Consider the following 230,686-nt stretch of genomic DNA (forward strand, 5'->3'; position numbering starts at 1 on the left):
CGTCGCCAGCACTTCATCCCGCGTGTCGTCTGACAGGAACGGCACCAAAGCCGCCAATGCCTGCACCCGACCGATCTCCTCCGGGATCTCCTCAGCCGCCGCCACCCCCACGGCAAGGTGATCGGGGGCGAGGAGCGGCCCCAGGGCGGCCATCGCCCTCGTTCGGGGCTCTTCCGTAATGAGGGACAGGGCGATGGCCAGCCCATCGGCCATTAGTCGGTCTGGCAGGTGCGACGCTAGCGCAACAAGCACCTTGGCCCGCGCGTCGTCGTCGGCGAACGTTGACGTGATAGACACTGCCTCCTCAAGCAGGTCGTCCGACAGCCACTGTGCCAACCTGGCCAGTACCGACGCTCGGTCGTGGTCGCTCTGCATCACGCGCGATGCATTGAGGGCGTCCGCCACGGCCTGGGTGCGGGTCGCGGTGTTGCTGAGTTCGACCGCGAGTGCCGCGACGACGGCGGCGCCGCCGTCTTGGTCGGCAATCGCCCGTGCGTCGGAAAGTGCCTCAAGCAGCAAGTGATTCGGCAGATGTGAGGCCAGCGCGGCGAGTACGTCCGCCCGGGCGTCCTCGTTGCTGATCGAGCGGACATTGGCCAGCACCTCGGTCAGCAGATGAACCGGCAGATGCGGGGCCAGCGCGGCGAGTACGTCCGCCCGGGCGTCCTCGTTACTGATCGAGCGGACATTGGCCAACACCTCGGTCAGCAGATGAACCGGCAGATGCGGGGCCAGCGCGACGAGTACGTCCGCCCGCGCATCTTCGTCGGCGAAGCCACGGGCATCCGCCAGCGCCTCTGGCAGGAGGTCGAGCGGTGTGTGTGGGGCAAGCGAGACCAGCGCCAGGGTACGGGCGTCAAGGCTGGCGAGCCGCCGTACGGCGGGCATCGCCCGTTCAAACTGCCGCCTGTCGAGGTGAGGGGCCAACGCCGCGATAGCGCTGCCGCGCATCCGCTCACTCACAAAGGCCTGGGCGGCTGTGAGCGCGTCTGCAACGTGGTCGGGGCGGTCTCCGACACCGGCGCACGCCGCGATCCCGGCCAGCGCGAAGGCGTGGCAATCGCGGTCCTCGATGGCGCTCGCGTACGGATGGAGCCGCGCTAGCTGGGCGGCGTCGAGGTGTGCGGCGAGACTGACGAACGCGAGCGCCTTCACGTCCTCCGCTCTGATCTCCGCCGCCCGTGCGAGCGCGTCGTCCAGAAGTGTGGGTGAAAGATACGGCGCAAGGGCCACCAGTGCCGACGCCCGAATCTGTTCGTTGGTGATGACAACGGCTTGCGCGAACAGGGACCGGAGCTGGCTCTCGACCGTGGTTTGGTCGGCAAGCCGGGCAAGGACTCCGGGCCGGAGGTGTTCGCTCGTCGTGGCGGGTATGGCCGCGATTAGCGCGGATGTCTGCGCCCCGTCCAGATACGGCACAAGGCCGCTAGCCAGCCAAACCCGCGCGGTCTCGGCGGGGACAGCCTCGGCCGCCGCCAGTGCCTCGGCGAGGAGCGCGTCCCGCGCGTCCGGGGGCACAACTGCCCGGAGAGCGACGAGGGCCGAGCAGCGCGTCTCGAGGTTGGTGTAGCGCCGGGCATGAGCAACGGCTCGATTTGGTTCCCAGATTCGCGACGCGACAAGAGCTGGCAGCATCGCCGGTGGGATGGTGTCGGTGAGGCTGTGGATGCTCGCGGACAGCAACGCGTAGCGGATCTCGCGCCCGAGTGACGTCGCCGGGCGGTGTTCGGCGATGGCAGCGTCCGTGGCAGCTTCCGCACACCGGGTAGCGCGACCGAGGTCATCAAGATATCTGTCGATGCTATGGGTGCGGTCGTGAACGAGATACCAGGCGTTCGCCGGTACGGCGGGCGTCTCAGAAAGCTCGGCGGTCATCAGCCGATGCAGGTCGTTGAGTCGGCCAGCCAGCTCCAAATGCCGGGCGAGGTGGCGCACGGGATAACCACCGTGACGCTGGACCAGAACCGGGTCGGCGCCCAGTTGGGGCAATCCCTCGGCAAGCCCACCCCATGCACCGAGGTAGCAATCCGCGATCCGGCAATGGGCGGCGAGGGTCACCTCGCGCAGGAGTTCCGCGAGCGCCTTGCGGTCGTCGGGGTGAACACCGAGCCGTGACGCCGTGAGCCGTCCAGCTAGAAAGTCCCGCAGGCTCGCGTGGTAGATCGCGAACCGCCGTGGAAACTCGGACGACGCCGTGAGGAAGGGCCGGAACTCCAGGTCACAGAGCCGCTGAACGGCACGCGGGTCGGCGACCCCGGAGAGTTCGGCAATGACATCCACAGTCATCGGCTCGCCCAGAGCGCCGAGGGTGGCGAGGACAGGAAGCCGTACCTCGTAGAAGTCGGGCAGATCCCGCCACGCTTGGATGTGGCGCCCGTAGTAGTCCTGCAGCCCTGCGGGTAGATCGCCGAGGTCGTCCAGTGCCCGCAGGCCGAGTTGTAGCTCACTGAGGACGTATCTCAGATAGATCCAAACGCCGCCGCACCGCTGGGCCAGGGTCTCGACGAACGTCTCAGGCGTCATGTCGTGGTCGTCGAGTCTTGCCGCGAGAACATCGTCGGTCGCCGCCACTGCCAAATACTCACTGAGATCGTTGAGGTTGCGGCTGTCGAGGGTGTCGATCCTCAGCACAGTGGCGGGGGAGTCGGTGCGCCCAGGTGGACTGCCGGTCCGATAAGTGGCGACCACGTACACACCGGCCGGCAGTAGACGCGGCAGTCCTAGGGGCAACACGCCCGGGACGCGCTCGGACTCGTCGAGGCCGTCGACGACGAGTACCAGCGGGGACCCGGCTGCTTCAGCTCGGGTGGCGGCCTCGGCCAGCAACGCCGTGAACCCTTCCGGCGTCTCTGCCCAGGCTGGGACGAAGTCCCCTGGCGCCAGGTCGAGCAGCTCGTACGTCGCGATCAGCTGAGCGGATAGGTTGCGGATGGCGACGCTCGTCACTCCGCCATTGCTGTAACGGGTGAAGTGTGAGATGTAGTCGCGAGTGGAAACCAGCCAGGCAGCGAAGGCAGTCTTGCCGAGGCCAGCCTCCGCCTCGACCCAGATATATCCGCACGGGTGCTTCTCGATAAAGAGGTCGACCTCTTCGAGTAGCCAGCGGCGTCCCGTAAAGCGCTCGAGACCGGCGTCGGCGAAGACAGCGCGCGGATCCTGCCGGGCCATCGGTAGCGGGACGACGGACGCGGCGAAGACTGCCGTGTAGGGACCGTTGATAGTGGTGACGTGAGTGCTCACCGGGCCGTGGGCATCCCCGTGAATGGCAACCGCCGCAGGCGCCGACGCCGTCACCCTGGGTCGCCTTCTCACGAAGCGGCGCCGCCCGTGGCATCGGAAACATCGGTGCTCACGGGGCCTATGGCATCCTCACCTACCGCGACCCCACCAGCGCCCGAAGCCGTCGTACCGCTCGCTGAGCGGTCCGGTTGCGTGGCGGGCGAGGCGGTTCCCGAGACCCGCGTCTTGATCTCATCAAAGGATGAGCCACCAATGGCGACGGCGCCGGGCCCGGAGGAGGCCACACGATCCCCGGCACCGTCAGTAAGGCTAAGCCAGACCTGTGAGGCGACTCCGCATATCACGAAGGCAGCCAGCCCGACTGCCCAGGTCCAGCTCCACTGCTGCGTTACAAGGTTGGTCAGCAGGCCAGTCCCGGCCGCAATCAAGGCTGACAAGCCGACAACGATCGCTCGCTTCGCTGATCGTGACATCCCCTACCTCGTTGTATAGACGGCTAGCACCAAGCAGTAGCACGAATAGTCAACCCAACCCGTCCCCATCGAGGAACCGGCTATTCGTGCATTAACACTCGAACAACGGCCCGATCCGCAGGGGCCTCGCCGGTCGTCAGAAACCGTGCGTCCAGACGATACGTTCTGGACGGGCGTCTGCAGCGAGGATGGCCCGGGCTTCGAAAGCTGGATGCACGTGTACGTCAGCGGAACGGCATGGTCCGTCGGCTGCTTGGATCGCCTGCTGCGGCATGTCGCTGACGATGTCATCGCCAACGTGCTGGTGGCCGACTGTTGCCTGCGGTGCTATATCACTCTTTTGGCGGGGCATGAACCTGTTTTAGCCTTCGACGGCTGAGCGCGATGCCTCGCGAGACCGGCACCGCGACTGGCTGTCCGTGCACCCCGCGGGCCGATGGAGAACTGATTCTCGGTCATTTGTGGCCATCATGGACTGCGGCAGCACCAACGGGTGGTCTGCCGTAGGTCCTTGTTGCCAAATGCCGCGCAAGCCAGCGGATCGGAACCTCAAACCCGCGGATGAAACGGCCAGCGGGTTGTCCGTTGCGAGCCGGTTGTGTTGGATCGTCAGGGCGGCGGGAGCGCCTTGTCGTCCTGCGCCCACATCTGGCCGCCGTCGGGCCAGACGACTGCCGGCTCGTCCTCGGCATGTAGGTGGTCGTGTGCGTTGACCCGCAGGGTGGGGCATTCGCTCATGCCGGCGACGTCGGAGAGCGGCCACCAGGGCCCGGCCGCCAGTGCCACGTCCCTGCATCCTTCCCAGGCGGCATCTGGCCCGGTGCCGAGGACCTCTCGGTAGGTGTCGATGGTGGCGAGCAGGAGCCAGTCCGGGTAGTAGTTCCAAGCTGGCTCGAAGAACCAGTCGGGCGGATTGAGGCAGTAGCGGACGACGGCGTGTCCTTCGTCGTCTTGGTCGACGATGCTGCTTTCGGTGTCCCAGAACCAGGCGGGCTGCATGGCGTAGCTTGCGGTGAGATCGCGGTCGATGGTCGCCCAGATCAGGCCGTGCACGAGGTCGTACACCCGCCGTACCGTGTCCGCACCGGTGTGAGGGCGGTGCGCTCGGGCTCGGTGACCGGGTTGCAGCGGTACGGGTACTCCGTAAGGTCGTAGCGGGCTTCGATACCGTCGTAACGCTGCTCACCGTAGTAGCCGGTCCACTTCATGAAGTGATGGAAGTCCCCGAAGGCGTTGAACCGATCGAGCTGGCTGGCGCGCTCCCAGATCGGCGCCCGCGCCGCGGCCAGGGACCGGTTGAGGTTGCCGCGCCGCACCGAGCTGGCCAGCGACGTGTGTCCTTCACTGAGAAGGCGTCGCAGCTGTTCGACAGCGGCTGGGGGAGAGGAGCACCAGAGGAACGGGACGGCTCAGGCTGCCCGGCCGCCTGGTAGGCGAGACGGGCGGCCGCCTCGGCCTGCACATAGTCTCGCCTTCGCCTCGGCCCTGCTGGCCTCGTTCATCGGGGTCGCGGCCGGCGGGATCGCAGGACAATGCCGCCTGCGTCCGCCTGTCGGCTACGGCTTGTGCTTGGGCTGTCATCGGGTAGATCGCTGGCTGCTTGGCTTCCTCCAACAGGGAACAATGATGGACGTCCATCTATTATGGTGCGGTAGTTGGTCAAGTCGGGGTTGGGTCAGGCCCGGCGGCCCGCCGCGGGTTTCGTCGCCGCACGGTGGTCCGTCACCCCGGATCTGCGGACCCTGGTCCGTGGCTGTGAGTAATTCACGGGTGACGTGAACGTGATCCTCATGTTTGACTGAGATCTATGCGAGCGGGGCAGGCGCGACTAGCGATCGATTGCGGAAGCGCCAGCACCAGCGCCGTGGTGGCGTGGCCGGACGGCACCTGGGCGCCGCTGCTATTCGACGGGGAACCCGAGCTGCCCAGCGCCGTTCTGCTCTCCCAGGACGGGGCCACGCTGACGGGCCACCAGGCGTGGCAGGCCGCCCCCACTGCCCCCGACCGGTTCATTCCGTCCCCGCGGCAGCCTCCCGATCAGCGGCTGAGCGTCGCCGGCGTGGACGTCGATCCCCTCGATCTGGTCGCGGCAACCCTGCGCCGAGTCGCCCACGAGGCGCAGCAGGTCGCCGGATCCGACATCGGAGATGTGCGGCTGGTCGTGCCAGCAGGGTGGGGTCCACGGCGCCGGACGTGGATACGCCACGCCGCACATCGGGCAGGCCTGCCACAACCCACGCTGATCGAGGCGCCGGTGGCGGTCGCCGGGCACCTGGTCGCCGCTGGGGTGCAGTTGCCGGTCGGATCGTTCATCGCCGTTTGCGACGTTGGCGCGGGGGCGGAGGTCAGCGTCCTGCGACGCGGCCCGGCCGGATTCGAGGTGCTCGCCACCCTGGCCGACCCGGCCGCCGGCGGCACGGCGATCGACGACGCCCTCGCGAGCCTGCTCGCCGGCACCAGCCCTGAGCGAGACGGTGGCGACCGGTGGGCGCTGTTGGCCAGCGTCCGTACCGGCAAGCACGCTCTGGCCGACCATGTCGCGGTCACGATCCCGCAGGCGCCGGGCTCAGCCATCGTGCTGAACACGGGACTGCTGGAACAGGCCGCCCACCCGATCCTGCACCGCGCCGCCCAACTGACCACCGAGGCGATCGCCGCCGCGGAGATCAGGGCCGAAGACCTCGCAGGGGTCTACTGCGTCGGCGGCGTCGCCCGCATGCCGCTGCTGGAAAAGGCACTCACCGAAACCGCCGGGATAACGCCCACCGTGGTCGCCGACACTGCACTAGCGGCGGCGCGCGGGGCAGCGGACGCCGGCGCCGCCGGCGCCACCGCCGGGCAGCCGATGGGGGAGGAGCCGATACCACCGGTGCGGAGGGCGGTGGCGATCGCCGTGCCCGGCTTCGCCTCGCTCGGGCTGATCTCCCAGTTCCTGCTCACCCCCCAGTGGAACGGCAGCCTCATGTACAAGTGGGCGCTGCTCAACTGGGGCGAGATCGCTGTGGCAGCCGTCTTCGCCGTGACCGCCAGCCTCGGCGCCGGCACGGTCCTCGCCTCCGCCATCGCCATTCGCACGAGCCTTACGCCCGGCACACCCGCGAACCCTGGCTCGCAGACCGGCACCGGGATCCTCGCATCGGCATCCCTCGGCGTCGCCGTCGCCGGCATGTACGCCGTCCTCGGCAGCCTCTACATCGGCGACCCCGTCGGCGGATTCCTCCGCTGGACACTGCTCCCGATCGCCCCGATCGTCGCCGCAGCCGCGGTGATGGCCCTCGTCGCCGCCCGACAATGGCGCACGCCACCCGGCGGCTGGTCGAAGCTACTCGCGTTCCCCACCGGCTCGGTGATCACCGCAGGCCTCGGCATAGCGCTGATCCAGTACTCTTTGACCGCCGACCGGTGGCCGAACATGGTCCTGTGGATCGACCTCGCCGGACGCGTCGGCGGCCTGCTCCTCGGCATCGGCGCGGTCATGGCGGTCGTGTCCCAGCCGATCCTGCGGCTGATCCTGGGCGCGCCACTGGCCGTTATCACCGCCGCGCTGGTCAGCTGGCCCGCCTCGGGAATCCTCGGCGTGATCTACGCGATCGCTGTGGCCGGGTGGTGGCTGCGCCAGCTGTGGACCCGCCTCCTGCGCCAACAAGCCCCACCACCTCGTCGGCCAGCCCGATGACCCGACGAGCCGCAGCCGGCGACCAGGTCATTGTGTGGGAGCGCGGGGGATGAGGTGGCCACGGCGGGTCGTGTCAGCCGCCTTCGTCTTGACCATGCTGGTTGTACCGCCGTGGCTGTTGACCACCCTCGCCGGGCCGCCGCTACCCGGGTGGCCCACCGGGGCGCAGCTGCGGGGCTGGATCGCCGATCCGCTGAACCACCACACCCTCACCGCCGGGCTCACCGCCCTCGCCTGGCTGGTGTGGCTGGGCCTGGCCTGCACCGTCGCGGTCACCGCCGCCCGCCGGGCACGCGCCCGCGCCCGATGGCTGCGCCGCCTACCGCTGCCCACACCCTGGCAGGCCGCGGCCACAACCGCGGCCGGCGCCGCCGCCCTCAACACCGCCCACCTCCCCACCGTAGACACACCGATCCCGCAGGTCTCAGCCTCCACCGGCACCCTGCACCCGCACGACGGCGCAGCCGACACGCAGGCCGGCGGTGGCATCGCGGTGCCCGGGGGCTGGCTACCCGACACCACCGCCCAGCAGGTCGCCGCCGCAGCGGCCCTGGTGTGGCTGCGCCGCCGCCGCGCCTACCAACCCGGGCAACCCTCAACCGACGCCTCGGACCTGGCGCCGCTACCGGCCACCGTCACCGCCGTCCGCACAGCCCTCACCGACGCGGACACTCAGCAGCCGGCCGCCACACCCGCCACCGCGGCACCGCCAGCCCTGCCGACGCCCTGCGTCGCCCTCACCGGAGACGGCGCCGCTGACGCCGCCCGCGGCATCCTGCTCACCCGACTGCTCGCCGCGATGCGAGACCCACAAGACACGACCCGCCTGCTCATCATCCACACCGCCCTCACCACCCTCCTGCCCGACATCTCCACGACGGATACAGAGATCCCCGGCCTGCGCGTCGTCGACACCGTCGACCAGGCGGCCGCCCTGCTCTCCTCCCTCGTCAACGCACCTCCCGCGCCCGGTGGGGGAGCCGGACACCCGGACCCACTGCTGCTCACCGACCCGCCGAACGCTCCGACGGCTGGCCAACTCGCGACCCTGCAACACGTGGGCGCGAACGTCGTGATGCTCGGCGCCGGACCGCCCGGGACCACCTGGAGCATCGACCGCGACGGCCACACCCGCGACGAACACACCGGGCAAAGGGGACCGCGGCTCTGCGTCCTCAACCGCACCGCCGCGACGGACCTGCTCGCCGTCATCGCCCACCCCGCCCGTGAACGGCAGCACCCCGTCACCGAACCGGCTTCGCCACGGCGGCAGCCAGCCGAGACCGGCCACGCCCGGATTCCGCGCCAAGCGGGCAGTGACCGCCGGGCGGCCGCGCCCGACATTCCAGCGGTCACGGACCCCCGTCTTCAAGTGCGGGTGCTCGGCCGGCCCACTCTCCTCGCCAGCGGGGAGCCCGTCACGATCCGCCGCAGCGCCGCCCTGCAAGTGCTGGTCTTCCTCGCCGTGCACCCCGAGGGAGCCACCACCACAGACCTCGTTCAGGCCATCTGGCCCGGGTTGCCCGCCCATACCGTCACCGGCCGCCTCTACACCACCCTCAGCGACCTACGGGCCGCCATCCGCACCGCCACCGGCGCCACCGTCCTTGGACACGCCGACGACCGCTACCACCTGAACCCCGATCGAGTCGACGTCGACCTGTGGCGGCTGCACACCGCCACCCACCACGCCGCCACCGCCCTCACCGACCCCGCACCCGCCTGGCAAACGGTGATCGACACCTACACCGGTGACCTCGCCGCCGGCCACACCTGGGCCTGGATCGACCCGCCCCGCGAGGCCACCCGCCGGCTCGTCCTCGACGCCTACGCCACCGCCGCAGCGGCCCAAACCGATCCCCACCACCGCGTGCGGCTCCTGCAGGACGCCATCCGCGTCGACCCCTACAACCAGACGCTGCACCAGCTCGCCGCCGACCAGCTGAACGCGCTGGGCGACGCCGACGCCGCTGCCCGGCTTCTGAACGGCTACCAGAGGCGCCTACAACTCGCTGGCATCGCCGCCAGCGACCAACCCGCGCCCACCTCGCGCTGACCCAGCCGCCCACCCCATCAGCAGCGTTGATCTGCCCGTGCAGCCACGTTCAGGAGCTGTTGCGGGGCGGCGCTGACCTGCGGGTGTGAGGTCGTGTGAGGTCGTGTCAGGTTCTGTCAGCCGTCATCACCGCCCATCACCGCCACGGCGGCCATAGCGTCACGGCACCGTCCATCCCCGCGCACCGGCAGCACCCTCGCCTGCCAGCGCGGGCCACGAGGGGAGGCCAGGTGACGTTCCGAACAGCACGCGCAGCAGCCACCACCACCGTCGTCCTGTCCACAACAGCCGTGCCGGTGATCCTTGCCGCCACCGGCACATGGACCCCGCAGCTACCTTCATCGGCCACCGCTCGGCAGTGGATCGCCCAACCGATCAGCACCGGATTCGTCATCGTCCTCGCCGAAGCCGCAGCAGTGGCGCTGTGGCTGCTCCTGGCCACCGCGATCCTCACCCACGCCTACGCCGCGCTGGCAGGCCGGCTGCGCTGGACGGCGACCCTCCGCCTTCCCGGCCCGCTCCAGGGCCTCACCGCGGCGCTGCTCGGCGCCACCGCCGTCACCACCGCCACGGGCGCCACCGCACACGCCAACCCCGCCACCGCCACGACCAACAGCGGACTGCCGACCGCCGAACCGACCACCACCACGTCCACGTCCCACCACCACGCCAGCCCAGATCCGCGACCAGCCGCGCAGACACCCTCCTACACCGTGCGGCGCGGAGACAGCCTCTGCCGCATAGCCGCACGCACCCTCGGCGACGCCGACCGCTGGCCGGAGATCTTCGCCCTCAACCGCGGCACCCACTTCCCCCACGTCGGCGGCACCCTGCGCGACCCGAACGTCATCTACCCCGGCTGGACCCTCGACCTGCCAGCCGACGCTGCCCCACCCCCCACGGCACGCCCGCCCGCTCACACAGCACCCCCGAAGGGCGGCAATCCCGACGAGCATGCGGCGCCGGACTCCGACCCGCGACCGTCACGTCCGGCGCCAGCGCACACCGAACACCCGGCCGCCCCGCAACGCGCCGCCACCACGAACCCCCACGGCAACGCCGCCCCACCCAGCAGCTCAACAGGTAGCGCGGTCAGCCCAAGGGCAGCAGATACCAGCCGCCCGGCCCAACAGGCCTCTCCAGGCGTGTCGCTTCCCACCGGCAGCTGGGTCGACCTCGGCTTGGCCAGCGCCATCGTCGCCGCCGCCGCGCTGGTCTGGGCCCACCGTCGACGCCGCTACGTCCCCCGCGCACCCTCGACCCGGCCTCGCCTCGACGACACCACCCTGACCCCCATGCCGCCGGTGGTCGCCCAGATCCGCCGCGGGCTGCGCCGCGCCACCGCCCGCTACTCACACCTGGGCGATCCGGCACACCGGCACGCCGACAACCCCTACCCGGACCGGCACACCGCCAGCGGTGAACGGCACGACCGGACATCGGACCGCGACGACGCGCACCCTGCCGTTGACCAGGCTGAAGATGAAGGCCCGAGGCCGGTCGTGCCGACACTGCACACCCTGCTGTCGCCGCCGCGGCGTTCGGCGGGACTGGGCCTCACCGGGCCCGGCGCCCACGCCGCCGCCCGCGGACTCCTCACCGCCGCCCTCGCCGCCGGCGGCGCCGAACATCCTTACGCCCGCACCGAGCTGGTCATGCCATCGGCGACCGCGGCGACGCTGCTCGGCACCACCACAGCCAACCTGCCCCGTACGCCGCGGCTGACCGTCACCTCCGACCTGGACGAGGCCCTGCGGATCCTCGAAGCGCAGACGATGCACCGCACCCGGCTGCTCCAGCAGCACGACGTCGGCACCAGCGACGAGCTGCGCGCCGCCAACCCCTACGAAGAACCCGTCCCACCAGTCATGCTGCTGGCCGACCCCAGCGGCGAGCAGGCCCGGATCGCCGCCCTGCTCACCCAGGGCCAACGCCTGAACATCCACGGCGTACTCCTCGGCCACTGGCCCGCCGGCGACACCATCACCGTCTCCACCGACGGCACCACCACCTCCGGCGAGCGCGACGCCCGGCACACCACCCACCCTGACGAAATTTACCGCCTCACCGTTCTTAACCCGGCCGAGGCCCTTGACCTGCTCACCACCCTCGCGGAGTCACACACCGGGCTGCCACAGGTCCCCGCGACCGCCGAACGCCTATCCGTTGTGCCCGCCGACGCTGCCCACCCGCCCGCAGCCGAGACCTCGCCCTCTCCCGCCACCCACACCGGCGGCGCCGTCACCGACCCGACTGCTGAGGACGAAACCCGAGCCGACAACCCCTGCAGCGCCGCTGCCTTGCCAGAAGACGCGCACCAGGAAAGCCCCGCCGTCCCAGCATCGAAGCGCCCTGAGGAGATGCAGCCGCCAGATCAAGCAACCAGTGACAGGGGCAACGACCGCGAGGACGGCAACCGGGTGCCGGTCCAGGTGCTAGGCGCACCCGCCGTCATCGGCGCAGACCCGCACCGCACACCACGCGCCAAGTCTCTCGAGCTGCTGGTGTACCTGGCCGTGCACAACGGCGCCGCCTCCACCGAGGCGATCCTCGACGACCTGCTGCCCGACGCCCCAACCAGCAAAGCCGCCGGCCGGCTCTACACCTACGTCTCCGGACTGCGCGCCGTCCTACGCCACGCCGGCCGATCCGCAGGACACGTCACCCACCCCGACCACCGCTACGTCCTCAACCGAGACCTGCTCGACATCGACCTGTGGCGTATGCGCACAGCCATCCGCGACGCCGCACAGGCCACCGACCCGCACACCCGCGCCGCCGCGCTACGCCGGGCAGCCGACGCCTACACCGGCCCCCTCGCCGACGGCTGCGACTACGAATGGATCGAGCCCTACCGGGAGGCAATACGCCAGGAAGCCCTCGACGCGCACCTCGCCCTCGCCGACGCCCTCGCAGGACAACCCGTGCAGCAACTGGCCGTTCTCGACGCCGCCATCACCCACAACCCGCACCACGAAGCCCTGTACCAGGCAGCGATGCGAGCCCGGGCGGACCTCGGCGATGTCGAGGGCATCCGCATGCTGCGCCGAACCCTGGCACGCCGGCTCAACGACATCGACGCCGAACCCAGCGACGACACCCTCGCCCTCGCCGACCGACTCATCGCCGACCTGCGCCGCCACAGCAATGCCTCCGGCACCCGCCGTCCGCTTAACACGGAGGGAGATGCCGAATGACCGCGAACGCCACGCTCATCTCCAGCAGTGACGATTCACCGGATGCGCTGACTGGTGACTCCGCTGACCAACTGCAGCGACTGCGGTGGGCGGTACGGGCAAGCCTCGCCCTCGGCGTCGTCGCGTCAGTGGCCGCGAACGTGCTGCACGCCCGCCCGAACCCGATAAGCCAAATCATCGCCGCATGGCCGCCCCTGGCCCTGCTGCTCACCGTCGAGCTGATCTCCCGCGCACCCCACCACCGTCGCCTGCTCCGCGCCATCCGACTCGCCGCGACCGCTGTCATCGCCGCCATCGCCACCTGGGTGAGCTACTGGCACCTCGTCGGCGTCGCCGCCCGATACGGAGAGACCGAACATGGCGCGGCCTACCTACTGCCCATCTCCGTTGACGGGCTCGTCATCGTCGCCAGCGTCAGCCTCGTCGAGATCACCGCCAGGATCCACGCCGCGACGCTCGGGACAGCCCTGGTGACACCGTCAACAGCTCCACCCCTAGCCGAACAAGCACCAGCCCCGACCGTCATCCGCGCGACCCGCACTCGGGTACGGCGCGGCGACATGCACCACGACCCGGCTCAAAACACGCCGCCGACACGGCCATCCGAGGTCTCGCAGCCAGCACCTAAGGACAACGACGGCGCGAGTAGGCCGGCGCCGCCGCACGCGGCCCCGGGCACCAACCCAGACGACGTGCCGGTCGACACCGCCCCAGCGGTCGCTTACTGGCGGCGACGCGACCCCACGATGCACCCGGCCGAAATCGCCGCCCGAATCGGCAGGTCCGAACGCACCGTCCGCCGCCACTGGCCATCACCGGCACGCAACGGCTCCAGCACAGGTCAACGGGCACCTCGCTGACACCTGTCCGCGCACGGGGTCACCGCACGGCCGCCCAGAGTCCAACGCGCACAGCCTCCAGCGGACCGACGGCGATGAGCGGAGGCAAGTACGGTGCCCAGCCGCCGCCAGGCACCAGGCCACCGCATACCAAAAAGAGAGCGCCGCGTAGGCGCGCCCCGTCCGGCCGTCGACCCGCTCCTCGATCATGATCGGGGGCCTAGAGCTACCACGCTAGAGCGCTCATCTGCCGCCTTCCGTGCTACAGAGCGTTCCGGCTTGGTCGGGACTGGGTTTGCTCTTCGGCCTGTTCGAGCCAGCCTCGGTACCAGCGTGTGAAGCCGGTCGGGCTCCCGTCGGGCTCGTGCAGAGGCCGGAACCCGCCGTCGCTGGCGGTGTCGTCGGCCCACATCTGACCGCGAGCTGGTCCGCTGATGACGAGGGCTTCGCGGTAGGCGCAGCCGAGGTGACAGAGATAGAGCAGCCCGATGGAGTGTTCGGGCGAGAAGGCGATTGCTTCGTGCTGCTGCCAGTAAGCGTCCTCAGCCTCGTTGAACTTGGCTTCGGAGTCGAAGTCGGCTTCATCGGGGGGATCCGGCAGGTCGCCTGCCGGGTTGAATGCATCGGTGTGCGGGAACGGCTGGCGCAACGTTTCCAGGTCGGTGAGTTCGGCGCCGTCGCCTTCCCAGCACCAGCGGCCGCCCACCCGATGGACGGGAAAGAGGCCATACGCCGGGCCCGCGCCCCCACGACCGACCTGTAGGAGAAAGGAACGGTACTCAGCGGGTAGCTCGACATCTAGCTGTGATTCCAGCTCGGCCAGCTCATCCGTGGTCAGAGGCGGCTCGCGTCGCCACTGATGGCCGTTGGCTCCAAAGACCGTGCCGGCAGACGGGTGCGTCGACAATCTGGCCAGGCGATCGGGTACATCCGACCAATCCGAGAGGATCACGGCAATACCCTAGACGTGTGCTGCGGGCGTGCGCTCATGCGGCGGTGAGGTGGGCTTGCCGCCAGCGCACCGTTACCGTGGGCAGCCAGTGATGCCGGGCACCAATGGCTGAGCAGGCGCGGGGTGCATACTCGGATGCGTTGGTCGGCTTTTTAGCTGATCGTTGTTGAATGATGTTGCTGGTGCCTGCCGACGTGTTGCGCCCCCGCCGCCCGGACGAGCACTTCGCCGACTAGGCCGAAGCGGCCCGCCAGGCCGGGATCGATGTCGCGGTGATCGACCACGACGCCTTTGTTCGTGGGCAGGGGTACGGGACGGCGGTCGGCAGGGTGCCCGAGGGTGCGGATGCGGTTTACCGGGGGTGGATGCTGCGAAGTGAGCAGTACGCAGCACTGGTGCGTGCCCTCGCGGGTCGCGGTGTGAGTCTGCGGACCAGCCCCGAGCAGTACCGGCGGGCACATGAGCTTCCTGGTTGGTACTCCGCGATTGAGGGCCACACTCCCGAGTCGGTGTGGACTTCCGGCGACGATCGCCGCGACTTCCTCCAAGCGTGCGCGGCCCTCGGCGCCGGCCTGGCCGTGCTGCGTGACTACAGCAAGTCGATGAAGCATTATTGGCATGAGGCGTCATTCATCCCGGACGTGGCTGATCGGGACGCGGCATGGCGGGTGGCGAGCCGGTTTCGGCAGTTGCGTGGTGACGACTACGTCGGAGGCTTTGTCCTGCGCCGGTTCGAGTCGTTCGTCGGGGCGGAGGTGCGGACCTGGTGGGTCGAAGGTTCCTGCCGCCTGGTCACCGCCCACCCGGATACCCCGGAGCGCCTGCCAGCCGCGGAGTTCGACCTGACGGCCGTGGAAGCTTCGGTGCGGGCCTTGGACCTGCCGTTCGTGACGGCGGATTTCGCACTGCGTGACGATGGTCGGTGGCGAATCGTCGAGATCGGCGACGGCCAGGTCAGCGACCGGCCACGCAGCACCCGGGCTGCCAAGCTGATCGCGGCTCTCAACACTGAGGACCGCTGACCACGTAACAGCGCCACCGGCGGCTCGCCCACCGCCCCGGCACTCAATGAGATCGCGTGCACGGATCTGCCGCACACGGTCCGCTATGCCTACGTCCGTGCCCGTGGCGTTACGGCATCGGCCTGCGGCCACCCTTGATCAAGGTGTCGAGCCCAAGTCGTGCGGCGGGGTCGGCATTTCGTCAGCGGGCTGCTTGCATGCCGACTGGGCAGGCCCGTATCGCGATGGTGACCTGGTTGCCCGCCGAGGGGTCGGTGACGCAGTGCAGTCCGAGGTCTGTGATGCGGCCGTCGCGTGCGTTCCACTCGCTGGCACCTGCGTCACGTCCCAAGATTGAGCCGAGCGAGTCGATCGTGGCCTTCCAGAGGTTCGGCCATACGCGGCGGGGCCCGACCACGAACGCAAGCTGGAGGGCAAGACCGCCGTCGGGAAGTGGTTGAGCGGCGGCGATCTGGTCGCGGATTTGCCGCTTGTAGGCGATGGTACTGGCCGACGCGGTGGTGCGTACCTGCAGCGAGTACACCCCGCCGGGATCCTGGACAGTGTGCGTCTGGCACACGGCGACCGAGGAGCTGCGCCCGTGCCGCTTGGTCGCCCACACCGACGCGAACTGTCGCCCGGTGGCCTGAGTCAGCTTCGGGACGAGCGGAAACAGGTAGTTGTCGAGGTCGTGGAGCGCGAGCAGGGGCACGACGTCCGGCAGCCCGATGTCCACGCGCAGGGCGAGCGGATCCGGAGTGACGGGCAGCTTCAGGGCGATGGCCGCCAGCACGTCGGCGGCAAACGCGGCGGAGCGAACCTGTCCGGGTGATCCAGCAGTGTCCCAGCTGGCCAGCGCAGGCGGAACGCTGAGTGTGCTGCCCACGAGCTCTGGCCGCGCATAGAAGACAGGCATAGTCACAGCTGAAATCTATCGCCAGACCAGAGCTCGGGCGCCCTCGTGACCGCTCGGTGCTCGAGCTGACCTCTCGTTTGCCTTCCCGCTCATGCCGGCGATCGCGCGCCAGAGCGCCACCGGGCAAGGTTCAGCAAGCAGCGCTCAGGACCGCAGAGGATGGGCCTCTGTCCCGCCGCCGCTCGGACGGGAAGTCCTGCCGATCGAGAGCAACGAAAGGACCTGATGACGAAGGTGTCCCGCTGGCATGGCCAGGACCGCTGAAGTGAAGTCTGCCGACCAATGCCGAGCCCGCCACTGCTTCAGGCCCATCGGAGAGCCCACGTGGCTGACAGTGCCAACTCAGTCTTGCTCCTCGCGATCCTCGTCGTTCCCGCGCCGACGGAGCGCTCGCTCGGCGATCCGGCTGGAGAGCTTGCCCGTCGCCCATTTGGCTCGGCCGAGGGTCTCATCGCCGAGGCGCCTGGCGGCACCAACGCCCTCTGCTCCCGTCTCGAGCGCCTTGTCCCTCGCCTCCTTGGCCGCGTCCGTCCATCGTCTCGCCTCCGATGACTGTCGATCGCCCTCGATCCCGAGCCGCCCGTGGAACTCGACGATGGCGATCGAGACATAGTTGCTCGCCTTCACCACAGCCGGGGAGTCCATCGGATTCAGCAGCACCTTGGCGTTGGCTCGGCCCGCGGCCGCCTCCATGCGGGCCAGCAGGCGCTCGGTGCACCGGGAGATGAGTTCCAGCCGGTTCTGCCGGGCAGCCCTCAGCCCGAGGCGATGCCCGTCCAACTCTCCCGGCGACGCGTCCAGCACCCGGTCGAGTTCGAGCACGGCGATCGCGTCCTGCAGCTGGAAGCAGCGAGCCAGGACAGCGAGCCACTCCTGTCCCTTGGACTCTGCTTCCTTGGCCGCCTTGGCGAGATCACCGATCGTGGTCTTGCGCTCCAGCTTCTCCGCGAGCGCGTCGAGTTGACGCAACGCGTACGCCTGGGTTTCTGCAATCGTCGCCGGCGCGCCCTGCACCTTCGACCAGGTGACTTCGTCGACCCGGCCGCGCTGCTCGCGGATGGTCATGGACTCCTCGATGACGAAGCCCACGCCGATCATGCGGGCCAGCACGGCGTCCTTCTGGGCGCGGAGCACATCGTCGACCTTTTCGTCGATCGTGGCGAGGTAGTCGGTGATCTCTTTCATGCTCTGTTGCATCGCAAGCTGCGCCATGATCCCCGCAGCGCCGGCCAGCAGCGCCGGGTTACCCGCGATCGCGCCGGGCCCCTTCGAGATCTGGAGCCATTTCTGGATCGAGCCCGGCTGCCCCACCATCGCGTGGCTGACTCCTGGAGTCTTGGTCGGCATCAGACCGAACTTGTGGACAGTCTGCGCGGACTCCTTGGTCAGCTGCACCCAGCGACCCGAGTGGGCGGCGATCTCGGAACCCGTCTGTGCCGCGGCCGCCCCGGCACTGAGGACAGACCCGAGCCGAGGCAGTCCGAGGTCCGTCGACGGCAGTCCCTCGGAGACGATGAAGCGTTCGACAGCCGTCGGATGTCCGATGACTGCCAGCCCATCGCCGTCACTGATCAGCTGAATCTCGTTATCCATCGTCGGCTCCTGACGTACGTGCGGGGGAAACAGCTGTGCATAGTTGAGGGGGTAGCGCGGGCTGGCGTGTCGAAACCGGGTAGGTGTCGAGGCATTCTGGCCCGTCAGGGCGTGACGACGGCGTCCCCGGCCAAGGTGAAAATGCCGGTGGCGATCGTGATGGCTTTCAGCTTCGTGCCCTTGGGAACCTCGAAGTAGAGGTTCGCTTTCACCGAGTTGCCAGGGTTGATCTCGTCGAGGAAGCCCTTGGCGTCGTCGTTGCCGTAGAGGGCGGCCTCTCTCCGTCGACGTCGTGCTCGCGGCCGGAGGCGTCCAGAGCGGTGATGGTGCCGTCGGCGTGGAACACCTGGCCGGGTGGCGGCGGGATCTGTCCGGCGGGGACCTGCGGGAACTGAGCGGTCGGCGGCATCAGCTGCTGGCCGGGCTGGTTCTGGGCAGGGTCATAGGAGGTGGTCATGGTTGCGGAGGTCTCCCAGGCTGCATGGCGCGCTGCCCCGTATCGAGCGCGCTACCCCCAACGCTCTCACGGCGTCTCCGCAGGTGCCTCCCCCGTAAGTCCTGACCCAGTCGCCGGTTGCCTGGGGCAACATCGGATGGGCGGTCCACCGTCCGACGATGAGCGCCCGCCCGGTCGCGCTCCGGCAGCGGCATTCCAGACCGGGTCGGCCTCGTCGTCGAGCAGCAGCGGCACGTCGTACCCCGGCAGGTCTAGCCCCGGGCGCACGCACAAAGCCCGGTGGAGCCATCGCCGATGCGCGAAGGCGGTGTTCTCACGTCGATCGCAGTCACCACGGTCGGCTCACCTGCGCCTAGCGCAGTCAGCGCGTCCGTGGCGGCGGTCGCACGTGTTCCAGGTGGAAACCTGGTGCTGCGCGTGGCCGCCACGTCACCGGCGGGAGTCGGTGCGACACTGGCCGCATGACCCGCGAGGCACCGAGCGAAGCCGAGCAGCATGGTTGGTACGGCTACGAGGTGGGATCATTTCAGCGGGCATCGTTCCTGCAACGAGTGCAGCTGCGCTGGTGGCGCATCCGGTACTGGCGCAAGCACCGACGCGCCCACCAGGCCGCACTGGAGCGGTTTGCCGCCTGGCAACGCGAACGGGAACAGCTGAGCTGAGCAGGGCCGCCCGCCTAGCAGTCAGTCTGCCGTCTCGGAGGCGGGCTGCCGGTACTGGTAGACCTCGACGTCATCGATCCTGTCGTCGAGGATGTAGACGTGCTCCACTGCGGGTGTCGCGACATCGCTCGCCCCGACGTAAGAGCCCGTCTGAGGCAGCTTGACCACCGCTGGTGGCCTGCCGTCGGCGGCGACCTCCACAGGCATCAGTCTCCCGTCGACCGGCCCACCGCGAAACCACGCCTCTACTGCCACCATCCGGCCATGATGACGCCCGGCGCCTCGCTGTGGCGACACCTTCGTCATAAGCAAAGTCATCCCTGAGCTGAAGGCAGGTCCGCTGCGCTGTGGTGCGATCCGAGCGCCAAGCGCTGAAGGCCGGCCTGCTCACCCCACTACGCCTGGCGATGCGGCAGGGGTCAGTTACGACGTTGGTAATTCCAGCGGACCCAGTAGCCGCGGCGGGCCTTGCACCGGCAGACGATAGTCCTGGGCGGCAGGCGAAGGGGCCTCGTACTTCAACGGCGATCAACTCCCTGCCGTGGGTCTGTGCTCGGCTGATTGTGGCGGGTCGACCTCGACGAAGCCGAAGAGCCGTTCGATCAGTTGCAGCGATTGGGTGCGGTAGCGGTCTGCGAAGCCCCGACAGATTGCCGGCTTGGCCTCTGGCTGACCGTAGTGCGGCAGTGTCTGATGGCAGACGATGAAGGCTTCGCGCTGGCGGGCTTCGGTAAGGAGGTCGCGCAGCCGGCCGGGGGCGAGGTGCATTCGGTTGCCGGGGCGAAGATGCAGGTGTCGCACTGCCGTGACAACAGCCGTGACTTGCCGAGGACCGGGTCGCCGACGCTGATTTCAGCGTCGCCGTCGCACTCGACGTCGGGTTCCAGAACGGGTTCCATGACGTTTCCTTTCGCATGTTCGCAGCGGCGCCGCCGGCGACCGCCGCCCGTTGCGGACCGAATTGAGGTTGAGGTGTTGAAGCGGGTGCGCGATCGGTCCGCGACGGACCGGGATCTCCCAGGGCGCCGCGCGGACTGCCCGCGGGCTGGGGAGACGATCAGCGCCGACCGTGCCACGTACAGACCCCGTGGGTCCGACTGCCGGTTGGCCGGTACGTCAGCCCGTGCGCGGTCGTCGGGCACCGGCAGCGCCGGACCGGGTGGGCTGTTCCGCTGCCGGTCAGGCGGCGCGTGGTGAGGCGGTCGGCTGCGGGCGCGCGGGCCGGAACCACCCGGCGAACCGGGCGGTAGGTACGGGCACTCGGGCCCAGCCGTGAGTGGACGGGGCAGTTCGGGTCGCGGCCTCGCAGGCGCGCTGGGCGTCCCGTACCGGCGGGCACGGGTATAGGTGGCCGGCGCAACACAGGTTGGCGCAGCGACGTGGCTGATCGGGATGGGGTTGGTGGGCGGCGGCGACGTCGGTGGCGAGCAGCCACAGCAGGACGTCGTTGACGGTGCGCGGCACGGCGTGGCGGTGCGGCAGCTGCACGGCTTGTTGCCTCCTTCGACGCGTTTGTTTCGTGGGTCCGCCGCCCCTGGCCAGCGGTGTGGGGTGTCGCTGTCGGGTTCGCCAGGGGCGGCGGCTGGATGCAGTGACGCTCGACTTTCCGCATAGATCAAGTCGTGTTCACGTGGCGAGGGCTTCGGCGCCGTTGGTTCGTCGGCCGGTGGTTGAGGAAGCAGCTCGGTGCGGCGGGCTGTCGTGCTGGTAGTCGCCGAGATAGTGGTCGTAGTGCGCCGCAGGCCGGAGTCCGGCGGCGCCAGGCGCGGCCGTGTTCAGCTCGGCGCCGTCGTGTCTGTGGGCGTTGGTGTGGTCGTGTGCGGCGAAGCAGCAGGTGCCGCGGGTGCGGAACGGCGGCCGTGTGTGCGGAGCCGAGCGATGGCCAAGCCTCGGACCGTGGCGGTCACCTCAGATCGGCCGGTTCGTCGGCGGCCGGGTCCACATCGCCGGGGTCGGCGCCGTCGCGCTCGCTGCCGTCCCACTCAAACCGCGCTCCCACCTCTGCGTCGGTGAGGGCGGTTTCGACGGCTGCTTCGGCGGTGTCGAAGGCATCCTCGCGGCCGGTAGCGGTGACCTCGAGGAGGACGGACAAGGTGAGGCGGACCTGCCAGCGGCGGGGCAGTGCTGGCAGATCCAGCGCGCTCAGCACCCGGTCTGCAGCGTCGGCGTCGATGTCGTGGGTACTAGCGGCCTCCCGCAGGGATCGCCACACCTGCCGGCGGAGGTGGGCCAGTGCGTACGTGGCGGCGGCTGGCGGCTGGGCCTGCGGCGGGGTGTGTTGGTGGTGCAGGTGAGCGTGGATCTGGGCGGTGGTGTGGGTGAGCCATCCCAGTGGTGCGGGCTGGTCCGGGTGGAACATGTTCCAGGCGTCGAGTAGGACCGATTCCAGGGTCGGTGGTGACGCCGTCGTCTCGGGTGTGGTCATCGGAGATTGCTCCTCGAGAACGGGAAAGGTCCCGCCGCCCTGGCGGGCGGCGGGACCGTCGGCTGATGTCAGGGCTGGCGGCGGATCCGGGTGACCCGCACCTCGTGGGTGTCGGGACGCACGGTCAGGTGCAGCCACGGGTAGCCGGCGGCTGCGGCGGTGCGCAGGGTGGTGATCAGCGGGGTGGGTTGGTCGGTGAGGTGCAGGTGCTCGCCGAAGTCGTCGCCGCCGAGATCCGGGTCGCGGCGGTGGCCGTCGGTGTCGGGGTTCCAACCGCGGGCGTAGACGACGAGGCTGCTGCCGGGCCGGTTCGGATCCTCGAGGCGTGGCACGCCGCTGGACATCAGGTAGACGCCGTGATCGTGGACCCACACCAGCGCGCCGGGGCAGGTGATACCGACTTGGTGCTCGGCGAACGAGGGCGGCTGGACTTCGGTCAGTCGATGCCTTCGACGATGCGGAAGTCGCGCTGGACGCCGTCGGAGAGGGCGACCAGCGCCTCCTGGTAGGCCGCACTCTCATGCGCCGCGACGGCCTGCTCGAAGCTGTCGAATTCGACCAGGACGGTGCGCTCGGCGATTCCGGCGTCATGCGCCACGACCCGACCGCCGCGGACGAGGGTCCGACCGCCCCCGGCCTTGACGGCCGGACCGGCCAGCTTGTTGTAGGCAGCCAGCTTCTCAGGGTCTGAAATGGTGCGGTAGACGCTGACCCAGTAGCCCTTGGGCATGGAACCTCCAGTGTTGGGATGAGTGCATCTGACTTACGCGTTGGTCTCGGACGAGCGTCGGCGGGCGATAGCGAGGCTTGTCAGCGTCGTGATCGCCATGGCGCCGATGCCGACCAGCGCTGCGGTGGTGTAGGCGCTGTCGTCGGGGAAGAGGTGGCCGGGGCCGGTGCCCGCGGCGAGGATCAGGCCGCCGATGGCGCTGCCCAGGGAGTACCCGACGCTGCGGACGACGTAGTTGAAGCTCATGGCGCTCGACGTCTCGCTCTTGGGGGTGACGGCCAGGATGACGCCGGGCATCGCGGCCGAGAAGCCGCCGACGCCGAAGCCGAGCACGCCCATCGCCGCGAACAGTTCGGCCAGGTCCGCCCGGGCCGCCGCGAACAGGGCGAACCCGCCGCCGACCACGACGGCGCTGCCGGCCAGGAGCAGGGGGTCGGCGATCCGCGTCCGGACCCGCGGTGTGAGCTTGCCGGCGACGAACCCCAGCACCGAGAACGGGATGAGGACCAGCCCGGCGACGAAGGTCGTCAGCCCGAAGCCGTAGCCGGCGCCGTGCGGCGTCTGCGCGTACCGGGTGATGAGCGTAAGCAGGAGGTACATGCCGATCCCGCCGACGAACATGGCGAGGTTCGCCCCGGCGACCGCCGGGTGCCGCACCGCCCGCACGTCGACCAGGGGCGTCGTGCTGCGCAGCTCGATGACGGCCCAGACGCAGAGCAGCACCACCGCGACGACGGCGAGGCCCGCCGCCACGGCGAGGTGCCGGCTCCACAGATTCGGTTCGCCGGCGAGGAATAGCACCAAGAGCAGCGCAGCGGCCAGGACGACCGCGCCTGCCACGTCCACGTGGGCGGAGCGGCCTTCGGGGGCTTCGGGCATGGAGCGCCACGCGGTCAGGAGGGCGGCGGCGGTGACGACCAGGCCGAGGCCGTAGGCGGCCCGTACCCCGCCGAGCTCGGCGAGCAGTGCGGCCAGCGGGTAGCCGACGCCGGCCCCGATGATTGAGACCACCGAGATCAGGGCGATCACGGCCGCGCTGCGCTCCTCGGGGAGGTGGTCGCGGGCCACGCCCATCATCAGCGCCGTCAGCCCGAGCCCGACTCCCTGGGCCGCCCTGCCGGCCAGCAGCCACGCGAACGGCAGCGGCAGCACGGTGAGCGCGCTGCCGGCGACGACGACCGCCAGCGTGGCGAGGATCGCGGCCCGCCGGTGCGGGCCGGCTCCGAGCCGGCCCAGGACCGGCGTGGCGACTGCGCCGCTTAGCAGCGCGACGGTCAGCGTCCACTGCGCGCTGCCGAGCGAGACGTGAAACGAGGTCGCCACGCTGGTGATGAGCGGCGTCCCAAGGCTGGCGACCGCCGCCACCACCAGAGCGATGAACATCAGGGCGGGGACCAGCAGCCGCGCCTCGGAACGCGCCACCGGGAACCCATTCGCCGCAACCCCGCCGACCGGCTGCCCCGTCACTGCTTCGGCCCTTCGCGGTCCTGGCTTTCGAGCTCTGCCAGATGCTTCAGCGCCGGAAGGGCCGCCACGAGCGCCTCGATCTCGTCGCCGGTGAGCTCGCCGATCAACCGCTCGAACGCGTGGACGCCCGCCTGGCGCCGTTTCCGGACATAGGAGGCGCCGGCTTCGGTCAGGCACACCAACGTGACCCGCTTGTCGGACGCGTCGCCCCGCCGCTCGACCAGGCCGGACTCCTCCATCACCCGGACCAGGGCGGTCATAGCGGGCTGGGTGACGCCCTCGACTGCGGCCAGATCGGTGATGCGCCGCGGGCCGGTCCGGTCCAATGTGGCCAGGGTGGCGGCGGACGTCAGGCTCATGTCCCGGGGCAGGCGTCTCGCGGCCCTGGTGGCCAGGCCGTAGAGGGCTGCCCCGATGGCGGCGGACGTGCCAGAAGCGGCGTCTTGAGGGCTCATGCTCGAAGCATAGCCTTTTTATATTCATAGTCTATGTAAGCGGTCAACTGGCGCGGGCGGCCTCGACCGCTGCTTTGTAGCCGGTGACGACGACTTGGTCGTTGCAGTCCTTGTCGAGGCCGAGGAAGCCCAGGTCGGCCAGGGCGCCGAGGCCGGCGGCTTTCAGGTGCACGACGATGTGGTCGTGGCGGGCGGCGGTGACGCCGTGGGTGCGCCCGGGTCTCGCGGCGCAGATCCAGATCAGGCGTCCGCGTTCGTCGGTGAGCGCGAGGAAGTGCAGGCCGTGGCGCTTGTCTTCCCCGAATAGTTCTCGCGGTGCCGCAGTTCGTGTGGGGGTCGCTGAGGACGTCGGTGGCGCCGGTTAGGGCGACCAGCCGCGGTGATGGTGCCTGCTGCGGCGAGCTGCGCCTTCACCTCGTCGGGCGATGGGCGCAGGCGTCGGGGGGCTTGCTCGGGTTGAGGGTGTAGCCGTGGCCGTGCGGAAGCCCGGATACGGCGTCGAGGAAGGGCGGTATAGGTCGTTTCTCCTGCGGCTCAGAACGGAGGCTGCCCGATGCGTGGCCAGCCATCCAGCACGGACGGGGGGAGCCCGGCGCGTAGCGCTTGGTCGATCACGTGCGCGAGGCTGTAGTCGGGGTCGGCGGCGAGGGCACGGTCCACGGCGACGGACGCCAGGGCCCCATCGCCGCATCGCCAAGCGGTGAAGGCGAGCAGGCTGGCCGGCGCCGCCGCGAGGGGCGGGTGGGCGCGGCGGGTGATGTCGGTCCACATGGGCACCTGCCAGTCGTCGCTGGCCTCCCAGGCGGCGTCGCGGATCACCGGGTCGGCTAGCAGGACGGTCAGCCAGGCCAGCTCGTCGTCGTGGAGGACCTGCTCGTCGCGGTAGCGGTCGAACGCGGCGGTCACCGCGTCGACGCCGGCGCGGATGAGGCCGTCGTGCCCGCCTCGGGCGAGCAGCGCGCGGCGGCGGGCGCGGGCCGCGATGGTGGCGCGGGTGACGGCGACGCGGGCGGCTCCGCTGGTGGGGGCGATGCTGGCGATGAGCGCCGCCCGATCGGGCAGGGCTCGGCAGCCGGCGACGATGGCGTGCATCGTGACGTCACTGCGGTGGGGGTCGAAGGGCGTCCCGTCGGTGGGGCAGCAGGCGGGGTCCTGGCAGAGGTGGGAGTAGTAGTGGCCGTCGGTGACCCTCAGGGCGTCGAGGACGTCGAGGCCCGCGGCGGTGAGGCGTGGGGTCATGGCGTCCATGACGGGAGTGACGGCGGTGGCGGGCCCGTAGCCGATCACGATGACGCGGGCGGCGGCGGCGTGGCGCAGTAGCCGGACGTGCGAGCGGGCCATTCCTTCGATCCAGGCGTCGACCTGGGAGGGTTCGGGAAGGTCGGCGCGGCCTGCGACGACGACTCGGGTGCCGGCGACGCCGACGGTGACGAAACTGTCGGTCGGGTGGAAGCCCAGCAGGTACGGCACTGCGGTGATCAGGTCGGCGGGTGAGCCGACCGGCAGCCGGTTGAAGTCGGTCATGGTGTCTCCTGTCGTTAGGTGAGGTGAAGGCGGGCAGGGTCGATCGGCCCTGCCGGGGGTGCGCGAATGTCGTGCCGGTATCCGGCAAGGGCGATGGAGGTGCGGGATGGGTTCCGCGGGCCTGCTGGCCAGCCGGTGGTGCGTGGCGGCGCCCGTGGCCCCTGTGGGCTGCGCGGTTCGACCTGGACGGTGTCCGGCTGCCAGGAGGTGTCAGGCGTGCTCGAGGGCGGTGACCGCGGCGTCGGCGATGTGTCCGATGGCCTGCACGGGGTCGGCCACGGTGAGGGTGGTGGTGTCGGTGAAGGTGTGCCCGGGCAGGTCGGCGGGGCGCAGCCACAGCACGCCGCAGCCGGCCCGGTGCAGGGTGGTGATCAGCCGTTGGGCGGGTGCGATGTCGGGGAGGTCGCCGTCGGAGACGACGGTGAGCATTCGCAGCCGGCTGGGCTGACGTAGCTGCAGCAGCTCGTCGGCGAGTTTCACCGCGTCGGTGAACGCCGTGCTGCCGCCGTCTGCCCGTAGCTCGAGGACCTGCTGGGGGTGCTGGCGGGGTGGGACGAGCAGGGTGACGTCGCTGCCGAAGGCGATGGTGGCGGTGACCGCCTGATTGGCGCGGGCGGCGTGGGCCAGCATCCACCCGGCTGACGACATCGGCGCCGCCCACGGGTGCATGGAGAAGGAGGCGTCGACGATGACCCCAAGGTGCAGTGTCGGCTTCGGCGGCGGCACCTGAGCGCGGCGCTGCCACGGGGTGGCCGTCGGCACGGTCCCGGCGGCGATCTGCGCCTTCGCGGTGATGGCGTGGCGGGTGCGCAGCCGTCCCGGCGGGGTGACGCTGGGGCGGTCGTCGGGTTCGGGCTGGTGGGTGCGGGCCCGCCGTAGTCGGGCGGCGAGGGTGCGGGCGGCGGCGCGTTCGGCGTCCGCGGGTTTCCGCAGCGACCAGGTGGTGGGCGCGGAGAACAGGGCGGTGAGCTGCTGCGCCTGATACTGCGCGGGAGTGAGGCCTGCGGTGTGGGCGAGGTAGTCCGCCAGTGCCTGGGCGAGCACACCGGCGAACACGCCCGCGTCGACGGTGGGGGTGTCCGGTTGGTGGCGGGGGTCGATGCCGAGGATCTGGCACCACCGCCACGCCAGGTCAATCATCGCGTCGGCATCGGTGTCGCCGGTGGTGTGGGCTTCGCGCCACACGTCGCGTAGCTGCAGCAGCCGTTTACGGCCGAGGATGGCGGTGACGGCGGCGCGGACACCCTTGATGTCTTTGGCGGTGATGATGCGGGCGTCGACCCGAGCCAGGAGCAGCCCGGCGAGCTGGCCTGCGTGCCACAGGTCGTCGACGGGAGCGTCGGCGGGGCTGACCAGGGTGGTGACGGTGTGGCGCAGCCACCGCCGGTCACCTCGCCGGCGTGCGCGGTGCCGGTTCTCGATGCGGGACTCCTCGAGGAGCTCGGCGACGGCGGCGAGGACGGGTGGGGTGCCGGGCGGGGTGCTCCACTGGCTGTGAACGGCGTGGGCGGCTTCGTGAACGAGCAGCCCGTAGGCGGTCGGGACCAGGCGTTTGTGGCCGGCGCGGCGCGGGTTCGCGACGTCGGGGGCACCGATGTGAGTGGCGTCGACTTCGATGCGGCCGGCCGCGGGGTAGAAGCAGGCTGGTGCGCCGCCGCCGGCGCCGGGTGCGACGGTGACGGTCAGGTCGGTGCGGCCGGTCAGTACCGGCATGTGCCGGGTCCACGCGTCGCTCCACTCCTGCCAAGCCGGGTCGCCGCCGCTGGGCTGGGTCGGGCCGGGCTGCAGGTGATGTGGTTGAGGCATCAGTACTCCTTCCAGGGGTCAGCGCTGCTTGCCGAGGGTCAGCGGGGTGATCTCGGTGCCGAAGTGCTGCCGCAGCGCGGCGAGAACCTGCTCCCGGTCCTCGTCAGGTGCGCGGCCGGCCAAGTTGGCGGCCGCGGCGGGCAGGCCGAGGGTTTTGCGGACGCGGGCGAAGCCGAGTAGCTCGCGTAGCTGCGGGGCCCAGCTGACCCGCCCGGCGGCCAGGTCACCGTTGAGGGCGACGGCGGCGGCTACAGCGGGGGAGGGGACGCCGAGGTGGCGGGCGAGGTCCCAGTCGGTGGTGACCTCGATGTGCACGTCAAACCGGGAGGCGAGCGCTTCGGTGAGTATCGCGCCGTGCACCCCCGGGTTGTGGCCGGCGATGACGTAGAAGCCGTCGGCGGCGTCGACGCGTTCGTTGCGGTAGCCGGGGATGGTGATGACCCGCCGTCCGTCCATCGTGGGGTAGAGCACGGCGAGGACCTTCGGTGGTATGAGGGTGGCGTCGTCGACCAGCAACGCCCGCCCCTGCCGCATCGCCGTCACGAGGGGCCCGTAGACGAACTCGAAGCCGCCGTCAGGCAGGGGGATGAAGTTGCCGAGGAAGTCCTCCACGACGGTGTCGCCGGTGCCGGCGACGGTGAGCAGGTCCGGGAAGGCGGCCTCGACCAGGGCGGTCTTGCCGGTGCCCGGCGGGCCGTAGAGCAGCACCGGTATACGCTTTTCGCGTAGCCGGCGCAGAACGTCCACATCGGTCGCCCCCGCGAGCTTTCGCGGGAAATACAGGTCCCCGTTGGGGCGGGTAACCGGCTGCCGCCGACCTGCCCCGGGACGTCCTTGGCGGGGTGTACGCGGGGCGGGCGGTGGCAAAGTCCCGGCGGCGTCGACACCGGCCTGCGTGATCTGGAAGCGGTGCGGGCCTGTGGTGTGGGTGGCGTATCCGGCCGCCGCCATCTTCTTCAACGCCTCGAATACCGCCCCGGTGGACGGGGCGGCGATCGCCGCGGTGAGCTCCCCGACCTTGAACACCTGATCGGGGTGCGCGGCGAGGTGAGCGGCGACCCGCCGGTAGAGGTAGCCGGGCCTGCGGCCGTCGGCTGGCTGCGGGGTGGGGTCGCTCGGGTCGGGTGGGGTTGCAGGATCCATGCGGGTCCTCCTGTCATAGGGGCCCGCGCACCCGTCTCCGAGTGCGCGGGCAGTGGATGTGCGGTGTCCGCGCGGCGGAGACGGGGAGGTGCTGGGACAGCCCCCGGGGCAGGGGCCGCGCAGCAACTCCGTGAGCTGCTCAAAGGGCAGCCCAGGAAGGGCTGCCGGGGGTGGTGGTGTCGCCGCCACCGGCGGTGGGCGACGACAAGGAACGCACCCAATCCCGGATCGATCAAGTCGATCCGCCGATGAGGGCCTACCTGCGGCGGAGAGTGACCTCGTCGCGGGGGCGGCGGGCGATGGTCACGGTCAGGCCGAAGACGCTGCCGTCGGATAGCTCCAGCCACACGCCGCGGTCGAGGGTCAGGACGCCGGCGTCGCGGTAGACGCGGGCGGAGGTGACGGTCACCGGGGTGCCGTCATCGTGGGTGAGCTGAGGCAGGTCGGCCTCGTCGCAAAGCTGATCCAGGTCGGCGCTGGTGAGCAGGCGCGCCACGAGGGCCTGAAGGATCTCCTCGTGGGCGTATTCGCCCAACTCGTCGTCGCTGTTGTCGAGCATGCTGTGGTCCTTTCGGTGTCGGGGTTGGTGCCGGGCGGCGTTAGGCCTCGGGTGCGGGCGGATGGGGGATGTGCCCAGCGATGCGGTCACAGTCGTAGGGGTGCACCGCGATCCAGGTCCAGGCGCGGCCCATCACGGTGTACCGGCCGTGCGCGTCGGGCGTGATGCGGTCGATGGCCTCCGGGTCGTCGTACACCCGGGTCTCGTCGGCCACGATGACGTCGCCGTCGAAGCGCAGGCGGGCCAAGGACTGGTCGACCATCTGCTCCTGGCGCTCACCGGTGATCCCGTCGGCGGCGAGCTGCTGCCGGTAGCGGTCGCGGGCATCGTGCTGGTCGGCGACGATCGCCTCGGCCACCTGCCGCGTGCAGGTGAACACCGCCCACCCGTTCCACGTGTCGACCAGGGTGCCGACGAACCCGACCGGGATGCGCAGCTGCCCGTGTTCGTTGGACGTCCACGCCCAGTCGCCGGCGAACACGCCCGGCCCGCCCAAGCCCACCCTGTCCGGGTACACGTGGCGCAGGTCCCGGTCGTCACCGTCGGGGTGCAGCACCACGCGGCACTGCCGCGCCGCCTCGGCTTCGGCGGCACCGTCGTACCCGTCGCACCACGCCCACCGCGCCTCGTCAAACTGCTGCGCGGTGGGCCGCTCCCATGCCGGCGCGTCAGGCGGGGCATGGTCGGCGTACCGGTCGGCGTCGTCGGCCAGGCTGCATCGGTCGGCGGCCGGCAGCCCGTCAATGTCCCGACCCCCTTCGATGGCGGTGAGGGTCTCCCAGGCGGTCGCCGCCACGTTGCCCCTGGCCCGCCCGCCGATGGTGTCCTGCGCCCACCACGCGGCGGCGTCCCGCCCGGCGGCCTGTCCGGCGGTGCGCAGCGCGTCGAGCCCTCGCGCCCAGTCAGCGTCGGTGAGGCGACGCACGCGGTCGCCCGCGGCGAGCAGCATCGCCAGCTGGGAGTCGCTGTCCCACTGCACGTCCAGCACCTGCTGGCGCGGGTCGAAGCGGCGCACCGTGCCCTTGTCGCCCGGCCGCAGCCGGGTGTGCGGGTCGCTGGTGTGCTCGAGCGCCACGCGGTCGCCCGGCTGGTAGCTCGTAGCGTCCTCGGCGTCGTTGTTGTTGATTGCGCTCACGGTGATGTCCTCTCTGTTTGGTGGAGGTCGGAGGTGATGGCGGTCCGGAAGACCCGGCTACGCCACTGAGGGATCCGCGGTGTCGCGGACGGTCAGATCGCGACGCGGCGCACGGCGGCGAGCTGCGCGACCCACCCGGACAGGCGGGTGATCTTGACGACGTCGCCGCTGTGCGGGGCCTGCACGATCAGTCCTTGGCCCAGATACATGCCGACGTGGCCGGGGCGGGTCGCGCTACCGCGGCTGCCGGGGATGAACAGCAGGTCCCCGGGCCGCAGGTCCCGGTGGTCGGTGACCGGCTGGCCTGCGTCGACCTGCTCACTCGTGGTCCGTGGCAGGCCAACGCCGGCCGCCCGATACGCCTGCTGCACCAGAGAAGAGCAGTCGCACTGGCGGGCGGGAACACCGGAGCGGGGCGCGGTGCAGTCCCCGCCGAAGGTGTAGGGGGTGCCGAGCTGGGCCAGGGCCCAGCCGACCGCCGTCACCACCTGCGCCGGCGTGCCCGGCGGCAGCGCGAACCCTGCCGGTAGCGACGCCTGCTCGCTGCCGGGTTGGCCGTCGCCGCCGTCGAACAGGCACAGCGGGTTGCTCATGGCCTGCTCCAGATCGGCGGCGACAGGCCCGGCGGGGGTGCCGCCGGTCAGGACGCGGACCAGGGCGATCGCGTCGTCCTCCCAGCGGGCGTAGGCGCCGGGGTAGGCGGATCGCTGCACCGCCTGGGCGGCGTCGGTCAGCGCCTTGGCCTGCCAGCCGTCGACGGCCAGCAGCGCCTGATAGAACCTCCCGGCCGCGTAGCGCGGGTCCCGCAGTTGGGCAGCTGTGCCCCAGCCCTGCGACGGGCGCTGCTGGAACAGGCCCACCGAGTCGCGGTCCCCGCCGGGCAGGTTGCGCAGGGTCGACTCCTGCATGGCGGTGACCAGCGCGATGACCCAGCCCCGAGGCGGAACCTTCAGGTTCCGGCCGACGGCAACGATCACGGCGGCGTTGGCCACCTGGTCGCTGTTCCACCCGGCGGCGCCGGTCGCGGGTGGAGACACGGCGATGGTGGACCCGGCGCTGACGGTGCCGTAGCAGGCCGCCGAGGCGCTGCCGCCGCCGGTGAACAACGCCCCGATCCCGCCCGCGCACGGCACCACCACCGCGATCACCGCGGCGGCGACGGCGGCGAGGGCGCGGGCGTTCACCGCGATGCTCCCGCCGCCGCTGCCGTGCGGCCAGGCTCTGCCAAGCATCCGTGCGCGGTGGCGGGCCGCGGCAGGCATCCCGACAGGGAGTACCGGGCGACGAGGCTGCCGTCGTCGGTGTGCACGGCGACAGTGGCGGCGGCCGGGTCGAGCAGGTAGATCCAATCGACGTCGAGGTGCCGGGCGTGGCACAACGGGAACACGGTGACCGGTTCCAGCACGTCCACTGTCCCGTCGGCGCAGGTGGAGGCCAGCGGCATGCCGACGCCCGGCACCGGGTGCTGGCCGGCGACCCCGGAGTGGGTGGCGGCGGTGATGTCCGGGTCGAGGTACTCCCAGTCGCAGACGAGGATCGCGGTGACCAACGCGCGAGTGTCGTAGCGGGCGTGCCGGGCCCAGATCGCGGCCAGGCTGGGCAGGATGACGCTCGGGTGGCCGTCGCAGAGCACGAAGCGGGCGTGCGCGAGGCGCGGGCGGTCGGGTTCGGTGACGCCGACGTAGCAGTGGCTGCTCACGGGACAGGACTCCTTCAGCGAGAGGCGAATGAAATGGGGTGCGCCCGCCCGCATTGCGGCGGGCGGGCGCATTCGGGTGGTGGGGGAGGCCCGGACAGGCCTCGCTGGCGCGAGCACTGCTCGCGCGTGGCGACGCCCATCGGTATCGCCATGCCGGGCGCGTGGGATGGGTGAAGCTGTCGGCGCCGTCCGGTCAGGGCTGGCCGTGGTCAGGGCGGGGCGGCCAGGTGGCGGGCCGGGGGCGCCAGCCGAAGATCGGGTCGGTGGTCTCGACGGATCCGCAGCGGGTGCACCGGGTGTAGGTGTCCTCGCCGTAGCCGGCCATGGACGGCACCTCGTCGGAGACGATCTGGTCGACCGCGCCGCATACGCGGCAACGGATGGACGCGCCGTCGGGACCGCACACGGCGAAGATCGGCTCGTCGGGGTCGGTGTCGCGCGGCGGCTGCCCGGTCATGCCGTGCTCCAGTGGGGGTGACGGGCGGTGGCGGCCACCAGCGCGGCCAGTCCGGGCTGGGTGGCGGGGGTGTCGTCCGGGTCGGGCGTGTCGTCGACGACCAGCGCCGGGTGGTCCTGACCCAGGTGGTGGGTGAGTTGGTAGACGCGGCCGTCGGTGTCGACGGCGTCGATGCGGCGGACCTGCCTCGGCTGGCCGTCGTGAGTGAGGATGTCGTCGTAGCAGGCGGCCCAGGCCAGCAGTCGCACGTCGGGCTGCGTCGCGCGGATCAGCCGGACGATGGTGTCGAGGGTGGCCGGGTAGGGTGCCGCCGCCTCCGGCTCGTCGAGGTTGGCGGCGAGGCGGTGCAGCAGCGTCGGCAGCCCGGTCGGATCGGTGAGCAGGTCGTCGCGGTGCAGCGGGAACTCCACGCTGCGCATCTGGCGTACCGGCGTCGGCCCGTCGGTGGTCAGGGGCCGGTCGTGGATGAGCAGCAGCGTCACGGGCCGGCCCCAGTCCAGCGTGTCGGCGTCGGCGTCGACGGCCAGCAGGCATCCGGCGAGGGTGTGGACAGCGGCGAAGGACAACACAGAGGTCTCCTTGTCATCGAGCAGGAAAGAGGAGGACCCCGCAGCCGGCGGCTGCGGAGTCCTCGGCATCAGGAACGGGCCCACTGGTGGGCGGGGGACCGGTGGGCTTGGCCCGGCCGGCGCAGACCCGGGGCAGCCGACGCGGCGGTCCGGCATTGCTGGGCGTGGCGGTCGGTGCAGGTTTCGGCCGGCGACGTGCGGGCCGGGCGCCCGGTGGTCAGCGGTAGTGGCGGTCGCGGCTGCGCCGCCCAGCTGGGGCGGCGCGGGGATGGTGCTCACACACGCCGCTACCGGAGCGCTTGGCCTGGTACATGGCCGTGTCCGCCTCGGCGAGCAGCTGGCGCGGGCTCGTGTGCCGGTTACCGCTGTGCGTGTGGCCGACCGAGGCGGCCATCTGAAGGTTGCCGTTGACCACGCGGATCGGGGCGGCGGCGATGACCTGCCAGGCGGCGTGGGCTGCGGCGGCGGTGTCGTCCCGGTCGCCGGCTACGAGCAGGGCGAACTCGTCGCCGGAGAGCCGCGCCGCGGTCTGCACCGGTGCGGGCAGGCCGGCCAGGAGCCGTGCGATCCGTTCGAGCAGGTCGTTGCCGGCGTCGTGGCCGAGGGTGTCGTTGACGGCCTTGAACCGGTCCAGGTCGAGCAGCACCACGCCGACCGGCGTGCGGTCGGCGAGCGCGGCACGCAGCCGGGTGAGGAACAGCCGCCGGTTGGGCAGGTCGGTGATGTCGTCGTGGGTGGCCTGGTGGCGGGCGGCCTGCAGGGCTTGCTGCTGCCGCCAGAGCAAGGCTCCGGCGAAGGCGAGACCGGCGAGGATGCCGCCGGTGGCGGTAGCGATCGTGTTCAGGGTGGGAGACACTCGGGACGCTCCTTCTTCGGTAAGGAGCACCGGGGGCGGGCGTGAGTCGCCAAACTTTGACGCCCGCCCTCGGGCTGCCGAACGGGTGGGCTACTCGCCGCCGCTGGCGGGGACGAGCTGGAAGGTGGCGGGGCGCTCGACGGTCTGGACCGCCTTGCCGGAGGCGACGAGCTTGATGGCCGCGTTGGCGACCGCACCGGCGCTGGCCTTGGCCGCGCCCGTGCCGGCGTTCGCGGCGTCGATGAGCTTGCACAGCTCGCCGGTCCTGTAGGCCCGATCGGGGTGTGCTTCGAGGATGTCCAGGACGGCCCCGCGCAGCGACCCGCCCCTACGGCGCGCCGCCGCCGAACGGTCCTCGCCGCGCGGCCCGTCGCCACTGTCGTGGCTGTCCGCAGGCGCCTGGCACGCCGGGTCCGTTGCCTTGTCCGCAACGTTGCCGACGGTGGACTCCCCGGCGTCCAGTGCTTCCGGCTCGGGCTCCTGCTGGGAGGCCGGAGAGCTGTCGGGCGGTCCGTTGGTGTCGGCTGCGGTCGACGGGTCGGTGCCACCGGGTTGGAGCTGCGCCTCGGCGGCGTCAAGCGAGGCAACCTCGGGGTCGGTGGCCGGTGCGGGTGCGTCGGCCGCCGCTGGCTGCGGGGTAGCGGTGGTGGCGGCGCGGCCGGCGTCGGTGAGCCGCCACAGGGTGCGGCCGTCGCCGGTGCGGAACCGCTCGGCCTGTCCGGAGCCTTCCCAGGCGCGCAGCTTCGGGGTGGTGGTGGAGTAGCCGAGTCCGGCGTGCTCGGCGACCTCGGCGGCGGTGGCCTGGGCGAGTTCGGCCAGCGCCGCGAGAACCTTGAACGCGCTGTGCGCGGGAGGGCCTTCCGTGTGCGTGTCGGTCATGCCAGTTGTCCTTTCATCGTTCGATTCGGGGCGAGGTCCGCGCACTGATCCACGCGTCGAAGGCGGCGGTGATCAAGTGCATGGACCGCATCTCGGGACAGGCCAGAGGCCTGGTTCGGCGCAGCCGGGCGTCGCGTGGCCGGATCCGGCAGAAGCGAGGCACTAGCGGTGGAAGGCGCCGAGGCCGCCAGCCGGCGGGAGGCGACGATGGTTCTTGCGCGCGCGGCGCTCCCGTCAGCGCGGACTGCCGCCGAACCCGCACCGGCGCAGCGTGTGTGAATCGGCTGGTGGTTCGTGGTCGAAATGACCCGCCGGCGTTACTACGGGCAGCGGCACCGTGACGGCCGTTGGCATCTTCTGCGGCATGAGTGGGGGCCGGAGCGGCTCTCGATTGGCAGGTAGAAGAGGAAACAGCGGCCTGTCGCCGGCCCCGGCTTAGAGGGGGCCCCGGGCCCGGGGCGCTGGCGATGCGCGCCGGCCGCCTCCGCACGGCCCGCCAGCCAGCAGACGGCGACCGCCCCTGGCGGCGGACAAGGTGCCGGCCGGGGTGGAGGCCAGATGTGATGCGAGATCGGTTGGACTCGGCCGGCGCGGGGGAGCGGCAGCGGTCCGCAGCTCGATTGCCGATGCGGCCGACAGCGGCAGCGTCAGACTATGGGCGGAGGTCGGGTCCCTCACGTGACGGTGAGGTCGGCGGCCGGTCTCGTACTAGAGAGCGACGGCGAGCAGCCGCTGATCTGGGCCGAGGGAATCGATGTGGGCCAGGGCCTGCTCCAGGTAGGTGATGCGGTCAGCGAGGGCATCGCTGGCCGGGGCGAGCTTGCGGCCACCGGCGGTGAGCATCCCATCGCCGACGACCGCGCTCGCGGCGCGGTAGTGCTGGTAGGCGACTTCGCCCGCCTGGTACATCTCCAGCTCCCCGGCGGACGGTTGCCCAGGACCGAGGGTGGCGGCGTGCAGACGCATGGCTTGTATGCGGGGCTGGGCGTGAAAGTCCGCGATCGCGGCCTCAAGCGGGTAGCGGTCGGGGTCGGTGAGGTGGCGGGTTTCGAACATCGGCCAAGGGGTGGCCGCTCTGGTGCCGTGGACCACCTGCTGCCAGACCTGGTGGCGGATGCCGGCGCCCACGGCGGCGGCGTGGCGCATGCCGGCCAGGTCGAGCAGCCGCACCGGTCCGCCCGCGCACTGCGCAGGGCGGCCCTTGCGCAGCCCGATCATGAGATGGTGCTGCCAGAGCCGCAGCCGCGGCACCGCCCAGAACAGGGCCGTGAGGCTGCCGGTGACACCGAAGTGGGTGTCGAGATGGTGGCTCGTGAGCGCCGCGGCGGGCAGCGCCTCGGGCAGACAGATCACCATCGTGGCGATGCTCGGGGCCGGCGTCACGGTCGGCCGCGATGCGCTGGCGGCCGCCCGGGTGGCGGCCGGTCGGGGCCCTGACGGCGGCGCGGCCTTCGCGGCGGCCGGTCGTGCGGGGACGGCGGGCACGCGGCTGCCGTGGCGGGTCAGCGGAGTGCCGTTGACAGGGGACATGCGTGATCCTCCTTCGATGGACTTTTCGCGTGGGCGCGCAGGAGTGACCGGCCCACGAGGCGCGGGTCGGCTACAGGTGGACGGGGAGATGCAGTAGTGCGAGTGGCTGGTCGACCTCGAGGGGCCGCCGCGCGGGACGTGTGCCGACCGGCCGAAGCAGGTGGGCATCGCATACGGCAGAAATGCGGCGGAGATCCCTGAGATGGGACCGGACCGGGATGCTGCGAATGTGGGTGGTGTTGGCCGAGACGGTAGCGGCCCGATCTGTCAGCGCCCGTCGCCCCGTCGTGGCCGGCAAGCGGTGCTGACCTGCGATGTCAGCCCGCGTCACGGCCGCGCCGCCGGGGTTGCCGGTCGCCTGCCAGATCAGGTGGGTCTGACAGGCGACCGGCGACGATGACAGATGCACGTCGCCGGCCGGGCGCTAGTGCTCTGACCACGAACGTTCACGGTGTTGGATGACACGCCGTCTGGCCTGTCGGCTGGGCGGCGTCGTGGCGGTCAGGCTGTGGCGGTGGCAGAAACCCGTTCGCGTACGGCGGTTCAGCGACCAGGAAGGTCAGCAGCTGCTCAGAATCACTCGCCGGGGAACCGGTTCACCGATTCGATTGAGGCGGGCGATGGTCGTGCTCGCGTCTGCCGGTGGGAACACGGTGCCGGCCATCGCTCGTCTGGTTCAGGCCGACGAGGACACGATCCGGCTGGTCATCCACCGGTTCAACGAGATGGGGATGGCCAGCCTGGACCCTCAGTGGGCGGGTGGCCGTCCCCGCCAGATCAGTCCTGACGAGGAACAGTTCATCGTCGAGACGGCCGACACCCGCCCCGAGAAGCTGGGGCGGCCGTTCACCCGGTGGAGCATCCGCAAGCTCGCCGACCACCTACGCGTGAATGCCACCCGCCGGGTCCGGATCGGGCGGGAACGGCTGCGGCAGATCCTGCACCACCACAAGATCACCTTCGAGCGGACCAAGACGTGGAAGGAGTCCACCGATCCGCGGCGGGATGCCAAGCTCGCCCGGATCGAGTACGTGAACAGCCACTTCCCGCAGCGGGTGTCGCCTTCGACGAGTTGGGCCCGCTGGTCATCCGTCCGCAGGCCGGCACCGGGTGGGCGCCGGCCGGGCACCCGCACCGGCTGCCCGCGAACTATCACAAGCTGCGCGGTGTTCGGCAGTTCCACGGCTGCTACTTCGTCGGCGACGACCAACTCTGGGGTGTCGTCCGACGGCGTAAGAGCGCCGCGAACACCCTCGCGGCGCTCAATCCGATCCGCGCCGCCCGTCCGGACGGAGCGCCGATCTACGTGATCCTGGACAATCTGTCCGCGCACAAAGGCGGGAAGATCCGGGCGTGGGCGGCCCGGAACAAGGTCGAGCTCTGCTTCACCCCGACATACGCCTCCTGGGCCAAGCCGATCGAAGCCCAGTTCGGGCCGCTACGCACCTTCGTCATCGCCGGCTCGAACCACCACAACCACACCGCACTGACCCGGAAACTGCAGGCCTACCTGCGCTGGCGCAACGCCAACGCCCGCCACCCCGACGTCCTGGCCGCCCAACGCCGCGAACGAGCCTGCATCCGCAGCGAACGACAACAACGATGGGGCCCACCCGCCACCCGAGCAGCCTGACCCCAACACCGTCAACGTTCGTGGTCGCGGCACTAGCTTGGCGACGCTCAGCAGGCGGCCGTTGACCGCCCACGCGGGCTCGCAGTCTCCACCAGCAGGGGCGGTTCATCATGGTGTCCGGCCTCAGCAAGTCGGTTCAGCGCTGACCCCACCACACGATCGCCGACACAAAGCAAGTCAGCGCCTGCGCGTCAGTCGGAATCGGCGAAGGCAACTCGAGATCCGGCTCCTACGAGTGGCCTTTAGTTGCCGTTCCCGCGCCAGCTACGTCTCGAGAATATTCCGCAGGTCGCTCAACGACTGCTCGCTAAGCAACGACGGCGTCGCTTCAAGCATCAACTGGACGCCTTGCCCGAGCTGCTGCTCGGTGAGCGTCACCATCGCGCTGTCCAACTCCATCGTGTTGCTACCAACCTCGCTCCGCACGTCAAGAACCGTCTGCAGCTGCTTATCTGCAAACAGCCTCGCCGCCAAGGTTGCGACGATGCGCCGCCGCGCTTCGGCCTTGCTCATTCCGGCCCGGTATGCATCGAGCACGGCCACCACGTCGTACGACGCTTCCGCAGGCGCAGACTCCACTGGCCGCACCGCTTCGACCGGGCCCACCGTCGCCTCTACATGGATGGCTTGGTCGCCACCGCTACCGATGCTGGCCAACGTTCTCCAGGCTGACGTCGCAACCGACGCCACCGCCGACCCCACAGCCGGGATCGCCGCAGTCACAGCCGGAATCGCCTGCTCGCTCACCCACCTCACAATGTGCGGCCTGGCATTTTCAAGAACATCGCGGGCCACGTCGACAGCGAGGTCACGAAACATCTGCTCGAACTCGGAGCGAAGGGATGACTGTGAACCCATCACACGTCGCCGTCGACCGTGTCGCGCGTGACCTGGCTCAGCCTGACGCTGCTCTCGTCAAGCGGCAGGAGACGGAGCTCTGCAGGGCTTTCCATTGGCTGGCAAAGACGCGTTGCGTCGTCAGAGCTGAAGCACATCACTCGGTCTGGCATTGCTGACCCTCATCCCCCGAACCGCCCGCACCGCGCTGCATCGTCGCAGACACGTCGCAGAACGCGCCACCCGGCAGTGCTTCCGCACCCTTAGTTGACTGAGGAAGACGGTCGTGCCGTTGACGATCGCGATCTGGTCGCGCGGGCGGCGCCGGACCGGGGCCAGGGCCAGCAACGGGCTGAGGCTGTCGATGACCCGGTGCGCGGCCGAGTGCGAGACCCCGAACAGCGGCCCGAGCTGGCGCATCGTGAGGTTGGTGCGCCAGTAGGCGGCCACCAGCAACACCCGGTCGGCCAGGCCCAGGGCCCACTGCCGGCCGCGGCGGCCGTCGGCGATGGCGTCCCCACCGCGCTGGGCGACCAGGCGGACCAAGCGGCGGAACTGGGCCGGCTGCAACCCGGTAAACGGGTAGATCCACTCCTGCCGCGACGCCGAAATCACCTGCACCCGACCATAGTGGATCATCGCTGCGGAGCACCGGATCGGGTCGCCGTGGCGGGACCTGTCGACGGAACTCGCGGCCTGGGAGATCGGGGTCAGCGTGTGGCGGCATCCGTGAGGATCGTTTCGAGCCTTGCCCGGCACTCGGCGACGAAGGCGGGCCAGGTGTTCCAGTAGTACGAGATGCCGCTGATGCCCACGGCGATGGCCCAGGCCCGGGCGTGCGTCCAGCTGTGATCGTCGAGGTCCACGGCGTTCCAATACGCCTCCCGTGCCTGGTACGGCAGGTCCCAGACAGGGGCATGCTCGGCAGTCGGGGAGCCGACGGACAGACCGCCGAAGTCGATGACGGCCTGCAGTCGTCCATCGGCTACCAGGAGATTGGCCGGCCTGAGGTCGCCGTGGAGCCAGACGTGCGGCCGGGAGGGCTCGGGAAGCCCGATGGCGGCATGCCACAGTCGTTCCAGGGACTCGACGTCGAGCTCGGCGGCGATATTGGTCCGACAGTCCTCGAAACAGCTTCTGATCCACTCGTCGCACGCCGTCAGACTGCCTCCGCGGTACCAGCTCAACTCACCCGCGCGGGCAACGCCCATGAGGTCGATGCTGTGCAGCTCGCGGACGAACGTCGCCAGGTCGGTACCGAAGGACTTCCAGTCTTGGACCGTGGTCGGACCGGGTTCCGCCCCGTCGATCCAGCGGTAGACCGACCAGGGTATTGGGAACCCAGCGGCGGGCGCACCGGCGTGGACCGGCTCCGGAATCCGGCACGTCAGCAGCTTTCCGAGCCGCGGGAGCCAAGTCCGCTCCTTGTGTAGGGCCCGCGCCTTGTCGGCTGTTCGTGGAACCCGGACGAGGAGATCGTCTCCCAGTCGGTACATGGTGTTATCAGTGCCCGCGCCGGCCGGCGACATCGACAGCGTGGCCCACTCCGGGCGCTGTGCCCGCAGCAGTGACCGGACAACCGCCTCATCGGCCGGGATCTCGTTCTCGTGAAGCATCACGCTCGAGATCCTTCCGTCGCGGGCGACGCATGACCAGCCGATAACCCAGAGCGCCAGAGTCCCGCACAAGGCGACTGACCGCGGCCCAGGACCTTGTTGGGACCACAACCACCATGGCTTCCGAGTTGCGAGACAGCCCTTAGACAGTTAGGTCGACCTTGCGGAGTCAGTAGGTGTCGATGTTAGGGGCTCGTAGGAGTGCATGGGCGGGGTGGACGGGCGAGGGCATGCTGGGTCATCCGTAGGCGTATTCGTCGATGTCGAGTTCCGCGTGGGTGCGTCGCAGGAAATCCAAGGCTCTGGCGTCGAGGTGCCAGCCGAGGAGCTGGTGTTGCCCGGGCAGCTTTTCCAGTCCCTCGACTGGGCTGGTGAGATCTTCGTCCTCGCCATCGGGGTGTTCGAGGACCCGTACGACTTGCAGAGTGCTTGAGCCGGGGCTGCCCTCGATTTGGTCGAGTTCGGCGGCCAGTTCACCGATTCGGTCAGCATGAGCGTGCAAACGATCAAGAATCTGGTCAATCTGCTCGTCCACCGTTAAGCCGGGTTTCCGGCAGACGATCCGCCAGGTGTGCGAAGCGGGTATGGACGGCTGGGTCCGGCGGCTGCCGCGGATCCTAACCTCGTCGGGCTCAATGCCCAGGCGGGCGGTGATGTCGGCGGCCGGAACCTGGCGGGAGGCCAGCGCGAAGTAGACGTACTGGTGCACGCGCATGGCGGGACCCTATCGACGATGACGGCCGAGTGGCGCTGTCATTTAGCGCCGGCAAGCGGATCGCCCGACCCGACATCGCGTTTGAGCTGCACGTCCGGGGAGGCTGGAAGGTCTACAACGCCCGACGACGAGAGCAGTCTCCTGCCCTCAGTGGTCTTGCCTGCATCACCTTCCGCATCAAGACTGGGTCACCAGCTCGTGCCGTTATAGCGGAGGGCGCATGTCTGTCGAGCGGACCACCAAGCCGAAGAGGAAAGTCCTCGTCGCAGTCGCGGTCGCTGTGGTCGTCCTGGTCAGCGCCTACGCCGTGTCGAGCGCCTTGCGTCGTGCGCAGGAGTTTGAGGTGTCGGTGAACGCCTATAGGGCAAGCACTGGCCCCAGGGTTCTCGATGCACGCGTCGAGATGCATCCCGACTTTGAGATCGTGCGCACGAACGCTGACGACCAGGGCGATCGTGTGATCTTGCACGTAGTCGCGCGGCAGCCGACCTTGTGGTGGTCGGGCGGCGATTACGCGGAGGTGCGATGGGTGCGGGTGAGGCTTGACAAGCCACTCGGTAACCGGCAGGTGCTGGATGCTGTCAGTGACAGGCCTGTGCCACGAGGCTGATCCCTCGGTCACCGTGCCATCCACGTGCCAGTAGCCGATACCCGCGACGGTCACCAGGGGGCACGAACGGGTACTTCGTGCGTTGATCTGGCCCACCAGGTCCTTGTCGGCCATGATCTTTGTCCTTCCAAACTGAGGCTCTCCCGGCGCAGAGCAGGCGAGGCGCGTCTATGGTGTCGCCGTGGACGATCGCAACGTCGAGGGTCACCAGCACTCGGACCAGCATGAAGTGTTTAGGTCCTTGCCCTTTCCCTTCAGTGACGGAGGATTCCCCGCCAACCTCGGAGCGGTCGTCCAACGAACTGTGCTGGACGGCGTAGAGCCAGCGCGTGAGGTCATCCATACCGGCGACATCTCCTGGGTCGTCGGGGACGGCGTGAACGATCCGAATCAACCCGGTGCCGTGGTCGTGACGTGCATCAAGCACGTCGTTGAGCGGAACTCGTCGGTGGCACGGCTGGCCAGCCTTCCGATCGGGCAGGTGGCCTACCGCGAGAACCCCGGCCAGCCATGGTTGATCGAGCCTCATTCGTGGCCCGAGGAGTAACGGGCCGCAGGCACCAGGTCGCAGGCCGGGCCATTCACGGGCCACAAGGGAGCTGCTGCGCCGGCATCGTGCTCGGCAGGCTGAGGAATGGTTGGCAGCCGGCGCGGCATGGCAGGATTACGCCTTGTCTTTCCGAGCGAGGTCGGCACCCCGCTGGATCCGGACAACTTCTCCAGCCCTCGGCCGCCGGCGCCGATGGTTGACAACCGCCATCGAGACTCGTCCGTTAGGGCGCTCGATCTCGTCCCGGTCCGGGGAGGCTGGACGAGCTGACGACTGCGCGACGAGGAGATCCGCCTCAGAACAGCTGTCGCGCTTCTGATCTTGACGTCCGCCGTCGCGGTGTCTGAGGGTGACCAGATGGCGTCACAGGTTTGGCTTGACCGTGATGAGGACTTCCGCCCGGGTGCCGAACTCCTCCGTAGCGACCGGCTGTTCGCGCTGTGGTCGTACTCGGCGACGCACGGCCAGTTGCTGCTGCGGGCGGACCATATGCCCGACGGCGGTGGTCGGCTTCCGACAACAACCGAGGTGCTGTTCAACCCGGTCGACGCGGTGCAGATCCAGGCGGCGTACCGCGGGCTGGTGATCCGATGCGCGACGGAGGACGAGGCCATGCGCGTCGACGGTGACCTCTCGGACGACGGTTACCGCTCAGAGAATGCCCGGGTGCTTGTGCTAGAGAGCGAAGGGGCGACCGGCTACGTCGTCGCCGTCAACGTCGGGTGGTGCGAGGGCAAGCTGTCGGACCTGCAACCCTCGTTCTTCAACACGTTCAGTCCGTACGACCCGATGTGGCCAGTCAGGCCGCTCACCGGAGTCGGCGGTGAGCTCGAAATCGCCTCGCCACAGGAGGTGGCGGAAGCATTTCTCACCGGACCTCGAGAGGGCGTACGCCGGGAGCGACACCGCTACATGCACCTGCTGACAGCTCTGACCGAGCAGGACGGCCGTCGAAGGTGGCACAACCTGGGCGTCTTCCTCACCGAGAAGGACGCTGAGGAAGCCAAGCGACTGATTGAGCCCCATGTGACGATCTGCGACATCGAAATGATCCCGGTGGTGCTATAGCAGGCCGCAGTGTCTCGGCCGCGGACTCCTACCCGTCGCCGACGCGGTCCGCATTTAGTCCGCAAGAGGACGATGGGACAGCGGGGGCTTGTGAGATGCCAAGAGGCATTTCCGCTGCTCGACCGGCGTGGCCCTGGTCGGCGGGGCGAGCTATTTGATCTCGTAATGCGCCGGTCATACCACCCGTAGGTCGAGCCCCTTCTCTGGCTGTAGAAACGTTGCCGAGAAAGTCATCGACCGTTCCGTTATGGCGGCTATCAAAGCGATCGCCTCGGTGGCGACGAGGTGCACCTCAACTGGCTCGCTGCTCTGCCAATCCAAGTGAGCCCGTACCACATGCCGGCCTGGCGCTACGTCGACACTTTGGGCGGCTCCGCGCTTTAGGCGCGCCACGATTTGCCCATCAACCTCGATCTTCATGCGCCGTAGAACGCCACCAGCGTCCAAGGCGCGACGAACGGTGATCATTGGCATGGCTGTCCTACCCCTTGCCTGTGGCGCGGCGAGACATGGAAGTACCTCGGCGTCGTACCGACCAAACGAGCGGAAGAAGATAGGGCTTGGACAACGTCCTCGTAGTGGCAAGGCCCCCGGCCGCGTTGACAGCAGCGATTGACAGTAGCAACCTCGGACTGCGATGTACGGGCGGGGACGCGAGCAGGCTCTGTGCCAGCGGCCAGACCCATTGCTGGACCGATTGGGACAGCACCGCCGAGGCTCCGGATCAGACGGCCGCGGCGTGCCAGCGACATGCCGGTAACCCGGACGAGCGCGAGCCTTAACCCATTCCCTGCCAGCAGCTGGCGTTTAGGGCACCCTGCGGGCAGCGGACTTCTTTGCAAACTGGGGCTCATGCGCGCGTGGATACAGTGACGCAATGCGCAGGGATCTTGTGCGGCGCCAGTTGGCACGCCTCGTCGTGTGGACTGGCAACGACGGCCCCGTTCCGGCCGCGGCCGGCGTTGTCGGCGTGGAGTACCGGGGCCGGTTGGGTCACCCTTCCTCGTACGGCTTGCTCATGGCGCGCGCCGCGGACTCGCCTGGCGTCCAGATCGACCTCAGTCCGGCCTCCGTCACCCTGTCGGTGCCGTGCGATGAGGTCACGCTTGGCCTGACCGAGCCCGAGTACCGGGCAGCGCTTTACGCCGCTGGTCATGATCTCCGCGTCGGGCTGGTCATCACGAGCGCAGTTGAGGGAAAGCTCGGCTCGTCCATCGTGGTGTTCACCCGGCTCGCCGCGATCCTGTCCGTGCTGCTGGCTGTCGGTGCCGAGTCGGTTGATGCCACCAAGGTGTGGGCGACCTGGGACGAGGCTTGGCCTGGCCGGAGCCGACCTTGAGCGCTCCTATGGATCAGAGAACGCGCCGGGCAATGAGTCGGGTCAGGTATTCCTCGTAGCTGCAGAACTCCCCACGATCAGGGATGTCTGCCGAGCAGGCCTTGTTGAGGTCATGGAGCACCCGCCTGCGATCGGGGTGTCACCAAGCTCGGCCATCGTCGCGAAGTCGATGCCTAACGAGCGTGCCCGACGTAGGTACGACTCGAAGGCGTAATCGTCGAATCTGTCGATGTCCCACCGAAGACGGACCCAGTCCGGCGTGGGCGGACCTTACCCGTACAGCCGTCATGGGCCATCCATCAGCCAGTAGCCGTGGCAGACAGCGGACAAGAGCGGGGTACGAGACGCAACCGGGTCCTCCGCCACTGGGCTGGCCAGTTTCGCGAAGCTGGCGGACGACGTTGCCGGGATCATCGACCACCGCAGTCCTCGGCCCTGGCTACGTTCAGCACCTGTCGAGTGGGCCAGACGACTCATGGCTGCAGGCGCGGTCGAGCAGTGACCCGCGCCAGTGGGGCTGACTGCGGCACGTGGTTACTCGTCTTCGGGGTGGATGAAGCGGTGAGGGTTCGTGGCGGGGTTGTCGGGGCCGTGGTCGCTGGGCAGCTCGTGTAGCCAGCGGCGTAGCCCGGGCTCGGTGGTCAGCGTCCAGGCCGGTCCGGCGGGGTGCTCGTCGTGGATGCCGGTGGCAACGGGCATGGCGGTGGGAACACCGGCGAGAGCGCGTAGCAGGTTGGCCTCGCGGCGTCGGCTCCGCACGCGCAGCAGGACCGGGTAGCGGGGCCCGAACTGGGCGAGGCGCTCGTAGCCGCGCAGCTTGCGCAGCACGACGGCGAGCGGTTCGGTGCCGTTGTCGTGCTCCAGGAAGAACCCCACCTGCTGGTTCGCGACGCACCACACGCCGTGCCCGTCGGGCCGGATGCCGGCCACGGCGTAGGCGGCGGTGGCGTGCTGCTCGGACCACCACCTCGCCAGCCGCGCGTTGGGATGGCTGCGCGCGTGAGCGAGGAGGTCCACGAACAGTTGGTTGGTGCCGAGCAGGTGGGCGAGGCGGCAGCTGCCGACGATGCGTTCGGTGCGTTCGATGCTGCTGCGTGGCGGTCGGGCGTCGGGCCGGTCCGGGTCGTGGTAGGCGGTGGGGTGCACGAGCATGCCGAGGGGACCGAGGGCGTAGAGGTACTGGCCGTCGCCGGTGGTGATGTCGACGAAGCGGCTGACGGCCTCGATGCCGTGCAGGGTGGCCAGCCGTAGCCGGGCGGAACGACGGGAGGTGAACGCCGCCTCGGTGATCTGGTCGGCCGAGAGCACATAGTGCTCAGCGAGCCAGGCGAGGAGCTGACGGTCGCGCAGCGTGAGCCGACGCAGGTGCTCCAGACGCGAGCGGCGGCTGGTGTTGCTGCGCGAGGCGAGAAGCCGGGGGTTGGATGACCGAGGATGGAAGACAGGGCGATCGGGAGACACGAGCGGACATCCCTTCAGGGAGGAAGTGGATCCCCTCCGCTGGAGGGGTGTCTGGATTCAGAGGTGGTGGTGACCGTGCCGGCGGGCCGCCGTGTGCTGCACTGACAGGCCTGCCCGCGCTGATCGGTCAACGGCAGTCAGCCCTTGGTGGTGAAGGGCGAAGGAAGCGTCTGCGGAAGGGGCGACGGAAACCCCCCACCAGGCGCCTGACAGACGTCGAAGGAATCTCCGTCAGCCCAGCCACCTGGCCGTATCGGGCGACCCGTTCGCGGCCAATCGGCCTCAAGGTCTGGCCTTGTCACTCTCCAAGCGGGCCGCGCGGGTTTGCTGGGGTGGCCTTGAGTAGCGGTCGACCAGAGCGTCGATCGCGCCGATGTCCTGCGCCGGAACGGCGCGCGCCGCGGCCTGCCGGATCGCGGCCGCCTCGCCGATCAGCGGCTTGGGTGGGCGGGTCCTCATGGTGAACGCTGGCGTCTGCCGGCCGCCCACGACTAGGCGGGTGGCGGCGGTGTAGGCGTCGAGGTGGGTCAGGTCGTGCTCGTCGAGTTCCGGCAGGGTGTGCCGAGCCAGGACGCGGGCGTCCTCCGGCGCGCACGAGAAGTAGATCTTGTTGCGGGCGTTTGCCGACGCGGCGGCGAGGAGGTCCTTCGGGAACTGGGCGAGGTCCTGGTGCGACAGCACCAATGACAGCCGGTACTTGCGGGCCTCGGCGAGCATCGTGTCCAGGCTGTTGGCGAGGGTGAGGAAGTTCTGCGCCTCGTCGATGATCAGGGTGGCGTCGCGTCGCTTGTCGGGGGCGATCTTCGCCCGGGCCGTGGCCGCCTGCCACACCTGCGCCAGCACAAGAGAGCCGAGCAGCTTGCTGGTGTCCTCCCCGAGCTGGCCCTTGGGGATGCGCACCAGCAGCGCCCCGCCGTCGAGGACCTCACCCATGTCGAAGCTCGACCGCGGGTAGCGCATCGTTCGCTTGACGAAATCGCGCAGCAGGAACGCGCGGAGGCGGGCAAGCACCGGTCCGATGACCTGAGAGCGCAGGGCGGGGTTCAGCTCGTCGTACCACTGCCAGAACCCGGACAAGCCGGCCGGGTCGTCAAGGTCAACGGTCATCGCCGAGCGGAACTGGGCGGAGTTGAGCAGGGGCGGGATGTGCTGCAGAGTGACGTTGGCGTGCCGCAGCAGGGTCAGGCACGCCACCCGCATGACGTCGTCCATGCGTGGGCCCCACGCCTTGGCGAAGATGTTCCCGAAGATCGATACCAGATTGTCCACGACCAGATCCGGGTCGTCGCCGGACAGCGGGTTGATCGTCGGCGGGTTCGGCTGGTCGGGGTCGAACAGCACCACCCGATCCGCGACCGATGCCGGGAGCCGGTCGAGGATGTCCAGGACCATGTCGCCGTGCGGGTCGATGACCACCGTGCCGCGGCCGGCGGTGATGTCGTCGACGGCCATGTTCACCAGCAACGTCGTCTTCCCTGAGCCGGTGGCCCCCACGACGTGCAGGTGGTAGCGGGCGTCGGGCACGGCCAGAGCCACCCCGTGACCGCCGACCTGCGCGTCACCGAGCACCTTCGTGCTGCGCCCGCCGCTGGGCACGGCGACCGGGGCGGGCATCGACTTCGCCCGCGCCCGATCCAGCCCGGGCACGGCCAGGTCCCGGGGCAGCGCGGCGAGCGCCGCAAGCTCCGGGGTGCAGGTGAGAAACCCGCCGCCGAGACGCCGCGACGCCAGCACCGCCGCCGGCGACGACATGCGGGTACGAGGGGTGAGGCGGTTGCGGCCGGAATAGATCGCGAAGGAGGAGGCGATCGTGTCGGCGATGCCCAGCAGCCGGGGACGCTGGTCCGTGCTCCCGCGCCGACTGTTCTTGCCGACGGCGTAGCGCACGGCGGTCTCCCACAGCGGATGGGAGGTCTTGTCCAGGATCGCTCGCACGTCGCGTTCCACCCCCGGGTCTCGCCGTCCGGCGCCGGCAGGTCGGGCGGGGCGGGAATCACCGCCGGGCAGGAACAGCTCAACGAACCACAGCAGGGGAGCGGCGGGGTTCACGGTAGGGAGGGCGGTCTTGCCGTCGCGTAGCCTGCCGGCGGCCCGCCGGGCCCGCGCCACGCGCCGCGGTGCGGCGGGCCGGGCCAGGACCTGCACGCACGCGTACTCGTCAGCCTTGAGCTGGGAGCCCGCGGACATCAGCGCCCGCAGCGGATCGTTGTCGTGGCCGGTGTGCAACGGCAGCCACTCCGCGGCGGTGGGCAGAAGGTGACCGCCCACCGCCGCCGGCACCTCCAGCGGCATCGGCGGGGCGGCGCTGTTTTCGACTGCGCAGGCGGCGCCGGGCCAGGCGGCGCTGACGGCGGCTTCCACGGCGCCGCGCGCGACCGTGCCCGGAACCCACACCGAGATCAGCAGCCGCCGGCCGGTCCACGAGTACTGCCACACCACGTGCGGACTGCCGTAGAGCCGCCGCCGCCGCCGCGATGGGGTGAGGGTGCCGGCGAGGTTGGCCCACAACGCCGCTGCGCCGTGCGGGTCGACCTCCGGTGGCGGGGCGATGGTGACCAGACGGGCGCCGGCGGCGTGCCGGCGGTGCCGCCACAGCTGCAGCAGGTTGCGGACGGCGACAGAGGCGACCACCATGCTCGCCGCGACGGCGAGCAGCCAGGGCCGCTGCGCCACCCAGCCGGCGGCGTCGAGCACCCACCGCGCGGCGCCCGTCGGTGGTGTGAGGACATGGGTTCCTGGCGCGGAGGGGCTGGGTTCGGCCGCCGGCAAGGCCAGGTACGTGGCGATGGAGCACTTCACAGCTCGTCTCCTTCGTCGCCGAGGTCAGCCAGCTCGCTCGGGGTCGTGGTGCAGAGGTGATGCTCGGCGGGGGAGGCGACGGCCTCGAAGCTGGTCCGGTTGGTGCCGGAGATCAGCAACCCCGTGCCGACCCGGGCCGCGAGCAGTAGGCGTCGCTCGCCGGCGGTGAGCCCGAACGCCTCGCCGATGGCGTCGATGGCCTGCGGCGCCTGCTTGAGCAGCACCTGGGTGGCGGCGTTGGCGACGACGGCCTGGCCGAGGTCGGTGCCCAGGACGTCGGCGACGTCCTGGGTGATAACGGTCAGGCCGGCGTGGCGTTTGCGGGCGGCCTTGGACATGCGGAACAGGAACCGGGCGCCCTCGCCGTCGCGCATGAGCAGCCACGCCTCGTCCACGACGACGAGCCGCCGTGCGGCCGGCCGGCCGGGGGCGTCGACCTGCCGCCAGATCGCGTCCAGGGCGAGCAGGGTGCCGACGGTGCGCAGCTCGTCGGGCAGGTGCCGCAGTGACCACACGACGAGGTGCCCGTCGGGGCGGGTGGTGCTCGGCCCGTCGAACAGATGTGAGAACGACCCCTGCACCCATGGCGCGAGGCGGGCGGCGAGCTGCCTCGCGGCAGGGTCGTCGTCGGTGTGCAGGCAGTCGGCGAGGTCACGCAGCAGCGGGGCGGGCCGGTGGTGGGTGGCCGGGTCCGCGGTGATGCCCGCGGACCGGTAGACGGCCAGGATCGCCCGGTCCAGCGCCGCCCGCTCGGCGGGCGGCGGCTGCTGGGCGAGCAGCACGCTGACGAGGGTGTGCAGGAACAGCCCGCGTCGGGTGAGCGCGTCCGGGCGGGCGTCACCGGCCGGCAGATCCAGGGGGTTGATCTTCACCCCGGACGCGCCGAGGCGGACCACGGTGCCGCCGACCGCGTCGGCCAGGCGCGGGTACTCGTCTTCGGGGTCGATGACGGCGACCTGCACCTGCTGGTAGAGGTTGCGCAGGATCTCCAGCTTCACGAAGTACGACTTGCCGGCGCCGGAGCGGGCCAGGACGACGCTGTTGTGGTTCTCCTGCGCCCAGCGGTCCCACCACACGATGCCCTGCGAGTCCGGGTTCACCCCGTAGAGCACCCCACCCTCGGCACGCGGGTCGCCGGGCAGCGGCGCCGGCAGGTCGGGGGAGGCGAGGGGGAACGCGGCAGCGAGGGCGGCGGTGTCCATGGTGCGCCGCATCCGCAGCGAGTCCGTGGCCAGGGGAAGGGTGGTGCTCCAGCCTGCGAGGTGCCGCCAGGTGGCGGGTTGCACCTCGATCAGGGTGGACGCGGCGGCGGCCTTGACCTGGGCGCACGCTTCGAGGAGTTCGTCTTCGGTGCGGGCGTGCACGGTCAGGTACAGGCCGACGCGGAACAGCTTTGCCGCACCGCGGGCCAGCCGCTGCGCGAGGTCCGCCGCGTCGTCGGCCGCGGCGTCGACGCTCGGGTCGGGAAGCTTGCCCTGCCCGGCGTCAACCCGCCGGGAGGACTCGAAGCGGGCCCGCTGGGTGCGCAGCCTCGCAGCGGCGACCGGAGCGGGCAGCGGATCGATGTGCAGCGCGAGGTCGAGCCGGCCCGGCCAGGACAGCAGCGGCTCGAGCCAGGCCGGACCGACCTCGGCCGGGTAACCGGTGACCACGAGGGTGGCGGCGCAGCCGTCGCCGACGCGCAGCATCCGCGGGGTCACCTCCACCGAGGTAGGGGCGACCGTCGCGGTCAGCCCTTGCGCCCGGCGGCCCGGCTCGTCTGGGTGGGATCGGTTGCGCTTCGTCATGCGTGTCGGCTCCCTTCAGGTCGGTGGCGCCGGTGGGGCGCGGATGCGGTGATGACGGCGTCCGGGGCCGCGAGGCTGCCCGGTCGGGGCGGCCGGTAGGGGTCAGCCGCGGCGGCGAGCGCGGCGGTGACGGCAGCGCCGTCGAGCACGCGGGTGGTGACGCCGAGGCCGGCCAGCGCGCGGACGGTGTCCTCGGCGCGCCGGCGGGCGGCGCGCTCGCCGGCGGTGGTGCGGGTGACGATGAGGACCTGCCGGCGCAGCGGATCGCGCCGTGCGGCGAGGCCGTCGAGGAAGCGGGCATGGCCGGCCGCCGCGTCCACCAAGGCCGCGTGCGGCAGCTTCTCGGCTGCCTCAGCGAGGGTGCGGGCGGCGCCGTGCAGGTCCACCGGTTGAGCGGACACGACGATCTGCGTCGGCGCGGACAGCGAGTTCAGCCACCGGCCGAACGTGTCCACCAGCGCAGCCTGCTCATCGGGGGTGCGCAGGGCGAGGTTGACGCTGGTGGCGGCCACCATCGCCGCTCGTGCTCCGGCCAGACGGACTTCCCCGCCGTCGTCGATCGCGTCGGCGGGCAGCTTCAACAGCGCCGGCAGGGTCACCTTCGACGCCGGGGCTTGCACCCAGTCCGGCACCTTGACCGTCGTGTCGGTCGTCGACAAGGCCCGCGGCGCCCGCGAATGCCGCACGGCGGCGAGCAGCCACACGTCCAGCGGCAGCCCGTCACGCCGCCCCACGGCCACACCGAACACGAGACCGCCGAGCACGACAGCCGCGCCGACCAGCATTGGCGTGGGAACGAACTGATGCAGGGCCCGCCACGCCCCGTAGAAGGCGAGGGCGGCGACGGCGAGAATCGCCAGCTGCCGGAACGTCAGCCCGTACAGCACTTTGTCGGGAGCGTCGACGTCAGCCGGCATCCGCACTCGTTCCGCATCGACGCGGTCGTCCTGGCGGCTCATCGGCCGACCGCCTTGAGCCCGCGGCCGAGGCCGGGAACGGAACGGGTGGCCTGCTGCACGACAATGACCCGTACTGCCGTGCCGAGCATGTTCACCCCGCGGCCGCTGTTGCCCGTGGCCACGTAGCGGCGCATCAGGGACGGCACGCGCAGCGTCGTCCAGAGCATGACCATGACCACGAACAGGTTGATCGCACCGCCCGGATCCACCGGCAGTCCTAGCACGGGCAGCAGATGCTCGGGGTCGGTGAGCATCCACTGCCCGGCGTAGAGAGTGAAGCCCTGCACCACGGGCACGGCGAGGACACCGGTGTAGGACCGCCACCACATGTGGGCGACCGGTTCGGTCTGCGGCATCGCGTGACAGGCCAGCGCCAGCGGCGCGAAGGCGGTCAGGACGATGACGACGGCGAAGCGGACGATCACGCTGAACGCGGTGCCCGCGAGCAGGACGGCGATGATCGCCACGCAGATCACGAACAGCAGCACCGCCGTGGTGTCGCGCCCGGCGAGGATGTGCGTCTTGATGGCGCGCAGCGCGCCGTCGCTGTCGCCGTCGGGTGTGGTGAGCGTGCCGGTCAGGGCGTTGGCCAGGTCGATGAGCATGCCGCACCACAGCTGCGAGAAGTGCGCGGCGACGAACCCGACGACCAGCCTCGGGATCAAGTCCTTGGCGGTGTAGCGGGTGGTTTCACTGCCGCCGGCGGTCATGGTGAGCACGCCGGCGGCCACGAAGGCGAGGACGAAGGCGGTGTCGACGACGAGCACCGAACGGCCGGTCAGGGCCTGGACCTGCGGCAGGGCGGTGACCTTCGGGGTGATCAGCATTGCGCTGCTGATCACCCCGAACAGCGCGTCCAGGCTCGTGAGGATCGCGGCCGACAGCCAGTCCAGGATCTGGTCGAGTAGCCAGCTCATGGTCAGCCCCCGACGATTCCTTGGACGACCTGCAGCAGGACAGGGGCCAGGACGGCCAGGCCGTAGCCGACCAGAGCGTTCTTCAGCGCGCCCTTGGCCCGCTCGACCTGCGCCGGGTCACCCCCGGCGGTGGCCCAGTAGACGCCGGCCAGGACGAGGAACAAGGTGGCCAGCGCGGCGAGGATGCCGATCAGCCACGCCCGCAGATTGGCGATGACAACCGGCAGCGAGTTCACTGCCACGATCGCCGGGGCACCAGAATCGGCGTGCGCGGCCGCCGGCGCCGACACGACCAGGACGATCGTGACGGCCACCGTGACGACGCGGCGGACGGCGTGGACGTTGGTGAGGGCACGAAGACGTGCGCGGATGCGGTACATGGGCGGGGTTCACCTCCAGCCCACCCCTCGATCGAGCGAGGGGTGGGCGTCGAAAGGACGTCGACAGGGCCGCCGCCGGGCACTGGAGACGGAACGTCGGCGAGCCGCGACAGTCCCTCGGGAGGAGCGCGTCCTCCCTGTCGGGTGTAGCGGGAATCGGTGAGGTGTCAGCGCACCAACACGGCGCGGCACCCGAGGCGCCCCGGCTCGCGTCAGCCCCAGCCTCGGGCCCGGCAGCGGGCGGAACCTCCCAGCGCCTCGTGTAGCGCTACGGAAGAGTTCCGCACCCTCAAACCGGCGTTTGTCAGCTCTGCCGGACACCCCCAGAGCTGACACCGGTCTGACAGCCACGGCGCTCGTCTGACCACCAGCCGCGCCCACGCGCGGGCAACGTGATACCCCGCCCGCTCGGTAGAGTGCCCTGCCGTGGTCAGGCATGAACCGCGACACGCAGATGGTCGCCAGCTCGGCGTCGAGGCGATGCGACGACTCCGGCTCAGGGACGTGTGTGACATCGACGCCGGCCTGACGGATGCGGAGTTCGCCCGCATCGAGACGCAGTTCGGAATCGAGTTCGCCGACGACCATCGGGGTTTCCTGGCGGTCGGGCTTCCGGTGAACACCCGGCCGCAGCCGAGGGAGCCCGGGGTCATCTACACCCATCCTGAGCCATGGCCGGACTGGCGCGACGGCGATCCCGCAGCCCTTCGGGAACTGCTGGATTGGCCTGTCCAGGGAGTCCTGTTCGATGTCGAGACGACCGGCTTCTGGGACGACGGCTGGGGCCCGCGTCCGGACACGTCTGGCTCGGCGATCGCGACAGCCCGTCGGATGCTGGCCGACGTGCCGAAGATGGTGCCGATCTATGGGCACCGGTTTCTCCCGGCTGGGAGGGGAACCTACGGTCACCCGGTTCTGTCGATGTGGCAGACAGACGTCATCTACTACGGCCTGGACCTGGTCGACTACATCGGCCGCGAGTTCGGCGATCCCGACCGGGGTGAAGACGCCGACCGCGCGCAGCCACGAGCGACCGTCGAGTTCTGGCGAGATCTGCTCTAACCAACCTGCCCGGTCAGCACCATGCAACGGTCAACGATGATCGAGACATGGAGTTCGAGGAGTTCGACCAGCATGTCGCGTCGCTACGCGACCGGGCGGCACGCTCCGGCGTGGCAGCCGTCGAAGACTTCGCGCTGATCGAAGGGCTGACCGCATCGGCGCAGGAGATCGCCGAAGCGGAGCGAGCGCTCGGGGCGGCCCTACCCGCGAAGTACAAGGCGTTCATGGTGCGGTACGGGGCAGGACAATTCGGCTTCCTCGACCTGCTGCCCTTACCGGCGGCAGGGGCCACGCGTCCCTACGGAGATGTCGTCTCCGTCAGCCAGGCCGAGTTCCCGGACGGGGCCTTCGTGGCGGTGGCGCCCGTGGGCACAGGCGACTACTGGTGCTTTCCCGTCATCGACGGCCGGTGCCGGGACGAGGTGTTGTTCCACTACCACGACGGCGGCGCCCCAACGTGGGAAGCATCAGGCTTCCTGGAGTTCGTGGCGGCCAAGGGCACCCGCCCCTGACCACGCGACGCCCCACCTCCGGGCCCGGCCAAGCGCCAGGCTGCAGAGAAAAGTCTCGCAGGTCAGGCGGCTGCCCGAGGTGCGCGCCGCAGGGCGCCGGCGCGGCCGGTGCGAGTCCGCGCGCGGTGCGCGGACTGGTGCTGCAGACACTCGCGAGCGTTGGCCGAGACGACGCCGCTGAGCAGTCCCATGGCGAGGGCGTCAGCGAGGCGCTGGTCGATGCCGTTCATCCGCTTACGCAGGGCGTCGACGGTGATGCCCAGACGCGCGGCGATCGGTTCGATCGCTCTGCCCCCGAGCCGCAGGTCGATATAGGGCTCGAGGTCACTGGCCTCGAGCAGACCGAGCCGGGCGGCCCGCCGAACCAGGAGGTCGGGGTGGCCGTAGGGGACGTGCGGCGCGCGCGGGCCAATGACGTGCTCCAGATCCTGCACCGGCACCGCGGTGCCCGCGCGGCGCAGCATCTCGTGCCCGGCCCGCCAGGCGGCCATGCACAACGCGGCGTACGGGGCCGGCTTGGCCAGGTCGACGCGGTCGCGCAAGGCGGTGAGGAAACCGGTGAGAATCTCCGCGTCCAGGTCGGCGCCGTCACCGGACCACCCCGAATGCAGTCGACCGGCATGCCGGCGCAGCGCGGGCATCGCCATCGCCACCGCCGCGATGACCCAGGACGGTCCTTCCAGGCGAGCGCGGCGAACCAGATCTCGCCACACCGCGTCACGCGCCGCGTAGGCGCGCGGATGGCGCAGCAGCCAGTCCCGCAGGGCCGACAGTGTCATGACACCGGCCGGCAAGCCGGTGCCAGGTCCGAGCCTGTCCAGGTCGAGCGTCAGGGGGTCGGGGCCGGTGGTCAGTGCCGCGAAGGCGGCCTCGACAGCGTCCAGCGGCGAGTCCGGCCAATTCGAGTCGGACACGGTCATGTCACACACTCCCGGAGGCGATCGTCGGCGGCACGCCGAGGTGGTGTCACACCGGCGCGGAAGACATCGATTGCGCCACAGCGCCCTCACGGACCTCTGACAGTCCAGGCCAGCAGCACCACAGCCCCGTGCCGCCGCACCGGCCCGCATCAACGCTGACGACGGCCGTCGTCAGCGTCGGATCCTGGCACCGGCCTGACAAGCCGGCTCTGACCTGCGGGATGACATCGCCAGCCCGGTGGTGACACAAGCCGCGCCGGCGGACCCGACAGCCTTGTCGTCCCCACAACCGAACCTAACGAGGGTCTGACAATCGCGCGGTGCCACCGTGGCCAGCCCTCTCTGACAGCCTGTCCGCTGCCGGACGGCGCCGTTACAGCGAAACAGGGCCGGCGTCTGACACGGCGGCCGCACCAGGTCTGACAGCGGCACCGACGGATGACAGACATGGCGGTCGTCGACGGAGCCGCCTCACCGCGCTGGACCTGACACGCGCGGCGGCCACGACCCGGGGAATGTCTGACAGCGGCGGCCACCCCAATGGTGCTAACCGCTGCCGCCATGGCTGTCCGTCATCTTTGGTCAGGGCGGGCGCGGCAGTCCGGGCCCGTTGGACTGATTCAGGGCTCCACGCTTCCACGCCCGGCGGTGCTGTCAGACCTCCGTCAGACCCAAGGGGTGTCCGCCACAGCTGACACACGCCGGTTTGAGGGTGTCAGCGCATCACGGCGCGGCGCGGAGCCCACATCCACATGAGCGAGCACACGCCGCAGCACCCCCAAGACCCCGCCCAGCCCGTCGACCCACCCGAGGCCGACCCGACCCTGACCGACGTGGTCGCCGGTGACCCGCCGGTGCCGGTCACCGTGTGGCGCACCGCCCGCACCGACGCCGACACCGGCCGCAGCATCGGCGGCCGGCTGGCCTACCGGCTCGTCGCCGCCTACAGCCGCCCCGGCGATCCGGTCGTCGACCTCACCTTCGACCACGCCTTGGCCGCCGTCTGCCACGCAGGCCGTCGCCGGCACCACCCCGGCTGGTTCACCGACGTCTCCAGCCTCATCATCGGCCCCGCCACCGCGCCGACCCCGCCCGACCCGGCCGCGCCGCCCGCTGACGGGGACCTGCCGAGCCTTGGCGCGTGGTTCGGCGACGACCTCACCGACCCCGACCTGCCCCCATCCACCGACTGGACCAGCCCGTCCCGCCACGGCACATCACTGCAGGAGGCGACCAGCCTCGTCGTGGCCTGCTGGCCCCTCGACCCGGCAGACGCCACCAACCGGATCCGGCTGGCATGGCTGCTGAGCGCCTGCGCGCGCCTGCTGCGCCCCAGCGGCTGCCTCGTCCTCGTCGTCACCGTCCCCACCACCACGGCCGCCGGGCCGGAGGACTTCACCCCGGTGGCCACCGCCGCCGCGTCCGTGGGCCTGGGCTACCTGCAGCACATCGTCGCCGTCACCGCCGACACCGAAGGTGACACCTTCGTCTACCACGTCACCGACGAGGAACTCCTCACCATCGCCCAGCAAGCCAGCCCGCAGCGGTGGACGGTGGCGCACCTAAAGGTCCACGCGGACCTGCTCGTGTTCAGCCCCGTACCCGGACCGGCCACCAGGCAGGCGGACCGGCGGCGGCGCGAGGGCGGTGACCACCGTGGCTGATTACACCCCCTTCCTACCCAGCCAGGGGCAGCCCGGCGACGCTGAGGACGCCTACTCCGGCCAGCATCGCGACGACGGCAGCCACCGCGAGAGCAGCGGACGCCACCGGGCACCGGACGGACCTCAGCGCCTGTCGGTGTGGGCCACCGCGCAGCAGACCGGACCGGTGCAGCGCCGCGGCCGGTACGTCGCCGAGTCCGTCAAGCACCCCGCCAGGATGCTTCCGGCGATCGCCGCGCACGCCGTCGCCGCCTACACCCAGCCCGGCGACCTCGTCCTCGACCCCATGTGTGGCATCGGCACCACCCTCGTCGAAGCAATCCACGCCAGCCGGGACGCCATCGGCGTCGAGTACGAGCCACGGTGGTCGAACATCGCCGACGCCAACATCACCCACGCCCACCAGCAGGGCGCCACCGGCCGCGCCTCCGTGGTCCGTGGTGACGCCACCCGTCTGGCCTCCCTCCTGCCCGCAGCCCTCGCCGGGCAGGTCGCCCTTGTGGTCACCTCACCCCCGTACGGGCCCACCGTCCACGGCCTCGTCCGGCCCGGGACCGACGGAGTCGCCAAGTTCGACAACAGCTACGGCACCGACCGCGGCAACCTCGCCTACCGTGACCTCACCGGCCTCACCGACGGGTTCGAACAGATCCTGGCCGGCTGCGCCACCCTGGTACGCCCCGGCGGCACCGTGGTGGTCACGGCCCGACCCTGGCGCAAGAACGGTCAGCTGGTCGACCTGCCCTCCGCGGTCATCGCCGCCGGCCTGCGCGCCGCCCTGGTCCCGACCGAGCGGTGCGTCGCCCTGCTTGCCGCAGTCCGCGGCGGGCACCTCGTCGCCCGGCCGTCGTTCTTCCAACTCCAAGCCGTGCGCAAGGCCCGCACCGGCGGCACCCCGCTACACCTGATCACCCATGAGGACGTGCTGATCTTCCGCCGGCCGCCGACATCCGCCCGCTCCGGCGAACCGAAGGCCGCTCATGCGGAAGTAGAGCCTCCTGACGGCTCACCTTCGCACGGGGCTGCTTCCCATCACGGCGTCGCCGAGAGGCCACCGTCATGAGGGGGAGGGCACCGGTACGCCCGCCGCGGCAGCCGCGAGCTCGGAGCGGATGACCTCCAGCAGTCGGCCGATCCAGTTGGTGCCGTGCTGGCCGGCGACCCAGTACGGCGAATCGAGGTCGGTGTAGATGATCCGGGCATCACCGGTGGAGAGCAGCGTCCGCTCCAATTCGGGATGCTGCAGCCAGAACGGGTCGGCCTCATCGCCGAGCAGCAGCGGGCGCTGGTGCCGACGTGTTTGCACGACAAGGTGGGGCAGGAGCTGGCCGGCGAGATCGCGCTGCCGCGCGGGCCCTAGCCCGGCTGGCGTCGCCGAGGGTGCAGGCCCGGCTGGAGCGCGCCGTCGGCTCGGCGGCGAAGGTCGAAGAGACGATGCAGGAGCCGCGACATCTTGAAGATCACGCTGGAGATCGTGCGAAAGCCGGCTGGCGGGCGGTGCCGGACGGCCGGCTGGTGGTGGCCACCGCCGCCGGGCTGGACACCGGCGAGCGCCGATCTCGGAGGCTGCCACGAGGTCCGGTCGACGCCTTCGCTGCTCAAGCTCGCCTCGATCCTGGCGACGCTCAACGCAACGGAGCACCGGGCCGCGCTCGACGACTTCGCCCGCCAGGTGACCGTCGCGGGAGAGCCGGTCAGTCGTTCGAGTCGCTGCTTGCAGCCGTCGACGGCGCTGCAGCCCGCGCGGGCTGCAGCCGGCCGATTTGTTATTGACGGCCTGAAGGAGGCGGAAGATTGGGCTCTGGGACAGCAGGGCGTACGACTACGGAAGCATAGAGCCGAGCGCGATTGCTCTGCCCAGCGATGGAACAGATTGGGGGGCGGTTTCACCCGGCCGTGCCCGTGAAGACTGTATATGCTCCGGGTATCCGTCGGGCGATCGCCAGACGTGGAAGTGAGGCTCGAGTGTTCCAGTACATCGTCCGGGTCCGAGGCAAGGCGTACGTCTGGGGATCGAACGATCTCGAGGTTGCCCTGTCATTGCCCCTCGTACTGGTGGCGAACAACGACGCGTTCGGCGATGTCGTTGAAATCGTTTCGGAATCACCAGCGGGCGCTCCAGCACTGCTGGGCACGCTCCAGCCCGGGCAGTGCTGGACACTGGTGCTCACCGGTCTTCGCGGGGTGACGGCAACCTGCGCGACCGACACCACATTGGCGTGCGCGATCCTGACCCCCAACTGAACTCAAGGATGGTCCATGGCTACCGGTAAATCGGTGAACCTGCGGGTGCGCCCCGTCATGTCGGCCGATCTCTCCTTTCCCGTCGACGGCGTGATCAGCAGGCAATCACCAGTCATGCTGGGGAGCCGGGTCGAGGGACTCGATGTCGAAGTTCTGTACGCGATGCTTGGCCAGACCGTGGAAGGTGACAGCAGCCGGCTGCTGTGGGACTCCAAGCGGATCTTCAGTTATCTGTTCAACGTCGCAGGTCAGGCCGCGGGGCATGGTGTCACGCTACTGTCGCGCCTTCGGAGCGCTTCGGAAGCCGCTGATCTGGATCGGGCGGTGATGATGCGGCAGAACGCGTACCTGACCTCGTACTCGCCTGAGGTGCTGAGCGAAGTGCGCCGGGTCTACTACGAGGACCCCAGCGACGAGTGGGCGGTGCGGCACCGGCTGTTAAAGGCAGTCGAAGATGACGCCGGCCTAATCCACCACGGGCTGACCGATGCGTACAGGCGGCGTGGATGGTCGAACAAGGTGATCGAAGAAACAACTAGCATCAGCGACAACAAGGCCACGCAGTACTCCGGAGCCGGAAACATCCAGTTCGAGGGCTTCACTGATACCAAGTCCGGGGGGTACGAGTTCCGCCACCCGTCAGGGGAGAACGACCTGAGGTACCACCAGTCGAGGGCAGCGGTTCGGCAGGAGTTTCTCAATGCCTGGCGAATGTCAGAAATGTGCCGGTACGGGGACACCACCTTCTCCAACGAGATCGGTGCCATCGACCGCAGCATCCGGAAGCTGCAGTCTGCCTACATCGACACGTTCCTGTTCACGCCCACCGGAGGGATTGTCACGGGCGTATTCCACGGGCAAGGAGACTATGTACGAGCCGGGGAGCCTGTCTTTCGCGTGGAGGACGACGGGACCGTCTACCTGGTGGGCACGGTGAAGTACCGCGGCATGCTGCGCATCGGAACGATGCTGGAGGTCAGTACGACGTTGTTCGAGGCGGCCGGGGCCGCTCCGATCACGGTGGCCGGTGAGATCGTCGCGGTGCGGGGACACGACTCGGTGTCCGAGCAGTGGGATCTTCTGATGATCTGCGATAACCGCACTGCCGCCGGCGATGTGATCCTGCCGCTGAACTATAACTTCGATTTCGAGAGCACGAGCGTCGAGGTCACCGCACCCTGATCGCGTATCGCCGTCGACGAACGGAGCTGCCGTGACCGATCCCTTTGGTTTCCTCGACGCGATCTTCGGCGACGACGGAAGTGGTGGCTCCTCGACGCAGGGCAGTCCCTCACTCCATCAGGGCTTCGCACCGGTCGCCGGATGGATGGTCGGTCAGGCATTTGCCGGCGCGGGCCCCGTCGGGCAGTACTTCGGGATGGTGTACGGCTCGCCGGGGACGGGAATACCGCGGGTTGATTGGGGGGCGGACTACGCAAGCCAGGTGGACCGCGGCGACTACCTCGACTTCACCCAGGTGGATGCGTACGCTCCCGAAAACAACAGGGCGAGCGTCCAGGTGGTCAGCACCACCGACCCGGTGCCGTCGCCACCCGTCGAGTCTCGAACGCTCGAGGTCCTTGATCGGGGGGACTCCGGATCGATCCCGACGGCGGGGACGATCGACGAGGTGTATGTCTTCGGTTCTCCGCCGGATCGGCCCAGCAGCCACGACTGGTGGGAGAACTATCTCTGGTCGCAGCGGAACAGCCCGTCCTCCGGACAGGAGATCCAGATTCCGTGGACCGATCCGCCACCGATGCGTCCACCGCGGCCACCACGACCAGGCGCCCGCAGACCGGCGCTGGTGGTGCCCCCGATCCCTGCACCGGAACAGCCGCAACCCGAGCGCGAACCAGCGGACAGCGGGCCCTACAACGTCGACGTCACGCCGCACACCGCCCCGGGCAGTGACCTGGTCACCATCCCGTGGATGTCCGACGCACCAGTGCCCCAGCAAGTCCTTCCCTGGGGAGCGTGGGATCGCCCCGAGAATGTGCCCACGCCGCGCTGGGAGCGGGGCGGGACCGGCAGGATTGAAAACATCCCGACCGTGCCGACGGAACGAAGTTTTTGGAACCGCGGCGGCACCGGGCTGGCCGCAGGCGCGGTGACCGCCGCCATCGGAGTGGCGGTGGTCCTCTGGTGGAATCCCGTCGGCTGGGTGGCCGGTGCGTCGGCGGCATTGGCCATCGCCGGCGGCGTGGCCGCGACGACCGCCAGCGCGGTCGAACTCAGCGCATCGTACGGAGGTGTCACATCCCAAAAGCAGGATGCCGAGATGAACCGAGCAGTCTCGGCAAGCCTCGGGTACACCTCGGTCGGCGGAGTCCTCGGCGGTGTGGCCGGCACCGTCTTCGCCGACGACCCTCAGTCGGGCTTCGAGGAGGGCACCTACTGGGGTGGCTTGACAGAAGGAGCTCTCGGCCTCGCGACTAGTCTCCCCGCCGCACTGCGGGCCGTGCCCGGACTCTGGTACGCAGCCCTGCCCTGGGCGAAATCCCTCCTGGTGACGCCATCCTGGTTCTTCCTGGCTGCAGGCTTCGGCAGAGGTAGTACCCGCTCGTTGGCTCGCGTGTTCGCCGCCCAGGGCCGGATCGCCTCCCGGGTGCGCCGGGTCGAGTACCTGGGTACGACGCCGCTGATTGAGCGCAACGCCGACTGGGCCCGATTCCAGGTGGCGGCAACCGGCACCCGCAACGAAGCCGTCTTTCGAATCACCTACGCCAACGGCCAGCAGAAGATCGTGCTCGCCGACCGCTTCCAGCCGGGCGGCCGGATCATCCTGGAAGCCAAGGAAGGCAACATGGGCCAGATGTGGGACCCGACGCGTGAGGCGCACATCATGGGCCAAGCCAACAACTACCTCGACATCACCACTGTGATCGGCGGCCGGGTCGGCTACCTCGTCAGCACTAGACAGGGCGCGAATCGACTCGCGGTTCGATTCGGGCGGGACTTTCCGGCGCAGATGGAGTCGGGGCAGTTGTGGATCGACTGGGTGCCCTGGCGTCGGTAGGCGCCCAGGCTTAATGCCCTCATGATTCACGACCGTCATTCGCGACCCTGACGCACGCCGCTCGGGTCCTTGCCTGAGGATCCCCTTCTGGCGTTGCTGCGGTAGGAGGGAACTCTGCTACCGGAGCGGCACTCCCGGCCACCCCCGCGCGTTGGTGGCCGGTTGCGGTTCGTACGATGCGATCGGGGAATGGGTTGCGGATTTGCTCGCCGACACGGTGGTGCTGCTGGGTATTGGCGCCGGCCGGCGACCGTCCGAGGCGATGGCCCGCAGGCTGTTGCAGGCCATCGACACTGATCGGCTTGCGGCGGCGATTGGGACCTGGCTCGCCGCGCGGATCCCCGCACCAGAACCCGGATCCAGACGAGCGATCGCGGTGGCACGGTAAGACATTGCGCGGCTCACGCACTCGCGGTACCAGCGCCGTCCTGGCCGCCGCAGACCACCACACCGGCGTCGTACTGGGCAGCACCGATACCAAGACCAACGAGATCAGACGATTCGCTGACCTACTGGACCAGCTCAATGATCTCGCGACGTCGTGGTGACCGCTGACGCACTGCACAGCCAGCGCAAGCACGTCACCCTGCCTCGCCCAACGCCGGGCGCACTGGACCCTCACTGGCAAGGGCAACCAACCCGGCTTGCACTGGCAATTGGCCGGCCCGCCTGGCGGCGCGTGCCCGACGCCGATCGCGACAACACACGCGGCCCACGGACGTAAAGAAATCCGCATCCTGAAGATCCTGTCCGTGTCGACCGGCAACGAGTTTCCGCACGCCGCTCAGGCGATACAGATCCGCCGCCGACGCCGCCGGCTCGACAAGCCGAACCGCGTCACCATGGAAACCGTCTTCGCGATCACGGATCTCCTTGCCCACCAAGCGAAACCGACACAGTCGGCCGAATGGATGGGCGGACAGTGGTCGATCGAGATTAAGATCCACTCGGTCCGTGACATCACCTACGACGAAGACCCGCTCCCGAGTCCGCGCCGGCACCGGAGAGCAAGTCATGGTCGCACTGCCATCGCCGCCGCCATCGGTGCCCTCCGCCTCGCCATCGCCGCCAACCGCCACCACGCACGCAAAGGCCAACCGACCACTGGCCCTGCTCGGCATTACCAAACAACTTTGCCTGGGCCTGGTAGGTCAAGGCCTTTGGCGGCAGCGGAAACAAGGCATTCAAGTCCGGCAAGCGGGGCGGCGTCCGGGCGAGCAGAACTTTCTGGACCCGAGGCCCGACGAGTGCAGACGAGTGCCGCCTCGGACCCGAACCCATATGGACGTCAGCGGACGCGGCCACGTTCGCCGAAAGCGCCTTGTAAGCAAGACGCCGCACAGGCACAGTCAGCAGAAAGGCGGACTCTGCTCAGACAGGCTGACAAACGGGACCAGATTCCCCAGCCGGAGGCCGTCGCTTTGCTAGGCGAGCCGTGCCGCTGCAGGTCACGGCAGCTCTCAGCTTAGGCCGAAGTGCGAGACGCCATTCAGAAAAACTTCAATTGGTCGATTGCCTCAGATACTTCGGTAACCGATGCGTTCGCTTGGTCAAAGCCAGCATCGGAAACGCCCATAATGACCCGCCAGAATTGCCTGTCACCAATATGAAGATGGATGATCGATACGCGAACTCCGGGCCGGTCGCCAGCGACTTCCGATTCTGTGTTGACGAGATTAGTGAATCCACGCTCTCCAAGCACGCTATGGAAAATCACATTCTTCAGCTCACCGATAGAGCCTAGAGCAGGGTTCAGTTCACGGCGGTCAGATCTGAACGCGAGCCCAGCCATTTCGCACTCCTTCTTTTCGAGCCGACGGTGGGCGCACCCGTATCGACCGTGACGAGGCAGCAACTAGCTGTCATCCCACATGCCGGCATCTTTGCTGACGGCCGGTTCGACCTTCTTCGTGCAGTTTATACCGCTCCTCGACCCAGACGGGTGCGTAATGGAGAACATCGAGCCATTGCAGGGGAACGGCTGCGGTGTTGGTGACGAACGCACCACCTTGAGCGCGTGGCCGGCGGAGTCAAAGTCCTGGGGGCGACCTCGGTAAATTGGCTGCTGGTCAAGCCTCTGGTAGGCACTCTTGCGGTCCGCTTTGGCGGAGATTTTCTGGCCGGCTGGCTGCTGGAAGGGGGCCGAGATGGCGCTATCGGCGCGCCCTGGCGACCTGGCGCAATTGCGGTCAGTGGGTGGAGGGGTATAAATCGGCCTGCCAAAATACGCAAAGTGATGCATAGCTTGGCAGGGCGCGGTGGCATTTGCGATGACCCTGGCCTGAACCGCCCCGGGTTTGATGGCGGCTAGTACGGCAGCCGCCGTTCGTGATCATGGCTGGAGTTCGAGGTTGCGGCGGCGGGCGTAGTGGGCTCGTCTGGCTCGTGCCTGGTGTCGGCGTCGCCAGTTTGACCAGCGCAAACGGTAGGCGATGCTGCGGGTCGGCCGGATCAGCAGGACGTTGATCAGGCGGCGGATCTCGTTGACGGTCAGCTCGATCATGTCGGGCTGAGAGCGTGTTTGAGAGGGACTTGATCAGGTCCAGATGAAGGTGCGCTTTGCCTGCCGTCGGGCTGGTCGGCCGCGGGTGATGCGGCGGGTCATGCCGGCGATGGCGGCCCACCTGACGATGCCTTCGGAGATTTCAGGGTGGCGTTCGTAGTCGCGGGCCAGCCGGCGGCAGGCGGTGAGCCATGCCAGGGTCCGCTCCACGACCCACCTGCGCGGGTGCACGGCGAAGCCCCGCTGGTCAGCGGGCTTCCGCACGATCTCCAGCGTGATCTTCAAGGTGTCGCGGGTCCAGTCGACGAGACGGCCCGCGAAGCCCTGGTCGGCGAAGACGTGCCGGATCGGGGTGGCCAGATAAGCGCTGAGCAGGGCGGTCTTCGCGCCGTCGCGGTCCTGCCACGACGCGGCCATCACCGCCACGGTGACCAACAGCCCGGCGGTATCGGTGATGATGAACCGTTTCCTGCCGTTGACCTTCTTACCCGCGTCGTAGCCACGCGTCTGCTGCCCGACGGTGTCGGCGCCCCTCACTGACTGCGAGTCGATGACCCCCGCCGACGGCTCCGGATTCCGCCCGTCCTGCACCCGCGCCTTGACCCGCAGCGTGGCCAGCAGGTTCTCGGTCACACCGGCGTCTTCCCAGCGCACGAAGTACCAGTACACCGTCTGCCACGGCGGCAGATCCGCCGGCAGGTACCGCCACGGACACCCCGAGCGGACCACGTACAAGATCGCGTTGACGATCTCCCGGTGAGGGTGCTTCTCCCGCCGCCCGTCCCTGCTGGGCTCCGGCAACAACCCCTCGATCAACGCCCACTGGGCATCGGTCAGGTCCGACGGGTAACCACGACGAGGCGACGACACCCGGACACCGTGCCCGCCCCGGCGGCCATCGTCACGCCGCCACACCGTCCACATTCGACCTTCTCAAACACGCACTGAGTGTGACGGTCTGATGTTCGGGTGTCGGCGGCGCAGATCGCGAGGACGGCGAGGGCGGCCAGAGCGAGGGTGGTGAACCGGTGCCAGGACGTCCAGCGGCGGACTTGGTGCTGGTCGAGCCCGACCTGGCCCTTTGCGGCCTGGAACGATTCCTCCACGATCCAGCGAACTCCCGCTACCCGCACGAGTTGAGTGAGGGCGGCCGGCCCGGGTGTCCAGCAGCGGTAGAAGGCAAGCTCACCGGTGGTGTTGTTGCGGCGGATCAGCAGACTGTGCTGGCCCTCGTCGTCCGGGTCACCGTCGACGCCGACGTCGGCGAGCCAGGCCCAGTCGTAGAACCGTGGTCCTTTCGATCCGTCACCGGCACTGCGCCGGGTCCACGCGGTGGCGGGCAGGTCGGCGGCCAGACGGTCGGCGCGGCAGCGGGTCTTACCGCCGTCGATCGGTACGAGATGATCGCAGGAGACGGCCAGGACGTAGCCGAGGCGTAGTTCCCGCAGTCGGGCCCGCAGCCTGGTGTTGTTGCCGTAGGCCTCGTCCGCAGCGACCCATCGGGCCGGGACCAGGGCCGCGACCGCGGCGGTGATCATGTCATCGGCAAGCTCGGATCGAGTGGCGAACCTTCCTCCGGACGGAGGGGAGGGGCAAGGTCGTGGGCGTCGTCCAGGTCGCCGACGGCATCGCCGAAGGACCGCAGGCTCCGGGTATTCGCAGCTATCTCGAGGGCGACGAGCGTGTCACCGTCGACGGCTCGCGTAGCCCGGCCATCCACGGCACGGGCACCGAGGACTTCTACGAGGGCGGCTGGTATTTCAACCGCGGCACGTTCTCCGCGCCCCTGACGGGCAATCCGGCCCACGAGCCAGGCACAAACGGCTGCCCGAAGGACTGCGACAGCCTCTACCGGTACTTCGTCGCTGATTCGATGCCGTTCTCCCGCTCGATGGACTTCGCCATCGAACATGGACCAGAGAACGATGTGCCGGCGCGATACACCTCCCCTACCTTCTGGTATGGACGTGACGACTACGCGCTTCGAGCGAGCGATGTCCTCGACGTCGGTGACCCGGTGGACGAGGCGGCCCACCGTTACACCGGCGGTGCGGCACCTGAGCAGCTCACCTCCACGTTCGAGGGCGACGATGAGACCCGTCTCTCCGATGACGGCAGGGCCTCTGACGGGCCGGTCGAATTCCGGCTCAAGCTCGACGGCCGGGCCGAGCAGGGCGCACTGTTGCGCCGATTGTCCGACCAGGCCCAGGCCGGCCAGTCGGTGGATGTCATCGTCGACGGTGAGCCCGCCGGCGTCTGGTACCAGCCTCTCAGTAACCGCACCCACCGGTGGCTCAACGACGAGTTCGAGATCCCGGCCGCACTCACCCTCGGCAAGATGACGATCCGCGTCCGACTCGTGCCGATCGACGGCGCGCCTGCCTGGCACGCAGCACGCTACGAGGCGTTCGCGCGCACCTTGCCGTTCGCCGACCGCCGTGCACCCGATCAGGTGACCGGCCTCCAGGCCGAGGCGCAGGCGGGCTTCGACGAGATCAGCATTGCGCTCGGCTGGCGACATCCGTCAGACGACGTCGGCGTAGCCACGTACGAGGTGCACGCGTCGAGGAAGGCCGGCTTCGAGCCGAGCGATGCCACCCTCATCGGCACCACCACCGCCCCTGGGCTCGTCCACGACGACCTCGCCACGGGTGAGCGTTGGTACTACCGCGTTGTCGCCTTCGACGGCGCGGGGAACGTCAGCGCACCCTCATCGGAATTGGCGGTCACCACACCGGAGGAGTACGTCGACAACGCCTCGATCGTGCTTGGCCAGGAGGACGAGCCGAACGGTATCCGCCAGCTAGACCACGACGATGGAGTCACCGAGGGCGTCAGTGTCGCTGGCCGCACCGCACGGCGCACCGTCCCTGGTCGTGATCCGGCGTGGAGCCGGCAGATGTACTTCGATCTTGACGACGAACTGGCGTTTGATGGAAGTCGTGCCCTCACCGTTACGGTGGAATATCTCGACACGGGCGCTGACAACTTCGCCCTGGAGTACGACTCGGCGAACCCCGATGGTGGACCGCTGCAAGGGGCGTTCACGCTGGCAGGGCGGATAACCAAGACCGACAGCGGCGAGTGGCGCACCGCGACGTTCGAATTGCCCGACGCGCGGATGGCGAACCGGCAACAGGGCCGCTTCGATTTCCGGATCGTGGCGGGCGTCGGGGACGCCGAGGCCGAGACGATCCACCGCGTGACCGTCACGAGGCGGCGCTAGGTTCCCAACACGCTGCCGACGGCGAAGTAGCGCAGCTCGTTCAACGCGTCAGCCCGAGCAGTCAAGCAGTCGTAGAACTCTCGTCGGAACCCGTCCAGGTCCCCGACGGCATCAGCCGGACGACGGTCATGCACACCGGTCACCAGAACAGCCCTTGGTTATTGATGCTCTTCCCTAGACAAGAAGATCATCGGCCAAGGGCTGTTTTCGTGACTCGTCGGGGTCCATCCAGGACCCTCGAAGGTTAAAAATCAAGCTAAGGCGTGTTTCGTAAGTCGAGGGATCCGTAAGAAGTCACGGCGTGGCGATGCTGATCCTCACCGCCGCCTACACCGGAATGCGCTGGGGGGAACTCGGCGGCCTGCACCGCGACAACCTCGACCTCACCACCGCCACCATCTACGTCCCCCCGATGTCGGCGCGCTACACGAAGTCGAAGGCAAGCTGTTCCTCGGCCCACCCAAGACCAACGACTCCGTCCGCTACATCCGCCTACCCCGCATCCTCACCACCTCCTCGCCGAGCACCCCCACGACCCCGTTTTCCCGGTGCCCGCGGCTACCACCAGCGGCGCTCCAACTTCAACCGCCGCGCCTGGACACCCGCCGTCGCTGGCGACCCGAAACGGGGGCCTCCCAAAGGTGCTGCCCGGCATGCACTTCCACGACCTGCGGCACACCCACAAGACATGGCTTATTGAGGACGGCATCCCCGAGATCGCCCAAGCCCGCCGCCTCGGCCACCGCCTCGCCGGCGTGCGCGGCATCTACAGCCACGTCACCGGGTAGCCCAGGCCGGCCAGTTCACCCTGGATCCGGCGGTGCCCCCACGACGGGTTCTTCGCCGCGAGTCGCAGCACCAGCTCGCGGACCTGCTTGTCGACCGGTGGCCGGCCCGGCCGGGCATGCGGGTACGTCCACCGCCGGGCAACCAGTTCACGATGCCACCGCAACAGCGTTGCCGGGGTCACGAAGAACACCGACCAGCGCGGGCGGGGCAGCAGCCGCGACAACACCGCCAGCACCACCCGGTCGGCCGGCTCGAGATCGGGCCGGGCCACCTGACGACGCAGCACCGCCACCTGATGGCGGAGCACCAGGATCTCCACATCCTTGGCCCCGCCATCGCGGGCGAGCTGGGACAACATCTGCAGGATATGGCGGAGCAGCAGGTACAGCAACGACGTGCTCATACCGACGACCATGACGGTTGGGCAGGGCTCGAGCTCGCACAGAACCGCATTTCAGACGGCCGAACCGGAGTATTCGAGCTCCACAGGACGGACCCGCCAGACGAGGCGCTCAGCACCTACAAGCGAGGGGTCAGATGGCCACGATCCGGGATTCTGGTGGTCATTATGGCTGCGTGACTCGTAGGTATCGTCGTTCGGCCAGTTCCTCTTCGCTGACCACGGTCAGAATCGGGGTACCGGGCGGCGCGAACATGGTCACCACCAGCTGCGACTGCGCGTCCGGAAGGTTGTTGGCGCCCTGGTAATGGATCACGTCGCCCCCGGGCTCGAACAGGGCGTCACCGGCCTTGAGCACCCGGGGCGGCTGCCCCTCCAACTCGAAGAGGATCTCGCCCTGCGTGACATAGCCGAAGAGCGGCCCGGGGTGCCGGTGCGGCGGCGCGCCGGGGTCACCGGGCGAGAGGGTGACCCGGATCGTCCTGGCCTCGGCGCCAGCCGGGATCAGGGCCGGCGCCTCCGGCAGGGTCGTGATCACCTCAACGCCTGGCGGCAGGTGTGCGTGCTCAGCGCTCATGTATTCCTCCAAACAGCGAGTGTCTACAGGAAGAACGAGACGGGCCATGTCGAGTCTCAGGACCTCCGTGACGGGGCGGGTTTGAAGGTGTCACCGCGCTGCCCGCACGGCGGGGAGCCGACACCACGTGAGCGAGCACACGCCGCAGCACCAGGCCTCCGCCCGCTTCGTCGACCCGGACCGCTCCGGCGCCGACCCGACCCTGACCGGGTCTTGTGGCCGGCGAACCGCCGGGTGCCGACCCACTGTGTGGCGCACCGCCCGCACCTCCGCCGACGCAGGCCGCACTGTGGGCGCCCGCTTGGCCTGCCGCCTCGTGTCCGCCTACAGCCGGCCCGGCGACACGGTCGTCGACTGCATCAACGATCACGCCCTCACCACGGCCCTGCCTCGCCGGGCGGTGTCGGCACCACCCCGGCTGGTTCATCGACGCACCCGTCCCGCCCGTCGAGGAGGTCGCGCACCCCGACCGCAGCCGTTTCGCCCGTGCCGTCGAGGCCGGCACCGGCTCGTCCGCGTCCCGATCCACGCGCGGACCCCCTGTGACGGTCTCGGGTCGCCCCTGACCGGCGTCGCGTGCCCCTGGTCGGCCACGCCGGTGTGCGGGTCAACGGTCCGGCGCCGGTCAGGTCTGGTGACTGATGGCACGGGCGCCCCCGCGGCATCGAGTTCGAACAGCGGCATCGTCACCGGCCACAACATAGATGCACCCACCGACAACCTGTGTAGGCGGACTGCCGCAAGATGTCCGTTGACCTGACGCGGACCTGCCGGCGATCGACACCGTCAGGGCGTTGGCGATGTCGATGAGCGCACCGGTCAGCGGCACCGCGAACGCGGACAGGACGAACCCGACGACAAGCCGGGGGAGTAGCTCCTTGATGCCGTAGCGCACCTCGATCGAGTCGCCGACCATCGCAGCGACACCGACGGCGATTATCGCGAGGATGAAGCAGGCACTGACGACGAGCGCGCTCTTGTCGGCGATCGAGGTCACCTGCGGCAGGACGGTGACGTCCGGCGATACGAACATCGAGGAGGCCAGGAACGCCAGGAGGCCGCCGAGAAGGTCGACGACCTTCTCGGCGAGCCAGTTGACCAGGCCGTTCATCATCCAGTCGACCATGACCGCCGCCTCAGCCGCCGAGGATGCCCTGCAGCACCTGCAGGATGACCGGGGCCAGCACCGCCAGGGCGTAGCCGATCAGCGCGGACTTGACGTTGCCCTTCGCCTGCTCGACCTGGGCCGGGTCACCGCCGGCGGCCATGTACCGCAGGCCGCCGATGACCAGGAACATCGTCGCGACCAGCGCGATGATGCCCATGACCCAGCCAGTGATGTTGGAGATGACCTGGGCAATGGACTTCGGGCCCTTGCCAGCAGGGGCGGGGGCGGTCAAGATCAGGTCGTTGAGTACAGAGATCGTGTGCATTGCGGCGCTCCACTGGGATGTGTGGGCCGCCGCGGTGGGGACCGGGCGAAGGACTGTGCGGTTCGGTGGGGGCGCTCCTCCCTTGCGTGTAGCGAAGGGTTGCGGTGTCAGTACGCCGCGCCAGCCATGCCGGACCGATGGCCTCGCCGGATGCAAGGTCCCCACCCGGCGGGCATGCCGTGGATGACATGCACCGCCCAGATCTCGGCTGTCAGCTCGAATGAACTCGCCGCCTGCCTGTCACAGCCTGACAAGACCGGTCAGCGACTCGTCGCCGGCAGCCTCCTTGTCGACCAGCCGCTTGTCCCGCCGTGCTAACTAAGAGGCGTAAGCTGCTGGCTCTGCACGCATCGGGTACTGCGGCTGGCCTACTTTCCCAGAGGGGTGGTGGTACCAGGTGAGAGCAGTCGTGTACGACCGGTACGGGCCCCCGGATGGGTTGCGAATCGAGAATCTCCCCAAGCCTTCCCCCGCTGCCCGACAGGTGCTCGTCAAGATTGCGGCGACCTCGGTGAATTTGAGCGATTGGGAGACTCTGCAAGGTTCGCCACTGTACTCGCGCATCGGTGGGCTGCGTTCCCCGGCACGCCGGACCCTCGGCTCGGACATCGCCGGATGGGTCGACGCGGTGGGCTCCGCCGTCACTCGGTTCCGACCCGGTGACGAGGTGTACGGCGACAACCTCATGCTCAAGGGCGGTTTCGCCGAGTACGCGATCGCGCCCGAATCGGTCCTGGCCCGCAAGCCCGCCGCCCTGACCTTCGCCGAGGCGTCGGCGATCCCACAGGCGGGCGTGATCGCACAGCAGGGCACCGCGGGCGCCGCAGCCGGCAACCGGGTCCTGATCAATGGCGCCGGCGGAGGATCCGGCGCATTCGCGATCCAGCTAGCCAAACGACTCGGCGCCCAGGTAACCGGCGTCGACAACGCGGGCAAGCTCGACTTCATGCGGTCCGTCGGCGCGGACGAGGTGATCGACTACCGCAGCCGGGACTTCACCCGCAGCGGCCCGTACGATCTCATCCTCGATCTGGTCGCGCACCGATCGGTGTTCGCCTACCGCCGGGCACTGGCCCCCGGCGGCCGCTACCGGTGCGTCGGCGGATCGGTCTCGGCGCTGCTGCGCGTCCTGACGATCGGCGCGGTGGCCGGCCGGCTCACCCACCGCCGGCTGGGCGTGCTCGCCGTCCGGGAAGGGCCAACCCACTTCGAACCGGTGGCCGATCTCTGCGTGGCGGGTGACCTCGTCATCCACATCGACCGGGCCTTCACGCTCGACGAGACGCCCGAGGCGTTGGCCCACGTGGGTAAGGGACGGGCCCTTGGAAAGGTCGTCGTGAGCGTCAACTGACCAGCGACCGCAGATCTTTCCGTGATCGGCGCCGCGAACAACCGGATCTGCCGATGACCGTGCACCTGATCTTGGATCGAACGAGACTGGTCGAACAAGACTTGTGAGGGTCTTCGCTGCGGGTACGACCTGCGGCCGATCGCCGACGCCGCGCTGCGGAACCCGCATGAGGAGCCAGCAATCCGGCTCTTCATACCTGCGGTGGGGCGAGGGGTCGGCGTAACTGAGGAACTCCGCCGATCAGGAGCATCCGTAGTCGGTAGTTGTGGCGGTTTCTGAAGCCGCGGGCGGTGCGGCGGTGGAGTTCGATGAGCCCGTTGACCGCTCCGGTGCCGCCGTTGGGTGCGCCACCGCTGTCGAAGTAGGCCAGGAACGCGGTCTTCTACTGGCGGAGGGTGCGTCCGAGGCGGGCGATCTCTGGGATTGGGCAGGTCGGGAACGAGTGGATGATCTTGGTGGCGATCCGTCGTCCCTCGGCGGGATTCGTTTGGTGGTAGACCGAGCGGAGTTGTTGGGCGCATTGCCAGGCCACGTAGACCTCGTCGTGGCGTTCGTCGGCTTCGATCGCGCGCCGTAACCGCTGCTGTTGCCGGTCGGTGAGGTGTTCGGCGCCGGCGCGCAGGATGGTCCGGATCCCGTACAGCGGGTCGCCTTTGGACCCTCGGGTGCCCGAGGGTTTCCTGCTGCACCCGCCGGCGGACCTCGTCGACGGCCTGGGTGCCGAGCTTGACCACGTGGAACGGATTATGCGGATGTCCGCATAACCCGTTCAGGGTCGCTCTGCACTCCCGCGAGCAGCGCCGGGCGATCACCATCCACTGGACCTGGTTGGTGCCCTCGTAGATCTGGGTGATGTTGGCGTCGCGCATCATCCGCTCGACCGGGTAGTCGCGGGTGTAGCTGGCGATTGAGGCTTCCAGAGCAGCCACACTGTCCGCGTGGACTTTGGGTGAAAGAAAGGTCGTCGCGGTCGCCCCGACCTCCGGAACCGTGCTCCATGCCAGGGTCAAGACCCGGTGCCTTCTCCCTCTGCCGAGAACGCGGGGCGCCACTGACGATCTCGGCGCAATCGGTTGACGAGCGGCGGGCTCCGGGGCGAGACGCCGTTCCTGGCGTGGCTGGCCCGGCCCTTTGACACCCGCACATCCGTGCATTCGCGGGAGGAGGGGCGGCCACGGGTTGTGGCCGCCCCTCCTCGTTGTCATTCCTTGGGGATCATCTGGCGGTGAAGGTGAACGTCCCGGAGCCCAGGGCGTAGACCGTGTAGCCGTCCTCGACCTTCAGGAACTTGGCCCGCCGCGGTGCGGAGACCGTCGGGTGGTCCTGGGTGGGGACCCAGACCTCGGCCGTGGTGTTGGCCGGCACGGTCACGTCCATCACGAGCCGGTCGGCGCTGCGGACGATGCGGTTCGAGGCCTCGCCCGCAGGGGTGGTGTAGCTGCCCTCGACGCACGGGATGTCGTCGATGCCCTCGCCGACAGCGGGGCGGATCAGCAGCTTCTCGTAGGCGATGGTCCCCTCGGGCTGGTCGATGCCCACGAGGTCGTGGACGAACCAGTCGTTGACCTGTCCGAGGAAGTGGTGGTTCTGCGAACCGCCGCCGCTGAGGTTCTCCGACAGCGTGGTCTGCCCGCGGTTGACCTGGAAGGCGTAGCTCGGCGCTTGGGGGTTGATGATCATCCGGTAGAGGAGGTCGTCGCGCCCGCCGGCGTGCAGGGCCCGGAAGACCGCGCCACCCGCCACCGAGCCGTGGCTGAGCCGGTAGTCGAAGTCCGCGACGGACTGCACCAGCGAGTCGAACACCTCGTCGCGGTACTCCTCGGGTACCAGGCCGGAGTCGAGCGCCACGGCGTTGGCGGCCTGGGTGTTGTTGGCGTACCAGACCCGGCCGGTCTCGGCGTCGACGTGCATGTAGTCGGCGTTGTACTCCTCCTTCAGGTCCGCGGCCAGGTCGGCGTACTTCTGCGCGTCGGCGGTCTTGCCGAGCTTCTCGGCGATGAGGGCCAACACCTTGGCTCCCTCGTAGTAGCCGAGGTCGATGATCGCCTGCGACGGGTTGGTCGCCTGGGCAGCGGACCAGTCGCCGAGGCCCGGGATCTCGAGCCGGATGCTCTTGATGCGGGTCTCATAGTCCAACCACTTCACCATGGCGTCGTAGTTGGGCTCGAAGGTCGAGGTGTCTCCATACACCTTGTACAGCTCCCACGGAATGCGGATCACCGCGCCGCCCCAGTTGGGCTCGTCGAGGAACGAGAAGGTGCTGCCCGTTGTCTCCAGGCTGTACGGGCTGATGGTGTGGTACTCGGGCGCGATGTTCGCGATCAAGCCGTTGAACCGCTCGTCGTTGTACGCGGTATTGCCCGTCAGCCTGTAGCGCAGGTCGGAGACGGCGTTCGGCCGTTGCGAGGCGCGCATGTTCGCCACCAACTGGGCCTGGTAGGCGCGCATGTCGTACATCGTCAACTCGGCGTCGATGTTATGCAGGTTGTCGCCGGTGTAGGGGCCCTTCTCCCGGTTCGGGCAGTCGGTGAGCACCGAGATCATGTTGCCCTGGAGCGCCCGCTTGGTGATGCCGTAGATCGAGTTCAGCATCGCATCGCAGGTCTCAAACTCCGCGGTCTCCGGGTTGGAGGCGTGGGTCACCAACAGCTTGACCGTGTCGGCCGTCGGCGGGCTGGGCAGACCGCGGACCACCACGTAGCGCTGCCCGTTGTAGGTGAACTGGGCGTGCCACGTCTCGTGTCCCGTGCCGGCGAAGGTGTAGCGGTAGATGCCGGACTGGGAGACCGTGTTGTAGTTCGTCGGCGGGGTCGGGGACTCCGACCCGAGCAGGCTCACCGTGGTTCCCGCCGGAGCGCTCCCTGTCACCTTCAGGAGGCCGACCAGGTTGCGGCCGAAGTCCAGCACGTAGGCGGGCTTCGGTTCACTCGTCAGTGCCGCTCCCTGTGATACCTCTGCGGTCAGCGCCGGGGTGATCGTGATGCCCGTTCCCGCCCCGCGGACCGTGGTCCCCTGGCTGTGGGCCGACCGCAGACCCGGAGTGACGGTGACCGTCCCTGGAGAGTTGTTGCCGGTGCCGTTGCGCGTAACTCCCGTCACGATGACGGACTCCGCCTCAGAGCCGGTACCGACCACGATCGGCTGGCCGATGACGAAGTTGGCCGAGCCTTCGCAGGCCGCGTTGCGGCAGGCAGCGCCGAGGGCGGACACACCTATCGACGTCGCGCCGGCGGCAGCCGCTGCATTCAGTGTCGTCGCGGCCTTCGCGGCGACGCCGACCTCGGTCACGGTGTGCCGCTGGCCGGCCACGGTGATCGTGTCGCCGGTGAAGATCCCGGTGGTCGTGGCGACCTTCAGGTTCGCCTCACCGGCGGCGGCCGGGGCGACCACCGTGGTGTTGGCCGCAGCCGGCTGGACCTCGGTGATCGACACCGGCCGCGCCTCCTCCGCCACGGTCACCGGCGGCCTGGGGTCGGCGACCAGCGGGGTCGTGTCCCGCGGGATCGTGGTGCCGTCCAGGTCCGCGATGGCGGCATGGTGCCAGCTCGGGTCGCGCAGGCTGCGGGACGACCCGGTCCAGCCGGTGCGCATGATCCGGGCATCGTAGTCCTCCCCCGCCCACCATGACGAGAACACCGTGGGGCCGGACCTCGCCAGCCACGACTCGTCGGTCGCGATCGTCTGCACCCGGCCGTCGACGTACCTCAGCTCCAGCTGCGCGCGCACCTTGGGAGTCCCGAGCAGGTCGTTGTTGCCCGGCTGGAACATGTAGCGACCAATGGAGCCAGTGTCGACCTGCTGCAGGGCGCCGCTGCCTACTTCCATGCCGAGGACGTTGTCGTTGCGCTCGAGCAGCCGGGTGACGTCGTAGGTGCGGTAGTTCACCTCGTCCCAGTAGCCGGTCTGTCCCGGCTCGAGGACGGCCTTGCCGATGGGCCGGCCGTTCAGAGTCGCGGCGTACTGCCCCAGCCCGGTCGCGTACAGCGTCGCGGAGGCGACCGGGCGCTTGAGGTCGAACTCCTTGGCGAACACCGGAAGCGGGTTGGGCACGCCGTCGGTCTGGTAGGTGGACTCCGGATCCTCGATCCACTCCGCGGACCAGTCGGACTGCTTCAGCAGCCCGACCGTGAAGGTGGACGTGTCGCTCCACGGCGAGACGTTGCCGTTGGCGTCCCAGACCCGCGCCCGCCAATAGACGGCCTCACGCGACCGCAGGGTCCTGCCGAACTCGACCGACTGCTCGCTCGAGCGGACCTTGCCGGTGTCCCAGATCAGCTTGCCGGACTTGAGGTTCTTCTCCGACGAGGCGGCCTCGACCTCGTAGGCGGTCTGCCGGTCGAGCGCGCACGTGCCCCTGGCGCTCGGGTCGAAGCACGGGTTGCCCCTGACGTCCTTCGACGTCATCCGCCACGCCAGGGTCGGCCTCGGGTCGCCGATGCCCAGGCGTTCGCCCGGCAGACTGTCAACGCTCAGGTCGACGACCCTCACGGCGTCCCTCGCGTCGAAGCCGGGCGGGCCGGCGTACCCGGACGAGGTGGTCAGCAGCACCACCAGGGCGATCGCGGCGAAGGCGCCCACCGTCCCGCGCGTAATCCGATGGCGCATCATGCACCGTCCCCGGTCGTGCCGGACGCGAGCACCCGCTCGCCCGTAGCCGCGTGTCTTGCCCGTCGACTCATCGTTCGCACTCCTCTGTGGTGCTTGAATCGGATGTCAGTCGGTGCTCGGCGTGGGTGACGTGCCCGGCGCGTTGAAACGTTATAATCACGGGATGTTAGGGATCCGTGACGTCCGTCACAAGATGGGTGGAGCGAAGTGACCGGATCCGGCCAACCGGCCAGCCGACGGAGTACTCGACCCGCATGCCGGGGTCATCGGCGGTGGCGGGGTGGTTCAGGGTGGTGATCCAGTCCAGGAGTTTGTGGGTGGCCCCGGCGCCGTCGGCGGTGATCAGCAGGTTGCGCCGCCAGGCCGGCGGGATCTGCGCGATGGCCCGGGTCAGCACCCGGATGTGATCATCGGCGTCGTTCGCGCCGGCACTGCCGCGGCGTAGCTGCATGGCCAGGCATTCACGGGTGTTGTCGCAGAACACGGCCAGGGGGTGGTGGCCGAACCGGCCGCGCAGCCGCTGGGCCAGTTCCTTGTTGGAGGTGGCGTCGATGAAGTGCGCGTCAACCCGCAGCACGATCTGCTCGCCGAGGTCACCGGTGGGCACCACGGCTGGGGGATCCGGCCGTGGCGGGCGACAATGAGACTCCACACCCGGGCACGCACTCGGGCGCGGGCGGCGTCAAGGTCTTCCAGGCAGGCGGCGTCGACCTCGCGCAGGGTGCGGCACAGGGTGGCCGGGGAGGCCACCTGGCCGAGTAGGTTTCCTGGTGGCGTAGCACGTCGATGGCGCACAGCGTGTTGCCGCCGTCGGCCATCATGACCGCCGCGTCGACCAGGACCCGGCCCCGGTCATGGTCAGGGGTGAAGTCGTCGCGGTGCAGGGTGTCGGACAAGGCTTTGGTCAGGCCGGCGCGGTCGGCGGTAAGGCGCAGCGCGGCGGCGCCCGCGTGGGCGATGAGGTTCTCGCCGTTGGTGGTGACGGCCAGCCGGGTGTTCCATCGGGTAGTGTCGTGCACGCGAAAGTGCCTTTCGGTTTGGGATTCTTCTAGCTTCGACACCTAGATTTCCCAGGTCAGAGGCACTTTCTTTGTCTGCATGAGACACATTACACCAAGATCCTGAAACGCCGAGGTAGAGAGGCAGCGCTGGCTGACCGGAGAATGCGCCTGGCCACGACGATGCTTGGCATGCCGGTCGCGGTCGGGTCCGCGTTGTGCTTGGCCAGGTCGAGCAGCCCCGGCCAGGACCGCGGCGTCGGCCGGGGCCAGCGCCGGCAGGTCCTGTGTGTAGCCAGCACGTACGCCTCGGTGACGAAGCGGTCGACGTAGTACAGGCCGTCCGCGGCGCCGACCGCAAGGACGGCTTGATCAGGTGCACGCACATGCCGCCGTCCGTGCGCGCAGGTAGACGACGAGCCGTCACGCTCGGTGTTCGGCGTCCCGTGGTGCCCGGCATCCTGAACTGCCGATGTGCGGATGTTGTGGTTTGCGGCCGTGTTGCCCCAGCCGGGATAGTGAGATGGTGCCGAACCTGGACTTTTACGCTGCAGACGACGATTGGTCCGCGGTCCTCGAGAGCGTCTTCGATTTCGGCTTGTTCCGTGTCTTCGAGTCCGACTCGGAGCCGGACTGCGAGCTGCGAGAGTTCCAAGCCGCCACTGACGTTCCCGACGGTCCACGGGGACGACACATAGCGTTGTTCGTCGTCGGGGCTGGGCCGGAGCCCACGGCCAGGCGGATCGACTTTCTTCCGGGCGTGAGTGAAGACACGACGTTCCGGTACTGCTGCGAGGGCTGGGGTCTCATTCAGCTCTACTACGGCGGATCCATTGGGGCGCAGGAGTTGCGATGGAGCCATACCAACCACAACACGGAGAAGCGTGCCTCGGCGTGGGCGACAACCGTGCCACGACTCGGTGATCCTGCCGCCTGGAACTGGGCGGCGGTAACAGGCGCCTCCGGCAAGCTCAATCGGGTCATTCGCCGGATGGCCGTGAGCAAGATCGGCTCGCACCCCGTGCTGCCGCACGCCGCGCAGTTCATCGCGCAGGCCGGCTCGCAATACGAGTACGGCACGGGCATCCACGCGACTCCGTCCTACGGCATGAGCCGCCGATGAACAGTGCACGGATGTCGCAGATCAGTTGGCGGACGACTATCGCGCATCAGCCGACGGAGGACCCTGAAGCATTGGCTGCTACTCGTAGACGGTGGCCATGACGAGGGCTTCGGCGAAGAGCTTCCAGCTGGGTGGGTCGGGGAAGGTCTCACCTAAGTTGCGGTAGACCTGTGGGAGAGCGTTGAGAGATCTTGATAGGGCTTCGAGGAAGCTCTCCAGCGTCGTGTTTTCCCACTCGCCCGGGTGCGCGTCGAGGTCGGCGAGCATCTCGTCGACGATGCGTGCGACGTCCGCGAGGGAGGCGACCTGGTCGAGGTCACTGGTCGCGGCGGGCCGACCGCTGTCGTAGGGGCTGCTCATCAAAGCATCGTGCCTCCCTTGGGTTCTGTGTGCGTCTTGCGGGGTCGGCTCACCTTCAGGTTGCGCACCCGGCTGGTCGGTGGTGCGTCGGACGATGCGGGTGCCGTCGTCGTAGGCGATGGCCAGCTCGGTGTCGGTGACGTGGATGGTGACGGTCTTGCGGCGTGGAACCGGCCGAGCGCGACTTTCTGCCCGACCACCATGACGACTCAGTGCGGGCAAAGACCACGTCCCGTTGACCGACCCCGGATATCACCGACAGCACAGAGGCGACCCGGCTCCGGCGGGATCCTGAAGCGGGCTCCTACGGCCCGGTTTGACGCGCGCCCCGGTAGGGAAGGTTCGCGGACACCTCAATGAAGGAGGCTGTATGGAGACGTCCGCTAGCGTCGGGCGCAGTTGCCGACAGTCGAAACGTCCATACGGTGCGGCGCATCTTGCAGCGCCGACCGCGAGGGGGCCAGCCTAATGGCTCGCGTCGGTCGCTACGGAATCCCAGGGTTCGTGTGGTTCCTGATCTGGCTCGTCGTCTGCATCTTGATCGTCATCCTGTTGGCGATGCTCATTCACCACTTCGGAGGCGCCTCGCTATCACTCAAGCTCGGCCACTTCTACCTGAACATCGGGGTCACCTGACCCGCCAGATCGTCGACACTTCGGCGCCGGTATTGCACAAGCCGTGTTAGCCGTCACCTTTGGTGACGGCTAACACGGCTTGGAAGCGAGCAAGCGCTAGGCCCTGTTTCGCGGACCGATTCGGACGGTCCCGCCGAGGCTAGCGGCCAGATGGTCAACGCCGTCGGTCGCACAGCCATCCGTACAGCCAAGGACGGCCGCAGCGACCGACGACGCCCGACAACCACGCACGGACTGACCAGAGGCGCGACCGCCTGACTAAAGGACGTCTCGTAACTCGGTGAAGGCGTTGCCCGTGACCGCGCTGGGGCTCAGCCGACGAGGGCGATGTTGTGGAGGTGGGCGATGGCGGACGCGGTGTCGGTCGATGTGCTGGCAGCGCGGCGGTAGTCGCGTAGGATCTTCCAGCACTTCATCCTGGCCAGGGCGTGTTCGACCTGGGCGCGGACGGTGCGGTGCTGGGCGTTCAGTTCTTCCTTCCAAGCAGGTAGCGGGCTGCCGTCGCGGTTCTTGCGGTAGGGGATGATCACGTCGGGGTTGCCGCGGTAGGCGCCGTCGGCCATGACGGGCCTGCCGGCCAGCTTTTGGTCGATGCCGCTGGTGCGGTAGACGATCGTGTCGTTGCGGTTGCCGGGTTGCGGGTCGCCGAGGGCGATGACGAGGCGGGCGGTGGCGTCGATGGCGACCTGCAGATTCGTCGAGTAGCGGTAGTTCTTGCTCGGTGCGGCCAGACGGTGGTCCCGGGTGGGGATCGGGGTGCCGTCGACGATGGCGATCTGGTCGACCGGGCGCCGTCGCACCGGGGCCAGGGCCAGTAGCGGTCCGAGCGTGTCGATGACTCGGTGTGCGGCGGAGTGCGAAACTCCGAACAGCGGGCCGATCTGGCGCATGGTCAGGTTGGTGCGCCAGTACACGGCGACCAGCAGCACCCGGTCGGGCAGGTCGAGGGCCCACTGCCGGCCCGGCCGGCAGTCAGCGATGGCGTCGCCGCGGCGTTCGGCGACCAGACGGACCAGCCGGCGGAACTGCGCCGGCAGCACCGCCAGCTCGCCGGTGTTGTCGATCCAGCACCCGAGGCTGTGGAACCCGAACGTCTTCTTGTAGGTGCCTTCGGCGTTTTCCTTGGCCGAGTGGGCGATCGTGAGCGTGCTGTCAACGCGAAGCACGATCGTACGCCCGCAGCTGACAGCGCCGGCGTAGCTCGACGCGGGTACTCCGGCGGGCAGCCGGTTCCATAGGTGCGCCCGCGCGGCGGCGCGGGCGTCATCGATGCGGTGCAGGTCGCGCTCGCTGATCTCACCGAGAGCGCGCAGGGCGGTGGTATCCGAGGCGACCGGCCCAAACACCTGGCCCTGGGCGCGCAGGGCTTCGATGTCGACGATGTCGGTGCCGCCTGCGGCGATCGCACAGGCGATGTCGGTGAGCACCCGGCCGCGGTCGTGGACTGGCCGGAAGCCTGGCCGGGTAAGGATTGTGGAGATGGCATGGGTCAGTCCGGTGCGGTCGGCGAGCATCCGCAACGCGGCCACCCCGACCAGGCTCACCACGCCGTCGCCGTCGGCGCTGACGCGGAGATCTTTGGACCATCCGGTAAGCTCATGCACGTCGGAAGTGCCTCCGAGCTAGAGGAATTGGTAGATGTCGCAATCACCATTTTCCCTTGTGCGGCAGGCACTTTCGCGTATCCAGACCTCACGAAACGGTCACAAGGCTACGACCGAGTGCATGTCTAGGGCTAATGGCGCGACGCCTCGCGGATTGGCCACGCCCGCGGCTGTTCTTCATCGGTTGTCTGCCGGCCGGTAGATCAAGACCCAGTTGGCCGTCGCGCGGGCTTGCCCTGGCACAAGACGGTCACTGCGTCGCGGGCCACAGAACTCGTCGTGTTGATCTAGGGTGATGCGGTGACCGCCAAGCCCGTGACGACAGTACTGTTCGACTTCGCCTGGACTCTGTTCGCCCGCGATTCGGAGCGCTGGGTGGGCAACGCGGCGGCATCGATCGACCGAACATTGGCTGCCGGCGAGGCGCACCGTATTGCCGGCGACTTCGCGGAACTGTTGCGGGAGACGGCCACGGATCCGGCCCACATCGCCCGGGATCTGGATCCGCGGGTCTGGGATCGGGCGATCCTCGCCGCGCTGGAACAGATTCCTGGGGTGGACCAGGCGTTGGCATCGGTCTTGCACGAAACACACGCCGAGGCGATCGAGCCGTACGCCGACACCGTCGCCACCTTGTCCGAATTGCGTGATGGCGGTGTTCGCATCGGCGTCGTCAGCAACGTCGGCTGGGACATCCGCAAATGCTTTGCTCGTCACGGACTCGACGGCATTGTCGATGCGTTCGTACTGTCCTACGAGGTCGGCTTCGTCAAACCGGACCCTCGGATCTGGGGCGCTGCCCTCGAAGCCCTTCAGGCCGCACCTGGCCAGACCCTGATGGTCGGTGATCATCCCGCTGGCGACGGCGGATCGGTTTCCGCTGGCATACCAGCGCTGCTCCTGCCCATGGTGGATTCGCCCGCGCAGGAACGCGGCTTCGAATACGTGCTCAGGCTTGCCCAGGTTCCGTCGTGACGGTCTGTCGCCGGTTCATTGTCTGAGGCTGCCGGGGGTGGAGGGGCTCAGTAGAGGTATACGTCGACCAGGAATGCGACAACCCGGCGAGGAGCGCGTACGCGGTGGTGCGTCGTGCGGGTTGGGCCGGAAGCGCCGCCAGCGCGCGCAGAGCGGTGGTGTCCGAGGCGACCGGTCCGAATACCTCTGCTTGAGCCCGCAAGGCTTCGATGTCGACGATGTCGACCCCGCCCGCGGCGATCGCACACGCCATGTCGACCAGGACCCGGCCGCGGTCATGGATCGGCCGGATCCCAGGCCGGGCAAGGATTGCCGATATCGCCTGCGTCAGACCGGTGCGGTCGGCGAGCATCCGCACCGCGGCCACTCCGACCATGCTCACACGCCGTCACCGTTGGTGCTGACGCGAAGATCTGCCGACCATCCGGTAACCTGATGCACTTCGGAAGTGCCTCCTCGCAAGAGATCACGGTAGATGTCGTAATCACCATTTTCCCTTGCGTCGCAGGCACTTTCGTCTATCCAGACCTCACGAAACGGTCACAAGACCACGACCTCGTGAATGTCCAGGGTTAAAGTCAGCGTCGGGTTGCCTTCAGGGTGGGGCCCACTTTCAAGCCGTCCAGGTGGGCCGGCTGGGACCGTCAGAATCAGCCGCACGTCGCGCTCCACCCTCCGGGTCCCGCCGTCCTGCGGCTGTGGCGGGCCGGGTGGCCCGGCTGGCGCCGCCCGGGCAGGAACACCTCGACGAGCCGCAGCAGCGGTGCGGCCGGGTTGATGGTGGGGGTGGCGGTCTTGCCGTGGAGCCGACTCGTAATGCGTGGGTCCTGGCATTGCGCGTCGCCCCGCCCGCTGCAAGCGGGGCCGACGCCTGATTGTGCCGGGCTCAGGCGGCGCGCCAGCGGAGCCGGCTGTCTGTTGCCGACGTCTTGCACCGCATCAGCTTGCCCGTGCTGGTGCGCCGCAGGGCGCCGGCCGGGCTGCAGAAGGCGCCGGCGTGTACACCGGTGCGGATCGATTCCTGGCTCTTCACAATGCAAAGTGTCGTCGGTGACGCTGATGGCGTCTGCGATGCTGTGGGCGTGGAGTACGTGTCCAGAGTGCCGCGACCGCCGCTGGACGGGCTGATCGATGACCTTTACTACCTGGAGGGTGCGCCGCCGTGCGCCCGGCTGACGCTGCCGCCGATGCCGGCGGCGTTGCTCATCGTCAACCTCGGGGCGCCGTTCCGTATCCGCGCCGGCACCGACATCGAGGCAGCCGAGTACGCCGACGGCTGCGTGGTCACCACGCCCACCCGCGCGTTGGAGTTCGGCTACCCACTCCGGACCCGGTCCGTCGGCGTGCACTTCAAGCCGTGGGGGCTGGCGCCGTTCCTGCCGATGCCTGCGGCCGAGCTGTGTGACCGGCCGGTGACGGTAGAGCAGGTTTGGGGCCGGCCCGCCATTGCTGAGCTGCGAGACCGGCTGGCCACGGCGGACGGACCACACGAGATGCTGAAGGTGCTCGAGGACGAGCTGATGCGACGGCTGTGCGAGACCGCCGGCCTGAGGCTGGTCCGCCATACGAGCAGCGTCATCGCGGCGACCAGCGGGGCGGTGGCGATCGGCGACCTGAGCGTGGCGGCGGGTGTCAGCAGCACTCATCTGGCACAGCGGTTCAAGGAGCTCATCGGCGTCACGCCGAAGCGGCTGGCCCGCACCTGGCGCTTCGCCGCCACCGTGTTCGCGATCAACCCCGCCGGGCCGATCGACTGGGGCGACCTCGCCGGTGGCGCAGGCTACTTCGACCAGGCCCACTTCGGCCACGAGTTCCGGGCGTTCACCGGGCTCACGCCGACCCGGTACGTCGAAGTCCGGCGGCGGTTCCTGCGTGAACATCCCGGCCACGCGCTGGACGGCTGGCCGCTGCCGGCCGATTGATTTCTTACAAGAGCGACAGCTCACGACACGCTAATTTGGGGGCACCCAAGGCAGAGGAGAGCCCCGTGGGCAAGGTGGTCATGTACAGCTCGGTGTCGGTGGACGGCTTCGTCGCGGACGAGAATGACCAGCCCGGACCGCTGTTCGACTGGTTGTCCAGCGGTGACGTCCCGTTGGACGAGAGCGGCGAGGTGAAGGTGTCGCAGACGTCCTACGACTACACCCGGCCGTACTGGGACCGGATCGGGGTGACAGTCGTCGGCCGCCACGTCTTCGACCTGACGGACGGCTGGGACGGGAAGCCTCCGGGTGGGATCGACCACGTGGTCGTCGTGACGCACCGGCCGGAGCCCGAGGGCTGGGACCCCGAGGCGCCGTTTCACTTCGTCGACGGCGTCGAGGCAGCCGTGGCCCAGGCGCAGGAGCTTGCGGGTGACCGCATGGTCGAGGTTGCCGCTGGTGACGTCGGTGGCCAGGTGCTTGCCGCGGGTCTGGTCGACGAGGTGCGCATGGACGTCGTACCCGTGGTGTTCGGGTCCGGCAAGCGCTACTTCGGGTCGGTCCACGCGCAGCACCTGTTGGAGGATCCTGACGTGGTGATTCAGGGCAACCGGGTGCTTCACCTGCGCTATCGCGTGCGCCGTTGACCGATGTGAGCGGGTACCCGAAGAAGTCCACCGCGAACGGTGACACAAGATCGGGCCCCCGGCTGCGTTTGCGCATCGCTGTCCCTGGTCGGGCAGCCGACGCCGATCTCGCCCCGGCACCTCACCTGCGGCGAGTTCCAGCCCGACCGAGACAGCCACCGGCCCGAAGACCCGCGACCGGAAGTTGGTGTTGCGCAGCGGGCCGCCGTTCGGCGCGGTGAAGACCAGCTCGTCCCGACCCTTGCCAGCGACGTGCGCGGCCGGCTTAACTGCAGCCCTCAGTCAGGGCGCCACGAAGGCAAGGTGCTCGGCGACGGGACTGCTCGGGTCGCCCCCGGCTCTGGCTATCAGCGACAGCCCCGGAGAATCTCCGGGGCTGTCGGCTGTCGTCGCAAGGTCACGCTTCTCTGCTGCCGGCGGCCGGTCAGAGGGTGACGACGGCGTCCTCGGCGAAGGTGAACAGGCCGGCGTCGAACGTGATCGTCTTCAGCTTCGTGCCCTTCGGCACGTCGAAGTAGACGTTTGCCTTCACCGAGTTGCCAGGGTTGATCTCGGCGAGGAAGCCCTGTCCGTCGGTGTTGCCGTAGATCCCGGCCTCGCCGTCGGCCTCGTACTTTCGGCCGGTGGCGTCCTGGGCGGTGAGGGTGCCGTCGGCGTGGAAGGTGTGCGCGCTCTTCGTGACGTTCTTGACGGTCACGTTGACCTTGCAGAAGGTGCCCTGCGCCTTGGTGTTCAGGAACTGGCTGCCCACCTGGGAGATCCCGCACTTCACGCCGTTGACGGTGAACTCGAAGTCACCGCCGCGCACCTTCTCGCCGACGCCAAAGGTCTTCGGCTTGGCCGGTGCCGCGGTCGTCTTCGTCGGCTGCGGCTTGGCCGGCGTGGGGGCCGACGTGCTGGGGGCGACGGCCGCGGGGGCGGAGGTGCTGGGGCTGGCAGCGGGGATGTCGCTGCTGGCGGACACATCGTTCTTCTTGTCGTCGCCGCTGACCAGGCCGATCGCCATCGAGCCGCCGCAGCACAGCACCACGAACGCGCCGACGCCGATGAGGGTGGGGATCAGCCAGGGCCGCTTGCGGGCGGCGGGGGCCGGCGCGCCGGGCGGCGGCGGGAACTGGCCGGGGTGCTGAGGGATCTGCCCGGGCGCCGGCGGCGGGAACTGGCCGGCGGGCACCTGCGGGAACTGAGCGGTGGGCGGCATCGGCTGCTGGCCGGTCGGCGGCTGGTTCTGCGCAGGGTCGTAGGGGGTGGTCATTGAGTGGTGTTCTCCCAGGTCTTGATTTCGCGCTGCCCCGTTAGTTGAGCGCAATACTTTCCGCCCTGACACATTTTGCCTCAGGCAACGGTCCTCCGGCTGGCCTGACCCACACGCCCGGTCAGCGCGAGAAACACCCGATCTGGTGACCCGGCCGTCAGCCGTTGAGTCGCGAACTCGTTCACGCTCCGGCCGCGGCGTCCCAGAACGGGTCGGCCTCATCGCCGAGCAGCAGCGGCACGTCATCCACCGACCGGTCCAGCCGCGGACGCACATACCACACCCGGTGGCGCCATCGCCGGTGCTCGAAAGCGGAGTCCACTTCGACCTCAGCCACCACCGTCGGCTCCACCTGCAGGTAGCGCAGCGGCTCGGGCCGGTCCAGCTGCCCGCTCCAGCTCGCCGGGTGGCCGTAGCTCCACGAACTACGTCTCGACGCGCTCAATTCTTCACCATGACTCTCACTGCGTGGTTGACCACATGCAGCATGCGGGATATCTTTCCGTAGCAGGCAAGCGAATTCCAGATTGGATGCTGCCGACTCCCTCGCACCGAAAAACTCCGCCCCATGCGACGACACAGCTCACCGTCGCCGCCTACGGCAGCCGACTTCTCACCACGTCTGGCGTGAACCCCCGGCCGCATCGCGACGCTCTCAGCTAGGAGCCACCATGCTGAAACGCCCCGCACTGTCGGTTCTCCTCGTCGCCGCGGTCACCGTCGCATCGGGCCTGGTCGGGGCGGTTCCCGCTGCCGGCCGGACGGGCGGCGACCCGGTGCACCGGCGAGTGGTGGACGTGGGTGACAGCATCGTGATCACCGGCGAGACCTACCGGATGCGGATCATCAAGGACGGCTTCCGGTACTCGTTCGACAGCTCCTCCGGCGCCACGGTTGCACCGGCCCATCCGGACTCTGGTCTGCGGATCAGGTACGCCGGCGGGCAGGACGTCAGCGACGCCGAGGACACTCGGCTCGTCTCCGGTCCGATGTCCGGCACGGCGGTGCTGGACGTGACGATGACGGACGGTTCTCAGGTCAGAGTGCACGTACTTCCATTCGACAGCTACGCGCGGATCCTGGTGCCGGACCTGCCCGGGTCCAGCAGCACGATCGACTTCCGTACCGGTGCGGTCGCCCCGGCGTACGGGCTCGGGGACTACGGGTCGTTCGCCGACGGCCAACCCGAGCAGGGGACGCCGTGCAGTGGAAACGTCGAGGCCAGGCCGAGTACGGAGTTGACGGGGCTGGTGCTGGACAACCTGACGAACGAGGGCAGTTGTAAGCGTTTCGTCAGCAACTTCACCGTGTTTCCAAAGCAGCGGTTCGCTCAGGTGTGGTTCGAGGATGGGCGGAAGCGAGTCGGCCTCACCGGGACAGAGAACCGGCTCGGCGCCGCCGACGTGGACTCCGTCGACAGCCTGTACTACTTCGTCGGCCGTGACCTGCCGCAGGTGTACGCCGACTACAAGCAGGCCCGCAACCGGCACGGGTACCTGGACGCCCGGCCCGACGAGTCGTTCTTCGGACTCGGCTGGGAGGCATACGGCGCACTCGGCTGGGACACCTACCAGTCGTCCGTCGTCGAGACGGTGCAGGACTTCGTAGCGCACGGCTATCCGCTCAGTTGGGGCGTGGTCGGATCCGGCTTCTGGCCCGGCCCCCGCGGCAACAAGGTCGAGGGCACCACGAACAGCTTTGGCATGTGGGACGACACCGCCGAGGACGGGCGCGCCGACGGACTGCCGAACCCGCGATACCCGGATCCCGACGCGGTGAAGCGGCTCTTCGCCGAGAACGACATCAAGCTGCTGCTGGGGGCCCGAAACAACTTCAAGGCTCTGCCAGCCGACGGCGGAAACTACAACCTGCGCTACGACGGACCATTCCTGCAGGAGGCGCTGGAGCGCGGCTACCTGCTGCGCAACGGCGACGGCACGCCCCGCGTCGTGACCCGGGCGCAGTTCCCCTCCGGCTCCAGCTACGTGCTCGACGGGTCCGATCCGGAGGCGGTGCGCTGGTTCGTCGACCGGCTGCGCGCGTGGGGTGTGGACGGGTGGAAGGAGGACACCATGCTCTACGACCCGAACCTGCACCTCGACGGCAACTGGAACCCGGTGCAGACCGCGATGCACGATGCCGGTGACCTCGTGATGGTGCGCAACGCCGCGTACTCCGTGCCGGGCGACGTCATCCGGATCAACGACACCATCTACGGCACCGGCGAGGTGTACCACGAGGACCCGGATCGGATGCCCGTCAACCTGCTCAACTACGCCGCGTCCGGCGCCGGCAATCTGTACGGCGACTATGTGGGTGGCACCCCCGGGCCGTCGTTGCGCGACCCGGCCTACCAGCAGTACTTCGTGCGTAACGCGCAGTTCAGCGCGATGTTGCCGGTGATGGCGTTCGGCATGGGCCCTTGGGATCTCGGCCGCAGCGACTACGCGGCAGCCGTGAAGGAGTTGGCGCTGTGGCACGAGGCGCTGCGGCCGTACATCTACGACGCGGTGCTGGACGGGTACGAGAGCGGGTTCCCCACCGCTGTGACCCCGCTGCCACTGGCCTTTCCCGACGATCCGAACACCTACGCGCTGGCGAACGACACCACCCGCCAGTACGAGTGGATGTTCGGTGAATCCCTACTCGCCACGCCGGTGTTCGGCGCGGACTTCGAGACAGCGCAGGCGCGGGACGTGTACCTGCCGGCCGGAAAGTGGATCGACGTCGAGACCGGAGCGGTGTTCCGCGGGCCGACGACACTACGGAACTACGCGATCGGCCCCGAGCGGATCCCCGCGTTCGCCGGCGGCAAGGGCGTGCTGGTGACCAAGCGGTCCGCAGCGCTGACCGCCGAGGTGTACCCGGTGTCGACCGGATCCCGCTACACGTCCGGGCGCGGGCCGGACGCGATCACCGTCGAGAACGCCAACACCGGCTGGGACACCGGCTCCCTCGCCGTCGTGGACAGCACCAGCGGGGAGGCGGTTGCCTACCGGGTCGACCAGGTGACCGGTGCGTTGCGGTTCCCGGTGACCCCGGGGCACACCTACCGCCTCGCCGGCGGCGGGACGGCCGAACACACCGTCGGGCTGGACAGGACCCCTCCCGCGCAGGTCACCGGAGTCGGGCACCGCACGGTGGGCGGGGTCACCACGCTGACCTGGGACGCCACCGACAACGCGCGGTCCTACGTCGTGACCGCCTCGCTGAAGCAGGAGTGCGATGTCACGCCGGAACGGATCGTCGGCTCCTCGACCGGCACGAGCCTTGTGCTGGGCAGCGATGGTGTCGCGGGCACGTACCGGGTGGCGGCGACGAACAGTGCGGGCAGCGGCCCTCCGTCCAACCCCCACGTGATCGCAGCGGCGACCGGTGGTGGCGGCACCGCGACGGTCGTCGTGACCAACGAAGGAGCTCCGCCGACCTGCGATGCCGGCAATCCCGCCTACAGCGAGGAGGGACGCTGGCTGTCGAGCAGCCTGAAGGGTTTCGACGGCTCGGGCACCCGCTACACGTCGACCGCCGGCCTGACCGCGACCTGGCGCGCCGACCTCCCGGCGGGGACCTACCAGGTAGACGTCTGGTCCCCGAAGCACAGCACCTGCAGCGCGAGTACGACATACACCGTCGCCGGCACGAGCGTCCCCGTCGACCAGTGCGCTACCGGCGGCGCATGGCATTCGATCGGTACGCATCAGCTGGGGGAGGGGATCAACTCGGTCACCCTGACGTCCGGCCCCGGCACCACCCGCGCGGACGCAGTGCGCTTCACGCCGGCCGGATGACCCCTCGCCCGAGGATGGAGTAAGAGGAGATGTTCGCTCGTCCCCCACATCACGTCCTGCTCGCGATGATCACGGCGCTCCTGGTGCCGATCGCAGTCGTGGTCCCGTCATCGCCGGCAGCGGCCGCCGAAGCGGTGGTCGTCACCCCCTCGACCCCCGGCGCCTACGTCGAGACCGGAACCTGGGCGAACGCCCGGGACCCCGGTTACGAGGGCTCTCCATCGCGGTACAGCCGGACCCCCGGTTCCACGGCCACCTGGACCGTCGTGGCGCCCGCCTCCGCCAGGTACGACCTTGCCGTCTACTACAACGCCAGCGTCGACAACGCGAAGGCGGACTACGCCTGGACCGGAGGGCCGGACACCCCGACGGTGGTCAACCAGGCGATCGGCGGCAATGCCTGGCGCCAGATCGGCTCCACCTACCTGGACAAGGGGCAGACCTTCACCCTGACGGTCACCGCCACTGCCGGTCCGGCGGTGACCGCTCCCAACCTGAACGTCATCACCCGCGCCAACGCCGTGCGGTTGCTCGAGGTGACCGGCGACGACCAACCGCCGGGCACCGAGTGCGGTACGCACGACACCGCGACACCGGTTGTCGACGCGCCGGAGCGGCGCTTCCCCTCCTACCGCCTGTCGCAGCACGGCACCATGGTCTCGGTTGCCGGCGACGGCTGGGCGATGGCGATCGATCGTCGGGGCTTCCGCTACGGACTCGAGGTGGACGGCGCGCCAGTCGCCTCGCCCCACCCGACAGCCGGGTTGCAACTGGCCGTCCCGGGCGGTGCACCGTGCGACGCCGTCGCGGCGACGCTCGCCGCGGCGGACGCGTCGAGCGTGCGGTTCTCCGTGACCTTCGCCAACGGCCGGCAGGCAGACGTGACCGTGGTGCCCGCGGACCATTCCGTGAACCTGCGGATCGCCGCCGGCGACTCGAACACCGGCAGCGTGCGGGCCCAGGTCGCCGGTGGCATGAACCCCGCGTACGGGCTCGGTGACCTGGGCGGATTCCGGACCGACCTGAACGCCTACGGCATCCGCAACCTCGACTACTACGCGCAGAACAGCGCTGGCACGACGAACCAACGCTTCGTCTCGACGTTCACGGTCTTCCCCGGCCGGAAGCTCGCCCAGGTCGTGCTCTCGAACGAGAGCCTGGCCGTGCAGGTCGACAACGCCGCGACCCTGCTCGGTGTCAACGGCCCACAGATGTCCGGGCTGCACTACTTCTTCGGGGACATGACGACGATCTACCGGCGCTACGCCGAGGTGCGGCGGAGCGCCGGCTACGCCGACGCGAAGCCCGACTACGCACTCTTCGGCGTCGGCTACGAGTCGTACGGCGCCCTCGGCTACAACACCAACCAGCAGACCATCACCAGCTCTGTGACGGCGTACCTGGACGAGGGCTTCCCCCTCAGCTGGGTGGTGACCGGCTCCGGGTTCTGGCCGTACGGATCGGGAAGTGCCCAGGGCACGACCTCGAGCTTCGGCCTGTGGGGCGCGAAGTATCCGGATCCGGACGGGTACAAGAAGTTCCTGCACGACAACGGGATCAAGCTCCTGCTCGGAGCCCGGCAGTCCTTCCGGGCGCTGCCGGCCGACGGCGGCACGTACGACCCCGCTCTGGACGGTGACGGCACCGCCGTGGGCATCGAACGGGGCTACTTCATCAAGGACGCGAACGGTAAGCCGCGGGTGTTCCGGCCGGTGTCGTTTCCCAACACCGCGATGTACCTGATCGATCCGGACAACGAGGAGGCTGTCCGGTGGTTCGTGGCCCGCAGCCGGGAGTGGGGAGCGGACGGGTACAAGGAAGACCACATGTTCGACGGCACCGCGAACCGATACGTCAACAACGCCCTGGTGAACCCGATCAACGAGGGCCTCGACGACGACGGCAAGCTCATGATGGTGCGCAACAGCGCTTTCTCGGTGGCGGGCTCCATCCTGCGGATCAACGACACCGACTACAACCACGGGCCGGGGGACCGCGACCGCACGGTCGTCAACGGGCTCGCCTACGCGGCCAGCGGTCAACCCAACTTCTATCCGGACATCGTCGGCGGTCGGATCATCGGCGACCTGGAGACCAACACCTCGAAGCAGCGGTACCTGACCCGGAACGCCATGCTGGCCGCCATGTCGCCGGCGATGTCCTTCGGCAACGAGCCGTGGCGGATGAACGATTCCGCCCTGGTGGCGGCGACCCGGAAGGCCGCCCAGTGGCACGCCGAGTATCAGCCCTACATCTACTCGGCGGCGGTCACGTCGTACGAGACGGGCTTCCCCTCGACGGCGACGCCGCTTCCGGTGGCCTTCCCCGACGACCCCAGGGTCCGCGACCTGGCGTCCGCGGCCAAACGGCAGTACGAGTGGATGCTCGGCCCGTCACTGCTGGTCGCGCCGCTCTACGGCGGTGACACCGACACGGCGATGTCCCGTGACGTCTACCTCCCGGCCGGCGAGTGGATGGACATCGAGACCGGCGAGCGGTTCACCGGCCCCACCACCCTCACTGCCTACCAGCAGCCGTTCGGCAAGATCCCCGCCTTCGTCGGCGGCACCGGCATCCTCGTCCACGACCCCGGAGCGCGGGATCCGGGCGACGCCGTCGCCGCCGGCGATGTGCGGGCCAGCGTCTACCCCGTCGCCGCGCCCGGCGCCACCCTCACCTACACCGGCAGCGACGGACAGACCCGAAGCCGGATCACCGCGAAGAACACCTCGTGGTCGACCGAGGACATCGTCGTCCGGGACTCGTCGGGCGCCGACATCGCCTTCAGCAGGGACCCGGTCACCGGGGCGGTCGAGTTCCCGGTCGAGGCGGGTCTCGACTACGTCGTCTCCGACGCCGACTCGCCGGAGTGGGGCCTCAAGGTCGTCGACGTACGCCCGGCCGGACCGGTCGTCACCGGCCGGGCGCTGCCGGTGCAGTTCCGGCTGGTGGACCAGACCGGTGCCCCCGCAGGCCGCCTCGTCGCCGAGGTGGTGCAGGTGGCACCGGACGGCACCGAACGGCAACCGGAGTTCGAGACGGACGACCAGGACCGGGTCCATACCGTGCTGACGACCCAGGCCGGCGTTACGGGAACCTACGTCGTCGTGGTGAAGGCGGCGGACGGGCGTCGGCTGGCGCATTTCACCGTGAAGTTCACCTGACACGCTGACGAGGAGATTCTGGTGACGACACCTGCGCGAGCGTGGGCCAGTGCGGCTCTGGCGTCGATTCTGATGGCGACCGTCGGGCTGACGGCGGCGTCCGCCGCGGCCGGCGCCCCGTCCGCCGAAGCGGCGGCGGCACCGGTGTTCGCCGACGACTTCACCACCGCGCTCAGCCGGTGGCGGGCGCTGACCGGGTCGCTGACCGAGTGGACGGCGACCACCGCCGAGTTCCCCTACGTCTCGATCGACACCCGCACCCAACCATCCGGCCGGTACATCACCCCGGTCACGCCGGTGGGCCTGCCCGACGCGTACGAGTTGCGCACCAGGATCCGCGTCGAGGCGGCCAGCGACTCACCCGCCGTCTCCGTGCTCGCCGACTTCCGGGAACCGTACGCCGTCACCCAGAACAACGTCGCGGCGCAGCTGACCGGCTGGTCCGGGGTGCAGGTCTCCCGCCCGGTGACGCAGACCGTGTGTCGCGGCCCCGCCCCGGTACGGCAGGGGGAGTGGCACGAGTTGGCCATCCGCCGGGCCAACAACATCTCGGTCGTGGAGATCGACTCCCAGCGGGTCGCCGTGGTGGCCGCGCCTGTCGCCGGTGGCACCGTCGGTCTCGGGGTCTACCACGCCCAGGCGTCGTTCGCCGCCGTCGCGGTCACCGCGCTGACCACCGTGCCCGCCGACCACCCCACCACCACGTCGGGCTGTTCCTGGACCGGACCGGGCGAGCCCGATGCCGACCAGCCGATCCTGGTCAACCAGAGCGGTTACAACCTCGGCCAGGCCAAGCGGTTCACCGCACCCCGCGCGGTCGACGGTGACCGGTTCCGGATCGTCGACGCGGCCGGCGCCGCCCGACACGAGGGCACCGTCCGCGGCCAGATCGGTGACTTCACCGGCTTCGACCCCGCCGAGCCCGGACCGTACACGGTGGAGGTGCAGGGCGCGGCCGGGACCGGACGGTCCGTGCCGTTCGGCATCGGCGCCGACTGGATCGAGCGTGTCTCCTACCACCGGGCGGTGCAGTTCATGACCGACGTGCGCTGCTACTACGGCGACTTCAGCAGGATGGTCTACGGCGGCAGCGATCCGCAGAACTGCTACCTCGGCGTCGGCTGGCGCGACTCGCACCAGATGTCCTTCGAACTGCCGTCGCTGATCGACATGTACCTCGCCAACCCCTCTGCGTTCGCGCAGATCAAGGACCCGGAGGCACGGTACGTGGGGCTGCCGGTGCAGCTGCCGGCGGACACCCCGGAGATCGTCCGGCTGATCCACTGGGCGGTCGAGGTGTACCTGGGCGGTCGGGTCAACCACACGCTGCTCAAGGAGCAGCTCGCCGCCTTCGTCTACGCCTATCCCTACCTGGCCGAGCACATTCCCCTCAGCGTCTACGAGCGGGCGCGCGACTACCTCTTCCCGATCTGGGACGACCCCGCGAAGGACCGCTTCGCCTGGTACGACACCACGCCCCACACCGCAGACCTGCTGCAGGTCTACACCCAGGTGGGTTCCGGCAAGGGTGAGCTGCCGCCGGGCCACTCCGTGTGGCCGAACGTGATGATGTACGAGGTCGCCAAGCGGGAGGGCCGCGCTGACGCGGACCGGTACCTGGCCGCCGCGAAGGCCCAGGCCGCCTGGCTGGTCGGCAACCTCGACGTTGCCGACCCGAGGGTCACCAAGGGCCAGCGGCAGGGGGAATACCACCTGGTCACCGGCCTCGCGCGGCTGCTGCTGGCCTACCCCGACCAGGCGCCGCCCGGCACCCGGGACTTCATCCGGCGGTGGGCCGAGGTGGTGGTGGAACGCTCGGCGAACCTGTGGGACTTCCGCAGGTACTCCGCCGAGCGATGGACCATCCCGCCCTTCACCGGCGGTGGTTCGGCCGTCGACCCGAACGAGACGGGCAATGTGGCGGGCTTCGCCGCCCCGGCGCTGGCCGCCGCGCAGGTGCTCGGCGACGACCCGCTCGCCGGGCGGCTGCGCCAGATCGCGGTGGCCCACGTGGACAACATCTTCGGCCGTAACCCCACCGGACGGCACGCCGCGTACCGCGGGCCGACGGAGCAGTGGGGCTTCGAAGGCGTGGAGCGCGGCTGGTACTCGGAGTTCCAGGGCGGCGCGGGTCGCCTCCAGGGCGCCCGGGGGGTGCTCGACGGCAGCCCCAAGAACGGCCACTACCCGTACAACCCGGGCGTCGGCAACATCGGCCACTCCGAGGGCTGGGTCACCTTCAACACCGCCTGGAACGAGACGTTGGCCTGGCGGGCCGCCGACAGCACCACGGTCGGGGTGGTCGACGCCGCCGGTACGCCGGTGCACCGGGTACCGGAGGGCGGCCGCGCGAGCGTACGCCTGACCGCGCCGCTGAACCTCGACCCGGCCGCGCTCGACCGAGCCGACCTGCAGGTCCGGGTCGGCGACGGCGCACCGCGGCGGCTGATCGCCGTGCAGGACGGGCCGAACGCCACCACGTACACGGCGGAGTTGGACCTGGCCGAGCTCGGTGTGACCCTCGGCGACACGGTGACCGTCTCCTACGGCCTGGGCTACTTCACCCGTCAGATCACCGTGACCGTCGCAGCTCCGCTGTGCGCCGGCCGGGAGCCCACCATCGTCGGCACCGACGCCCCGGACCGTCTGGTGGGTACGGCCGGCGCCGACGTGATCGTCGGCCGGGGCGGGGACGACGTGATCGTCGGCGTCGGCGGTGACGACGTGATCTGCGGCGGTGCGGGCGCGGACCGGCTGGTCGGGGGCCCTGGCGACGGGACCCTGTTCGGCGGGCCCGGCCCGGACGTCGTCGTCGGCGGTCCGGGCGACGACCGGCTCCACGGCGGCGCCGACCGGGACGTGGTCGTCGGCGGCGGCGGGACCGACCTGATCGACGAGGACGGCCCGGACGCCTGACCCGGTCGCGGTGCCGGGCGGCTGAGCGCTCGGCACCGTACCGGACCGGTGCAGCTGTGCGTCGCCCGTCAGCCGTCGACGGCCCGCGCCAGCAGCGCCGTCGCGGTCGCGCGGTCGGGGAGGCCGGTGGTGTCGCCCGGGGCGGCGACCACCCCGGCGGCGAGCGCGCTGCCCAGGCCGGCTGCGTCCGCCGGCGAGGCGCCGCGCAGCCGGCCGGCCAGGTAGCCGCCGGCGAATGCGTCGCCCGCGCCCACCGGATCCACCACCGCCGTCGCCGCGCTCGGCAGGTGCCGCGCCCTGCCGTCGGCGCCCGCGTGGTAGCAACCGTCCGCGCCGGCCTTCAGCACCGTCTCCCGCACCCCCGCCTCGGCCGCGGCGGCGAACACCTCCTCCGGATCCTCGGGGTCGCGTACGCCGAGGACCGGCCCGGCCTCGTCGGTGCCGAGCAGCAGCACGTCGACGTACGCCAACCGGGCCCGCACGTCCGCGGCCTGCCGGTCGACGTCGCCGAGCGCGGGACGCAGGTTCGGATCCAACGCCACCGTGATGCCGGCCGGCCCGGCCGCCCGCAGTACCGCGTCGACCGCCGTCCGCGGGCCGGCGCCCAACGCGATCGTGATGCCGGAGACGGCGACCAACCGCGGCCTCGCGGCGAGTAGCCGGGCCGCGTCCGACGCGTCCAGGTGCGCGGCCGCCGATCCCGTCCGGTAGTAGTGGACCCGCCGCTGCCCGTCCGGCAGCACGTCCTTGAGGAAGAGGCCGGTCGGGTGAGCGGCGTCGACCGTCACCAGCGAGGTGTCCACTCCGGCCACCCGGGCCGCCCTCAGGACCCGGACGCCGAGCGGATCTGCGCCCACCCGGCTGCAGAACCCGGCGCTGACGCCGAGCCGCGCGGCGGCCGTGCAGAGGTTCAGCTCGGCGCCCGCGACGTGCACCTCGACGGTCGCGGTCGCGGCGAGCGAATCGCCGGGCGGCGGCTGAAGCAGGGCCATCGCTTCGCCGAGCCCGACGACCTCCAGGGCCGGCTCGCCATGCTGGTCTCGCGTCACCCGTGTCACCCCGAACAGTGGTTTAGCTCGTGCATAGTGCAGAATAAGGTGCCACATGTCGCAAGACGATTCCAGGGAGGTTCAGCATGGCGGCCGAACCGGGCAGTAACCAGAGCGTCGAACGGGCTCTGACCGTGCTCCGTGCCCTCGCGGCCGGCCGCACCGAACTCCGCGTCTCCGACGTCGCCAAGGCCACCGGACTCGGCCTCTCCACCGCCTCCCGCCTCCTCGCCACCCTCGAAGGGATGGGCTTCGTGGACCGCGATCCGGTCAGCGGCCTGTACCGGCTCGGGCTCGACATGGTCTCCTTCGGCGGCGCGGTGCTCAACAGCCACCCGGTCCACCGCGAGGCCCGGCAGACCGCCCAGGACCTCGCCGCTGAACTCGGCCTCGGCGTCAACGTCGCGGTACGCCGCGGCGACCGGCTCTTCTACCTGCTCAACTTCGAAGGCCGGCAGGCGCCCCGCCCGTTCGTCCTCGCCGGACAGTACAACCCGCTCCACGCCACCGGGCTCGGCAAGGCGCTCCTGACCGGACTGACCGGGGACGAGCGGCGCGCCATGCTGCCCGAAGCGGTCCTGGGTGCCTACACCCACCGCACCATCACCACCCACGAACAGCTCGACGAGGAACTCAACCGCACCCTCGCCCGGGGGTACGCCACCGAGATCGAGGAACTCGCCCTCGGCCGCGCCTGCGTTGCCGCCGCGATCCGGGACGGCTCGGGCTCCGTGGTGGCCGCCCTCTCGGTGTCCGGCCCGCTCTCCGCCATCGACCTGCCGGCCCGCGAAACCGAGCTCGTCCGGTCGGTGATCGAGGCAGCCGACTCCATCAGCATCAACCTCGGGTACGTCGGGCCCGCCCACGTCGTGCCCCAGCAGGCCGCCGCCGCCGAAGTCGTCTCATGACCGTCCAGCTCGGCCGCGTCATCGCCATCATCCGGCTCCCCGGCCCCGAGGACGTCGTCCGCGCCGGCCGCGAACTCGCCGAGGCCGGCCTGGACAGCATCGAGGTCACCCTCACCACGCCCGCGGCGCTCGAGGCCATCGCCGAACTGCGGACCGCACTCGCCGGCACCTGCGCCGTCGGCGCCGGCAGCGTCCGTACCCCGGCGGACGTGAGCGCCGCCCGTGCCGCCGGCGCCGAGTTCCTCGTCACCCCGACCACCCGCGTCGACGTGCTCACCGAGGCGGCCGCCGTCGACCTGCCGGTGGTCTGCGGCGCCCTCACGCCGACCGAGGTCGACGTCGCCTGGTCGTCGGGAGCGGCCCTGGTCAAGCTCTTCCCCGCGAGCCAGGTCGGTGTCGCCTACCTGCGGGAGCTGCGGGCTCCACTGCCCGACGTGCGGCTGGCCCCGACCGGCGGAGTCACGCCCGAATCGGTGCCGGAGTGGGCCGCGGCCGGCGCGGTCGCTGTCGGCGCCGGCAGCGCACTGGTCAGCCCGGCCGACGTGGCCGCCGGGAACTGGCCGGCGCTCCGGCGCCGTGCCCGTGCCTTCCTGGACACGGCGGCGGCGGCACCCTGGCCGGAGTGAGTCCCCGGCCGGTGGCGGGTGCGGTCGCCGGCTGTCGTCCGGATGCCGTCCCGGGTGGTGTCCGGCCCTTCGTCAGGTGCCCGCCAGGACCCGTACGACGCTCTCGTCGACCGTGATGCCGAGGCCGGCGCCGCTCGGCACGTCGCACCGCCCGCCGACCGGCGTCACCGCGTCCGGGGCGACGGCGGTGAGCGGGTTGGTGCCGATCCAGTGCTCGAGCACGGCGAAGTTCGGCATCGCGGCGGCGCACTGCACACTGGCGAACCAGTGCACGGCCGAGCCGATGCTGACGTGCGGGGTGGCCTGCGCGCCGAACGCGTCGGCGAGCGCGGCGATGCGCATCGTCTCGGTGATGCCACCGGCCCGGCACACGTCGGGCTGGAGCACCCGGAGCGCGCCGGCGCGGAGGAATTCCAGTGCCCGGTGCCGGGTGGCCAGCGAGTCCAGGGCGAGGGGGATGTCCAGGCGCCCGGCGAGGGTGGCGTACCCGTTGAGGTCCTCCGGCGGCAACGGCATCTCGAAGAACCCGACGCCGACCTCCTGAAGGGCGCGGCCGACCCGCAACGCCTGCGGCACCTCGTACTGGCCGGCGGCGTCGGCGAACACGGACGCCTGGTCGCCGAAGACCTCGCGGACGGTCTGGACGGAAGCGATGTCGTCCTCCGGCCGGGCGCCGATGGCCACCTTGACCGCGTCGTACCCCAGGTCGCGCAGCCGTTCCGCCTCCTGGCGCACCCTCCGCTGGCCCTCGGCGCCGGAGCCGGCCGGCGCGGCGGGTACGCCGGAGGCGTACAGCCGCAGCGTGCTGCGGTAGCGGCCGCCGAGCAGAGCGTGCAGGGGCTGGCCGAGGGTGCGGGCGAACGCGTCCCACAGGGCGATGTCGAGGCCGGCGAGGGCCTCCAACCAGAAGCCGCTGTCGTGACCGCGGACACGCATGCCGGTGTAGACGCGGTCCCAGGTGCGGCTGATCTCGTCGAGCCGGGAACCGACGGCGAGCGGTGCGATCAGGTCGTCCAGGATCGCTGCGGTGGCGCGGGCCCCGACGGGCGCTTTGGCCTCGCCCCAGCCGACCACCCCGTCGGAGGTCTCGACCCGCACCAGCACCGCGTCGATGGTCTCGCTGTAGACGTAGCGGCGGCGCTCCATCGGCGGGTACTCCACCAGGGCGCTGCCGTGGTCGGCGCTCCACGCGCGGGCGCCCCAGTACGTCTCGGCCGGCTTGGCGCGTACCGCGTAGCTGCGGACGTCGACGACCTTCATCCGTTCTCCTCAGTGGTGCGATCCAGGGCGGCATGCAGCAGCGGGGCCTGGCCCCACGGAAAGATGCCGAGGGCGCGATGGTGATAGTCCTGGGCGGCGCCGACGGGGGTCGCCTCGGACACGGCGAGCGCCCCGCCGGTGAGCCGGCGGACGGTGGCGTGCCAGGCACGGTCGGCCACCGCCCGGTGGGCGGGGTCGACCAGCCCGGCGTCGATCGCGCGCGGCACGACCCAGGCGAGGTAGGCGGAGGTGCTCGCCTCCACCGGGGCGTCCGGGTCGTCGACCACGGTTGACCACTCGCCGTCGCGCTCGTACGCGGCAAGCGCGTCGACCAGGCGGGCGAGCCGCTCGGCGAGCCCGTCGTCGGGGACGTGGACCAGGGTGTCGGCGAGGCCGAGCAGCGCCCACGCCTGCCCGCGCCCCCAGGCGACGCCGTTGCCGCGTTCGGCCCGCGCGTCGTAGCCGTGCTGGAACAGGCCGTGGGGCAGTTGCAGCGCGCGGGCGTACTCGGTGGCGTGAGTGACCGCCTCGTCCGGGTGACCCAGCGCGGCGAGGCCGGGCCCGTCCGTGTGCATGCAGTCCACCCAGACCGTCGACGACCAGGGTGGCAGGTCGGGGCGGTGCAGGCGGGGCCCGCCGGGGTGGGCCGGTCGGGCGTGCCGGACGGCGGCGAGCCAGCGGTGGCAGGCGTCCGTCACGTCGATGTCGGGTCGGCGGTCGCTGAGGGCGAGCAGCGCCTCGACCGCGATGAGGTGGTCGGTGGGGTCCGGCGGCGCGGTCAGCGACGGCGTGACGAGGTCGACCACCCGCCGGGTGAGGTCGGGCCGGTGCAGCGCGTCGGCGGCGCGGAGCAGGGCGGTGAGCGTACCGCCGACGCCGAAGCCCCAGATCCGCGGCGTGGTGGCGGCGGTCGCGTCCGCGATCGCCGCCACCAGCCGGGTGTCGTGCGCGGTGGTCACTTGATGAGGGCCTGCACCGCCCGGCCGGCCTCGCGCATCGCGTCCGCCGGCTTGCTCCTGCCCACCAGCACGGCCTGCACCTGCTCCGAGATGGCGGTCTCCATCTGGGCGTACTGGGGGTACTTCCAGAACGGGTTCGGGGTGGCGGTGGCGGTGATGCGCTCGCTGAACTGGGAGGTGAAGGCATCGGTCTTCACCTGCTCCGAGGCGAGCGCCTTCGTGGTGGTGGGCGGCAGGGACAGGTCCTTGAAGTAACCGAGGACGGTCTGCTCGTCGGACGTGAGCCACTTCGCGAAGTCGGTGGCGGTGTTGGCGCCGTCGCCCTCGACCACGACGACGGCGTGGCCCCACTGCACGGCCCGGGGCTTGTCACCGGAGTTCTTCACAGGGCGGGCGATCGGGTCGAGCTTGTCCGCGATGGACTTGTCGGGGGAGCCCTTGACGACGAAGTCGCGGCCGACGATGGCGTCGTCGTACATGGCGGCCTTGCCCTGGGCGAACAGGGTACGCGCGTCGACCCGCTCCACGTCCGGGGCGATCAGCTTCTCGTCGTACAGCTTCTTGTACCAGGTGACCGCCTCGATGCTGGCGTCGTCGCCGACGGTGACCTTGTCACCGTCCAGCAGCGGACTGCCGAAGGTCTGCATCCAGATGAGGATGTCCTTGAGCTGGGCGATCTTGGTGGACGCGGCGTACGGGATGACGCCCGTGCCCTTGAGCGCCCGCAGCGCGGTCTCGAAGTCGGCGATGGTGGTCGGGGCGGTGGTGATGCCGGCCTTCTGCATCAGGTCCCGGTTGGCGATCAGGCCGATGGCTGCGGTCGTCCAGGGCAGGCCGACCTGCTTGCCCTCGACCTGCCCGGAGCTGAGGGCGGCCTCCGTGTAGCCGGCGTCCTTGGCCACGTCGCCGAGGTCGCGGAGCTTGCCGAGCGCGGCGAGGCCGGCGAGCCAGGCGATGTCCATCTGCGCGGCGCCGGTGAACTGGCCGCCGCGCACCTGGAGCGTGAGCTGGTTGAGGTATGCGTTGTACGCCAGTGGCACGCCCTTGACGGTGACGCCCGCCTTGCTGCCGTACCCGCTCATCAACTGCTCGATCTTGGCCTTGGAGGCATTGTCGGCCAGGCTCCAGGACGCGAATGAGAAGTCGGTGGCGGACTTGGCCTTGTCCTTCTCGGGACCTTCGGCGCTCGGCGCGCAGGCGGCGACGCCACCCAGGCCGAGGGCGCCGACGCCGACTCCGACGAGGCGGAGCATGTCCCTGCGGGAAAGCTTGCTGTTCATTGCTGGACCTCCGGGACGGGTGGGTGAGCTATCCCTTGATGGCGCCGGCGGTGATGCCGCCGACCAGGAAACGTTGGAGCGCGATGAACGCGACCACGACGGGCAGCGACGCGAGCAGCGACGCGGCCATGAGTTCGGCCCACTGCGCGGTCGCCTCACCGAGGAACGCGTTGACCAGGCCGGGCGGCAGCGTCGTCTTCTCGCGTCCGGCCAGAGTGAGGGCGAAGATGAAGTCGTTCCAGCCGCGCACGAACGCGAACAGTCCGGCCGCGATGAGGCCGGGTGCCGACAGCGGCAGGATGATCGAGTGGATGGTGCGCAGCCGGGACGCGCCGTCGACGCGGGCGGCCTCGACGAGGGTGTCGGGGATGGTGTCGAAGAAGCCCTTGAGCATCCAGACGCAGAGCGGCAGCGTGAACGTGGTGAACGACAGCACCAGCGCGGTGTAGGTGTCGAGCAGGTGGTAGGCGCTGAACAACGCGTACAGGGTGACCAGCAGCAGCGCCTGGGGGAACATCTGCGAGGACAGCACCAAGTACATCAGGCTGCGCCGGCCGCGGAAGCGGAACTTGGAGAAGGCGTAGCCCATGTACGCGGAGACGATGACGCTCAGCACCGCGGTGACGACGGAGACGATCAGGCTGTTGACCAGGTAGCGGACCAGGTCGGGTTCGTCGGCGAGGCGGGCGAAGTTGTCCAGGGTGAGCTCGGTGGGGAAGAACGACGGCGGGTAGCGGAAGGTGTGCTGGGCCGGGGTGAACGCGGTGGCGAGCATCCAGTACACCGGCAGCAGCCCGAAGCCGCCGAGGATGACGACGGCGGTCCACGCCGCGGCGCGGGAACCGCGGCTCTCCCGTGCGGAGCGCTTGCTCACAGCTGTCCCTCCCGCTCGGACCGACGGACGTAGATCGCGACCATGGCGAGCAGCAGCACCATCCAGAGCAGCCCGAGCGCGCCGGCGCGGCCGAGGTCGAAGCCCTGGAAGGCGGTCTCGTAGACCGCGGTGGCGAACGTTTCGGTGGCCCCGGCCGGGCCGCCGCCGGTCATCACGTAGATCAGGTCGAAGTGCTGGAAGTTCCAGATCAGTTCCAGCAGCAGGACGATGCCGATGATGCCGCGCAGGTGCGGCAGGGTGACGGCGAAGAACCGCTGTATCGCGCCGGCGCCGTCGGTCTCGGCCGCCTCGTGCAGCTCGACGGGTACGGTCTGCAGTCCGGCGAGGAGCATCACCATGATCCATGGGAAGCTGGCCCAGGTCTTGGCGACGATGACCGCGGTCATCGCGGTGCCCGGCTTGGCCAGCCAGGCCTGCGGGGCGTCGATCAGCCCGAGCGCCTCCAGCGCGCCGTTGGCGAGGCCGTAGTTCGCGTTGAAGATCCACATCCACAAGAACGACACGACGACGCTGGGCACCAGCCACGGGATGAGCAGCAGGCCGCGCAGCGTGGCGCGGCCGCGGATGCGGGTGTTCAGGGCGAGCGCGAGAGCCAGGCCGACGAGGAACGGTGCGATGGTGGCGCCGACGGTGAAGACCAGGGTCTGCCGCAGCAGCCGCCAGAAGTCGCCGCCGAGCAGGTCGGTGATGTTCTGCATGCCCACGAACGTGCGGCCGGGCTCGACCAGGCTCTGCTCGAAGAACGCGGTGACCAGCGAGGTGACCAGCGGGTAGAGAACGATCGCGGCGAGCATCGCCAGGGCGGGCAGCATGAGCAGCGCGGCGAACGCGCCGTCGCCGAGCCCCCGCGGCGGCCGGTCGCCGGCCGGCGGGGACGTCGGCACGCGGTCGGTGGTCCCGGGACGGGCGGTCTCGGTGCTCATCGCACGGCCTGCAGACGGGTCGGGACGCGGTCGGCGGGGCCGAGGTAGCCCAGGCCGGTGCTGATGGCGTCGGCGGCTTCGATGACCATTCGGGACAACTCGGCCTCCCGGGTGTCCAGGGCGATCGCGGAGAGCGGTCCGGAGACCGACAGCGCGGCGCAGACGGCGCCGGTGCGGTCGAGGATCGGGGAAGCGATGCAGGCGCGGCCCAGCGCCAGCTCCTCGACCTCGGTGGCGTAGCGGCGTTGGGCGGCCCGGGCGACGGCTTCGTCCAGGGCGGCGTGGTCGGTGATGGTGGACGGGGTGTACGCGGGCAGGTCGGGCAGGAGCGTCCGGCGCTGTTCCGGGTCGGTGCCGATGAGCAGGCACTTGCCGATCCCCGTGGCGTGCAGCGGGTTGTGCTGACCGATGAGGACGAACGACCTCGGGGCGAGGGTGCCCTCGAAGTTGCACAGGTAGAACAGTGTCGCGCCGGTGCGGATGGCCACGTTGGCGCCGAGGCCGAGCTCGGCGGCGAGGTTCTGCGCCCGCTGGCGGGCCTCGCGGTGCACCGGGTGGCTGTTGAGGGCCACGCCGGCCATCGTGATGAGCGCGGGGCCGAGCTGGTAGAGGCCGCTGACCTGGTCGCGTTGCACGAGATCGCAGGCCTCCAGTGTGGCCAGCAGGCGGGACGCGGTCGACTGGCCGAGGCCGGCGTGACGGGCGACATCGGAGACCCGCAGCGCGGGCTGGCCGGCGAGGAAGGCGTTCAGCACGGCGGTCGCCTTCTCGACGCTCTGGTTGGTGCCCTGATCACTCGCCATCCGGCATCTCCTTCTGGACGTCCCATCCATCGCTGTGTCAGAGTGGCCCCCATGCTGCATCATGTCAACCGCCCGTTGCATACGAGTTGCAGATACGTGTTGCTGGGGTGCCTTTATGACATCTGAGTATGCATCGCTGACCATCGAACCCTTCAACCGCACGGTCGAACTCGACGGTCACGGCCACCCGCAGGGCCGGCACCTGCTCGGCGCGCCGGTGGCGGCGATGACCGGCAATCACGCCGTCCGCACCGCGGTGCGCCTGCCCGAGCCGCGGCACGGCGCCGACGTCAGCACCGCCGAACTGCGGGTCCACGCGGACGCCGCGCAGTGGTACGCGGTCCGCCTGCGGGTCCGCACCGGCGTGCGGTACCTGTCGGTGCTCCGGCACGCCGACGGCTGCGACGAGCTGCTCAGCGACGACATCTGCGCCTTCGACTTCGACCGGTGGCTGCCCGTCGAGGTCACCGTCGCCGACGCCCGGATCACCGTCACCGTCGACGGGCGCATCGCGGCGACGGCCACCGATCCCGAGCCGTTGGACGGGGGCGGCGTCGGGATCGGGGCCACCGCGACCGTGGCCGGCTTCGGCCCGGTCGAGGTGGTCGACCTCGGTCCCCGCGCGACACCCGGCCCGGGACGTCCGGCCACCGAGGTCGACCCGGCCGCCGCGCTGGTCGAGCCGTACACCGCCGTGGAGGGCGCCGCCCACCGTCTCGAGGTCAGCGCCGTACGCGGGGACGACGGCCGCTCCGGATACGCCGCGCAGCTGCTGATCCGCGGCGAGCACGGCTGGGAACGCGCCGGCGAGCCGCTCGGTGAGCGATGGCTGGTGCTGTCCGGCGACGGCGGCAGCCGACGCGATCCCCAGCGCACCCTCGACGCGCACCTCGTGTGGTTCGACGCGGTCGAGCCGCTCGGCGCGGACGCGCTGCGCCTGCGCGGCGGTGGCGAGCTGTTCACCCTCACCGCCACCTGGCGGCTGGCCGGACCGCGCCCCCTGGTCGAGATCGCGCTGACCCCGCTGGTCGACGGCCGGTTCGTGGTCGCCTACCGGGCATTCGCGGCGATGCCCGAGGACGACGTCGGCGAGGTGCTGTGCGGCCCGCTGCGGCACGCCCGGATGGTCGGGGGGCCGGCGTCGGTGGGCCGCGACGAGCTGTTCGCCCCGATGTGCCTGGTGCAACGCGGCCCCGTCACCACCGGCCTGTTCGCCCCCGCCGCCGAGCTGCCGTTCGAGTACGAGTCGGCTCGTGGCGACGACGACCAGCCGTTCGGGATGAGCCTGCGCACCCCCGACGGCCGGGTCCAGCCCACCCTCTACGCCCCGCAGTACGGGCGGCGGGCCGACCTGCGCGCCGGCGAGCCGTACCGGTTCACCATCGGCGTGTACGCCGCCCGCACCGGGCTGTACGACGCCTACCGCGACCTGCTGCGCGGCGAGTACGGCTACACCGCGTACCGGCGCAACATCCACGCCTCGCTCACCGACACCGTGCACCACCTCATTGACCTGATGAAGGCCGGACCGGCCGGCGACGACCGGGTCGACTACCAGGGCTCGCCGAGCGGCTGGTGGAGCCGCGCCAAGGGGTTCATCGACATCGAGAACAACCAGGCCGTCCGAGCCACCACCACGTCCGTGCTGCTCGGCGCGTACCAGCTCACCGGCGACGACGAGCTGTACGAGACGCGCGCCCTGCCCACCATCGAGTTCCACCTGTCCCGCAACGGCTACGGCTGGACCCCGCGCGAGGACGCCACCGTCTACGGCGACCCGACGAAGAACTCGCTCGGCGGGACCCCGTTCGGCGCCCCCGCGCTCGCCCCGCTGCACACGCTGTCCCGCGGCACGCTCACCGCCGCGCGGGACCTGGCGCTGTCCGCTCTGGACGCTCAGGACTACTGGCTCAAGCGCAGCCCGATGAGCGCCCCGCTGGCCGCGTACCGGATGACCCGGGACGTGAAGCTGCGGCGGCAGGCCGAGGAGGCCGCCGACCGGTACGTCGCCGACGAGCTCGACCAGCCGTACGGCGGCGAGGCCGATCCGCACGACTTCGCGATCTACTACTGCCGCGCCTGGCTGGACCTGCTCGAGTTGTACGAGGAGACGGGTGGGCGCCGCTACCTGGACGCCGCGTACGCCGAGGCGAAGCGGTTCGTGACCATGGTCTTCGCCCGACCGGTGCCGGACGCCACCGTGACCGTGCCGCAGCGGCCGCTCTTCGTCGACCGGCAGATCGAACTCACCGGGTGGTGGGACCCGGCCGCTCTGTACCCGTACCCGGCGACCGATGTGCCCGACGAGGAGGTGCCGGCCTGGCAGGTGTCACCGACCGGGCTGAGCATCGAGGCGGTGAACACGTACCGGTTCAACGGGTTCACCCTCAACCCGGCGTGGGCGCCGTTCCTGCTCCGGCTCGCCGCGCACACCGGCGACGACCTGCTGCGCGACGTGGCGCACAACGCGCTGGTGGGCCGGTTCACGAACTACCCCGGCTACTACTACCGGCAGTTCACCGTGCATCACCTGCGCCCGGACTTCCCCTACACCGGGCCGTTCGGGAACACCACCATCTACTACCACCACGCGCCGGCCCAGCTCGGTATGGCCATCGACTACCTGATCGCCGAGCACGAGACCCGCTCCGGCGGCGCGATCCGCTTCCCGGCCGAGCTCGAGCAGAACTACGTCTGGTTCGCCTACCGCGTCTACGGTCACGCACCCGGCCGCTTCCACGGCGAGGACGGCGTGTGGCTGTGGCTGCCCAAGGGCCTGGTGCGGCTGGACTCGGAGCAGGTCAACTGGATCGCCGCCGAGGGCGGGGACCGACTGTGTCTCAGCCTCACCAACGCCGCCCCGACCGCGACCACCGTGACCGTGACGCTCGACGCGGCGCGGGTGCCGATGCGCCCCGGTGTGCCGTACCGGGCGACGGTGATCCGTGACGGTGGCGCCGCGGAGCAGGCGAGCATGGTGGACCACCGGCTCACCGTCGACGTCTCCGGGCACGGCATCACCGCGGTCGTCCTCCACGGCGTGGGCCCCCTCGACGTACCGCTGCACCGCGCCGCCGCCCCGGTCGGCGCGCACCACTTCGGCGACGGCCCGGTCGGTCCGGTGCGGGGGATCCTCATTCCCAAGCCGGACGGCCGTCGCTACCACGCCTACGTGCAGGCGGTCAGCCACGAGCCGGCGACCCTGCACTGGTCGCTCGACGACGGTGCCACCTGGCAGCGGGCCGAACGCACGGTGCTCCCGAACGAGTGGACGGTGCCGGTGGATGACCTGTCCGCCGCGTTCAGCTACGTCGTGCAGGTCGGCGACCGGCGGTCCGAGCCGGTACGGCTGGCCTGCGGAAAGGAGGCGTGATGCGGGTCCGTGAGGTGCACACCCATGTGCTGAAGGTGCGCGCCGACGAGGCGTACCTGGGGCTGAAGCGAGACGGCAGCAGCATCGGTGGCGGCTACGAGGTCCGCGAGCCGTGGCGCAGCCTGTACTCGTCACGGTACGAGACGTTGCTGGTGGAGGTCGTCGCCGACGACGGCACCACGGGATGGGGCGAGGCCCTGGCGCCGGTGGCGCCCGAGGTGCCGGCCGCGATCGTCGACCTGCTGCTCTCGCCGGTGCTGGTCGGGATGGACGCCACCGCCCCCCGTCCGGCCTGGTACCGGCTGCGTGACCTGATGCGCGAGCGCGGGCACCTGGTGGGCCACCAGGCCGACGCGCTCGCCGCCGTCGACATCGCGCTGTGGGACCTCGCCGGCCGGCTGACCGGGCTCGGTGTCGCCCAGCTGCTCGGTGGTGCGTTCCGGAGTCGCCTGCCCACGTACGTCTCCGGGCTGCCCCGGTCGACCGACCCGCAACGGGCGGCGCTGGCCCGGGACTGGGCCGACCGGGGCGCGACGGCGGTCAAGCTGCACCTCGGCCACGGCGTCGCCGCCGACCTCGCCACCGTCGACGCCGTCCGCGACGCCGCCCCCGACCTGCGGGTAGCGGTGGACGGGCACTGGGCGTACGGCCTGGATGAGGCCGTCGCGCTGGCCCGAGGGCTCGCCGAGCGGGGTGCCTGGTTCCTCGAGGCGCCCCTGGCACCGGAGGACATCGCTGGACACGCCGAGCTGGCCGCCCGCGGCACGCTGCCGGTCGCGGTGGGCGAGGCGCTGCGCAACCGGTACGAGTTCGCGCAGTGGCTGGACGCCCGGGCGATGCGAATCGCCCAGCCGGACGTGGCCCGCACCGGGATCACCGAGGCGATGGCGATCGCCGAGCTGTGCGCCGCCCGGCACGTACCCGTCGCGCCACACCACTCGGTCGGCATGGGGGTCTCCCTCGCCGCCGGCCTGCACGTCGCCGCGGCGGTCGCCGACCTCGCCGCGTTCGAATATCAGCCGACCTCCACCGAGGTCGGATCCCGCATCCTCACCGGTCCGGTGCCCGTGCACCCGGCCGCGTTCGACCTGCCCGCGGGACCCGGTCTCGGCGTCGACGTCGACGCCGAGACGGTTCGCGCCCTGGCCAAGGAGTCCTGAGTGCCTCACACCGTGCACGGCCTCGTGCCGATCCTCGCCACCCCGTTCGGGCCCGACGGCGCCCTCGACCTGCCCAGCCTGCGCCGCCTCACCGAGTTCCAGCTCGCCAGCGGCGTCACCGGCGTCGCCGTCTTCGGCATGGCCAGCGAAGGCTTCGCGCTCACCACCGAGGAGCGGACCCGGATCCTCGACACCGTCACCGAGGTCGTCGCCGGCGCGGTCCCGGTCGTCGCCGGGATCAACGGCACGTCGACGGTGAACGCGATCGAACAGGCCGGCGTCGCGGTGGCCGGCGGCGCGTCCGCGCTGATGGTGCTTCCCCCGTTCATGGTGAAGCCGACCCCCGACCAACTGCTCACCTTCTACGGCGACGTGGCCACCACCGCCGGGGTGGAGGTCATGGTCCAGGACGCGCCCGGCGCCACCGGCGTCACCATGCCGCCCGCCCTCATCGCCGAACTCGGCAAGCTCGACGGCGTCACCTCCGTCAAGGTGGAGTCGCCGCCGACCGCGCCCAAGGTGGCCGCGGTGGTCGCCGCCCGCGCCGACGACCGGTTCGCCGTGCTCGGCGGCCAGAACGCCCAGTTCTGCCTGGAGGAGTACGCCCGCGGAGCGATCGGCACCATGCCCGCCTGCGAGTTCCCCGACCTGCTCGGCCCGGTGCTCGCGGACTGGCAGGCCGGGAGGCGGGCCGATGCCCGCGCCGGGTTCGCCCGACTGCTGCCGCTGATCCTGTTCGGCCTCCAGCAGGGCATCGCCTGGGCGGTTCACAAAGAGGTGCTGGTGCGGCGTGGCCTCATCGCCGACGCCACCGTGCGCTCGCCGGCCCGCCCGCTCGACTCGGCCAGCCGCGACTCGCTCAACACGATCCTCGCGGACCTCGGACTCGCCCGGTGAGCGGACGCGGCGTCCTCGTCGTCGGCGCCTCCTCGCCGATCGGCACCGCGATCGCCCGCGCCTTCACCGCGTCCGGCGATCGCGTCGTGGGCGTCTCCCTCGAGCAGCACAGCGACCCGGCCTTCGTCAGCGAGCTGGTGGCCGACTGCGCCGACCCGGAGGCCGCGACCGGTGCCGTCGCCGAGGCCCACCGCACCCTCGGCCGGCTCGACGTGGTGGTGCCCGCCGCCGCGGTCATGCCCGTCGCCGCGGCGGCCCAGACCACCGACGCGCAGTGGCGGGCGGCCCTCGACGCGACCCTCGGCTCGATGTTCTACGTCGTCCGCGCGGCCCTGCCACTGTTGCCTCGCGGCGGCGCGGTCGTCGCCGTCAGCTCGGTCAACGCCACCCTCGCCGCGCCCGGCCTGCCCGGCTACGCGGCGGCGAAGGCGGGCGTGGAGGGACTCGTCCGTCAGCTCGCCCTCGAGTACGGTCCCGCCGGCCTCCGCGTCAACGCGGTCGCCCCCGGCATGATCGGGAACGCGGACCTGCCCTCGGTCACTGAAGGTTACCCACTGCGGCGGGTCGGCCGACCCGAGGACGTGGCCGCCGCCGTGTCGTTCCTCGCCTCGCCGGCGGCCGACTTCATCACCGGCGTCGTCCTGCCCGTCGACGGCGGCCTCTCCATCGCCTCACCGGCGGCGTGGCTCCGCCCTGACCTGAGAGCAAGATGGCTGTGACACCGGACTGGTCGGTGCTGGGCGACCTGCGCTGTGAGCTGGGGGAGTGCCCGGTCTGGGACGAGCCATCCGCCCGCCTGCACCTGGTGGACATCCACGCCCGACGGCTCTGGACGCTCGATCCCGCCACCGGCGCCGCGTCCGCCGCGACGTGTGGCCGGGCGGTCACCGCCCTGGTGCCGCGGGCCGACGGGGGATGGCTCGGCGTCTCCGGGCGGGACATTGGCACCCTCGATCCCGGCGACGGGGCCTTTCAACCGCTGCTGTGCCTACCCGGGCCGCCGGAGCTGGCACTGAACGACGCGGTGTGCGGACGCGACGGCAACCTCTACGTCGGATCGATCGACCGGACCCGGGCCGAACGCGCGGCCCTGTACCGGGTGGAGGGCGATCTGAACCACCGCATCCTCGCCGGGCGGGTGGGCGCGTCCAACGGCGTCGACACCAGCCCGGACGGGCGCCTCCTCTACCACGCTGACAGCTTCGCCGACACGGTCACCGCCTACGGGCAGCACGGCCGACCCGTTTACGCCGTGCGGGTTGCGCACCCCGACGGGATTGCCGTCGACGCAGACGGCGGAGTCTGGGTGGCCTCATGGGGATCTGGCACGCTGTTCCGCTATACGCCGGACCTCGCTCCGGACCGCGCGCTGTGCGTGCCCGCGCCGCTGGTCACGAACGTGTCGTTCGGCGGTCCTGGCTATCGGTGGATGTTCGTCACGACCGCCCGGTCGGACGGTGCCGAGCTGTCCGGAGCCGTGCTCACCGCGGACGTCGGCGTAGCCGGTCTTCCGCCCGCCCGCTTCGCCGTCCAGCGCTGAAGCCGGCTGCGGTCGCCTGTGAGCCGGTTGGCCGCTGCCGGGGGGAGCGGGTCGGGAGCCTCGGGATGCGGTGAGCCGACTCGCGTCTTTGCTGCCTGGGACCCGTCGCGGCCATCGGCGATAAGCGTGTGCCGCGCAGGGAACGACCACAGCATCACGATGCTGGGGTTGATGCCTGCGCGAGGTGGCCCGCATGGTTGTCCGAGCTTCCCGAAGGCGTGCTGATAGCCGTTCGGGCCAGCCAATGTCGCGCCCGCTTGCCACCGGGCCGACTGCTGCTGCCGCCAGCTGCGGAGTAGCGCGCCGCCCGCAATTTCGTCTGACTACTTCCGCCAGGCGGGGGCCATCCGCTCGGACATCTCCCGCCAGAACGTCCGCAGATCCTGCCGGTTGACCGCCTGCCAGTCCGCCCGCCCGGGCGACCGGAGCGAGCGCCCGACGAGGTCGATTTGGTGGGCGCAGAAGGCCTCGTCCATCTGGTACGGCAGCTCGTCTCCCTTCGGCGGCAGCGGGCACAGCCGGAACGGGCAATCGTCGATGCAGGTGGCGCCCGGCTGTACGTCGTGGGCTTGGCGGCGGCTCAGGTTGACCCGCATGGCGGTGCGGTCGATGGTGAGGCACGGGGGCAGCTCGGCCCGGCTGGCACGGGTGAGCCGGCGCGCCCGCTGATCGTTGTCCCGTCCCCGGTCGGCGAGGTTGAGCAGCAGCATCACGTCGGCCAGCAGCCGTTGAGCCCGCGGTTCCAGGACGGCCCAGCCGTGCCACGGCGGCAGCCAGGACGCCTGGTGCCGGCGGACGCCCGGCTGAGGGCTGACCGACCCGATCCGCCCGACGATCTCCCGCTCGTCCAGCCAGCAGTGCCGCTCGGGATGGCGGTCGATGAGCGCCTCGACGCACAGGTCCGCGACCTCGAGGACGAGGGGGTGGGCCGTACCGCTGCCGGGCTGCGGGGCGCGGAGCCCGCCCCCGGCGATGGAGGTCCAGAAGCCCACCAGGCCGCGCGGGTCCGAACCGTGACCCCGCTCGCGCAACGCTTCGCCTGGGTCGCGGGGGAGAGCGAGCAGGGTGAGCGCCTGGATGAGCACCAGGTGGGAGTACCAGAACCGGGAGTGCCGCAGCGCCTTCTCGGCTTCCTCGATCAGCACGCTGCGGTGCGCCGGGTACGTGCGACAGTTGGCCGCCATCCGGAACCCCTGTGCCAGGGTGATCTCGTAGACGCGGGCCCCCTCCCTGAAGTCGGAGGCCAGGCGGTCGACCCAGCGGCGCAGGGTATCCCGGGCCACGCCCTGCCAGTCCGGTTCGTCGGGGGTGTGGGCGGCGTCGGTGAAGAGGAACAGGGGCGGGGCGAGCCAGGTGCGCAGTTCCTCCAGGCGCTCCCGGCCCTGGGTGTCGGCCGCCTCCGGCGGCTGGTCGAGCACGTCGCGCAATGCGCGGACCGCGGCGTTGCCGCCGCTGGCGATCTGGCGGGCCGCGGTCAGCCGGGGAAGGTACGACGTCTCGTGCGCCATCATCTGGAACAGCTGCCGGTACTGCGGTGTGGGCGGCTGTCCCCGGGATCCGGTGGGTTCCGGGGGCCGGTCCCGTAGTTGCCGGGCAGCGTCGCCGTACCGGTGCACCAGGGCGACCTTGGCGTCCTCGAGCGGGCGGTCGGTGACCGAGCCGTCTCCCTGGTAGTTCGGCCAGGCGCCGAGGATCGCGTCCGCCAGTTGCCGGTGCGCAGTGTGTCCGCTGGCGGCGTCCATCTCCAGCGCGGCCGCGAACAGCTCCAGGGCTCGGGTGCGGTTGCGTGTCCCGGTCGCCGCGGCACACAGCCGGTGGACGACAGCAATGGACCGGTCCCGGGTGGTCCTCGTTTCGCGGGCGCTCGGCGACGGTCCCACCCTCAGCCGGAGGGCATTGCGGAGCCATAGCAGGGTTCCGTGCGCCACCGGTGGCGTGCAGCGCCCGTCCAGCCGCTCGAATGCGCCCGCGCTGCGGGTGTAGAGGGTGAGCGCGGCGAGCAGCTCCCGTCCTGGGCCGTGGTTCTCGGTGAACGCCTGCTCCAGGAAGTCGTCGTCGCGCAGGGCCGCGGGGAGGTAGCGCGAGCCGAGGTACGCCTGGACCACCCCATTTTGGAAACGCACCCCGTCCTGCCGCTTCACCACGATGTTCAGCTCCTCCCCGGTGGTCTCGGCGAGCCCGAGGTCCTGCGGGTTGTCGGCACTGAGCTTGTGCAGCCGGGCCCGGAGCTCGGCCAGAATCCACCGCCGGGCAGCGTCCTTCACGCCGTCGGCGCTCATGAGATCGGTGGTACGCACCGACAGCCGGTTGTCGCGCAACCCGATGCAGGCAAGCGCGGAGAGCACCTCGAGCGCGTCGGTCCGTTCGGTCTGCGGCATGCCGTAGTCCTCGTACAGATCCCCGGCGACGATGGCCGCCCACCACTCCTCCAGCAACGACCAACGCAGGGCGGATCTGCCCAGATCCGTCGGCCCGACCTGGTCCAGGCGGTCCACCTCGTGCAGCTGGCTGATGACCCGCAGGTAGAACGGTGAGTCGGCGACGTCGGCGGCCTTGACCAGCTCGGTGATCCGCTCCCACTGCTGGCCAGCGTCCGAACGGTGGCTGCCGGTCTGCACGTACTCCAACGCGGCACCGGTGGAGAGCGGCTCCAGTTGCAGCAGCAGCGCGTCCAACCCGCGCAGCGGATCGTCAGGCCGCGAGGCGACCACCAGGGGGAGCCGCTCACGGACCGCGCCCCGCACCGCCTCACGGAGCACACTGTCCCGATCGGCGGGCTGGCCGGATTCGGCGAGCACCTCCTCCAGGCCATCGGCCAGCACCACGATCCGGTTCTCCAGCCACAGCCGCCGCCACACCTTGTCGGCCTCGCCTGCGGCGTGCAACTGGCTGTCGATGGTCTTTTGGAACTGTTCTAGGGCGAGCTGATGGAAGTTCAGCTTCGCCGGGTCCGTGACGGTGCGCAGGTCGATCCCGACCGGCACGACGTCGCTGGCCATCAACATCTCCGCGAGGCGCACCAGGGTCGCGGTCTTGCCAGTGCCGATGCCGCCCACCAGCAGCAGCGGCCGCCGGCGGTGCTCGTCGCGGAGCCGCTGGACAATCAGCTCGCACAGTTCGTCCCGACCCACGACGTAGCTCGCTTTGCTGTCGCGTTCGGCGGTGGGAAGCACCATCCGAAGATTGCGCAGCGCGTGGCGGTCGTACCAGCGACGGACCGGGACGTATCGCCAGAACAGGAAGACCGCGAGGCCCAGCGCCAGGATGAGCGGCCCCTTGACGAAGCCCTCCACCTGCCCGCAGTAGTACGACCTCGGCTGGTCCCCAGCACACCACTTCGACATCCGTAGGAAACCGGGCTCGCTGTTGAGGACCGCCAGAACCAGGGAGAAGACGGTCCACACCACGAGCGCCCCGGCGGTGGCGATGATCCCCCACCGCAGCCCGCGGTGGTGCCGCCAGCTCATCCGGTGGTCGGGCCGCTGGTCCGTGTGTCGGCGGCGGTTCCGCTCGGCCTGCCGTTCCCGTCGGGTACGCCACCTGCGCCGGCGCTGGCGTATCCACAACTGGGCCGCCCAGACCGGACCACGTTTCGGCCCGCGCATGGACACCCCCATGATCCACATGGCTGGTACCGGCCAGAGTCAGTGAGCCCCCTCCAGGCCCACGCTAGTGCTCGTTCCGGGGCTATTGCCTGGTTCCGGTAAATCCCGCGCCAGTCGGCGCACTGGCCCCGCGCAGTCCGTGGCGGCTTGAACGCGGGGCGTCCATGAGCACCAGGTAGCAGTCGCGCGAGGGGCGCTCCCGAATCCGATCCGCGTGCGGGCCGCCGAACAGCTCCGGGGCGTTCCGGGCGGTAGGGTGCGCCGCCGCCTGGGCGGCGCACCCTCGCTGGTACCGCAGGGCGGTGCCGTGGTCGTGTCGTCAGGTACCGAGGTCCCGGAGGAAAACGTCGTTCGCGCTATTGGTGTCGTTGGGCACCAGGTTGGTCGCCACTCCGCTGAAGAAGATGAGTCTGCCGTTGGCGCTGATCGACGGGCCGCCGGTCTGGCTGTTGCCCTGGGTTCCGGCGGTGGAGACGCTGACGCGGGTGGTGGTGCCGGCTACGCGATCCCGCAGGTAGACGTCCCACAGGTACCCGTTGGTGTCGCCGGCTACCAGGTTTGTTGCTCCCGAGTCGAAGACGACGTAGCGGCCGTCCGCGCTGATCGCCGAGTTATAGCTGTCCATGTTCGCTTGGGCGCCGCCGGTCGCGACACTGATCCTCGTCGTGGTGGCGGCGACGCGGTCTCGGAGGAAGATGTCGTAGCGGCCGTTGGTGTCGCCGGCCACCAGGTTGGTGGCGTACGAGTAGTAGGAGACGTAGCGGCCGTTAGCGCTGATCGCGGGGTGGTAGCTGTCGCTGTTCGCTTCGGCGCCGTTGGTGGCGTAGCTCAACGCGCTGGTGGTGGCGGTGGCGAGGTCGCGGACGAAGATCTCAGATCCGTTGTAGGTGAACGGCGTCGTCATGTTGAACGCCGTCGAGGTGAACGCGACGTAGCGGCCATCGGGGGTGATGGCCGGCTGGCGGCTCTCCCCATAGGTGTCGCCGCCCGTGGTGGAGACGCTGATCCGGGTCGTGGTCGCGGCGACACGGTCCCACAGCATGATGTCCGGCGACCAGTTCTCGTCGCCCGGTACCAGGTTCGTCGCCCACGAGGTGTACGCGACGTAGCGTCCGTCGCCGCTGATCGTCGGCTCGTAGCTGGGGTAGTCGCCCTCGGCGCCGGCGGTGGAGACGCTGATCCGGGTGGTGGTTCCGGCGACGCGGTCGCGGAGGAAGACGTCGTCGGAGAAGTTGGTGTCGCCCGGCACGAGGTTGTCGGCGTCCGATACGAAGGCGACGTAGCGGCCGTCGGCGCTGATGACCGGGTCGGTGCTGTTGACGGTGTATTGGGCGCCGGTCGACTGGGCGCCGCCGGTCGCGACGCTGACCCGTTCGGTGGTGCCGGTGGCCCGGTCACGGACGAAGATGTCCGAGCGGCCGTTGGTGTCGCCGGGGACCAGGTTGGTGGCCTCCGACGCGAAGGCCACCCAGCGCCCGTCGGGGCTGATCCCGCGGCCTCCGCTGTGGCCGTTGCCCTGCGTCCCGCTGCTGGAGACGCTGACCCGGGTGGTGGTGGGCGCGGTGGCGGCCGCGGGGACGGCGTGGATTCCCACGAACGTCACAGTGGTGGTCGTCAGGATGGTGAGCCCGATGCGTAGATTCCTCATGTCGGCTCCAAGGAACAAATTCCGATGTTCAAGGGGCATGCTCTCGCCCTCTTTCGTCCACCACGAAGCTGCCGTTGGTCTGGTTGTCCGTGGTCTTGTGCTTGAGCGTCGGCTTCGACATCTGGTGCAGGATTTTGGCCTGGCGTTCACAGATGTCGAGTGTTCGGCGCACGCGTAGTAGCGATTGTCGGTGGCGTGGTTGCCGTCCAATCGCTATTCTTTCCGGGCCTAGTGCCCGGACGCAGGTCAGGGTGGTCCTGCTATCGGCGCGGGTCAAGGCCCATCTGACACAAAAAAAGAGGAACGACAGTCGGAGTCAGCATCTGGCACAACGCCGTTTTCGGTCACGCGGCGGGAGAGCCAGCAAACCCCTTGCCCTGCAACGGGTCCGCCGGCCTTCCCGCTGCCAAAGCGGCTGTTCCAGCAACTCGGTCACGTGACTTTCGAGCACCAATGCCGATTAGCGGATCTGTTGCGGCTGGAGGGCGAAGCGACGGATTCCCATATAGCCGGACTTGCCTTATGAAATCATCATGTCGCACCGCGCGAGCAATAGTTCATGGTGCGCAGCTGTCCACGGAACACCCGCTCCGCCGGGCAACAAGACATCTGGGCCCCCTGACTGAGCGCGGCGGGGGCCGCGGCTCCGCCCCGAACCCGGTCGACCTCAGCGGACCCCACGGCCCTTGCCCAACCGCTGTTAGCGAGTTGTCGGTGGTGCTCAGGCGTGGAAGCGAGCGATGACGGGGGCGTGGTCAGGGACCGTGGCGGGACGTCGCGTGTCGGTGCATTCGGTGATCGAGCCGATGTCGTCGACGAGGTTGTCGACGCTGGCGACTCGTAGGCGCAGGTCGCGGGAGACGAGGATGTGGTCGATGAGCTCGCCTCGTCCTTGATAGATCCGTGAGTACGCCCGCCCCGTCGGCAGGAGCGGGCCGAGGTTGTACAGCCGGACGGGATCTCCCTTGTCGGGCCGGTCGATATCTCCGTCGCTGGGGCCGATGAGCAGGGTGGTGGTGACGGCGTCGGGTCCGTCGTTGAGGTCCCCGCAGAGGATGGTGGGTACGCCGGGTTCGCCGTCGGTGGCGGACGCGGTCATGACCTTGTTGAGCTGGACGCGGACGGCGACGGCTTCCGCGGCCCGCCGCACCAGGGCGTAACCAGCGCCGCTGGCTCGCTCGTCTTCGTTCTTCGGGTAGCAGCGGTCCCCGGGATAGGTCAGCAGCTTTCACTTGAGGTGGCAGGTGAGCAGCCGCAGGCCGCTTCGTGGCCTGTATCGCCGCCGTGGGAAAGGACGCGATCCTTCGGGCCAGCCCGGCCACGAACTCATCGAGATCGGCGTCAGGCAGTGCCCGGTTAATCCACCCATACCGCTCTGCGAGATCAGCGTCCGCGTCCTGCGCGCCGAGGATCACCTCCATGGCCCGCCCCCGGCCGAGCAGGCGCGCCAGATGCTGCACGCACCCACCCGCGGGTGCCACGCCAAACCCGCACTCGGGCTGGCCGAGCAGCGCGTTCCCGCGCCGCGAAGCACATGTCGCACGCGAGCACGAACTCGCTGCCCGCTCCCCGCGCCCGTCCTCGCAGCTTCGCGATCGTGACGACCGGCACCTCGCTCAGCTTGCGTAGCACCATGCTGAGAAAGGCGTCCTGCGGACCCCCGCCCTCCTTGGCCGCTTCTGCCGAGTACTCGGCGACGTTGGTCAGATCGACGTGAGCGATGAAGAAGTCCGGGTCGGCGCTGTCGAAGACGACTACCCGCACCTCGGTGGTCTTGGCCGGCCGGCCGAGCAGCGTGACCAGGTCCCGTACCCCTCATCTGGGATGACCTGGCTTGCCGAAGGTCTAGCGGACTGGTCGATTTTGATGGGGATGGTGGCCGCAATGCCCGTCGGCGTAGCTCGGCTCGGTTGGCGCGGTAGCTGTAGGCCTTGTCCGCCAAGACCCGGTCGGGTGCTCATAAGAGTGCGCTTAATCAAGCCTCGAGCCGAGCTGAAACCTCTTTGATCACGAGTATGCGGCCTGTGATCACTAGTCGGCCAGGATCTGCGTGAGAGGGCGGCCGAGAAGGGTGGCCACGTCGACGATCTCCTGGGCGGCGAGTTCGTACTTTGCGGCGATTTGCTCGTGTGTCAGATCTGCGGCATGGGTTGCTCGGGTTCGCGGCCACGGGCGCGCCAGGCGTCGGAGACGGCGATTCCGGCCAGTACGACAGCGACGGCGGCGCCCGCGACCAGCGGTGGCAGGTGCCAGATGGCCGGGATCAGGAGGCCAAGGGCGAGCAGGCCGGCCAGTCGCGACCGGGAGATCCGACCGAAGACCTGGAGCTCGAAGGGTGCCCGCCCCAGGAGGAACAGCGCGGGCCCGCCGAGCATGACGACAAGCCACTGCGGTTCCGGCCGGGCGAGTGGCTCGACGATGAACAGCTCGAAGCCGACACCAGCGAGGAAGACACCCGTGATCATGAGCAGGTGACTCCCGGCGACCGCCAGGGACTCGCGGACCGGGTTCCGGGCGCGGGCGATGGCCAGGGGCAGGATCGATCCGGCCCGGTAGAAATAGACCCGCCAGAGCAGCACGATGCTGACGAACGCTAGCCCGAACGCGGTCGCGTGCGGGATGCCGAAGCTGCTGTTGCTGAGGGCCCTGCCGGATACGAAGATCGCCTCACCCAACGTGATCAAGAAGAACTGCTGCAACCGCTCGGCCAGGTGTTCACCCGCGATCCGCCCGCCGGCCCATCCTTGAAAGCCGAACACATACCCTCCGTAGTCGACGGCCAGTGCGACGGTCCAGAGCAGGCCGCGCACAGGCACGTCGTCCACGGCCGCGCCGGCGATCCACAGCACCGCGCCCACGACGATCGCGAGCACCACCGGCGCATTAACCCACAGACGGAAGACCAGCAGGACCAGCGGGCGGGCTACCCGGGCCGCCACGTAGGCGCCGACAAAGACAAAAAGCCGCCCCTCAGGCCCCTGCAACGCTGCGACGGCCATCAGTACGGCGCAGGCCGATTCGATGTACACAATGATCTGGACCGGCGGCGATTCCGGGTGAAGTCGGCTGGTCAAGGCGGCCGCCGCGGCCCACAGCAACCAGAGCGCCAGGAACATCAGGAGGGTCGTGGCAGCCTCGCTGACCATCATCTGGTTCCCGCTGCGGAAGTCTTTGATCAGCCGCAAGCTCACCTGATTGAGCGCGAACACGAAGACGAGATCGAAGAACAGCTCCAGAAAGCTTGCCCGCTGCCATCGCGCTTCTTCGCGCACGAGCCGCTCGCCGCCCGGCTCACCCATCCGTCACCGGCCGGGCGTGAACGTTCGCGGAAGTCACCGATGTTCCCTCTCGTATGAGTGATCACCACACTCAACGAGCCACGAACGACGGAAACCACTCCACCACGAGCCCTACTTCGAGATCTGAACATGTGATTAGAGCTGCTCGAACGGCGCCTTATGCCTGTTCGGTCGTGCCACCTGCACACAGTCAGGATCGAGCTCGTGCAGTGGCCACCCGATCATCCGGCCGGCATGACGGCGGCCGATTTTGCCTGACCGGTCTGGCCGAACACGAATCGTGGCCGGCTTCATCCTGCTCGGACTCCGGCCGTTGCACCTCGCGCCGCCTCCGCGATATGACCGACGGGTCTCGATGAGCATGAGCATCGGCACCGCGTCAGCCGCACACAAGCGACGCGCCCGACATTGGAGGTGAGCGGCTATCGCCGGGTAGCCGGGAGCGCGGTCCGCGGCATGAGAGTGCGGTCTTCCCGCACCGGCCGAACGGGTCGCGTACGCCCGCTGTCGCGGGGGTGTGTATGGCCGCACCTCGGGAACCAGGCGATAATCCCCGTGTGCTCGCGCCGTATGGAGAACACTCCGCCTGGGCTCGCATCGTCCTAGCCGCGAGCGTCGGCGCCTTCGTGGTGGGCGAGGTTTCGCGGGCGCTCCGCGTACGGCACGGCGCGGCCCGTATCAATCTGCGTGCGGAGATGCTGTTCCGGGCGATGTTCTTCGGTGGAATCCTGCTGCTACCTGCCGGACGAGCGGTCACACCCGGCGCCACGATCGGCGGCCCGTGGCTGTTCGCGCTCGGGGTGGTGATCGGGTGGCTCGGCCTGCTGCTGCGTTGGTGGGCCTTCGTGACCTTAGGGAAATACTTCACCGTAGTAGTGACGACCAGTGAAGACCAGCCCGTCGTGGATAGCGGTCCGTACCGGGTGCTGCGGCACCCGAGTTACACGGGCCTGCTGCTCGCCGTCGCCGGGTGCGGCCTGATGTTCGGGAACTGGGTCGGCACTGCCGGTGCGGTGGTCGTAATCTCGATCGCCCTCATCTATCGACTTCGGATCGAGGAGCGTGCCCTGATTGCGGAGCTTGGCAACCGCTACCGAGACTTTGCAGCAAGCCGTGCTCGCCTAATTCCCCACGTCTGGTGACTTCCGGAGTCGGTCGCAAACAACCTCGCAATATCAACTCTACTTAACACGGCGGGACGACGCTCTCTCTCATCGGCACGAGCGATCGGCTGACTTGTCGGTCTCGCAGGTGCGGACCCTGACGCCCGCTCGGCAGCATGAGCGGATGCTTTTGAACGAATCGAGTTCCGTAGTTTGACGGCAGATTATCGACCCAAGGCTGACGGTCTTCGTTCATCACCTTGTGTTTGGGACGTCATGATCCGAGTCGGGTGGCGCAGGTGGTGAGGTGGCGCCGTTCTGGGAGGCTGGTGGCGCGTCGGGCGGCCTCGCGGTAGTCGGCTGCGGCGGCGGTGTCCTCGCCTGCCAGTTCGAGCAGGTGGGCGCGGGTCGCTAGGAGGCGGTGGTGGCGCACCATCCGGTTGTCGGATTCCAGTGCTGCCAGCAGAACCAGCCCTGCCGACGGGCCGTGCACCATGGCGACGGCGACGGCACGGTTGAGCGTGACCATCGGACCCGGCGCGAGGTGCTCCAGCAGTTCGTACAGGGCGAGGATCTGCGGCCAGTCGGTCGCGTCCATGTGCTCGGCCTCGTCGTGGACCGCGGCGATGGCCGCCTGCACCTGGTACGGGCCGACCGGGCCTCGGGCCAGCGCCTCGCTGACGAGTGCGACCCCGTTGCCGATGAGCGTCCGGTCCCAGGTGCTGTGGTCCTGCTCGGCCAGCGGCACCAGTGCCCCGTCCGATGTCGTGCGGGCGGGCCGGCGCGCCTCGGTGAGCAGCATCAGGGCCAGCAGTCCGGCCACCTCAGCGTCCTGGGGGAGTAGCCGGCGCAGCCAGGTGGTGAGCCGGATCGCCTCGCCGGACAGCTGAGGCGCGGTGAGGTCCGGGCCCGTGCTGGCGGTGTAGCCCTCGTTGAAAAGCAGGTACAGAACGTGCAGCACGGCACGCAGCCGCTCGCCGATTAATCCGATGGTCCCATGTCAGGTGGCGGCCCCGAGACACCTGCGCCGCGTGCTGCATGTCGGTACCGTTGACGTCTCCGGTCCGGCTGATGAGGAAGCGTCTGCGATGCGGTCACGAGAGAACGACGTCGTACGCGACGACCTGATCCTGCGGGAGTTCGCCCGGCAGGCCGGCACCTTCGAGGACCCGCGTCTCAACGACGCCTTCACCAGACACCTCCAGCGCCTGGTCAACTTCGCGCGGCCCGACCCCGAGGACGTCTGCCTGGACGTCGCCTGCGGCACCGGACTGGTCGCCCGTGCGCTCGCGATACGCACCCGGCACGTGACCGCGCTCGACGCTACGCCGGAGATGCTGGCGACGGGCAAGGCCGCGGCCGACGCCGAAGGCGTGTCCAACGTGGTGTTTCAGCGGGGCGACGCGGCGCGACTGCCCTTCCTCGACGGCTCGTTCTCGCTGGTGATCTCCCGGTTCTCGCTGCACCACGTGGCCGAGCCGGAGCAGGTTGCGGCCGAGATGGTACGGGTGTGCCGGGCCGGCGGGCGGGTCGTGGTCGCCGACATGGTGAGCAGGCCGGAGCTGCCCGGCGATCCCGACCGGGTGGAGCGGCTCCGCGACCCCTCCCACGGCACCATGCTCACCGTCGAGGCCATCGTCGGACTGCTCACGTCGGCCGGGACCGCGGTGGAGATCTCCGACGTCTTCGACGTCGAGCGTCCGCTCCGTCCGTGGCTCGACCAGGCCCGTACGCCCGGCGACGCCGCTCGTCAGATCGAGGAGGAGCTGTTCCGCGAACTCGACGGCGCCGCCCCGACCGGCATGCGCCCGCGGACCGTGGACGACCAGCTCTGGTTCACCCAGACCTGGGCCCACATGTCCGCGACCGCGCGGTAACTCACCCGCCGGCGAGCAGCTTCTTCTGCACCTTGCCCATCGCGTTGCGGGGCAACTGCTCGACGAGGTGGATCTGCCGGGGCCGCTTGTGCGCGGAGATCCGCGCGGCCACGAACTCGATGAGCTGCGCCTCGGTCGCGTCCGCGACCACGTACGCGACCACCTGTTGCCCCAGGTCGGGGTGGGGCGCGCCGATCACCGCCGCCTCCCGGACCGCGGGGTGGGCGAGCAGCGCGTTCTCCACCTCGCCCGCGCCGATCCGGTACCCGCCGCTCTTGATCATGTCGATGGAGGCGCGGCCGATGATCCGGTGCCAACCGTCGGCGTCGATGGTGGCGATGTCCCCGGTGCGGAACCAGCCGTCCGAGGTGAACGACTCCCGATTGGACTCCGGTCGGTTGAGATAGCCGCTGAACATCATCGGCCCGCGGATCTGCAGCCCGCCCGGGGACTCCCCGTCGGGCGCGACCGCGCTGCCGTCCTCGCCGACCAGCCTGCTCTCCACCCCGCCGAGTCGCGTGCCGACGAAGCCGGGCCGGCGCTCGCCGTCCGCGCGACTGCTGACGGTGATCAGCGTCTCGGTCATCCCGTACCGCTCGACGGGGGGTTGCCCGGTGAGCTCGGCGAGCCGCTCGAAGACGGGCAGGGGCAGCGGTGCGCTGCCGGAGACCAGCAGCCGGGCCGAGGACAGGGCGCGGGCGGCGGACGGATCGGCGCAAACCCTCGACCACACGGTCGGCACGCCGAAGTAGAGGCTGCCGCCGGCGGCGGCGTAGGCGTCCGGCCTGGGTCGGCCGGTGTGGGCCAGCCGGGACCCGATCCGCAGCGCACCCAGCACGCCCAGCACGAGGCCGTGTACGTGGAACAGGGGCAGGCCGTGCACCAGCAGATCGTCGGGTGTCCACGACCAGGCGTCGGCGAGCGCGTCCAGGTCGGCGGCGACGGCCTGCCGCGGGATCAGCGCTCCCTTCGGTGCTCCCGTCGTGCCGGAGGTGTAGAGGATCAGCGCGGTGCTGTCCCCATCGGGTTCGGGATGACTGGCGGAGGAGCGTGCATCCAGGTCGACGGCGGCGACAGGGACCGGCACGTCGGCCAGGGGCGCGGTGCCCGTACTGGTCGGGGGGACCAGCAGCAGCGAGGCGGCGGAGTCGCGCAGCAGGTAGTCCCGCTCGGTCGGGCCGGAGTCCGGCGGCACCGGTACGACCGGCACCCCGGCGAGCAGGCCGGCCACGACGGCCACCACGGTCTCCATGCTGGCTGTCGCCCAGACCGCCACCGCGTCGCTGCCGGCGATGTGGTCGGTGAGCGCGGTGGCGGCGGACAGCACCTCTTCGCGGGACGCCCGCTGGTCCCCGACCCGGACCGCGTCCGCGGCATCGCCAAACGCCCCGGACAGTGCCGGCAGCAGCATCTCCTCGCTCCCTCGTCCCATGGTGGTCACCGCCCGGTCCACGTCGTCGTCTGCTTGGCGCCGAAGGCCCGGACGCCGGCCCGGAAGTCGTCGCTGCCGTAGACCCGCGAGACGATGTCGTCGCCGTCCGCGATGCCCCGGCGGAGCCGTCGGATCGCCTCCTTGGTCGCCCACATGGTTAGCGGCGCGTGTCCGGCGAGGCGGTTCACCGTCTGCTCGACGGCTTCGTCGAGATCGTCGGTGGACTCGGCCACGAAGCCCGCCCCGTGCGCCTCCCGGCCGGAGTAGAACTTCGCGTTGAGCAGCAGATCCAGGGTACGGGCCGGCCCGAGGTGGTGCAGCAGCAGCGCATAGGTGGGCATCGACAGGCAGTTGCCCAGGGTTCTGGCGATGGGAATGCCGAATCGTGCGTCGGGCGTCGCCAGTCGCAGGTCGCAGACCGCGGCGATCGCCAGGCCCGCACCGACGCAGTAGCCGCGGATGGCGGCGACCGTCGGCACGTTGACGTCCTCGAGGCGGTCGAGCACCCGGGTGATCCTCTTCTCGTACTCGACCCCGTCGTCGCCGCCGGTGAAGTCGGCGAACTGTCCGATGTCGGTGCCGGCGACGAAGGCGTCCTCGCCCGCCCCGCGCAGGACGAGCACCCGCACGTCCTCGTCCGCGTCGGCGCGTTCACACGCCTGGTAGAGGCCGTCGTACATCGCCCACGTCATCGCATTGCGCTGCTTCGGCCGGTTGAAGGTGACGGTGAGGGCGCGGCCCTGCCGCTCCATGAGGATCTCGGAGTGGGCTCCGGACGACGAGGACATGGCCTACCTCCTGGGCGTGATGGCCGCGGCGGGGCTGGTGGTCGCGGCGCCGTCGGCGTTCATGGTCAACGCGGCGCCGGAGGCGGCGAGGTGGTCGATCTCCGCGGCGGTGCACCCGGCGGCGAGCAGCACCTCCCGGGTGTCGGCGCCGAGGACGGGTCCGGCCGCTGCGCGCTGAACCGGGGTCTCGGACAGACGCATCGGTGAGCCGAGTTGGCGTACCGGGCCCAGGGTCGGGTGCTGAGCGTCCCAGAAGAAGTCGCGGGCGGTGAGGTGCTCGTCGGTGAAGACCTCGCCGTAGTCGGCGATCGGCGCGCACGGCACCCCGGCCTTGTTGAGCCGGTCGACGATCTCCGCGGTGCTCAGCGTGCTCGTCACGGTCTCGATGGTCTCGATCAGCTCGGCGCGGTTCTGCAGGCGGGAGAACGCGTCCGCGCAGTGCGGGTCGTCGAGCAGCCGGGTCAGCCCGAGGACTTCGCAGAACGCCTGCCAGTTGCGCGGCGTGGTGGCCCCGATCGTCACGTAGCCGTCGCTGCTGTGCACCGCCTGGTACGGGGCGTTGCTCTGGTGCGCGGAGCCCAGTGGGCCGCCCACCTCGCCGGTGGCGAAGTACTTCCCCGCCTCCCAGACGGCGAAGGAGGCGCCGGCCTCGAACAAGGAGACGTCGATGTACTGCCCCGCCCCGGAGCGGTCCCGTTCCCGCAGCGCGGCGGTGACCGCGAGCGCCAGATAGAGGCCGCAGACCAGGTCGCAGATCGGCACGCCCACCTTCGCCGGTGGACCGCCGGGGTGCCCGGTGATGCTCATCAGGCCGCTGCGCGCCTGCGCCATGATGTCCAGCCCCGGCAGGTTCGCCAACGGTCCGTCCTGGCCCCATCCGGAAGCGGAGGCGTACACCAGGCGAGGGTTGATCTCCCGCAGGTCCTCGTAGCCGAGGCCCAGCCGGCGCATGGCACCGGGACGCAGGTTCTCGATCAGGACGTCGGCCCGCTCGACCAGCCGGAGGAACGCCGGGCGCGCGTCCGGCGACTTGAGGTCGAGGGCGACCGAGCGCTTGTGGCGGTTGATGCGGACGAAGGGCGAGCTCTCGGTCCCCAGGAACGGCCCGGTCTGGCGTACGGGATCTCCGCCGGCCGGGTGCTCGACCTTGATGACCTCCGCACCGAGGTCGGCGAGTTGCATGGCGGCGAACGGCGCCGCCATGAACGAGCCGAGTTCCAGCACGGTCACTCCGGTGAGGGGCGGCGTGCGTTGGGTGGTCATCGATCACCTCCGGACTGGTCGGCGCCGGTGCCTGCTCGCGGGGGAGCAGCGGGTGTTCGGATGCGAAAGCTACCGGTAGAGTCGCACGTTGTCTACAGAAGACAAGGATTCGCGACGAGGAGTTCCGATGCCGGACAGGACGACCGCGGCGAGGCCGGACGGGACGGTGGGCCGGATCACGCCTCCGCCGAGCCTGTCGCTGCTCGCCGCGGATGCCGTGCGCAAGATGATCCTCGCGGGCCGGTTGCGGCCCGGCGACCGCGTGGTGGAGAACCAGCTGACGCATCAACTCGGCATCTCCCGCCCGCCATTGCGTGAAGCGTTGCGCGTGCTGGAGCAGGAGGGCCTGCTCGTGCAGCAGCCCCGGCGCGGGGTGATCGTCGTGCCGATCACCCTGCACGACGTGTACGAGATCTTCACCCTGCGCGACCAGCTCGAGCGGATGGCGGTCGGGCTCGGGGTGCCCGTGCGATCGCCGGACCGCCTCGACCGCTGCCGGGCGGCGCTACGCGCCCTGGAGGACGCCGCCCGCGCCGGCGACGCCGCGACCGTCACCGACCGTGCCTTCGACTTCCACCTCGCGGTGGTGGGGCTGGCGGGGCACCGCAGGCTGGAGGAGTCCTACCGCTCGCTGTCCCTCCAGATGCGGCTCTGCATGGGCATGAACCAGCGGGCCAGGGTGGCCGGCGAGGGGCTGTGGGGAAACGTCGAACGGCACCGCGCGATCCTGGAGACCCTGGAGCGCGGGGACCCGCAGGAGGCCCTCGACCTGCTCGCCGACCACGGGCAGCACACCTTCGTCCTCGAACTCGGCGACTCGCTCGGCGGCCGCTCCGCCGAGGCGGAGGCCTGGTTGAAACGGCTCGGCGGGGCCCGCACCGACCGCACGAAAGGACTGCGCGCGTGAGCACCCAAGCGCTCGTCATCGACTTCGGCGACCGCAGGCCGGAGATCCACCCGGAGGCATGGACGGCCCCTGGGGCCACGATCGTCGGCTCGGTGCGGCTCGCGCCCGGTGCCAGCGTCTGGTACGGCTGCGTGCTGCGCGCCGACACCGCGGACATCAGCATCGGCGCCGGCAGCAACATCCAGGACGGTTGCGTCGTGCACGCCGATCCGGGCTTCCCGGCTGTCGTGGGTACCGGGGTCTCCGTCGGGCACCGTGCCGTGCTGCACGGGTGCACGATCGAGGACGACGTCCTGATCGGCATGGGAGCCGTGATCCTCAACGGCGCACGGATCGGTTCCGGGTCGCTGGTGGCCGCCGGTGCGGTGGTGCCGGAGGGGACGGTGGTCCCGCGCGGCTCGCTCGTCGCCGGCCTGCCCGCCCGGGTGCGGCGGGACCTGACCCAGGAGGAACGCGCGGGCCTCGTGCGCAACGCCGCGGGGTACGCCGAGCGGGCCCGCGCGCACGCCGCGGCGACCGCCCTGCGCTGACGACCGGGCCGGACGGTCAGCCGGCGATACGATCCGGACCCGTGGAACGGGGGATGCTGAGCTCGTCGGCCAGGTCCGCGGCGGCCTGCCGGAGCAGCGGCACCGCCTGCTCCACCACGTCCGGGGTCATCCGCGGTGCCGGCCCGGAGACCGAGACGGCGAGCCGGTTGGCGGTGCCGAGCACCGGTACGGCGACACAGCGGACCCCGATCTCCTGCTCGCCGTCGTCCATGGCGTAGCCCTGGGCCTGCACCCGTTCGATCTCCTCGGCGAACCGCCGCGGGTCGGTGATGGTGTGCTCGGTCTGGGCGGGCATGCCGGTGCGTTGCAGGAGCGTGTGCACGTCCGCCGGGGGCAGGTGGGCGAGCAGGGCCTTCCCGACCGCCGTGCAGTGGGCGTACGCGCGCCGTCCGACCTCGGTGAACATCCGCATCGACTGCCGGGACTGGACCTGCGCCACGTACACCACCCGATCACCGTCGAGCAGCGCGAGGTTCGCGCTCTCCCCGAGGGCGTCGACGAGCCGGGAGAGGTAGGGCCGGGACCAGGTGCCGAGCAGGTGGCTCGCGCTGTCCCCGAGGCGGATCAGCCGGGGGCCGAGGGAGTACTGCCGCGACGGCTCCTGCCGGACGTATCCGAGGTCGACCAGGGTCCGGATCAGCCGGTGGATGGTGGGCAGCGCGAGCCCGGACTCCTGGGCGAGGCGGGACAGCCCGATCACGCCGCCGGCGTCCGCCATGATCTCGAGCAGCTCGAAGGCGCGTTCCAGCGACTGGACGCCGCCGGGTACACGGCCTTTCGGCTGGGCCGTATCGACGGCCAGGTCCGGGCTCGACTCGGTCACTCAGCTCCTCCTTCTGCCCCGGATGCGCGGGGAGGGGCGCGGTCACGCCGCGCTTTTCCGCATCGCAGAAGTTTAGCCTCCGCCGCACGGTCACGTTCGCGGTCCCCGCGCTTGACTTCCGCAAAGCGGAAACTATTATCCACCATGATGAAAGGATGCCCGGCGGAGGTCGGCGTCCCTCGGAATGTCACCGGGCCACGCGCCGGCGTCCACGCGTCGGCTCCTGCCCGGTCGACGATGCCGGCCGCACCGGCCGGGGGAGACAGGAGAAGGTGATCCGGATGCCCGAGATCGAGATGACCGGCGGCCCGGTGCCGCGCGGCAACGAGATCCTCACCCCCGAGGCCCTGGCCTTCGTCGCCGAACTGCAGGAGCGGTTCGGCGCGCGCCGGGACGAGCTGCTCGACCTGCGCCGCCGGCGCCGGGCGGCGGTCGCCCGCAGCCACCGCTTCGACTTCCTGCCCCAGACGCGCGAGGTTCGGGAGGGCGCCTGGACCGTGGCTCCGGCCCCCGAGGACCTGCGGGACCGCCGGGTGGAGATCACCGGACCGACCGAGCGCAAGATGACCATCAACGCGCTCAACTCCGGCGCCCGGGTCTGGCTCGCCGACCTGGAGGACGCGAACACGCCGCACTGGGGCAACGTGGTCAGCGGCCAGGCCAACCTCTACGACGCGGTGCGCCGGACCATCTCCTTCGCCTCGCCTGACGGTCGGGAGTACGCCCTGCGCGACGATCTGCGCCTCGCGACGATCGTGGTTCGGCCCCGCGGCTGGCACTTCGACGAGACGCATCTGCTCGTGGACGGCCGACCGGTGGTCGGCGCACTGGTGGACTTCGGCCTCTACTTCTTCCACAACGCCGAGGAACTCCTGAGCCGGGGCAGCGGGCCGTACTTCTACCTGCCGAAGATGGAGAGCCACCTCGAGGCGCGGCTGTGGAACGACGTGTTCACCTTCGCCCAGCAGCGCCTCGGCATCGCCCACGGCACGATCCGCGCAACCGTGCTGATCGAGACCATGCCGGCCGCGTTCGAGATGGAGGAGATCCTCTACGAGCTGCGCGACCACGCCTCGGGTCTCAACGCCGGCCGGTGGGACTACCTGTTCAGCATGATCAAGTACTTCCGCGACTCCGGCTCCGACTTCGTGCTGCCGGACCGGAACTCGGTGACCATGACCGCCCCCTTCATGCGCGCCTACACCGAGCTGCTGGTGCGCACCTGCCACAAGCGCGGGGCGTTCGCCATCGGCGGCATGGCCGCGTTCATCCCCAGTCGGCGCGACCCGCAGGTCAACCAGGTGGCGCTGGCGAAGGTCCGGGAGGACAAGGAGCGCGAGGCCGGGGACGGCTTCGACGGCTCGTGGGTGGCGCACCCCGACCTGGTACCGGTCTGCCAGGAGGTCTTCGACCGGGTGCTGGGGGACCGGCCGAACCAGCTCGACCGGCTGCGCGAGGAGGTCTGGGTCACCGCGGACCAGCTGCTCGACGTGCGCAGCACCCCCGGTGCCGTCACCGAGGCCGGGCTGCGCAACAACGTCAGCGTCGCGGTGCAGTACCTGGCCTCGTGGCTGGCCGGCAACGGCGCGGTGGCCATCAACAACCTGATGGAGGACGCGGCCACGGCCGAGATCGCCCGGTCGCAGGTCTGGCAGTGGGTGCACAACGGCGTCACGCTCGACACCGGTACGACGGTGACCGGGGAGCTGGTCGAGCGCATCCTCGACGAGGAGCTGACCAAGGTCCGCGACGCCGTGGGGAAGGAGCAGTTCGACGAGGAGCGGTTCGCCCAGGCCCGTCGGCTGGTCCTCGAGGTCGCCCTCGCCGACGACTACGCCGACTTCCTGACCCTTCCCGCGTACCAGGTCTCCGCCCAAAGGTGAGCGCGAGCACCGGTGGCAACCCGGCCGGTGCGGCGGCCGCCGGTGGTCACGTCGCCGGCAACGACTGGCGGACCAGCTCGAGCGGGTGCCAGGCGACCCGCTGGGTGCCGTGCCGGATCTGCTGACGGCACGACACGCCCGTCGCGGCCACCACCGTGTCGGGTGACTCGGCGTCGATGGCCGGGAAGAGCCGGTCGCTGCCCACCGCCATCGACAGGTCGTAGTGCTCGGACTCGAACCCGAACGAACCCGCCATGCCGCAGCACCCGGCGTCCAGCTCGACCACCTCGACGCCGGGGATGCGGCGCAGCAACGCCACCGTGGCCGCCGTACCGACCTCGGCCTTCTGGTGGCAGTGCCCGTGGTAGAGGATCCGCCGCCCGGACAGCGCCGACTGGCCGAGCCGCAGCCGGCCGGCGTCGATCGCCTCGACCAGCAGCTCCTCGATCTGGCGCACCCGGCCGGAGACGTCCCGGACGTCGGGGTGGTCGGGAAGCAGCTGCCGGTGTTCGTCGCGCAGGGTCAGGATGCACGACGGCTCGCACCCGACGATCGGAGATCCGGGTGCGGACGAGCGCACGAGCCGGGTGGCGAGCGAGCCTGCCTTCCGGCGCGCGTCGTCGAGCAGGCCCTTGGAGAAGCTGGCCCGCCCGCAGCAGCCGCCGCTTTCCAACCGGACCGCCCAACCGGCGGCCTCCAGCAGTTCCACCGCCGCCCGGCCGATCCCCGGCTCGGTGAAGGTGGTGAAGGAGTCGGCGAGCAGCGTCACCTCGCCCTGCGGTGCCGCCGCGTCGAGCTGGCGGTGGCCGCGGAACCAGTGGACGAGGGTGCGCCGCTGGAAGGTGGGCAGCGGGCGGTTCGCGGTGATCCCGACCGCGCGGTCCAGGAGCCGGCGCAGCGGCCGGACGCGGCCGGGCAGGTTGGACAGTGGAGCGGCGGCCGCACCGAGGCGGTTGAGCATCCGGATGGCGCCGAAGAGCCGCGAGCGCAGCGGTACGCCGTGGTGGTCGTGGTGATGAGCGAGCGCCTCGGCCTTGAGCGAGGCCATGTCCACCCCGAGCGGGCACTCGCTCTTGCACGCCTTGCACATCAGGCACAGGTCGAGGATCTCGTGCACCCGCTCGTCACCCAGCGCCGCTGCGGGGTCCGGCTCGGAGAGCGCCTTGACCAGCGCGTTGGCCCGCCCTCGGGTGGCGTGCTCCTCCTGCCGGGTGGCCATGTACGACGGACACATCGCCCCGGTCTCGCTCTTGCGGCAGAGTCCGATGTTCATGCACCGGTCCGCCGCCCCGCGCATCCCTCCGACCACGTCGAAGGTCAACCGGGTCCGGATCGGCGGAGCCGGGGGGAGCGCGGCGTCGCGCAGGTTCTCCGTCATCGATGGCGCGTCGACGATCTTGCCCGGGTTCATCCGGTTCTCCGGGTCGAAGATGCGCTTGACGCCGCGCATCGCCTCGTACAGCTCGTCGCCGAAGATCTCCCGGTTGAACTCGCTGCGGGCCAAACCGTCGCCGTGCTCGCTGGAGTTGACCCCGCCGTACTCCCGGACGAGGTCCTTGATCTCCTCCGCGACGGCGCGCATCGCGCGTACCTGCTCGGGCTCGCTGACGTCCACGAAGGGGCGGATGTGCAGGCAGCCGACCGAGCAGTGCCCGTAGAAGCCGGCCTCCAGGCCGTGCCGGTCGAGCACCTGCCGGAAGCGTCTGGTGTAGTCGGCGAGGTGCTTCGGGTCGACCGCGGTGTCCTCGACGAACGCCAGCGGGCGCCGGGTCCCGCTGCCGGCGGCCATCAGCAGCCCGAGGCTGGACTTGCGCACCTTGAGCAGCGGGGCCTGCTGCTGCGGCGTCTCAGCGAGGATGGTGTGGTAGCCGTGCCCGTGCCGCTTCCAGAGCGCGGCCAGCCGGTCTAGCTGGCCGGCGAGTTCGCGCTCGTCGTCCCCGCTGAACGAGACGAAGAGCAGGGCCTCCGGGTCGCCTTCGAGGGTCCGCCCGAGGTCGGCGTACTCGATCTTCTGGCGGGACAGGTCCAGGATGGTGCGGTCCATCATCTCGACGGCCGCCGGGTCGCAGGCCAGGGCGTCCTCGGTCGCCTCGATGGCGCCGAGGACCGAGGTGAAGTGCCCGACCGCGATGACCGTCCGGCGCGGCTTGGGCACGAGGTCCACGAGGGCCTCAGTCGCGATCACGAGGGTCCCCTCCGACCCGACCACGAACGGGGCCAGGTTGAAGCCCGGATCGTCGGCGAGCCGGTCCAGCCGGTAGCCGCAGGCCCGCCGCCAGTACGCCGGGAAGTCGTCCGCGATGGTCGTCGCGTACTGCTCCAGCAGGTGCGGCAGCTGCCGATAGATGCCGCCCTCGAGCGTCGGCAGCTGCGCTCGGCGGATCCGTTCCGCGGCGTCGAGCGGCGCGAAGTGGGCCCGGGACGCGTCGGAGAGCACGACGTCGAGCTCCCGGACGTGGTCGATGGTCATGCCGTAGCGGACCGAGCCGCTGCCGGCGGAGTTGTTGCCGAGCATCCCGCCGATGGTGGCGCGGTTGCTGGTGGACGTGTCCGGCCCGAACATCAGCCCGTGCGGGGCGGCCGCCCGGTTGAGCTGGTCCTGGACGACCCCCGGTTGCACCCGCGCCACCCGGGCGTCCACGTCGATGTCCAGGATCTGGTGCATGTGCCGGGACAGGTCGAGCACCAGGCCGGGTCCGATGGTCTGCCCGGCGAGGCTCGTGCCCCCGCCGCGCGGCACCACCGGTACGCCGTACCTGCCGGCCAGGGAGACGGCGGCCGCGACGTCGTCCGCGTGCCGGGGGAACACCACGCCGAGCGGCGTGATCGCGTACATGCTGGCGTCGCGGGAGTACAGGTGCCGGGTGTACGCATCGAAGCCGACCTCGCCGTCAAGGGCGCGCTCCAGGTCCCGCGCGAGATCCCGGCCGAGCTCGTCGGCGTTCCGGTCGAGGCGGTTGTCGGTGACGGTCAAAGCCTGGCCTCCTTCATGGACCCGCAGGCGGGGCTCAGGGACGTTGCAGGCGGTCGAGAGCGGCGTTGATGCCGGTGGGGTCGACCGGAACCCCGGCCGCGAGGAGGCCCATCTGGACGCCAGCGAGGGTGCCGGCGAGCATCAGGTCGTTGAAGTCGCCGAGGTGCCCGATCCGGAAGATCCGCCCGGCGAGCTTGCCGAGTCCGGCGCCGAGCGACATGTTGTAGCGGTCCAGGATGAGCGCCCGGATCTTGTCGGCGTCGTGCCCCTCGGGGACCATGACGGCGGTCAGCGAGCCCGAGTGCTCGCGCTCGTCCGCGCACAGCACCTCCAGGCCCCAGCCGCGGACCGCCAGCCGGGTCGCCTCGGCGTGCCGCTGGTGGCGGGCATACACGTTGGACAGTCCTTCCTCGTCGAGCATGCGCAGCGCCTCGCGCAGCCCGTAGAGCAGGTTGGTGGCCGGGGTGTAGGGGAAGAAGCCGCGCTGGTTGGCCTCGATGATCGGCTGCCAGTGCCAGAACGACCGGGGCAGCCGTGCCGTCTTCGAGGCCTCCAGCGCCTTCGGGCTGATCGCGTTGAAGCTCAGCCCGGGCGGCAGCATCAGGCCCTTCTGGGAGCCGGCCACCGTGACGTCGACACCCCAGGCGTCGTGCTGGTACTCGATGGATCCCAGGGACGAGATGGTGTCCACCAGCAGCAGTGCCGGGTGGCCGGTCGAGTCGATCGCCGCGCGGACCTTGGCGACGCGGCTCGTCACACCGGTCGAGGTCTCGTTGTGCACCACGAGGACGGCCTTGATGCGGTGGCCGGGATCGGCGCACAGCTTGTCCGCAACGGCCTCCGGGTCCACGCCGTGCCGCCAGTCGCCGGGCACGAAGTCGACCTCCAGGCCGAGTCGGCGCGCCAGCTCCTGCCACAGCGTCGCGAACTGGCCGGTCTCGAAGCACACCACCCGGTCGCCGGGGCTGAGGGTGTTGACCAGGGCGGCCTCCCAGGCGCCGGTGCCCGACGCCGGGTAGATGACGACGGGCTGCGTGGTGCCGAAGACCGGCTTGACGGCCTCGAGCACCTCCAGGCCGAGTTCGGCGAACTGGGGGCCGCGGTGGTCGATGGTGGGCGCGGCCATGGCGCGTAGCACCCGGTCCGGCGTGTTGGTGGGGCCCGGAATCTGGAGGAAGTGACGGCCGGTGGGGGTCATACCGAGGCTGCCTCTCAGCTCTTAAAACTCCGTCATGCGGAAGTTTTCTACCGCATGACGGAGAACCTATCAACGGACAGCCGGGGAAGCGCAAGCGTCTGCGCTGCATGCGGGATGGGCGCCTGGCCGGTCTTGACGGTGGATGTGATATCGCACATACTCCCGGGCAACGAAATTCAGTTTTCGCATTGTGGAAACAGGCCCGTGTTATGCCACTCGGCGCCGGGGCGCTGCAGCCCCAGCGTCACGCCCCTGTGCGGCGTCGTCCAGATGTCGGCTCCGCTCGGCGAGGCGGGCATCTGCCGGCCCGAGTCCGAGGGAGGCAGACGGCGCACCGCCTGAAGAAGACCGAGTTGCCGGCGGCCACGGCTCGTGCCCCACCCCCACAGACCTCCAACCCCCACCCGGGAGGCTCCCATGTCGGTTGAGCTCGTCTCGATCCTCGTTCTAGCCCTCATCTTCCTGATAGCCACGGTCCGGCCGGTGAACCTCGGTGCCCTCGCGATCGTCGCCGCCTTCATCGTCGGCATCTCGGTCCTCGAGGGGGAGGACATCGGCGACAAGACGGATGCGGTCTTCGCCGGCTTCCCCGGCGATCTGTTCGTCATCCTCGTCGGCGTCACGTACCTGTTCGCCATCGCGAAGGCCAACGGCACGGTCGACTGGCTCATCCAGAGCGCGGTCCGACTCGTCGGCGGCCGTGTCGGCATGATCCCGTGGATCATGTTTCTGGTGACCGCGTGCCTCACCGCGATCGGGGCCGTGGTCCCCGCGTCGGTGGCGATCATCGCCCCTATCGGCCTGGGCTTCGCGCGGCGTTACAAGATCAACCCGCTCATGATGGGCCTGCTGATCATCAACGGGGCCAGTGCCGGCGGCTTCTCGCCGATCAGCATCTTCGGCAGCATCACCAACGGTGTGGTCGAGAAGGCGGGGCTGCCGGCCAACCCGACCCTGCTCTTCCTGGCCTCCTTCTTCGTCAACCTCGCCATCAGCCTCGTCGCCTTCTTCATGTGGGGTGGCCGCGAGCTGCTCACCCGCCGGGCCGTCGACGCCGGCCTCGGCACGTTCGACGAGGCCGAGCTGGCCGCGGGCGCCCGCACGCGGGACCGGCGCCCAGAGCCGGCCTCCGAGCCGGACAACGAGGCGGCCTCGGACTCGGGTGTCAACCTGGCCGACGAAGGTGCCGCCGCCGCCCGGCCGGCCGGCGCTGCCGTCGCGGTCACCGAGGGGACGGGCGGTACGTCCGTGCCCGCCCAGGCGACCCGGACCTCGGGCGCCACCACGACGACGACCCTGCCGGCGGAGGCGGAGGCGGAAGGGCCGCTGCGCCTGGACCGCGACCGCATCATGACGCTGATCGGGCTGGTGGGCCTCGCCGTCACAGCGCTCTTCTTCGACCTCAACGTCGGCATGGTCGCCGTCACCGTGGCCGCGCTGCTCACCCTGCTCTCGCCGGAGTCGGCCCGCAACGCCGTCAACCACGTCGCCTGGCCCACCGTGCTCCTCGTCTGCGGCATCGTCATGTATGTCGGCGTGATGCAGGAGATCGGCACGATCACGTGGCTCGGTGAGGAGGTCGCCACCATCGGCGCCCCGTTGATGGCCGCACTGGTCATCTGCTTCATCGGCGGTGCGGTGTCGGCGTTCGCCTCGACCACCGGCATCCTTGGCGCCCTGATTCCGCTCGCCGTACCCTTCCTGACCGGCAGCAACGCCGTCGGGGCGGTCGGACTGATCACCGCGCTGGCGCTCTCGTCGTCCATCGTCGACTCGAGCCCGTACTCGACGAGTGGCGCGCTCACCGTCGCCAACGCGACCGACGAACAGCGGGACTACGTGTACAAGGGTCTCATGCGCTGGGGCTTCAGCATGGTGGTGCTCATCCCGATCGTCACATGGCTGATCTTCGTCGTGCCCGGGTGGCTCTGATCCGCACACGGCCGCGCTCGGCCACCAGCCGAGGGGCGGCCTGATGGGCAGCAGGGAGGGACGGACCGATCCGTCCCTCCCTGCTGCCGCCCTGCCCAGGGCGATGGCCGCCGCAGATTCGGGAAGGACGTGACATGTACGACCAGCAACTGGTGGCGGCGTTCGTCGAGGCGAGACGGAGCGGCGTCGCCGGCCCGGACGCGACCGCCGCCACCGATGACCGCCACGAGGCACTGGACCTGCAGTTGGCCGTCCTCGACCGGCTGGTGTCCGCAGGCGATCGACTGGCCGGCTGGAAGGTCGGACTCACCTCCGGTGCGCGGCGGGACGTGATGGGGGAGGGTTTCCGTCCGTTCGGCTACCTCCTGCAGAGCCGTACGCTCGGCTCGGGCGCCGTGCTCGGGCACGACCGGATCGGATCGTGCTATCTGGAGCCGGAGCTGTGCCTGGTGCTAGGTGCGCCGCTGCGCGGCGACGACATCGATCCGGCGGCCGCGCGGTCCGCCGTCCGGGCGATCGCGCCGGCGTTCGAACTGAACGAACGTCGGCTGGGTGCGCAGGCCGACGATTGCACCACCATCGCCGACGGGCTGGGAAACTGGGGCATCGTGGTCGGCCCGGAAGCGCCGGTGCGGTCCGCCCTCACCGGGACCACGGTCGAGCTGTGGCACGACGACACCCTGGTCGCCACCCGGACGCCCGGTGACTCCATGGACGACCCGTTCCTCTCGCTGTCGCGCCTCTGCGCGCTGCTGCACCGGTACGGCCGCGGCCTCGAAGCCGGCCACCATGTGATCACCGGATCGTTCTGCAACCTCGACGTGCGACGTCCGGGCACCTGGCGTGCCGGCTTCTCGGGCATCGGAGACGTGACGGTGCGCTTCACCTGACCCGTCGCTGAGGCGGCGCGTCGCCGCGTCCGGCGGGCGGGGCAGCCGCACCGGTTCCGTGACGGGAGCACGACATCGGGCTTGTCAGCGACATTCGTGTACGCGGATAATTCGAGCTCACCACGGGCTACCCACGGGGGTGGCGGGAGGCCGTCGGGGCCGTCATGGGGCCGTCGAACGCCGACCAAAAATGCTGGTCGCCGGGCCGTCGCCTACCCGGGCACCGCCGAGGCAGCACTGCGCCAGCTCGATGACGGGCACGATGGGTGGATCCGCGATGTCCGCCACCTCGGCGCAGCCGGATTAGCTCAGCCGCAAGGCGCCATCTCACCGCCGGAGTACGCGGATGCACTGATGGCGAGGCTCATCCTGCACGTACACCGCGAGGTCATTCACCACGGCGCCGAGATATCCCTGCTGCGGGACCTCTATCTATGGAAAGGCAGCCGGGGTCACCTATGACCGGGTAGTCCTTCCGATCTGGTGCACGCTCATACCGATGAGCGGTCGCCGCGACATGCGCATGCTGCGCGCGTCGGTCGAGTGCACATGTTGTGCGGGGTAGGATCGGGTGGAGGATTAGCGGCAATCGCACCTGGTGACTGAGGGACCTCTGAAGAGATTGCCCGACCTCCGATGAGTTCCAGCACGGTCCCGGGTCTTCAGGCATATCCACCTTCCGCGCGAATTTGGAGGCGCCTTGAAGCTCTTGCTTACGTCAGGAGGCGTCACGAACCCAAGCATCCACTCGGCGCTCGTGCAGCTCCTCGGCAAGCCGATCGCCGAGTGCCACGCCCTCTGCGTCCCGACAGCACAGTGGGGTCACCCGATGTGCGGCCCGAAATCAGTGCGGGGCTTCGTAGCCGCCGAGCCCGTGTTTCAGTACCCGTCCGGCCTGGAGTGGGCGTCGCTCGGTGTCCTCGAACTCACCGCACTGCCCACCATCGGCGCGGAGCGATGGGTCCCCTGGGTCCGGGAGGCCGACGTGCTCCTGGTCGACGGCGGCGACGCGACGTACCTGTGCCACTGGATGCGGGAGTCCGGGCTGGCCGATCTGCTGCCATCGCTGCCCGACACGGTCTGGGTGGGAGTGAGTGCCGGAAGCATGGTGATGACACCCCGGATCGGAACGTACTTCGTCGAGTGGCCGTCCGCGCCGGAGGACCGCACCCTCGGAGTCGTCGACTTCTCGATCTTCCCGCACCTGGACGCTTTCCCAACAAACACCCTGGCCGACGCAGAGCGGTGGGCCGCCGAAATCGGAGTCCAGGCCTACGCCATCGACGAACAGACGGCCATCAAAGTCGTCGACGGCTGCGTCGAGGTGGTCTCCGAAGGGCAATGGAAGAAGTTCGGGTCATAGCCGCTCGGCATCCGTGACGTCGCGTCGTTGGATGTGACCCCGTCGACTTGCAGCACTTCCGAGTGCGCCCGCCCATGTCGCAGGTCGCGTGCGCTGCGGCCATCCGGATCTGCCGCCGACCGTGCGTCACGAGCGTAGCCAGCTGCCGCTGGGTGAGGCGTCCGGTGCGCTGATCGGGTCATCGCCAACCGCAGCTCCCCAGGTTGCGGTGGTGAACCTCGCCGATGGCCATCCCCGGTTGGAGGTGCTCGCCAGGTCGGAGCAGGCGGAACCCTCTAACACGCAGGTGTATACGCCAACGGAGCTACGGATCGGTGTACCCGGTGGCCGTGAGGTGGTAGCCCCTGGTGTACCCCCCGACGGGGGCGGCGCAGGAGGCACGTGGAGCGGAACCGGTGGGGGTCCTAGGCTTGAATGAGAGCCGCCGGGGGCGGTCTGGCTCACTCATTCAACAAGCCGATCCTCAATGAAGCGCATCCGCTTCTGGATTTTTCCTTCCTTGCTCTTATTATAAACATCGTATTCCTTTTGCGGTTGGGCGGCGGACCAAGTGATCGATGCAATGAGATCGTTTCTATGGTGTTCTAGTCGATCTGTATTCATGTAACTTTCATCAGGCTGCCAGTCTCTTGGCAAATCGCCACTTTCCCTGTAGAAAGACAAACGAATGAATTTGCTTTTGCTTTCGACTGGATGATTCTTGACGTATCCTTCAACTAAGTCTTTCAAATCTATTAAGTCTTCTGGTGGATTCAGAATCATATAGTGCTTCCTGAGCGTCAACACTTCTTCGCCCTTTTCGCCGATAACCTCTTCGGTGTTGGCGATTTCGAAAATATCTGTCCCCCCGCCCGACTCCCTGCTCCCTGTGCATCCAATCAAGGATAATGGGATGAATAATACGCCCATAATCAATCCTAGAACCTTCGAATTAACTTTCGTCACTCAATCCTCCTTCGAATGGAATATCCGGATTCCACCTTGCATTTTGGAATCCACTGAGGCAACCTTGGCGCGAGTACTTCCGCCAAGAGTTCCGATTCGCGGTTGCGGTACAGGCGGCGGCGGATACCCGGCTCGCCATCGGAACAGCCGCTGAATACCGCAGAAGGCAGGCGTTCGCGGCAGCAACAGGGGTCGTCTCACCCCGGTCCTCTTCTGCCGTCTTAACGGCGTGCCCGGCCAACGGGACCGCGAGGCAGCCCACGAGAACGACGGCGACAGCCGCTGCCGCGCGGAGTCGCCATGAACGCGCGGAGTCGCCATGAACGTGGGGCGAGAGGCAGCGCGATCATGAGCGGAGACTACCTACCCGATCATGGTCGACACAGAGCAGTGCGCCGGCCGTGTGGGACGCCGCTGTGCCGGACAGGTGCCGAAGTTGCCCGCTCTTCCCTGCCTCGGCTGACGTTCGCCCAGCTCAATGGCCGGATGCAACCGGATGAGGTACGTCCTCCGGAGACGGCGGACGGCGTCGTACGGCCTAGACATGGTCTTGGAATCTACGGACTAGATGCTCGCATGTGGCAGACAGGCCACGAGCTGTCGGCAAAGGCGGAGCCTCTTGGATGTACTGGCTCCAACATCTCGGTGCGCCCGACGGCCGTGGCAGCTAGCCGTCATGGGCCGGCCAGTCTGGCCGAGGTGCCCGGTTACAGAGTGAGGGATCCTCCTTCACTGGAGGTCCAGCACCGACCTGGCTGTGGGGCGCATCGGGCATTCGTTGTCGCGGATCTCCACCCCTGCCGCCCCCGTCTCTTCGAGCATGACGTGAGGGGGCGGAGGATGAGTGGCACTTGCGGCCGGCGTGGTGAGGACTGGCGGTAATGCCAGCCCACCCACGGGGGAGCGCCGGTGAGGAGCCGGTGCTGCGTCGGCCGGTCGCGCCGATGCTCGCGGCGCCGGTGGACGTCGTGCCTGACGGGCCGGGCCTGGTGCACGAACCGAAGTGGGACTGGTGGCGGGCGATCGCCTTCCGCGACAGAGCCGGGGTGTACCTGTAGTCGCGGGCCGGCCGGAACCTGACCACCTACTTCCCGGACATCACGCGAGCGATCCGGGCGGCCATCCCACCGGGCGTCGTGCTCGACGGCGAACCGAAATCGTCGGCGGGGTCACCGGCAGCATCCGCAACCCGGAAACCGTGCTGCTCGGCCGGCTCGACCGGCGGGGACGCCCTGGGGCTCTGCCCCACACCCCGGAGCCGCCGGTTGACACACACCCCTGTGGGAGGTCTCAGAGACCACCAGACAGGCTCTCCCGGCCGGTCACCCGTAGGGCTGCCCGAGAACCCCGGCCAGGTCAAGGCCAAGCCGCTACGCGGTCGCCTCCGGCGAGCCTTGACCCGACCGAGAACCTCGGGCAGGAACGAGCCTGCCCGACCGAGGAGACCCCGTCTCGCGAGCTGCTCGGCGTCGCGGACGTGAAGGCGAGCAAGCAGTTCTACGTCGACCGCGGCCTGGCCGTGGCGAAGAGCTTCGGCAGCAAGTACGTCGAGTTCGCCACCCCGGCGTCGTCGGTCAAGCTGGCGCTGTACGGGCGTCGCGCCGCCGCCAAGGACGCCGGCATCTCCCCGGACGGCACCGGCTCGCACCGGATCGTCATCGGCAGCGATGCCGGACCCTTCACCGACCCGGACGGGTTCGCGTGGGCGGCCTGAGGATCGCGGTCACCGGCGGCACCGGGCGGGTCGGCGGTCAGTTGGTGCAACTACTGGCGAACGCTCAGCTGCCATTGTCAATTCGATTGTCCACGGCGATCCAGTTCGTCTCCCACGTTTCCCCGCCGTCGTCTGAGAAGGCCTGTTCGAACCTCGCCTTGTCGGGGCCCTGTCGGAAGATGAGGAAGCGCACCTTGATCGCCCGTCCCCCGAGCTGGTCGTCGCCGTAGAACTCGCCCACACCGTCGTGGAACCCGCCATACACGGACGGGGTGAGCAGTCCATCGCGGATGTTCACGAAGGTCAGGCTCCAGCGCCCCGCCTGGGGCTCATAGAGCCGCAGATTGAGGCCCTCGATCCGTCCGTTCGGCCCCGAGACCGTAAGTTCGACGACATTCGCACGCCGGTCCAGCAGCGGACGCACGACACTCGTACCCTCGAAGTGGAGCCATTCATCCTCGGATCCGGAGAGCGGATCGGCGAGCACCCGCACCTTGGTATGCCAGGCACCGATCTCCCAGTCGAAGTCACGTTGGCCATCCTCGACAGCCGCCGAAGCCCTGAGGGGAGCCGCCGCCGCGTCGCCCGACCCCGCCGTCGCGGTCAGCATGAGAAGCGAGAGGCACGGGACCAGGACCCGCTTGAGTGGCACGGTGATCTTGGTGTGAAGGTTCATGATTCGACTATCTGAGCGGAGCGCGCCCATGAACAAGAAGGCACCTGCAGGTAACCCCTCGCCGTCGCGCCCCAATCCTCTACCCGGCTGCCCGATGGCCGCGGCGTTCGCCGCGATCGGCGGGAAATGGAAGCTGACGCTCGTGTACTGGCTAGCCCATGGCGAGTGCCACTTCGCTGGCCTCCGCCGTCTGGTCGCACCGATCACGCCCAAGGTGCTGGCCGAGCAGCTGCGCGAACTCGAGGCTGACGGGCTCGTCGAGCGCGTCGTGACCGGACCCATCCCGGCGCCGATCATCTACCGGCTCACCTCCTACGGCACCACCGTTTTGCCGGTCGTGGAAGGCGTCCGGGTCTGGGGCGAGGCGCACCTTCAGCGCACCCACGGCCAGGCCACCCCCGACGAGTCGATGCGCTGCACGCACGCAATCGCGTAGGCCCGCGGCTGGCCGTGGACTGGCGACTTGGGGGACTGTGGGCCTCCCCCTGAGATGTGGACACCCTGAGACTGGACGCGATGCTGCGCATGCCCCACATCTCGTCCATCGTCTTGTGCGGTGGGAACGAGTCGCGCTGGCCGCGAGCCGACCGGAGACCGCCGCCGTTAAGGACGCGCTGCGCCGCTGGCAGTCGGACCAGGCCCGCGCCCGCGACGTCCGGGGACACCAGCGGTGACCCAGCGGTACGTCATCCACCTGCCGATCGTCGCCACCGACCTGCCCGCCGCGCAGCGCCTGGCCCGCGTGGTCGGCCGCTGGCGGCTCGTCCTACCGCAGACCGAACCGGGCGGGACCACCGTCTCCGCCGCCTGCGCCTCTGACACCACCAGACGATCTGGCAGCTGAACTACCCGTTGAGCCCAGTGCACCGATGACCATGACGCCGCTAATGTGCGCAGCACGGGAGGTGGTCGGGTTGGCCGCTCGGCGTTGGGACGCCTGGTTCGACAAGGTGCATCTTGTCCTCCGGCGCAGGCGGTTGCTGCCGTGGCCCAAGGCCTACGTCAGGCGGATACCGCTGGCCACGGTCCTCGACATCGGCTCGCTCACCGCAGCCGACCACGCCAAGCGGCGCGCGCAAATCACCGCTCAGGACCCGTCTGCGCCGCACCTGACCGAGCTCATCCCTGTCCGGTTAACCCGGAGCAGTGGGAGGTCGCCGGCGGCTTCATGCGGAAATCGCATGGGATACCGACCGAGCCGCCGCAACCCGGCGACGTGCCATCGTCGGGCGCCGCCGCCCCATCCCGCTCGGCTGCGGACGTCCCGAAGCAATCGCGGCGACGGGCGCAGCCACCGGCCGCTCTACCAGCCCACCTTCCGCCCAAGCCGGCTTCCGCCACCCGAAGTGCCACGTCGACAACCCCGGTGATGCGGGCCGGCGACGGCAAGCGACCGGTGTGGCTGTGGCTCCAGAACGGCAGGATTCATGCCTCACTCGTCCCGGTGGGCAACACCTCGCCGCGCAGGCTGAGCCCCGCCGATGTCGCCCATCTCCTGCTCGCCGACCCGCCCAGGGCGATGCCGGCGATCCATGCGTTGACCGGCATCGCGGACAGCCAGCAAGCTCTGGCTCGGCTGCGAAGCTGGAGGCGGTCAGACCGCGTGGTCGTCAACCTGAACGCCTCCGACCTCGCCGGTCGGCGGGTAACCGAGGCTCTACAGAAGCCCGGTCGGAGCAACCCGGACGGCAGCGTTCGGACGGTGTCCGGCGGCCTTCCGAGTTTGAACAAGCCCCGCCGGTGAGCAATGGGCCAGGGGAGACGCCGGCCGGGAAACGATGCCGGCGTCTCCGTCGTTCCTCAGGCGGTCACCAGCCGACGCCGACGCCGTCGAGCAGGTTGATGGTTTCGTCGTCGCGGGTCACCTCGTAGCCACGCTTGCGCAGCTCCGCGACCAGGTCAGCCTCGCCGTCGAGCGGAACCTTCAGGTACTCACCGTCGTGAACCGTGAGGACGAGTTCGACGTACCGGTCCTGCAGGTCCTGCGGCAGCACGTCGAGCGCCCGCGTCGTGACCATCGTGGGCCAGTACCCGTTCACGATCGCACCCAGCTCGGTGATGTCGAAGGGCTTGTCGTCGGCGTAGTCGTCCTCTTCGTAGCAGTCGGGGCCGGCGGGGTTGTCCAGGTGGGTCATCTGCACCTGCCGGGCCTCGCCCCACGTACGGGCGGCGGCGAGCGCCGTGATCTCCGCGGCCTCTCCGGCGGCGGTGTCGGCGTCGACGAAGGCGAGGCAGTCGTAGTTCTTGGCGTGGCCGTAGACCAGGCGCCGGGTGTTCGGGTGGTGCGTCGTCATGGCGCACATCCTGCCCCAGGCGTACGACGACCAAGATCGGCATACGGCCCGGGGGCGGATCCACCGGTCGGGTGACCGCTAGGCTGGCGCTTCCTGGCCTTGCCACCTGGAGAAATGCCCATGTCCGACAGCGGTGGCCGTGGCCACCGGACAGCCGAGCGAGGCACCCAACGGCATCGCCGACCGCTGCCTCGGGTACGCCGCGGCAGTCATCCCGGACCGATTACGCGGCGTCATGTACGACGCCCCGATAGTCGGGGGTGAGAGCCCGTCCGCAACCGAACGACTCGCTCACCTCCTTGGCCATACGCGCACAGGGAACGGATGAGTACCCCAATCCGGCCGCGCTCACCCGTCTAGATGTAGCCGCGAGTGTATTGACGTGAGCCCTGGCTAACGGTCGCGGATCTCCTCGTCGGGCAGTCGTAGACCGTCCAGCCTCCCCGGACGGGGACAAGGTGGAGCGCCCTACGTCCGAACGACCTTGGCCCCGTCCGGGGAGGCTGGTAGCCCTTGTGGTGCCTGGCGAGGTGATCCGCCCCGGCTGATCTCTGAGGAGGGCCGGGGTTCGGGGCGGAGCCTCGAGGTCTTCAAGCTCTTGCAACTCGTAAGCGTGGCCGGCCGGCCCGGCCGATGCCGGCCGAAGGTCGCCAGCAGGCCGGGGCCGGGTCGGCGCGGCCCGCTTGCGGGCCGCCTTGATCCTTAAGAGGTCAATTCGGCAACGCGAGCGGTCGAGCCTGTCCCTCCGTCGACTGACGTGCGACATGCGTCCGCCAACTGATCCGCCACAGTCGGCGTGCGGAATGCGGCAGATCAGTACGCCTGATCATGGTTCGACGTTGCCCGTCGAGCTCATCATCCGTGGCTCCGCCTTATCGGACTTCGACCCCTCTGTTCCGGGCGGGTTCCAGGAACCACGGGATCATCCCGGGGCGGGCCGCACTGCTGCTGAGGCTGCGATTGGCCAGGAGCTGGCGGGGTTTTAGAGGCGTTTCCAGCCCCGTGGCTTCGCTAGCACAATGATCAGGGTGCCGAGCGGACCCCACAAGCTGGGCACGAAGTACGGCCGATGGTCCAGGCCCTTGCGGTTGACCATCCACTGGTTCAGGCGGAAGAAGGCGAAGACTGCCGCCATCCAAGCGAGCGGTTCGATCAGTCTGCCCACCGGTCTCCATCCACGTCGTCAGCCCCCGCGAGGCAGGTGCTTGTCGCCGGCCAGGCGTTTGAGCAGGCGCGGCAGGTCCGGCAGTAGCTGCAGATCTCGCCGAGACCGGGCCTCTCGTTGCGGCGTCCGGGCCGTGCCGCTCGTGGATGTCTACGGGAAGAGGACCCCGGAATGGGGCCCTCCCCCCGTAGCGTGCCGGCTCGGTGCGCTACGTCCGGCGGTCGCGGAACGGCTTTACGTGGGAAAGCGCCTCGTACCGGGCCGCGTGCCACGCCGGCCCGCCGGCGACAGGGACGAGCTCGACGTGGATCCCACGTTTGCCGGCCGTGACCCCGCGGGGCAGCTCGAACGAGTCCTCGAGCCAGCGCTTGGAGCTGTTGCCCAGCGGTTGCAGCCAGACGCCCACGTCCGTGCCGTCCACGCGCACACGCGCGGCTTGGTAGCTCCGCTGCTGATCGGACGTGCGACGCAGACGCACACCCGCGTTGCCGGGGTCGAGCCGCAGGTCGAAGCTGACTTGCGCACAAGTCTCGCGTCCGTCGTCCGTAACCTCGACCGTGTCGTCGTCGCCCTCGAAGAAGGACGTGAGCGAGGTGACCGGCCCCGGGTCCGACGAGCTGTACCCGTGCGCCCGCTCGGAGTCCTCGTCGCCCACGTCGATCACGTCGCTGCGCCGGAGCGCATCCTCGGGCTGCTGATACGAGAATGCGGTCGATCCGTAGGTGCCCGGCTCGTCGTTGTGCGGGCCGTGCTCGATGCCGAAGCGCAGCGCCGACTGGAACGGCACAGCGTCGCCGATCATGAGCCGGTAGGCGCTGTCGCAGTGCTGCTCGCAGCCGTGGTCGCTGTTTTGCTCGGCTGCGTGTCCGTTGAGCGGGTTGCTGAACGGACCGCGGTTGAAGTACCAGCCGGCCTCGTAGAAGTCCTCGGAGCCCGTCCCTTGCATCTGAGGGGTGCGCGACCCGTCGACGTAGACGTGCTCATCGCCCTCAAGGTAGTTACGCAAGTTGCCGGTCGACCTGTCGCCGCGGGCCGTGTGGCTCACGCCGACGAACTTGCCGCGACCGGTCGCGTCGAGCAACGTCCAATCGCGGTCCGGCACTGTCCTGCCCGCGTTTGCGGTCGCGTGGAAGTGCCCGGCAGCGCCCGTCGAGGAGAGCTCGGAGGCCCAGCGCGGATCCTGTGCGAAGGTCACCGACGCGTCGCCGGAGTCGATCCGCTGCGAGGATCCGTTGTATAGCTCGACCGTCGCGCCCGCGCGATACGGCATGGGCCACCACGAGTAGTACGACCCCTCATCCGCGGTCTGCATGGCGAAGAACAGCGAGCGGACCTCGTACTCGCCGAGGCCCGAGCCGAAGAACTCACCCACCGGGGCGTCGACCGTACGCTCACCGTCGAATGTGATGCGGATGCGAGCGTTGCGCAGGATGTAGTTCGAGGCCGCGATCGTGGCGGCGTCCGGACCGCTCTCCGGCGCATAGCAGCGGCGACGGCCGTAGGGGCGCGGGTACGCTGCCGTCTCGTTGACGATCACGTAGTCGTGCGCCTGCTCAGCGTCCGTGGATTCCGGTCCGACGTTGACCGTGTCGGTACGCACCGCGTCCCCTGCGACGAGCGAGTCAACCCAGTAGGTGAACTCGTTGAAATCGTCGTCGGAAGACGCGAACCGGTTGCGGATTGTGATCTCCGACTTGCCGGCGGTCGCCGAGGCTGGGAGATTGACCGCCTGGTCGGCCCACCGGCAGCTGGGCTGCCGGGGCAGCGGTGCCCATTGTGCGACCGGCTCCCCGTCGACCACGATGTCCGCGCGCTGGTTGCCGACCTCCGCATCGAGTCGACGGGTGAGTCGCACACCCTGGTTGGCGGGGTCAATCTTTACCTTGAACTCGCTGTACGCAGCGCCGTCGCGGCCGAAGGCGCGCCCGTCGTCGGAGACGAACCTGGGCTGCGGGGGGCCGACGACCTGCGGCAGCCGCAGGCGCAGCTCGGAGATCATGCCGGGCCCGTAAAGCGTAGCGAGCGCGGTGCTCTCACCCGGTGCGAGCGAGAAATCACGGTCGCTGGTCTGCGCGTGCGGCCGGGCGGGCTTGGGGTCGCGCTCGCCGAATGCACGCATCACCGCGAGGACGTCCTCGGCCTTGTCGGCCGGGTCGAAGGTGCGCACGCCGTTCGCGTCGGCGAACTCCCGGTAGCTCACGTGGAAGAAGAACGGGTTGGCGTCCGTCGTGACGCGCATCGACGCTCGGTACGGCATCGGCACCTTGATGTAGACGCCGCCGGAGCTCTGGTCGGCATTGGCGACCAGCGGAAAGGCGAACGGCGCGCCGAGCTTGCCGTCGACGACGTCCTGCAGGGGTGCATCGAGCACGGTCCGGCCGTCCAGCTCGACCTTGATGTTGCCCGTGGAGGTGACATCGCCCGCGTCGCGCGTGAACCAGATCGACTGGATCTCGCCGGCGCCCGACTGCTCGGCAATCACGCATCCGTCGCCAGAGTCGCGCAGGCACGAGAACGTGCCGGCGAACCCGTCGTCGTTGAAGCCAGTGCGGTCGAAGCCCGAGAACTCTTTGGTCTCGACGCCGCAGGAGAGTTCCGGCAGGCGGTCGAGCCGGCGGTAGACGTCCCAGCCGACCGCCCCCTTACCCGCGCACGGTTGGCTCGCCGTTGCCGGCCGCGTCTGCGGCACCAGGTCAGCGGCAGTGTGAGCGTGGGCCGCCGGGGCGACGGCGGTGACGGCCGCTATCAGTGCGGCGCCGGCTAACGCGAGACGGAGGCTGGATGACATTGGTTGTGGTTCCTCCTTGGGCCGGAGAGCACCTACGCAGAAATCGATTACACGATCGATCTCAGGGAACCTAACAGATCTTCCGCATCGCGGGCGGGATCGTTCCAGGCGGATGCTGGATGACTTGGTCGTAGTTCCTCCCTGCGCTGAAATCGATTACCGGAGGTGATCTCAGGGAACCCGTAGACCTTCTGCGTCGCGGGCGGCATCCGGTACGGGCGACCGAGGGGGACGACCATCCGCCGTCTTCAGGCGGCTGCTGGTCACGCCTAGACCCCTGGTTGCGTGAAATCGCGAAGCACCTTCGGACCGCGGCAGAGGCGGCCAAGCGCCCGCCGCGACGACCGGAAGCGGAGTAGTCCAAAGTTTCCCCGTCCCGGTCCCTGCGACACAATCCGCTCCGGCCGGCACACCGAGGTCCGTGCTCCAGCCCCCTGCCCGGCAGCCGATGGCCGCGGACAGGGGGCTGAGGGCCCACGAGCGTCTACTCCAGGCGGACCTGGAACGAATGCTGGACGACGTCGTCTTTCCGGTGCTCCGCACGCACGGCATGCGGGCGGAGTGGAACCGCAAGCAGTCCACGCGGACCTGCTCGACCGCCTCTCGTCCGCCGGATGCGCTCGGCTGCGGACTCCAGGTGTCTTACCGGGCGGCCAACTCCCGGATCTCCGGCGTGCCGAGGAGACCGGTCATGCCCAGCAGCGTGCGGCCGGCCCTCGGGGCGCTCCGGCGCGGTCAGCCACCGGGGCGTAGCAGGCCGGACTCGTACGCGAGGACCACCAGTTGGGCCCGGTCGCGCAGGGCGCGCTTGGCCAGCAGGTTGGCCACGTGCGTCTTCACGGTGCTCTCGGCGAGGAAGAGTTCGGCGGCCACCTCGGCGTTGGACAGTCCCCGCCCGACCAGCCGCAGCACGTCCGTCTCCCGCCCGGTCAGGTCGGCGAGACTCGGCGGGGTACGGGTGCCCGGCGCCGGCCGGCGCAGGAACTCCTCCACCAACCGGCGGGTGATCGCCGGGGCGAGCAGAGCGTCCCCGGTGGCTACCGTACGGATGCCGAAGGCCAACTGCTCGCCCGGCACGCTCTTGAGCAGGAAGCCGGCGGCGCCCGCCCGCATCGCCTCGTAGACGTATTCGTCGAGGTCGAAGGTGGTGAGCACGAGCACCCGGGGCGGGCGGGGCAGCCGCACCACCCGACGGGTCGCCTCGATGCCGTCGAGCAGCGGCATCCGGACGTCCATCAGGACGACGTCCGGTTCGACGCGGCGGGCCTGGTCGATCACGGCGAGCCCGTCGGCGGCCTCGCCGACCACCTCGATGTCCGGCACCCCACTGAGGATCGCGGCGAGCCCGTGCCGGATGAGGGTCTCGTCGTCGGCGATCAGCACCCGGATCATGCGGCCGGGGCCAGCGGCAGGCGCGCACGGATCCGGAAGCCGGCCGACACGTCGAGTTCCAGACTGCCGCCACAGAGCGCCACCCGCTCCCACATGCCGATCAGCCCCCGTCCGGTGCCGCCGGAACCGCCGCGTGGTGTGCCGCTGTCGCGGACGTCCAAGTCGAGCGAGTCGGCGTGGTACCGCAGGCGCACCACCACCTCGCCGCCCTCGGAGTGCTTGAGCGAGTTGGTCAGCGACTCCTGGATCAGCTGGTGGGCGGAGAGCCCGATCCCCTTGTCGATCGGGCGGCTGGCGCCCTCGATCTCAAGCCGGGCCGCCAGTCCGGCCGCCCGGAACCGCCCGACGAGCGCGTCGAGCTGCGCGAGGTCGGGTTGCGGGGCGAGGTCGACGCGGGCCGCGCTCCCCGGCTCGTCGTCACCGAGCAGCCGCAACAGCCGGGCCAGCTCGACGAGCGCCGAGCGGGACGCGTCGGCGATGGCCACGAAGGCGGCCCGCGCGCTGGCCGGTTCCCGGTCGAGGAGCTGGTGGCCGGCCTCGGCTTGCACGGCGATCACGCTGACCGTGTGCGAGACCAGGTCGTGTAGCTCGCGGGCGATCCGCCGGCGTTCCGCGGCGACCGCGAGGCTGGCCTGCTCCTCGCGGGTCTCCTCCGCCTGCCGGGCCCGCTCTGACAGGGCAAGCCCGTGCAACCAGCGCCGCCGGTAGGCCGCGCCGACCACGACGGGCACCGCGATGAAAAGCACGATCGACGGCACCACGTTGGCAAGGGTGTCGGAGGGATCCAGCGCGATCGCCACCACCATCGCCGCCGACTGGGCCGTCGCGGCCAGCGCACCGGCCGCCGGCGCCGCGTAGGCCCCGGCGGCGAACGCCGCGACCACGACCGCGACCAGACCGGCCACCTCATCGGGTGGCTCGCCGCCGAGCGACACGGCGACGACCACCGCGCTCGTCGCGACCGCCACCAGCACCGGGTACCGACGGCGCAGGACCAGGACCAGGGTGAGGAGCACGGTGCCGACCAGGTGCTGGGTCCGTGCCGCACCGGCCAGCCCGCCAACCAGGACCTCGACCACGCCGAGCACGCAGAGCACGACCGCCGGGGCGGCATCGAGCAACCAGCGGCGCCAGGCGGGGGTGGGTGTCATGGCGGCAGCCTAGGTGGTTTCGTCCTGGGCCCGCCTCCGCCTGTCGTACCGGTCACGCCGGGCCGGTTCCGCCTGTGGAGGGAGCCGATCGCGACTCCGGGCGGGGGTGTGCTGGGGTCCGCTTCCCTAGCGTCGGTGCCGGTGCCGATCGACGGCACCCGCCGGTAGCGCCGGCTTCAGCCACCTCCAACAGGAGATCATCATGACCGATCCATCGAGCCGCCCGGCCCGGCCGCTCGCTGCCGCCCTGGTCGCCGCACCGCTGCTCTTCCTCGTCTCCGAACTGATTGTGCCGCGCGATAACACCGAAAACCCGGCCGCGGAACTCGCCCTGTTCGCCGAGCACAGCGCCGCGTTCCGCGCCGCCGATCTAAGCTACTTCGCCGCTATGGTGCTGCTCGCCGCCGCGGTCCCCGCCGTTGTCCGGCTGGTCCGCGGCCGCGGGCGGATCTTCGTCCGGGTGGCCGGGACGATGACGTTCCTCGGGACGCTGGGTCTCGCGGCGCACGCCGTACTGCTGCTCTCGACCCTGGACCTGGCGCTCGACCCGCGCCACGCCGAGATGGCGGCGGCGGACGGGGTCATCTCCAACGGGACCGGCGCGATGCTCATTCTGTTTCTGCGCCTGTTCGGCTTCGACCTCGGGCTGACCCTGCTCACGATCGCGGCCTGGCGCGCCCGCCTGGTGCCGGGCTGGGCGGCTCCGCTCGGATTCCTCTGCCTCGTCGGCGACTTTTCGCCGGGCAACTGGAACGGGATCATGTCGGCAGTCGCGGCGACGGCGGTCTTCGGGATCCTCGCGATGGGAGTGCTGCGGGCCGGGAGGACCACGCCGGCCGAGTCAGCCGCGCCAGCCCCGGTTCCCGCCACCACCTGAGCCGGGGGTGGGGGAAGCAGGGCCCGCCACCGGATCGGGGCGGGCCCTGCCGGGCAGGCTGCCGGCCTCCGCGGGGCACCGCGAAGCCGTCCCCGCCCTGATCGGAATCGCCTCTCGCTGCGTTACGCTGTGGGCCGTACCGCCGATGCTGGCTGCGGGCCGGTCGGGGATGAGATCCCTACCGTGCTGAGGAGCCGACGGTGGACCTTGAGATCCGTGGAACCCTGGAAGGTCTCGACCTCGACGCCCTGGCCCAGTTGCACACGCTGTGGCGGCGTTCGCCAGCAGGCTCTGGCTCGGCTGCGGAGCTGGCGGCGCTCGGACGGGGTCGTCGTCAACCTGAGTGCCTCCGCTCTCGCCGGTCGGCGGGTCACCGAGGCTCTACAGAAGCCGGGCCAGAGCAACCCCGACGGCAGTGTGCGGACCGTGTCCGGCGGCCTTCCGAGCATGAACAAGCGCCGCCGGTGAGCCTGAGCCACGGGAGACGCCGGCCGGGAAGCGATGCAGGCCTCTCCGTCGTTCCTCAGTCGGTCACCAGCTGATGTCGCGCCAGTTGCCGACATCGACGGTACCGACCTGGGGCTGGAACAGGCCGGCTTGCTCGCCGGGTGAGGCGACGCGGAATCCGCGGCCGTAGAACGGCACGCCGAGCACGAGCTTGTCCCGTGGTACGCCGTGCCGCTCGTAGTAGTCGACCGCACCTGTGACGTTGTTCCACTGCCGCAGGCCGGGTTCGAGCGGATCGTCGGCGACTTCCGCCAGTGGCGCGTTGAACGTAGCGATCTGGGAGAAGCCCGTACCGAAGTCGTAGGTCATGAGGTTGACGAAGTCGAGGAGTTCGGCGAGTTCCGCGAGTTCGAAGCTGTCCGCCGGGTCATAAGGGCCGGCCGACTGCAGCCGCCCGGCCGGCAGGGCGGCGGTCAGCAGGCGGTCCGGACCGAGACGGTCACGCAGCTCTGGGCGAGCAGCGTGCAGTTGCGCCGATCCTCGGGCCGTCGGGTGAGCTCGGCAGGGCCGCCCGACACCGGAAACTCCCAATCCAGATCCACGCCGTCGAAGCCGGCGGCGAGCTCCACGCATTCGGCCACCAGGTCGGCGCGTGTGCGCGCGGTCAGCGCGGCATCGGAGAACCCGCCGGCACCCCAGCCGCCGATCGAGATCACGATGCGCAGGTGCGGATACGCCTGCCTGATCGCGGCGAGCTGCGCCGGCGCCGTGGAAGGAAGCGTCAGGCGGCCGTCCTCGATCGTGGCAAATGCGTAGAACAGGTGGGTCAACAGGTCGGCGGGAAGGTGCTCGATCGGGTACTCGTGGGTGTCCACTCCGGGAAAGTAGGCACCCAGAACCGTCTGCCCCATGATCATTCGCACAACGGTAGCAGCCGCGGGTCAGAGCCGACTCGGTGAAACCGGCGCGATGGGCTAACCCGGCTCGCCTGTGAGGCGCTGGCCGTGAAACATTCTGATCTGCCGATGTCAGTGGGCCGAGGATGCCCTTCTGACTGTGCGATGAAGGCCTACGCGAGATCCAACAGGTGCATCTCGCCGCCGCGGATCATCCAGTCATCCCAGTAGCCGAGCCGACCGCACGCGACACAGCGGCTCGTGATGGCGATCGCCCGGATTCCGTCACCATCGGCGTAGAGGGAGTAGCCCACCGCAACGTTGAAGTCCTCTTCGTCGCCGGCCCCGTCGCACTCGCAGACCATGATGCCGGACCTAGCGTCATCCCAGTACTGGCCGCTGTCTGCGATGAAATGCTCCGCACCGCAGCTGCGACAGATGCGCTTCGCTGCGTGCTCCTCGAGATCACCACGAACGCCGAAGACATGTCCGCCGCACGCCGCGCACCTGCACAGTCGTACCTCGTGCACGTCGTATCCCTCAGCACCTTGCGCCATCGCGTACTCGGTGAGGTCCTCGGGGGTTTCGCCCATCGGCCAGCCGCCTACTTCGCTGATCACCACAGCCGCCGTCTCATCATGCGCGGCCTTCGCCTCGACGCGCACGCACGCTCATGCCGCAGACCGCGCGTCACGCACGGTAAGCAGCGGGCGTCGGCTGTCTCGGCCGGTGGTCGCTGGTTGCTGGTTGCTGGTTGCTCAGGTGTCAGCAGCGGTGGCGTGGAGGCGATCGGAGGGGTCATCACGAAGACCAGTTGGTGAAGCGTCAGATGTCCAGGTGTGTCGGTTTCCGACTCCTATGACACCGCATGCTGCTCGGCTGAGGTTGCCCTCCGTCACCGCCGAGAGTGAGACGGCCGAAAGTGGGAAGGAGCCGTTCACGAGACGGTCCCCTTCTCGGAGCCCTTGGAGTCGAGGAAGAGTTCGAGGGCCTCGACGACGAGGCGGTGGTCGTCGAGTTGGGGCAGTCCTGAGACGGTGACGGTGCCGACCGGGCCGGTGTCCCTGAGGATGATCGGGAAGCAGCCGCCGTGCGCGGCGTACAGGGCCGCTTCGAGGTGGGATTGTTCCTCGAAGGTGGTGCCGCGGTCGCGGTAGGTCTGGCCCACGAGGTAGGAGCTGTGTCCGAACCGGCGGACGACGCGGATCTTGCGTTCGATCCAGTCGTCGTTGTCGGCAGAGGTGCCGTGCAGTGCGTAGTGGAAGAGTTGATGGTCGCCGAGACGGATGTCGACGGTGACAGCGTGGCCGCGCTCTCTGGCCAGCCCGACCAGGCGAGTCCCCAGGGCCCAGGCGTCGTCATGGTCAAAGCGGTCGAACTGGAGGCGTTCTTCCTGCCCCTGAAGCTCCGGCATCACGGCGCACCGCTCCCTTCCTCGATCGTCAGAACGATCTAAGCAGAGGAAGAACCGGCGAGCGGATCGTTCATCGTGCCGTACGTCCATCAGCAGATCGGGGTCATGCCGGCATCCGCTTCTGCCGCGGACCGCGCGTCACGGAACGCAGCCGGTTGTCCCACGGGTGGCGGCGCGCGGAAGTGCCGAGATCCGGTAACGCTCCGGTGTGCGCCCCGTCAGACCGTGGGTCCTATGGTGAGGCCGTGATCATGAACCCCGACCGCCCGGCCATCACCGCTTCGACCGCCCGCCACCTCGACCACGTGCTGTCGACAGAGCAGCGGGCCGGTCGCCTCCCGTCGGTGGCCGCTGGTGTGGTGCGCGACCGGCGGCTCGCCTGGTCCGGTGCGGTGGGGACGCTCGACGGCCGCGCCGGGGGAGACCCGGCCGACACCGACACGCAGTACCGGATGGGCTCGATCACCAAGACGTTCGTCGCGGTCGCCGTCATGCGGCTGCGCGACGCTGGGCGGCTGCACCTGTCCGATCGGTTCGACGACCACGTGCCGGGGACGTCCTTCGGCGACGTCACCGTCGAACAGCTGCTCGTCCACGGGGCCGGCCTGCAGGCCGAGACTAACGGCCCGTGGTGGGAACGGACGCCGGGCGGCACGTGGGACGAGCTCGTGGCGTCGGGCGTCGGGCAGCGTTTCCGCTCCGGGCGTCGCTTCCACTACACGAACGTCGGCTACGGCGCGTTGGGTCAACTCGTCGCCCGGGCCCACGGCATCGACTGGTTCGAGGTCTTACGCCGCGACCTGCTCGAGCCGCTCGGCATGGGCCGTACAACGACGCGACCCACCGGGCGCGCGGCGTGCGGTCTCGCCGTGCACCCTTTTGCCGACGTCCTCCTGCCCGAGCCAGAGCACGACGCCGGCGCGATGGGCCCCGCGGGCCAGCTGTGGACCACGATCCAGGACCTCGCGCGGTGGGCCGCTTTCCTCGCCGGCGACACCGGCGAACTGCTCGCCGCCGACACGCTGGAGGAGATGTGCGAGCCGCACTTCGTCGTCGACGACCGGGGTGCCCCTTGGACGGTTGCGCACGGGCTCGGCTGGCAGGTGTTTAACGTCGACGGACGCCGGTACGCCGGCCACGGCGGGTCGATGCCGGGCTTCATCGCCGGGCTGCGCGTCGCCCGCGACACCGGAGACGGCGTCGTCGTGCTGACGAACACGACGAGCAGCCCGGCACCCGGGCGCCTGGTCACCGCGCTGCTCGGCGGGCTCGAGCAGCACGAGCCCGTATCCGTCGAGCCGTGGTCCGCGTCGGGTGACGCGTCCCTGCTGGAGCTCGTGGGCACGTGGCACTGGGGATCGTCCGTCACGGTGGCCCGGGTCGAGGGCGACCACCTCGTCCTCGGTGAGCCGGGGGTCAGCCGCGGCTCCCGCTTTCGCCCGGTCGGCGCCGACGCGTGGGTCGGGCTCGACGGCTACTACGCAGGCGAGCCGCTGCGGGTCGTCCGCCGGACCGACGGGGCGGTGTCGCACCTCGACCTCGCCTCGTTCCGCTTCACCCGGACGCCCTACGACCCCGAGGCCGACGTGCCGGGCGGGGTCTACCCCGCCGGCTGGCTGTAGTGCCCGCCCCCGCCTTCTTTTCGGCAAGAGGGTCACGGTTCACGCGGTGGACCACGCAACCCGGGTGCACCAAGGCGGCTGAGCATGCGAAGAAGGAACGCACTCATCTGCCGCCGAGCAGGCGCACCGGAAGGCAGGAACTTCCCTCACTCGCCGTGGATGTCCGGCGCAGGCGTCGGCTCGATCCCCGTGCACGCACGTGCCGATGCGCGGATGTCGGGTCTTCGGAGGTCCGAAGGCGCCAGAGGTCCCTCGGATCCGCGTCCGTACCATCGACCCGTGGCCGGAATGCGTATCAGTAAGGCTCCCGCCGAAGTCCTGGCTAGTCTCGCGGAACTCCAAGTGGCGGCAGGTCAGGTGTTCCGGGACGTAGGGATGCCAGAAGTCGCCCAGAACAACGTGGACATGGCCGATCTGGAGGCCAGGCAGGCGGCAGGCCAGGTGTGGATCGGCGAGTACGAGGGGCGTATCGCCGGCTTTGTCACGGCGTCGGTCGTTGACGGATACGCGCACATCGAACAGGTGTCGTGTGTGCCTGATCTGGCAGGTCAGGGAATTGGACGGCGCTTGATGGAACACGTCGAGGTCGCCGGCAGACACCGAGGCATGTCGGCCACGACACTGACCACTTATCGAGACGTCCCGTGGAACGCCCCTTACTACCGTCGTCTCGGCTACCGAGCGCTGTCCCTGCACGAGGTCGGTCCTGAGCTGCAGCACATCCTGAGCGCCGAAGCCGCGTATCCAGGCATCGATGCCACCAAGCGCTGCGCGATGATCAAGCCGAACCCGCCGAGGTCCTGATCTGCCTCTGGTCGGGCGTTGACAAACCGCCGAGCGGGGCACGTCCGACTCTGCCGAAGAGCGGATGTTGCGAGTACTGGTGGCGGACCTGAGATGATCTTTGGATGGAGCAGAAAGAGTTCTGGCGCCTCGTCGAGAGCATGGGCACCGAGCCGGATGACGATGCTTTCGGGCGGCTGGCTGACGAACTCGCCACCCGGCAGGCTTGGGAGATCCTCGCTTTTGAGGATCAGTTGGCATCCGCTCTCTACGCACTGGATACGCGCGACCACGCTCGTGCCGCCCGCGCCCGAGGAGACTGGTTTCTCTACGTCCGCTGCGCCGCCGTCTCCTCCGGCAGTTCCATCTATCAGCAAGTTCTCGCGGATCCGAAAGAGCTGAGACGGTTCGCCCGGCGGGAAGCAGAGCCGCTGCTGTATGTCGCTATGAAGGCGTACGAGCGCAGCACCGGCGACGCGTGGACCCACGAATCGCCAGTCAGCTACGAATCCGGAAGCAACGTCGCGGGCTGGGGCGTGGTTCTGAGCGCGAGTTGCGGTCCTGATTGGGCGCGCGTTTGGGTCTCGGCGTCTTCCGGCGGGTTTCGCTGGGCGTGAGTTTGGGACCCGCCCTGGTCGTGGGTGCTTGGCCTTATCGCCACGGGGTCGTGAGGAATGCTTCAGGTTCGTGTCAAGCAACCCGCGCGCCATCGACCTCGACTGCTTCGAGCACTCGCCAAGCGGGGACTGGCAGACAGACCGTCCGGTGATGCTCGCCGACGGGCAAGACCCACCTGGCGCGTCGCATCGTCGCCGAGGTCGAGCTGGCGACGTCCGCGAGCGAGCGCAGGCTCGTCCAGACCGACGACTTCAACGAGACGAGGCGCGTGTATCTCGAGCTCGCTGACGCTACGCCCGCACAGGCCGTGACGCCGTGTCCTGGGGCTAGACTCGCCGGCTATGGGTCTCCTCACCTTCAGCCTCAACCTCACCCTGGACGGTTGCGTCGACCACCAGGAGGGGATCGCCGACGATGAGACGCACGCCCGTTTCACCCGTCTTTTGGACGAGTGCGGGGCAATGCTGTGGGGTCGCGTCACCTACGAGATGATGGAGAGCTACTGGCCAGCCGCCGCGCGCGGCGACCAGGAGGCGCCGCCGGCCATGCGCGAGTGGGCGGTCAAGCTGGAGGCCAAACCCAAGTACGTGGTGTCGTCGACGCGTAACGACTTCCCGTGGACCAACAGCCACCACATCGCCGACGATCTGCGCGAGAGCGTGCAGAAGCTCAAGGACGCGACCCCGGCCGGGGTCCTCCTCGGAAGCGGCAAGCTCGCGACCGAGCTCGACCGGCTAGACCTGATCGACGAGTACCAGCTGCTCGTCCATCCCAGGATCGCCGGCCACGGCCCGACGCTGTACCAGGGCGGACTGCCCGGCACACGCCGGCTCGAGCTGCTCTCGGCGGAGCCGCTCCGCAACGGCGCGGTGGCCATGCACTACCGCCGCGCGCGCTGAATCACAGAAGTCCATCGCCGCCAGCTCACCGGCAGCACGGTGTCCTCTCGCGCTCGCCGCGCAGCGCCGAACGACTCCTCGAAGGCGAGGACGTCTTCGAAGAGCCGGTCGAGGGCTCCGTGGATGTCACCCGCGGCGCAGGGGATCATGGCCCGTCCTGCGCTCACTCGCCGACGCCTTCAGGGCGGGACCCAAACTGCCGCATATTGATCACGAAGAAACTCTTCGCCCTGGGCCCAGAAGAGACGGCTATCTGGGCCCCGTTTCCACGACCAAAGCCAGGGGCGGATCTGGGGAGGCGGGTCGGCCCCCGCTATGGATGCGCCCGGTCGGCTACGCCCTCAGGCCGTTCTTCCGCGGCCGGCCGGGGCCCGACGCCGACGAATCCTGAGCTGCTACGACGGCGGACGACTCGTCCATATTTGGTCCATCGCCGTCACCACGCCACCGGCCATCGCTGATTGAAGGCATCCGCTCATGCCGCCGACCGTGCGTGTCGTGTCTCAGCGCGCGATCACGCTGAGTGCACGGCAGCCCGCGCACGAGTGCCCACACCGCACCAAGCAGATGTCGCGGAACCCGGTGAACACAACCACTGGCTCGTTCGTCCGTTGCGTGCCGTCCGGGCGGCGCATCGTCTCCAGCGAACGCCAAATGCCGGCCAGCTACTGAATGCGGGTGACCAGACCGACCCACGGGTCGGCGAGCAGGAGGTCCAGTCGACCGTCGCCGGTGATGTCGGCGGCCGCGAACCCGTACCTGCCGATGTCGGCGGCCGAGTACGGCTGGTAGATGACTTGGCGTCCCAGCCAGCCGTCCGGGCGTTGCAGTATTCCGCCGACACCGGGGAATCCGGTGTGCGTGGTGAACACGTCCAGCAGGCCGTCACCGTTCATGTCGGCGAGCAGCACGCCCGCGGGGTTGTCCCGGGATGGGTACAGCCGCCACGTGCCGAGGGTGCCTGCAGTGCCCCGGGTCAGTATCTCCAGGCGGCCGGAGGGGTTGTTCCCCCCGACGCTGACCACCAGGTCCGGGCGGCCGTCGCCGTCGACGTCGCCCGCCGTGAACGAGCCGATGAACTGCCACGGATCCGGCGGTACGGCGTACTCGACCGGTGCCGAGAACTCCCGCGGCGCGAGCTGAGTGAGCACCGAGATCACATGATCGCGGAGGACAGCGACGTCCGGCCGGTCGTCTCCAGCGAGGTCCGCGACCACCACCTCGCCGTAGTGCGGGAACAGGCCGACCGGTCCGCCGAACGCCCCGCCACCGGTGCCGTAGCGCACCATTGCACCCGCGGCTCCGTCGACCACCAGATCGCGCACGCCGTCACCGTCGAGGTCGAGCACCCGGGCTGCGGTGACCGAGGTGCCGAACGACACCGGTGTCGGGGCGGCCAACCCCTGCAGGGTCTGCCGGTAGACGTCGACGCCGTCCCCGCCGGTCATCACCAGGTCCGCTCGGCTGTCGCCGTCGACGTCGGCGATGGTCGGCGTGAGGCCGCCCCCGCTCGGCGACATGGCGTGGTACCGCGACGCCGCCAGGGTGTGATCGGCCTGCTGGACGAACAGGTCGAACCCGACCTCGTAGGACTGCTCCACGGTCCGCTGGCTGGTGACCACCACGTCGTTCAGGCCGTCACCGGTCAGGTCCCCGCTCGCCAGGGCTATCGCCTGCCCGCCCACCGCCCGCGCCTGCGCCGGCTGCAGCGTCAGCGACCCGTACGCCGCATGGGCGGCGGAAGTGACCGGCCCTGACCCGCTGGCCCCCGTCACCGGCAGCGCATCGCCCTGGTACTGGGCCGAGAACGTCAGCGATTGCGCGCCCATCTGCACCACGTACTCTGCCCGGCCGCCGCCCAGCTCAACCTGTTTGAGCCAGGAACCGTTGAGGTAGAAGTCCACCGGGCCGGTCGGTCGGGAGCCGTCGGCGTTGCGTACCTCGGCGCTGAGCAGCACCCACTGTCCCGGTTCCGCCTTCGACGGGTACACCGTGAAGTCCATCCTCGTCGCCGGACCCGCATGCCCGGAGACGTTCGGGGAGGTCCCGGCCGCCCCGTTGGGCGCCACGGCACGTACCGCATACCCGTAGTAGCTGCCACTGACGACGTTCTCGTCGCGGTACATGGTCGCCGTGGTGGAACCGATGGCCGTCCACGTCTCATAGGGTGCGACCCGCATGACCTCGTACCGGGCGGCGCCCGGCACCGCTTCCCACCGCACGTCCATGGAAGATCCCGTGGCGTTGACGTGCACGCCGGCAGGCGCGGTGAACGCCGTCACGGCGTTGGCTTCCGTCGAATACGCCGACAGCTTCTTGCCGTATCCCGACTGGACGACATAGAAGTACCGGGTGGCCGGCGTGAGAGCGGTGTCGGTGAACGACGTCGTCGGGACCGTGCCGACCACGGTGAACGGTCCGCCGGACACGGTGGCGCGCAGCACGCGGTAGAACGAGGTCGACGCGGTCGAGTTCCACGAGATTACGATGGTGCTCGTGCCGGAGGCACGCGCGCTCACGCCCGACGGCGCCACTAGGGAACCGGCCGCCGCGGCCGGTGATGCGCACACCAAGGTCAGCGTCACACCTGTGATCATGGCCGCGACCAGAGCACCGCGCCGCGCGCCAGGGGGAAACGTGAATCCCATTGTCAGTACCTCCCCGCGCCGCCATTCGCCGAGTGCCTTGTTTGTACCCCCACCGCGGCCGGCCCGCGAGTCCTGCCGCTGACGATCGACGTTCTGCGCGTCACCGGCGCGGTGATCACTGAGATCGTCAGCTTCCACGACGGCCGTTACCTAACGTGGTGGCGACAGTAAATCGGCGGCGGTCTCGGCCAGTGCGCGGTGGAGGGTGCAATTGGCTGTGGGCGGGTTCCGACGGTGCGCCGGTTTACCCCCTCCCGAGACCCTGTCCTGACACCACAAGGAGGGACAAGAAGTAGACCAACGCCTTCACCTGTCTATGCAGGTGGGACCAGCCACCGGCTAACAGGCGTGGACCTTCGACCAGAGCGCCCCATGGCTCATGCTCCGGGCTGCGCCAACTGCCGCAGTGACCGAGCGTCCGGGGGCGTGGAGCGCAACTCTTCCAGAAACGCCGCAATGATCGGGCCCAGCACCTCGGGATCGACGTCATGCGGGTGGCCGTCCATCGTGACCCGGCGGCCATCCGGGAGGGCGTCGGCAACAGTCTGCGCAGTCTCGCGCCGCCATTGCCGGCTTACCCCGCCGTCGACCACCAGCGTGGGTAGGGTGGCCGCGTCCGCCCAGTGCTGCGGAATCCGGAAATCGCCCATCAGGTTGATGTCGTACGCCATCGTCGGCGCCAACGACTCCAAGTCCTTCCACATCGGGGCGCTCCTCACCGGCGCGACCACCTCCACCGGCATCTCGACGGTGGTCGTCAGAAACAGTTCGATCGCGTCGCCGTGCCGGTCCTGCGCGACCAGCTCGCGGAGCCGATCGGCGAAGTCGGGCGGCATCGGCTGACGGCTGTCGTCGAGGATGAACGGCGGCTCGACGAGCACCAAGCCGGAAATCGGCACCCCTCGGGTCACGGCCTCCGCGGCGAGCACCGCGCCGGAGGAGACCCCCAGCGCGTACGCGTGGCCGCCGACCGCCCCGACGACCGCGGCCAGATCCTCGATCTCGCGCTCGACGGCGTACGGCGCGGTGTCGCCGCTGTCGCCGCGTCCGCGGCGGTCGTAGGTCACAGCGGTGTTAGCGGGCCGCGAGGCCACGAGCGAGCGGCAGGAACGTCCGCCGGTCGTTGAGCGCACCGCCGACCAGCACGACCGCCGGTCCGTCGCCATGCGCCTCCATCGCGATCGACGTGCCGTCCGCCGACACCACCGCACGGTGCAGCGACCGCGCGGACACCGGACCGTGCGCGGGCCGCGCTGCCCTTTCGTCGTAGAGCTCACCGAGGTAGGCGAAGAGCGGGCGGTGCCCGTACAGCCGCGGCTCGGCGTAGCCGGCCAGCCCCGCGAAGTAGCCCTCGTAGCGCCGGTGGATCACTTCGGCCTCACCTGCCTGCGCGAGCCGCTCCACACAGAACGTGCGCACCGTCTCCAGCAGCCGATACCGTGAGCCCGACGTGCTGTCGAGGCGCACGACCAGCGACCGGTCGACCAGCCGGCCAAGAAGCTCGGCAACGTCGGACACTGGAACGTCGTCGCCGCCGCAGACCGCCTCCGCGGCGGCCAGCGTGCATCCGCCCGGATGCGGCGCGAGTCGGCGCAGGACGGCGCGCTCGGACGCCGTCAGCAGCTCCCAACTCCACTCCACGACCGCGGACAGCGTCTGCTGTCGCTGGGGCCCGCTGCGTTGCCGGTGCCGCTCGTTCAGCCGGTCGACGAGGTCGCGGACGTCCATGGCCGGTATCCGGCCGGCAACGAGCTCCAGGGCCAACGGCAGTCCGTCGAGCCGGCTGCACAGCTCCGCCACCGCGCCGACGTTGTCGGCGGTGAGCCGGAACGCGGGGTCGGCGGCCGCCGCCCGGGCCGCGAACAGCTGCACGGCCGAGCACTGTTCTTGGGTCTTCGCGGGGTCCGTCGCGGGTCGTCACCCGGAAGGAGCACGGCGGCCGGCGACGACGCGGATGTCCGACACTTGGATCGCGGACGGCGCGATACCGACGTCCAATGGTCGCAGTGCGAGAGATCGGACCACGGTGACCACGGAACCAGCGGACCAGCCCCAGCCGGCGAGGGCGCTCACCTTCCCGGTCCGGCTCCGCTGTGCCGCCCCGGCCGAGGTGCTGACCGGCGAGGCGTGGGAGGACGCGGTGGCCGCGGCGCTGGGCCGTGCGTTCGCCAACGCGCGCCGTTCCCTGCCGGACCACGACGTGGTCGGCGGCGGCGTGGTCCTGCACCCGCCGGAAGTGACCGGGCCGGACCTGCTGCCGCATCAGGAGGCCGCGCTGCGGGCGCTGATCGAGCGGGCCGTCCGGCGGGCGGCCCGGCAGCAGAGCCTGCCCGTCGCTGCGGTGGCGGAGCGGACGCCGGCCCCGCGTGCGGGCTCCGGCCGGCCGAGTCACGCACTGACGAAGGTGGCGGACGACGGCCCGCCGTACCGGATCCGCCAGAAGGTCGCCTTCCGGCTGACGCCGCGGCAGTTCTTCGAGATCCGCAAGCGGCTCGGGCGGCGGACCGGTACCGGTACGACCGACCCGGCCGACCCCATGGAGCTCTACTTCCCGCAGCTGGACGACGTGATGCCGGCCGCCGCCTGGCTGTCCGAGGCGCGGCGGCGGTACGACTTCGCCACGCTCAGCCGGGAGGTCACCGCCGCGTACGCCGTCACCCGCAAGTCCGGCGAGTACGTCTGGGCGATCAGCGGGTGGGGCCAGCTGCGGGCGGCGATCGCCGGGGCGGACCGGGACGGGAAGGTGGCCGCCGCGGTGCCCGACTTCACCCGGATCGGCTTCGTCGAGGCCAAGCCGGACAGCGCCGAGCAGACGCTGCTGCCCGGCGCCTGGGTGCTCTCGGTCTTCCTCCCGCTGCCGAACCTGACCCTGGGCGATCTGGTGGAGCTCCGGCCCGAGCAGACCGTGGACGTGCCGCTGAGCGAGGCCGGTGCGCTGGTCACCCCCGAGGCGTTCGCCGCCGCGACGGGCGCCGACTGGGCGGCCACCGTACAGGCGGTGCCCGATCTTCCGGTCCCGGTGGTCGCGGTGGTGTTCGTGGTGAGGCGGGCGGTGCACGAGCGGGCGCTCGCGGCGTTGCTCCAGGCGCACTGGAAGACCTCGCTCGGCAAGGTCGTGGCGCTGACGGAGGCGGCCACCGAGCAGCTCGGCCCGACGCTCGGCCCGTTCGCGGCCGCGCTGGCCGACCCGGCCGCACCGGCGGCGGCGGGGCGCGGCCCGGCCGCCGGCTCCTGGCAACCGGGAGGCATGGGAGTGCACCTGAGCCCGGTGCTGCCCGCGGATCTGCGGACGCGGGTGCTCCGCCAGGCCAACGCGGCCTTCATCGACGCGCAGGCCGCCGAGGTGCAGCGCATCCTGCGGCTGGAGAACGGGTTCTGGTCGGCCGACCGCAAGGCCGCGTTCCGGGAGTACGTCATCGGCTGGGACCGCGGGCGGCGGGATCCGGCGCTGTTCGTGCTCGTGCTCGACGAATTGCACAAGCGCGGCGAGCTGGACGCCTTCTTCGGCGCCGTGGGCGAGATGTGGTCCACCGACACCTACCTCAAGCGGCTCGTCGTCCGGTTGGTGGTGGGATCCCCGTACGCCGACGACCCGCGGATCCGGGCGGTGGTGGCCAGCATCGAGGCTCTCGTCCACAGCGGGGAGCGCGGCAGGTACGACGTGGACAAGCAGGAGATCTGGCTGCTCAACGACTCCGACAAGATCGTGCGCGCGGCCGGGGACAGCACCGACGACGCGGCCGGGGTGGTCGCCGTGGTGGATCCGTACTACTCGGAGTCCTCGCGGGTCCATCAGCCCAAGCCGGAGATCCTGGAGAAGCTCAAGGAGCCCACCCGCAAGAAGGTGAGCGAGCTCATCGGGCGGATGGTGTGCAATCCGGGCGAGCGGATGACCCGCGAGGAACTGCTGCAGAAGGCCATGCAGGAGGCGGCCAAGGAGATGCCGCCGCTGGAGGAGAAGGACCTCGTCAAGGTCACCCTCCGCAAGACGGTCCGGGTGCTGAAGCTGGAGCGGCGTACCGAGGGCGGGGTGCCCGCGGTCTACGTCCACTACCAGCCGGTGCAGAAGGTCGGGGACAACCCCTGGGTCCCGGCTGGTGAGGTGATCGTCGGGTCGCCGACCGCATTCGAGGCCTACCTGACCTACTACCACGTGCAGCACCTGCAGGCGGCGCTGACCGTCTTCCTGCTCGCCGAGACGGTGATCTTCGGCGGCGTGATGATCATCGAGTTGGGCATCGCGTCGGGTCTCCAGCTGCTGTTCTTCGTCAGCGTGCAACTGGTGATCTACCGCTTCACGACCGACGCCGAGGATCGCACCCTGCAGGGCTACCTCACCGCCGCCCTCAAGGGTGAGCTGGACGCGGTCGGGTTCAAGGGCCTGTCGCTGGCCGTCAAGCAGGTGGTCGGCTTCGGCGCCGGGTTCCTGGTGACCCGGGAACTGGTCTCCGAGGTGGCGACCAAGTGGATCGTCTTCGCCTTCCGCGGCGGCCTGACCGCGGTCGGCATCGGTGCCATGGAGGTCACCTACCAGTTCGCCGACGACCTGCTGCACTACTCGCACTGCTCGGGCTGGTCGAGCCCGGGCACCTACTGGACGCGGTTCAAGCACGGCTTCCTCGCCGGGCTGGTCATGGAGTTCGCGGTGGTGCCGCTGCTCTCCCCGGCGCTGCGACCGGCGCTGGAAAAGGCGGGCACGGCGGTGGAGGCGGCCCAGGCGCTGCGAAAATCCGGCCTGTCGTGGGGCGAGACCGTCTCCGCTCTGCTCAAGGGCGCCCGCGAGGTCGAGGCGGCCATCGGCCGGACCGTCGAGCACGAGGCGGGCGCCGTCATCGCCAAGGGTTTCCGCGCCAAGTTCACCGAAATCCTCACCGCGATCGGCCGCGAATACCGGTCACGCGCGTACCAGTCCCTGCTGGAGCTGTACGGCCCGGAGCTGACCGGCGCCGCCTCGGAAGGCCTGGAACGCCTGGTCCGGACGGCCGGGGAGCGGCAGATCGACGGGCTCCTGCAGCGGCTGCTCACCAACAAGCGCGCGCCGGCCGAGCTGCTGCGGGCCATCGGTGCCGCCGACGACGCCCTCATGAAGGCGATGGCCGAGGCGGGCACCCTCGCTCAGCTCGGTTCCGCCCCGCGGGTCCTGTTCTTCCTCACCCAGGAGCCGGCGATCGCGGCGCGGGTCCTCGCCGGGCCGTTCCAGCACGGACCGGCCGCTCTGGAACGCTTTCTCCAGCGGCTCGAGCCGCTGTCGGCGGACGCGGGCCGCAGTGTGATCCGGGCGCTCGCGGCCGACAATCCGCTCCCGGCCGAGCTGCTGCTCGGTGGGGCCAAGCAGGTCGGCGCGCTGGACGAGGCGGCGCTGCTGCGGCTGCGGCAGCTGCACGAGGCCGAGGTGCAGCGTGCGGCCGCCGCGGCGCCGAAACCCGCCGCGCTGCCTCCGAAGCCACCCGCCGATTCGGCACCGCCACCGCCACCACCGCCGGCCGATCCGATTCCGCCGTCCGATACCACGCCGCCGCCGTCCGATCCGGTCAAGCCGCCGGAGAAACCGGTGGAGAAGCCGGCCGAGACCGCCAAGCCGCCGGAGAAGCCGATCGTCATCGAGTCGGCCACGCTGGACGAACTCCTGGCCGAGCTGGAGAGAAAGGGCTTCACGGGCGACGACCTGCGCCTGTTCATGGGGAAGAACACGAAGCTGTCGGCCCCGCTGGCCCGGCGGGTCGCACGGCTGCTCGAGCGGTTCACGCCCGCGGAGGTCAGGCAGCTCGGCCGATTCCTGAGCCGGCACCGCGTGCACCTCAACGACCGGACCGTCGACCTCCTCGACGAGGTGCCCAGCGGCAAGCTCGCCGACGCCATCGAGGGCATGGAGAACATCCAGGCCGGCAAGGCGCCGCCGCGCGGGGAGTGGTCCGAGTCCGAACTCGCCGACCGGGCGGACATCACCATCCACCCCGGTCAGCCGCCGCGGCTGGATCAGATCGTCGAGACCCCCGGCAGCGTCGCCCTGCGCGCGTCGATGCTCAAGGCCGGGGAAGCCGTTCCGCCACCGGGATACCACGCCCACCACATCATCCCGGAACGGGAGTTCGGCCCGGGCCTCGACTGGATGCGTGAACGTCTGGCCAAGGCTGGCAGCGGTATCAACGAGGCTGAGAACGGTGTGTTCCTGGCGGCCAGCCGCGCCACGGCCAACCCGGAGCTGACCCGCCTGCACAACTCGTACCTGCACGCCGGGCCCCAGGTGGAGTACGCCTACACGCTCACCCGCCGGCTCGGCGACCTGCACGGCGCGGAATTCATCGCCGAGGTGCGGAAGATCGCCCAGGAGATGGCCGAGGGCAAGTTCCGCACCCTGGACATCCCCGACGGGTGGAAATCGAAGTGGGCACCCGGGATGAGCGCGCCCGTCGACCCGAAAATCACTCCGGAGTGGATTGACGAATGACCGGGATCTCGGCCGTTCGGGTGAACATGACCAGGTACCTCTCCTGTGGTCGGACTGCCGACATCGGCGGGTCGTCCGCCTCTCTACCGTGTGGGAGATGCGAACGGTGGTGCCTCTGGCGGCCCACGGCGCGGACGTGGTGCCGGTGCTCCGGCGGATCCTGCCGTGCGGACGCATCACCCTGGTGGGTCCCGGCGACCTCACCGGCGCCCGGGGGTCGTGCACCTGGGCCGGTACGGACGCGCGGGGACCGGTAGCCGCCGAGGACCCGGCCGGCGCCCGGGCGCGGGACTGGTTACGCGGCCACCCGAGTCATCTCGACCCGGTCCGGCTCGACGAGCTGCTCCTGCTGCCGCTGGCCGCCGACGCCGCCTGGGTGCTGACGCGTACGCGCGGCGAGTTCTCCGCCGCCGAGCTGGACGCGGCCTGGCTGATGGCGCCGGGGCTGCGGTTGCGGTGGCGGCTCGGTGCCTACCGCCCGGAGGGCCTCACCACGCGCGAACTCGACGTCCTGCGGCTGATAGCGGACGGACTGACCGCGAGCGCGGTGGGCCGGCACTGCCGGATCAGCGTGCGAACCGTGCACAAGCATCTGGAGAACGCGTACTCGAAGCTGGGCTGCCACGACCGGATCACCGCGGTGCTGATCCTCCGGGACGCCGGGCTGCTCGGCGGTGGCGTGGTCCGGTCGGCCTGATCCGGCCGGACCACCCCGTCGGTCAACCGATGGCGATCGTGAACATGCGCAGCGCGCCCAGCGCGCGGCCCTTGCGGTCCCGCTGGACGATGTCGATCGCCTGCAGGGCGCCCGGCTGCTCCTCGTCGGTCTGCACCAGCAGCTTGCCGCGCTTCGCGTCCTCGAAGGTGGGCATCCGGTGCCGGCGCGGCCGGCGGTGGCGGAGACCGCGGTGCGGGAAGTGCGGCCAACGACCGTCGCGGATGTCCGGGTGGTCGTCGTCGCGGTCGTCGTATGGCGGCTCACCGATGTCCTCGACCGACAGCTTGGTCGTGAGCGGACGGTCGGACGGGAAAACCGGGAACGGCTTGCCCTTGATCAGGACCGACAACTGGCCCGGCTCGCCGTCGCCGCCCTCGGCCGCGATGACGAAGTCGTGCGACAGCAGGAGCGCGCGGTCCCCAGCGCCGAGACCGGCCCGCAGGTCCACGGGCTCGAAGGCCACGAACGTCTCCTCGACCTCGCGCGGGGCCGGCATCACCAGGAACTCCATGATGTGCTCGGCGCGCAGGCTCATCGGCAGCACCGTGATGTTCCGCTGGCCCTGGTGCTGGTCGTTGATCACGCTGAAGTCTTCGCCGTCGAGCAGCGGCCGCCCGTCGTCGGCGCCGTCGGCGTCGGAGTACACGTTGGCGACCAGGCACATGTGCCCGTCGCCGTTGATGGTGGCGTTGAGCTCGGCGTTGGTCGGCACCCACGGGAACGAGCCGTTGACCAGGCAGGTGACCACGTGAGCGTCGTTCGCCCCGGAGCTGCCGGAGCCGGGCGCCACCGAGCCGACCGACCCGCGCAGCCGCTGGATGGCCTGGTTGGGTTGGGCGATGCCGATGAACGGGTTCATGACGTAGGCGTCCACGTGCACGTCGGTGACCGGCTCCGGTCCCTTGTTGGACACCCGGACCTTCACCGAGGTCTGCGCGCCGACCCGGGTCTGCGTGTCGTTGGGCCCGCCGCTGAGCGCGATGCTGAAGTTGTTCCACTGCGGATTGGCCCCGGTGTACGGGCGGGTGCCGTCGTCCTTGGTGGGCGACGACCCGAAGTCGACGCTGAGGTAGAGATCGCCTGGAATGGGTGGCATGACTGGCCTCCGGGTACGAGTTCCGGCTCAGGCGGTGTAGAGGACCTGGAATCCGGAGAGGGTGACGGTGTCGCCGGCGGCGGCGCCGTCGAGGGTGGCTAGGACGAAGTAACGGAACTGGACGGTGTCGACCACCGCGTTGTTCGGATCGACCGGCGCGTTGAGGTCGAACGGGTTGGTGTCGCCGGTGACCCGGGCGAGCCGCTCGGCCGGGGCGACGGTGGACAGCAGGCGGGACCGCATCAGCGACACCCGCAGCGTTCCGGTGCCGCTGTTCTGCCCCAGGGTGTGGAAGGACGCCATCCGCGCGCCGTGGGGCAGCGACACCGACTGCACCCCGGCGAGACTGGTCAGCGGACCGGACCGGGACGCGAACCCGGCGGTGTCCTGGACCCACGCGCCCGAGCCGGCGACGGGCGCCAGGGCGGGGGACAGGGTGAGCGTCTGCTGCACCGGCCCCGGCCCCTGCCCCAGCGCCACCAGCGCCGTGTTCACATCGGTGACCACGTCGTGCAGCGTGGTCAGGTCGGCGGCCAGGGCCCGGAACCGGGCGTTGAACCCGTTCGGGCCGCCCGCCTGGACCCGGTCCCGGTTGTCGACGTAGTCGGTGTGCCGGAACGTCGGGTTGAAGACGAGATCAGCCATGCTCGGCGTCCTTTCGCAGTCGGGAGGCGGAACGGTGCAGCCGGAACTTCGGGTAGGTGTAGTCCGGATCCACCGACGGGCTGCCGGTCAGCTCGACAACGGCCGGGCGGATGGCCCGGGTCAGCACCTCTACGCCGAGCGGATGGAGGGCGTGCACCACGTTCATGATCAGGTCGTACTGGTCGCGGCTGATCGTCGAGCCGGCCGGGACGCCGGGGCGCAGGCGGATCTGCATGGCGTACGGGCCGTTGGCTCCGGCCTCGCGGAACGCCGCCTGTACCCATACCCGACCGGCCCGCTCGCCGACCAGCTGCACCTGCGGCAGCGAGGTGGTGCTCACCCCGGCCGCGCCCGGCGTGGGCTCGAGCGGGCCGCTGGACCAGCTCAGCCTCGTGGTCGCGGACACCGTTGAGGGGTCCGGCACGACTTCCAGGGCGATCGAGCCGCCCTCGGTCACGGTGTGCGGGCCGCGGACCTCGATGAGGTCCCCGGCGGTGTGCCGGACCTCGACGGTGGTGCCGGACACCGAGACCCACGCGAATCCGGCGGCGTGGGCGCGCGCCGCCAGCGCTTCGGCCGGCAGGCTCGAATGCCGCAGCGTCAGGGCCCGGCCCTGCGCTGCCAGGGTGAGCGGCGCACCCCCGGCGACCGGCACCAGCGCGGACACCACGGTGAGCGTCCCGGCCACGCCGGCCAGGTCGTCCAGCAGCGCCAGCAGCAGGCGGGACACGCCGCGCTGCATCCGGCGAGCCTGAGCCGTCACGTACGTGGCTCGGAGGTCGGTGACAGTGTCGAGCAGGTTCGAATCGACCGGATCGCCGGGCGCACCGGCCACCTCCGGCCCGGCTCCCAGGGTGCCGTCGGCGGCGATCGTGCCGCCCGCGGCCACCGTGACCGGCCGGACGTGCACGGCGACCGACGCGGTGCTGGTGAACCCCTGGCGCAGCAGGTCGAGGCTGATCACGGTCAGCCCGGGCTGCACACCCTGGACGGTGGCCTGACCGCCCGCCGCCACCAGCCGGACCCGGCCCGGTCCCAGCCCGGTCGCCACCGACCAGCTCAGCTCGGCGTCCGGCGGCGGCGCGGGGGAGACGGTCAGGGTGAGCGTGGCGCCCACGTCCACCTCGGGTTCCGCACCGTCCGCCACCGGTGGGGCCGCGACCAAAGCCACGGCGCTGCCCGGCGGGCAGGAGGCGTACACGCCCGTACCCCGGGGCTGGGTGCGCACCCAGGTGAAGCCGGCCTCGTGGGCCCGCGCGGCCAGCGTGCCGGCGGACAGCCCCGGATGGGTGACTATCAGCCCACGGCCGGCCGCACGCGCGTCGTCCGCGTCCGGTGTCCAGGCGGCCGCCACCCGCAGTCGGCCGGCCTCGCCCGCGACCAGGCCGAGCAGCCGGTTCAGGGCGGCGGCGAGCGGCGGTTGCATCAGATGCGGGTCGCCGGTGGTGACCGGGCCGTAGTCGGCGCGGGCGTCGTCGTGCCGCAGCAGCAGCACCGGATCGATGCGCAGGTCGTCGGGATCGCCGTACAGGTCGTCCTCGCCCGTACCGCGGCGCCCGGCGGCGTCGATGCTCTCGCCGGGGTCCAGCGACACCGGCACCACGCGGACGACGGCGTGCCCGCGCGTCACCGGCGTGTCGGTGTCGTCCACCACGATCGGATCGGCGACGCCGCCGATCGAGCCGACCGCCTCGTTCAGCAGCGCGGTGAGACCGGCCGGGGTGGGCAGCACCCAGCGCCGGAAGATGCGCAGCCGGCGGCGGTAGTGCTCGTCGCTCTCCCCGAGCGCCGGCGCGAAGCCGGCCCGCGCGCTCCGGCTGATCCGCACCTCGTCGACCACCGCCCGCAGCCCGCCGGACCCCGGGCCGATCACCACCGGTACGGCGGCGGTCAGGGCGCCCAGCGGCCCGGCGTCGGCCAGGTCCCGCCGGATGCCGTCCACCCACAGGGCCGCCGACGCCTCGGCCCGGTCCACCACCAGGGCCAGATGCGTGAACCGGTCCACCGGAAGCGACAGGTCGGCGTGCAGCGCGACCTCCCGGGTGCCGTCGGCGACGGTCGCACGGACGGCGCGGGGCAGGCCGCGGCCGAACTCGCCCACCTCGACCGTCCAGCCCGCTCCGGTGGCGCCCCGACGGGACAAAACGCGGGAGTCCGGAGTGGACGGCTCCGGCTTGACGAAGCACTCGGCGGTGAAGGATGCCGTCGCGGGCAGATCGAAGGCGGGGTCGGCGGCGACGGTGGCCGCGCCGGGACCGGCGAACGCCAGGGCCGGCCCGTACCGGCCCGGAACACCGGGGGTCGCGCTGCCGGACAGCACCCCGGGATGGGCGGTCCGGCCCGGGAAACGCCCGGTGGCATCCTCGACGCCGGCAGCCCCGCGGGCGTCGTCGAGGTGGTGGAGCGCGATCGTGTCGTCGTCCACCGGATACGGCAACGGCGGGAACCGCGGGACGGCCAGGTCCGCGCCGATCAGGTCCAGGGTCGGCCCGATCGCGTGGTCGAGCCGCCGCTGGGCTGCGGTCCGAGCGATGTGCCGGCGCAGCGCGTCCCGTTCGGCGCCGAGCACCCACAGCACCCGGGCCAGGTTGCCCAGCAGCACGCTGATCGACCACTGCTGCGCGGCCGGTCCGGGCGCCGGGACGAAGCCGGAGCCGCTGCGATGGGCCACGATGATCCGGCCGACCCGCGCCGCCCCGGTGGCGGCGGCGGGCAGCGGCACCGGCACCGATTCGCCGCTGAGCGTCCCGGCCCGCAGCAGCACCGGCACGTCGGCGCCGCCGCCGGGCAGCGCCGGGTCGCTCACCCGGAGGGTCACGCGGGTCTCCCGGTCGAGGTCGCGCAGGCTGCGCAGGACGTACGACGGCACCGGCGCGACGCCGAACCGGGCCTGATGATCATCGAAGTCGTACGCGGCGACGTCAGCCGCGCCCGGGGTGCCGGCGACCGGGCTCAGCGACAGCGCGAGCACGTCGCCACCGGCCGCGAACGGCTGGGTCAGCCGGCGCGACATCCGCCCGGCGGCGCCCCGGGCCACCGACAGGAGATCGGCGCTCATCGGCAGGGTCACGGCGTCACCAGCTCGAGGTCGTGCAGCTCCGCGTCGGTGCGGAAGACCGGCAGCTCGGTCGGCCCCATGACCAGGTTCTGACCGACTGCGGCGTCCACCTCGGTGCTGAGGTACGGCACGTCGCCCAGGGTGATCCGGCCAAACGCGGGCGGGTGCCGCCGCAGGTGCAGCCGCTGAACGTCGACCACGCCGGCCACCTCGACGATGGTGCGGACCACCCGGCTGTACAGCACGTCACCGCCCAGCCGCAGGTCGCTTAGCCCGGCGGCCAGAGCCTCCCGGACGGCGGTGGCGAGGGCCGCCTGGTCGTGCCCGGGCTCGGTGACAATCCGCGCGCGGACGCCGACGTCGATGTGGTCGGCCTCGACCACGTTGGGGTGCACCCCGGCCGGCCGGACCAGGTCGACCGCCGCCGACACCCGCTCGAACACCCCCGGCACCGCGCCGGTCGTGGTCCAAGGCCAGCGGAAGTCGTGCGCCACCACGATGTCGAAGCGGTAGGGCTCGCCGATCCGCCGTTCCGCGTTGAACAGCCGCTCGGCGAAAAGGAACTCGCCGAAGAAGCTCTGCGACACGTCCACCCCGCCGAGCGGGTCGGTCAGCAGCACGTCGATCACTCCGTCGACGTCCAGGACGGTCTGGCGCACCGCCTCGGCGGTCCACAGCGACCGGGAGATGCCGAGCTGCCGTCCCCGGTAGCTGTCGTCGTCCTCACGGCCGTCGCCGCCGGTGAGGTCCTGCTGGTTGACGACGGTGACGTCCGCGGGGCCGAAATCGGCGAGATACACCGACCGGTACGCGGGGTCGACGGTCGTGATGGCGCCGGCCGGGACGTTGCCGTCGGCGCCGCGGTGAAAGGCCTGGACGCCGACCGTAGCGACCGGCGCGGCGGCGGTGAGCGTCACGGCGGTCCGGGTGGCGTACGCCTGGCCCGTTCCGGGTGCGAGCAGGATGGTCCCCTCGCCCACCACGTACGTCCGCCCGGGCAGGCCGCCGGTGAGGGTGAGGGTCACCGTCCCGGTGGCGAAGGTGTCCCGGCGGGCCAGCCCGACGTCGTCGCCCAGCAGGTCGAGGGTGGCGCCGGTGGCGGTGGACACGAAGGCGCTGTAGTAGAAGTCCTCCAGCCGCTTCCACAGCTCGGCGTCCTCGTGGGCCGCAGCCTCGACGAGCTTCCGCAGCGGGCTGGTCGACGTGAGGTCGGGCTCCAGGCCCAGGGTGGCCCACATCTGCCGGGCCCGGTCCATCGCGTCGCCCAGGATGGCGTCGAATCCCTTGAGGACGAATCCGTCCCGGGTCACTCCGAAGTCGCTCATCGCTCAGCGCTCCACGTCGGTCAGGACGACCGCGGTGGTGTCGTCGGTGGTCTGCACCGTCACCAGTACCCGCCACACGCGGTCGCGATGGTCCGGCGGCGCGGCCCCGGCGGCCCCGGCGGGGAACTCCGGATCGTCGTCGAACAGCACGCCGGTGACCTCGCGCACCCGCGGGTCCCCGGACAACGTCCGCAGCACCTCCAGCCGGATCAGCTCCTTGAGCATGGTGCGGTCGTGGTTGCCGCTGAAGGCCTCCCGGGCGTCCAGTCCGTACGTGGCGTTCACCCGGTCGGTTCCGTACGGGGTCTGCAGCCGCAGGGTCAGCGCCTGGGTGAGGTTCGCCAGCCCCTCGACGAGCTCCACGCCGGACCCGGTGAACACCAGGTCGCCGTCCCGGAGCAGGAAGCTGACGCCGAATCCGGCCTGCGGTACGACGGTCATGAGACCTCCAGCACGGTCTGGCCCGCGGAGTCGACCTGCCACAGCACCGGTCGCGGCGGGGTGGCGTTGGTCAGCCCCTTGGCGGTGTCGAGCAGCACCGGCTGGCCGCCCACGCTGAGGGTGGTGCTCAGCCCGGCGGTCACCGAGGTGACCTTGAGGCACGGCGTCTCACCCGCGTTGGTGTTGGTGTTGGTGCAGCCGGTCACCGTGGCGGCGAGCAGGTCGGCCTGGACCAGGACCGGGCTCCCGGCCGCGGTCAGCGCGGACGTGGACGCCTGCGCGACGACCGTGCCGCTGTGCGCACACTTGATCGTGGAATCGGTGGTCAGGACGGCCGGCATCAGGAGATCGCCACCTTCGCGCCGTCGAGCTTCATCGACACCTGCCCGTTGGTCAGCGTCAGGGTCTTCCGGTCCGTGGCGATGGTGACCTCCCCGTCCGCGTTGATCGTGATCCGGGTGCCTGAATGGTGTTCGATCACCACGGTGTCGTCGTCCGGCAGCTTGGGCCGGGTGCCGACGTCGGGCAGGCTCTTGCGGCCGACCGTGATGTGCAGCGCCCGGGCCTGGACCACCCGGTGCCCGGTGGCGTCGGTGAGGTCGTTGACCCCCTTGCCGGTGGGCAGCCCGTCGCCGTCGAGCTCGGTGGGCAACGCCAGCCAGTAGTCGCCGGGTTCGTTGGGTGGCGGCTTCAGCCGGGGCTCCTCCGACCAGATCCACCCGGTGGCAACCGCGTCGTTGACCAGGCCGCGGTTGTGGGCCAGCAGGGCGCGCATCTTCGGGTAGACCGGCGTCACCAGGCCGACTTGGTGGAACGCGAACGGCGAGGTGACCGGCTTGTTGTGTAGCTCGACGTCCGTGCCGACGGCAGTGGTGACGCTGGGCGCCACCTCGCCCGCCGGCGGGTTCTGGCCGTAGTGGAGGTCGGCCAGGTGGCGGCCGTCCTTGCCGGGCCGGTACGCGGTCACCTCGCCGACGTCGATCGCGGGGTGGTCCTCCCGGCTGCGGGTGACGACGTCCTGCCAGCGGTCCACCACACCCTGGACCCCGCCGGGCACCCGGACCCGAACCCCGGCCGCCACCGCGGTCAGCACCAGCGTGCAGGTGTAGCCGTTGGCGGCGCCGTACGCGTGCGTCACCCGGCTGATCCGCAGCGGACCCGGCGGCACGTCGTCCAGCCCGGACACCGTGACCACCTGACCGGGCCGCAGGCCCGGATGCCCCAGCACGGTGACCTCTAGGCCAGTCCGCACCAGCGGTTTCGTATCGCCGGTGCGCCGGGCGCCCGGCGTCACGTCCTCCTTCTGCGCGTCCACCCGGGACACCAGGTTGAGGCCGGGATCGATACGCACGGGCGCCGGCGTGGCACCGACCGCGGCGCCCAGCCGCACCTCGCCGTCGCCCACCACCAGCGGGACGTCGGCCGCGTCGGCCAGCTCCTGCAGCGCGGTCAGCGTGGTGGCGGTGCAGACGCTGACGTCGCCCACCGAGCCGGGGATCGTGGACTGCCGGGCCAGGGTCACCTCGGCGGCCTGGACGAGGTCGCGGACCAGGGTGAGCCGGGGGAGGTTCTTCGGCCGGTCCAGCCGGGCCGGCTTCTTGAGCAGCTTGTAGCCGGCCTCCTCCTGGCCCTCGATCACCGTGCGGGAGACCCCGCCGGCGCCGATCCCGGTGGTCACCGCGATCACCCGGCCGGTCATGACCGGCCCGGTGCCGAACCGGGTGAGCGGCTCGTCGAAGTAACCGAGGCTGATCGTGGCGATCAGCCCGCCGGAGGGATAGCCGGCGCGCAGCTGGGCGACAAGGGCCGCCGGCAGGTCGGCGAGCGTGATGGCGAAGGTGTCCGCGGCGGCGCCCTCGCCCATCTGCACCGACACCTCGGCGTCGAGGGCCAGGCCGCCGGCGTACACGTCGTTGGTGACGGTCAGCGGCAGGCCGATCCCGGCGAACGAGGCGACCGTGCCGAGCAGGCCGCCACCGCCCTCGGCCGGGGCGATCCGGATCTTGTGCCAGAGCACGAAACTCATCGCAACGCCACCCCCGCGACCACCTCGGACCGGTACGCGCCGGCGCCGTGCAGGTTGCCGATCGCGATCCGCATGCTGCGCACCACCAGCGCCAGCTCCCCGGCCGGATAGACCGTGTTCGGGATGATCTTGCGGCGCAGCAGCACGGTGCCTCCGGTGACGTCGTCGCGGACCACGGTCAGGACCAGGTACGCCCCGGGGGCCGGCAGGGTGATCGCGGCGAACAGCCCGTCCGGGGTGGTCACCTCCGGCAGGACCTCCTCGGCGATGTCCACCGCGAGCCCGAAGAGGTAACTGCGGTTGCCGAATGCGAGCCGGAACGATTGCGGGAAGCCCTCGTCCGGGTTCACCGGCAACCGGAGGAAGGTAGGCGTGCTCATGGCCGGCCCTCGCTCCGCGGAGCGGCGATCGTTCGCCGTCGTGGTCCGGGACGTGGCCTCACCGCTGCGCTCATAAGACCTCCTGTTTCACATCGGCGGGCCGGGCGTACGGGGGACGGGATTCGGCGGCGGCGCCGAGCCGGCGGCCGCGGTCGCCACCGCGAGGGCGATGTCGGCCGCCTCGCCGATCAGCGCCGACAGGTTGGACCGCGGCACGTGCTGCAGGCTGATCGACACGTCGAGCGCGTCCCGCTTGCTGGTGCTGTGCGTGATGCGCAGGTCGGTGATCTGCATGTCGAGGCTCACGGTCATGCCCGAGACGACCGGGATGCCGGCCACCGCGAGCGCCGGCGCCGCGGCGGCCACCAGCGCCCGGCTGGTCAGCGCCATGGCCTCCAGCGCCTTCTTGATCAGCAGCCGGTTCGGCCCGATCAGCACGGCCTCGACGGCGATCGTCTTCACCGTGGGCTGGGTGGCCTGTGACCACCGGCTTCCCATGATCCGTTCGATGCGGTACCCCTGGCTCATCGTCATGCTCTGCACGTGGACCAGGGGGACGGCGCCGACCAGGACCGGCCGGTTGCCTGTCATTGCCGGCACGACATCTCTCGGTCCAGCTCGGCGAAGACGCGCTCGACCACCCGCTTCACCACCGCGTCGTCCACGTCACCGACGATCTCGACCTCGACCGGGAAGTAGTAGTTGACCACCGGCCCGGATCCGGGCGCACCGGCCGGCTGCGGCAAGGGCTGAACGTCGTCTCCGGCCACCGCTCAGTCCTCCATGGTCACGGTCAGCGCCATGCACGAGAAGTTGGCCTGCGGCACGCCGTCCACCGTGATGTTGCTCGGCGAGCCCGAGGTGACCACGCACCGGGCGAACTTGATGGACTTGAAGGACCAGTCGGTGCCGACCTTCTCCGCCACGCTCACCGAGAACTCGGTGCCGTTGACGGCCAGTTCGGTCAGGTCGGCGACCGCCTCGGCGACCGCGGGCACGGTCATCGTGAAGGTGAACGTGAAGGGCTGCCGGACGTACCCCGTACCGTCGGCCTCCAGGCTGTGGATGACCGTGTGCGGCACGTTGAACGTGGTCTGCAGGTTGGAGATCGGCGTGATCGTCTTGTCGCCGAGCTTGACTTCCAGGCGCGTGTTCCAGTCGGCCATCGCCGCGTGCTCCTTACTCGAACTTCAACGTGATCGCGATGCGGTGCACGGCCCCGGCGTAGTCGACCGCCGCCAGCACCTCGACCACCCGCTGGTTCTGGGCGTCGTTGATCTGCCCCAGCTCGGACGGCGTGAGGCTCGCCGGCGGCTTGTCCAGCAGCGCCAGGATGGGCACGGTGATGTCGTAGCCCTCGATGACCTCCTGGCGTACCTGGGAATCCAGGACCGCCTCCATCTGGGCGACCAGCGCCCGCAGCCCGGACCGGCTGATCCGCAGGTTGCCGATCGAGCGGATGAGCGTGGCCTTGAGCAGGAAGGACAGGTTGTCGACGGTCCGGGTGATGTCGACGTACTTCTTGCCGCCGGGGTTGCCGGTGTAGCCCTCGCCCAGATAGATACCCTGCCCGGGGAAGAGCGGCGGGTCGACGAGCCAGTTCACCCCGGCGCCGGCGGGCCCGCTGGAGAACGTCTCCGAGCCGTTGATGGCCTGGATCTCCGCCGGGGTGAACGGCGCCGAGCTGACGTTCACCTGCTTCAGCAGCATCGAGATGTGCGGTTCGTAGCCCGCGATGGTCCCGGCCACCGCGGCGGCGACGTCCTCGGTCGACTTGTGGGCGACGTAGACCATGCGGTCGCTGGCCAGCGCGCCGCTGACGATGGTCGGGTCGGTGGCGCCGGCCACGAGCATCGCCACGCCGATGCGTTCGGCGCCGTCGGTGCCGGTGGTGGAGACGCTGACGACGTGGTCGGCGAGCTTCCGGATCGCGCCGGTGGCGGCGGCCGCGGCGGCGTTGAGCGGCGTGTTGGCCAGACACACGATCTGCACGTCGGCGGTCTCCAGCGCGGTGAGCGCCGCGTCCCAGTTCGGCGTGGCCGAATCGACCCGGACCCCGGTCACCACGGTGGGGCCGGGGCTCTGGGCGAAGCACAGGGCAATGGCACGACCCAGATCGCCGGGCGCGCGCCGGCGCGCCTCGCTCGGGTTGGTGAACACCACGGGCGTGCCGACGGTCAGCAGGTCGGCCGGCGGGTTGGCGGCCGGCGGGGTGACCGCACCGACCACGGCGATGTTGCCGAACGCCCGTACCGCGGGCGCGAACAGATCGGCAACCGGATTGACGCGTATGTACCGGACGGGCATCGGCACGGTCCTCTCGTATTGTCCTCAGTGGAACTTGCGATGGAGCTTGCGCCGCAGCCGTTCCAGCTCGGCGTGCCGCTCCCGGTCGGTCATCGCCGCGTCGGCCTCCGCCGCGGCGGTGTCGTCCGCGTCCTCGTCGGCGGCGGCCGGGCGGGTCCGGCCGGTGTCGCGCTTGCGCCGCGCCGGGGGCGGCGACTCGTCGGAGTCGGGCATCGTTCCTCCAGTGCTCACGGCGGATCGGCGACCAGGCTCAGCACCTGGCCGCGGGCGAACAGGGTGCGCACGGCGGCCGCGGTGACGGCACCGCGCAGGGCCGAGCCGTCCACCACAACGGCCACCGCGAGCGGCGCGACCGGCCGGCCCAGCAGGGCGTCCTTCGGGCCGGTGCGGGTCTGCCCGGCGATCGACCGTACGGTGACCGCGGAGCGCATCGCCGCGGTCAGCTCGAGGTCGGCGCGGATCAGCACGGCCAGGTCGGCCTCGATGTCGTGCGCGTTGGCCGGATCGGACGGATCGAACGGACCGGCCGCCCGGAACCGCACCTCGGTCCGCAGGTACTCGTACGCCTCGCGCAGGTCGTCGACCGTGCTCAGCCGGTGCCGGGCCAGGAACGCGTCGAGGTCGATGAAGCGGAACTGCGCCCGGAACTCGTCCAGCGTGGTGAAGTCGTCCAGGCCGCGGCTCAGCGCCGACTCAATCCCGCCCGGATCCACCTCGGTGACCGTGTGCACGACGATCCGGGCGAGCAGATCCACCCACACCGGGTCGGCGCCGTTCCGGGTGTCCACCATCACATCCGTGGTCAGGTACGCGGGCTGGTTGCGGGTCCAGGATCCGCGGTGCCGCTGCACCGGGTGGAACGGCACCTGCGTCTCGACACCGGTCACGGTCAGCCCGGTGATCCGGTCGATCCGTACGTGGCCCAGGTCGTACACCGAGCCGAGCAGCATCGTGAGGTCGGCGACCGGGATCGCGGCGGGCGGGGCGATCAGCGCCTGCAACTGGGCCGGATCGGCTAGCTGCATCAGCGCTCGATCGACGAAACCCACCACGGCGGCCGCCCTTCCCCACGGCGCCGCGGCGCGGCGCCCGGGCTTCAGGATCGGGCCGGTCCGGCGCCCGCCACATACGTACTAGTGCGTATTTGACTTGGATCGGACAGCAGGATCAGGCGCGGAGCAACCGGAGACGTGGGGAGCACGCTCCTCCACGTTCGCGGCAGAGAGATCATGAAGCCAGACGGGGACGGACGCAAGGCCACGAGAGTGCTTGGTGTACAGCCGTCCGTACAGCCAAGCCACCCGCCAGGCGTGGGTGACGAGCGACGGCAGCCGACAGGTCGAGCAGGTCAGCTGCGCTCACCGACTCCGACCGGCATCAGTCTTGATCTTGCAAGACTGACCGCTTCCTGTCACGGGCCATTTTCATCGTGGGTAGCGGGCGTCTTCGGCGGCTTGGAGGACGAGGATGGCCTGGACGATCGGGGTTGTCGGCGTGGGCAGCAGCGGAGTTTGGTCGGCGCGCTCGGGGTTGGATTCGTCAACAGCGGGCAGGCGTGCACCGCCGGCACCCGCATCCTCGTCCAGGAAAACCAACTCGACGACGTCCTCGCGCTCATCACGAAGGTAGCGACCCATTACCCCGTCGGCGACCCGCGCGACCCGGCGACCGCCGTCGGCCCGATGGTGAGCCAGCGGCAGTGGGAACGTGTCCAGTCCTACATCCACCGCGGTATCGAGGCAGGCGCCCGGATCGCCGTGGGCGGACCCGACCGACCCGACGAACTCCCCGACGGGTACCACGTGCGACCGACCGTGTTCGCCGACGTCACCAACGACATGACGATCGCACGCGAGGAAATCTTCGGACCGGTCCTGTCGGTCATCACCTACCGCGACGAGGACCACGCCGTCGAGATTGCCAACGACACCACCTACGGCCTGCACGCCTACGTGTTCTCCAGCGACCCCGCGCGAGCACGCCGCATCGCGTCCCGCCTCGAGGCGGGCCGGGTGTCAGTCAACGGCGGTTACGACCCAGTGTCCCCGTTCGGAGGGTTCAAGCAGTCGGGCCTCGGCCGCGAATACGGCAGCTTCGGTCTTGAAGGCTTCCTGAAGCCCCGGTCCGTAATGCTGTGACGGGCACGGCCGGACCCCGCAGCTGGTATGCGTACGAGTACATCCGCAACTCGTGGCGCATCCAGCACGGGTCCGGCCGACCTGCGCAGAGCCCCAGGTCAACGCGCTGAGCACTGACATCTCTGTCGCGAACCTACATCGAGCGCCCAGACTCATGCATTACCGCTGCCCAGCAGTTCGACTCTCGGGCGGGGCCGGTTGAGCTGTTCAGCAGGAGATAGTCGTTCCGACGGTCGCGGAGGTGGACCTCGGGAGCCTGCTATCCGCGCTCGTCCGAAGGCTGCTCTTTCGTCAAGTGGAGCAGCCACCCCTCGCCGGTGCGGATGAGCGCGTATCGCCGGCGGCCGGTGCGGCCGTGCAACGTAAACAGCATGCGGCGCTCGGTGCGGTCGTGCTCCTCCCACGTGCCGATGTCGGCGATCGACTTGTCGGCGTCCTCGTAGGTGAGGTGATCAAGGTGGTGGTCGGGCACGGCGATCGCGAGCCGGTTGTCACTGGGATCGTCCGGCAGGCCGCGAGGCACCGCCCATGAGCGCAGCACTCCATTCTCCTCGAGCCGCAGGTCAAAGTGCGGTCGTGGTTTGCGGTGGTGGTGCAGGACGAAGACGAGTGGCACCCTTGCCATTGTGGGCCCCCGCCGACTCTGCCACCCGTCAAATACGCACGCTGAGTGCGTTACCGCTCAAACAGTAGAGGCGACCTTCGCACCGACGAGGTCCTGGTACAACGCCCAGTCCGGCTCGGTCTCGGCTGCGGCGTGCACACCGACGTACCCGCCGCCGGCGGTGACGTGACTTTCGAACGCGGCCTGCTGGCTGGGGTTGAAGACGACGCCGGCGGTGTTGAGGAACACCATCGCCCGGAACTTGGCGAGGTTGGTCGTGGTGAACGCGCCGGCGTCCTGGGTCAGGGTCGCCGTGAAGCCGTTGACTTGGGCGAGGGCGCGGATGCTCGCCACACCGTCCGGAATGCACGGCCGGCGCTCTCCGGCGGTCCGGGTGAAGACCAGGGACGCCACCGTCCTCGCCATCCCACCACCATCCCAACACCCTCGGCCTGCGGGTCACCGTGACCGTCGTGGCCGCGTCGTGGCAGGACCGCGACGGCGTCAAGATCGCCCTGCTGAGCGCCTACATGGTCACACCGATCCGGCACGTCTTCGCCGACCAAGGCTTCACCGGACGACGCGTCGACTGGACCCGCGACACCCTGCGCACCATCCGACAATGCGTCGCAACGGCCCAGCGGCTCAGGCTGTCGGTCGGTGGGAGCCACGGTTGGGAGCCACCTGGGCGAACGGGTGCGGACGAGACCGGACCGTCCCAGTTGGCGACGCGGTGTCCGCTCTTCGGCACGTCCGAGCGCGAGTCATCTCTGAGAACGGTCGCCGAATGTAAAGCGAACTTGCGCAGCGGGCCGGCGTTCGGGGCGGTCAGAAATGAGCTCGTCCCGGCCCTTCCCAGCGATGTGCGCAGCCAGCTCGTCGACGAGAAACCGCGGAATCGGAACCGACCGGCGCTGGTGTTCTTGGGCGTCCCCTCGACCAGCTCCCCACCGACCTCCGCTAGCGCCACGGCCACCGTCACCCGACGCCGCAGCAGATCCAGTCGCGACACCCGCAGCGCCGACGCCTCACCCCTCCCCGACCCGTGTACACAAAAACCGGACCAGCAGCCCGTAGCGCCCGGATGCCTCCGCGAGCCTCGCTACCTGGTCGTGGTCGAGAAACACAGGCTCCTCACCGGCCTGCTCCTCGTCGCCGCCCTCGACGGCCCGCAGGACACCGACCTGAGATGACGATGCCCCTCAGGCGAACGGGACGGTGGTCGCGATGAAGCGGTCGGGGCGCACGATCGTCGCTTGCCCTTTTGCAAACCTATCCACGTCGGCGAAGACGGCGCCGTGCGCGGTGAGCCACGCCCTGGTGCCGGGGTCGAGGCTGCCGGCCTCGCCGGAGATAACGCCCCACCGGTTGCCCAGCAGCGCGTCGAGGTTGGTGCTCCGGCCGTCAACGACGAGCGGGGCATCGGGCAGCTGCCGGGTGCCGTCGGGGAGGCGCTCAGGCGCTGCGGCTGCCCTGGCTACGCGCGCGTCGAGGCCTGGGAGCAACCCTGCGGTCCGCACGAACCCGCGCAGCGCGGCTGCCATGAAACGGTTGCGGCCGAGCATGACCCGGCCGGTGAGTAACGCCGTGCGGGTCATCCGTGCCACGGCCGGCCGCCGCTCGCGCTCGTAGCGGTCCACGTCGCCGGGCGCGTCGGCCAGCAGCCAGGACAGGGTCGCGACGTCGCGTAGGCCGGCGCCGAGGCCCTGACCGGTGAACGGCGGCATCGAGTGCGCGGCGTCGCCGGCGAGCAGCACTCGGCCGTGGCGCCATGCCGAGGCCGTGCGGGCGTGGAACGTGAACACCGCGGCCCGCTCGACGCGCAGCGCCGCAGGATCCGCCCATGGCTGGATCAGCTCGTCAATCCGCGCCACCATGCCGACCGGGTCCTCGTCGGGCAGCAGCATCCACTCCCACCTCCGAACGCCGGGTCGCTCGAATGTCACCATCGGCCGGGCCGGGTCGAGCACGTGGGAGAACGTCGGGTCGCCAGTGTCGGGCTCATCGGTGCGGGCGTCGACCACCAGCCACGGCTGCGGGTAGCTGACGCCGTCGTAGGAGGCCCCGATCAGGCCCCGCACGGTGCTCGACGCCCCGTCGCAGCCGACGAGCCATGAGGCGGTCAGAGTCGAGCCGTCGTCGAGCGTGACGGCGACGATGTCGCCCGACTGCTCCAGCGCCGTCACCGACCGACCGGTGTGGAGGTGCACCGTGGGCATCCGCGCCAGTCGGTTGCGTAGTGCCCGCTCCAGGCGGGGCTGGTCGAGCATGACGCCAGCCGGGACGCCATCCGCCAGGCGAAGCGTGAGCAGCGGGCGGCGATCGGGGCCGAGCAGTTGCGAACGGCGCAACGGCGTCGCCCACTCGTCCCAGTCGTCTAGGCCGTTAATGCGGCGGAGGATCCGCTGCACGTGCGAATCGAGGACCGCCGCCCGCGGGTGGGCGTGCAGCCCAGACCGAGCGTCGGACGCCGGGTCCACGACGACGACGCGGCTGCCACGGTCGCCGAGCAATGCGGCGAGCACGGCTCCGACCGGTCCACATCCGGCAATCACCACATCCGCGTCCACGGGTCAATGTTCATTGCCAACGCTCATGTTGAGCAAGGCTAGGGCGGGTAGTAGTCAATTGCCGATCCGTTTGCACAAGCCGGCGGGCCACCCACGGGCCATAGGCCGGTGTGACTTCAGAGTGAACCAGGCCAACCGGCGCTGCGCCGACCCGGCGAAACGCGGTACCAAGAGCCCGATCTCTGCGATTCCAAGATGGCCGCCTGGGAGCCACAAGTGGGAGCCACCGGGGCGAACTGGGCCGGACGGACCAGAACGGATCGAGTTGCCGCGCGTCTGAGGACCAGGACCAGGCGGACCGGACCGGACGGCTGGTCTTGGGAGTCTAAGGATCAGATGGCTACCAAGGGGCGCTGTCAGGATGGAGTACATGGCCCTCCAGGAGGAGCCCCTAGTCGAAGCCATCGGGGACCCCCTCGCCCAGCACTCGCGGACCGACTCTCATGAGCAAGCGCGACGCGTGTTGGCCACCGTCATCGGTGTCCTACAGCAACACATTGGCGGATCTGAGTGAGGCTGCGCTGTTCCGGGTCCGCGCGGAGCAGGCACTGGCCGACCGCACACAGCGCGCGGCAGTGGCGAGGATGGAAGTGCCGTTCGACGAGGTGGCCGAGAGTGTCGCTGCCCGCATGGATCGCGAGCAGGTCCGCCGCTGCCTGCAAGGGCTGACCGCCTTACAGCGGGAGGCGGTCACGCTTGCCTACTACGGCGGCTACACCTACCGCGAGGTCGCGGAACATCCCCCGCTGGTGACCGGGTCGGTCACCAGCGGGCGCTCGTGCGTTACTGCTCGAGGGAGTGGGTCGCCACACCGCGCCCCGTCTCGAGCGCCCCGAGCAGCATCGGCAGCGATCGATGCAACTCCCGCTGCCAGTACGGCCAGCTGTGCGTGCCGGGGCCGTAGAAGTCCGTCGTGACGGAAACGCCGAGCTCGCGCAGCTGGGCGACGAAGTCCATGTTCTCCTGGTGGATGAGCGCCTCCAGACTGTTGGTCTGGCCCGGCGGGTCGAATGGTCCGCCGGCCGTGCCATCGCCGGTGGCCACGAAGAGCGCTGTGTGCCGCAGCTGCTTCGCCAGGTAGTACGGGTCGTGGGCCTGCCAGATGTCCCGTTGCGCGACCGGGTCGCCCCACAGCGCGTACGGGTCCAGCCCGGTGCGTCCGAAGAACGGCAGCCAGTAGGACGGGTCCTTCAGCGGGTGCACGACCCCGCTGAACGAGGCTGCCGCGCGGAACATGCCCGGGTTGCGGGCCGCGTACGACATCGCCCCGAAGCCGCCCATGGACAGGCCGGCGATGACGCGCTTCGGGCCCGCGCCGTACCCGCGCTCGATGATCTGCCGCACCTCGGTCAGATGGAACCTCTCCCAGGCCGGGGCGCCGCCCTGACCGCCATTCCACCAGTCGCTGTACCAGCCGGCGGCACCCGCCTCCGGCATCACGACCAGGACGTCCCGAAGTTCCGGGATGCTCGCCACGTCGGTGGAGCGGGTCCAGCTGACGTACGAGTCGCAGCAGCCGTGCAGCAGGTAGAGCACCGGCCAGTGGTCCCCGGGCGCCCGCTGCTCCCACCCGTCGGGCGTCAACAGCCGTACCTTGGCGGCGGTGCCGAGCGCCGGCGACTGGATCGTCAGATCGACCAGGCGTGGCCCGACAGCCGTCTCCTCGGCCACGTACGCGCCGTCGGAGGCCTGGATGGGCGCGGCGGCGACGACGCCGGCTGCCGCCGAGTCGGGGGCCGCGACGGCCGCGGGTCCGGCCACCCCGGCCAACGCGAGCCCGACCGCCACGGCGGCGCTGATCGCCGACAATCTCCTCATGACTCCTCCTCCGTGACCGCGGGGCACGCCGCGCCGCGCGGCCCTTCACGGTCCGGACGGAACGATCCCGATCGTTTCCTGCGGGTGGCGGGAGGCAAAGCTGTCGACCGTCGACCAGCGGCCAGCGGACGGGCGTGAGCGGTGATCGGCAGGTGCTGCGCGACGAGCGGTCCCGCGGCGAGTCGATGCGTGACGTCCCCAGTGCTGCGGCGCAGGACCTCCGGCGGCCGCGACAGGTCGACCACGGTCGTCGGCTCTGTGCCGTACTCACCGGCGATCACCGCGGCCCCGCGAGACACCTCTCTGGACTCGGCCTTCTGCCGGTCGACGCAAAAGATGCGTGTGCCGTGACGGAACTTCTTGATGTATCGATGAAAAGAACCTAGGTTCGGGCGAGGAGCACTTGTCATGTAACGCCCTCTGGGAGGCGCCAGACCTCGCCGGGAACGAGAGTCCGATGCAGACGGGAAGCTGACGCGCTAGGACCGGCAGCGCCGCCTCCATCGGTGAGACAAGGAGGTTCAGCGTGGGTAGCAAGAATCGTTTCCTCGCGGGTACGTCGATCCTCGCCGCCGCGGTCCTGGGCGCAGGTTTCGCGGCGGCGCCGGCCATCGCATCGCAATCGTCGTGCGTCGCGGCGGACAGCCGGCCGACCGTCCGCTTCCTCGACTACGACAGCGGCGTGGCGAACCGGACCGTCGACGGCGGCTGCTCGATCAACGACCTGATCGACGACGAGCGTGCCTGGGCCAACCACGGCGGATTCGTGGCGCACGTGACGCATCTCGCCCGGAATCTGGTCGGCGCCGACGTGATCACCACCGAGGAGGCCGCCGCGCTGACCGAAACCGCGGCACACTCCGACGTGGGGAAGACGATGAGCTATGTCAGCCTGTTCGACGGGACGGCCGAGTCGTACGCGAACTGGGGCTACGTCGGCGGCCGTGGGTTCGCCCTGCGCGACGACGGGTCGATGGTGACGACCAACTCGCCCGCCGGCGGCGGGCTCGGCATGCTGTGGTACCGGGCCGCCCAGTTCGGCGACTTCTCACTGCGCCTGCAGTTTCGCGACGAGCGGGGTGGGGACGCGAACGCGCGGTCGAACAGCGGAGTCTTGGTGCGGTTCCCCGGCGTCGATCCGGCCACCACCCCCCAATGCAACACGACCGATCCGGCATGGGTTGCCGTGAACTGCGGCCACGAGATCCAGATCAACGACTCGCCGGAAATCGGCAGCAACGACCCGCGGAAGACCGGATCCGTGTACGGGTTCGCCGACCTGAACCTCGCCCAGGCCCGCCCGACGGGCAAGGGGGTCTGGAACGACCTCGAGATCCGGGTCGTCGGCCAGCATTACGCCGTAATCCGCAACGGGATGGTGATCAACGAGTTCGACAACGTGCCCGGCCTGCCGTTCCCGGGCCGTCCGACCGACCCGGGCACCAGTGGACGGCAGTACGCGCAGGGCTACATCGGCCTGCAGAACCACGACGGCGGCTCAGTCATCGCCTTCCGCAACGTACGGGTGCGGGACCTCGGCTGATCCTGGCCGGGTGGCGGCTTTTGGGCTGCGGTGATCCGCCGGGCTATCCCGTGCCCGGCGGATCACCGCGCCGCACGCCCGGCGTTCACCTCACCTTCGAGAGCCGCCGCTGTATCGGTGCCCAGGCGGCCGACGCCGCCGCCGTGCTGGCCCGCGCCGTCAACAAGCTCGTGCAGAGCGGCGAAGTGCCCGCCGACCAGCGGTGGCGGGCACTCGAACTCCTGGCCGTCGACTACCTGGCCGGGCAAAGATGCCCGGCCGCCTGCGGCTCCGCCCGTCCGAAGAGCAGATCCGGGTCCTTGCCCGGCACCACGACGCAGTGCCAGCGCAGCACAACGTCCCGCTCCACGGACACGATCACGGTGCTCTCGTCCACGTACTCGTCGAGGACCTGCATCGTGGGGTCGTCGGGCAGGCTGTTCTCCTTCGCCAGGGCCCGCAGCCCGACCCGGGCGAGCACGGTCACGTAGCCGCTCTGCACCCAGTCCGGGGCCGAGTCGATCGGCGTCCACGTCAGGCTGTCGTAGCCGCAGCTCGTCGGCGAACGTCCGGCCGGCCGACACCGCGTTGCCCCAGCGGTACTGAATCCGGTCCCCGACAAGGTGCCAGCACTGCTCCTTGACCAGCGCCAGCAGGCGCTGATTGAACGACTGCGGCCCGGCACTAGCTGGGGGACGCCTGGTCAACCGGCCCCTCGTACGCGAAACGGGCCCGTTGAGCACGGCTCGCGTTGACGTAGCGGCAGCGGGCGGGAGCTTGTAGGGCGGCAGCCAGGATTGGAGAGGCCATCCCGTCCCGTCGAGTACGACCGGCCGGCGGCCGGCGCCCTGGACGGCTTGTCGGTAGCCTCGCGCGCGGTCGACCGACGGCTCGTCCCGGCGGAGGTCCCCGAGGAATCCGACGCGCTCGTGGCCGAGGGCGAACAGGCGCTCGACCACCTCACGGGTGGCGGTCACGTAATCGGCTGCGACGTACGGAACGGTGCCGGCCGGAGGTGTACGGATGAACCGGCCGTTGGAAGCAGGCATCGGACACCCGCGAGCCGATGGTGCGCACGTGCTGGAAGTCGTGGCGGCGGTAGTAGTCGTGCAGGCGGGGGTTCGTGGTCCACGCGTCCAACCGCAGCCACGTCAACCCGGCGCCGTGGGCCCCGCAGGCCCAGGAGAGCATCCGTCCACCGAGGTCCTGGCCGGCGTTTGGGCAGCGGGACGACCAGGTCGGCGCGCGTGCGCGGGGTCAGCGCGGCATCGGAGAACCCGCCGGCACCCCAGCCGCCGATCGAGATCACGATGCGCAGGTGCGGATGCGCCTGCTTGATCACGGCGAGCTGCGCCGGCGCCGCGGAAGGAAGCGTCAGGCGGCCGTCCTCGATCGTGGCAAATGCCATAGAACAGGTGGGTCAACAGGTCGGCGGGAAGATGCTCGATCGGGTACTCGTGCGTGTGTACTCCGGGAAAGTAGGCACCCAGAACCGTCTGCCCCATGATCATCCGCACCGGTAGCAGCCGGCGTCATAGCCGACTCGGTGAAACCGGCGCGATGGGCTAACCCGGCTCGCCTGTGAGGCGCTGGCCGTGAAACATTCTGATCTGCCGATGAGAGGACGCGATTACAGCGGGGCGCAGCAGCGCGATGCCCAGCACGATGCCGAGCTCGCCGCTGCTGGACTCCCGCACCAGCAGAGGCGCGGAACATCAAGCGCGGGTCGGCGGTCGGCACGGCGAAGTCGCCGTCGCGTGGCTGGGCGCGCTCATCGAATCCGGAGAATCGACTCCCCTGCGACGTGCCAATCCGTGCTCCCGCCACCGGTGCACCTGCCCGAGTACGCCGTAGACCCGCTCCATCGCGCCGTCCTACAGTTCCCCCATGCGGATCCGGGTCATCGACGCGTTCACCGACCGGCCGTTCGCCGGCAACCCCGCCGCCGTCTGCCTGCTCGACGCCGGTGCCTGGCCCGACGAGGCGTGGATGCGTCGGGTCGCCGCCGAGATGAACCTCGAGACCGCCTTCGCCCACCCCCTACCCGAGACCTCCAACGCCGACTGGGCACTGCGCTGGTTCACCCCCGCTGGCGAAGCCAACCTGTGCGGCCACGCCACCCTGGCCACCGCCCATGCCCTGTACAGCGACCACGCAACCCCCAGCACCGTCCGCTTCGCCAGCCCCGGCGGCATCCTGATCGCCAACACCCGCCACGACGGCACCATTACCCTCGACTTCCCGGCCGCGCCCCCCACCGAGGCACCGGCCCCCGACGGCATCGCCGACGCCCTCGGCGCCGAACCCGAAGCCACGTACCGCACCGGCGCCCTCGGCGACCTGCTCGCCGTTGTCGGTGACGAGGCCACGGTTTGCGCCCTGAGCCCGGACTTCGCCGCCCTGGCCCACCTGACCCGCCGCGAGGTCATCCGCGGCGTCATCGCTACCGCCCCCGCGGCGCACCGGGACGGCGGCTACGACTTCGTCTCCCGCTACTTCGCACCTGCCAATGGCATCCCCGAGGACCCGGTCACCGGCAGCGCCCACACCGCCCTGGCCCCGTACTGGTCGCACCGCCTCGGCCGCGACCGCCTCACCGGGCTGCAGGCTTCCACCCGCACCGGCCTGGTTTACACCGCCGTCCACGGCGACCGTGTCCATCTCACCGGCCACGCCGTCACCGTCCTCGACAGCGTCCTGCACCACACCGCCGGATAGCCAATGGCATTCCAATAACGCTGGCGAGCCGAGCAGACCTGCTCCGCCTCGTCACGTCGTTCATCGGGTCGGTGCCTGGCTGAAGCCGAGCTGCGCTGATCCGCCAGCGTCGCAGCGGCGTGAGGGGCGAATCCGCCCGACGATCAAGCCTTGCCAGAGATCCGCCAGCGCGTGCTCGGCCGTGTTATGGCGTACTGCGGGACGCACGCTCATGCCGCGAGTCGCGCGCTACCCGGCGTGATGGCGTGCCGGGGCCGCTCCTACGCGAATCTGTTGGAATGAGGGGGCGGAGCCGTGCTGGGTCACTGTTGCCGCGGTTCGCCGTAGGACGCGGCTACAAGGCCGCCAGCCAGGCATGTCCCGGATGCACTCGCGTCAGTAGCCTGGACAGCGTCTCGCGTTGAGTATGAGTGAGCAGCGGGAGAACGCCGTCGAAGTCAGCCTGATCCTTTGGGCGTACGTGCTTGGCCTTGAAGAGAAGAACGAGCTCAGGGCTCAAGTATGGGATCCGGTCCGAGGTATGCCGGATGATTTCGGCGTAGGGCAGCCTGATCGTCTCGTCTCTCCGGCAGATCCACACCTCGCCGTCGTGCGGCTCACGGAAGACATCAAGCAGGTAGCGTCCCGTCGCCGGCTCGCGCAGCCAAGTCTGGCGAGTGGCACCCAGCACCTGTGGCGTCACCGATTCCCAGATCCGAGCGGCGCCAACTGCGCCGAAAGTAAACTCGGCAAAGCGTTCGCGAATCTCCGGGAACTGCCCGGCTGGCACGCCGATCTCGATGTCGTGGTGCTCGCGGGTCTGCTCACCGCGGAACAGGTCCAGAGCCCAGCCTGCCGCAATGTACCAAGGCGCGGAGATCCCGGCCAGGCGGCGTGCGACATCGTGCGGCTTCCAGCATTCCGCCCAGCGGGCTTCGAGTGCCTCGACGTCGCCGGGCGATACCTCGATACCGCCGCTGGGTAACTGGTCGTTCATCCGCCGAACATATCTGGGATCGACGTCCGACTCGCCGTAGGCATCCTCATCTGCCGCAGACCGCGCGTCACGCACGGTAACCAGCGGGCGTCGGCTGTCTCGGCCGGTGGTCGCTGGTTGCTGGTTGCTCAGGTGTCAGCAGCGGTGGCGTGGAGGCGATCGGAGGGGTCAACACCAAGACCAGTTGGTGAAGCGTCAGATGTCCAGGCGTGTCGGCTTCCGACTCCTACGACACCGCATGCTGCTCGGCTGAGGTTGCCCTCCGTCACCGCCGAGAGTGAGACGGCCGAAAGTGGGAAGGAGCCGTTCACGAGACGGTCCCCGTCTTGGAGCCCTTGGAGTTCAGGAAGAGTTCGAGGGCCTCGACGACGAGGCGGTGGTCGTCGAGTTGGGGCAGTCCTGAGACGGTGACGGTGCCGACCGGGCCGGTGTCCCTGAGGATGATCGGGAAGCTGCCGCCGTGCGCGGCGTACAGGGCCGCTTCGAGGTGGGATTGTTCCTCGAAGGTGGTGCCGCGGTCGCGGTAGGTCTGGCCCACGAGGTAGGAGCTGTGTCCGAACCGGCGGACGACGCGGATCTTGCGTTCGATCCAGTCGTCGTTGTCGGCGGAGGTGCCGTGCAGTGCGTAGTGGAAGAGTTGGTGGTCGCCGAGGCGGATGTCGACGGTGACAGCGTGGCCGCGCTCTCTGGCCAGCCCGACCAGGCGAGTTCCCAGGGCCCAGGCGTCGTCATGGTCAAAGCGGTCGAACTGGAGGCGTTCTTCCTGCTCCCGAAGCTCCGGCGTCACGGCGTACCGTTCCCTTCCTCGATCGTCAGAACGATCTAAGCAGAGGAAGAACCGGCGAGCGGAACGTTCATCGTGCCCTACGTCCATCAGCAGATCGGGGTCATGCCGGCATCCGCGTCTGCCGCCGACCGGGCGCGGCCCGCTGATCGGTCTGTGAATATCCGTGGCCGCTGATCGCGGCGCTGCCGAATCTTGCGTGGAGCATCCAGTGTCCTCGCAGCCCAGGCCTCGATCTGCCGGGACGCCTACGATGGTCTCGATGACCATTCCCGAAACACGACACGACGACGTCCTAACCAACGGAGCCCGGGTCGAAGAGGCCCTGCGCCTGCTCGCCGGCGCGCCGGTCACACTCGATGTCGCCGTCAAACGGCTCAGCCGTGGCAGCGGTGTATACGCCTGGTGGGCTGGTCCTTCGGTCTTCCCCGACCTTCCCGGGCCGCCGAATGAAAGCGTCCCGTCGCTACGGCTGCTGTATCTCGGACGGGCGACCAGCCTGCGGGGCCGGATCCTGCGCAACCACCTGAGGCGTTCGGGCAGCTCGACTCTGCGCCGTACTTTGGCCGGGCTTCTTGTGTCCGAGGGCTACCGAACAACCTGGACCGATCGAGTTGTCCTGGTCCCTGAGGATGAGGCGCGGCTGACCACGTGGATGTACGCGCACCTGCGCTTGACCTGGGTGGAAGACGCGGAGCCGGCGACCATCGAGGCCGAACTTGTCCGGCGTGTGCACCCGCCACTCAACGTACACGGCGTCAACCCCGAGCACATCCAGTCGGCCGTGGTCGCCGCCAAGAACTCCTACAACATCAGCAGCCGCCCGGCCGAGTGCTCGCGAACCCCGTAACCGTTTGCCCGGCACGCGTACGGGTACCGATGCGCGCTCATGCCGCACACCGTGGGCTATGCCCGTTCCCGTGGCGTTACGGCATCGGCCTGCCTGACCGTTGAAAGCTGTGCCGAGCCCAGGTGGTGCGGCGGCATCGGCGTCTCGTCAGCGGGCCGCTTGCCTGCCGACTGGGCAGGCTCGGATCGCGACGGTGACCTGGTTGGCTAGCGCAGTGACTCGGGTCGGTCCAGCTGCCCGCTCCAGCTCGCGGGCAGCGGCTGCGACCAGGGGTGCGCGACGGTGCCCCGGCACTGCAGCGCGGGTGGGGACAGCAGCAGCGCGAGTGGCGTTGAGCCATCACTGACGGGCGCGTCCTGGCTGCTGACGGCCGTTGTTCTCGCCTTTGCTGGCGTCGGTAGAAGGGCCTCGCGGCATCGACATGCGCCTCTGGCGTTGTTGGGCTGGCGTCGGCCCTTATATCGGGGTCTGAAGCTTGAGTCCCACTGGCAATCTCCTGACCTGGGGCCTGTTGCTCGGTGAGTTCGTCGGCGAGCCCGAAGAGTTGCGGAGCGACAAGCACAATCTTCTCGGCGAAGGCAAAGGCGATTATCAGCCCCGACGCCAAGGCTAGTTCGAGGGATCATCGTCGCTGGGGGGCGTCGGCGGCGGCCGCGGCGCGGGCCGCCTCGGCGAGGACGACGTCGGTGAAGAGAGCGGTGACATCGAGGCCGACGATAGCGATGGTGTGGTTCTGGCCGGCAGGCATCAGGCGGGCGGACTCGTTGCGGACGTAGCCGAGTTGGGCGATGGAGTTCCGGGCGCGCGTGCCCGGTAGTGGCGATGTGAGCCTTGACACGTACTCGAACTTTGGCTTAGTTTCCCAGAACAGGCGATTGAAACGATTCAGCGCGCCCGGGTGTCGCTCGCTATTCGCGTACGAGCCCGCCTACGACGGGGCCTCTGACATCTGCGATAGATGGGAGCAGTACTGATGACCGACCGGGCAGCGGTGACGGCGGCCTTGCGGGCGCAGCGGATCGAGACGCCCTCGTGGGCCTACGGCAACTCCGGCACCCGCTTCAAGGTGTTCGCCCAGGAAGGCGTGCCGCGAAACGCGTACGAGAAGGTGGACGACGCCGCGACGGTGCACCGGTTCACCGGCGTGGCACCGAGCGTGGCGCTGCACATCCCGTGGGACCGGGTGGACGACCACGCCGACCTCGCCAAGCACGCGCAGGAGGTGGGGATCCGGCTGGGCGCCATCAATCCGAACGTGTTCCAGGAGGACGACTACCGCCTGGGCAGCGTCTGCAACCCCGATCCGGCGGTGCGCCGCAAGGCGCTGGACCATCTGCTGGAATGCGTGGAGATCGGTGTGGCGACCGGCTCGACGATCCTGAGCCTGTGGTTCGCCGACGGCACGAACTATCCGGGCCAGGACAGCATCCAGGCCCGACAGGACCGGCTGGCCGAGGCGCTGGCGGCGACGTACGCCGCGATGCCCGCGAACATGCGGATGCTGCTGGAGTACAAGCTCTTCGAGCCCGCCTTCTACACCATGGACGTCCCGGACTGGGGCACGTCGTACGCGCACTGCCTGACGCTGGGGGAGCGGGCCCAGGTACTGGTCGACACCGGACACCATGCGCCGGGGACGAACATCGAGTTCATCGTGGCGTTCCTGCTGCGGGCGCGACGGCTCGGCGGTTTCCACTTCAACAGCCGCTTCTACGCCGACGACGACCTGATGGTCGGCGCCGCCGACCCGTTCCAGCTGTTCCGGATCATGCACGAGATCGTGCAGGCTGGCGGCCTGGACCCGGAGGCCGACGTGGCGTTCATGCTCGACCAGTGCCACAACATCGAGCCGAAGATCCCCGCGATGATCCGGTCGGTGCTGAACGTACAGGAGGCCACGGCCAAGGCGCTGCTGGTCGACTCCGACGCGCTGCGCGTGGCGCAGGAGAACGGGGACGTGCTCGGTGCTAACGCACTGCTGATGGACGCGTTCAACACCGACGTGCGGCCGCTGCTGGCCGAACTGCGCGAGGAGATGGGGATCGACCCGGACCCCATCGCCGCCTACCACCGCTCCGGCCATCACGAGCGACTGGTCGCCGAGCGCCGCGGCGGCGCTCAGGCTGGCTGGGGCGCCTGACTGGTACGACCCGAAAGGGGTGCGGCAGGTGAACCGCGTTGCCGAGCCACGTCCTGAGCTGTCCGACGAGGACGTGGCTCTCCTCTCACTGCTCGCCCGCGGACTGTCGCTGGAGGCCGTCGCCCGCCGGCTAGAGACATCGGAGCGGACGGTGCGCCGCCGGACCCGGACTATCTGTGACCGGCTGGGGGTGAACACGGCGATCGAGGCGGTGGTCTGGGCCGCGCGGCGCAGTCTGATCTGACCCGCGACCGGTGGCCCGATGCGGTGGCCCGCCGGCCGCCAGTCGAGCCCTGGCGCCCGACGCGGCTGGCCGGATCCGGACACGGGGTTGCATCGATGTTTCCAGGCGGGGCTGGTCGCCGAGGTGACCCGCGGCGTCAATGACCAGGTGTGGAACGAGCCCGCAAGGTTCGCCGCCAGTCCGCCGGGCAGCTCCGGACCATTCCACCGGAGGGCAGCGTTTCGCGGTGCTGTCCGGAGTCGCCTCGGCCGAACCGGACCGATCGGGTCCTTGAGAGGCTGGAGCCAGCTCTGGACGCCGTACGGCGCGAAGCCCGGCACCGGCTCGATGCCGCAGATGGTCTGCCCGTTCATGGAGGTGATCGGGCCGGGCGGCACCACCGGCAGGATCGCCGTCCTCGCCGACGGGCTGACGACGGTCACTGTCGCCGGGCGGCTGGCCTGACACGCGACAAGGCCAATGCGTACGGGGCGCACAGCGACGGCCGGTATGTCTACCCACCGGCGTGCCCGCCGGAGCCCACACGATCAGCGCTCACCCCGCCGACGACTGACACCGCCGCAACCCGGGCCCGCCGACCGGCGCCATTGGACGGGCGGTCCGCCGGAACGTCGTCGTCCGAAGCCGTGTGGCGGGCGTCTGTTCCTCCGCCGTCACTTGTGGTGTCACCGCGGCACGGTCCGTTCGCTGTTGCCCCGGCGCGGTAACCGAACCGAAACCGAAACCGAACGTGAGTCAATCGAAACTGTTACGACGGCGACTTCTCTTTCCTTTATTGACCGTCCCGCTGACTGTGTCTAGCGTCACCTCACCACCGCAACGGAGGGATCGCGGAACCATGCCGGGGATTGCCGAGCACGAGCGCCAGCAACACGTGCTGCGCCTGCTCGACGGCCAGGGCCGGGTCAGCATCGGGGACCTGATCGAACGGTTCGGTGTCTCGGCCGTGACGATCCGCAAGGACCTCGAATCGCTCGAACGGCGCCGGCTGCTGCGGCGCGTCCGCGGCGGCGCCGTGCCCCACGACGGCGCCGACGAGGGCGCCTTCGAGATGCGACTGCGTCACAGCGAGGCTGCGAAGCAGGCGATCGCCCGCGCCGCTGCGGCGCAGGTCAAGGACGGCGACGCCATCTGCCTGGACTGCAGCACGACCTGCTACTACCTCGCGGTGGAACTGCGGGCCCGGCGCGGCCTGGTCGTGGTGACCAACGGGTTGCGCGCCGCCGACGTGCTCAGCGAGTCCGACGCGATCACCGTCGTCGTGCTCGGCGGCACCGTACGCCGCTCGTCCCAGTCCCTCGTCGGTGACTTCGGCGACGACCTGTCGTCGCGGGGCCGGCTCAGCGTCGGCTTCTTCGGGCTGCGGTCTCTCAGCCCCACGCACGGGCTGATGGAGTTGAGCCTGGAGGAGACCACGGTCAAGCGGCGGCTCGCCGCGGCCTGCGACCGCGTCTACGGGCTCTTCGACTCCTCGAAGCTCGGGCGCTTCGGCCTGCACCCCTTCGTCGCCACCGATCACCTCACCGGTCTCGTCACCGACGACGGCACCCCGGACGACGTCGCACGACAGTGGTCGTCCCGGGGGGTGCCGGTGGAGCGCGTACCGGTCACCAGGGGAGGAGAATCATGAGCCGCCGCCGCCGCTGCGTCGCCGTGGACCTCGGTGCGGAGAGCGGCCGCATCGTCGTGGGCACCTTCGACGGGCGGCGGCTGGAGACGGAGATCGTGCACCGCTTCCCGAACCAGCCGCACGTGGTCGACGGGCACCTGCGCTGGGACATGACCGCGCTGTGGCACGAGATCCTGGCAGGCCTCGGCCGCGCCGGAGCCAGCGGCCGGGTCGACTCGGTGGGCGTGGACACCTGGGGGATCGACTACGGCTACGTGGACGAGCGGGGCGACCTCGTCGCCGACCCGGTGTCGCACCGGGACGCCCGTACGGAGGGGATGCTCGCGGAAGCCACGCGGATCGTCGGACGCGACCGGCTCTACGGCAGCACCGGCGTCCAGCTCATGGAGATCAACTCCGTCTTTCAGCTCCTCGCCGAGTCCCGCGCCGGCGGCCCGCCGCCGCAAGCCCGCCGCCTGCTCATGATGCCGGACCTGTTCCACCACCTGATGTCCGGCGCCAGCGTCGCGGAGTTCACGGCCGCCAGCACCACCGGGGCGTACGACGTCGCGGGCCGGACCTGGGCCACCAAGCTCCTCGACGACCTCGGCGTCCGAACCGATCTGCTGCCCGAGGTGGTGGACGCCGGCACCGACCTTGGTCCGGTCGTGTCCCCGCTGGCCGCGTTGCCCGGCCTGGCCGGCGCCCGGGTCATCACACCCGGCAGCCACGACACCGCCAGCGCCGTCGCGGCCGTGCCGTTTGACAATCCATACGCCGGCTACGTCTCCTCCGGCACCTGGTCGCTCGCCGGCGTGGAGCTGGCGCACCCCGTGGTGGACGAGGGCTCGCGCGAGGCGAACCTCACCAACGAGGGCGGTGTGGCCGGGACGGTCCGGCTGTTGCGCAACGTGATGGGGCTCTGGGTGCTGCAGGAGTGCCGGCGCCAGTGGGCGCGGGAGGGCCATGACATCGACTACCCGGCGCTGGTCGCGCTGGCCGCCGAGGCGCCGGCGGCGCGCAGCGTCGTCGACGTCGATCACCCCTCGTTCGTACGCCCCGGCGACATGCCCGCGCGGATCCGGGCCTACTGCCGGGCCACCGGCCAGCCGGTGCCCGCCGGCATGGGTGAGGTGGCCCGGTGCGTCCTGGAAGGCCTGGCCCTGCGCTATCGCGTGGCCTTCGAGTCGATCGTGAAGGTGACGGGGCGGCCGATGACCGCCGTGCACATCGTTGGCGGTGGATCCCGCAACGATCTGCTCAACCAGTTGACCGCCGACACCACCGGACTACCCGTCCGCACGGGGCCCGTCGAGGCCACCTCCATGGGCAACCTGCTCGTCCAGCTCATGGCGCTCGGCGAGCTCGCGGGACTGGATGACATACGAGAGGTGGTCCGACAGGACGACCACGGTCGCCTCGTCGAACCGCGCGACCCCGCCATGTGGGGGGAGCACTACACCCGATTCCGCGACGTCGTCGCGTCGGTTTCGCCCGGGCAAGACCTGGTCGAGTAACCATTCCAAATCCGCCGCCCCGGGGCGGCGTCCTGCACCCGCCGGGCGGGGGCAGGCTAGAGAGGAGTATCCATGCGGATGTCGAAGAGGGCGACGACACTGCTCGCCGTCGGGCTCGTCGGCGCGCTCGCGATGGCCGGCTGCAGCAAGAAGGGTGGCGGCAGCGGGTCGTCGAGCGAGTCCGGCGGCGGCCAGAAGCAGATCAGCGTCGCGTTCGTTCCGAAGCTGCAGGGCATCCCGTACTTCGAGGCGATGAACACCGGCGGCCAGAAGGCCGCCAAGGACCTCGGTATCAACTGGATCTACAAGGGGTCCACCACGGCGGACCCGGGGGCGCAGACGGACATCGTCAAGTCCCTGATCCAGCAGAAGGTCGACGTCCTCGTCGTCGCACCCAACGACCCCGACTCGATGGCGCCGGTGCTCGCCGACGCGAAGGCCAAGGGCATCCACGTCATGACGTCGGACACCGACGCGCCGAACTCGGTGCGCGAGGTGTTCGTCAACCAAGCCAACACCGAGGGCATCGGCCAGGCGCTCACGGACTCGCTCCTGGAGAAGATGGGCGGCCAGGGCAAGTACGCCATCGTCTCCTGCGGCCAGACCGCCGCGAACCTGAACGCCTGGATCGATGTGCAGAAGAAGTACACCGCGGAGAAGTACCCCAAGGCGCAGATCGTCGACACCGTCTACGCGGGTGAGGACGAGGCCAAGGCGGTCTCGATGGCCAAGGACCTGATGAACGCCCACCCCGACCTGACCGGCCTGGTCGGTGAGTGCACCAGCTCGGCGCCGGGCGTCGCGAAGGCCGTCCGCGAGGCCGGCAAGGTCGGCAAGGTCTTCACGGTCGGCCTCGGCACGCCGCAGGCGATGAAGCCGTACCTGGCCGACGGCTCGTCCAGCGCGGCGATCCTGTGGAACGTGGAGAACCTCGGCTACCTGACCGCGTGGGCGGGCAAGCAGCTCGCCGAGGGCAAGACGTTCGCGAGCGACAACCAGGTCAGCAGCGACCTCAGCGGCGTCAAGTACTCCAGCGACAAGAAGGAACTGCTGCTCGGCGACCCGCTGCGGATCACCAAGGACAACGTCGACCAGTTCAACTACTAGCAGGCGCGGCGGGTCGGGCCCTCGGCCCGGCCCGCCCCACCGGAGGCCAGCATGACCACGGCGGACACTCGGCCAGGCGCGACCGCGTCGGCGACCGCGCCCCCGGTGCTGAGACTCACCGGCATCGACAAGCGGTACGGCGGCGTGCACGCGTTGCGCGGCGTCGACTTCGAACTGGCCCGCGGAGAGGTGCACGCGCTCGTCGGGGAGAACGGCGCGGGCAAGTCGACGCTCATCAAGATCGTATCCGGGGCGGAGACGCCGGACGCCGGACGGATCGAGATCAACGGCGAGACGCTCGCCACCGGCAGCACCACCTCGGCGCTCGGCGCCGGCATCGCCACGGTGTACCAGGAGCCGCAGCTCTTCGGCGAACTCACCGTGGCGGAGAACGTCTTCATCGGGCGAGAACGGCGGCGGGCCGGGATCGTCCAGCGCGGCCGCCAGCACGAGGAGGTCGTCTCGCTCCTCGAGCGCATGGGCCTAGACGCCGCGGTCGCCGACGTACGGGTGGCCGACCTGTCGGTCGCCGAGCAGCAGCTGGTCAGCATCGCCAAGGCCTTCGCGAGCCAGCCGCGGATCCTCATCCTCGACGAGCCCTCCGCCATCCTCACCGACCGGGAGATCGAGACGCTCTTCGCGGCGGTCCGCGGGATGTGCGACAGTGGCGTCGCGGTCATCTACATCAGCCACCGGCTCGACGAGCTGGCCCAGATCACCGACCGCGTCACCGTGCTGCGGGACGGGCAGGTGGTGGCGAGCCGTCCCACCCGGGAGCTCAGCGTCCGCGCCGTCGCCGAGCTGATGGTCGGGCACAAGCTCGAAACCGGGCAGGTGAATCGGACCGTGGCCGACGCCGAGCCGGCGCTCGCGGCGTCCGGCCTTGGGCGCCAGGACGTCTTCGCCGACGTCAATCTGGCCGTGCGCCCCGGCGAGGTGGTCGCCCTCTACGGCCTGGTCGGCTCCGGCGCCGCCAGCATCGCCCGGGCACTGTACGGGATCGACCCGGCAGACTCCGGCGCCGTCCGGATCAACGGCCGCGACGTCGCGCTCAAATCCCCGGCCGACGCGGTACGGCACGGCATCACCATGCTGCCCGCCAACCGGAAGGTGCAGGGCGTCTTCAGCTCCAAGAGCATCGCCTTCAACATCTCCAGCGCACACCTGCGACTGCTCAGCCGCGCCCGGCTGTGGGTGAACCGCGGCCGGGAGCGGTCCGTCGCGCAGGACTTCATCAAGCGCATCGCCATCAAGGCACCCGGCCCGGCGACCCTCGTCGGCAACCTCTCAGGCGGCAACCAGCAGAAGGTCGTCCTCGCCCGCCAGCTCGTCGAACGGCCCCGCATCCTCCTGCTGGAGGAACCCACCCAGGGTGTCGACGTGGGGGCCAAGGACGAGATCCACCGGATCATCGTCGACCTCGCCGACGCCGGCAGCGCCGTCCTCGTCGTGTCCTCCGACCTGCCGGAGGTCCTGCAGCTCGCCGACCGGGTGCTGGTGGTGCGCGCGGGGCGGATCGCGGCGAGCTTCGACCGGGGTGCACGCCAGGCCGACGTCCTGGCGGCCGCCGCCGGCGACGACGGATCGGGTCGGGCGTCCGCGGCAGGCCGCGACTCGACGACGGAGGTAGGAGCGGCATGACCGGACTTGTCCAGACCGTACCGCTGCGCCGGCGGCGCCCGATCGCCCGCGCGGTCGAAGGCCAGGAACTCGCGCTCGTCGTCGTCATCGCGGCCCTCTGGCTCGCGCTGTCCTTCGGCACGAGTACCTTCCTCACCGGCTCGAACCTGCGCAACATCCTGTTCGCCGTCGCGGCGACCGCGATCATCGGCATCGGGATGACGCCCGTCATCGTGACCGGCGGCATCGACGTCTCCGTCGGCAGCATGGCCGCCGTCGTCATGGTGGTGGTGGCCAAGCTCGTCCGCGACGCCGGAGCGCCCGCGCCGCTGGCGGTGCTGGTGGCGGTCGCGCTCGGGCTCGCGCTCGGCTGCGTCAACGGGCTGCTGGTCAGCCTCGGCGGCATCCACCCGATCATCGTCACGTTCGGCACCCTGAACGTGTTCCGCTTCGTGGCGCTGCGCATCTTCGAGAACAAGCAGGTGGCGGGAGTGCCGGACACCCTGGGATGGTTCGGCGGCGGCCAGGCCGGGCTGGGCCTGCTGGGCGTGCCGCACGCCTGGTGGCTCGCCATGGTGCTCGCCGCACTCACCTGGTGCTACATGCGCTACTGGGCGACCGGCCGCCACTGGTACGCGATCGGCAACGACGCCGACGCGGCCCGTCTCGCCGGCATCCACGTCCGCCAGCGCATCGTCTCCGCGTACGCCCTGACCGGCTTCTTCGTCGGCCTGGCGGCCTGCGTCCTGGTTGGCAGCGGCGGCCTGGTGCAGCAGAACGCCGGCACCGGGCTGGAGTTGCAGGTCATCGCGGCCGTCGTGATCGGAGGGACGAGCATCCTCGGCGGCCGCGGCACGGTGCTGGGGACGTTGCTGGGCGCGCTGCTGGTCGGCACCGTGACCAGCGCCATCACCCTGCTCGGCTGGCCCAGCGAGCTGACCGAACTGTTCATCGGCGCGTTCATCCTGGTCGCGGTTGGCGTCGACCTGGTCCGTGAGCGCCGCAGGAGGGCACGATGACGACCAGAACAGCCGAACCGGAACAGCTCAAGGACGACAAGACCGAGCCGGTCGCGGTCGGTGCGAGGATCGCGCGGGCACTGCGGTTCGTGCTCTCCGAACGGGTCGCGCTGCTGAGCGTGCTGCTTGTCATCGTCGTGGTGTGGTTCTGGTACCTGGGTCGCAACGACTACCTCGTCGCGCCGTACGACGCCGACTACCTCGCCTCGGCGCTGGAGACGATGGTCCCGCTCTGCCTCCTCGGCCTCGCCGAGTTCATCGTCATCGTCTCCGGGCGCGGCGGGATCGACCTGTCCGTGGGATCGATCGTCAGCCTCTCCGGCATGGCCTTCGGCTTCATGGTCGGCCAATGGGGGTGGCCCGTCCTCCCCGCGCTGGCGCTGACCATCCTGGTCGGCGGGGTGCTCGGCGCGGCGAACGGGCTGCTGGTCGCGTACCTCGGGTTCCCGGCCCTGATCGCCACGCTCGCCACCTACTACGCGTACGGGTCGCTCGCGCTGGTCAGCAACGACCGGGCGCCGATCTCCACCAGGCCCATCCAGGACCTGCACTCGCTGACCCGGCCGCTCGACCTGCCCGTGGTGCCGGACCTGCCGGCGCAGATGCTGACGTTCCTCGTGCCGTGCGTCCTCGTGGTGTGGCTGGTGATCAACCGCAGCACATACGGCCGCAAGCTGTACGCGATCGGCACGAACGACGTGGCCGCCCGGTTCGCCAACCTCGACGTCCGGCAGACCCGGTTCCGCGCCTACGTCGCCTCCGGCCTACTTTCGGGGGTGGTCGCCGTGGTGACGGTCGCCCAGTTCGCCTCCGCCCGCCCTGACGCGGGCAGCGTCGGCAACGGGATGGCCCTGCCGGCAATCACCATCGCCGTGCTCGGCGGCGTGGCGATCACCGGCGGCCTGGGCCGGGTGGCCGGGGTGGTGATCGCCGCCCTGCTCATCATCTGGCTCAACGCCGGCATCCTGCTCGCCTTCGAGGGCTCGGACGGCAGCCAGTTCCAACTCCTCGCGCTCGGTGCCGTCCTCGTCCTCTCCGCGCTGCTCAACGCGATCACCCTGCGCCGCCGCGGCGGTGTGCGGTGAGCGTGCGCAGCGACGCAGGCGCCGTCCCCGCCGAGCTGGTCGAGCTGACGCTGCGCATCGGCGACCCGGCCCGGGACCTGGTCAGCCTCGCCGAAGGCAACACCTCGACCGTCGCCGACGGCGAGCTGGTGGTCAAGGCGAGCGGCGCCCGGATGGACCGCGCGAAGCCCGAGGACTTCGTGGTCGTCGATCTCGACGCCGCAGCCCGGGTCCTCGGCGACCCCCGCGCCACGCAGGACGAACTCTCCGCGCTGCTGGCCGTGGCGGACGACCCGCGCGGGCGGCGCGCCTCGATCGAGACGCTCGTTCACGTCGCCGCGGTGCACGCCGGCGGAGCCACCTGGGTCGCCCACACCCATCCCACCGCGATCGTCGGGCTCGTCTCGATCGTCGAGGGGGAACGGCTGTGGCAGGCGCCGCTCTTCCCCGACGAGGCCGTGGTGGTCGGCCGCCCCGCCTGGGTCGACTACCACGAGCCGGGCCTCGCGCTCGGTCGCGCCGTGGCCCGCTCGATCACCGAGCACGCCGAACGGCACGGGGCGCCGCCCCGGCTGGTGCTGCTCGGCAACCACGGCATGGTCGCGCTGGGCCGCTCGCCCGAGGAGGTCGAGGCGGTCACCGCGATGGCGGTGAAGGCCGCCCGCACCCGCGCGCTGGCCCACGCCGTCGGCACCCCGCGCTACCTGGACGCCGCCGGCGGGAACGCGCTCGCCTCCCGCGCCGACGAGGTCGCCCGGCGCGCCCTGCTCGCCGGGAAAACGGTATGACCCGGACGGACCCGCCGTTCGCCGGGCGCACCGTGCAGGCGGTCTTCTTCGACATCGGGGGCCCGATCTACGACGACGAGAACTTCGCGACCGCCGTGCTGGCGGCGCTCGACGACCTGCTCGCCGAGCAGGGCCGTCCGCCGGCCGACCGGGCCCGGTTCCGGGCCGTTTACGACGGCGTCCGGGCAGCGCAGTCCGGGTCACTGCGGCGCGCCCTCGCTGCGGAGTTCCTCGGTGACGAGCGGCGGCGCGACGACCTGCACGCCCGTACCCGGCGGTACTGGCGGCACGGGCCGGGCACTCTCCACCCCGACGTGCTGCCCTGCCTGCGGGCCCTGCACGGGCGGGTACGCATCGGAGCGCTGGCCAACCAGGAAGCCGACGTCCTCGACGCGCTGCGCCGCGACGGCGTAGCCCCGTTCATCCAGGTCTGGGCGGTCTCCGCGCTGGTCGGCCACGAGAAGCCCGACCCGGCGCTGTTCGAGTGGGCGGTCAAGGAGGCGGGGACCAGCCCCGCGAACGCCGTCCACGTCGGCAACCGCCTCGACACCGACGTTCGGCCCGCCCGTGCCCTCGGCCTCGGAACGGTCTGGGTGTTGCGCGGCGAAGCCCCTCCGGAGCCGACGGCCGAGCAACTCGCCGAGCCCGACGTCGCCCTCCCCGACCTACGTACGCTTCCCCGGCTGCTGCTCGGCACCCGGCCCGGCGACGGGGACCGGCGCGCATGAACGAGGTGGTCATCGGCCTGGACGTCGCCACCGCCGACGTACGCGCCGTCGCGGTCACCCCCGACGGGAACGTGGTGGCGCGGGCGGCGCAACCACTTCCGCCGCCGGAGCGGGCCGGTAACGGACGCGCTGAGCAGTCGCCGGTCCACGCCGACGTGGCGGTGGCGGTCCTCGCCCGGCTCGGCGCCGACCTGCGCTGCCCGGTCCGGGCAGTGGCGGTAACCGCGACCTCCGGCACCGTCGTTCCCTGCTCGGACGACCTCGCCCCGGTCGGGCAGGCCCTGCTGTACAACGACCGCCGGGCCGGGCAACCGGGAGTCGGGATCGATCCCGGGCTGGTGGCGGCCGCGCCGGCGCTCGCCCGCGTCGCGTGGCTGCACCGGCACCGGCCCGCGCCCCGTTACCGCCACGTCAGCGACCTCGTTGTTGCGCGGCTCACCGGCGAGGACGTTCCCACCGACACCAGCCACGCGCTCAAGACCGGTGCCGACCCGCAGACGCTGCGCTGGTCCGCGCACCTGCTCGACGCGGCGGAGGTCCCGGAATCGAGGCTGCCGCGCCTGGCGTCGCCCGGAACCCCGGTCGGCGGCCTCTCGGCGGGCACCGCGTCGGCGACCGGCCTGGCCGCCGGTGTACCGGTGGTGCTCGGGATGACCGACGGATGCACCGGCCAGATCGCGGCGGGCGCCGTGCGGACTGGTGACACCGTCGGCGTGCTCGGCACCACGCTGGTGGTCAAGGTGGCCGCTCCGCGCCGCGTGGCCGACTCCGCCCTCGGTGTCTACAGCCACCTCGCGCCGGACCGCTACTGGTGGGCCGGGGGAGCGAGCAACGCCGGCGCCGGGGCGCTGCGCAACGCGTTCCCGGACGCCGACCTGGCGGCCCTCGACCTCGCGGCCGCAGCGCACGGGCCCGCACGGACGCTGCGCTACCCCGTGCCGGGCCGCGGCGAGCGGTTCCCGTTCGTCGCGCCCGACGCCGGCGGCCCGCTCGACGACGAGGCCGCCGACCCAGGCGAGCACTACCGCGCGCTGCTCGACGGCGTCGCGTACGTCGAACGGCTGGCCCTCGACGTCCTCGCCGGGGCCGGCGCTGCCAGCCGCGGCGCGGTGCGCGCCGTCGGCGGCGGTAGCCGTAGCCTGCCCTGGCTGCGGATCCGGGCCACCGTGCTGGGCCGTCCGCTCGTGGTGCCGGCCGAGGCGTCCAGCGCCTTCGGCGTAGCCGTCCTGGCCGCGTCGTCCGCCGTGCACTCCGATCTGGCCGCGGCCGTCGACGCGATGGTGACCCTCGCCCGCACGGTCGAGCCGGACCCCACCGAGAAGGCCCAGCTCGACGGGGGATACGCCCGGTTCGTCGACGCGCTCGTGCGCCGCGGCTGGCTCTCCCCGCACCCGACCACCACCACCCAGGACCGAAGGATCTCCCCGGAGCAGATTGAGGTATGACCGTGAACAGCACCCGAGATGACGTTCCCGCCGGTGTGTCCGCCGAGGTGACCGCCATGCTCGACAGGGCGAACCAACTCGGAGCGGACCCGACGGTGACCAACTACGGCGGTGGGAACTCGTCGTGCAAGGCGGAGGTCGTACACCCGGCGACCGGCGAGACCACGACCCTGCTCTACGTCAAGGGATCCGGCGGCGACCTCGGGACCCTGCGCTACCCCGGGCTCGCCGTGCTCGAACTCGACCGACTGCGCCGCCTGGACGACCGGTACCAGGGGGTCGAGCACGAGGACGACATGGTCGACCTCTTCACCTTCTGCTCCTTCGGCCCGGGCGGGGCCGCACCGTCGATCGACACCCCGATGCACGGCCTGGTCGAGGCCACGCATGTCGACCACCTGCACCCGGACAGCGTCATCGCCCTCGCCGCGGCGGCCGACGGCGAGCGGCTCGTGCAGGAGTGCTACGGCGACCGGGTGCGCTGGGTGCCGTGGATCCGGCCGGGCTGGGAACTCGGAAAGATGATCGCTGAGATCGTCCGGACCCAGCCGCGGGCCGAGGGCGTGGTCCTCGGCGGGCACGGACTGACCACCTGGGGAGCGACCAGCGAGCAGTGCGAGGAGCGGGCGCTGCGGCTCATCCGCGAGGCCGCCGAGTTCATCGAGCGCACCGGCAAGGCCGAGCCGTTCGGCGCCGTACGCGCCGACCGCGGCCCGCTGCCCGAGGCGGAACGCCGGGCGCGCGCCGCGCAACTCGCGCCGATCCTGCGCGGCATCGCGGGCACCGACAGCCGCGTCGTCGGCCACTTCCGGGACGACGAGGTGGTACTGGACTTCCTCGGCCGCGAGGCGCTCGACCGGCTCGTGCCGCTAGGCACCTCCTGCCCGGACCACTTCCTGCGCACGAAGGTACGTCCGCTCCTGCTGGACACCGCCCCGGACGCGCCGCTGGAGGAGGTGGTGACGCGGCTGCGGGAGCTGCACGCGGAGTACCGCGAGGAGTACGCCGCCTACTATCACCGGCACGCCACCCCGGACAGCCCGCCGATGCGCGGTGCCGACCCGGCCATCGTGCTCGTCCCGGGCGTGGGCATGTTCTCCTTCGGCGGAGACAAGCAGACCGCCCGCATCGCCGGCGAGTTCTACGTCAACGCGATCAACGTGATGCGCGGAGCGGAGGCCGTGTCGACGTACGCCCCGGTTGACGAGAGCGAGAAGTTCCGGGTCGAGTACTGGGAGCTCGAGGAACGCAAGCTGCGCCGCCGGCCGAAGCCGAAGGCGCTCGCCGGCCGGGTCGCCCTGGTCACCGGCGGCGCCTCCGGGATCGGACGCGCCACCTGCACGGCGCTGGCCGCCAAGGGCGCCTGCGTCGTGATCGTCGACCTCGACCACGAGGGGGCCCGGCAGTTCGCGAAGGAACTCGGCGGCCCGGACGTCGCCGGCTGCGTCCGCGTCGACGTGTCCGACGAAGCCTCGGTGCGGGAGGCGATCGAGGCCGCCTGCCTCTCGTTCGGCGGGCTGGACATCGTGGTGAACAACGCCGGCTTGTCCCGCTCGGCGCCGCTGGAGGAGACCACCACCGAGACGTGGGACCTGCAGTTCGACGTGATGGCCCGCGGTTCGTTCCTCGTCTCGCGGGAGGCCGCGCGGGTGCTGCGCGCCCAAGCCCACGGCGGGGACATCGTCTACATCGCCAGCAAGAACGCCGTCTTCGCCGGTCCCGCCAACATCGCCTACTCGTCGGCGAAGGCCGCGCAGGCACACCAGGTACGCCTCCTGGCGGCCGAACTCGGCCCCGACGGGGTACGGGTCAACGGCGTCAACCCGGACGGCGTCGTGCGCGGGTCGGGGATCTTCGCCGGCGGCTGGGGCGCCCAGCGCGCCGCGGTCTACGGCGTCCCCGAGGAGAAGCTCGGCGAGTACTACGCGCAGCGGACCCTGCTCAAGCAGGAGGTGCTGCCGGAACACGTCGCCGCCGCGGTCGTCGCTCTCGTCGACGGTTCCCTGCCCCTGACCACCGGTCTGCTCGTCCCCGTGGACGGCGGCGTTCCCCAGGCGTTCCTGCGATGAGCGTCCGCAACCCGCTCGGCATCCACGCCGCCGTCTTCGTCGGCGGCTGGAGCCCCGAGGAACGCCGCAGCGCCGCCGCTCGGGCCCGTCGGGCCGGCTACGACGTGCTGGAGATCCCCGCGCTGGACCCCGCGGCCGTCGACATCGCCGACACCCGCGCCGTGCTGGATGAGCACGGGCTGGCCGGGGTCTGCTCGCTGGGCCTCGACTTCGACGCGGACATCTCCAGCCCCGATCCCCAGATCGCCGCCCGCGGCGAGGCGCGGTTGCTGGCGGCCCTCGACGTGGCGGCCGGCCTTGGCGGGGGATTCATGGGCGGCGTGATCTACAGCGCGCTCGGCAAGTACGGCCGGCCGATGGACCCGCGCGGGCGTGACTCGATGGTGGCCATCCTGCGCCGGCTGGCCGGGCGGGCCTCCGACCTGGGCGTGACGCTCGGCTTGGAGGCAGTGAACCGTTACGAGTCGAACGTCATCAACACCTGTGCGCAGGCGGTCCAGGTAATCAAGGACGTCGGGGCGGGCAACGTCGTGGTCCATCTCGACGTCTATCACGCCAACATCGAGGAGAACTCGATCGCCCAGGCGGTCGCCGACTGCGGCGACCACCTGGGGTACGTCCACGTGGGCGAGTCGCACCGGGGCTACCTGGGCACCGGGTCGGCCGACCTCGACGGGCTCTTCCAGGCCCTGCGGCAGGTCGGCTACGGCGGCACCGTGACGTTTGAGTCGTTCTCCCGGGCGGTGGTCTCCGCCGACCTGTCCGACCGGTTGGGCGTGTGGCGGGACCTGTGGGAGGACCCCGACGATCTCGCCGCCCACGCGCACGCGTACATGTCGGCCCGGATCGGGCGGGCCGACCCGGCGGGCTGAGGCCGGCAACCGCACCCCGGCTGCAGATATTGCACCTGATCTTTGATCGGAGGATGGGCATCGAAGAATAGCCGGCGAGGAAATAACCTGTTCGTACAATTCACGAACGGACGTCAGTTCCTCCTATGCGGAAGGGTCGTCGTCACATCGTCCAGCACTATGGGCGTCGTCAGACGGTCCGCGGGCAGTTCGAATTCCGGTGGCCGGGCCGGGCTGCGAGCATACGTTGGGGCGGCGAACACGCGCTCGTGATGTGCAGGCGTGCTGTCCGGGCTCATCAGCCACCTCGTCATGCTGCACGAACGTCGTTGGTCCAGCGTAGTCATCGGTGACGGGCATCGAAACCCAATGGCTTTTCAAGCGCCAGTCGACAAGGGCTTTTTCCATTCATCCCGTTGACTTTCATCTCGCTGCTGCATATGTTCCCGCTAAGTCTCCGAGCACTACCTATGCCAACGAGGTGCCGGATGGCAGGATCACCGAACAGCGGATTTCTGCCGCATCGTCGCCGGCTCAATGGCCATCGACGTGACCGCACCGCCCTGAACTCCTGGTCGCCGCCCGCACACAAGGCCATCAACCGCTAGCCCATCAGCGCCTACCACCGCTCTCAAGGCAGCCCGGCTGGCACGGCACGTCTCCCACCACGACACAGAAAGAACAAGGAAAACGATGTCCGACAGAATCCCGGGGTCCTTGCCGCGCCGCAACTTCATCCTTGCCGCCACCGCCGCTACGGCATTGAGCACGGCTGGCGCGACCCTCGTGGGCAAGGCCGGACCGGCCGTTGCCGCAAGGTCGGTCAACGACGACGACATCATCGCCGCCATCCGCCTCGCCTGCGGCACCATGCAGAGCGTCTTCAACCCTGACGACAACTACATTCCATGGTTCGGCCACCACGTGGTGCCCTACGACGCGGCCCAGGCGCGCTTCCTGTTCAGCCCCGAGTTCCAGGAGGCCCACGTGCCGGGGCGGCACCTCAATGCGCTACTTGCCGCCCGGTCGCTCGGCGTGCCGGTGGACGATCTGTCCATCGCCCGGCACCGCGACGCGGCCTACTTCAGCCTCAGCCGGGAGGTCCCGCTGCCTCAGGGGCGGCGGTCGTTGAGCGCGTCGCGACCGTCCCTGTTCCTGCCGCACAACGTCCGAGAGGCCATGCACGCGCTCTACGCGCTCTACCACCACTCGCCAGCCGATGCGTCGGATGCCCAGGCGCGCATGGAGCGGATGATCGACGCGATCAATCAGTTCTGGACGCCGCAGCGGGCGTGGTCCCGCCCGGCGCTCGTAGCTGCCCAGCCGGACTTGGAACTCGCCGAGTGGGGTGGGGCCTTCATGACCGGCATGGCGCGTGCCATCGGGCCGTTGGCCAAGTACTGGAACGTGACCCGGGAGAGGGGTGAGGAGTCCCTCAAAGCTCGGGAACTGCTCGGGCATCTGCGGACGAAAGCGCTGGAGCACTTCGGCCCGACCGGTGTCGGCTTCGACACCGGTACCCACACACACTCCATCACCTGCGCGCTGTCCGGACTGGCTCAGCTAGCCGACTTCGCCGGCGACCAGGAACTGATGGATCGAGTGTGGGCGTACTACCAGGTCGGGCTGACCGACATCCGAGACGAGATTGGCTGGTCGATCGAGAACCTCGGCGACAATACCGACCGCGGCGAGGTGAACAACTCCGGGGACATCCTGGAGATCGCACTGATCCTCGGCAGGCACGGGCACGTCGAGTGCCTCGCGGACGCCGATCGCATCACCCGGGCACATATACTGCCCAGCCAGCTCATCGATACCGACTTCATCGAGGGCCTGCAGCGGCCGTGGGACGACAGCGTGCGCGATGTTCCCCAGCGATCCAAGGGGGCCTTCGGTTTTCCTGCGCCGTACGGCCACCATCCCCAGTGGCACTACGCTGTGTCGTTCAACATGGACATCGTGGGCGGTGCGACCGCCTCTCTGTGTGAGGCCTACCGCCAACTGACGCGTCGCGACGGGGACGTGCTCACTGTGCAGCTCCTCTTCGATGCTGTCACCCCACACGCGACGATCAAGTCGCCGTATGGGCGGAAGGGGGTCCTGAAGGTCACCCCGAAGGAGGGCGGAACCGTCCGGGTGCCGCTGCCGCACTGGGTGGACAGGTCTGCGGTAAGGGTGACCGACGGACCAGCGCCTGCGATCGACGCGGACGGCTCGCTGGTGCTGGCGAACGCCCCTGCCCTCAGGGCGATCTCCATCACATTGCCGCTGCCCGAACGGGAGATCGACCTGGGACACCGGTCCAACGGAATTCGCGTACGGCTGCGCGGCGACCAGGTCATCGCGATGGAGAACTTCGGCCAGGATCTGACCTTTTTCCCGGCAATCCCGTCGCTGGCGCTGCCGGTGCGCTCCCGCGGCTTGGTGGCACGGTGGTCCTTCGGCGATGCGAGCAATCCGGCGCCCGATGAGAGCGGCTCCCGCCACGCAGTCACCTTGTACGGCACGGCGAGGACCGGCGGCGACGCCGGTGGCCCGCCCGGTGGCTCGGGGCATGCGCTGGTGCTCGACGGGCGCGGGTTCGCGACGGCCGGAAACGCGTCGGAGTTGAACTTCGCCGCACGCGACTTCTCCATCTCGCTGTGGATGCGCACCACGATGCCGGGCATCGGGCGGATCGTCAGCAAGGGCAGCTACATCTGGACGCCCGGCTACTTCATCAGCGTCGGCCACGGGGGTCCCGGTCACATCGGGGTGGGTATCGGAGCCGGCCAGCGCCCCGGCGCCGTTGGCGCAGTGGAGATGTTCAGCCGAGAGGGCGGGTTCAACGACGACCGGTGGCACCACGTGGTGCTGGTGGTGAACCGGAGCGACGAGTTGATCCAGCTGGTGGTCGATGGGCGAGCGCGACCGCTGGGGCAGACGCTCAACACGCTGGGAAAGGTCACCGACATGGGGCTGAGGCTGCCGCCCAGCGCACCTCTCGTCGGGTCGAGCCCGAACGCTTTGACTATCGGCAGCCACCTCGGATACGCGGAACTCTTCACCGGCGCCATTGCCGACGTGCGCCTCTTCGATCGGGCTCTGACGCCGACGGAAGTGGCGGGGCTCCGCTAGCTCGGCCGCTGTCGATGTCAAGGATCGATGTTCCACCCCTGTCGACTCCGTGCCCGCTGAGGCGTGCCCGTCAACTCGCGGTCATCGCCCGGCGGGCCGGCACCCGCCTTCATGTCCGCATCCGGCCACGAAGGATCTCTTCACACGAGTCACGCCTGCACGTAGCCTGCCTGAAACGATTCACGACCGCGCGGAGGCAGCCGTGACATCTTGGACTTCCGGACCCCAGCCGTTGTACCGGCGCCGGAGGACGGTGATCGCGGCGGCCGCGACCGTCGTCGCGACGGTCCTCGCCGGTGCGCCACCGGCCTCGGCCGCCCCCGGCCACGCGCCGGAGGCGCCGGCCGGGCTGACGGTCGACGACCAGAGCCGCCCCCTCAACGTCGAGGGCAGCCCGGGCTTCGGCTGGCTGCCGCGTGACGCCGACCCGGGGGAGACCCAGACCGCCTACCGGATCACCGTCACGGCGGCTGGTGGTGACCTGATCTGGGACTCCGGCAAGGTCGCCTCCGACCAGCAGTCCTATGTGCCGTACGGCGGACCGGCCCTGCGTGGCGGCGCGGCGTACGAGTGGACGGCCCGCACCTGGGACCGCACCGACCAGCAGTCGCCGCCCAGCACCGGCGCGTTTGAGACGGGCATCTCCGACAGCCAGTGGGACGGGGCCAGCTGGATCCGCCGCGCCACCACCGAAGCCGACGACTACACCCTGGCCCGCACCGAGGTGCGCCCCAACGCCAGTCCGGTGGTCCGCGCCCGCGCGTACACCGCCGCCGACCACACCTACGAGCTGTACCTGAACGGCACGCGCGCCGACCGGGGCACCTCCTTCGGCTACCCGGGCGAGGACTATTACCAGGCCGCGGACGTCACCGATCTGGTGACCGCCGGCGAGCCGCTGGCCATCGGGGTGCGCTACCACTGGTACGGCAGCGGCCAGGGTCGCCCCGCCGGCAACCGGGGTCTGCTGATGAAGCTGGTCGTCGAGCACGCCGACGGCACCCGGGAGGTGTTCGTCACCGACGGATCGTGGCGGGTCGCCCGGGACACCCAGTTCGTCGCCGGCGCCGAACGCCGCAACGGCGAGGGCGACCGGGTCGAGCGGCAGGACGCCCGCGCCGAGGTGACCGGCTGGACCCGGCCCGGCTACGACGACAGCATCGCGCCGTTCACCGCGCCCCAGGTGGTCGGGGCGCACCCGAACGCGACGTACCCGCACCTGATCGGCCAGGAGACGCGGCTGGCCGAGACCACCGTCGCGCCGGTCGCGCTGCGCACCGCCGACGACGGCACGCTGGTCGTCGACTTCGGCGTCGTCATCCCGGCCCGCCCGGCGGTACGGTTCGATGCCGGCGTGGCCGGCCGCACCGTCACCCTGCGGGCCGGCTACACCCTCACCGACGACGGCCGGGTCGCCACGTCCACCCTGGAGTCGCAGGGCACCAACATGAGCTTCCCCTACCTGCAAAAGGACGGCCCGCAGGAGTTCCGGGCGTTCACCCACCTCGGCTTCCGCTACCTGGAGATCCCCGACGCCGGTGAGGACATCGCCCTCGAGGACATCTCCGCCGTCGTTGTGCACACCGACGTCCCCGCGGGCCGGGAAGCCACCTTCACCAGCTCGGATGCCACCCTCGACGCGGTGTGGACGATGCTGAAGCGGTCCGCGCTGTTCTCCGTGCAGGAGGGGTTCGTCGACACGCCCACCCGGGAGAAGGGCCAGTTCCTCGGCGACGCCGCGAACATCTCCTATGCGACCATGGGTGCCTTCGGCGAGCGCGACGCCACCCAGCAGGCCATCCGCGAGTTCGTCCGCTCCGCCGCCCGCTACTGGACCACGGGCGACGACCGGGGCCGCTACAACGCCGTCTACCCCAACGGCGACGGCAAGCGGGACATCCCCGACTATTCGCTGATGTTCGTCGACTGGGTGTGGCGGTACTGGACCGAGACCGGCGACCGGGCGCTGCTGGCCGAGGCGTACCCCGGCATCCGGGACACCGCCGACTACGTGTTGCGCCACATTCCGGCCACCGGCCCGACCGCCGGGCTGGTCACCGAGCTGGCCGGAGGCAGCGGCGCCTACCGCTACGGCATCGTCGACTGGCCCGAGCCCGGCCGGTTCGGCTACGACATGTCCGCGGCCGCCCGCACCACGATCAACGCCCAGGGTGTCGATGTGCTGCGGACCACCGCCCTCATGGGTGAGGCGCTCGGCCGGCCCGCCGCCGAGGTTGCCGCGTACGACGGCCGGGCCGCGGACCTCACCCACGCGATGAACGCCAAGCTGCGCCGCGCCGACGGCACCTACGTCGACGGGCTGTCGGCCACCGGCGAGCAGAGCGGCCACGCCGGCCAGCACGCCACCTCGTACGCCATCGCCCACGGCGTGGCCCCCCGGGCCGACCTGCCGGCGCTGGCCGACCACCTCGCCGCGATGGGCATGAAGCAGGGTCCGATGACCGCACACTGGCTGCTGCGGGCGCTCGCCGACGCCGGCCGACCCGACGCGGTGCTGCGGCTGCTGACCAACCCGGACGACCTCGGCTGGGCGAACATCCTCGACCAGGGCGGCACCTTCACCTGGGAGGCCTGGACCCTCGACCCTGGCACCAACTTCAGCCAGTCCCACGGCTGGGGCTCCCAGGCCACCGTCGATGTGCAGGAGACGCTGCTCGGCGTCCGCACCGCCACCCCGGGCGCGGCCGTGGTGGACGTAGTGCCGCCCGCCGTGGGGCTCGACCACGCGGCCGGTACCGTGCCCACCCAGCGCGGCCCGGTCCGCCTCGACTGGTGGCGCACCGGTGACGGCCTGCGGGTCGACCTTGAGGTGCCGGTCAACGTCACCGCCCGGGTCGGCCTGCCGGTCATCGACGGCAAGTCCTATCGAGCGGCCGGTCCCAGCAAGGCCACCTTCATCGGGATCCAGGGCGGCCGCGCCGTGTTCGAGGTGGGCTCCGGCCGGTCCAGCTTCCGCCCGGTCGCCGACACCGCCGCCCAGCCCCGCTGATCCCCCCCGGCCGCTGGACGGCCACGACGTCGGTGCGGACCGCCGCACAGAAGGGCGAGGACCCATGACGCGCATGACGTGGTGCAGACCCGTGTTCTCCGCGGTCGTCGCACTACTTCTCGGGCTGACGCCGACGGTGGTGACGGCGGCTCCGGCGGCCGCCGCCGAGCCGGACGCTTCGGGGCTCGCGGCGGTCGGTCTGACCACCGAACGGGCGACCGACCCGATCGGCCTGGACGTGGCGCAGCCTCGCCTCGGCTGGCGGATCGAGTCCGCCGCCCGGGGAGTGATCCAGGAGTCCTACCAGGTACGGGTCGCCACCAGCCAGGCCCGCTTGGAAAACGCCGACGTCTGGGACAGCGGCCGGGTCAGGTCGCGGCGCAGCACCCTCGTGCCCTACACCGGTCCGGCGCTGCAACCCCGCACCCGCTATTTGTGGCAGGTCCGGGTGTGGGACACCGCGGGCCGTGCCTCGGGCTGGAGCGCCCCCGCCTCCTGGGAGACCGGTCTGGGCGGCGCCGAGGGCTGGCGGGCCGACTGGATCGGGCTGCCGTCGCCCACCGAGTCCTGGGCCGACTACACGGTGCAGACCACGGTGCGCGTGGAACGGGACGCGGCCGGCATCTACCTGCGTGCCCACGGCCCGACCAACGCCTACATGTGGCAGTTCTCGATCGCGGGCGGGACTGCGAAGCTGCGCCCGCACGCCCGGGTCAACGGGGCGTGGAGCGTGCTCAAGGAGGTGCCCCTCGACGCGGTGGTGCCGGCCGACAAGCTGACCGCCCCGCACACCCTGCGCATCACCGCCGCCGGCGACACCATCACCACCTGGGTCGACGGCACCCAGGTCGACGTCACCCGCGACACCCGGCACCAGGGCGGCTCGGTCGGCCTGCGCACCGACGGAGCCGAGACCGGCGTCTTCTCCGACTTCTCCGTCACCCGCGGCACCGACACCCTCTTCACCGCCCCGCTCACCGATGGCCAGAACCCGTTCGCCGGCGGCACCCCCACGGCCGGCGGGCTGCGGGTCACCGGCACCACCGAGGCGATGCTCACCGCGCTGGACGCGAACCCGCTGCTGCGTCGCGGCTTCCGCGTCGACGGGGAGATCGCCCGCGCCCGCATCTACGCCACCGCGCTCGGCGTCTACCGGCTCTCGCTCAACGGCCAACGGGTCGGCGACCAGGAGTTGGCGCCCGGCTGGACCGACTACAGCAAGCGAGTGCAGTACCAGACGTACGACGTGACCCGCCAGCTCCGCCAGGGCGACAACGCGCTCGGCGCCCTGCTCGGCGACGGCTGGTACTCCGGCACCATCGCCTCCTTCGGCACCGACCACTACGGCTCCCGGCCCCACCTCGGCGCGCAACTGATCGTCGAGTACACCGACGGGCGCACCGAGACGATCCGCAGCGACGGCTCCTGGCGCGCCACGCCCGGGCCGTTCCTGCAGAGCGACCTGATCCACGGCGAGACGTACGACGCGCGCCGGCTGCCCGCCGGCTGGGACACCCCGGGCTTCGACGACGCCGGCTGGTCGCCGGCCACCGTGGACGACCCCGCCGCCACCGGCCCGGTCGTCGCTCAGGCCGACCCGCCCGTGCGGGTGGTGCAGGAGCTGCCGGCCCGGACGCTGACCCAGCCCACCCCCGGCACCTGGATCTTCGACCTCGGCCAGAACATGGTCGGCAAGGTTCGGCTGACGGTCGACGGCCCCGCCGGCACCACGGTCCGCATTCGGCACGCCGAGGTACTGAACCCCGACGGCACCGCGTACACCGCCAACCTCCGTTCGGCCCAGGCCACCGACCGCTACACCCTGCGCGGTGGCGGAGCCGAGGTCTACGAGCCGACGTTCACCTTCCACGGCTTCCGATACGTCGAGCTGACCGGCTACCCAAGCACCCCCACCCTGGCCACGGTCACCGGCCTGGTCATGCACACCGACGGGGCGCTCACCAGCGAGTTCGAGACCTCCAACGCAATGGTGAACCAGCTGCACAGCAACATCACCTGGGGCCAGCGCGGCAACTTCCTGTCCATCCCCACCGACACCCCGGCCCGGGACGAGCGGCTCGGCTGGACCGGCGACATCAACGTCTTCGCCGAGACCGCGACGTTCAACATGGACAGCCTGACGTTCCTCACCAAGTGGCTGCGGGACCTGCGCGACGGGCAGTCGGCCAACGGGGCGTACCCGGACGTCGCCCCCCGCGTCTGCTGCGGCGACGGCGCGACCGGCTGGGGCGACGCTGGCATCACCGTCCCGTACACGCTGTGGCAACGCTACGGGGACACCCGGGTCATCGAGGAGCACTACGCGTCGATGGTGCGGTACGCGTCCTGGCTGCAGAGCACCAGCTCCGGCAACCGGCGCCCCAACGCCGGCCCGTACCTGGACTGGCTCAACCTCAACGACCCGACGCCCGCGGGGGTCATCGGCACCGCCTACTACGCCCACAGCATCCGGCTGCTGGGCGAGATGGCCGCCGCCATCGGCCGGGACGCCGACGCCGCCCGCGACGCGGCGCTGGCCACGGACATCGCCCAGGCCTTCGTCGACACGTACGTCTCGGCCGACGGCACCGTCCAGGGGGACAGCCAGACCGGGTACGTGCTGGCCATCGGCATGAACCTGCTGCCGGCACCGCTGCGCGCGAAGGCCGCCGACAAGCTCGTCGCCAACGTCCGCCGGCACGACTGGCACCTGTCCACCGGCTTCCTCGGCACCCCTGACCTGCTGCCAGCGCTCAGCGACACCGGACACCTCGACGTCGCCTACCGGCTGCTGCTCAACGACACCTACCCGTCGTGGGGCTACGAGATCGCCCGGGGCGCCACCACCGTCTGGGAACGCTGGAACTCGGTCATGCCGGACGGCAGCTTCGGCGACGTGTCGATGAACTCCTTCAACCACTACGCCTACGGTGCGGTGGGGGACTGGATGTACCGGACCGTCGCCGGCATCGAACCCGACTCCGGCAACCCCGGCTACAGCCATCTCACCTTCGCGCCTCAGCCGGGCGGCGGCCTCACCTCGGCGCGCGCGTCGTACCGGTCGGCGCAGGGCACGATCGGCAGCGACTGGAGCCTCGACGCCCGCGGCGACATGCAGCTTCGCCTCACCGTCCCGGCGAACACCACCGCGACCGTCCGCATCCCCACGCCCAGCCGGCACGCGGTCACCGAGGGCGGCCGACCGGCGGTGACGGCCGACAGCGTGCGGTTCGTCCGGATGGACGGCGACGTCGCCGTCTACGAGATCGGATCCGGCTCCTACTCCTTCGCCGTCGACCGGGTGCTCGGCGAGCTCGGCGACACCGCCGACGCGGTGCAGGCGCTCGCGACGCTGACCGGCGACCTCGCGGACGACCTGGGCCAGCCGGTCGTCGCGCACCTGAACGCCCAGCTCGGGAAGCTCAGCGACGAGACCGCCGCGGCGCGCACCGCGCACCTGGCCGGCGACGCCACCGACGCCGCCACCCGCGTGCACCGGGCCCTGGCCACCGCCGCCGACCTGGACCGCTGGCTGCGAACCCAGGTCAAGGTGGGTCGGGTCGCCGCAGCGAACGCCGAGCGATTCACCGCCCCGCTCACCCGGGTCGACCAGTTGCTCTCCGCCGCCTCGTCGGACCTGATCGGCGCGGTCGTCAAGCTCGACCTGCCGGTGGGTGAGCGGCTGCCCGGCGACGTCGTACCCGCGACCGTCGCGGTCACCAACGGCGGCACGAAGCCGCTGACCGGGGTGACCTCCACCCTGCGCGTACCCGAGGGCTGGACGGCGACGCCGGTTGGCGACCAGGCCACCACCGTCGCCCCCGGCGCCACCGCGGCCCACCGCTACGACCTGCGCATCCCCGCCGGGCAGTCCCCGGCGACCGTCTCCGTCGACGGGTCCGTCAGCTACCGGCACGAGGGCGGCACCGCGACGCTGCCGGTCGCGGGCACGATCACCACCGCTCCGGCGGTGGTCGTCGTGTCGGCGTCCGCGACCCCCGCCGCCGTGGCGCCCGGCGCCACCACCACGGTCACCGCGCTGCTCCGCAACCGGGCCACGGTGCCGGTGTCCGGGCAGCTCACCACCACCGGCCCGGACGGCTGGCGGGCGGCGCCGGCCACCGCCGGGTACGACCTCGCCGCCGGCGCGGAGACCACCGTGTCGGCCGTCCTCACCGCACCGATCGCGGTGACCGAAGGGCCCGCGCAGGTCACCATCGCCACCGGCGTCACCGACGCGGAACGGCGAACGCTCGCCGTCCCGGTCCGGTTCACCAATCCGCCGCCGGACGCGTACGACCACGTCGACCTCGGCGACTCGGCCTCCGAGCAGGCGCACCACCTGACCGCCTCGACCCACTCGAGTACCAACACCGAGGCCGGGCTGACCCGCCGCTACACCAACGTCAGCTACCCGGGCGGCTGGTTCGAGTTCGACCTCGCCGTGGCACCCGGCCAACCGTTTGTGCTGCGCGCCGTCGAGACGTACGACCAGGCACAGCTGAAGGACTACGAGATCGTCGTCGACGGCGTGGTGGCGCACGCCCGCTCCTGGCAGCGCCTCGAAAGCGGCGCGGGCACCGTCAGCTACCAGTTCGTCGTCGACCTGCCTGACCAGACCCGCGACGGCGTGATCCGGGTGCGCCTCCGCGACACCGGGGACGGCTACGACCCATCCGTCGCCGACGTCTGGTCCGCGCCTCTGCCGTCCTGACCGCCACACCACCACCGCAAGGAGCACGCCCATGGCGCAGACACCACCACCGGTTCCTGGACACGGGACGGAACTCAGCCGCCGGTCACTGCTCGGCTGGGGCGTCGCCGGCGCGGGAGCCGTCGCGCTCGGCGCGACCACCGCCGCGCCGGCCGCCGCCGCCCCGCCTCCGGGCGCCGGCGCCGGGCCGCTCGCGGTCGGCCGTCCGCGCACCGAGTACGCCGACCACCCGCTCGGCACCGACGTCGCGCAGCCCCGCTTCTCCTGGACCGGCACCGCCCCCGGCCACGGCGCCACCCAAAGCGCGTACCAGGTGCTCGTGGCCACCAGCCCGGACCGGCTCACCTCGGACATGGCCGATGTCTGGGACTCGGGCCGGGTGGTCTCGCCTCGCTCCGTCGGCGTGGCGTACGACGGGCCGAGGCTGGCCCCGCGCACCCGCTACCACTGGACCGTCCGGCTGTGGGACGGCGCCGGCCGGGAGACCGGATGGAGTACCCCCACCTGGTTCGAGACCGGCCTGCTCGACGAGGGCTTCGGCCCGGCCCGCTGGGTCGGTGCCAAGCCCGACGTGGCGGACGCCCCGGTGGACGTCGCCGGCGCCTCGTGGATCTGGTCTCCGGGGGCCACCGCGAGCAACGCCCCCGTCGGTACCCGCTGGTTCCGCGGCCGGCTCGCGGTTCCCGCCGGGGTCGAGATCGCGGTCGCGCACCTCGTCGTCACCGCGGACGACGACTTCACCGCCTACCTCGACGGGCGACAGGTGCTGCACGCCCCACAGGAGAGCAACGGTTGGCAGAAGGCGAAACTGGCCGAGGTCACCGAACTGGCCCGCGCCGCCGCCGGCCGTACGCTCACCCTGGCGGCGGTGGCCGTCAACCGGCCCGGGGCCACGGTCAACCCGGCCGGCCTGCTCGCCAAGCTGGTCGTGGTCACCTCCACCGGCGAGCGGTTCGTGCTGGTGACCGACGGCTCCTGGCGCAGCAGCGACACCGAGCAGCCCGGCTGGCAGGAGGTCGGCTACGACGACGCCGGCTGGGCCGGGGTGGCGGTGCTCGCCCCCTACGGGCAGGGACCATGGAGCAGCAACGTCACGGTGCCGCAGCCGCACGCCCTGGATTTGGCCGGTGCGTCGTGGGTCTGGGGTCCGGGCGCGACGGTGAACAACGCTCCCGCCGGCCCGCGCTGGTTCCGGGGCAGGCTGGCCCTGCCCGCCGGGCTTGACGTCACCTCCGCCCGGCTGATCATGAGCGCCGACGACGACTTCACCGCGTACCTGGCCGGCCAGCTCACCCTCTCCGCGCCCCAGCAGACCGACGGCTGGCGCACCGGCCGGGTCGCGGACGTCACCGAACTGGCCCGGGGCGCCGTCGGCGGCGACCTGGTGCTGGCCGTGATCGCCACCAACCGGCCCGGCCCGTCAGTCAACCCGGGCGGCCTCATCGCGAAACTCGTCGTCCGGACCGCCGACAGCCAGGAGCTGGTGCTGGTCACCGCCGCCGGCTGGCGGACCACCGGCACCGTCGAGTCCGGCTGGGAGCAGCCGGGACACGATGACGGCGGCTGGTCGCCCGTGGTGGTGCTCGCCCCGTACGGGCAGGGGCCGTGGGGCAGCGGCATCGAACCGCCGGTGCAGGAGCGGCCCGCACCGCTGCTGCGCCGCGCGTTCCGGCTGACCAAGCCGGTGGCCCGGGCCCGGCTGTACGCCAGCGGCCTCGCCTACCAGGTGCTCCACCTGAACGGAAAGCGGGTCGGAGACGCGGTGCTGGACCCCGGGTTCACCGACTACGCCGACACCGTGCTGTACGCGACCCACGACGTCACGGATCTGCTTACCGAGGGGCAGAACGTCCTCGGCGGGGAACTGGGCCGCGGCTTCTACGGCATGATCACCCGCAACGTGTGGCGCTGGCAGCAGCCGCCGTGGCACGGGGAGCCCCGGCTGCTCGCCCGCCTCGTCGTCGACCACCCCGACGGGTCGCGTACCGAGATCGTCAGCGACGACGCCTGGCGGGTCAGCGACAGCCCCACCCTCTCCAACTCCCTCTACGAGGGAGAGACCTACGACGCCCGGCGGGAGCCGGCGGGCTGGTCGACGGCCGGTTTCGACGACTCCGAATGGGCCAAGGCAAGCGTCCTGGAGGCCCCGGCCGGCACCGTGCGCGCGCAGGAGCACGAACCCATCCGGGTGGTCGAGTCCGTCGCCCCGGTCACGCTCACCTCGCCGACCGGCGGCGTCTGGGTGGCCGACTTCGGCCGGACCACCGCCGGCTGGGTGCGGCTGAACGTCACCGCCCCCGCCGGCACCACGATCCGCATCCTCTACGGCGAGAAGCTGCGCGCCGACGGCACCGTCGAGGCGGCCAACGGCAACGTGCTGACCGCCCGATTCCAGCAGGACGAGTACGTCGCCAGGGGCGGCGGCGAGGAGGTGTGGGAGCCCCGCTTCTCCTACAAGGGCTTCCGGTACGTCCAACTCGACGGACTGCCCGGCGCGGCCACCACCGGCACCGTCACCATGCAGGTGGTGCACTCCGACGTCCGCGACGTCGGCGAGTTCCACTGCAGCGAACCGCTGTTCGAGCAGTTCGAGCGGATGATGCGCCGCACAGTGCGCAACAACCTGCACGGCATCCCCACCGACACCCCGATGTACGAGAAGAACGGCTGGACCGGCGACGCGCAGGTGGCCGCGCCCACCATGGCGGGCCTGCTCGACCTGTCCCGGTTCTTCACCAAGTGGCTCGGAGACCTGCGCGACAGCCAGATCTCCTCGGGGCAGGTGCCGGTGATCGTGCCCAGCGGAGGCTGGGGCTACCAGGAGCTGGCCCCGGCGCCGGAGTGGACGACCGTCTACCCGTTCCTGCTGCGCGAGATGCACCGGTGGTACGGCGACGACCGGCTGCTGCGGCAGCACTGGGAGCCGGTGGCCGACTACCTGGAGTGGGAGCTGGGCCGGCTGCGCGACGGGTTGGCGGTGACGGCACTCGGGGACTACCTGTCGCCGGGCACCGGCGGCAACCCGCCGGAGGACACCCGCCTGACCGCCACCGCCTACCTGTACCGGGCGCTGGTGGCCACGGCCGAGGTCGGCGAGCTGACCGGCCAGGACGCGCGGGCCGCCCGGTTCCGGACGGCGGCGGCCGGGCTGCGGGACCGGCTCAACGAGACCTTCCTGGACCGGGCGCGCGGGCTGTACCGCACCGCCCGGGACCCCGGCTACCGGCAGACCTCCAACGCGGTGCCGCTGGCATTCGGGCTGGTGCCCGACGATCTGGTCGGCGCCGTGGTGGACAACCTGGTCGCCGACATCCGCGAGCGGGGCTGGCACCTCAACACCGGCTGCCTCGGCACCAGCGTCCTGCTGCCGGTGCTCACCGAGCGCGGCCACGCCGACGTGGCGGCCCGCGTGGCGCTGCAGCGGACGTATCCGAGCTGGGGCTACTGGGTGGACAACGGCGCCGACACGATGTGGGAGATGTGGCCCACGTCGACGCGCTCCCGGCAGCACTACTTCCACGGCACGGTCGTGCAGTGGCTCTACCAGCACGTGGCCGGCCTACGCCCGATCGCCGACGGCTGGGGGAGCGTCCTTGTCCGCCCGGACGCCCGCGCCGAGCTGTCCGCCGCGTCGGCGGCGGTCGACACGGTCCGCGGCCGGGCGTCGTCGGCCTGGCGACTCCAGGACGGTGCGTTCGAGCTGACCGTGCAGGTGCCGGTCGGCGCCACCGCCGAGGTGCACGTACCGGCGGCGCGCGCCGAGGATGTCGAGGCGTCGCCCGGCGGGCTGGTGACCGCCCGGCGGATGGCGGACGGCTACCTGGTGCACACGGTGGGCTCCGGTACCTGGCGGTTCGTGAGCAGTTCCGCGCCGACCGCCTGAAGCACATCGACGGCGCCGGCTACGCGAGGAGCGTGGCCGGCGCCGCAGTGCGGGAGCGCCGACGACGCCGGGACCGCGATCCGCGCCATCGTGGGCGCGCTCGCGGGTCAGCGCCGGGGCTGGTCGCTGGAGCGGCGTACGACCAGCTCCGGCTGGAACACCACGTGCCGGTGCCGATGTGTCTCGCCCGAGGAGGCCTCCTCCAGCAGCAGTTGGGCCGCGGTACGGCCGAGCTGCTCGCGGGGCTGACGCACCGAGGACAGCGGCACCGCCGCCGCACCGGCGAACTCGATGTCGTCGTAGCCGACGATGGCCACGTCGGCGGGCACCCGCAGACCGCGCGCGGTCATCTCCTGCAGCACGCCGAGCGCGATCAGGTCGTTGGCGCAGAAGACGGCGGTGGGTCGCTGCAGAGCGGGCAGGGCCAGCAGGTCCTCGGCGGCGTGCCGTCCGGCGGCCACGGTGAGGCTGGTGGTGGTTGCGACCCGCAGCTCGGCGTCGCCGTGGTCCTCGAGCGCGGCCGCGGCCCCGGCATGCCGGTCGGCGACCTGGGCGATGGAGAACGGGCCGCCAACGTATGCGATGCGGCGGTGGCCCCGCTCCAGCAGGTGGTCCACGGCCAGCCGGCCGCCGCGCACGTCGTCGACGGCCACTGAGCAGCGGCTGGCCTGGCCCGTGCCCCGGTCGACGAGCACCACCGGGATGCCGCGGTCGATGAGCATGTCCAGGTGGGGTTGGGACCCGTGGCCGACCGGGGTGATGAGCACCCCCCGTACCCGCTGCTCCTGCAGCAGGTCCAGGTGCCGGCGTTCCCGGGCGCTGTCCTCGCCGCTGTTGCAGACGACGAGCATGGCACCGGCGTCCTCGACCACCTGCTCGGCGCCGCGCACCAGGTCGGTGAAGAAGGGGTTGGCCACGTCCAGCACGACGATGGCGACGGTGCGGCTGTGGCCGGCGCGCAGCTGGCGAGCGGAGTCGTTGCGGACGTAGCCGAGTTCGGTGATGGCATCGAGTACCCGCTGCCGGGTCGCGGGGGCAACCGTGTCGGGCCGGTTGAGCACGTTGCTGACGGTACCGAGGGAGACGCCGGCGTGCCGGGCTACCTGCTTGATGTTCGCCGTTGCCATAGCTCCCCTCGACCGCTCGGGCTGGCTTGCGGGCCCGCCGCCGGTGCGGGCGCTGTGTCCGCAGCTGTACGGGCACCGGCCGGAACCGGTTCGACCGGCTGGTGACGCGCAGTCTATAGCGCCTAAAACGTTTCATCGAACCGGTCCCGGGTGGCCGGCGCCCGGGTCGCCCTGAAGCGAGAGGGTCTCGAACATGCCACAGGCTCGGTCCAGCAGCAGGCAAGAAATCCCAGGGAAAGCCTTGACGCTCGCGAATGCCTCCCCCTACGGTCCAAGCCAGTACATGAAACGATTCAGGACGGGCTCGGATGAGCTCCGGCACACCGGGCGTCGGACGGGGCGGCCTGGCGGGCTGCCATGGACCAGATAGGCGGCTGAGCATGCGTATCGCCCTGTTCGTCACCTGCCTCGCGGACACGCTCTTCCCCGAGGCGGCGAAGGCGACGGTACGGCTGTTGGAGCGCCTCGGCCACGAGGTGATCTTCCCGCCTGATCAGACGTGCTGCGGGCAGATGCATGTGAACACCGGCTATCCCGACGAGGCGTTGCGGCTGGTGCGCCGGCACGTGCGGGTGTTCGCTTCGTATGACGTGGTGGTGGCGCCCTCGGGTTCGTGTGTGGGATCGGTGCGGCACCAGCATGCGATGGTGGCCCGCCGGGCGGGGGACGAGCGGCTGGCCAGCCGGGCGGAGGAGGTGGCCCGGCGCACCTACGAACTGTCCGAACTGCTCGTCGACGTGCTGGGGGTGACGGACGTGGGGGCGTACTTCCCGCACCGGGTGACGTACCATCCGACCTGCCATTCACTGCGGATGATCCGGGTGGGGGACCGGCCGCTGCGGCTGCTGCGCGCGGTGCGCGGCCTGGACCTTGTGGAGCTGCCGCAGGCCGAGCAGTGCTGCGGGTTCGGCGGCACCTTCGCGGTGAAGAACGCCGACACCTCCACGGCCATGCTGGCCGACAAAATGCGCAACGTCCTGGCCACCCGCGCCGATGTCTGCACCGCCGGGGACGCTTCCTGCCTGATGCACATCGGCGGCGGGCTGTCCCGGCTGCGGGCGGGGGTGCGGACGGTGCACCTGGCGGAGATCCTGGCCAGCACGGAGGGCAGCGAGACGGCGGGGGACCGGGACCGGTTGGGGGTGCGGCCATGACCCGGACGTTCCTCGGCATGCCGGCGACCGCCCCGGCCGGCGTGGGGCACCTGCGCGGAGACGAGCCGTTCCCGGTCGCCGCCCGGCGGGCCTTGGGCGACGCGCAGCTACGCCGCAACCTGCGGCACGCCACCAGCACGATCCGCGCCAAGTCCGGCGCGGTGATCGGTGAGGTGCCGGACTGGCAGGAACTGCGCGCCGCCGGCCGGGCCATCAAGACCGACACCATGGCCCGCCTGCCCGAGCTGCTCGAACAGTTGGAGGCGGCGGTCACCGCGGCCGGCGGCACGGTGCACTGGGCCGCCGACGCGGTGGAGGCGAACCGGATCGTCACCGACCTGGTCCGGGCCACCGGCGCTGACCGGGTGATGAAGGTGAAGTCGATGGCCACCCAGGAGATCGGTCTCAACGAGGCCCTCGAGGCGGCCGGGATCGAACCCGTGGAGACGGATCTGGCGGAGCTGATCGTGCAGCTGGGCGACGACCGGCCCAGCCACATCCTGGTGCCGGCGATCCACCGCAACCGGGCGGAGATCCGGGAGATCTTCCTGCGGGCGATGCCCGGCGTCGACCCCGACCTCACCGACGAGCCGGCGGCCCTGGCCGCCGCCGCGCGCCGGCACCTGCGCCAGACGTTCCTGAGCACGCGGGTGGCCGTCTCCGGGGCGAACTTCGCCGTCGCCGAGACCGGCACCCTCGCCGTGGTCGAGTCCGAGGGCAACGGGCGGATGTGCCTGACCCTGCCCGAGACCCTGATCACCGTGATGGGCATCGAGAAGGTCATCCCCACCTGGGCCGACCTCGGGGTGTTCCTGCAACTGCTGCCCCGGGCCTCGACCGGGGAGCGGATGAACCCCTACACCTCGATGTGGACCGGGGTCACCCCGGGCGACGGGCCGCAGCAGGTGCACCTGGTGCTGCTGGACAACGGGCGCAGCGCCGTGCTCGCCGACCCGGTGGGCCGGCAGGCGCTGCACTGCATCCGCTGCTCCGCCTGCCTCAACGTCTGCCCCGTCTACGAGCGCACCGGCGGGCACGCGTACGGCTCGGTCTATCCGGGACCGATCGGGGCGGTGCTCTCCCCGCAACTCACCGGCGTCGCCGACAACGCCTCCCTGCCGTACGCGTCGTCGCTCTGCGGGGCCTGCTACGACGCCTGCCCCGTCATGATCGACATCCCGTCGATCCTGGTCCACCTGCGTAGCGAGGCCCCCCATCCGCGCAGTGAGGCGATCGCCATGGCCGCAGCCGCATACACCATGGACCACCCGGCGCTGTACGCGGCCGCGCAGCGCGCTGCGGGCCTCGGTCGGCTGGCCGGCCGCGCCCTACCACCACCGTTGAACGGCTGGACCACCAGCCGGGACATCCCGGCTGCACCGCGGCAGACCTTCCGCCAGTGGTGGGCCGAGCGGTGAACGCACGCGAGCTCATCCTCGGCCGAATCCGTGCGGCCTTCGGCGAGCCGCCACCGGCTCCGGCTGCGGTCCCCCGGGACGTCCGGTCGGCTGGTGCCGCCGTCGACCTTGAGGTGCTGGTGCGCCGGCTCACCGACTACCGGGCGACCGTACACAGATGCACCGACGACGAAGTGGCGCAGGTCGTCGACCAGGTTCTCGGCGGCCGGCGCGTCGTGATCCCGCCCGGACTTCCCCGGCACTGGCTGCCCGCCACCGTCGCGGCGACGGCCGACGAGAACCACGCCGCCGAGCAAATCGACGACATGGACGGGGTGGTCACCGCGGCAGCAGTGGCCATCGCCGAAACCGGCACCATCATTCTCGACGCCGCTCCGGACCAGGGCCGCCGGGTCATCAGCCTCGTGCCGGACGTGCACGTCTGCGTACTGCGGGCTGACCAGGTCGTCGCCACCGTGCCGGACGCCCTCGCCCGGGTCGATCCGCACCGGCCGTTGACCTGGATCAGCGGACCCTCCGCCACGAGCGACATCGAACTCAATCGGGTCGAGGGCGTCCACGGCCCTCGCAACCTGCACGTCGTAATCACGACGTACCCGTAGGAGGCCGAGTATGACTCGGAAGGCGCTTCCGCTGGCATCGACCCCTCCGTCGGATCCGTCGGCGACGCCTTTCGGATCCGTCTGGGTGCCTGGCATCTCAGGCCTCGGGTAGTTTGGGCGGCTGCGGTCGGCTCGGCGAGCGGGCTGGCGTATGCCCGGAGGAGCGGTTTGGGAGCTTCGGAATGCGCTGACCTCCGGGCAGCGACTGCGTCGCAGCGGAGGGCCCCAGCACGGCGTAACCGGCGTCCACACGGGCGTCGGCCTGCCCAACACGAGGCCGGTTCAGCCGATCAGTGCCGTCGGTCTCGAGGGCCCGAGAGCGGGGAGCAGGGTGGGAGCAGCCGGGTGCACTGAACGGCGTTGAACCGCGCCCAACGGCACCGAACGGCGCTCAACCGCACCCACCATGACCTGCGGGTCTTCGTTTGTCCAGTCAGAGTCGGTGCGGCGTCCTGCTTCACACGGAGTGCTCAGCCATCTTGCGCAGCGGTCGACAGTGCTCTATGTCGCCTGGGTCGCCTCTGTGGCGCCACTCGCCAGCATGGTGCTTCTGTGCGGCTGCGGGCTCGGCCTGGTCCAAACCGACGGCGATGGTTCACTGCGGGTCGCCGTCCGAGCCGATGAGATCCTTCCGTTACCGGCGTTGCTGCGCCTGGTATCAGCCGACACCTGCGCCGATGGCGGCAGCAGCGGCAACTGCACGGCCGAGTTCGTGGTGACGGCCGCCGACGGTGCCGGCCGGGCAACGACGGTGACCCGGCTCGTCGAGCACCTTCGCGGCCGCGGGTGGCCACTCGAGCCAAGACGTGGCCTCTATACCGGCGACCGCGAG

At 70.2% G+C, this 230,686-nt stretch carries 193 protein-coding genes and 12 pseudogenes (1 of these 205 only partly in view); 90 read left to right on the top strand and 115 right to left on the bottom strand.

Annotated features, from left to right (window positions below; all coding sequences use genetic code 11):
* Nucleotides 1-3,240: hypothetical protein (locus AB0F68_RS06960; RefSeq protein WP_357333430.1), on the bottom strand; the 3,240-nt coding region annotated here is incomplete at its 3' end.
* A gap of 618 nt (nt 3,241-3,858) precedes the next feature.
* Between AB0F68_RS06960 and AB0F68_RS06965 the strand changes: the two genes are divergently transcribed.
* Complete coding sequence (locus AB0F68_RS06965; protein WP_357333431.1) at nt 3,859-4,092, top strand: hypothetical protein; 234 nt, start codon at nt 3,859-3,861, stop codon at nt 4,090-4,092.
* A 230-nt stretch (nt 4,093-4,322) separates the two neighbouring features.
* Here AB0F68_RS06965 and AB0F68_RS06970 read toward each other — a convergent pair whose 3' ends face one another.
* A complete protein-coding gene (locus AB0F68_RS06970; RefSeq protein WP_357333432.1) occupies nt 4,323-4,778 on the bottom strand; it encodes a DUF6745 domain-containing protein in 456 nt (151 codons plus the stop codon).
* Nucleotides 4,754-5,029: a hypothetical protein gene (locus tag AB0F68_RS06975; protein ID WP_357333433.1), complete on the bottom strand. Its 276-nt coding sequence runs from the start codon at nt 5,027-5,029 to the stop codon at nt 4,754-4,756. The genes AB0F68_RS06970 and AB0F68_RS06975 overlap by 25 nt, the downstream gene beginning before the upstream one ends.
* Nucleotides 5,030-5,577: 548 nt before the next feature.
* On the opposite strand from AB0F68_RS06975, the gene AB0F68_RS06980 reads away from it, so the two are divergent.
* The 4 genes from AB0F68_RS06980 (at nt 5,578) to AB0F68_RS06995 (ending at nt 13,502) form a co-directional block, all read left to right on the top strand.
* A complete protein-coding gene (locus tag AB0F68_RS06980) occupies nt 5,578-7,389 on the top strand; it encodes an Hsp70 family protein (protein ID WP_357333434.1) in 1,812 nt (603 codons plus the stop codon).
* A 94-nt stretch (nt 7,390-7,483) separates the two neighbouring features.
* On the top strand, nt 7,484-9,445 hold the full coding sequence (locus AB0F68_RS06985; protein ID WP_357333435.1) for a hypothetical protein: 1,962 nt from the start codon (nt 7,484-7,486) through the stop codon (nt 9,443-9,445).
* Nucleotides 9,446-9,675: 230 nt separating this feature from the next.
* Entirely contained in the window at nt 9,676-12,642 is a 2,967-nt protein-coding gene (locus tag AB0F68_RS06990; protein WP_357333436.1) for a BTAD domain-containing putative transcriptional regulator, read from the top strand.
* Nucleotides 12,639-13,502 carry a DUF2637 domain-containing protein gene (locus tag AB0F68_RS06995; RefSeq protein ID WP_357333437.1) on the top strand — a complete coding sequence of 288 codons (864 nt, stop codon included), beginning with the start codon at nt 12,639-12,641 and terminating at the stop codon, nt 13,500-13,502. Before AB0F68_RS06990 ends, AB0F68_RS06995 begins: the two co-directional genes overlap by 4 nt.
* A gap of 241 nt (nt 13,503-13,743) precedes the next feature.
* On the opposite strand, the gene AB0F68_RS07000 is transcribed toward AB0F68_RS06995, so the two are convergent.
* The gene (locus tag AB0F68_RS07000; RefSeq protein ID WP_357333438.1) at nt 13,744-14,433 is read right to left on the bottom strand and encodes an SMI1/KNR4 family protein; all 690 of its coding nucleotides are present in this window, start codon (nt 14,431-14,433) and stop codon (nt 13,744-13,746) included.
* Nucleotides 14,434-14,705: 272 nt separating this feature from the next.
* On the opposite strand from AB0F68_RS07000, the gene AB0F68_RS07005 reads away from it, so the two are divergent.
* Nucleotides 14,706-15,455: an ATP-grasp domain-containing protein gene (locus AB0F68_RS07005; RefSeq protein ID WP_357333439.1), complete on the top strand. Its 750-nt coding sequence runs from the start codon at nt 14,706-14,708 to the stop codon at nt 15,453-15,455.
* Nucleotides 15,456-15,636: 181 nt separating this feature from the next.
* Here AB0F68_RS07005 and AB0F68_RS07010 read toward each other — a convergent pair whose 3' ends face one another.
* The 4 genes from AB0F68_RS07010 to AB0F68_RS07025 form a co-directional block, all read right to left on the bottom strand.
* Complete coding sequence (locus AB0F68_RS07010) at nt 15,637-16,350, bottom strand: hypothetical protein (RefSeq protein WP_357333440.1); 714 nt, start codon at nt 16,348-16,350, stop codon at nt 15,637-15,639.
* 342 nt (nt 16,351-16,692) lie between these two features.
* Nucleotides 16,693-17,943 (bottom strand): hypothetical protein, encoded by a 1,251-nt coding sequence (locus tag AB0F68_RS07015; RefSeq protein ID WP_357333441.1) that lies wholly within the window; start codon nt 17,941-17,943, stop codon nt 16,693-16,695.
* A 104-nt stretch (nt 17,944-18,047) separates the two neighbouring features.
* On the bottom strand, nt 18,048-18,173 hold the full coding sequence (locus AB0F68_RS07020; RefSeq protein WP_357333834.1) for a hypothetical protein: 126 nt from the start codon (nt 18,171-18,173) through the stop codon (nt 18,048-18,050).
* Nucleotides 18,152-18,400: a hypothetical protein gene (locus AB0F68_RS07025; protein WP_357333442.1), complete on the bottom strand. Its 249-nt coding sequence runs from the start codon at nt 18,398-18,400 to the stop codon at nt 18,152-18,154. Before AB0F68_RS07025 ends, AB0F68_RS07020 begins: the two co-directional genes overlap by 22 nt.
* A 461-nt stretch (nt 18,401-18,861) precedes the next feature.
* On the opposite strand from AB0F68_RS07025, the gene AB0F68_RS07030 reads away from it, so the two are divergent.
* A complete protein-coding gene (locus AB0F68_RS07030; protein WP_357333443.1) occupies nt 18,862-19,062 on the top strand; it encodes a hypothetical protein in 201 nt (66 codons plus the stop codon).
* A gap of 21 nt (nt 19,063-19,083) precedes the next feature.
* Here AB0F68_RS07030 and AB0F68_RS07035 read toward each other — a convergent pair whose 3' ends face one another.
* The 20 genes and pseudogenes from AB0F68_RS07035 to AB0F68_RS07130 all read right to left on the bottom strand — a co-directional run bounded on the left by AB0F68_RS07035 (nt 19,084) and on the right by AB0F68_RS07130 (nt 36,296).
* Nucleotides 19,084-19,320, bottom strand: a complete 237-nt coding sequence (locus AB0F68_RS07035) for a hypothetical protein (protein WP_357333444.1) — start codon at nt 19,318-19,320, stop codon at nt 19,084-19,086.
* A 270-nt stretch (nt 19,321-19,590) separates the two neighbouring features.
* A complete protein-coding gene (locus AB0F68_RS07040) occupies nt 19,591-19,863 on the bottom strand; it encodes a hypothetical protein (protein WP_357333445.1) in 273 nt (90 codons plus the stop codon).
* 1,102 nt (nt 19,864-20,965) lie between these two features.
* Nucleotides 20,966-21,487 (bottom strand): hypothetical protein, encoded by a 522-nt coding sequence (locus AB0F68_RS07045; RefSeq protein ID WP_357333446.1) that lies wholly within the window; start codon nt 21,485-21,487, stop codon nt 20,966-20,968.
* Nucleotides 21,488-21,555: 68 nt separating this feature from the next.
* On the bottom strand, nt 21,556-21,861 hold the full coding sequence (locus AB0F68_RS07050; RefSeq protein WP_357333447.1) for a DUF3085 domain-containing protein: 306 nt from the start codon (nt 21,859-21,861) through the stop codon (nt 21,556-21,558).
* A gap of 62 nt (nt 21,862-21,923) precedes the next feature.
* Complete coding sequence (locus tag AB0F68_RS07055; RefSeq protein WP_357333448.1) at nt 21,924-22,217, bottom strand: DUF1330 domain-containing protein; 294 nt, start codon at nt 22,215-22,217, stop codon at nt 21,924-21,926.
* Between the two features lie 33 nt (nt 22,218-22,250).
* Nucleotides 22,251-23,639 (bottom strand): MFS transporter, encoded by a 1,389-nt coding sequence (locus AB0F68_RS07060; protein ID WP_357333449.1) that lies wholly within the window; start codon nt 23,637-23,639, stop codon nt 22,251-22,253.
* Nucleotides 23,640-23,680: 41 nt separating this feature from the next.
* Complete coding sequence (locus AB0F68_RS07065) at nt 23,681-24,139, bottom strand: MarR family transcriptional regulator (protein WP_357333450.1); 459 nt, start codon at nt 24,137-24,139, stop codon at nt 23,681-23,683.
* Between the two features lie 43 nt (nt 24,140-24,182).
* Nucleotides 24,183-24,440 (bottom strand): annotated as a pseudogene (locus AB0F68_RS07070) (transposase family protein); the annotation flags it as partial.
* A gap of 233 nt (nt 24,441-24,673) precedes the next feature.
* Complete coding sequence (locus AB0F68_RS07075; RefSeq protein ID WP_357333451.1) at nt 24,674-25,663, bottom strand: DUF4192 domain-containing protein; 990 nt, start codon at nt 25,661-25,663, stop codon at nt 24,674-24,676.
* Nucleotides 25,664-25,873: 210 nt separating this feature from the next.
* Nucleotides 25,874-27,469, bottom strand: coding sequence for a VWA domain-containing protein (locus AB0F68_RS07080; RefSeq protein ID WP_357333452.1), 1,596 nt, complete (start codon nt 27,467-27,469; stop codon nt 25,874-25,876).
* Between the two features lie 18 nt (nt 27,470-27,487).
* Nucleotides 27,488-28,612, bottom strand: coding sequence for an AAA family ATPase (locus AB0F68_RS07085; RefSeq protein WP_357333453.1), 1,125 nt, complete (start codon nt 28,610-28,612; stop codon nt 27,488-27,490).
* Between the two features lie 256 nt (nt 28,613-28,868).
* Nucleotides 28,869-29,171 (bottom strand): hypothetical protein, encoded by a 303-nt coding sequence (locus AB0F68_RS07090; protein ID WP_357333454.1) that lies wholly within the window; start codon nt 29,169-29,171, stop codon nt 28,869-28,871.
* A gap of 40 nt (nt 29,172-29,211) precedes the next feature.
* Nucleotides 29,212-30,306 carry a DUF4314 domain-containing protein gene (locus AB0F68_RS07095; RefSeq protein WP_357333455.1) on the bottom strand — a complete coding sequence of 365 codons (1,095 nt, stop codon included), beginning with the start codon at nt 30,304-30,306 and terminating at the stop codon, nt 29,212-29,214.
* Nucleotides 30,307-30,398: 92 nt separating this feature from the next.
* On the bottom strand, nt 30,399-31,538 hold the full coding sequence (locus AB0F68_RS07100; RefSeq protein ID WP_357333456.1) for a C40 family peptidase: 1,140 nt from the start codon (nt 31,536-31,538) through the stop codon (nt 30,399-30,401).
* Complete coding sequence (locus AB0F68_RS07105) at nt 31,487-32,005, bottom strand: hypothetical protein (protein WP_357333457.1); 519 nt, start codon at nt 32,003-32,005, stop codon at nt 31,487-31,489. The genes AB0F68_RS07100 and AB0F68_RS07105 overlap by 52 nt, the downstream gene beginning before the upstream one ends.
* A gap of 193 nt (nt 32,006-32,198) precedes the next feature.
* Nucleotides 32,199-32,462, bottom strand: coding sequence for a hypothetical protein (locus tag AB0F68_RS07110; RefSeq protein WP_357333458.1), 264 nt, complete (start codon nt 32,460-32,462; stop codon nt 32,199-32,201).
* A complete protein-coding gene (locus AB0F68_RS07115) occupies nt 32,459-33,031 on the bottom strand; it encodes a hypothetical protein (RefSeq protein WP_357333459.1) in 573 nt (190 codons plus the stop codon). The genes AB0F68_RS07110 and AB0F68_RS07115 overlap by 4 nt, the downstream gene beginning before the upstream one ends.
* 217 nt (nt 33,032-33,248) lie before the next feature.
* Nucleotides 33,249-33,887 carry a GGDEF domain-containing protein gene (locus AB0F68_RS07120; RefSeq protein ID WP_357333460.1) on the bottom strand — a complete coding sequence of 213 codons (639 nt, stop codon included), beginning with the start codon at nt 33,885-33,887 and terminating at the stop codon, nt 33,249-33,251.
* A gap of 90 nt (nt 33,888-33,977) precedes the next feature.
* Nucleotides 33,978-34,766: a MarR family transcriptional regulator gene (locus AB0F68_RS07125; protein WP_357333461.1), complete on the bottom strand. Its 789-nt coding sequence runs from the start codon at nt 34,764-34,766 to the stop codon at nt 33,978-33,980.
* A gap of 708 nt (nt 34,767-35,474) precedes the next feature.
* Nucleotides 35,475-36,296, bottom strand: a complete 822-nt coding sequence (locus tag AB0F68_RS07130) for a hypothetical protein (RefSeq protein ID WP_357333462.1) — start codon at nt 36,294-36,296, stop codon at nt 35,475-35,477.
* Nucleotides 36,297-36,916: 620 nt separating this feature from the next.
* Here AB0F68_RS07130 and AB0F68_RS07135 point away from each other — a divergent pair.
* A pseudogene (locus AB0F68_RS07135) lies at nt 36,917-37,929 on the top strand (IS630 family transposase).
* A gap of 264 nt (nt 37,930-38,193) precedes the next feature.
* Here the strand turns inward: AB0F68_RS07135 and AB0F68_RS07140 are convergent.
* From AB0F68_RS07140 to AB0F68_RS07155, 4 genes and pseudogenes are all read right to left on the bottom strand, one after another.
* Nucleotides 38,194-38,676 carry a hypothetical protein gene (locus tag AB0F68_RS07140; protein ID WP_357333463.1) on the bottom strand — a complete coding sequence of 161 codons (483 nt, stop codon included), beginning with the start codon at nt 38,674-38,676 and terminating at the stop codon, nt 38,194-38,196.
* A 375-nt stretch (nt 38,677-39,051) separates the two neighbouring features.
* Nucleotides 39,052-39,387, bottom strand: a pseudogene (locus AB0F68_RS07145) (transposase family protein); the annotation flags it as partial.
* An 89-nt stretch (nt 39,388-39,476) separates the two neighbouring features.
* Nucleotides 39,477-40,382 (bottom strand): aminoglycoside phosphotransferase family protein, encoded by a 906-nt coding sequence (locus AB0F68_RS07150; protein WP_357333836.1) that lies wholly within the window; start codon nt 40,380-40,382, stop codon nt 39,477-39,479.
* Between the two features lie 238 nt (nt 40,383-40,620).
* Nucleotides 40,621-41,097, bottom strand: coding sequence for a DUF4279 domain-containing protein (locus tag AB0F68_RS07155; protein ID WP_357333464.1), 477 nt, complete (start codon nt 41,095-41,097; stop codon nt 40,621-40,623).
* 220 nt (nt 41,098-41,317) lie between these two features.
* Between AB0F68_RS07155 and AB0F68_RS07160 the strand changes: the two genes are divergently transcribed.
* From AB0F68_RS07160 to AB0F68_RS07175, 4 genes are all read left to right on the top strand, one after another.
* Nucleotides 41,318-41,707, top strand: coding sequence for a hypothetical protein (locus tag AB0F68_RS07160; RefSeq protein ID WP_357333465.1), 390 nt, complete (start codon nt 41,318-41,320; stop codon nt 41,705-41,707).
* Nucleotides 41,708-41,888: 181 nt separating this feature from the next.
* Nucleotides 41,889-42,254, top strand: a complete 366-nt coding sequence (locus AB0F68_RS07165; protein WP_357333466.1) for a hypothetical protein — start codon at nt 41,889-41,891, stop codon at nt 42,252-42,254.
* 360 nt (nt 42,255-42,614) lie between these two features.
* Entirely contained in the window at nt 42,615-43,325 is a 711-nt protein-coding gene (locus AB0F68_RS07170; RefSeq protein ID WP_357333467.1) for a hypothetical protein, read from the top strand.
* Nucleotides 43,326-44,202: 877 nt separating this feature from the next.
* Nucleotides 44,203-44,664, top strand: coding sequence for a hypothetical protein (locus tag AB0F68_RS07175; RefSeq protein ID WP_357333468.1), 462 nt, complete (start codon nt 44,203-44,205; stop codon nt 44,662-44,664).
* 534 nt (nt 44,665-45,198) lie between these two features.
* Here the strand turns inward: AB0F68_RS07175 and AB0F68_RS07180 are convergent.
* The 6 genes from AB0F68_RS07180 to AB0F68_RS07205 all read right to left on the bottom strand — a co-directional run bounded on the left by AB0F68_RS07180 (nt 45,199) and on the right by AB0F68_RS07205 (nt 52,967).
* A complete protein-coding gene (locus AB0F68_RS07180) occupies nt 45,199-46,038 on the bottom strand; it encodes a replication-relaxation family protein (protein WP_357333838.1) in 840 nt (279 codons plus the stop codon).
* Nucleotides 46,039-46,407: 369 nt separating this feature from the next.
* Complete coding sequence (locus tag AB0F68_RS07185) at nt 46,408-48,759, bottom strand: DUF87 domain-containing protein (RefSeq protein ID WP_357333840.1); 2,352 nt, start codon at nt 48,757-48,759, stop codon at nt 46,408-46,410.
* Between the two features lie 161 nt (nt 48,760-48,920).
* Entirely contained in the window at nt 48,921-50,612 is a 1,692-nt protein-coding gene (locus AB0F68_RS07190; protein WP_357333843.1) for a DUF87 domain-containing protein, read from the bottom strand.
* A gap of 95 nt (nt 50,613-50,707) precedes the next feature.
* Complete coding sequence (locus AB0F68_RS07195; RefSeq protein WP_357333469.1) at nt 50,708-51,670, bottom strand: PrgI family protein; 963 nt, start codon at nt 51,668-51,670, stop codon at nt 50,708-50,710.
* On the bottom strand, nt 51,667-52,587 hold the full coding sequence (locus AB0F68_RS07200) for a hypothetical protein (protein WP_357333470.1): 921 nt from the start codon (nt 52,585-52,587) through the stop codon (nt 51,667-51,669). The genes AB0F68_RS07195 and AB0F68_RS07200 overlap by 4 nt, the downstream gene beginning before the upstream one ends.
* Before the next feature lie 2 nt (nt 52,588-52,589).
* Nucleotides 52,590-52,967 carry a pilin gene (locus AB0F68_RS07205; protein ID WP_357333471.1) on the bottom strand — a complete coding sequence of 126 codons (378 nt, stop codon included), beginning with the start codon at nt 52,965-52,967 and terminating at the stop codon, nt 52,590-52,592.
* Between the two features lie 480 nt (nt 52,968-53,447).
* Between AB0F68_RS07205 and AB0F68_RS07210 the strand changes: the two genes are divergently transcribed.
* Both AB0F68_RS07210 and AB0F68_RS07215 read left to right on the top strand, forming a co-directional pair.
* Nucleotides 53,448-54,029, top strand: a complete 582-nt coding sequence (locus tag AB0F68_RS07210; RefSeq protein WP_357333845.1) for a hypothetical protein — start codon at nt 53,448-53,450, stop codon at nt 54,027-54,029.
* 47 nt (nt 54,030-54,076) lie between these two features.
* Nucleotides 54,077-54,541 (top strand): SMI1/KNR4 family protein, encoded by a 465-nt coding sequence (locus tag AB0F68_RS07215; RefSeq protein ID WP_357333472.1) that lies wholly within the window; start codon nt 54,077-54,079, stop codon nt 54,539-54,541.
* A 62-nt stretch (nt 54,542-54,603) separates the two neighbouring features.
* Here AB0F68_RS07215 and AB0F68_RS07220 read toward each other — a convergent pair whose 3' ends face one another.
* Nucleotides 54,604-55,461 (bottom strand): hypothetical protein, encoded by an 858-nt coding sequence (locus tag AB0F68_RS07220; RefSeq protein ID WP_357333473.1) that lies wholly within the window; start codon nt 55,459-55,461, stop codon nt 54,604-54,606.
* Nucleotides 55,462-56,213: 752 nt separating this feature from the next.
* Between AB0F68_RS07220 and AB0F68_RS07225 the strand changes: the two genes are divergently transcribed.
* Nucleotides 56,214-57,125, top strand: a complete 912-nt coding sequence (locus AB0F68_RS07225) for a hypothetical protein (RefSeq protein WP_357333474.1) — start codon at nt 56,214-56,216, stop codon at nt 57,123-57,125.
* Nucleotides 57,118-58,188, top strand: coding sequence for a DNA methyltransferase (locus AB0F68_RS07230; protein ID WP_357333475.1), 1,071 nt, complete (start codon nt 57,118-57,120; stop codon nt 58,186-58,188). Before AB0F68_RS07225 ends, AB0F68_RS07230 begins: the two co-directional genes overlap by 8 nt.
* Here the strand turns inward: AB0F68_RS07230 and AB0F68_RS07235 are convergent.
* Nucleotides 58,183-58,356 (bottom strand): hypothetical protein, encoded by a 174-nt coding sequence (locus tag AB0F68_RS07235; RefSeq protein WP_357333476.1) that lies wholly within the window; start codon nt 58,354-58,356, stop codon nt 58,183-58,185. The two genes, AB0F68_RS07230 and AB0F68_RS07235, sit on opposite strands and share 6 nt — an antisense overlap.
* Nucleotides 58,357-58,362: 6 nt before the next feature.
* On the opposite strand from AB0F68_RS07235, the gene AB0F68_RS07240 reads away from it, so the two are divergent.
* The 5 genes from AB0F68_RS07240 (at nt 58,363) to AB0F68_RS07260 (ending at nt 62,388) form a co-directional block, all read left to right on the top strand.
* Nucleotides 58,363-58,485, top strand: a complete 123-nt coding sequence (locus AB0F68_RS07240; protein WP_357333477.1) for a hypothetical protein — start codon at nt 58,363-58,365, stop codon at nt 58,483-58,485.
* 93 nt (nt 58,486-58,578) lie between these two features.
* Entirely contained in the window at nt 58,579-59,031 is a 453-nt protein-coding gene (locus AB0F68_RS07245) for a hypothetical protein (protein ID WP_357333478.1), read from the top strand.
* A gap of 59 nt (nt 59,032-59,090) precedes the next feature.
* Nucleotides 59,091-59,369, top strand: coding sequence for a hypothetical protein (locus tag AB0F68_RS07250; protein WP_357333479.1), 279 nt, complete (start codon nt 59,091-59,093; stop codon nt 59,367-59,369).
* Between the two features lie 15 nt (nt 59,370-59,384).
* Nucleotides 59,385-60,551, top strand: a complete 1,167-nt coding sequence (locus AB0F68_RS07255) for an HlyD family efflux transporter periplasmic adaptor subunit (protein WP_357333480.1) — start codon at nt 59,385-59,387, stop codon at nt 60,549-60,551.
* A gap of 31 nt (nt 60,552-60,582) precedes the next feature.
* Complete coding sequence (locus AB0F68_RS07260) at nt 60,583-62,388, top strand: hypothetical protein (protein WP_357333481.1); 1,806 nt, start codon at nt 60,583-60,585, stop codon at nt 62,386-62,388.
* 1,489 nt (nt 62,389-63,877) lie between these two features.
* On the opposite strand, the gene AB0F68_RS07265 is transcribed toward AB0F68_RS07260, so the two are convergent.
* The 4 genes and pseudogenes from AB0F68_RS07265 to AB0F68_RS07280 all read right to left on the bottom strand — a co-directional run.
* Nucleotides 63,878-64,180: a hypothetical protein gene (locus AB0F68_RS07265; protein ID WP_357333482.1), complete on the bottom strand. Its 303-nt coding sequence runs from the start codon at nt 64,178-64,180 to the stop codon at nt 63,878-63,880.
* Nucleotides 64,181-64,720: 540 nt separating this feature from the next.
* On the bottom strand, nt 64,721-64,891 hold the full coding sequence (locus AB0F68_RS07270; RefSeq protein ID WP_357333483.1) for a hypothetical protein: 171 nt from the start codon (nt 64,889-64,891) through the stop codon (nt 64,721-64,723).
* A 33-nt stretch (nt 64,892-64,924) separates the two neighbouring features.
* Complete coding sequence (locus AB0F68_RS07275; protein WP_357333484.1) at nt 64,925-65,761, bottom strand: IS5 family transposase; 837 nt, start codon at nt 65,759-65,761, stop codon at nt 64,925-64,927.
* Nucleotides 65,725-66,462 (bottom strand): annotated as a pseudogene (locus AB0F68_RS07280) (transposase); the annotation flags it as partial. The pseudogene AB0F68_RS07280 and the gene AB0F68_RS07275, both read right to left, overlap by 37 nt.
* 29 nt (nt 66,463-66,491) lie before the next feature.
* On the opposite strand from AB0F68_RS07280, the gene AB0F68_RS07285 reads away from it, so the two are divergent.
* Complete coding sequence (locus tag AB0F68_RS07285) at nt 66,492-68,117, top strand: DUF2961 domain-containing protein (RefSeq protein ID WP_357333485.1); 1,626 nt, start codon at nt 66,492-66,494, stop codon at nt 68,115-68,117.
* Nucleotides 68,118-68,770: 653 nt separating this feature from the next.
* Entirely contained in the window at nt 68,771-68,905 is a 135-nt protein-coding gene (locus tag AB0F68_RS07290) for a tyrosine-type recombinase/integrase (protein WP_357333486.1), read from the top strand.
* Here AB0F68_RS07290 and AB0F68_RS07295 read toward each other — a convergent pair.
* From AB0F68_RS07295 to AB0F68_RS07310, 4 genes are all read right to left on the bottom strand, one after another.
* On the bottom strand, nt 68,884-69,309 hold the full coding sequence (locus AB0F68_RS07295; RefSeq protein WP_357333487.1) for a hypothetical protein: 426 nt from the start codon (nt 69,307-69,309) through the stop codon (nt 68,884-68,886). The genes AB0F68_RS07290 and AB0F68_RS07295 overlap by 22 nt on opposite strands.
* Nucleotides 69,310-69,472: 163 nt before the next feature.
* Nucleotides 69,473-69,883 carry a cupin domain-containing protein gene (locus tag AB0F68_RS07300; RefSeq protein ID WP_357333488.1) on the bottom strand — a complete coding sequence of 137 codons (411 nt, stop codon included), beginning with the start codon at nt 69,881-69,883 and terminating at the stop codon, nt 69,473-69,475.
* Between the two features lie 625 nt (nt 69,884-70,508).
* Entirely contained in the window at nt 70,509-71,009 is a 501-nt protein-coding gene (locus AB0F68_RS07305; RefSeq protein ID WP_357333489.1) for a hypothetical protein, read from the bottom strand.
* A 10-nt stretch (nt 71,010-71,019) separates the two neighbouring features.
* Entirely contained in the window at nt 71,020-71,316 is a 297-nt protein-coding gene (locus AB0F68_RS07310) for a pilin (RefSeq protein ID WP_357333491.1), read from the bottom strand.
* Nucleotides 71,317-71,725: 409 nt separating this feature from the next.
* Between AB0F68_RS07310 and AB0F68_RS07315 the strand changes: the two genes are divergently transcribed.
* The gene (locus tag AB0F68_RS07315) at nt 71,726-72,667 is read left to right on the top strand and encodes an NAD(P)-dependent alcohol dehydrogenase (RefSeq protein WP_357333493.1); all 942 of its coding nucleotides are present in this window, start codon (nt 71,726-71,728) and stop codon (nt 72,665-72,667) included.
* A gap of 190 nt (nt 72,668-72,857) precedes the next feature.
* On the opposite strand, the pseudogene AB0F68_RS07320 reads toward AB0F68_RS07315, so the two are convergent.
* The 5 genes and pseudogenes from AB0F68_RS07320 to AB0F68_RS07340 form a co-directional block, all read right to left on the bottom strand.
* A pseudogene (locus AB0F68_RS07320) lies at nt 72,858-73,421 on the bottom strand (transposase).
* A 43-nt stretch (nt 73,422-73,464) separates the two neighbouring features.
* Nucleotides 73,465-73,566, bottom strand: a pseudogene (locus tag AB0F68_RS07325) (acyl-CoA dehydrogenase family protein); the annotation flags it as partial.
* Between the two features lie 316 nt (nt 73,567-73,882).
* Complete coding sequence (locus AB0F68_RS07330) at nt 73,883-77,245, bottom strand: family 78 glycoside hydrolase catalytic domain (RefSeq protein ID WP_357333495.1); 3,363 nt, start codon at nt 77,243-77,245, stop codon at nt 73,883-73,885.
* Nucleotides 77,246-77,441: 196 nt separating this feature from the next.
* A complete protein-coding gene (locus tag AB0F68_RS07335; protein ID WP_357333497.1) occupies nt 77,442-77,882 on the bottom strand; it encodes a transposase in 441 nt (146 codons plus the stop codon).
* Entirely contained in the window at nt 77,869-78,336 is a 468-nt protein-coding gene (locus AB0F68_RS07340; RefSeq protein WP_357333499.1) for a hypothetical protein, read from the bottom strand. Before AB0F68_RS07340 ends, AB0F68_RS07335 begins: the two co-directional genes overlap by 14 nt.
* A 460-nt stretch (nt 78,337-78,796) precedes the next feature.
* Here AB0F68_RS07340 and AB0F68_RS07345 point away from each other — a divergent pair, with 460 nt between their 5' ends.
* The gene (locus AB0F68_RS07345; RefSeq protein ID WP_357333501.1) at nt 78,797-79,396 is read left to right on the top strand and encodes a hypothetical protein; all 600 of its coding nucleotides are present in this window, start codon (nt 78,797-78,799) and stop codon (nt 79,394-79,396) included.
* A 78-nt stretch (nt 79,397-79,474) separates the two neighbouring features.
* On the opposite strand, the gene AB0F68_RS07350 is transcribed toward AB0F68_RS07345, so the two are convergent.
* Entirely contained in the window at nt 79,475-79,756 is a 282-nt protein-coding gene (locus tag AB0F68_RS07350) for a hypothetical protein (RefSeq protein ID WP_357333503.1), read from the bottom strand.
* Between the two features lie 504 nt (nt 79,757-80,260).
* Between AB0F68_RS07350 and AB0F68_RS07355 the strand changes: the two genes are divergently transcribed.
* Entirely contained in the window at nt 80,261-80,392 is a 132-nt protein-coding gene (locus tag AB0F68_RS07355; protein WP_255509887.1) for a hypothetical protein, read from the top strand.
* Nucleotides 80,393-80,703: 311 nt separating this feature from the next.
* Here AB0F68_RS07355 and AB0F68_RS07360 read toward each other — a convergent pair whose 3' ends face one another.
* Both AB0F68_RS07360 and AB0F68_RS07365 read right to left on the bottom strand, forming a co-directional pair.
* Complete coding sequence (locus AB0F68_RS07360; RefSeq protein WP_357333847.1) at nt 80,704-81,456, bottom strand: transposase family protein; 753 nt, start codon at nt 81,454-81,456, stop codon at nt 80,704-80,706.
* Nucleotides 81,448-81,996: pseudogene (locus AB0F68_RS07365) on the bottom strand (transposase); the annotation flags it as partial. The pseudogene AB0F68_RS07365 and the gene AB0F68_RS07360, both read right to left, overlap by 9 nt.
* Before the next feature lie 300 nt (nt 81,997-82,296).
* On the opposite strand from AB0F68_RS07365, the gene AB0F68_RS07370 reads away from it, so the two are divergent.
* Nucleotides 82,297-82,971 carry an HAD family hydrolase gene (locus AB0F68_RS07370; RefSeq protein WP_357333505.1) on the top strand — a complete coding sequence of 225 codons (675 nt, stop codon included), beginning with the start codon at nt 82,297-82,299 and terminating at the stop codon, nt 82,969-82,971.
* Here AB0F68_RS07370 and AB0F68_RS07375 read toward each other — a convergent pair.
* Nucleotides 82,946-83,353 carry a hypothetical protein gene (locus AB0F68_RS07375; RefSeq protein WP_357333507.1) on the bottom strand — a complete coding sequence of 136 codons (408 nt, stop codon included), beginning with the start codon at nt 83,351-83,353 and terminating at the stop codon, nt 82,946-82,948. The two genes, AB0F68_RS07370 and AB0F68_RS07375, sit on opposite strands and share 26 nt — an antisense overlap.
* Nucleotides 83,354-83,921: 568 nt before the next feature.
* Here AB0F68_RS07375 and AB0F68_RS07380 point away from each other — a divergent pair.
* Both AB0F68_RS07380 and AB0F68_RS07385 read left to right on the top strand, forming a co-directional pair.
* Nucleotides 83,922-84,893: a helix-turn-helix domain-containing protein gene (locus tag AB0F68_RS07380; protein WP_357333849.1), complete on the top strand. Its 972-nt coding sequence runs from the start codon at nt 83,922-83,924 to the stop codon at nt 84,891-84,893.
* A gap of 65 nt (nt 84,894-84,958) precedes the next feature.
* Nucleotides 84,959-85,540: a dihydrofolate reductase family protein gene (locus tag AB0F68_RS07385; RefSeq protein WP_357333509.1), complete on the top strand. Its 582-nt coding sequence runs from the start codon at nt 84,959-84,961 to the stop codon at nt 85,538-85,540.
* A 424-nt stretch (nt 85,541-85,964) separates the two neighbouring features.
* Here the strand turns inward: AB0F68_RS07385 and AB0F68_RS07390 are convergent, their stop codons facing one another.
* Nucleotides 85,965-86,795: a DUF4352 domain-containing protein gene (locus tag AB0F68_RS07390; protein ID WP_357333511.1), complete on the bottom strand. Its 831-nt coding sequence runs from the start codon at nt 86,793-86,795 to the stop codon at nt 85,965-85,967.
* Between the two features lie 181 nt (nt 86,796-86,976).
* Nucleotides 86,977-87,240, bottom strand: a complete 264-nt coding sequence (locus tag AB0F68_RS07395) for a hypothetical protein (protein WP_357333513.1) — start codon at nt 87,238-87,240, stop codon at nt 86,977-86,979.
* 226 nt (nt 87,241-87,466) lie between these two features.
* On the opposite strand from AB0F68_RS07395, the gene AB0F68_RS07400 reads away from it, so the two are divergent.
* From AB0F68_RS07400 to AB0F68_RS07410, 3 genes are read left to right on the top strand one after another with little or no spacing between them, the layout of a single operon-like run.
* Nucleotides 87,467-90,583: a hypothetical protein gene (locus AB0F68_RS07400; protein WP_357333515.1), complete on the top strand. Its 3,117-nt coding sequence runs from the start codon at nt 87,467-87,469 to the stop codon at nt 90,581-90,583.
* A 29-nt stretch (nt 90,584-90,612) separates the two neighbouring features.
* Nucleotides 90,613-93,747: a TIM-barrel domain-containing protein gene (locus AB0F68_RS07405; protein ID WP_357333517.1), complete on the top strand. Its 3,135-nt coding sequence runs from the start codon at nt 90,613-90,615 to the stop codon at nt 93,745-93,747.
* Between the two features lie 21 nt (nt 93,748-93,768).
* On the top strand, nt 93,769-96,663 hold the full coding sequence (locus tag AB0F68_RS07410) for a hypothetical protein (protein WP_357333519.1): 2,895 nt from the start codon (nt 93,769-93,771) through the stop codon (nt 96,661-96,663).
* A gap of 68 nt (nt 96,664-96,731) precedes the next feature.
* On the opposite strand, the gene AB0F68_RS07415 is transcribed toward AB0F68_RS07410, so the two are convergent.
* Entirely contained in the window at nt 96,732-97,712 is a 981-nt protein-coding gene (locus AB0F68_RS07415) for a sugar kinase (RefSeq protein ID WP_357333521.1), read from the bottom strand.
* An 86-nt stretch (nt 97,713-97,798) separates the two neighbouring features.
* Between AB0F68_RS07415 and AB0F68_RS07420 the strand changes: the two genes are divergently transcribed.
* Nucleotides 97,799-98,620 (top strand): IclR family transcriptional regulator, encoded by an 822-nt coding sequence (locus AB0F68_RS07420; protein WP_357333523.1) that lies wholly within the window; start codon nt 97,799-97,801, stop codon nt 98,618-98,620.
* Nucleotides 98,617-99,246 (top strand): bifunctional 4-hydroxy-2-oxoglutarate aldolase/2-dehydro-3-deoxy-phosphogluconate aldolase, encoded by a 630-nt coding sequence (gene eda, locus AB0F68_RS07425; RefSeq protein WP_357333525.1) that lies wholly within the window; start codon nt 98,617-98,619, stop codon nt 99,244-99,246. The genes AB0F68_RS07420 and eda overlap by 4 nt, the downstream gene beginning before the upstream one ends.
* 72 nt (nt 99,247-99,318) lie before the next feature.
* Here the strand turns inward: eda and AB0F68_RS07430 are convergent, their stop codons facing one another.
* The 6 genes from AB0F68_RS07430 to AB0F68_RS07455 are packed head-to-tail and all read right to left on the bottom strand — an operon-like array spanning nt 99,319 to nt 105,366.
* Nucleotides 99,319-100,506, bottom strand: a complete 1,188-nt coding sequence (locus tag AB0F68_RS07430; protein WP_357333527.1) for a mandelate racemase/muconate lactonizing enzyme family protein — start codon at nt 100,504-100,506, stop codon at nt 99,319-99,321.
* Nucleotides 100,503-101,465, bottom strand: coding sequence for a glycoside hydrolase family 88 protein (locus AB0F68_RS07435; RefSeq protein ID WP_357333529.1), 963 nt, complete (start codon nt 101,463-101,465; stop codon nt 100,503-100,505). The genes AB0F68_RS07430 and AB0F68_RS07435 overlap by 4 nt, the downstream gene beginning before the upstream one ends.
* Entirely contained in the window at nt 101,462-102,745 is a 1,284-nt protein-coding gene (locus AB0F68_RS07440; protein WP_357333531.1) for an extracellular solute-binding protein, read from the bottom strand. The genes AB0F68_RS07435 and AB0F68_RS07440 overlap by 4 nt, the downstream gene beginning before the upstream one ends.
* A gap of 28 nt (nt 102,746-102,773) precedes the next feature.
* Entirely contained in the window at nt 102,774-103,619 is an 846-nt protein-coding gene (locus AB0F68_RS07445) for a carbohydrate ABC transporter permease (RefSeq protein WP_357333533.1), read from the bottom strand.
* A complete protein-coding gene (locus AB0F68_RS07450) occupies nt 103,616-104,563 on the bottom strand; it encodes a sugar ABC transporter permease (RefSeq protein ID WP_357333535.1) in 948 nt (315 codons plus the stop codon). The genes AB0F68_RS07445 and AB0F68_RS07450 overlap by 4 nt, the downstream gene beginning before the upstream one ends.
* Complete coding sequence (locus AB0F68_RS07455; RefSeq protein ID WP_357333537.1) at nt 104,560-105,366, bottom strand: IclR family transcriptional regulator; 807 nt, start codon at nt 105,364-105,366, stop codon at nt 104,560-104,562. The genes AB0F68_RS07450 and AB0F68_RS07455 overlap by 4 nt, the downstream gene beginning before the upstream one ends.
* A gap of 115 nt (nt 105,367-105,481) precedes the next feature.
* Here AB0F68_RS07455 and AB0F68_RS07460 point away from each other — a divergent pair, with 115 nt between their 5' ends.
* The 5 genes from AB0F68_RS07460 to AB0F68_RS07480 are packed head-to-tail and all read left to right on the top strand — an operon-like array spanning nt 105,482 to nt 112,336.
* A complete protein-coding gene (locus AB0F68_RS07460; protein WP_357333539.1) occupies nt 105,482-108,739 on the top strand; it encodes a hypothetical protein in 3,258 nt (1,085 codons plus the stop codon).
* A complete protein-coding gene (locus AB0F68_RS07465; protein WP_357333541.1) occupies nt 108,739-109,899 on the top strand; it encodes a mandelate racemase/muconate lactonizing enzyme family protein in 1,161 nt (386 codons plus the stop codon). The genes AB0F68_RS07460 and AB0F68_RS07465 overlap by 1 nt, the downstream gene beginning before the upstream one ends.
* Nucleotides 109,900-110,796 carry a dihydrodipicolinate synthase family protein gene (locus tag AB0F68_RS07470; RefSeq protein WP_357333543.1) on the top strand — a complete coding sequence of 299 codons (897 nt, stop codon included), beginning with the start codon at nt 109,900-109,902 and terminating at the stop codon, nt 110,794-110,796.
* Nucleotides 110,793-111,515, top strand: a complete 723-nt coding sequence (locus tag AB0F68_RS07475) for an SDR family oxidoreductase (RefSeq protein WP_357333545.1) — start codon at nt 110,793-110,795, stop codon at nt 111,513-111,515. The genes AB0F68_RS07470 and AB0F68_RS07475 overlap by 4 nt, the downstream gene beginning before the upstream one ends.
* Complete coding sequence (locus AB0F68_RS07480) at nt 111,506-112,336, top strand: SMP-30/gluconolactonase/LRE family protein (protein WP_357333547.1); 831 nt, start codon at nt 111,506-111,508, stop codon at nt 112,334-112,336. Before AB0F68_RS07475 ends, AB0F68_RS07480 begins: the two co-directional genes overlap by 10 nt.
* Nucleotides 112,337-112,659: 323 nt before the next feature.
* Here AB0F68_RS07480 and AB0F68_RS07485 read toward each other — a convergent pair whose 3' ends face one another.
* From AB0F68_RS07485 to AB0F68_RS07510, 6 genes and pseudogenes are all read right to left on the bottom strand, one after another.
* Nucleotides 112,660-115,941, bottom strand: a complete 3,282-nt coding sequence (locus AB0F68_RS07485; protein ID WP_357333549.1) for an NACHT domain-containing protein — start codon at nt 115,939-115,941, stop codon at nt 112,660-112,662.
* A gap of 319 nt (nt 115,942-116,260) precedes the next feature.
* Entirely contained in the window at nt 116,261-117,589 is a 1,329-nt protein-coding gene (locus tag AB0F68_RS07490; RefSeq protein WP_357333551.1) for a hypothetical protein, read from the bottom strand.
* Nucleotides 117,590-118,310: 721 nt separating this feature from the next.
* Nucleotides 118,311-118,739, bottom strand: coding sequence for an endonuclease/exonuclease/phosphatase family protein (locus tag AB0F68_RS07495; protein ID WP_357333553.1), 429 nt, complete (start codon nt 118,737-118,739; stop codon nt 118,311-118,313).
* 151 nt (nt 118,740-118,890) lie between these two features.
* Nucleotides 118,891-119,049: pseudogene (locus AB0F68_RS07500) on the bottom strand (enoyl-CoA hydratase/isomerase family protein); the annotation flags it as partial.
* On the bottom strand, nt 118,973-119,392 hold the full coding sequence (locus AB0F68_RS07505) for an enoyl-CoA hydratase-related protein (protein WP_357333852.1): 420 nt from the start codon (nt 119,390-119,392) through the stop codon (nt 118,973-118,975). The gene AB0F68_RS07505 and the pseudogene AB0F68_RS07500, both read right to left, overlap by 77 nt.
* 329 nt (nt 119,393-119,721) lie before the next feature.
* Nucleotides 119,722-120,888 carry a low temperature requirement protein A gene (locus tag AB0F68_RS07510; RefSeq protein WP_357333555.1) on the bottom strand — a complete coding sequence of 389 codons (1,167 nt, stop codon included), beginning with the start codon at nt 120,886-120,888 and terminating at the stop codon, nt 119,722-119,724.
* Nucleotides 120,889-121,445: 557 nt separating this feature from the next.
* Between AB0F68_RS07510 and AB0F68_RS07515 the strand changes: the two genes are divergently transcribed.
* Entirely contained in the window at nt 121,446-122,030 is a 585-nt protein-coding gene (locus AB0F68_RS07515) for an isoprenylcysteine carboxylmethyltransferase family protein (protein WP_357333557.1), read from the top strand.
* 235 nt (nt 122,031-122,265) lie between these two features.
* Here the strand turns inward: AB0F68_RS07515 and AB0F68_RS07520 are convergent.
* Nucleotides 122,266-122,967 (bottom strand): annotated as a pseudogene (locus tag AB0F68_RS07520) (DUF6596 domain-containing protein); the annotation flags it as partial.
* A 112-nt stretch (nt 122,968-123,079) separates the two neighbouring features.
* Here AB0F68_RS07520 and AB0F68_RS07525 point away from each other — a divergent pair.
* Nucleotides 123,080-123,868 (top strand): methyltransferase domain-containing protein, encoded by a 789-nt coding sequence (locus tag AB0F68_RS07525; protein WP_357333559.1) that lies wholly within the window; start codon nt 123,080-123,082, stop codon nt 123,866-123,868.
* A gap of 1 nt (nt 123,869) precedes the next feature.
* Here AB0F68_RS07525 and AB0F68_RS07530 read toward each other — a convergent pair whose 3' ends face one another.
* The 3 genes from AB0F68_RS07530 to AB0F68_RS07540 are packed head-to-tail and all read right to left on the bottom strand — an operon-like array spanning nt 123,870 to nt 127,351.
* Nucleotides 123,870-125,279 carry an acyl-CoA synthetase gene (locus tag AB0F68_RS07530; protein ID WP_357333854.1) on the bottom strand — a complete coding sequence of 470 codons (1,410 nt, stop codon included), beginning with the start codon at nt 125,277-125,279 and terminating at the stop codon, nt 123,870-123,872.
* A 26-nt stretch (nt 125,280-125,305) separates the two neighbouring features.
* Nucleotides 125,306-126,088 (bottom strand): enoyl-CoA hydratase/isomerase family protein, encoded by a 783-nt coding sequence (locus AB0F68_RS07535; protein ID WP_357333561.1) that lies wholly within the window; start codon nt 126,086-126,088, stop codon nt 125,306-125,308.
* Between the two features lie 3 nt (nt 126,089-126,091).
* Entirely contained in the window at nt 126,092-127,351 is a 1,260-nt protein-coding gene (locus AB0F68_RS07540) for a CoA transferase (protein WP_357333563.1), read from the bottom strand.
* 127 nt (nt 127,352-127,478) lie between these two features.
* Between AB0F68_RS07540 and AB0F68_RS07545 the strand changes: the two genes are divergently transcribed.
* Together AB0F68_RS07545 and AB0F68_RS07550 are read left to right on the top strand one after the other, a co-directional pair.
* Nucleotides 127,479-128,258 (top strand): GntR family transcriptional regulator, encoded by a 780-nt coding sequence (locus tag AB0F68_RS07545; RefSeq protein ID WP_357333565.1) that lies wholly within the window; start codon nt 127,479-127,481, stop codon nt 128,256-128,258.
* On the top strand, nt 128,255-128,788 hold the full coding sequence (locus AB0F68_RS07550; protein WP_357333567.1) for a gamma carbonic anhydrase family protein: 534 nt from the start codon (nt 128,255-128,257) through the stop codon (nt 128,786-128,788). The genes AB0F68_RS07545 and AB0F68_RS07550 overlap by 4 nt, the downstream gene beginning before the upstream one ends.
* A gap of 16 nt (nt 128,789-128,804) precedes the next feature.
* Here AB0F68_RS07550 and AB0F68_RS07555 read toward each other — a convergent pair whose 3' ends face one another.
* Nucleotides 128,805-129,632, bottom strand: a complete 828-nt coding sequence (locus tag AB0F68_RS07555; RefSeq protein ID WP_357333569.1) for an IclR family transcriptional regulator — start codon at nt 129,630-129,632, stop codon at nt 128,805-128,807.
* Nucleotides 129,633-129,913: 281 nt separating this feature from the next.
* Here AB0F68_RS07555 and aceB point away from each other — a divergent pair, with 281 nt between their 5' ends.
* Nucleotides 129,914-131,515 carry a malate synthase A gene (aceB, locus tag AB0F68_RS07560; protein WP_357333571.1) on the top strand — a complete coding sequence of 534 codons (1,602 nt, stop codon included), beginning with the start codon at nt 129,914-129,916 and terminating at the stop codon, nt 131,513-131,515.
* Nucleotides 131,516-131,561: 46 nt separating this feature from the next.
* Here the strand turns inward: aceB and AB0F68_RS07565 are convergent, their stop codons facing one another.
* Both AB0F68_RS07565 and AB0F68_RS07570 read right to left on the bottom strand, forming a co-directional pair.
* Nucleotides 131,562-134,489 carry an FAD-linked oxidase C-terminal domain-containing protein gene (locus tag AB0F68_RS07565; RefSeq protein ID WP_357333573.1) on the bottom strand — a complete coding sequence of 976 codons (2,928 nt, stop codon included), beginning with the start codon at nt 134,487-134,489 and terminating at the stop codon, nt 131,562-131,564.
* Nucleotides 134,490-134,523: 34 nt separating this feature from the next.
* Entirely contained in the window at nt 134,524-135,687 is a 1,164-nt protein-coding gene (locus tag AB0F68_RS07570; RefSeq protein ID WP_357333575.1) for an aminotransferase class V-fold PLP-dependent enzyme, read from the bottom strand.
* Nucleotides 135,688-136,104: 417 nt separating this feature from the next.
* On the opposite strand from AB0F68_RS07570, the gene AB0F68_RS07575 reads away from it, so the two are divergent.
* From AB0F68_RS07575 to AB0F68_RS07590, 4 genes are all read left to right on the top strand, one after another.
* Entirely contained in the window at nt 136,105-137,619 is a 1,515-nt protein-coding gene (locus AB0F68_RS07575) for an SLC13 family permease (protein ID WP_357333577.1), read from the top strand.
* A gap of 152 nt (nt 137,620-137,771) precedes the next feature.
* Nucleotides 137,772-138,509 carry a hypothetical protein gene (locus tag AB0F68_RS07580; RefSeq protein WP_357333578.1) on the top strand — a complete coding sequence of 246 codons (738 nt, stop codon included), beginning with the start codon at nt 137,772-137,774 and terminating at the stop codon, nt 138,507-138,509.
* 96 nt (nt 138,510-138,605) lie between these two features.
* On the top strand, nt 138,606-138,971 hold the full coding sequence (locus AB0F68_RS07585; protein ID WP_357333856.1) for a DinB family protein: 366 nt from the start codon (nt 138,606-138,608) through the stop codon (nt 138,969-138,971).
* Between the two features lie 238 nt (nt 138,972-139,209).
* Nucleotides 139,210-139,872 carry a Type 1 glutamine amidotransferase-like domain-containing protein gene (locus tag AB0F68_RS07590; protein WP_357333579.1) on the top strand — a complete coding sequence of 221 codons (663 nt, stop codon included), beginning with the start codon at nt 139,210-139,212 and terminating at the stop codon, nt 139,870-139,872.
* Between the two features lie 444 nt (nt 139,873-140,316).
* On the opposite strand, the gene AB0F68_RS07595 is transcribed toward AB0F68_RS07590, so the two are convergent.
* Nucleotides 140,317-140,817 carry a hypothetical protein gene (locus AB0F68_RS07595; protein WP_357333582.1) on the bottom strand — a complete coding sequence of 167 codons (501 nt, stop codon included), beginning with the start codon at nt 140,815-140,817 and terminating at the stop codon, nt 140,317-140,319.
* 881 nt (nt 140,818-141,698) lie between these two features.
* Between AB0F68_RS07595 and AB0F68_RS07600 the strand changes: the two genes are divergently transcribed.
* Together AB0F68_RS07600 and AB0F68_RS07605 are read left to right on the top strand one after the other, a co-directional pair.
* On the top strand, nt 141,699-141,875 hold the full coding sequence (locus AB0F68_RS07600) for a hypothetical protein (RefSeq protein WP_357333584.1): 177 nt from the start codon (nt 141,699-141,701) through the stop codon (nt 141,873-141,875).
* A gap of 419 nt (nt 141,876-142,294) precedes the next feature.
* Nucleotides 142,295-142,531 (top strand): hypothetical protein, encoded by a 237-nt coding sequence (locus AB0F68_RS07605; protein WP_357333586.1) that lies wholly within the window; start codon nt 142,295-142,297, stop codon nt 142,529-142,531.
* A 64-nt stretch (nt 142,532-142,595) separates the two neighbouring features.
* Here the strand turns inward: AB0F68_RS07605 and AB0F68_RS07610 are convergent, their stop codons facing one another.
* On the bottom strand, nt 142,596-143,207 hold the full coding sequence (locus AB0F68_RS07610; RefSeq protein ID WP_357333588.1) for a hypothetical protein: 612 nt from the start codon (nt 143,205-143,207) through the stop codon (nt 142,596-142,598).
* 28 nt (nt 143,208-143,235) lie between these two features.
* Here AB0F68_RS07610 and AB0F68_RS07615 point away from each other — a divergent pair, with 28 nt between their 5' ends.
* The 4 genes and pseudogenes from AB0F68_RS07615 to AB0F68_RS07630 all read left to right on the top strand — a co-directional run bounded on the left by AB0F68_RS07615 (nt 143,236) and on the right by AB0F68_RS07630 (nt 144,951).
* Nucleotides 143,236-143,643 (top strand): helix-turn-helix domain-containing protein, encoded by a 408-nt coding sequence (locus AB0F68_RS07615; protein ID WP_357333590.1) that lies wholly within the window; start codon nt 143,236-143,238, stop codon nt 143,641-143,643.
* Nucleotides 143,644-143,776: 133 nt separating this feature from the next.
* Nucleotides 143,777-143,881: pseudogene (locus tag AB0F68_RS07620) on the top strand (DivIVA domain-containing protein); the annotation flags it as partial.
* Nucleotides 143,878-144,051 (top strand): hypothetical protein, encoded by a 174-nt coding sequence (locus AB0F68_RS07625; protein WP_357333873.1) that lies wholly within the window; start codon nt 143,878-143,880, stop codon nt 144,049-144,051. The pseudogene AB0F68_RS07620 and the gene AB0F68_RS07625, both read left to right, overlap by 4 nt.
* Before the next feature lie 525 nt (nt 144,052-144,576).
* Nucleotides 144,577-144,951 (top strand): hypothetical protein, encoded by a 375-nt coding sequence (locus AB0F68_RS07630; RefSeq protein WP_357333592.1) that lies wholly within the window; start codon nt 144,577-144,579, stop codon nt 144,949-144,951.
* A 64-nt stretch (nt 144,952-145,015) separates the two neighbouring features.
* Here the strand turns inward: AB0F68_RS07630 and AB0F68_RS07635 are convergent, their stop codons facing one another.
* The 5 genes from AB0F68_RS07635 to AB0F68_RS07655 all read right to left on the bottom strand — a co-directional run bounded on the left by AB0F68_RS07635 (nt 145,016) and on the right by AB0F68_RS07655 (nt 151,997).
* On the bottom strand, nt 145,016-145,501 hold the full coding sequence (locus AB0F68_RS07635; protein WP_357333594.1) for a hypothetical protein: 486 nt from the start codon (nt 145,499-145,501) through the stop codon (nt 145,016-145,018).
* Nucleotides 145,502-146,483: 982 nt separating this feature from the next.
* A complete protein-coding gene (locus AB0F68_RS07640; protein WP_357333596.1) occupies nt 146,484-146,666 on the bottom strand; it encodes a hypothetical protein in 183 nt (60 codons plus the stop codon).
* Between the two features lie 208 nt (nt 146,667-146,874).
* Nucleotides 146,875-149,454, bottom strand: a complete 2,580-nt coding sequence (locus AB0F68_RS07645; RefSeq protein WP_357333598.1) for a glycoside hydrolase family 172 protein — start codon at nt 149,452-149,454, stop codon at nt 146,875-146,877.
* A gap of 735 nt (nt 149,455-150,189) precedes the next feature.
* Nucleotides 150,190-150,846 carry a response regulator transcription factor gene (locus AB0F68_RS07650; RefSeq protein WP_357333600.1) on the bottom strand — a complete coding sequence of 219 codons (657 nt, stop codon included), beginning with the start codon at nt 150,844-150,846 and terminating at the stop codon, nt 150,190-150,192.
* On the bottom strand, nt 150,843-151,997 hold the full coding sequence (locus tag AB0F68_RS07655; RefSeq protein WP_357333602.1) for a histidine kinase: 1,155 nt from the start codon (nt 151,995-151,997) through the stop codon (nt 150,843-150,845). Before AB0F68_RS07655 ends, AB0F68_RS07650 begins: the two co-directional genes overlap by 4 nt.
* 202 nt (nt 151,998-152,199) lie before the next feature.
* Here AB0F68_RS07655 and AB0F68_RS07660 point away from each other — a divergent pair, with 202 nt between their 5' ends.
* A complete protein-coding gene (locus AB0F68_RS07660) occupies nt 152,200-152,874 on the top strand; it encodes a hypothetical protein (RefSeq protein ID WP_357333604.1) in 675 nt (224 codons plus the stop codon).
* 531 nt (nt 152,875-153,405) lie between these two features.
* Here the strand turns inward: AB0F68_RS07660 and AB0F68_RS07665 are convergent.
* The 3 genes and pseudogenes from AB0F68_RS07665 to AB0F68_RS07675 form a co-directional block, all read right to left on the bottom strand.
* Nucleotides 153,406-154,238, bottom strand: a pseudogene (locus AB0F68_RS07665) (glycosyl hydrolase family 18 protein).
* A 152-nt stretch (nt 154,239-154,390) separates the two neighbouring features.
* Complete coding sequence (locus AB0F68_RS07670; RefSeq protein WP_357333607.1) at nt 154,391-154,882, bottom strand: hypothetical protein; 492 nt, start codon at nt 154,880-154,882, stop codon at nt 154,391-154,393.
* A gap of 272 nt (nt 154,883-155,154) precedes the next feature.
* Complete coding sequence (locus AB0F68_RS07675) at nt 155,155-155,631, bottom strand: heme-degrading domain-containing protein (RefSeq protein WP_357333609.1); 477 nt, start codon at nt 155,629-155,631, stop codon at nt 155,155-155,157.
* A 251-nt stretch (nt 155,632-155,882) separates the two neighbouring features.
* Between AB0F68_RS07675 and AB0F68_RS07680 the strand changes: the two genes are divergently transcribed.
* From AB0F68_RS07680 to AB0F68_RS07695, 4 genes are all read left to right on the top strand, one after another.
* Complete coding sequence (locus AB0F68_RS07680) at nt 155,883-157,253, top strand: serine hydrolase domain-containing protein (protein ID WP_357333858.1); 1,371 nt, start codon at nt 155,883-155,885, stop codon at nt 157,251-157,253.
* A 288-nt stretch (nt 157,254-157,541) separates the two neighbouring features.
* On the top strand, nt 157,542-158,057 hold the full coding sequence (locus tag AB0F68_RS07685; protein ID WP_357333861.1) for a GNAT family N-acetyltransferase: 516 nt from the start codon (nt 157,542-157,544) through the stop codon (nt 158,055-158,057).
* 104 nt (nt 158,058-158,161) lie between these two features.
* Nucleotides 158,162-158,653 carry a DUF4240 domain-containing protein gene (locus AB0F68_RS07690; RefSeq protein ID WP_357333612.1) on the top strand — a complete coding sequence of 164 codons (492 nt, stop codon included), beginning with the start codon at nt 158,162-158,164 and terminating at the stop codon, nt 158,651-158,653.
* A 342-nt stretch (nt 158,654-158,995) separates the two neighbouring features.
* Complete coding sequence (locus AB0F68_RS07695; RefSeq protein ID WP_357333616.1) at nt 158,996-159,553, top strand: dihydrofolate reductase family protein; 558 nt, start codon at nt 158,996-158,998, stop codon at nt 159,551-159,553.
* A 665-nt stretch (nt 159,554-160,218) separates the two neighbouring features.
* Here AB0F68_RS07695 and AB0F68_RS07700 read toward each other — a convergent pair.
* The 3 genes from AB0F68_RS07700 to AB0F68_RS07710 form a co-directional block, all read right to left on the bottom strand.
* The gene (locus AB0F68_RS07700; protein WP_357333618.1) at nt 160,219-162,339 is read right to left on the bottom strand and encodes an FG-GAP-like repeat-containing protein; all 2,121 of its coding nucleotides are present in this window, start codon (nt 162,337-162,339) and stop codon (nt 160,219-160,221) included.
* Nucleotides 162,340-162,578: 239 nt separating this feature from the next.
* On the bottom strand, nt 162,579-163,367 hold the full coding sequence (locus tag AB0F68_RS07705) for an alpha/beta hydrolase (RefSeq protein ID WP_357333620.1): 789 nt from the start codon (nt 163,365-163,367) through the stop codon (nt 162,579-162,581).
* On the bottom strand, nt 163,276-164,073 hold the full coding sequence (locus tag AB0F68_RS07710) for a hypothetical protein (protein ID WP_357333875.1): 798 nt from the start codon (nt 164,071-164,073) through the stop codon (nt 163,276-163,278). Before AB0F68_RS07710 ends, AB0F68_RS07705 begins: the two co-directional genes overlap by 92 nt.
* A gap of 154 nt (nt 164,074-164,227) precedes the next feature.
* On the opposite strand from AB0F68_RS07710, the gene AB0F68_RS07715 reads away from it, so the two are divergent.
* Both AB0F68_RS07715 and AB0F68_RS07720 read left to right on the top strand, forming a co-directional pair.
* Nucleotides 164,228-168,649, top strand: a complete 4,422-nt coding sequence (locus AB0F68_RS07715; protein ID WP_357333622.1) for an AHH domain-containing protein — start codon at nt 164,228-164,230, stop codon at nt 168,647-168,649.
* Between the two features lie 97 nt (nt 168,650-168,746).
* The gene (locus AB0F68_RS07720; RefSeq protein WP_357333624.1) at nt 168,747-169,346 is read left to right on the top strand and encodes a LuxR C-terminal-related transcriptional regulator; all 600 of its coding nucleotides are present in this window, start codon (nt 168,747-168,749) and stop codon (nt 169,344-169,346) included.
* 22 nt (nt 169,347-169,368) lie between these two features.
* On the opposite strand, the gene AB0F68_RS07725 is transcribed toward AB0F68_RS07720, so the two are convergent.
* The 14 genes from AB0F68_RS07725 to AB0F68_RS07790 form a co-directional block, all read right to left on the bottom strand.
* Nucleotides 169,369-170,463 (bottom strand): hypothetical protein, encoded by a 1,095-nt coding sequence (locus AB0F68_RS07725; protein WP_357333627.1) that lies wholly within the window; start codon nt 170,461-170,463, stop codon nt 169,369-169,371.
* Between the two features lie 27 nt (nt 170,464-170,490).
* Nucleotides 170,491-171,108, bottom strand: coding sequence for a hypothetical protein (locus AB0F68_RS07730; protein ID WP_357333629.1), 618 nt, complete (start codon nt 171,106-171,108; stop codon nt 170,491-170,493).
* Nucleotides 171,101-174,166: a LamG-like jellyroll fold domain-containing protein gene (locus AB0F68_RS07735; protein WP_357333631.1), complete on the bottom strand. Its 3,066-nt coding sequence runs from the start codon at nt 174,164-174,166 to the stop codon at nt 171,101-171,103. Before AB0F68_RS07735 ends, AB0F68_RS07730 begins: the two co-directional genes overlap by 8 nt.
* Before the next feature lie 8 nt (nt 174,167-174,174).
* Nucleotides 174,175-175,491 carry a baseplate J/gp47 family protein gene (locus AB0F68_RS07740; protein WP_357333633.1) on the bottom strand — a complete coding sequence of 439 codons (1,317 nt, stop codon included), beginning with the start codon at nt 175,489-175,491 and terminating at the stop codon, nt 174,175-174,177.
* 3 nt (nt 175,492-175,494) lie between these two features.
* Entirely contained in the window at nt 175,495-175,932 is a 438-nt protein-coding gene (locus AB0F68_RS07745; RefSeq protein ID WP_357333635.1) for a hypothetical protein, read from the bottom strand.
* Nucleotides 175,929-176,273: a hypothetical protein gene (locus tag AB0F68_RS07750; RefSeq protein ID WP_357333637.1), complete on the bottom strand. Its 345-nt coding sequence runs from the start codon at nt 176,271-176,273 to the stop codon at nt 175,929-175,931. The genes AB0F68_RS07745 and AB0F68_RS07750 overlap by 4 nt, the downstream gene beginning before the upstream one ends.
* Nucleotides 176,273-177,958: a hypothetical protein gene (locus AB0F68_RS07755; RefSeq protein ID WP_357333639.1), complete on the bottom strand. Its 1,686-nt coding sequence runs from the start codon at nt 177,956-177,958 to the stop codon at nt 176,273-176,275. The genes AB0F68_RS07750 and AB0F68_RS07755 overlap by 1 nt, the downstream gene beginning before the upstream one ends.
* On the bottom strand, nt 177,955-178,338 hold the full coding sequence (locus AB0F68_RS07760; protein WP_357333641.1) for a hypothetical protein: 384 nt from the start codon (nt 178,336-178,338) through the stop codon (nt 177,955-177,957). Before AB0F68_RS07760 ends, AB0F68_RS07755 begins: the two co-directional genes overlap by 4 nt.
* Nucleotides 178,339-178,425: 87 nt before the next feature.
* Nucleotides 178,426-178,929 (bottom strand): hypothetical protein, encoded by a 504-nt coding sequence (locus AB0F68_RS07765; protein WP_357333643.1) that lies wholly within the window; start codon nt 178,927-178,929, stop codon nt 178,426-178,428.
* Nucleotides 178,926-179,108, bottom strand: a complete 183-nt coding sequence (locus AB0F68_RS07770) for a hypothetical protein (protein WP_357333645.1) — start codon at nt 179,106-179,108, stop codon at nt 178,926-178,928. Before AB0F68_RS07770 ends, AB0F68_RS07765 begins: the two co-directional genes overlap by 4 nt.
* A 3-nt stretch (nt 179,109-179,111) precedes the next feature.
* A complete protein-coding gene (locus AB0F68_RS07775; RefSeq protein ID WP_357333647.1) occupies nt 179,112-179,504 on the bottom strand; it encodes a hypothetical protein in 393 nt (130 codons plus the stop codon).
* 13 nt (nt 179,505-179,517) lie between these two features.
* Complete coding sequence (locus AB0F68_RS07780) at nt 179,518-180,645, bottom strand: hypothetical protein (RefSeq protein ID WP_357333649.1); 1,128 nt, start codon at nt 180,643-180,645, stop codon at nt 179,518-179,520.
* 24 nt (nt 180,646-180,669) lie between these two features.
* A complete protein-coding gene (locus tag AB0F68_RS07785) occupies nt 180,670-180,858 on the bottom strand; it encodes a hypothetical protein (protein WP_357333651.1) in 189 nt (62 codons plus the stop codon).
* A 14-nt stretch (nt 180,859-180,872) separates the two neighbouring features.
* Nucleotides 180,873-181,670 (bottom strand): hypothetical protein, encoded by a 798-nt coding sequence (locus AB0F68_RS07790; protein WP_357333653.1) that lies wholly within the window; start codon nt 181,668-181,670, stop codon nt 180,873-180,875.
* A 429-nt stretch (nt 181,671-182,099) separates the two neighbouring features.
* Here AB0F68_RS07790 and AB0F68_RS07795 point away from each other — a divergent pair, with 429 nt between their 5' ends.
* Entirely contained in the window at nt 182,100-182,783 is a 684-nt protein-coding gene (locus tag AB0F68_RS07795) for an aldehyde dehydrogenase family protein (RefSeq protein ID WP_357333655.1), read from the top strand.
* A 259-nt stretch (nt 182,784-183,042) separates the two neighbouring features.
* On the opposite strand, the gene AB0F68_RS07800 is transcribed toward AB0F68_RS07795, so the two are convergent.
* The gene (locus tag AB0F68_RS07800; protein WP_357333657.1) at nt 183,043-183,408 is read right to left on the bottom strand and encodes a DNA polymerase ligase N-terminal domain-containing protein; all 366 of its coding nucleotides are present in this window, start codon (nt 183,406-183,408) and stop codon (nt 183,043-183,045) included.
* A gap of 57 nt (nt 183,409-183,465) precedes the next feature.
* Nucleotides 183,466-183,813 (bottom strand): ThuA domain-containing protein, encoded by a 348-nt coding sequence (locus AB0F68_RS07805; RefSeq protein WP_357333659.1) that lies wholly within the window; start codon nt 183,811-183,813, stop codon nt 183,466-183,468.
* Between the two features lie 47 nt (nt 183,814-183,860).
* Between AB0F68_RS07805 and AB0F68_RS07810 the strand changes: the two genes are divergently transcribed.
* Nucleotides 183,861-184,580: a hypothetical protein gene (locus AB0F68_RS07810; RefSeq protein WP_357333661.1), complete on the top strand. Its 720-nt coding sequence runs from the start codon at nt 183,861-183,863 to the stop codon at nt 184,578-184,580.
* Nucleotides 184,581-184,589: 9 nt separating this feature from the next.
* Here the strand turns inward: AB0F68_RS07810 and AB0F68_RS07815 are convergent, their stop codons facing one another.
* Complete coding sequence (locus tag AB0F68_RS07815; RefSeq protein WP_357333663.1) at nt 184,590-185,957, bottom strand: FAD-dependent monooxygenase; 1,368 nt, start codon at nt 185,955-185,957, stop codon at nt 184,590-184,592.
* A 629-nt stretch (nt 185,958-186,586) separates the two neighbouring features.
* On the opposite strand from AB0F68_RS07815, the pseudogene AB0F68_RS07820 reads away from it, so the two are divergent.
* Nucleotides 186,587-186,682, top strand: a pseudogene (locus tag AB0F68_RS07820) (sigma factor-like helix-turn-helix DNA-binding protein); the annotation flags it as partial.
* Nucleotides 186,683-186,740: 58 nt separating this feature from the next.
* Here the strand turns inward: AB0F68_RS07820 and AB0F68_RS07825 are convergent.
* The gene (locus tag AB0F68_RS07825) at nt 186,741-187,775 is read right to left on the bottom strand and encodes an alpha/beta hydrolase family protein (RefSeq protein WP_357333666.1); all 1,035 of its coding nucleotides are present in this window, start codon (nt 187,773-187,775) and stop codon (nt 186,741-186,743) included.
* A 526-nt stretch (nt 187,776-188,301) separates the two neighbouring features.
* Here AB0F68_RS07825 and AB0F68_RS07830 point away from each other — a divergent pair.
* Nucleotides 188,302-189,318: a DUF1080 domain-containing protein gene (locus AB0F68_RS07830; RefSeq protein WP_357333668.1), complete on the top strand. Its 1,017-nt coding sequence runs from the start codon at nt 188,302-188,304 to the stop codon at nt 189,316-189,318.
* 232 nt (nt 189,319-189,550) lie between these two features.
* On the opposite strand, the gene AB0F68_RS07835 is transcribed toward AB0F68_RS07830, so the two are convergent.
* Entirely contained in the window at nt 189,551-189,799 is a 249-nt protein-coding gene (locus AB0F68_RS07835; RefSeq protein WP_357333670.1) for a hypothetical protein, read from the bottom strand.
* Nucleotides 189,800-191,184: 1,385 nt separating this feature from the next.
* Here AB0F68_RS07835 and AB0F68_RS07840 point away from each other — a divergent pair.
* Complete coding sequence (locus AB0F68_RS07840) at nt 191,185-192,015, top strand: PhzF family phenazine biosynthesis protein (protein ID WP_357333673.1); 831 nt, start codon at nt 191,185-191,187, stop codon at nt 192,013-192,015.
* Between the two features lie 334 nt (nt 192,016-192,349).
* Here the strand turns inward: AB0F68_RS07840 and AB0F68_RS07845 are convergent, their stop codons facing one another.
* Nucleotides 192,350-192,991, bottom strand: coding sequence for a hypothetical protein (locus tag AB0F68_RS07845; protein ID WP_357333675.1), 642 nt, complete (start codon nt 192,989-192,991; stop codon nt 192,350-192,352).
* A 307-nt stretch (nt 192,992-193,298) separates the two neighbouring features.
* Nucleotides 193,299-193,778, bottom strand: a complete 480-nt coding sequence (locus AB0F68_RS07850) for a heme-degrading domain-containing protein (protein ID WP_357333677.1) — start codon at nt 193,776-193,778, stop codon at nt 193,299-193,301.
* A gap of 259 nt (nt 193,779-194,037) precedes the next feature.
* Here AB0F68_RS07850 and AB0F68_RS07855 point away from each other — a divergent pair, with 259 nt between their 5' ends.
* On the top strand, nt 194,038-194,625 hold the full coding sequence (locus AB0F68_RS07855; protein ID WP_357333679.1) for a GIY-YIG nuclease family protein: 588 nt from the start codon (nt 194,038-194,040) through the stop codon (nt 194,623-194,625).
* Nucleotides 194,626-195,247: 622 nt separating this feature from the next.
* Here the strand turns inward: AB0F68_RS07855 and AB0F68_RS07860 are convergent.
* Complete coding sequence (locus AB0F68_RS07860; protein WP_357333681.1) at nt 195,248-195,463, bottom strand: hypothetical protein; 216 nt, start codon at nt 195,461-195,463, stop codon at nt 195,248-195,250.
* Nucleotides 195,464-195,598: 135 nt separating this feature from the next.
* Here AB0F68_RS07860 and rhaI point away from each other — a divergent pair, with 135 nt between their 5' ends.
* The 19 genes from rhaI (at nt 195,599) to AB0F68_RS07955 (ending at nt 225,553) form a co-directional block, all read left to right on the top strand.
* Nucleotides 195,599-196,765, top strand: a complete 1,167-nt coding sequence (gene rhaI / locus AB0F68_RS07865) for an L-rhamnose isomerase (RefSeq protein ID WP_357333683.1) — start codon at nt 195,599-195,601, stop codon at nt 196,763-196,765.
* A 28-nt stretch (nt 196,766-196,793) separates the two neighbouring features.
* Nucleotides 196,794-197,009: a LuxR C-terminal-related transcriptional regulator gene (locus AB0F68_RS07870; protein WP_262286776.1), complete on the top strand. Its 216-nt coding sequence runs from the start codon at nt 196,794-196,796 to the stop codon at nt 197,007-197,009.
* Nucleotides 197,010-197,279: 270 nt separating this feature from the next.
* Nucleotides 197,280-197,453: a hypothetical protein gene (locus AB0F68_RS07875; protein ID WP_357333686.1), complete on the top strand. Its 174-nt coding sequence runs from the start codon at nt 197,280-197,282 to the stop codon at nt 197,451-197,453.
* 394 nt (nt 197,454-197,847) lie between these two features.
* On the top strand, nt 197,848-198,639 hold the full coding sequence (locus tag AB0F68_RS07880) for a DeoR/GlpR family DNA-binding transcription regulator (protein WP_357333688.1): 792 nt from the start codon (nt 197,848-197,850) through the stop codon (nt 198,637-198,639).
* Nucleotides 198,636-200,135 (top strand): rhamnulokinase family protein, encoded by a 1,500-nt coding sequence (locus tag AB0F68_RS07885; protein WP_357333691.1) that lies wholly within the window; start codon nt 198,636-198,638, stop codon nt 200,133-200,135. Before AB0F68_RS07880 ends, AB0F68_RS07885 begins: the two co-directional genes overlap by 4 nt.
* A gap of 72 nt (nt 200,136-200,207) precedes the next feature.
* Entirely contained in the window at nt 200,208-201,242 is a 1,035-nt protein-coding gene (locus AB0F68_RS07890) for an autoinducer 2 ABC transporter substrate-binding protein (RefSeq protein ID WP_357333693.1), read from the top strand.
* Nucleotides 201,243-201,347: 105 nt separating this feature from the next.
* The gene (locus tag AB0F68_RS07895) at nt 201,348-202,883 is read left to right on the top strand and encodes a sugar ABC transporter ATP-binding protein (protein ID WP_357333695.1); all 1,536 of its coding nucleotides are present in this window, start codon (nt 201,348-201,350) and stop codon (nt 202,881-202,883) included.
* Nucleotides 202,880-203,881 (top strand): ABC transporter permease, encoded by a 1,002-nt coding sequence (locus AB0F68_RS07900; protein WP_357333697.1) that lies wholly within the window; start codon nt 202,880-202,882, stop codon nt 203,879-203,881. The genes AB0F68_RS07895 and AB0F68_RS07900 overlap by 4 nt, the downstream gene beginning before the upstream one ends.
* Nucleotides 203,878-204,966 (top strand): ABC transporter permease, encoded by a 1,089-nt coding sequence (locus AB0F68_RS07905; RefSeq protein ID WP_357333699.1) that lies wholly within the window; start codon nt 203,878-203,880, stop codon nt 204,964-204,966. Before AB0F68_RS07900 ends, AB0F68_RS07905 begins: the two co-directional genes overlap by 4 nt.
* Before the next feature lie 2 nt (nt 204,967-204,968).
* Nucleotides 204,969-205,733: a class II aldolase/adducin family protein gene (locus AB0F68_RS07910; RefSeq protein ID WP_357333702.1), complete on the top strand. Its 765-nt coding sequence runs from the start codon at nt 204,969-204,971 to the stop codon at nt 205,731-205,733.
* The gene (locus AB0F68_RS07915) at nt 205,730-206,461 is read left to right on the top strand and encodes an HAD family hydrolase (protein WP_357333704.1); all 732 of its coding nucleotides are present in this window, start codon (nt 205,730-205,732) and stop codon (nt 206,459-206,461) included. Before AB0F68_RS07910 ends, AB0F68_RS07915 begins: the two co-directional genes overlap by 4 nt.
* Nucleotides 206,458-207,906, top strand: coding sequence for an FGGY-family carbohydrate kinase (locus tag AB0F68_RS07920; protein WP_357333706.1), 1,449 nt, complete (start codon nt 206,458-206,460; stop codon nt 207,904-207,906). Before AB0F68_RS07915 ends, AB0F68_RS07920 begins: the two co-directional genes overlap by 4 nt.
* Before the next feature lie 2 nt (nt 207,907-207,908).
* Nucleotides 207,909-209,975: a bifunctional rhamnulose-1-phosphate aldolase/short-chain dehydrogenase gene (rhaD, locus tag AB0F68_RS07925; protein ID WP_357333708.1), complete on the top strand. Its 2,067-nt coding sequence runs from the start codon at nt 207,909-207,911 to the stop codon at nt 209,973-209,975.
* Nucleotides 209,972-210,847, top strand: a complete 876-nt coding sequence (locus tag AB0F68_RS07930; protein WP_357333710.1) for a sugar phosphate isomerase/epimerase family protein — start codon at nt 209,972-209,974, stop codon at nt 210,845-210,847. The genes rhaD and AB0F68_RS07930 overlap by 4 nt, the downstream gene beginning before the upstream one ends.
* 328 nt (nt 210,848-211,175) lie before the next feature.
* Nucleotides 211,176-211,379 carry a hypothetical protein gene (locus tag AB0F68_RS07935; RefSeq protein WP_357333712.1) on the top strand — a complete coding sequence of 68 codons (204 nt, stop codon included), beginning with the start codon at nt 211,176-211,178 and terminating at the stop codon, nt 211,377-211,379.
* Nucleotides 211,380-211,519: 140 nt separating this feature from the next.
* Nucleotides 211,520-213,946 carry a LamG domain-containing protein gene (locus tag AB0F68_RS07940; RefSeq protein WP_357333714.1) on the top strand — a complete coding sequence of 809 codons (2,427 nt, stop codon included), beginning with the start codon at nt 211,520-211,522 and terminating at the stop codon, nt 213,944-213,946.
* 253 nt (nt 213,947-214,199) lie between these two features.
* A complete protein-coding gene (locus AB0F68_RS07945; protein WP_357333716.1) occupies nt 214,200-216,956 on the top strand; it encodes a family 78 glycoside hydrolase catalytic domain in 2,757 nt (918 codons plus the stop codon).
* 91 nt (nt 216,957-217,047) lie between these two features.
* Nucleotides 217,048-221,670 carry a family 78 glycoside hydrolase catalytic domain gene (locus tag AB0F68_RS07950; protein ID WP_357333718.1) on the top strand — a complete coding sequence of 1,541 codons (4,623 nt, stop codon included), beginning with the start codon at nt 217,048-217,050 and terminating at the stop codon, nt 221,668-221,670.
* Between the two features lie 31 nt (nt 221,671-221,701).
* A complete protein-coding gene (locus tag AB0F68_RS07955; protein ID WP_357333720.1) occupies nt 221,702-225,553 on the top strand; it encodes a family 78 glycoside hydrolase catalytic domain in 3,852 nt (1,283 codons plus the stop codon).
* 107 nt (nt 225,554-225,660) lie between these two features.
* Here the strand turns inward: AB0F68_RS07955 and AB0F68_RS07960 are convergent, their stop codons facing one another.
* Entirely contained in the window at nt 225,661-226,680 is a 1,020-nt protein-coding gene (locus AB0F68_RS07960; RefSeq protein WP_357333722.1) for a LacI family DNA-binding transcriptional regulator, read from the bottom strand.
* A gap of 380 nt (nt 226,681-227,060) precedes the next feature.
* Between AB0F68_RS07960 and AB0F68_RS07965 the strand changes: the two genes are divergently transcribed.
* The 4 genes from AB0F68_RS07965 to AB0F68_RS07980 all read left to right on the top strand — a co-directional run.
* Nucleotides 227,061-227,834: a (Fe-S)-binding protein gene (locus tag AB0F68_RS07965; RefSeq protein ID WP_357333725.1), complete on the top strand. Its 774-nt coding sequence runs from the start codon at nt 227,061-227,063 to the stop codon at nt 227,832-227,834.
* Nucleotides 227,831-229,252, top strand: a complete 1,422-nt coding sequence (locus AB0F68_RS07970; RefSeq protein ID WP_357333727.1) for a lactate utilization protein B — start codon at nt 227,831-227,833, stop codon at nt 229,250-229,252. The genes AB0F68_RS07965 and AB0F68_RS07970 overlap by 4 nt, the downstream gene beginning before the upstream one ends.
* A complete protein-coding gene (locus tag AB0F68_RS07975) occupies nt 229,249-229,854 on the top strand; it encodes an LUD domain-containing protein (RefSeq protein ID WP_357333729.1) in 606 nt (201 codons plus the stop codon). Before AB0F68_RS07970 ends, AB0F68_RS07975 begins: the two co-directional genes overlap by 4 nt.
* Nucleotides 229,855-230,350: 496 nt before the next feature.
* A protein-coding gene (locus tag AB0F68_RS07980; protein WP_357333731.1) for a hypothetical protein crosses the window boundary here: on the top strand, nt 230,351-230,686 show its 5' portion. It continues 123 nt past the right edge of the window; only the first 336 of its 459 coding nucleotides appear in the window; its start codon is at nt 230,351-230,353; its stop codon lies beyond the right edge, outside the window.

Source organism: Micromonospora sp. NPDC023966 (genome assembly GCF_040639095.1).
Lineage (GTDB): Bacteria > Actinomycetota > Actinomycetes > Mycobacteriales > Micromonosporaceae > Micromonospora.

Bases quoted from the DNA above. Each gene is read 5' to 3' on its own strand.
- AB0F68_RS07190 (WP_357333843.1), bottom strand. From the start codon at position 50,612: ATGCTGCGCGTCGGCGACGGCTGCGCCGCCACCCTCGTGGTCACCGGT.
- AB0F68_RS07840 (WP_357333673.1), top strand. From the start codon at position 191,185: ATGCGGATCCGGGTCATCGACGCGTTCACCGACCGGCCGTTCGCCGGC.
- AB0F68_RS07730 (WP_357333629.1), bottom strand. From the start codon at position 171,108: ATGGCTGATCTCGTCTTCAACCCGACGTTCCGGCACACCGACTACGTC.
- AB0F68_RS07405 (WP_357333517.1), top strand. From the start codon at position 90,613: ATGTTCGCTCGTCCCCCACATCACGTCCTGCTCGCGATGATCACGGCG.
- AB0F68_RS07940 (WP_357333714.1), top strand. From the start codon at position 211,520: ATGTCCGACAGAATCCCGGGGTCCTTGCCGCGCCGCAACTTCATCCTT.
- AB0F68_RS07735 (WP_357333631.1), bottom strand. From the start codon at position 174,166: ATGAGCGCCGATCTCCTGTCGGTGGCCCGGGGCGCCGCCGGGCGGATG.
- AB0F68_RS07685 (WP_357333861.1), top strand. From the start codon at position 157,542: ATGCGTATCAGTAAGGCTCCCGCCGAAGTCCTGGCTAGTCTCGCGGAA.
- AB0F68_RS07195 (WP_357333469.1), bottom strand. From the start codon at position 51,670: ATGAGCCGCCAGGACGACCGCGTCGATGCGGAACGAGTGCGGATGCCG.
- AB0F68_RS07265 (WP_357333482.1), bottom strand. From the start codon at position 64,180: ATGGCTGGGCTCGCGTTCAGATCTGACCGCCGTGAACTGAACCCTGCT.
- AB0F68_RS07540 (WP_357333563.1), bottom strand. From the start codon at position 127,351: ATGACCACCCAACGCACGCCGCCCCTCACCGGAGTGACCGTGCTGGAA.
- AB0F68_RS07660 (WP_357333604.1), top strand. From the start codon at position 152,200: ATGACCGATCCATCGAGCCGCCCGGCCCGGCCGCTCGCTGCCGCCCTG.
- AB0F68_RS07185 (WP_357333840.1), bottom strand. From the start codon at position 48,759: ATGGTGGTCGCCTCTGTCGCCGTCCGCAACCTGCTGCAGCTGTGGCGG.
- AB0F68_RS07155 (WP_357333464.1), bottom strand. From the start codon at position 41,097: ATGCGCGTGCACCAGTACGTCTACTTCGCGCTGGCCTCCCGCCAGGTT.
- AB0F68_RS07440 (WP_357333531.1), bottom strand. From the start codon at position 102,745: ATGAACAGCAAGCTTTCCCGCAGGGACATGCTCCGCCTCGTCGGAGTC.
- AB0F68_RS07720 (WP_357333624.1), top strand. From the start codon at position 168,747: ATGCGAACGGTGGTGCCTCTGGCGGCCCACGGCGCGGACGTGGTGCCG.
- AB0F68_RS07780 (WP_357333649.1), bottom strand. From the start codon at position 180,645: ATGCCCGTCCGGTACATACGCGTCAATCCGGTTGCCGATCTGTTCGCG.
- AB0F68_RS07125 (WP_357333461.1), bottom strand. From the start codon at position 34,766: ATGACCGACACGCACACGGAAGGCCCTCCCGCGCACAGCGCGTTCAAG.
- AB0F68_RS07760 (WP_357333641.1), bottom strand. From the start codon at position 178,338: ATGAGCACGCCTACCTTCCTCCGGTTGCCGGTGAACCCGGACGAGGGC.
- AB0F68_RS07400 (WP_357333515.1), top strand. From the start codon at position 87,467: ATGCTGAAACGCCCCGCACTGTCGGTTCTCCTCGTCGCCGCGGTCACC.
- AB0F68_RS07225 (WP_357333474.1), top strand. From the start codon at position 56,214: ATGAGCGAGCACACGCCGCAGCACCCCCAAGACCCCGCCCAGCCCGTC.
- AB0F68_RS07645 (WP_357333598.1), bottom strand. From the start codon at position 149,454: ATGTCATCCAGCCTCCGTCTCGCGTTAGCCGGCGCCGCACTGATAGCG.
- AB0F68_RS07255 (WP_357333480.1), top strand. From the start codon at position 59,385: ATGGCTACCGGTAAATCGGTGAACCTGCGGGTGCGCCCCGTCATGTCG.
- AB0F68_RS07240 (WP_357333477.1), top strand. From the start codon at position 58,363: ATGCTGCAGCCAGAACGGGTCGGCCTCATCGCCGAGCAGCAGCGGGCG.
- AB0F68_RS07930 (WP_357333710.1), top strand. From the start codon at position 209,972: ATGAGCGTCCGCAACCCGCTCGGCATCCACGCCGCCGTCTTCGTCGGC.
- AB0F68_RS07420 (WP_357333523.1), top strand. From the start codon at position 97,799: ATGGCGGCCGAACCGGGCAGTAACCAGAGCGTCGAACGGGCTCTGACC.
- AB0F68_RS07015 (WP_357333441.1), bottom strand. From the start codon at position 17,943: ATGGATAACGAGATTCAGCTGATCAGTGACGGCGATGGGCTGGCAGTC.
- AB0F68_RS07525 (WP_357333559.1), top strand. From the start codon at position 123,080: ATGCGGTCACGAGAGAACGACGTCGTACGCGACGACCTGATCCTGCGG.
- AB0F68_RS07805 (WP_357333659.1), bottom strand. From the start codon at position 183,813: ATGGCGAGGACGGTGGCGTCCCTGGTCTTCACCCGGACCGCCGGAGAG.
- AB0F68_RS07675 (WP_357333609.1), bottom strand. From the start codon at position 155,631: ATGCCGGAGCTTCAGGGGCAGGAAGAACGCCTCCAGTTCGACCGCTTT.
- AB0F68_RS07160 (WP_357333465.1), top strand. From the start codon at position 41,318: ATGTCTGTCGAGCGGACCACCAAGCCGAAGAGGAAAGTCCTCGTCGCA.
- AB0F68_RS07485 (WP_357333549.1), bottom strand. From the start codon at position 115,941: ATGCGCGGGCCGAAACGTGGTCCGGTCTGGGCGGCCCAGTTGTGGATA.
- AB0F68_RS07750 (WP_357333637.1), bottom strand. From the start codon at position 176,273: ATGCCGGCCGTCCTGACCACCGATTCCACGATCAAGTGTGCGCACAGC.
- AB0F68_RS07350 (WP_357333503.1), bottom strand. From the start codon at position 79,756: ATGAGCAGCCCCTACGACAGCGGTCGGCCCGCCGCGACCAGTGACCTC.
- AB0F68_RS07920 (WP_357333706.1), top strand. From the start codon at position 206,458: ATGAACGAGGTGGTCATCGGCCTGGACGTCGCCACCGCCGACGTACGC.
- AB0F68_RS07680 (WP_357333858.1), top strand. From the start codon at position 155,883: ATGAACCCCGACCGCCCGGCCATCACCGCTTCGACCGCCCGCCACCTC.
- AB0F68_RS07055 (WP_357333448.1), bottom strand. From the start codon at position 22,217: ATGCCCAAGGGCTACTGGGTCAGCGTCTACCGCACCATTTCAGACCCT.
- AB0F68_RS07970 (WP_357333727.1), top strand. From the start codon at position 227,831: ATGACCCGGACGTTCCTCGGCATGCCGGCGACCGCCCCGGCCGGCGTG.
- AB0F68_RS07725 (WP_357333627.1), bottom strand. From the start codon at position 170,463: ATGCCACCCATTCCAGGCGATCTCTACCTCAGCGTCGACTTCGGGTCG.
- AB0F68_RS07210 (WP_357333845.1), top strand. From the start codon at position 53,448: ATGCGACGACTCCGGCTCAGGGACGTGTGTGACATCGACGCCGGCCTG.
- AB0F68_RS07490 (WP_357333551.1), bottom strand. From the start codon at position 117,589: ATGAGGAATCTACGCATCGGGCTCACCATCCTGACGACCACCACTGTG.
- AB0F68_RS07175 (WP_357333468.1), top strand. From the start codon at position 44,203: ATGCGCAGGGATCTTGTGCGGCGCCAGTTGGCACGCCTCGTCGTGTGG.
- AB0F68_RS07575 (WP_357333577.1), top strand. From the start codon at position 136,105: ATGTCGGTTGAGCTCGTCTCGATCCTCGTTCTAGCCCTCATCTTCCTG.
- AB0F68_RS07610 (WP_357333588.1), bottom strand. From the start codon at position 143,207: ATGAACCTTCACACCAAGATCACCGTGCCACTCAAGCGGGTCCTGGTC.
- AB0F68_RS07745 (WP_357333635.1), bottom strand. From the start codon at position 175,932: ATGACCGTCGTACCGCAGGCCGGATTCGGCGTCAGCTTCCTGCTCCGG.
- AB0F68_RS07100 (WP_357333456.1), bottom strand. From the start codon at position 31,538: ATGCTTGGCAGAGCCTGGCCGCACGGCAGCGGCGGCGGGAGCATCGCG.
- AB0F68_RS07800 (WP_357333657.1), bottom strand. From the start codon at position 183,408: ATGGCAAGGGTGCCACTCGTCTTCGTCCTGCACCACCACCGCAAACCA.
- AB0F68_RS07825 (WP_357333666.1), bottom strand. From the start codon at position 187,775: ATGAGGAGATTGTCGGCGATCAGCGCCGCCGTGGCGGTCGGGCTCGCG.
- AB0F68_RS07110 (WP_357333458.1), bottom strand. From the start codon at position 32,462: ATGACCGGGCAGCCGCCGCGCGACACCGACCCCGACGAGCCGATCTTC.
- AB0F68_RS07965 (WP_357333725.1), top strand. From the start codon at position 227,061: ATGCGTATCGCCCTGTTCGTCACCTGCCTCGCGGACACGCTCTTCCCC.
- AB0F68_RS07755 (WP_357333639.1), bottom strand. From the start codon at position 177,958: ATGAGTTTCGTGCTCTGGCACAAGATCCGGATCGCCCCGGCCGAGGGC.
- AB0F68_RS07035 (WP_357333444.1), bottom strand. From the start codon at position 19,320: ATGGTGGCAGTAGAGGCGTGGTTTCGCGGTGGGCCGGTCGACGGGAGA.
- AB0F68_RS07845 (WP_357333675.1), bottom strand. From the start codon at position 192,991: ATGAACGACCAGTTACCCAGCGGCGGTATCGAGGTATCGCCCGGCGAC.
- AB0F68_RS07030 (WP_357333443.1), top strand. From the start codon at position 18,862: ATGACCCGCGAGGCACCGAGCGAAGCCGAGCAGCATGGTTGGTACGGC.
- AB0F68_RS07650 (WP_357333600.1), bottom strand. From the start codon at position 150,846: ATGATCCGGGTGCTGATCGCCGACGACGAGACCCTCATCCGGCACGGG.
- AB0F68_RS07220 (WP_357333473.1), bottom strand. From the start codon at position 55,461: ATGACCGTGTCCGACTCGAATTGGCCGGACTCGCCGCTGGACGCTGTC.
- AB0F68_RS07085 (WP_357333453.1), bottom strand. From the start codon at position 28,612: ATGGATCCTGCAACCCCACCCGACCCGAGCGACCCCACCCCGCAGCCA.
- AB0F68_RS07905 (WP_357333699.1), top strand. From the start codon at position 203,878: ATGACGACCAGAACAGCCGAACCGGAACAGCTCAAGGACGACAAGACC.
- AB0F68_RS07065 (WP_357333450.1), bottom strand. From the start codon at position 24,139: ATGAGCCCTCAAGACGCCGCTTCTGGCACGTCCGCCGCCATCGGGGCA.
- AB0F68_RS07630 (WP_357333592.1), top strand. From the start codon at position 144,577: ATGCGGGCCGGCGACGGCAAGCGACCGGTGTGGCTGTGGCTCCAGAAC.
- AB0F68_RS07075 (WP_357333451.1), bottom strand. From the start codon at position 25,663: ATGACCGACTTCAACCGGCTGCCGGTCGGCTCACCCGCCGACCTGATC.
- AB0F68_RS07690 (WP_357333612.1), top strand. From the start codon at position 158,162: ATGGAGCAGAAAGAGTTCTGGCGCCTCGTCGAGAGCATGGGCACCGAG.
- AB0F68_RS07885 (WP_357333691.1), top strand. From the start codon at position 198,636: ATGAGCCGCCGCCGCCGCTGCGTCGCCGTGGACCTCGGTGCGGAGAGC.
- AB0F68_RS07150 (WP_357333836.1), bottom strand. From the start codon at position 40,382: ATGCTTCACGAGAACGAGATCCCGGCCGATGAGGCGGTTGTCCGGTCA.
- AB0F68_RS07390 (WP_357333511.1), bottom strand. From the start codon at position 86,795: ATGACCACCCCCTACGACCCTGCGCAGAACCAGCCGCCGACCGGCCAG.
- AB0F68_RS06995 (WP_357333437.1), top strand. From the start codon at position 12,639: ATGACCGCGAACGCCACGCTCATCTCCAGCAGTGACGATTCACCGGAT.
- AB0F68_RS07170 (WP_357333467.1), top strand. From the start codon at position 42,615: ATGGCGTCACAGGTTTGGCTTGACCGTGATGAGGACTTCCGCCCGGGT.
- AB0F68_RS07430 (WP_357333527.1), bottom strand. From the start codon at position 100,506: ATGAAGGTCGTCGACGTCCGCAGCTACGCGGTACGCGCCAAGCCGGCC.
- AB0F68_RS07740 (WP_357333633.1), bottom strand. From the start codon at position 175,491: ATGAGCGACTTCGGAGTGACCCGGGACGGATTCGTCCTCAAGGGATTC.
- AB0F68_RS07900 (WP_357333697.1), top strand. From the start codon at position 202,880: ATGACCGGACTTGTCCAGACCGTACCGCTGCGCCGGCGGCGCCCGATC.
- AB0F68_RS07450 (WP_357333535.1), bottom strand. From the start codon at position 104,563: ATGAGCACCGAGACCGCCCGTCCCGGGACCACCGACCGCGTGCCGACG.
- AB0F68_RS07510 (WP_357333555.1), bottom strand. From the start codon at position 120,888: ATGGGTGAGCCGGGCGGCGAGCGGCTCGTGCGCGAAGAAGCGCGATGG.
- AB0F68_RS06985 (WP_357333435.1), top strand. From the start codon at position 7,484: ATGCTGGTTGTACCGCCGTGGCTGTTGACCACCCTCGCCGGGCCGCCG.
- AB0F68_RS07080 (WP_357333452.1), bottom strand. From the start codon at position 27,469: ATGCCTCAACCACATCACCTGCAGCCCGGCCCGACCCAGCCCAGCGGC.
- AB0F68_RS07775 (WP_357333647.1), bottom strand. From the start codon at position 179,504: ATGGCCGACTGGAACACGCGCCTGGAAGTCAAGCTCGGCGACAAGACG.
- AB0F68_RS07535 (WP_357333561.1), bottom strand. From the start codon at position 126,088: ATGTCCTCGTCGTCCGGAGCCCACTCCGAGATCCTCATGGAGCGGCAG.
- rhaI (WP_357333683.1), top strand. From the start codon at position 195,599: ATGACCGACCGGGCAGCGGTGACGGCGGCCTTGCGGGCGCAGCGGATC.
- AB0F68_RS07290 (WP_357333486.1), top strand. From the start codon at position 68,771: ATGCACTTCCACGACCTGCGGCACACCCACAAGACATGGCTTATTGAG.
- AB0F68_RS07465 (WP_357333541.1), top strand. From the start codon at position 108,739: ATGCGGGTCCGTGAGGTGCACACCCATGTGCTGAAGGTGCGCGCCGAC.
- AB0F68_RS07960 (WP_357333722.1), bottom strand. From the start codon at position 226,680: ATGGCAACGGCGAACATCAAGCAGGTAGCCCGGCACGCCGGCGTCTCC.
- AB0F68_RS07635 (WP_357333594.1), bottom strand. From the start codon at position 145,501: ATGACGACGCACCACCCGAACACCCGGCGCCTGGTCTACGGCCACGCC.
- AB0F68_RS07765 (WP_357333643.1), bottom strand. From the start codon at position 178,929: ATGACAGGCAACCGGCCGGTCCTGGTCGGCGCCGTCCCCCTGGTCCAC.
- AB0F68_RS07460 (WP_357333539.1), top strand. From the start codon at position 105,482: ATGACATCTGAGTATGCATCGCTGACCATCGAACCCTTCAACCGCACG.
- AB0F68_RS07785 (WP_357333651.1), bottom strand. From the start codon at position 180,858: ATGCCCGACTCCGACGAGTCGCCGCCCCCGGCGCGGCGCAAGCGCGAC.
- AB0F68_RS07130 (WP_357333462.1), bottom strand. From the start codon at position 36,296: ATGTCCCCTGTCAACGGCACTCCGCTGACCCGCCACGGCAGCCGCGTG.
- AB0F68_RS07455 (WP_357333537.1), bottom strand. From the start codon at position 105,366: ATGGCGAGTGATCAGGGCACCAACCAGAGCGTCGAGAAGGCGACCGCC.
- AB0F68_RS07855 (WP_357333679.1), top strand. From the start codon at position 194,038: ATGACCATTCCCGAAACACGACACGACGACGTCCTAACCAACGGAGCC.
- AB0F68_RS07790 (WP_357333653.1), bottom strand. From the start codon at position 181,670: ATGCAGCTAGCCGATCCGGCCCAGTTGCAGGCGCTGATCGCCCCGCCC.
- AB0F68_RS07305 (WP_357333489.1), bottom strand. From the start codon at position 71,009: ATGGTCGACTGGATGATGAACGGCCTGGTCAACTGGCTCGCCGAGAAG.
- AB0F68_RS07205 (WP_357333471.1), bottom strand. From the start codon at position 52,967: ATGTACCGCATCCGCGCACGTCTTCGTGCCCTCACCAACGTCCACGCC.
- AB0F68_RS07600 (WP_357333584.1), top strand. From the start codon at position 141,699: ATGCCAGCCCACCCACGGGGGAGCGCCGGTGAGGAGCCGGTGCTGCGT.
- AB0F68_RS07345 (WP_357333501.1), top strand. From the start codon at position 78,797: ATGGTGCCGAACCTGGACTTTTACGCTGCAGACGACGATTGGTCCGCG.
- AB0F68_RS07655 (WP_357333602.1), bottom strand. From the start codon at position 151,997: ATGACACCCACCCCCGCCTGGCGCCGCTGGTTGCTCGATGCCGCCCCG.
- AB0F68_RS07890 (WP_357333693.1), top strand. From the start codon at position 200,208: ATGCGGATGTCGAAGAGGGCGACGACACTGCTCGCCGTCGGGCTCGTC.
- AB0F68_RS07045 (WP_357333446.1), bottom strand. From the start codon at position 21,487: ATGACCACACCCGAGACGACGGCGTCACCACCGACCCTGGAATCGGTC.
- aceB (WP_357333571.1), top strand. From the start codon at position 129,914: ATGCCCGAGATCGAGATGACCGGCGGCCCGGTGCCGCGCGGCAACGAG.
- AB0F68_RS07695 (WP_357333616.1), top strand. From the start codon at position 158,996: ATGGGTCTCCTCACCTTCAGCCTCAACCTCACCCTGGACGGTTGCGTC.
- AB0F68_RS07090 (WP_357333454.1), bottom strand. From the start codon at position 29,171: ATGCTCGACAACAGCGACGACGAGTTGGGCGAATACGCCCACGAGGAG.
- AB0F68_RS07300 (WP_357333488.1), bottom strand. From the start codon at position 69,883: ATGAGCGCTGAGCACGCACACCTGCCGCCAGGCGTTGAGGTGATCACG.
- eda (WP_357333525.1), top strand. From the start codon at position 98,617: ATGACCGTCCAGCTCGGCCGCGTCATCGCCATCATCCGGCTCCCCGGC.
- AB0F68_RS07270 (WP_357333483.1), bottom strand. From the start codon at position 64,891: ATGATCGAGCTGACCGTCAACGAGATCCGCCGCCTGATCAACGTCCTG.
- AB0F68_RS07480 (WP_357333547.1), top strand. From the start codon at position 111,506: ATGGCTGTGACACCGGACTGGTCGGTGCTGGGCGACCTGCGCTGTGAG.
- AB0F68_RS07310 (WP_357333491.1), bottom strand. From the start codon at position 71,316: ATGCACACGATCTCTGTACTCAACGACCTGATCTTGACCGCCCCCGCC.
- AB0F68_RS07200 (WP_357333470.1), bottom strand. From the start codon at position 52,587: ATGAGCTGGCTACTCGACCAGATCCTGGACTGGCTGTCGGCCGCGATC.
- AB0F68_RS07025 (WP_357333442.1), bottom strand. From the start codon at position 18,400: ATGACCACCTCCTATGACCCTGCCCAGAACCAGCCCGGCCAGCAGCTG.
- AB0F68_RS07545 (WP_357333565.1), top strand. From the start codon at position 127,479: ATGCCGGACAGGACGACCGCGGCGAGGCCGGACGGGACGGTGGGCCGG.
- AB0F68_RS07705 (WP_357333620.1), bottom strand. From the start codon at position 163,367: ATGGCGACGGACCGGCGGTCGTGCTGGTCGGCGGTGCGCTCAACGACC.
- AB0F68_RS07955 (WP_357333720.1), top strand. From the start codon at position 221,702: ATGGCGCAGACACCACCACCGGTTCCTGGACACGGGACGGAACTCAGC.
- AB0F68_RS07615 (WP_357333590.1), top strand. From the start codon at position 143,236: ATGAACAAGAAGGCACCTGCAGGTAACCCCTCGCCGTCGCGCCCCAAT.
- AB0F68_RS07915 (WP_357333704.1), top strand. From the start codon at position 205,730: ATGACCCGGACGGACCCGCCGTTCGCCGGGCGCACCGTGCAGGCGGTC.
- AB0F68_RS07010 (WP_357333440.1), bottom strand. From the start codon at position 16,350: ATGCCTGTCTTCTATGCGCGGCCAGAGCTCGTGGGCAGCACACTCAGC.
- AB0F68_RS07530 (WP_357333854.1), bottom strand. From the start codon at position 125,279: ATGCTGCTGCCGGCACTGTCCGGGGCGTTTGGCGATGCCGCGGACGCG.
- AB0F68_RS07880 (WP_357333688.1), top strand. From the start codon at position 197,848: ATGCCGGGGATTGCCGAGCACGAGCGCCAGCAACACGTGCTGCGCCTG.
- AB0F68_RS07570 (WP_357333575.1), bottom strand. From the start codon at position 135,687: ATGACCCCCACCGGCCGTCACTTCCTCCAGATTCCGGGCCCCACCAAC.
- AB0F68_RS07215 (WP_357333472.1), top strand. From the start codon at position 54,077: ATGGAGTTCGAGGAGTTCGACCAGCATGTCGCGTCGCTACGCGACCGG.
- AB0F68_RS07295 (WP_357333487.1), bottom strand. From the start codon at position 69,309: ATGAGCACGTCGTTGCTGTACCTGCTGCTCCGCCATATCCTGCAGATG.